At 46.0% G+C, this 230,686-nt stretch carries 221 protein-coding genes and 3 riboswitches (2 of these 224 running past the window's edge); of the genes, 50 read left to right on the forward strand and 171 right to left on the reverse strand.

Features of this window, described 5'->3' with window-relative positions; all coding sequences use genetic code 11:
- The 19 genes from MKY98_RS23820 to MKY98_RS23910 all read right to left on the reverse strand — a co-directional run.
- Nucleotides 1-178 carry the 5' portion of a hypothetical protein gene (locus MKY98_RS23820; protein WP_069009983.1) on the reverse strand. 161 nt of this gene lie to the left of the window's left edge, so only the first 178 of its 339 coding nucleotides appear in the window; its start codon is at nt 176-178; its stop codon lies off the left edge, out of view.
- Complete coding sequence (gene fliS / locus MKY98_RS23825; protein ID WP_069009984.1) at nt 175-564, reverse strand: flagellar export chaperone FliS; 390 nt, start codon at nt 562-564, stop codon at nt 175-177. The genes MKY98_RS23820 and fliS overlap by 4 nt, the downstream gene beginning before the upstream one ends.
- Nucleotides 565-594: 30 nt before the next feature.
- Complete coding sequence (fliD, locus tag MKY98_RS23830) at nt 595-2,073, reverse strand: flagellar filament capping protein FliD (RefSeq protein ID WP_069009985.1); 1,479 nt, start codon at nt 2,071-2,073, stop codon at nt 595-597.
- An 18-nt stretch (nt 2,074-2,091) separates the two neighbouring features.
- The gene (locus MKY98_RS23835) at nt 2,092-2,454 is read right to left on the reverse strand and encodes a flagellar protein FlaG (protein WP_081317502.1); all 363 of its coding nucleotides are present in this window, start codon (nt 2,452-2,454) and stop codon (nt 2,092-2,094) included.
- Nucleotides 2,455-2,598: 144 nt separating this feature from the next.
- Complete coding sequence (locus MKY98_RS23840; protein ID WP_069009986.1) at nt 2,599-3,369, reverse strand: flagellin N-terminal helical domain-containing protein; 771 nt, start codon at nt 3,367-3,369, stop codon at nt 2,599-2,601.
- Nucleotides 3,370-3,550: 181 nt separating this feature from the next.
- Complete coding sequence (csrA, locus tag MKY98_RS23845) at nt 3,551-3,790, reverse strand: carbon storage regulator CsrA (RefSeq protein WP_069009987.1); 240 nt, start codon at nt 3,788-3,790, stop codon at nt 3,551-3,553.
- Nucleotides 3,790-4,233, reverse strand: a complete 444-nt coding sequence (locus tag MKY98_RS23850) for a flagellar assembly protein FliW (RefSeq protein ID WP_069009988.1) — start codon at nt 4,231-4,233, stop codon at nt 3,790-3,792. Before MKY98_RS23850 ends, csrA begins: the two co-directional genes overlap by 1 nt.
- A gap of 83 nt (nt 4,234-4,316) precedes the next feature.
- Nucleotides 4,317-5,225 (reverse strand): flagellar hook-associated protein FlgL, encoded by a 909-nt coding sequence (gene flgL / locus MKY98_RS23855; protein WP_069009989.1) that lies wholly within the window; start codon nt 5,223-5,225, stop codon nt 4,317-4,319.
- Nucleotides 5,226-5,248: 23 nt separating this feature from the next.
- The gene (gene flgK / locus MKY98_RS23860) at nt 5,249-6,829 is read right to left on the reverse strand and encodes a flagellar hook-associated protein FlgK (protein ID WP_069009990.1); all 1,581 of its coding nucleotides are present in this window, start codon (nt 6,827-6,829) and stop codon (nt 5,249-5,251) included.
- Nucleotides 6,830-6,844: 15 nt separating this feature from the next.
- Nucleotides 6,845-7,345, reverse strand: coding sequence for a flagellar protein FlgN (locus tag MKY98_RS23865; protein ID WP_069009991.1), 501 nt, complete (start codon nt 7,343-7,345; stop codon nt 6,845-6,847).
- A 10-nt stretch (nt 7,346-7,355) separates the two neighbouring features.
- The gene (gene flgM / locus MKY98_RS23870) at nt 7,356-7,631 is read right to left on the reverse strand and encodes a flagellar biosynthesis anti-sigma factor FlgM (protein ID WP_039271505.1); all 276 of its coding nucleotides are present in this window, start codon (nt 7,629-7,631) and stop codon (nt 7,356-7,358) included.
- A gap of 196 nt (nt 7,632-7,827) precedes the next feature.
- Nucleotides 7,828-8,238 (reverse strand): TIGR03826 family flagellar region protein, encoded by a 411-nt coding sequence (locus tag MKY98_RS23875; protein ID WP_069009992.1) that lies wholly within the window; start codon nt 8,236-8,238, stop codon nt 7,828-7,830.
- Nucleotides 8,239-8,985: 747 nt separating this feature from the next.
- A complete protein-coding gene (locus tag MKY98_RS23880) occupies nt 8,986-9,456 on the reverse strand; it encodes a LysM peptidoglycan-binding domain-containing protein (RefSeq protein ID WP_069009993.1) in 471 nt (156 codons plus the stop codon).
- A 382-nt stretch (nt 9,457-9,838) separates the two neighbouring features.
- Nucleotides 9,839-10,405 (reverse strand): ComF family protein, encoded by a 567-nt coding sequence (locus tag MKY98_RS23885; protein WP_029514592.1) that lies wholly within the window; start codon nt 10,403-10,405, stop codon nt 9,839-9,841.
- A gap of 348 nt (nt 10,406-10,753) precedes the next feature.
- On the reverse strand, nt 10,754-12,868 hold the full coding sequence (locus tag MKY98_RS23890; protein ID WP_069009994.1) for a helicase-related protein: 2,115 nt from the start codon (nt 12,866-12,868) through the stop codon (nt 10,754-10,756).
- Nucleotides 12,869-13,068: 200 nt separating this feature from the next.
- Nucleotides 13,069-13,509 (reverse strand): hypothetical protein, encoded by a 441-nt coding sequence (locus MKY98_RS23895; protein WP_029514594.1) that lies wholly within the window; start codon nt 13,507-13,509, stop codon nt 13,069-13,071.
- A gap of 169 nt (nt 13,510-13,678) precedes the next feature.
- Entirely contained in the window at nt 13,679-14,401 is a 723-nt protein-coding gene (locus MKY98_RS23900; protein ID WP_007432713.1) for a response regulator, read from the reverse strand.
- A gap of 4 nt (nt 14,402-14,405) precedes the next feature.
- Nucleotides 14,406-15,566 carry a sensor histidine kinase gene (locus MKY98_RS23905; RefSeq protein WP_013312293.1) on the reverse strand — a complete coding sequence of 387 codons (1,161 nt, stop codon included), beginning with the start codon at nt 15,564-15,566 and terminating at the stop codon, nt 14,406-14,408.
- A gap of 47 nt (nt 15,567-15,613) precedes the next feature.
- The gene (locus tag MKY98_RS23910) at nt 15,614-18,331 is read right to left on the reverse strand and encodes a stalk domain-containing protein (RefSeq protein ID WP_069009995.1); all 2,718 of its coding nucleotides are present in this window, start codon (nt 18,329-18,331) and stop codon (nt 15,614-15,616) included.
- 266 nt (nt 18,332-18,597) lie between these two features.
- Here MKY98_RS23910 and MKY98_RS23915 point away from each other — a divergent pair, with 266 nt between their 5' ends.
- Genes MKY98_RS23915 through MKY98_RS23925 form a run of 3 tightly spaced genes read left to right on the forward strand, consistent with a single transcriptional unit; the run spans nt 18,598 to nt 24,079 of the window.
- Entirely contained in the window at nt 18,598-20,007 is a 1,410-nt protein-coding gene (locus MKY98_RS23915; protein ID WP_029514596.1) for an efflux RND transporter periplasmic adaptor subunit, read from the forward strand.
- Nucleotides 20,004-23,120: an efflux RND transporter permease subunit gene (locus tag MKY98_RS23920; protein WP_069009996.1), complete on the forward strand. Its 3,117-nt coding sequence runs from the start codon at nt 20,004-20,006 to the stop codon at nt 23,118-23,120. Before MKY98_RS23915 ends, MKY98_RS23920 begins: the two co-directional genes overlap by 4 nt.
- Before the next feature lie 56 nt (nt 23,121-23,176).
- Nucleotides 23,177-24,079: a TetR/AcrR family transcriptional regulator gene (locus tag MKY98_RS23925; RefSeq protein WP_029514598.1), complete on the forward strand. Its 903-nt coding sequence runs from the start codon at nt 23,177-23,179 to the stop codon at nt 24,077-24,079.
- A 129-nt stretch (nt 24,080-24,208) separates the two neighbouring features.
- Here MKY98_RS23925 and metK read toward each other — a convergent pair whose 3' ends face one another.
- The 53 genes from metK to MKY98_RS24190 form a co-directional block, all read right to left on the reverse strand.
- Complete coding sequence (gene metK / locus MKY98_RS23930) at nt 24,209-25,411, reverse strand: methionine adenosyltransferase (protein WP_013312298.1); 1,203 nt, start codon at nt 25,409-25,411, stop codon at nt 24,209-24,211.
- 334 nt (nt 25,412-25,745) lie between these two features.
- Nucleotides 25,746-26,036 carry an alpha/beta-type small acid-soluble spore protein gene (locus MKY98_RS23935; RefSeq protein ID WP_069009997.1) on the reverse strand — a complete coding sequence of 97 codons (291 nt, stop codon included), beginning with the start codon at nt 26,034-26,036 and terminating at the stop codon, nt 25,746-25,748.
- Nucleotides 26,037-26,179: 143 nt separating this feature from the next.
- Nucleotides 26,180-26,758, reverse strand: coding sequence for a hypothetical protein (locus MKY98_RS23940; RefSeq protein ID WP_029514600.1), 579 nt, complete (start codon nt 26,756-26,758; stop codon nt 26,180-26,182).
- 47 nt (nt 26,759-26,805) lie between these two features.
- Nucleotides 26,806-28,347 carry a stalk domain-containing protein gene (locus tag MKY98_RS23945; protein ID WP_069009998.1) on the reverse strand — a complete coding sequence of 514 codons (1,542 nt, stop codon included), beginning with the start codon at nt 28,345-28,347 and terminating at the stop codon, nt 26,806-26,808.
- Nucleotides 28,348-28,446: 99 nt separating this feature from the next.
- The gene (locus tag MKY98_RS23950; protein WP_069009999.1) at nt 28,447-30,870 is read right to left on the reverse strand and encodes a copper amine oxidase N-terminal domain-containing protein; all 2,424 of its coding nucleotides are present in this window, start codon (nt 30,868-30,870) and stop codon (nt 28,447-28,449) included.
- A 540-nt stretch (nt 30,871-31,410) separates the two neighbouring features.
- On the reverse strand, nt 31,411-32,757 hold the full coding sequence (locus MKY98_RS23955; RefSeq protein ID WP_069010000.1) for an efflux RND transporter periplasmic adaptor subunit: 1,347 nt from the start codon (nt 32,755-32,757) through the stop codon (nt 31,411-31,413).
- Nucleotides 32,758-32,776: 19 nt separating this feature from the next.
- On the reverse strand, nt 32,777-35,914 hold the full coding sequence (locus MKY98_RS23960; RefSeq protein ID WP_069010001.1) for an efflux RND transporter permease subunit: 3,138 nt from the start codon (nt 35,912-35,914) through the stop codon (nt 32,777-32,779).
- A gap of 352 nt (nt 35,915-36,266) precedes the next feature.
- Nucleotides 36,267-40,286, reverse strand: coding sequence for an S-layer homology domain-containing protein (locus MKY98_RS23965; RefSeq protein ID WP_039271533.1), 4,020 nt, complete (start codon nt 40,284-40,286; stop codon nt 36,267-36,269).
- Between the two features lie 190 nt (nt 40,287-40,476).
- Nucleotides 40,477-41,607, reverse strand: coding sequence for a glycosyltransferase family 4 protein (locus tag MKY98_RS23970; RefSeq protein WP_029514606.1), 1,131 nt, complete (start codon nt 41,605-41,607; stop codon nt 40,477-40,479).
- A gap of 137 nt (nt 41,608-41,744) precedes the next feature.
- Nucleotides 41,745-42,506: a WecB/TagA/CpsF family glycosyltransferase gene (locus MKY98_RS23975; RefSeq protein WP_029514607.1), complete on the reverse strand. Its 762-nt coding sequence runs from the start codon at nt 42,504-42,506 to the stop codon at nt 41,745-41,747.
- An 8-nt stretch (nt 42,507-42,514) separates the two neighbouring features.
- Nucleotides 42,515-43,651 carry a polysaccharide pyruvyl transferase CsaB gene (gene csaB / locus MKY98_RS23980; RefSeq protein ID WP_069010003.1) on the reverse strand — a complete coding sequence of 379 codons (1,137 nt, stop codon included), beginning with the start codon at nt 43,649-43,651 and terminating at the stop codon, nt 42,515-42,517.
- A complete protein-coding gene (locus MKY98_RS23985) occupies nt 43,627-45,642 on the reverse strand; it encodes a DUF5693 family protein (RefSeq protein WP_069010004.1) in 2,016 nt (671 codons plus the stop codon). The genes csaB and MKY98_RS23985 overlap by 25 nt, the downstream gene beginning before the upstream one ends.
- A 259-nt stretch (nt 45,643-45,901) precedes the next feature.
- Nucleotides 45,902-47,620: a phospho-sugar mutase gene (locus MKY98_RS23990; RefSeq protein ID WP_069010005.1), complete on the reverse strand. Its 1,719-nt coding sequence runs from the start codon at nt 47,618-47,620 to the stop codon at nt 45,902-45,904.
- Between the two features lie 98 nt (nt 47,621-47,718).
- Nucleotides 47,719-48,165: a 3-hydroxyacyl-ACP dehydratase FabZ gene (gene fabZ, locus MKY98_RS23995; protein ID WP_069010006.1), complete on the reverse strand. Its 447-nt coding sequence runs from the start codon at nt 48,163-48,165 to the stop codon at nt 47,719-47,721.
- A 774-nt stretch (nt 48,166-48,939) separates the two neighbouring features.
- Complete coding sequence (locus tag MKY98_RS24000; RefSeq protein ID WP_069010007.1) at nt 48,940-49,152, reverse strand: DNA-directed RNA polymerase subunit beta; 213 nt, start codon at nt 49,150-49,152, stop codon at nt 48,940-48,942.
- A 10-nt stretch (nt 49,153-49,162) separates the two neighbouring features.
- Nucleotides 49,163-49,990 (reverse strand): flagellar hook-basal body protein, encoded by an 828-nt coding sequence (locus tag MKY98_RS24005; RefSeq protein WP_069010008.1) that lies wholly within the window; start codon nt 49,988-49,990, stop codon nt 49,163-49,165.
- Between the two features lie 13 nt (nt 49,991-50,003).
- Complete coding sequence (locus MKY98_RS24010) at nt 50,004-50,888, reverse strand: flagellar hook-basal body protein (protein WP_069010009.1); 885 nt, start codon at nt 50,886-50,888, stop codon at nt 50,004-50,006.
- A 121-nt stretch (nt 50,889-51,009) separates the two neighbouring features.
- Complete coding sequence (locus tag MKY98_RS24015; RefSeq protein ID WP_023990703.1) at nt 51,010-52,008, reverse strand: rod shape-determining protein; 999 nt, start codon at nt 52,006-52,008, stop codon at nt 51,010-51,012.
- Nucleotides 52,009-52,179: 171 nt separating this feature from the next.
- Nucleotides 52,180-52,467, reverse strand: a complete 288-nt coding sequence (spoIIID, locus tag MKY98_RS24020) for a sporulation transcriptional regulator SpoIIID (protein WP_007432737.1) — start codon at nt 52,465-52,467, stop codon at nt 52,180-52,182.
- Between the two features lie 201 nt (nt 52,468-52,668).
- Nucleotides 52,669-53,409, reverse strand: coding sequence for a M23 family metallopeptidase (locus tag MKY98_RS24025; RefSeq protein WP_029514614.1), 741 nt, complete (start codon nt 53,407-53,409; stop codon nt 52,669-52,671).
- Between the two features lie 70 nt (nt 53,410-53,479).
- The gene (gene spoIID / locus MKY98_RS24030; RefSeq protein WP_208332585.1) at nt 53,480-54,907 is read right to left on the reverse strand and encodes a stage II sporulation protein D; all 1,428 of its coding nucleotides are present in this window, start codon (nt 54,905-54,907) and stop codon (nt 53,480-53,482) included.
- A gap of 221 nt (nt 54,908-55,128) precedes the next feature.
- Nucleotides 55,129-56,484: a UDP-N-acetylglucosamine 1-carboxyvinyltransferase gene (murA, locus tag MKY98_RS24035; RefSeq protein WP_029518503.1), complete on the reverse strand. Its 1,356-nt coding sequence runs from the start codon at nt 56,482-56,484 to the stop codon at nt 55,129-55,131.
- Nucleotides 56,485-56,808: 324 nt separating this feature from the next.
- Nucleotides 56,809-57,060: a DUF1146 family protein gene (locus MKY98_RS24040; RefSeq protein ID WP_013373430.1), complete on the reverse strand. Its 252-nt coding sequence runs from the start codon at nt 57,058-57,060 to the stop codon at nt 56,809-56,811.
- A 346-nt stretch (nt 57,061-57,406) separates the two neighbouring features.
- Nucleotides 57,407-57,820 carry a F0F1 ATP synthase subunit epsilon gene (locus tag MKY98_RS24045; protein WP_013312322.1) on the reverse strand — a complete coding sequence of 138 codons (414 nt, stop codon included), beginning with the start codon at nt 57,818-57,820 and terminating at the stop codon, nt 57,407-57,409.
- A 69-nt stretch (nt 57,821-57,889) separates the two neighbouring features.
- Nucleotides 57,890-59,290, reverse strand: coding sequence for a F0F1 ATP synthase subunit beta (gene atpD, locus MKY98_RS24050; RefSeq protein ID WP_029518505.1), 1,401 nt, complete (start codon nt 59,288-59,290; stop codon nt 57,890-57,892).
- A gap of 121 nt (nt 59,291-59,411) precedes the next feature.
- Nucleotides 59,412-60,278: an ATP synthase F1 subunit gamma gene (atpG, locus tag MKY98_RS24055; protein WP_023990707.1), complete on the reverse strand. Its 867-nt coding sequence runs from the start codon at nt 60,276-60,278 to the stop codon at nt 59,412-59,414.
- Nucleotides 60,279-60,453: 175 nt separating this feature from the next.
- The gene (gene atpA / locus MKY98_RS24060) at nt 60,454-61,968 is read right to left on the reverse strand and encodes a F0F1 ATP synthase subunit alpha (protein ID WP_029518506.1); all 1,515 of its coding nucleotides are present in this window, start codon (nt 61,966-61,968) and stop codon (nt 60,454-60,456) included.
- 19 nt (nt 61,969-61,987) lie between these two features.
- On the reverse strand, nt 61,988-62,533 hold the full coding sequence (locus MKY98_RS24065; RefSeq protein ID WP_029518507.1) for a F0F1 ATP synthase subunit delta: 546 nt from the start codon (nt 62,531-62,533) through the stop codon (nt 61,988-61,990).
- A complete protein-coding gene (gene atpF / locus MKY98_RS24070; RefSeq protein WP_023990709.1) occupies nt 62,530-63,018 on the reverse strand; it encodes a F0F1 ATP synthase subunit B in 489 nt (162 codons plus the stop codon). The genes MKY98_RS24065 and atpF overlap by 4 nt, the downstream gene beginning before the upstream one ends.
- 113 nt (nt 63,019-63,131) lie before the next feature.
- A complete protein-coding gene (gene atpE, locus MKY98_RS24075) occupies nt 63,132-63,356 on the reverse strand; it encodes a F0F1 ATP synthase subunit C (RefSeq protein ID WP_025683777.1) in 225 nt (74 codons plus the stop codon).
- Nucleotides 63,357-63,460: 104 nt separating this feature from the next.
- The gene (atpB, locus tag MKY98_RS24080) at nt 63,461-64,285 is read right to left on the reverse strand and encodes a F0F1 ATP synthase subunit A (protein ID WP_069010011.1); all 825 of its coding nucleotides are present in this window, start codon (nt 64,283-64,285) and stop codon (nt 63,461-63,463) included.
- A gap of 29 nt (nt 64,286-64,314) precedes the next feature.
- Entirely contained in the window at nt 64,315-64,695 is a 381-nt protein-coding gene (locus MKY98_RS24085; RefSeq protein WP_069010012.1) for an ATP synthase subunit I, read from the reverse strand.
- Complete coding sequence (locus MKY98_RS24090) at nt 64,688-64,942, reverse strand: AtpZ/AtpI family protein (RefSeq protein ID WP_069010013.1); 255 nt, start codon at nt 64,940-64,942, stop codon at nt 64,688-64,690. Before MKY98_RS24090 ends, MKY98_RS24085 begins: the two co-directional genes overlap by 8 nt.
- Nucleotides 64,943-65,113: 171 nt before the next feature.
- On the reverse strand, nt 65,114-66,283 hold the full coding sequence (wecB, locus tag MKY98_RS24095) for a non-hydrolyzing UDP-N-acetylglucosamine 2-epimerase (RefSeq protein WP_069010014.1): 1,170 nt from the start codon (nt 66,281-66,283) through the stop codon (nt 65,114-65,116).
- A 109-nt stretch (nt 66,284-66,392) separates the two neighbouring features.
- Nucleotides 66,393-67,022, reverse strand: coding sequence for a uracil phosphoribosyltransferase (upp, locus tag MKY98_RS24100; protein WP_013312332.1), 630 nt, complete (start codon nt 67,020-67,022; stop codon nt 66,393-66,395).
- A 356-nt stretch (nt 67,023-67,378) separates the two neighbouring features.
- Nucleotides 67,379-68,644, reverse strand: coding sequence for an ABC transporter substrate-binding protein (locus tag MKY98_RS24105; protein ID WP_069010015.1), 1,266 nt, complete (start codon nt 68,642-68,644; stop codon nt 67,379-67,381).
- Between the two features lie 15 nt (nt 68,645-68,659).
- On the reverse strand, nt 68,660-69,496 hold the full coding sequence (locus tag MKY98_RS24110; protein WP_069010016.1) for a carbohydrate ABC transporter permease: 837 nt from the start codon (nt 69,494-69,496) through the stop codon (nt 68,660-68,662).
- Nucleotides 69,496-70,377 (reverse strand): carbohydrate ABC transporter permease, encoded by an 882-nt coding sequence (locus tag MKY98_RS24115; protein WP_068938929.1) that lies wholly within the window; start codon nt 70,375-70,377, stop codon nt 69,496-69,498. Before MKY98_RS24115 ends, MKY98_RS24110 begins: the two co-directional genes overlap by 1 nt.
- A gap of 175 nt (nt 70,378-70,552) precedes the next feature.
- Nucleotides 70,553-71,803, reverse strand: coding sequence for a serine hydroxymethyltransferase (glyA, locus tag MKY98_RS24120; protein WP_013312336.1), 1,251 nt, complete (start codon nt 71,801-71,803; stop codon nt 70,553-70,555).
- 120 nt (nt 71,804-71,923) lie between these two features.
- Nucleotides 71,924-72,511 carry a TIGR01440 family protein gene (locus MKY98_RS24125; protein WP_069010017.1) on the reverse strand — a complete coding sequence of 196 codons (588 nt, stop codon included), beginning with the start codon at nt 72,509-72,511 and terminating at the stop codon, nt 71,924-71,926.
- 219 nt (nt 72,512-72,730) lie between these two features.
- Nucleotides 72,731-72,812: riboswitch (ZMP/ZTP riboswitch) on the reverse strand.
- A 78-nt stretch (nt 72,813-72,890) separates the two neighbouring features.
- Complete coding sequence (locus MKY98_RS24130) at nt 72,891-73,475, reverse strand: low molecular weight protein arginine phosphatase (protein ID WP_029518516.1); 585 nt, start codon at nt 73,473-73,475, stop codon at nt 72,891-72,893.
- A gap of 103 nt (nt 73,476-73,578) precedes the next feature.
- Entirely contained in the window at nt 73,579-74,139 is a 561-nt protein-coding gene (locus MKY98_RS24135; protein WP_029518517.1) for a manganese efflux pump MntP, read from the reverse strand.
- A gap of 145 nt (nt 74,140-74,284) precedes the next feature.
- Nucleotides 74,285-75,532, reverse strand: coding sequence for an L-threonylcarbamoyladenylate synthase (locus MKY98_RS24140; RefSeq protein ID WP_069010018.1), 1,248 nt, complete (start codon nt 75,530-75,532; stop codon nt 74,285-74,287).
- A 155-nt stretch (nt 75,533-75,687) separates the two neighbouring features.
- On the reverse strand, nt 75,688-76,380 hold the full coding sequence (spoIIR, locus tag MKY98_RS24145; RefSeq protein WP_069010019.1) for a stage II sporulation protein R: 693 nt from the start codon (nt 76,378-76,380) through the stop codon (nt 75,688-75,690).
- Nucleotides 76,381-76,638: 258 nt separating this feature from the next.
- Nucleotides 76,639-77,832, reverse strand: a complete 1,194-nt coding sequence (locus tag MKY98_RS24150; RefSeq protein WP_029518520.1) for an FtsW/RodA/SpoVE family cell cycle protein — start codon at nt 77,830-77,832, stop codon at nt 76,639-76,641.
- A gap of 75 nt (nt 77,833-77,907) precedes the next feature.
- Nucleotides 77,908-78,807, reverse strand: coding sequence for a peptide chain release factor N(5)-glutamine methyltransferase (gene prmC, locus MKY98_RS24155; RefSeq protein ID WP_029518521.1), 900 nt, complete (start codon nt 78,805-78,807; stop codon nt 77,908-77,910).
- A 3-nt stretch (nt 78,808-78,810) separates the two neighbouring features.
- Complete coding sequence (gene prfA / locus MKY98_RS24160; protein WP_013312344.1) at nt 78,811-79,878, reverse strand: peptide chain release factor 1; 1,068 nt, start codon at nt 79,876-79,878, stop codon at nt 78,811-78,813.
- A 271-nt stretch (nt 79,879-80,149) separates the two neighbouring features.
- A complete protein-coding gene (gene ychF, locus MKY98_RS24165) occupies nt 80,150-81,250 on the reverse strand; it encodes a redox-regulated ATPase YchF (protein ID WP_013312345.1) in 1,101 nt (366 codons plus the stop codon).
- 133 nt (nt 81,251-81,383) lie between these two features.
- Nucleotides 81,384-81,875 (reverse strand): GNAT family N-acetyltransferase, encoded by a 492-nt coding sequence (locus MKY98_RS24170; RefSeq protein WP_069010020.1) that lies wholly within the window; start codon nt 81,873-81,875, stop codon nt 81,384-81,386.
- Nucleotides 81,872-82,972: a type 2 isopentenyl-diphosphate Delta-isomerase gene (gene fni, locus MKY98_RS24175; protein ID WP_069010021.1), complete on the reverse strand. Its 1,101-nt coding sequence runs from the start codon at nt 82,970-82,972 to the stop codon at nt 81,872-81,874. Before fni ends, MKY98_RS24170 begins: the two co-directional genes overlap by 4 nt.
- Nucleotides 82,973-83,239: 267 nt before the next feature.
- The gene (locus MKY98_RS24180; protein WP_069010022.1) at nt 83,240-83,698 is read right to left on the reverse strand and encodes a DMT family transporter; all 459 of its coding nucleotides are present in this window, start codon (nt 83,696-83,698) and stop codon (nt 83,240-83,242) included.
- A 58-nt stretch (nt 83,699-83,756) separates the two neighbouring features.
- Nucleotides 83,757-84,461, reverse strand: coding sequence for a Crp/Fnr family transcriptional regulator (locus MKY98_RS24185; RefSeq protein ID WP_069010023.1), 705 nt, complete (start codon nt 84,459-84,461; stop codon nt 83,757-83,759).
- 59 nt (nt 84,462-84,520) lie between these two features.
- Complete coding sequence (locus MKY98_RS24190) at nt 84,521-84,946, reverse strand: DMT family transporter (RefSeq protein ID WP_069010024.1); 426 nt, start codon at nt 84,944-84,946, stop codon at nt 84,521-84,523.
- A gap of 230 nt (nt 84,947-85,176) precedes the next feature.
- Between MKY98_RS24190 and MKY98_RS24195 the strand changes: the two genes are divergently transcribed.
- Nucleotides 85,177-86,673, forward strand: a complete 1,497-nt coding sequence (locus MKY98_RS24195) for a phospholipase D family protein (RefSeq protein WP_069010025.1) — start codon at nt 85,177-85,179, stop codon at nt 86,671-86,673.
- Between the two features lie 35 nt (nt 86,674-86,708).
- Here MKY98_RS24195 and cls read toward each other — a convergent pair whose 3' ends face one another.
- Nucleotides 86,709-88,220 (reverse strand): cardiolipin synthase, encoded by a 1,512-nt coding sequence (gene cls, locus MKY98_RS24200; RefSeq protein WP_029518528.1) that lies wholly within the window; start codon nt 88,218-88,220, stop codon nt 86,709-86,711.
- A gap of 204 nt (nt 88,221-88,424) precedes the next feature.
- Here cls and MKY98_RS24205 point away from each other — a divergent pair, with 204 nt between their 5' ends.
- The 4 genes from MKY98_RS24205 to MKY98_RS24220 are packed head-to-tail and all read left to right on the forward strand — an operon-like array spanning nt 88,425 to nt 90,707.
- The gene (locus MKY98_RS24205; RefSeq protein ID WP_069010026.1) at nt 88,425-89,018 is read left to right on the forward strand and encodes a TetR/AcrR family transcriptional regulator; all 594 of its coding nucleotides are present in this window, start codon (nt 88,425-88,427) and stop codon (nt 89,016-89,018) included.
- 44 nt (nt 89,019-89,062) lie between these two features.
- Nucleotides 89,063-89,404, forward strand: coding sequence for a DMT family transporter (locus MKY98_RS24210; RefSeq protein WP_013312354.1), 342 nt, complete (start codon nt 89,063-89,065; stop codon nt 89,402-89,404).
- Nucleotides 89,404-89,718, forward strand: a complete 315-nt coding sequence (locus MKY98_RS24215) for a DMT family transporter (protein ID WP_013312355.1) — start codon at nt 89,404-89,406, stop codon at nt 89,716-89,718. Before MKY98_RS24210 ends, MKY98_RS24215 begins: the two co-directional genes overlap by 1 nt.
- Nucleotides 89,719-89,774: 56 nt before the next feature.
- A complete protein-coding gene (locus MKY98_RS24220; protein WP_069010027.1) occupies nt 89,775-90,707 on the forward strand; it encodes a 1-phosphofructokinase family hexose kinase in 933 nt (310 codons plus the stop codon).
- Between the two features lie 257 nt (nt 90,708-90,964).
- Here the strand turns inward: MKY98_RS24220 and MKY98_RS24225 are convergent, their stop codons facing one another.
- Nucleotides 90,965-91,579 (reverse strand): LysE/ArgO family amino acid transporter, encoded by a 615-nt coding sequence (locus tag MKY98_RS24225; protein WP_069010028.1) that lies wholly within the window; start codon nt 91,577-91,579, stop codon nt 90,965-90,967.
- An 85-nt stretch (nt 91,580-91,664) separates the two neighbouring features.
- Nucleotides 91,665-92,345 (reverse strand): molybdenum cofactor guanylyltransferase, encoded by a 681-nt coding sequence (gene mobA, locus MKY98_RS24230; protein WP_069010029.1) that lies wholly within the window; start codon nt 92,343-92,345, stop codon nt 91,665-91,667.
- A 197-nt stretch (nt 92,346-92,542) separates the two neighbouring features.
- Between mobA and MKY98_RS24235 the strand changes: the two genes are divergently transcribed.
- On the forward strand, nt 92,543-93,751 hold the full coding sequence (locus tag MKY98_RS24235) for an MFS transporter (protein ID WP_039271596.1): 1,209 nt from the start codon (nt 92,543-92,545) through the stop codon (nt 93,749-93,751).
- A gap of 199 nt (nt 93,752-93,950) precedes the next feature.
- Here the strand turns inward: MKY98_RS24235 and MKY98_RS24240 are convergent, their stop codons facing one another.
- Nucleotides 93,951-95,669: a glutamine--tRNA ligase/YqeY domain fusion protein gene (locus MKY98_RS24240; RefSeq protein WP_209018366.1), complete on the reverse strand. Its 1,719-nt coding sequence runs from the start codon at nt 95,667-95,669 to the stop codon at nt 93,951-93,953.
- 168 nt (nt 95,670-95,837) lie between these two features.
- Between MKY98_RS24240 and MKY98_RS24245 the strand changes: the two genes are divergently transcribed.
- Both MKY98_RS24245 and MKY98_RS24250 read left to right on the forward strand, forming a co-directional pair.
- A complete protein-coding gene (locus MKY98_RS24245) occupies nt 95,838-96,563 on the forward strand; it encodes a copper amine oxidase (protein ID WP_069010030.1) in 726 nt (241 codons plus the stop codon).
- Between the two features lie 84 nt (nt 96,564-96,647).
- Complete coding sequence (locus MKY98_RS24250; protein ID WP_029518539.1) at nt 96,648-97,196, forward strand: GNAT family N-acetyltransferase; 549 nt, start codon at nt 96,648-96,650, stop codon at nt 97,194-97,196.
- 97 nt (nt 97,197-97,293) lie between these two features.
- Here the strand turns inward: MKY98_RS24250 and MKY98_RS24255 are convergent, their stop codons facing one another.
- The 13 genes from MKY98_RS24255 to MKY98_RS24315 all read right to left on the reverse strand — a co-directional run bounded on the left by MKY98_RS24255 (nt 97,294) and on the right by MKY98_RS24315 (nt 113,395).
- Nucleotides 97,294-97,788 (reverse strand): GNAT family N-acetyltransferase, encoded by a 495-nt coding sequence (locus tag MKY98_RS24255; protein ID WP_069010031.1) that lies wholly within the window; start codon nt 97,786-97,788, stop codon nt 97,294-97,296.
- A 104-nt stretch (nt 97,789-97,892) separates the two neighbouring features.
- Nucleotides 97,893-99,143: an MFS transporter gene (locus tag MKY98_RS24260; protein WP_069010032.1), complete on the reverse strand. Its 1,251-nt coding sequence runs from the start codon at nt 99,141-99,143 to the stop codon at nt 97,893-97,895.
- Between the two features lie 46 nt (nt 99,144-99,189).
- Entirely contained in the window at nt 99,190-101,322 is a 2,133-nt protein-coding gene (locus MKY98_RS24265) for a molybdopterin-containing oxidoreductase family protein (RefSeq protein WP_069010033.1), read from the reverse strand.
- 371 nt (nt 101,323-101,693) lie between these two features.
- Nucleotides 101,694-102,527, reverse strand: a complete 834-nt coding sequence (locus MKY98_RS24270) for a formate/nitrite transporter family protein (protein ID WP_069010034.1) — start codon at nt 102,525-102,527, stop codon at nt 101,694-101,696.
- A gap of 387 nt (nt 102,528-102,914) precedes the next feature.
- Entirely contained in the window at nt 102,915-104,276 is a 1,362-nt protein-coding gene (locus tag MKY98_RS24275) for an FAD-dependent oxidoreductase (RefSeq protein WP_069010035.1), read from the reverse strand.
- Between the two features lie 390 nt (nt 104,277-104,666).
- On the reverse strand, nt 104,667-105,143 hold the full coding sequence (locus tag MKY98_RS24280; protein ID WP_069010036.1) for a glutathione peroxidase: 477 nt from the start codon (nt 105,141-105,143) through the stop codon (nt 104,667-104,669).
- An 87-nt stretch (nt 105,144-105,230) separates the two neighbouring features.
- The gene (locus MKY98_RS24285) at nt 105,231-106,034 is read right to left on the reverse strand and encodes a (2Fe-2S)-binding protein (protein WP_069010037.1); all 804 of its coding nucleotides are present in this window, start codon (nt 106,032-106,034) and stop codon (nt 105,231-105,233) included.
- 12 nt (nt 106,035-106,046) lie between these two features.
- Nucleotides 106,047-106,940: an ABC transporter ATP-binding protein gene (locus tag MKY98_RS24290; protein ID WP_029518547.1), complete on the reverse strand. Its 894-nt coding sequence runs from the start codon at nt 106,938-106,940 to the stop codon at nt 106,047-106,049.
- 232 nt (nt 106,941-107,172) lie between these two features.
- Nucleotides 107,173-108,192, reverse strand: a complete 1,020-nt coding sequence (locus MKY98_RS24295) for an LLM class flavin-dependent oxidoreductase (RefSeq protein WP_069010038.1) — start codon at nt 108,190-108,192, stop codon at nt 107,173-107,175.
- 104 nt (nt 108,193-108,296) lie between these two features.
- Nucleotides 108,297-109,460: an AI-2E family transporter gene (locus MKY98_RS24300; protein WP_069010039.1), complete on the reverse strand. Its 1,164-nt coding sequence runs from the start codon at nt 109,458-109,460 to the stop codon at nt 108,297-108,299.
- A gap of 150 nt (nt 109,461-109,610) precedes the next feature.
- Nucleotides 109,611-110,624: an LCP family protein gene (locus MKY98_RS24305; protein WP_013312376.1), complete on the reverse strand. Its 1,014-nt coding sequence runs from the start codon at nt 110,622-110,624 to the stop codon at nt 109,611-109,613.
- A gap of 91 nt (nt 110,625-110,715) precedes the next feature.
- On the reverse strand, nt 110,716-111,618 hold the full coding sequence (locus MKY98_RS24310; RefSeq protein WP_029518550.1) for a cation diffusion facilitator family transporter: 903 nt from the start codon (nt 111,616-111,618) through the stop codon (nt 110,716-110,718).
- Nucleotides 111,619-111,775: 157 nt separating this feature from the next.
- On the reverse strand, nt 111,776-113,395 hold the full coding sequence (locus MKY98_RS24315) for a DEAD/DEAH box helicase (protein ID WP_208332729.1): 1,620 nt from the start codon (nt 113,393-113,395) through the stop codon (nt 111,776-111,778).
- Nucleotides 113,396-113,745: 350 nt separating this feature from the next.
- Here MKY98_RS24315 and MKY98_RS24320 point away from each other — a divergent pair, with 350 nt between their 5' ends.
- From MKY98_RS24320 to MKY98_RS24350, 7 genes are all read left to right on the forward strand, one after another.
- Nucleotides 113,746-114,348: a hypothetical protein gene (locus tag MKY98_RS24320; protein WP_245231655.1), complete on the forward strand. Its 603-nt coding sequence runs from the start codon at nt 113,746-113,748 to the stop codon at nt 114,346-114,348.
- Nucleotides 114,349-114,522: 174 nt separating this feature from the next.
- The gene (locus MKY98_RS24325) at nt 114,523-115,032 is read left to right on the forward strand and encodes an immunity 50 family protein (protein WP_441913987.1); all 510 of its coding nucleotides are present in this window, start codon (nt 114,523-114,525) and stop codon (nt 115,030-115,032) included.
- Entirely contained in the window at nt 115,025-115,432 is a 408-nt protein-coding gene (locus MKY98_RS24330) for a hypothetical protein (protein WP_069010043.1), read from the forward strand. The genes MKY98_RS24325 and MKY98_RS24330 overlap by 8 nt, the downstream gene beginning before the upstream one ends.
- Nucleotides 115,433-115,610: 178 nt before the next feature.
- On the forward strand, nt 115,611-116,240 hold the full coding sequence (locus MKY98_RS24335; protein WP_069010044.1) for a hypothetical protein: 630 nt from the start codon (nt 115,611-115,613) through the stop codon (nt 116,238-116,240).
- Between the two features lie 82 nt (nt 116,241-116,322).
- Nucleotides 116,323-116,850: an SMI1/KNR4 family protein gene (locus MKY98_RS24340; RefSeq protein ID WP_081317503.1), complete on the forward strand. Its 528-nt coding sequence runs from the start codon at nt 116,323-116,325 to the stop codon at nt 116,848-116,850.
- Nucleotides 116,834-117,394: a hypothetical protein gene (locus MKY98_RS24345; protein ID WP_069010045.1), complete on the forward strand. Its 561-nt coding sequence runs from the start codon at nt 116,834-116,836 to the stop codon at nt 117,392-117,394. The genes MKY98_RS24340 and MKY98_RS24345 overlap by 17 nt, the downstream gene beginning before the upstream one ends.
- 2 nt (nt 117,395-117,396) lie before the next feature.
- Entirely contained in the window at nt 117,397-117,840 is a 444-nt protein-coding gene (locus tag MKY98_RS24350) for an immunity 26/phosphotriesterase HocA family protein (protein ID WP_069010046.1), read from the forward strand.
- Nucleotides 117,841-117,901: 61 nt separating this feature from the next.
- Here the strand turns inward: MKY98_RS24350 and MKY98_RS24355 are convergent, their stop codons facing one another.
- Nucleotides 117,902-118,441, reverse strand: a complete 540-nt coding sequence (locus tag MKY98_RS24355) for a hypothetical protein (protein WP_029518560.1) — start codon at nt 118,439-118,441, stop codon at nt 117,902-117,904.
- A 213-nt stretch (nt 118,442-118,654) separates the two neighbouring features.
- Nucleotides 118,655-118,756: a putative holin-like toxin gene (locus MKY98_RS27130; RefSeq protein ID WP_445671404.1), complete on the reverse strand. Its 102-nt coding sequence runs from the start codon at nt 118,754-118,756 to the stop codon at nt 118,655-118,657.
- A gap of 109 nt (nt 118,757-118,865) precedes the next feature.
- Between MKY98_RS27130 and MKY98_RS24360 the strand changes: the two genes are divergently transcribed.
- Nucleotides 118,866-119,525 (forward strand): DNA gyrase inhibitor YacG, encoded by a 660-nt coding sequence (locus tag MKY98_RS24360; RefSeq protein WP_069010047.1) that lies wholly within the window; start codon nt 118,866-118,868, stop codon nt 119,523-119,525.
- Nucleotides 119,506-119,865, forward strand: coding sequence for a DUF7716 domain-containing protein (locus tag MKY98_RS24365; RefSeq protein WP_176715670.1), 360 nt, complete (start codon nt 119,506-119,508; stop codon nt 119,863-119,865). The genes MKY98_RS24360 and MKY98_RS24365 overlap by 20 nt, the downstream gene beginning before the upstream one ends.
- Here MKY98_RS24365 and MKY98_RS24370 read toward each other — a convergent pair.
- A complete protein-coding gene (locus tag MKY98_RS24370; RefSeq protein ID WP_069010048.1) occupies nt 119,855-121,489 on the reverse strand; it encodes a DUF6138 family protein in 1,635 nt (544 codons plus the stop codon). The genes MKY98_RS24365 and MKY98_RS24370 overlap by 11 nt on opposite strands.
- 157 nt (nt 121,490-121,646) lie before the next feature.
- Here MKY98_RS24370 and MKY98_RS24375 point away from each other — a divergent pair, with 157 nt between their 5' ends.
- Entirely contained in the window at nt 121,647-122,423 is a 777-nt protein-coding gene (locus MKY98_RS24375; RefSeq protein WP_069010049.1) for an SMI1/KNR4 family protein, read from the forward strand.
- Between the two features lie 17 nt (nt 122,424-122,440).
- Nucleotides 122,441-123,862 carry an SMI1/KNR4 family protein gene (locus tag MKY98_RS24380; protein ID WP_069010050.1) on the forward strand — a complete coding sequence of 474 codons (1,422 nt, stop codon included), beginning with the start codon at nt 122,441-122,443 and terminating at the stop codon, nt 123,860-123,862.
- Nucleotides 123,863-123,930: 68 nt separating this feature from the next.
- Here the strand turns inward: MKY98_RS24380 and MKY98_RS24385 are convergent, their stop codons facing one another.
- The gene (locus MKY98_RS24385; protein ID WP_029518565.1) at nt 123,931-124,545 is read right to left on the reverse strand and encodes a TetR/AcrR family transcriptional regulator; all 615 of its coding nucleotides are present in this window, start codon (nt 124,543-124,545) and stop codon (nt 123,931-123,933) included.
- Between the two features lie 25 nt (nt 124,546-124,570).
- On the reverse strand, nt 124,571-126,055 hold the full coding sequence (locus tag MKY98_RS24390) for a phytoene desaturase family protein (RefSeq protein WP_069010051.1): 1,485 nt from the start codon (nt 126,053-126,055) through the stop codon (nt 124,571-124,573).
- Between the two features lie 315 nt (nt 126,056-126,370).
- Here MKY98_RS24390 and MKY98_RS24395 point away from each other — a divergent pair, with 315 nt between their 5' ends.
- Nucleotides 126,371-127,606, forward strand: a complete 1,236-nt coding sequence (locus tag MKY98_RS24395; RefSeq protein WP_069010052.1) for a PHB depolymerase family esterase — start codon at nt 126,371-126,373, stop codon at nt 127,604-127,606.
- Between the two features lie 296 nt (nt 127,607-127,902).
- Here MKY98_RS24395 and modB read toward each other — a convergent pair whose 3' ends face one another.
- Together modB and modA are read right to left on the reverse strand one after the other, a co-directional pair.
- Complete coding sequence (gene modB, locus MKY98_RS24400; RefSeq protein WP_069010079.1) at nt 127,903-128,568, reverse strand: molybdate ABC transporter permease subunit; 666 nt, start codon at nt 128,566-128,568, stop codon at nt 127,903-127,905.
- A 3-nt stretch (nt 128,569-128,571) separates the two neighbouring features.
- A complete protein-coding gene (modA, locus tag MKY98_RS24405) occupies nt 128,572-129,432 on the reverse strand; it encodes a molybdate ABC transporter substrate-binding protein (RefSeq protein WP_341011335.1) in 861 nt (286 codons plus the stop codon).
- Nucleotides 129,433-129,702: 270 nt separating this feature from the next.
- Here modA and MKY98_RS24410 point away from each other — a divergent pair, with 270 nt between their 5' ends.
- Nucleotides 129,703-130,665 carry a substrate-binding domain-containing protein gene (locus MKY98_RS24410; protein WP_069010054.1) on the forward strand — a complete coding sequence of 321 codons (963 nt, stop codon included), beginning with the start codon at nt 129,703-129,705 and terminating at the stop codon, nt 130,663-130,665.
- A gap of 434 nt (nt 130,666-131,099) precedes the next feature.
- Here the strand turns inward: MKY98_RS24410 and MKY98_RS24415 are convergent, their stop codons facing one another.
- Nucleotides 131,100-131,459: a hypothetical protein gene (locus tag MKY98_RS24415; protein ID WP_069010055.1), complete on the reverse strand. Its 360-nt coding sequence runs from the start codon at nt 131,457-131,459 to the stop codon at nt 131,100-131,102.
- A 166-nt stretch (nt 131,460-131,625) separates the two neighbouring features.
- Here MKY98_RS24415 and MKY98_RS24420 point away from each other — a divergent pair, with 166 nt between their 5' ends.
- Nucleotides 131,626-131,868 carry a helix-turn-helix domain-containing protein gene (locus MKY98_RS24420; protein ID WP_069010056.1) on the forward strand — a complete coding sequence of 81 codons (243 nt, stop codon included), beginning with the start codon at nt 131,626-131,628 and terminating at the stop codon, nt 131,866-131,868.
- 146 nt (nt 131,869-132,014) lie between these two features.
- A complete protein-coding gene (locus MKY98_RS24425; RefSeq protein ID WP_069010057.1) occupies nt 132,015-132,263 on the forward strand; it encodes a helix-turn-helix domain-containing protein in 249 nt (82 codons plus the stop codon).
- 154 nt (nt 132,264-132,417) lie between these two features.
- Here the strand turns inward: MKY98_RS24425 and MKY98_RS24430 are convergent, their stop codons facing one another.
- The 11 genes from MKY98_RS24430 to MKY98_RS24480 all read right to left on the reverse strand — a co-directional run bounded on the left by MKY98_RS24430 (nt 132,418) and on the right by MKY98_RS24480 (nt 141,562).
- Nucleotides 132,418-133,293, reverse strand: coding sequence for a cysteine ABC transporter substrate-binding protein (locus tag MKY98_RS24430; protein ID WP_029518573.1), 876 nt, complete (start codon nt 133,291-133,293; stop codon nt 132,418-132,420).
- Nucleotides 133,294-133,430: 137 nt separating this feature from the next.
- Entirely contained in the window at nt 133,431-134,186 is a 756-nt protein-coding gene (locus tag MKY98_RS24435; RefSeq protein WP_069010058.1) for an amino acid ABC transporter ATP-binding protein, read from the reverse strand.
- Between the two features lie 18 nt (nt 134,187-134,204).
- Nucleotides 134,205-134,882: an amino acid ABC transporter permease gene (locus tag MKY98_RS24440; RefSeq protein WP_029518575.1), complete on the reverse strand. Its 678-nt coding sequence runs from the start codon at nt 134,880-134,882 to the stop codon at nt 134,205-134,207.
- Nucleotides 134,863-135,528, reverse strand: coding sequence for an amino acid ABC transporter permease (locus MKY98_RS24445; protein WP_029518576.1), 666 nt, complete (start codon nt 135,526-135,528; stop codon nt 134,863-134,865). The genes MKY98_RS24440 and MKY98_RS24445 overlap by 20 nt, the downstream gene beginning before the upstream one ends.
- 219 nt (nt 135,529-135,747) lie before the next feature.
- The gene (locus MKY98_RS24450; RefSeq protein WP_029518577.1) at nt 135,748-137,196 is read right to left on the reverse strand and encodes a SulP family inorganic anion transporter; all 1,449 of its coding nucleotides are present in this window, start codon (nt 137,194-137,196) and stop codon (nt 135,748-135,750) included.
- Nucleotides 137,197-137,484: 288 nt separating this feature from the next.
- Nucleotides 137,485-137,889: a PIN domain-containing protein gene (locus MKY98_RS24455; protein WP_029518578.1), complete on the reverse strand. Its 405-nt coding sequence runs from the start codon at nt 137,887-137,889 to the stop codon at nt 137,485-137,487.
- Nucleotides 137,890-138,129 carry a hypothetical protein gene (locus MKY98_RS24460; RefSeq protein WP_016822811.1) on the reverse strand — a complete coding sequence of 80 codons (240 nt, stop codon included), beginning with the start codon at nt 138,127-138,129 and terminating at the stop codon, nt 137,890-137,892.
- 64 nt (nt 138,130-138,193) lie between these two features.
- Nucleotides 138,194-138,766 carry a hypothetical protein gene (locus tag MKY98_RS24465; RefSeq protein ID WP_029518579.1) on the reverse strand — a complete coding sequence of 191 codons (573 nt, stop codon included), beginning with the start codon at nt 138,764-138,766 and terminating at the stop codon, nt 138,194-138,196.
- Nucleotides 138,767-138,788: 22 nt separating this feature from the next.
- A complete protein-coding gene (locus tag MKY98_RS24470; protein ID WP_069010059.1) occupies nt 138,789-140,459 on the reverse strand; it encodes an ABC1 kinase family protein in 1,671 nt (556 codons plus the stop codon).
- 1 nt (nt 140,460) lies between these two features.
- Nucleotides 140,461-140,820: a phasin family protein gene (locus MKY98_RS24475; protein WP_013312404.1), complete on the reverse strand. Its 360-nt coding sequence runs from the start codon at nt 140,818-140,820 to the stop codon at nt 140,461-140,463.
- Between the two features lie 103 nt (nt 140,821-140,923).
- Nucleotides 140,924-141,562 carry a ThuA domain-containing protein gene (locus tag MKY98_RS24480; protein WP_069010060.1) on the reverse strand — a complete coding sequence of 213 codons (639 nt, stop codon included), beginning with the start codon at nt 141,560-141,562 and terminating at the stop codon, nt 140,924-140,926.
- Nucleotides 141,563-142,001: 439 nt separating this feature from the next.
- On the opposite strand from MKY98_RS24480, the gene MKY98_RS24485 reads away from it, so the two are divergent.
- Complete coding sequence (locus MKY98_RS24485) at nt 142,002-142,451, forward strand: AbrB/MazE/SpoVT family DNA-binding domain-containing protein (RefSeq protein WP_025721620.1); 450 nt, start codon at nt 142,002-142,004, stop codon at nt 142,449-142,451.
- 135 nt (nt 142,452-142,586) lie between these two features.
- On the opposite strand, the gene MKY98_RS24490 is transcribed toward MKY98_RS24485, so the two are convergent.
- The 19 genes from MKY98_RS24490 to MKY98_RS24580 form a co-directional block, all read right to left on the reverse strand.
- On the reverse strand, nt 142,587-144,044 hold the full coding sequence (locus tag MKY98_RS24490; RefSeq protein ID WP_069010061.1) for a cobyrinate a,c-diamide synthase: 1,458 nt from the start codon (nt 144,042-144,044) through the stop codon (nt 142,587-142,589).
- The gene (locus MKY98_RS24495) at nt 144,037-145,125 is read right to left on the reverse strand and encodes a cobalt-precorrin 5A hydrolase (RefSeq protein WP_069010063.1); all 1,089 of its coding nucleotides are present in this window, start codon (nt 145,123-145,125) and stop codon (nt 144,037-144,039) included. Before MKY98_RS24495 ends, MKY98_RS24490 begins: the two co-directional genes overlap by 8 nt.
- Complete coding sequence (gene cobM / locus MKY98_RS24500; RefSeq protein WP_069010065.1) at nt 145,118-145,912, reverse strand: precorrin-4 C(11)-methyltransferase; 795 nt, start codon at nt 145,910-145,912, stop codon at nt 145,118-145,120. Before cobM ends, MKY98_RS24495 begins: the two co-directional genes overlap by 8 nt.
- Nucleotides 145,909-146,625, reverse strand: a complete 717-nt coding sequence (gene cobI, locus MKY98_RS24505) for a precorrin-2 C(20)-methyltransferase (RefSeq protein WP_069010067.1) — start codon at nt 146,623-146,625, stop codon at nt 145,909-145,911. Before cobI ends, cobM begins: the two co-directional genes overlap by 4 nt.
- A 31-nt stretch (nt 146,626-146,656) precedes the next feature.
- On the reverse strand, nt 146,657-147,913 hold the full coding sequence (locus MKY98_RS24510) for a bifunctional cobalt-precorrin-7 (C(5))-methyltransferase/cobalt-precorrin-6B (C(15))-methyltransferase (RefSeq protein WP_069010069.1): 1,257 nt from the start codon (nt 147,911-147,913) through the stop codon (nt 146,657-146,659).
- Nucleotides 147,906-149,051 (reverse strand): cobalt-precorrin-5B (C(1))-methyltransferase, encoded by a 1,146-nt coding sequence (locus tag MKY98_RS24515; RefSeq protein WP_165146034.1) that lies wholly within the window; start codon nt 149,049-149,051, stop codon nt 147,906-147,908. Before MKY98_RS24515 ends, MKY98_RS24510 begins: the two co-directional genes overlap by 8 nt.
- A gap of 74 nt (nt 149,052-149,125) precedes the next feature.
- Nucleotides 149,126-149,770 (reverse strand): precorrin-8X methylmutase, encoded by a 645-nt coding sequence (locus MKY98_RS24520; protein ID WP_069012857.1) that lies wholly within the window; start codon nt 149,768-149,770, stop codon nt 149,126-149,128.
- Between the two features lie 168 nt (nt 149,771-149,938).
- Complete coding sequence (cobK, locus tag MKY98_RS24525; protein WP_069012858.1) at nt 149,939-150,718, reverse strand: precorrin-6A reductase; 780 nt, start codon at nt 150,716-150,718, stop codon at nt 149,939-149,941.
- On the reverse strand, nt 150,715-151,806 hold the full coding sequence (locus MKY98_RS24530) for a sirohydrochlorin chelatase (RefSeq protein WP_208332727.1): 1,092 nt from the start codon (nt 151,804-151,806) through the stop codon (nt 150,715-150,717). The genes cobK and MKY98_RS24530 overlap by 4 nt, the downstream gene beginning before the upstream one ends.
- A gap of 92 nt (nt 151,807-151,898) precedes the next feature.
- Entirely contained in the window at nt 151,899-153,695 is a 1,797-nt protein-coding gene (cobJ, locus tag MKY98_RS24535; RefSeq protein ID WP_069012114.1) for a precorrin-3B C(17)-methyltransferase, read from the reverse strand.
- Nucleotides 153,696-154,006: 311 nt separating this feature from the next.
- Nucleotides 154,007-154,192: riboswitch (cobalamin riboswitch) on the reverse strand.
- A gap of 57 nt (nt 154,193-154,249) precedes the next feature.
- Nucleotides 154,250-154,804, reverse strand: a complete 555-nt coding sequence (locus MKY98_RS24540; RefSeq protein ID WP_069012111.1) for an LOG family protein — start codon at nt 154,802-154,804, stop codon at nt 154,250-154,252.
- A gap of 202 nt (nt 154,805-155,006) precedes the next feature.
- Nucleotides 155,007-155,858 (reverse strand): uroporphyrinogen-III synthase, encoded by an 852-nt coding sequence (locus MKY98_RS24545; RefSeq protein ID WP_029518594.1) that lies wholly within the window; start codon nt 155,856-155,858, stop codon nt 155,007-155,009.
- Between the two features lie 101 nt (nt 155,859-155,959).
- Nucleotides 155,960-157,114 (reverse strand): GerAB/ArcD/ProY family transporter, encoded by a 1,155-nt coding sequence (locus MKY98_RS24550; RefSeq protein WP_069012109.1) that lies wholly within the window; start codon nt 157,112-157,114, stop codon nt 155,960-155,962.
- A gap of 42 nt (nt 157,115-157,156) precedes the next feature.
- The gene (locus MKY98_RS24555) at nt 157,157-157,381 is read right to left on the reverse strand and encodes a hypothetical protein (protein ID WP_029518596.1); all 225 of its coding nucleotides are present in this window, start codon (nt 157,379-157,381) and stop codon (nt 157,157-157,159) included.
- Entirely contained in the window at nt 157,374-158,591 is a 1,218-nt protein-coding gene (locus MKY98_RS24560; protein ID WP_069012107.1) for a Ger(x)C family spore germination protein, read from the reverse strand. The genes MKY98_RS24555 and MKY98_RS24560 overlap by 8 nt, the downstream gene beginning before the upstream one ends.
- The gene (locus tag MKY98_RS24565) at nt 158,591-160,216 is read right to left on the reverse strand and encodes a spore germination protein (RefSeq protein ID WP_069012104.1); all 1,626 of its coding nucleotides are present in this window, start codon (nt 160,214-160,216) and stop codon (nt 158,591-158,593) included. The genes MKY98_RS24560 and MKY98_RS24565 overlap by 1 nt, the downstream gene beginning before the upstream one ends.
- 180 nt (nt 160,217-160,396) lie before the next feature.
- Nucleotides 160,397-160,735 carry a hypothetical protein gene (locus tag MKY98_RS24570; RefSeq protein WP_069012102.1) on the reverse strand — a complete coding sequence of 113 codons (339 nt, stop codon included), beginning with the start codon at nt 160,733-160,735 and terminating at the stop codon, nt 160,397-160,399.
- Between the two features lie 14 nt (nt 160,736-160,749).
- A complete protein-coding gene (locus MKY98_RS24575; RefSeq protein WP_069012100.1) occupies nt 160,750-161,463 on the reverse strand; it encodes a pirin family protein in 714 nt (237 codons plus the stop codon).
- A 69-nt stretch (nt 161,464-161,532) separates the two neighbouring features.
- Nucleotides 161,533-162,390 carry a LysR family transcriptional regulator gene (locus MKY98_RS24580; RefSeq protein ID WP_039271679.1) on the reverse strand — a complete coding sequence of 286 codons (858 nt, stop codon included), beginning with the start codon at nt 162,388-162,390 and terminating at the stop codon, nt 161,533-161,535.
- A gap of 182 nt (nt 162,391-162,572) precedes the next feature.
- Between MKY98_RS24580 and MKY98_RS24585 the strand changes: the two genes are divergently transcribed.
- Nucleotides 162,573-163,550: a DMT family transporter gene (locus MKY98_RS24585; RefSeq protein WP_245231600.1), complete on the forward strand. Its 978-nt coding sequence runs from the start codon at nt 162,573-162,575 to the stop codon at nt 163,548-163,550.
- 96 nt (nt 163,551-163,646) lie between these two features.
- On the opposite strand, the gene MKY98_RS24590 is transcribed toward MKY98_RS24585, so the two are convergent.
- The 6 genes from MKY98_RS24590 to MKY98_RS24615 form a co-directional block, all read right to left on the reverse strand.
- The gene (locus tag MKY98_RS24590; RefSeq protein ID WP_069012097.1) at nt 163,647-165,635 is read right to left on the reverse strand and encodes a methyl-accepting chemotaxis protein; all 1,989 of its coding nucleotides are present in this window, start codon (nt 165,633-165,635) and stop codon (nt 163,647-163,649) included.
- 155 nt (nt 165,636-165,790) lie between these two features.
- Nucleotides 165,791-166,198 carry a DoxX family protein gene (locus MKY98_RS24595; RefSeq protein ID WP_069012095.1) on the reverse strand — a complete coding sequence of 136 codons (408 nt, stop codon included), beginning with the start codon at nt 166,196-166,198 and terminating at the stop codon, nt 165,791-165,793.
- Nucleotides 166,199-166,316: 118 nt separating this feature from the next.
- The gene (locus MKY98_RS24600) at nt 166,317-167,177 is read right to left on the reverse strand and encodes a M56 family metallopeptidase (RefSeq protein ID WP_029518605.1); all 861 of its coding nucleotides are present in this window, start codon (nt 167,175-167,177) and stop codon (nt 166,317-166,319) included.
- Nucleotides 167,178-167,179: 2 nt separating this feature from the next.
- Nucleotides 167,180-167,593 (reverse strand): BlaI/MecI/CopY family transcriptional regulator, encoded by a 414-nt coding sequence (locus tag MKY98_RS24605; protein WP_013312429.1) that lies wholly within the window; start codon nt 167,591-167,593, stop codon nt 167,180-167,182.
- Between the two features lie 146 nt (nt 167,594-167,739).
- Nucleotides 167,740-168,579, reverse strand: coding sequence for a response regulator transcription factor (locus MKY98_RS24610; protein ID WP_025720336.1), 840 nt, complete (start codon nt 168,577-168,579; stop codon nt 167,740-167,742).
- A complete protein-coding gene (locus tag MKY98_RS24615) occupies nt 168,555-168,950 on the reverse strand; it encodes a Fur family transcriptional regulator (RefSeq protein WP_023990809.1) in 396 nt (131 codons plus the stop codon). Before MKY98_RS24615 ends, MKY98_RS24610 begins: the two co-directional genes overlap by 25 nt.
- Before the next feature lie 187 nt (nt 168,951-169,137).
- Between MKY98_RS24615 and MKY98_RS24620 the strand changes: the two genes are divergently transcribed.
- A complete protein-coding gene (locus tag MKY98_RS24620) occupies nt 169,138-169,431 on the forward strand; it encodes a hypothetical protein (RefSeq protein WP_049817035.1) in 294 nt (97 codons plus the stop codon).
- Here the strand turns inward: MKY98_RS24620 and MKY98_RS24625 are convergent.
- From MKY98_RS24625 to MKY98_RS24640, 4 genes are read right to left on the reverse strand one after another with little or no spacing between them, the layout of a single operon-like run.
- Complete coding sequence (locus tag MKY98_RS24625) at nt 169,419-169,628, reverse strand: hypothetical protein (protein WP_029518606.1); 210 nt, start codon at nt 169,626-169,628, stop codon at nt 169,419-169,421. The genes MKY98_RS24620 and MKY98_RS24625 overlap by 13 nt on opposite strands.
- Nucleotides 169,625-170,737, reverse strand: a complete 1,113-nt coding sequence (locus MKY98_RS24630) for a GerAB/ArcD/ProY family transporter (protein WP_029518607.1) — start codon at nt 170,735-170,737, stop codon at nt 169,625-169,627. Before MKY98_RS24630 ends, MKY98_RS24625 begins: the two co-directional genes overlap by 4 nt.
- Before the next feature lie 26 nt (nt 170,738-170,763).
- Nucleotides 170,764-171,939, reverse strand: coding sequence for a Ger(x)C family spore germination protein (locus MKY98_RS24635; RefSeq protein ID WP_069012093.1), 1,176 nt, complete (start codon nt 171,937-171,939; stop codon nt 170,764-170,766).
- A gap of 43 nt (nt 171,940-171,982) precedes the next feature.
- The gene (locus MKY98_RS24640) at nt 171,983-173,617 is read right to left on the reverse strand and encodes a spore germination protein (RefSeq protein WP_029518609.1); all 1,635 of its coding nucleotides are present in this window, start codon (nt 173,615-173,617) and stop codon (nt 171,983-171,985) included.
- Between the two features lie 224 nt (nt 173,618-173,841).
- Between MKY98_RS24640 and MKY98_RS24645 the strand changes: the two genes are divergently transcribed.
- Nucleotides 173,842-174,933 (forward strand): GGDEF domain-containing protein, encoded by a 1,092-nt coding sequence (locus MKY98_RS24645; protein WP_069012091.1) that lies wholly within the window; start codon nt 173,842-173,844, stop codon nt 174,931-174,933.
- Between the two features lie 67 nt (nt 174,934-175,000).
- Here the strand turns inward: MKY98_RS24645 and MKY98_RS24650 are convergent, their stop codons facing one another.
- Nucleotides 175,001-175,474, reverse strand: a complete 474-nt coding sequence (locus MKY98_RS24650) for an Rrf2 family transcriptional regulator (RefSeq protein ID WP_029518611.1) — start codon at nt 175,472-175,474, stop codon at nt 175,001-175,003.
- Nucleotides 175,475-175,540: 66 nt separating this feature from the next.
- Nucleotides 175,541-178,495 (reverse strand): glycoside hydrolase family 3 C-terminal domain-containing protein, encoded by a 2,955-nt coding sequence (locus MKY98_RS24655; protein ID WP_069012089.1) that lies wholly within the window; start codon nt 178,493-178,495, stop codon nt 175,541-175,543.
- Between the two features lie 236 nt (nt 178,496-178,731).
- On the opposite strand from MKY98_RS24655, the gene MKY98_RS24660 reads away from it, so the two are divergent.
- The 4 genes from MKY98_RS24660 to metE all read left to right on the forward strand — a co-directional run bounded on the left by MKY98_RS24660 (nt 178,732) and on the right by metE (nt 184,794).
- Nucleotides 178,732-179,202, forward strand: a complete 471-nt coding sequence (locus MKY98_RS24660; protein WP_029518613.1) for an AbrB/MazE/SpoVT family DNA-binding domain-containing protein — start codon at nt 178,732-178,734, stop codon at nt 179,200-179,202.
- 293 nt (nt 179,203-179,495) lie between these two features.
- A complete protein-coding gene (locus tag MKY98_RS24665) occupies nt 179,496-181,445 on the forward strand; it encodes an anaerobic ribonucleoside triphosphate reductase (protein WP_029518614.1) in 1,950 nt (649 codons plus the stop codon).
- Nucleotides 181,442-181,939 carry an anaerobic ribonucleoside-triphosphate reductase activating protein gene (gene nrdG, locus MKY98_RS24670; protein WP_069012087.1) on the forward strand — a complete coding sequence of 166 codons (498 nt, stop codon included), beginning with the start codon at nt 181,442-181,444 and terminating at the stop codon, nt 181,937-181,939. The genes MKY98_RS24665 and nrdG overlap by 4 nt, the downstream gene beginning before the upstream one ends.
- A 179-nt stretch (nt 181,940-182,118) precedes the next feature.
- A riboswitch (cobalamin riboswitch) is annotated at nt 182,119-182,314 on the forward strand.
- Nucleotides 182,315-182,475: 161 nt separating this feature from the next.
- On the forward strand, nt 182,476-184,794 hold the full coding sequence (gene metE, locus MKY98_RS24675) for a 5-methyltetrahydropteroyltriglutamate--homocysteine S-methyltransferase (RefSeq protein ID WP_069012086.1): 2,319 nt from the start codon (nt 182,476-182,478) through the stop codon (nt 184,792-184,794).
- A gap of 87 nt (nt 184,795-184,881) precedes the next feature.
- Here metE and MKY98_RS24680 read toward each other — a convergent pair whose 3' ends face one another.
- Nucleotides 184,882-185,415 carry a DUF6985 domain-containing protein gene (locus MKY98_RS24680; RefSeq protein WP_069012084.1) on the reverse strand — a complete coding sequence of 178 codons (534 nt, stop codon included), beginning with the start codon at nt 185,413-185,415 and terminating at the stop codon, nt 184,882-184,884.
- Nucleotides 185,416-185,796: 381 nt separating this feature from the next.
- Between MKY98_RS24680 and MKY98_RS24685 the strand changes: the two genes are divergently transcribed.
- The 5 genes from MKY98_RS24685 to MKY98_RS24705 all read left to right on the forward strand — a co-directional run bounded on the left by MKY98_RS24685 (nt 185,797) and on the right by MKY98_RS24705 (nt 188,990).
- Nucleotides 185,797-186,126: a PadR family transcriptional regulator gene (locus MKY98_RS24685; protein WP_029518618.1), complete on the forward strand. Its 330-nt coding sequence runs from the start codon at nt 185,797-185,799 to the stop codon at nt 186,124-186,126.
- The gene (locus MKY98_RS24690) at nt 186,119-186,670 is read left to right on the forward strand and encodes a DUF1700 domain-containing protein (RefSeq protein ID WP_069012083.1); all 552 of its coding nucleotides are present in this window, start codon (nt 186,119-186,121) and stop codon (nt 186,668-186,670) included. The genes MKY98_RS24685 and MKY98_RS24690 overlap by 8 nt, the downstream gene beginning before the upstream one ends.
- 4 nt (nt 186,671-186,674) lie before the next feature.
- Entirely contained in the window at nt 186,675-187,526 is an 852-nt protein-coding gene (locus MKY98_RS24695) for a DUF4097 family beta strand repeat-containing protein (protein ID WP_069012081.1), read from the forward strand.
- A 119-nt stretch (nt 187,527-187,645) separates the two neighbouring features.
- Nucleotides 187,646-188,365 carry a 3-ketoacyl-ACP reductase gene (locus MKY98_RS24700; protein WP_039271709.1) on the forward strand — a complete coding sequence of 240 codons (720 nt, stop codon included), beginning with the start codon at nt 187,646-187,648 and terminating at the stop codon, nt 188,363-188,365.
- Nucleotides 188,366-188,552: 187 nt separating this feature from the next.
- Nucleotides 188,553-188,990: an AbrB/MazE/SpoVT family DNA-binding domain-containing protein gene (locus tag MKY98_RS24705; RefSeq protein ID WP_029518622.1), complete on the forward strand. Its 438-nt coding sequence runs from the start codon at nt 188,553-188,555 to the stop codon at nt 188,988-188,990.
- A 69-nt stretch (nt 188,991-189,059) separates the two neighbouring features.
- Here the strand turns inward: MKY98_RS24705 and MKY98_RS24710 are convergent, their stop codons facing one another.
- A complete protein-coding gene (locus MKY98_RS24710; RefSeq protein ID WP_069012080.1) occupies nt 189,060-189,518 on the reverse strand; it encodes a hypothetical protein in 459 nt (152 codons plus the stop codon).
- A gap of 120 nt (nt 189,519-189,638) precedes the next feature.
- On the opposite strand from MKY98_RS24710, the gene MKY98_RS24715 reads away from it, so the two are divergent.
- A complete protein-coding gene (locus MKY98_RS24715) occupies nt 189,639-189,800 on the forward strand; it encodes a hypothetical protein (protein WP_176715742.1) in 162 nt (53 codons plus the stop codon).
- A gap of 25 nt (nt 189,801-189,825) precedes the next feature.
- On the opposite strand, the gene MKY98_RS24720 is transcribed toward MKY98_RS24715, so the two are convergent.
- The 12 genes from MKY98_RS24720 to MKY98_RS24775 all read right to left on the reverse strand — a co-directional run bounded on the left by MKY98_RS24720 (nt 189,826) and on the right by MKY98_RS24775 (nt 201,523).
- Nucleotides 189,826-190,989, reverse strand: a complete 1,164-nt coding sequence (locus MKY98_RS24720) for a nitric oxide synthase oxygenase (RefSeq protein ID WP_208332579.1) — start codon at nt 190,987-190,989, stop codon at nt 189,826-189,828.
- A 150-nt stretch (nt 190,990-191,139) separates the two neighbouring features.
- Complete coding sequence (locus MKY98_RS24725) at nt 191,140-191,616, reverse strand: Dps family protein (protein ID WP_039271713.1); 477 nt, start codon at nt 191,614-191,616, stop codon at nt 191,140-191,142.
- 365 nt (nt 191,617-191,981) lie between these two features.
- Nucleotides 191,982-193,709, reverse strand: coding sequence for an adenine deaminase C-terminal domain-containing protein (locus tag MKY98_RS24730; RefSeq protein WP_029518626.1), 1,728 nt, complete (start codon nt 193,707-193,709; stop codon nt 191,982-191,984).
- A gap of 28 nt (nt 193,710-193,737) precedes the next feature.
- Nucleotides 193,738-194,796, reverse strand: coding sequence for an ABC transporter ATP-binding protein (locus MKY98_RS24735; RefSeq protein WP_069012570.1), 1,059 nt, complete (start codon nt 194,794-194,796; stop codon nt 193,738-193,740).
- A gap of 16 nt (nt 194,797-194,812) precedes the next feature.
- Entirely contained in the window at nt 194,813-195,601 is a 789-nt protein-coding gene (locus MKY98_RS24740; RefSeq protein ID WP_013312456.1) for an ABC transporter permease, read from the reverse strand.
- A 6-nt stretch (nt 195,602-195,607) separates the two neighbouring features.
- On the reverse strand, nt 195,608-196,429 hold the full coding sequence (locus MKY98_RS24745; protein ID WP_013312457.1) for an ABC transporter permease: 822 nt from the start codon (nt 196,427-196,429) through the stop codon (nt 195,608-195,610).
- A 27-nt stretch (nt 196,430-196,456) separates the two neighbouring features.
- Nucleotides 196,457-197,386, reverse strand: a complete 930-nt coding sequence (locus MKY98_RS24750) for a nucleoside hydrolase (protein ID WP_069012571.1) — start codon at nt 197,384-197,386, stop codon at nt 196,457-196,459.
- On the reverse strand, nt 197,386-198,459 hold the full coding sequence (locus tag MKY98_RS24755) for an ABC transporter substrate-binding protein (RefSeq protein ID WP_029518630.1): 1,074 nt from the start codon (nt 198,457-198,459) through the stop codon (nt 197,386-197,388). The genes MKY98_RS24750 and MKY98_RS24755 overlap by 1 nt, the downstream gene beginning before the upstream one ends.
- A 174-nt stretch (nt 198,460-198,633) precedes the next feature.
- Nucleotides 198,634-198,978 carry a hypothetical protein gene (locus MKY98_RS24760; protein ID WP_029518631.1) on the reverse strand — a complete coding sequence of 115 codons (345 nt, stop codon included), beginning with the start codon at nt 198,976-198,978 and terminating at the stop codon, nt 198,634-198,636.
- Nucleotides 198,979-199,379: 401 nt separating this feature from the next.
- The gene (locus tag MKY98_RS24765) at nt 199,380-199,691 is read right to left on the reverse strand and encodes a hypothetical protein (RefSeq protein ID WP_029518632.1); all 312 of its coding nucleotides are present in this window, start codon (nt 199,689-199,691) and stop codon (nt 199,380-199,382) included.
- A 32-nt stretch (nt 199,692-199,723) separates the two neighbouring features.
- Entirely contained in the window at nt 199,724-200,020 is a 297-nt protein-coding gene (locus MKY98_RS24770; RefSeq protein WP_069012572.1) for a WXG100 family type VII secretion target, read from the reverse strand.
- 39 nt (nt 200,021-200,059) lie between these two features.
- The gene (locus MKY98_RS24775) at nt 200,060-201,523 is read right to left on the reverse strand and encodes a lipase family protein (protein WP_069012573.1); all 1,464 of its coding nucleotides are present in this window, start codon (nt 201,521-201,523) and stop codon (nt 200,060-200,062) included.
- An 82-nt stretch (nt 201,524-201,605) separates the two neighbouring features.
- On the opposite strand from MKY98_RS24775, the gene MKY98_RS24780 reads away from it, so the two are divergent.
- The 4 genes from MKY98_RS24780 to MKY98_RS24795 all read left to right on the forward strand — a co-directional run bounded on the left by MKY98_RS24780 (nt 201,606) and on the right by MKY98_RS24795 (nt 203,612).
- Entirely contained in the window at nt 201,606-201,962 is a 357-nt protein-coding gene (locus tag MKY98_RS24780) for a hypothetical protein (RefSeq protein WP_029518634.1), read from the forward strand.
- A 368-nt stretch (nt 201,963-202,330) separates the two neighbouring features.
- Complete coding sequence (locus tag MKY98_RS24785) at nt 202,331-202,687, forward strand: hypothetical protein (protein WP_208332577.1); 357 nt, start codon at nt 202,331-202,333, stop codon at nt 202,685-202,687.
- A 189-nt stretch (nt 202,688-202,876) separates the two neighbouring features.
- Nucleotides 202,877-203,221: a hypothetical protein gene (locus MKY98_RS24790; RefSeq protein ID WP_029518635.1), complete on the forward strand. Its 345-nt coding sequence runs from the start codon at nt 202,877-202,879 to the stop codon at nt 203,219-203,221.
- Nucleotides 203,205-203,612, forward strand: coding sequence for a hypothetical protein (locus MKY98_RS24795; RefSeq protein ID WP_239645242.1), 408 nt, complete (start codon nt 203,205-203,207; stop codon nt 203,610-203,612). Before MKY98_RS24790 ends, MKY98_RS24795 begins: the two co-directional genes overlap by 17 nt.
- 64 nt (nt 203,613-203,676) lie before the next feature.
- Here the strand turns inward: MKY98_RS24795 and MKY98_RS24800 are convergent, their stop codons facing one another.
- The 12 genes from MKY98_RS24800 to MKY98_RS24855 all read right to left on the reverse strand — a co-directional run bounded on the left by MKY98_RS24800 (nt 203,677) and on the right by MKY98_RS24855 (nt 218,246).
- The gene (locus MKY98_RS24800) at nt 203,677-203,823 is read right to left on the reverse strand and encodes a hypothetical protein (RefSeq protein WP_023990839.1); all 147 of its coding nucleotides are present in this window, start codon (nt 203,821-203,823) and stop codon (nt 203,677-203,679) included.
- A gap of 27 nt (nt 203,824-203,850) precedes the next feature.
- Complete coding sequence (locus tag MKY98_RS24805; RefSeq protein WP_069010968.1) at nt 203,851-205,245, reverse strand: hypothetical protein; 1,395 nt, start codon at nt 205,243-205,245, stop codon at nt 203,851-203,853.
- Between the two features lie 21 nt (nt 205,246-205,266).
- The gene (locus MKY98_RS24810; RefSeq protein WP_069010969.1) at nt 205,267-207,291 is read right to left on the reverse strand and encodes a DUF4163 domain-containing protein; all 2,025 of its coding nucleotides are present in this window, start codon (nt 207,289-207,291) and stop codon (nt 205,267-205,269) included.
- Nucleotides 207,292-207,308: 17 nt separating this feature from the next.
- A complete protein-coding gene (locus MKY98_RS24815) occupies nt 207,309-208,469 on the reverse strand; it encodes a hypothetical protein (RefSeq protein ID WP_069010970.1) in 1,161 nt (386 codons plus the stop codon).
- Nucleotides 208,466-209,659, reverse strand: a complete 1,194-nt coding sequence (locus tag MKY98_RS24820) for a hypothetical protein (protein ID WP_069010971.1) — start codon at nt 209,657-209,659, stop codon at nt 208,466-208,468. The genes MKY98_RS24815 and MKY98_RS24820 overlap by 4 nt, the downstream gene beginning before the upstream one ends.
- 26 nt (nt 209,660-209,685) lie before the next feature.
- Entirely contained in the window at nt 209,686-210,876 is a 1,191-nt protein-coding gene (locus tag MKY98_RS24825) for a hypothetical protein (protein ID WP_069010972.1), read from the reverse strand.
- Nucleotides 210,877-210,900: 24 nt separating this feature from the next.
- Complete coding sequence (locus tag MKY98_RS24830; RefSeq protein ID WP_069010973.1) at nt 210,901-212,346, reverse strand: NADase-type glycan-binding domain-containing protein; 1,446 nt, start codon at nt 212,344-212,346, stop codon at nt 210,901-210,903.
- Nucleotides 212,346-213,797 carry an NADase-type glycan-binding domain-containing protein gene (locus MKY98_RS24835; protein WP_069010974.1) on the reverse strand — a complete coding sequence of 484 codons (1,452 nt, stop codon included), beginning with the start codon at nt 213,795-213,797 and terminating at the stop codon, nt 212,346-212,348. The genes MKY98_RS24830 and MKY98_RS24835 overlap by 1 nt, the downstream gene beginning before the upstream one ends.
- A gap of 141 nt (nt 213,798-213,938) precedes the next feature.
- Nucleotides 213,939-216,701 carry an NlpC/P60 family protein gene (locus MKY98_RS24840; RefSeq protein WP_069010975.1) on the reverse strand — a complete coding sequence of 921 codons (2,763 nt, stop codon included), beginning with the start codon at nt 216,699-216,701 and terminating at the stop codon, nt 213,939-213,941.
- A gap of 51 nt (nt 216,702-216,752) precedes the next feature.
- Nucleotides 216,753-217,130, reverse strand: coding sequence for a DUF4280 domain-containing protein (locus MKY98_RS24845; RefSeq protein ID WP_029518643.1), 378 nt, complete (start codon nt 217,128-217,130; stop codon nt 216,753-216,755).
- A gap of 2 nt (nt 217,131-217,132) precedes the next feature.
- Nucleotides 217,133-217,657: a hypothetical protein gene (locus MKY98_RS24850; protein ID WP_069010976.1), complete on the reverse strand. Its 525-nt coding sequence runs from the start codon at nt 217,655-217,657 to the stop codon at nt 217,133-217,135.
- Nucleotides 217,641-218,246 carry a hypothetical protein gene (locus MKY98_RS24855; protein WP_069010977.1) on the reverse strand — a complete coding sequence of 202 codons (606 nt, stop codon included), beginning with the start codon at nt 218,244-218,246 and terminating at the stop codon, nt 217,641-217,643. Before MKY98_RS24855 ends, MKY98_RS24850 begins: the two co-directional genes overlap by 17 nt.
- 372 nt (nt 218,247-218,618) lie before the next feature.
- On the opposite strand from MKY98_RS24855, the gene MKY98_RS24860 reads away from it, so the two are divergent.
- Complete coding sequence (locus MKY98_RS24860) at nt 218,619-219,803, forward strand: GAF domain-containing sensor histidine kinase (protein WP_069010978.1); 1,185 nt, start codon at nt 218,619-218,621, stop codon at nt 219,801-219,803.
- A gap of 139 nt (nt 219,804-219,942) precedes the next feature.
- Here the strand turns inward: MKY98_RS24860 and MKY98_RS24865 are convergent, their stop codons facing one another.
- Nucleotides 219,943-220,899, reverse strand: coding sequence for a nucleoside hydrolase (locus tag MKY98_RS24865; protein WP_013312477.1), 957 nt, complete (start codon nt 220,897-220,899; stop codon nt 219,943-219,945).
- A 210-nt stretch (nt 220,900-221,109) separates the two neighbouring features.
- On the opposite strand from MKY98_RS24865, the gene MKY98_RS24870 reads away from it, so the two are divergent.
- Nucleotides 221,110-221,703 carry a hypothetical protein gene (locus tag MKY98_RS24870; protein WP_069010979.1) on the forward strand — a complete coding sequence of 198 codons (594 nt, stop codon included), beginning with the start codon at nt 221,110-221,112 and terminating at the stop codon, nt 221,701-221,703.
- 81 nt (nt 221,704-221,784) lie between these two features.
- On the opposite strand, the gene MKY98_RS24875 is transcribed toward MKY98_RS24870, so the two are convergent.
- From MKY98_RS24875 to MKY98_RS24885, 3 genes are read right to left on the reverse strand one after another with little or no spacing between them, the layout of a single operon-like run.
- The gene (locus MKY98_RS24875) at nt 221,785-222,393 is read right to left on the reverse strand and encodes a pentapeptide repeat-containing protein (RefSeq protein WP_029518648.1); all 609 of its coding nucleotides are present in this window, start codon (nt 222,391-222,393) and stop codon (nt 221,785-221,787) included.
- Nucleotides 222,394-222,429: 36 nt separating this feature from the next.
- Nucleotides 222,430-222,939, reverse strand: a complete 510-nt coding sequence (locus MKY98_RS24880) for a MarR family winged helix-turn-helix transcriptional regulator (protein WP_029518649.1) — start codon at nt 222,937-222,939, stop codon at nt 222,430-222,432.
- Nucleotides 222,929-225,301, reverse strand: coding sequence for an ATP-dependent DNA helicase (locus MKY98_RS24885; protein ID WP_069010980.1), 2,373 nt, complete (start codon nt 225,299-225,301; stop codon nt 222,929-222,931). Before MKY98_RS24885 ends, MKY98_RS24880 begins: the two co-directional genes overlap by 11 nt.
- Nucleotides 225,302-225,470: 169 nt before the next feature.
- Between MKY98_RS24885 and MKY98_RS24890 the strand changes: the two genes are divergently transcribed.
- A complete protein-coding gene (locus tag MKY98_RS24890) occupies nt 225,471-226,547 on the forward strand; it encodes a GGDEF domain-containing protein (RefSeq protein ID WP_029518651.1) in 1,077 nt (358 codons plus the stop codon).
- 134 nt (nt 226,548-226,681) lie between these two features.
- Nucleotides 226,682-226,855 carry an aspartyl-phosphate phosphatase Spo0E family protein gene (locus MKY98_RS24895; RefSeq protein ID WP_013312483.1) on the forward strand — a complete coding sequence of 58 codons (174 nt, stop codon included), beginning with the start codon at nt 226,682-226,684 and terminating at the stop codon, nt 226,853-226,855.
- An 83-nt stretch (nt 226,856-226,938) separates the two neighbouring features.
- On the opposite strand, the gene cidR is transcribed toward MKY98_RS24895, so the two are convergent.
- Complete coding sequence (cidR, locus tag MKY98_RS24900; RefSeq protein WP_256026053.1) at nt 226,939-227,826, reverse strand: cidABC operon transcriptional activator CidR; 888 nt, start codon at nt 227,824-227,826, stop codon at nt 226,939-226,941.
- 131 nt (nt 227,827-227,957) lie between these two features.
- On the opposite strand from cidR, the gene MKY98_RS24905 reads away from it, so the two are divergent.
- Both MKY98_RS24905 and MKY98_RS24910 read left to right on the forward strand, forming a co-directional pair.
- The gene (locus tag MKY98_RS24905; protein ID WP_029518652.1) at nt 227,958-228,329 is read left to right on the forward strand and encodes a CidA/LrgA family protein; all 372 of its coding nucleotides are present in this window, start codon (nt 227,958-227,960) and stop codon (nt 228,327-228,329) included.
- Entirely contained in the window at nt 228,326-229,003 is a 678-nt protein-coding gene (locus MKY98_RS24910) for a CidB/LrgB family autolysis modulator (RefSeq protein WP_029518653.1), read from the forward strand. The genes MKY98_RS24905 and MKY98_RS24910 overlap by 4 nt, the downstream gene beginning before the upstream one ends.
- 149 nt (nt 229,004-229,152) lie before the next feature.
- Here the strand turns inward: MKY98_RS24910 and MKY98_RS24915 are convergent, their stop codons facing one another.
- Nucleotides 229,153-230,686 carry the 3' portion of a glycerol-3-phosphate dehydrogenase/oxidase gene (locus MKY98_RS24915; protein WP_069010982.1) on the reverse strand. Its footprint extends 170 nt past the window's final position, so the window shows 1,534 of its 1,704 coding nt (coding positions 171-1,704); the start codon falls outside the window, past its right edge; its stop codon occupies nt 229,153-229,155.

Consider the following 230,686-nt stretch of genomic DNA (forward strand, 5'->3'; position numbering starts at 1 on the left):
TAATTCGTTTTTTGTCTGCTTCAGTAAGTTTTTGTTGATTAGAAATGATTTTTCGGGAAATTTTTTCTCTTTGCTCTGCGTACTGGCTTAATTCTGTGTAACTAACTTGATGAATTCGCTCTATAAGCTCTTTCGTGACACTTTCTAGTTGGGTTACATATTCCTGAACAGCAATCATTCAATCGACTCTACATTATGATTTAGTGATTTTATAGCCGTATCCCAAGCACCCCTTAATTCTGTTAAATGAGAAATGACTTCTTCCGCAGGTACTACATTCTTTTTCAAGTTTGCATTGATGAGCTGGTGAAGCATGTATTCATACACTTGATAAAGAGTGGAGGAAATCGGAAAATCATGATTTAGAGCGGCAATAAGTTCATTGATAACAGCCTGTGCTTTACACAAGTTCGTATTGGCCTTTTCATGATTTGTTTCCTCAATACCCTTAATTCCCGCCCGTATAAAACGGATCGCTCCATCATACAGCATTAGCAACAATTGTCCTGGCGAAGCAGTTTGCAATTGCGCTTGTTGATACTTTTGGTAGGGTGAATTAATCAAACCTGGATCTCTCCTTTAATAAGAATAGTTTTAACTAAGCATACTTGAAAGACTAGATGAGGTGCTATTATATTTATTCATGGCCGTTTCCATAGCAGTAAATTGTTGATAATAACGGGTTTCTATCATTGTAAGCCTGTCTTGAAGGGCATCGATCCGTTTACCATAATCTGATAACTGGTCTCCTATTTGACTCTTTGGCTGGAAAGCTGCCGTAAGATCAGAACTGACTTTCGACGTTCCAGCCTTATCTGCCAGACTTTGCAGAGCTCCTTGGTTGGTCTTCTTCAGTCGGCTGAATATACCATCCGAACTTGTATAGCTTGTTGAAGAGGAATTATCCGTCTGCCCGAATAAAGCAGTTACCTTTTCAGGAGTGGTTTCCAAAGCCGCACGTAACTTCTTCTCATCTACGTATAGTTTTCCTTTTTCACTATAGCTACCAGTTGTAATTCCGATCTGAGTCAAATTTATTTTCTCACCATTCGGTAGAACTACGTCTGTAATAATCGCTGACCTCATATCACTAAGCGTTTTATCTACGATGGAATCATTTTTGAGCATACCACTCTTAGCTTTACTTTCCCAGAGTGTAATCTCATCTTCCTTCATATCCTTTCTCTGATCACTGGTCAACGGTAAATATTTACGATAACGTTCTTCACTTGTTTTTTGGTTTAATGTCGAAAGTGTATCATTATACGCCTCAACAAATGATTTTATTGTGTTTACCAATGCATCAACGTCCTGTGAAACTTCAATTTGTGTTGACTGTCCTGTCGGAGTGGTTCCATTCAAACTGATTTCCACACCATTAACTGTGAAACGATTGGATGTCTGCTCTGTTGTCAGGCCATTAATTTCAACAATCGCATTTACCCCTTTTGCTACATTAGCTGTTTTAAGTCCGAAGCTTTGTTCGAGGAGTTCTCCACTTAATGTAATATCTTTATTCCCCGTCTCCTTGTTAGTCAACGAAATCTTGCCAGATGAGGCATCATATACAGCGGTCACCCCCGCTTTTGTACTTCCGTTTATTTTTGAAATCAGTGAGTCGATTGTATCGTCCGCAGTAAAATTTATAGTATCTGCTCCTACATTAATACTGGTTTCAGTACCTGTATAGATATCTGATAGCTTTGTTGTACCAGGAGAGGCTCCTACCGTCCCTCCAGAAGATACAACATTAGAAGCAGATGCCAAATTAGTGACTTTAATATTTAATACAGAATTCACAGATGCTCCTGTTGCCGTTGCAGTGAGCACATTAGAAGTTCCTGTAACAGTTGCTTTTTTTGAATCAATAGCGCTACTCAAACTAAAATTTGTTAATTTTTCATTAAAAGTAACTAATTTTGTACTTACTTGACGATATCCGTCACGTTTCCACTCGGTCAGTTGTTTTTGCTGGTTCAGTTTGTTCAATGGAATACTCTCTGTAGTCATTAACTTTTTGACCATTGAATCAATGTCCATACCCGATGCCAAACCGCTAATTCTCATTGTCATAACTAATCCTCCTGAATATTAAGCCTTTTTGTCAATAATAAGCCCATTCATCTCCATAAAATTCGCCGCTACATCAAGGAGTTTTTCGCGAGGCACCTCCCGAATTAAGTCCCCCGTCTGTTTATCAAAGACCTTAATCATAATTGCGTGGGTCTCCTTGTGAACGGAAATCTCAAACTTTTTTTCAGGTCCCTGTACAGCTCTAATCGCCTTTTCTAATTGCTGAAGTGCATTTTCTTCTTCACCGGACAACTTTTCGACTGATTGGTTAACATATTGCTGATTTATAGCTATAATCGATGGTTCATCTGCGACACCCTTGGGCGAGATAGATTTCGCCTGCCCTGGTATTGGGCCAAGACCAGAAATACTATTATCCACAACTTACCCCCTTATCGTGTTGAAGCATCATCAAGAACGTTTTTAGTTTTATACTCTTTATATCGGAAAATAAGAGTTGTTTATGAAGTGAATAACAAAAAAGAGACCTTGAAAATCAAGGTCTCTTCTAAGGAAAAGTATAGATTAACGAAGTACAGACAAAATACCTTGTGGAGCGGAGTTTGCTTGTGCCAGCATCGATTGGGAAGCTTGCAGCAAGATGTTGTTTTTGGACAAGGAAACCATTTCTTTTGCCATATCCGTATCACGAATACGGGATTCAGCAGCAGTCAGGTTTTCTACTGTAGTACCAATGTTGTTGGAGGTATACTCCAATCTATTTTGTACAGCACCCAGTTTAGCGCGTTCTGTCGAAACAGCTTTGATCGAATCTTCCACACTAGCGAGTACTGTTGTGGAGTTCAAACCAGAGAAAGATGTAGTTGTAATAGAAGCAATAACGATAGTACTGGAAGCTTTATCATTAACTGTAATACTTGCTCCAGCAGTAATAGTGATACCGTTGAAGGTGGTTTTAGTCATAATTTCATCAATTTGGGCACCCAGTTGATCCAACTCTTGACCAATATTATCTTTATCGTTAGTGCTGTAAGTTCCGCTCGCTTTCTGAACGTTCAGTTCTTTCATACGAGTCAGCATGGAGGATACTTCATTCATTGCTCCCTCAGCTGTTTGTACGAAGGAAATACCGTCTTGAGCATTACGTTGGGATTGTTCCAGACCACGGATTTGACCGCGCATGGATTCGGAGATGGACAAACCAGCAGCGTCATCTGCAGCACGATTGATGCGCAGACCGGAAGACAGTTTCTCCATGTTTTTGCTTGCTGCATTTGTGTTAAGACCCATGTTGCGGTGTGTATTCAATGCCGGAATATTGTGGTTGATAATCATTGTAAATTTCCTCCCTGAAATGGTTTAATTCCCACATCCTTGTGGTATGAACGTCTTCACAGGTCGGCCGCCCTGAAGAATTACCGTTCTATATTATATATCGACCTCTCCCACAAAATTGTTTATAGCATTTCAAAAATTTTCTTTAGTGAATCTCGAATATCTGCACCTATATCTTTTTTTACTCAGTATTGCTTCTCTCCTCCATTTCTAACATGGCATTCTGAAGAGCCTCAATGTCCATTACTGCTTCTTGATTGTTATCCTGGATTGCATCAAAAATCTCTTTACGATAAATATCTATATCTTTGGGTGCTGATATACCTATCTTTACATTATCTCCTTCAACGGAAAGCACGGTTATTACAATATCATTATGGATAACAACAGACTCACCTTTTTTTCGGGATAAAACAAGCATCAGGATTCACCACCCTGCTCTTTATGTCTTAACTTCTGCCACAACGCACTTCTTGTAGTATAATCGGTATTTTGTAAAACAATCTGTTTGCCAATAGACTTCTCCACATTGAAAATTAAAGGTGCTAGCAAATTGACTGTTATCTTCTCCTTATTACTATGCCAAGTCACAATACAACGAACTGCAATCTGCTCTCGATCTATTACACCGATATCTGCAAGCGCATCACTAGATAGTTCAAACTCATAATCAGGTACAAAATCAAAAGGATTGACCGTAATAAAGGTGACTGTCGCCTCTTCTACAGCGCTCAAAATACTAAATAGCTCATTATGCTCTTGTAGCCTATATTCACGTAAATGCTCAAAACCAGGTAATCCCTTAGGAAAAGCAAAAACCAATTCTTCATTAAGCCATCTTTTTTCATCTAATTTCGGGGTCATTGTTTATCCTCCTTAAAAATCAACAAAAGAGCTACGGATTTCTATCCATAGCTCTACAATACAAATGTCAAAGATTCAAAAGATTAACGCATAAAATCCATTAATGAAGGCTGCATAATCTGAGCGGATGATTTCAAGGCTGCCTCATAAATAGTTTGGGCAGAGGTTGCCTGAATCATCAAGCTGGCAATATCGGCATCTTCAGTTTTGGATTGCAAGGTCGTCAAATTCAGATTACGGTCATCAAGACGGGATTGAACCAGTTCTACACGGTTTGTGCGTGCCCCAACCTCAGACTGACTAGCCTGCATTTTTATGAAACGAGATTCAACATTTGCGGACTGAGCTGCAATAGCACTATAGCTGCCACTAGACAAGGCTGCGCTCAAGTTATCCATAATTTTAAAAACGTTATCCGTATCCGTTGACGCTCCAAAAAACTCACTTCCAGAAGTATTCACCCGAAATGTAGATTGATCTCCAATTGCATAATTCACAGCGCCTTGATCCGCATCAATTTGATCATAACTTGTCACAGTACCGGACAGCTCGTAAGGGGCCTGATCATATTTTTGACCGTTAAAGATATATTTACCACGAATTTGGCTATTTCCGATATTGGTCATTTGTTCCTTAAGCTGATCTACTTCCAACTTAATTGCATCCAATCCGGATTGGGGGACAGTTTCACTTGAAGCTTGAACCGTCAGCTCTTTTAACCGTTTCATGACATCTCCAGCCTGCTGCATCGTAGAATCTGTGAAATCTAACCAGCTTACGGCCGCATCAGCATTGCTGGAATATTGCTCATTAGAAGCCAACTCAGCTCTGTAGCGAAGAGCATAAGTCACACCCACTGGATCATCTGAGGGTTTATTGAGTTTGCGACCAGTTGTAATCTGATTTTCCATTTTACTCATATTGCTATAATTACGATTAAGGTTACTGAGCGTCTGCATACTCATCATCCCCGAGGTTACTCGAATCGCCATACACTACCTCCTACTAATCTAAATTAGAGCCCTACACGGCCTGTACTATTAATCAGCTTGTCCAGCAATTGATCGAATGTCGTCATAAAACGAGAAGCTGCGCTATAAGCATGCTGAAACTTGATCATGCTGGACATCTCTTCATCCAGGGACACCCCGCTGACAGACTGTCTACTTAAATCCACCTGTTCTGTCAAAAGTTGTGCGTTCTGTGACTGACGTTCCGCCTCCTGAGTCTGTACTCCAAGTTGTCCAACAATAGAGCTAAAATAATCATCCACCGATGTCGGAGTTGATAGAGCAGTCCCAAAATCGAATTTCACATTTTTCAAGTTAGCCATAGCCATAGCTAACGCATTATTACCGAGCACTACTTTCTCATCTGTCGTTCCTGTTCCATCTACCCGTAATGAGGTCGCAATTTTATTAGGATCACTTTGTATATCAGGATTTAATGTAATATTACCAGCTGTAATCGCGGCACCGTCTTTAGAGGTAAAAAAGGAATCACCTTTGGTAGGAGTTGCCCCACTAATTGTATAGCCCAACTGATGAAGCCCATTGATACCTTGGACAGTAACCTTCAAATCGTTTGTTAAAGTCCGGTTATTATTAGCATTAGAGTAGGTAACCGCTGTATTATTTGGTCCCGTATTCAATACCGTTCCTTCTGGAAGCACAGTTCCTTTAGGAAGGGTAACTTCAATATTTCCGTTGGCCAATGTGTTTGCCAATTGGTTTATCTGATTTTTATAATCCGCAACATATCTGTCACGTGACAATACCATTCCGTAAACTTCGCCGCCAGTCAAGGTGCCACCTGTAAAAGCAGCCTGAAGACCGTCCGCAGTTACTGGAGTAAGTTCGCTACCAGTTACAACTATCTGTCCAGCTACTGTTACTTGATATCCGTTATCTAATTGAGTAACTTGAACGTTAGCCAGTTTAGACAACTTATCAATCGCATAATCTCGCTGATCTCTCAAATCATTTGGATTATCTCCCAATGATTCCAACTTGGTAATATTCCCGTTTAAATCAGCGACAGATTGTAAGAGGGAGTTCATCTCTGTTGTCTTCAAAGTAATATTATTGGTTAAATCGGAATCTAGGGCGTCAAGCTGCTTACTCGTCTGATTCAACGCATCCGTTAAAGCCAACGTAGTCTCTTTTACGATTTTACGGTTAGTTACGTCCTGAGGATCCTGACTCAAATCCGACCAAGCATCCCAGAAATTATCCATTACTTTGCGCATTCCTGTGTCAGAAGGCTCATTCATAATCGTCTCGAGCTTATTCAGAGTATCGTAGCGGATACTCCATCCACCTAAAGAGGAGTTTTCATTACGATATTGATCGTCCAGAAACGTCTGACGGACGCGCTCAATAGCAGTGAATTCAACCCCTGTACCCATTTGACCTCGTACAACGGAACGGTTCAAACCGTATGCTTCCATAGATTCCGAGGCCTTCATACTAACCACTTGTCTGGAGTAACCAGCTGTGTTGGCATTCGAGATATTGTGTCCGGTTGTATTTAATGCAGCTGTTTGTGTGTTTAAGCTTCTTTTCGCTGTTTCTATACCATGAAATGTTGAGACCATGTTTTCCTCCTTCAATTAGGCGCGTGTATCAAATAGTCCCGCTCGTACTGATGATGTGCTCTTATCAGCTGGACGCTGATAAACCGCTTCAGATTCCGCATAATATGACATACTCTCAATAGAAAAATCAATATAGGAAAGCGCCTGTTGTATAAGCTGTTGATTCAACTCATTTAAATTTTTCAATTCTTCAAGCGTATCCGCTAATTTTTTTTGAATGTGAAGGAGGCGCTGCTTATCTTCTACATCAAACACAAGACGAGACAACTCCGTAATATTGAGATTCAACTTGGACTTAATACCACGTTCCTGCAAAAATTCATATGCTGCCTGCAGGCGTCGTTCATCCAGCTGTTCAATGTGTCTGGACATCTTCGATTCCTGATTCATGACTAGAATGAGCTGATCTACCTTATTTGATATCAGTGCTTCCTTTTTTTGAGTTCCTAATGCAATCAACTGCTCGTGAGTCTCTTTAAGCTGCTCCAGCACATCAATCAATCGCTCTAAAGGCATATTCCTTCACCTAGCTTTCGGAAGACTGCTTGAAGTAAGGTAACAGCTTCTCTGCAATTTTATCGGCATCTACACGATAGGTTCCAGAAGCTACTTGTTGCTTAAGCTCCTGAATTTTCTTAACACGATCTGCATCACTGCTGCGGTTCAGCATTTCCATCGCTTCCGGAGAAATCGAGACCTCGTCCTTGCGGCGAGACTTCTTAAGCTCCTCTTGACGTCCTGTTTCAATATTTCGTTGGTATGGATTAATAGCTCCGATGCGGTTGGTCTCGTTAATTTTCATAACTTCCACCTTCCTTAGTTATTTGATATGGTCAGAATGTATCAGACGACATAGCGTCGAGCATGGTTCGTATTATGCCTCACTTCTTTATTTTGTGCATGGTTGCTAAAAATAAAAAAACCGATAAGCTCTATAAAGATTATCGGCGGTATTTGAAACTTTTTGAATAGCTGAATGTGTTTTTAATTCCCCTGTACTACTTTCCACGAAGTTTATCAATCGCGCTGTAGGTACCTGAGCCCATATTATTACTTTGATCCTGATTACTACTTTCGCGTACAGCCTGATGCAGGTCTTTAGTCAGACGTGTTCGACAAGAATCGCACATATGTCCTGCACGAATCGGTATCCCACATACCTCGCAAGGATACGTCATATTGGGTGCATTAGCAATGGAAATACGTCCCTCGCGTATAAATGTCGTGATTTGCTTTACGGATACCTCAGTAGCCTCCGAAAGCTCATGCATATGAATGCCCTTATTCTCACGTATATGTTTGACACAGCGTTCGTATTCAATTTCAATTTCTTTAATACAGTTCTGGCAGATTCCCCTGACGTTCATAATAAACAGCTTTCCACATCGAGGACAGTTATCCAAATTCATCCTCTGTAGCGCCCCTTTCCAATTTCCGATCTTTAAAATACTTTTATCCTTACATTACCTTATAATGAAGAGCCTCGTCTAGCAAATATTTCAAAAGGAGATTTTCAGATTTTACACAATTGCACATCTTATAAGTTATCATATTAAAAGTATAAGAGAGAATGACCCATCAGCAAAAGTTTCTCTACATCTATATGCATCAATATGCAATGACATAAAAATAAAGAAAGCCCATGAAAGCTAATAACTCAGTCTAGTGTCTGTGTCTATTTATCGTCAAACATTGCTCCGTACTTTAGATAGAAAATAAAATAAGCGCCATTCCAGTTGTTTTCGGGAATAGCGCTTCATTATAAAATTAAAATAGCTATATGAATATGAGTAAATGTAGAAATTAATTATCAAGATGAGGGAAAAACCGGGCGAAACAATCCTCAGAAGAATTCATGTTCACCTGTGCCCCGAATGACATCAAGATAGCCCTGTAAATCCGGGGGAACGGCGCCCATACGAATGCTCCGCACATGGAGTGTGGGTATTCATAAATCTCATGGACCTAACATCATCTCAACTTATAACCTACCTGAAATCAAGCTAGATACACCAGTGGAAATTTGCAACCCAAAAAAACAAGCTATTTCACAAATAATTATTCAAAAAAGCATTGTTTTAATAGAGGCCTTCCCGTATACTATAGTCAAACGCTTGGTTTAAAAAACACATGTCGTTATACATTTATAATGATAATTATTTATTAGTTTTTGTTTGCGGTACTTGCAGTTCTTGGCCTGCTTTAATCAGGTTGTTGATTTTAACCAGTTCTTCAACAGTTACACCGTATTTTTCAGCAATAGAAGCCAGTGTGTCGCCATCTTGAACATTTACAGTAATTGTATTTACAGTTGTTGCAGGTGTTGTGGTTGTAGTCGTTGCTGGTTTTGTGGTTGTTGCTTGATTGTTGTTCTCAGTGGCTGGCTGAGCTGGTGTTGTAGTTGTTGCTTTTTCAGTAGTTCCAGTTCCAAAAAGTTTTGCTTCAAATGCTTTTTGTGCTGCTTCTTGTTGTTGAATGATCAGTTGTTCTTCAGCTCGATCCTTGTTGTATTCTGAACCAGATTTCGCCATTACTTGACCTGTTGCAAGTGGACTCAACAAAGATACTGCACCTAAACTAACTGCCAACATACTAGATACTACTACTTTTTTCATTACGTTTTTCATGATTTGTTCTCTCCTCTTTTTAGCTTTAAATTTTAATTAACTGCTTTACTACTGAGCGAGACACTCCCAATGTCCGCTCTTTAGTCATTAGCTAATCACTTATTACCAATCATGTTAGCTATCAACAGATAGAAATTGTACTCCTCTTTTCCAAAAAAATCAACCTCTAAATTGAAATATTCTGTTTTCATCCCTCACTTCCTTACTTTTTGTTTGTCTCTATATTTTTATTATATACCTCTCTCTAGCTCGTTGTCAAATCCTGCTGATTGTACGGCTTAAAAGACTTTTTGCTCTATCATTTAACCCTTCTTTCAAGAGAATTATAACCTTTTTTTCATAGTTTCAAGCGAAATTTATGGGGAATACCAGATATTTAGACTTATGATCTTGCTAAGGTCAGGCAAAAAATAGTCAAATGTATTCCTTGCTCTAATGCCTTTTCTCTCAAAACACGTGCACACGCCTGCAATGTGCTCCCCGTTGTATAAATATCATCAACAAGCAAAACGGTAACGGAAAGCTTATTTTCTGTAACACATTGAGATTTAGCTTTTAAAATAAAAGACTTCAGCAAATTTGTCATATTGGGGTGAACAGAAAACGCATTATTCATTGTGTTCATGCGTTCCTTTTTTGATTTAAAGCTTTGTTTGCCTGTATCTTGTGGACGAGCAAGTAAAGATAGGAAGGGGAGCTTATTCCGCTTAGCAATCTCTTCTGCCAAGATCCGAGCCTGATTGAAACCTCGCTCTGACAGCCTCTTCTCACTTACCGGAACACAGGTCACTACATCCACACTCCACAAAGATCGCTTGAAACGAGAATGTTTAAGACCTGCAAACTCATACCTCATCGCCTGATAGGCTCGATTCATGATCTCACCCAGCAGGGAACCATACTTTTCATTCCCGCGATATTTGAACTGTCCAATCCATTCTCTCATCATCGGCGTGTAGCTGGTTGCACTCCGATTGCACACATAGTAACGTACTAATCGGTCAAGCCTTACGCAATCCGGGCAAGACGTTGGACGTCCACAATAAACACAACGAATATCGTAAACCCAAGGAATTTGAAGCGAACAAGAAGTACAAATCCCGGGGAATTCGGAAAAACGCCCTGTGAGAGTGCCGCAAGCGATACATGTTTGGGACTGACGATGGAATAACCAATTCAAAAATAGACAGGTTCTTGGAATCATCCCCATACCAGAATGCACCTTTCTTGGTAGTTTACGTACCGACATTGTTTCAGGTTTCACATTTCCAAAAAAACTTTTTCTATATTAATGCATTTAGTGCTTCGCCTCCTTCAGGTATCCTCTTTTCCGAGCCAGTGCATTCATTCGTTTAATTTGTCTAATCGCTCTCTTTTGACCTCGAGTCCATTGAGGGGATGTAAAAATAACACCTCCGCATGGGTCATCCTTGGATCTTCCTGCGCGACCAGCCATTTGGACAAGAGAGGCTTCATCAAAAAGACTACTGTCCGCGTCTAATACATACACATCACTCCGTGGAACAGTCACCCCTCGCTCCAAAATAGTCGTTGTGACCAGAACTCGTATTTCAGTAGCTCGAAATAAGCGCACCTTAGCGGTTCTTTCTTCATCCTGTGAGGAGGTTCCAGCAATAGGTACATCAGGTAATTGTTTAATCAGCTGCTCCACAAGCCCCTGAATATGTGAGATTCGTGTCACAAACAGAAAAACCTGTGCTCCACGCTGTATGGATACACGTAGGCGTTGAATAAAGGATGCGGGAAGCCGACCTTTTTGCAGCCACTGTTGTACTGAAGCAGTCCCCAGACGAAAGGGGACAGGTAAAGGATAGCGATGAAAACGAACGGGAACCTTGGCATGTGGCAGTAGACCGCGTGCAGCCTCTTTCTGCAATGCATGCGGTGGTGTAGCAGATAAATAGATAAACCTTCCCATCGACTTACATACTGCTCGTGCAGCAAAGGCAAGCATAGGATCATTGTGATAAGGGAACGCGTCAATCTCGTCAATCACAACCAAATCAAAAGCTTGACGATAACGCAGTAGCTGATGTGTCGTCGCCAGTGTCAGCTGCCCCCTTTGCCAGCGTTCTGCGCTTCCCCCATAGAGCGTCACCATGCTTACATTGGGAAAAGCAATGGCCAAACGAGGGGCTAGCTCCAGTACCACGTCGCGGCGTGGTGTTGCTACAAGCGCCGTTCCTCCGTGATCCAGCACATATTGTAAGAGCGGAAACATCATTTCTGTCTTGCCTGCGCCTGTTACGGCCCAGAGCAGAAAACGTTCTACCGTGGTATCAGGCGCCTGCCGGTCAACGTTGTACCTCGCACCTTCGCCAGGTTTCGGCGAAGACTGCCTGCTACGGGCAAGGTTGTCGCCCTGCGAAGCGGTAGCATCTGATGTCCGGCACGCAACCCTATCGCGCTGAAACAACGCCCAGAGCCCACGGCCTTCCGGGCGAAAATGTCCCCGCACTCCGCCGTGCGGTGCAGCCAAAAAGCGCAGCGCCGCTTCGGCGGCGGCACGCTGCGCAGGACTTAGCCCCCAGCGGTCGAGTTCCGTCGCCGGGGCTATGCCTGCTGTGCACGGCAGCGCGGGTTTCGCTGCACCGCGCAGCAGCAGCGAGCATTCACGGCTGCGTCCAAGTGCGAGACATGTCTCGCAGTAGGCGCACGCCTTACGGCCGCACGATGCGCAGCTCGTGCGGTGCACTATCCCGCTGCCACAACGGTTGCAGCGGAGTTCATGCGTACGCGCGGCAGACCAGCGCGTGCGAGGTGCTGGATCGAGGCCAGTAGCAAAGCTGAGTCGGCCTTGCAGATATGCAAGTTGTGCAGCGGATCGCCAAGTACGCTCCAAACCTGGCGCTGCCTCTGCCAGTAGCGCTTCGACTTCTGGAACGAGTAACTGGCGTCCTGACAACAAATTAGCCAGTTCATTCGCTTGTCGTGTTAAACACTCCCTCTCCAATCCATCCATTCCCGTGACGAGGTCCCTTTTTTGAATAGAACGTAAAACTCCCTTTGTTTCTCGTCTCTCATCCCCACTTTCTGTGCGAGAAGTCCAACCTTGTACATGATCCCAAATGCATATATTCTCTACTCTTCCAGATAAAATTCGTTCTCCGTCAAAAGGTTCAAGAGCCAGTTCACTTTTTAGCTGTGCGATAATATAAGTCCACCACTGCCGTTTCCCCCATCGCTCCATACCTACTAATTCCTTAAATGTTTCACACAGCTTTGTTCCCCAGGACAAGGGGAGCTCATCTCCTAATAACACCCACCTTTCGACAACATTCCCCTGCCCCTCATCTGGATTCATCCACCATGTCATATCTACTCGAATATCCACAGATAATCGGAGATTCCAATTCCCCTTATACCTCACTGCATATACTGCAATTTTCACCTTCCCCTTCTCCCCCCATTCATTACTTTTTGGGTTCTTATCACCCCAGAGAACAGCAAAAAAGCACACTTCTGTGGCTAATAGCCTGAAGTGTGCTTCACATCAAGTAGATCTCAACGATATCCCTGTTGTCTTGCCTATGCAACTGTTTATAAACATTTATATCCGATTTTGACCACGATGTCCACAATCCCCTGTTGCTAAGGAACAAGCGGAGCGTCCGCCAACGACTTGACTGTTCTAAGATCAATAACAACCTGCTTTTCACCGCCTGACTTCGGTAAAACCGGGTTCCCCGGTGAAAAACGACTTGAAATGACTGAAACATCCATATGACTATAGCGCACTAGCCGTGTCAGAATCGGTAGCGTATCGTCCATAGATTCATCATCCAGTACCGTCACATGTAGCGGCCTCCGGTGCAGCCAGGCAAGTATGTTCAACGAACGCATCACCCATTCCACACGATCTCCGTCATTGGACGTAATCACAATATAGCGAATCGCGCGATGACCTGGAGATATCGCGCATGAATCTTCGCCATTGTGATAAGCCTGAACCGCCTGTCGTATATACATAAGATGCACGACAGCGGCCCCCACGCCGTATATAAGCAATATCCAAACCAAGTGAGCCGTCACGAGGGTTCCACCTCCTCCTATAGCGACAATATATGCCGTATAACAGGAAGAGGTGTCACGGTTATGTACTGGGTTTCTGTATGAGCGGACATATCGCCCGGAGTGAAAGACGGTACAGCATTCATATCTATTAGCAGCTGCATCGTCTAATGCATGGAAAAACTACACTTTACAGCGTAACCCATCCATATTTGATTGAGTTAATAACTGCTTGTGTACGGTCATCAACCTCCATTTTTTGCAAAATACTGCTGACATGGTTTTTGACCGTTTTCTCACTAATGAATAAATATTCACCGATCATCTTGTTGCTCTTACCTTCAGCCATCAGACGCAATACTTCAGCTTCACGACGGGTCAATGGATTATTTTCACCTGCGACAAACTTCACGCCGGCTTCCTTCGTATGACCTTCAGCCATAGCCCCTGTTTCATTCAAGTAGGTCATCCGGCGGAGTTGCTGAATGAGCTTACCTGTTACCTTCGGATGGATAAACGCATAGCCTTCATGAACCGAACGAATAGCATTAATGAGGGACTCGGCCTCCATATCCTTTAACAGATAACCATTGGCTCCCTTGCGCAACGTCTCAAATACATAGCTTTCATCATCATGAATGGATAAAATGATAACTTTGACATCCGGGAACATCTCACGCAGTTTTTCAGTTGCCTCTACACCATTTTCGATTGGCATATTAATGTCCATCAGAACAATATCCGGTTTCTCTACGTTACAGAATTCCAACACTTGAATACCATCACCACATTCTCCGATGACCTCAATGTCGTCCTCCATATTCAAAATACGTTTAAGCCCTTCACGGAACAACTGATGATCGTCCGCTAAGAGAACTTTAATGGGTGCATTGCTAATTTCCTGATTTTCCATGTTGTTACTCCTTTCCCTTTTCCACGTTGGTTGGGATATGAATCACTATCTTGGTGCCTTGATTCTCAGCTGATTCGATCTCCATTCTCCCCTCGAGCAGTTCAACCCTTTCCCGCATACCAATCAGACCAAAATGCCCATGATCTTTGCTTTTTTGCTGAAAAAGCTCTGGCTTGAAGCCCAAACCATTATCCTGCACCACGATTTTTACAAGCTGCGCCTGATAGGTAATCTCAACAAGCACATAGGTAGGATAAGCATGCTTGGCAGCGTTGGTCAAAGCTTCCTGGATCAGACGGTAAATGGCTGCTTCCATCGCGGAAGAGAGACGGTGTTCCTTGCCCCTTGTTTCAAAAAGCGATCTAATCTTCGTTTTTTCTTCAAAATCCTGCACATATTTCCGGAGCGTCGGAATAAGTCCCAGGTCATCCAGGGCCATAGGACGCAAATTGAAAATGACCTTTCGCATTTCCTCAAGACTGGAGCGAACCTGTTTCTTCAAGTCTACTATTTCGTCCTGAACCATCTTAAATTCCTGCTTGGCGATCATTCTTTCCACAATTTCCGTCCTAAGCACTAGATGCGCAAGGAGCTGCGCAGGTCCATCGTGAATTTCACGGGATATGCGTTTACGCTCCTCTTCCTGAGCCAAAATAATTTTCAGACCAATAAACTGCCGGTTTTTAGCCGATTCGATGATCCGCGTCACTTGTCCCAATTCGCCCGACAAATATTCCAGCACGACTCCCATCTGCGAACCGATGGTTTCGGCGCGCTCGACAGAAGCCTCAACACTTTTGGCCCGCTTTTGAAGATCATCTCTTCTGGCTTTGAGATACATTTCCTTCTCGCGGAAAATCATCACATCGAGTTGAAGCTGTGTTGCCTTCTCATAAGCCTGCTTGATATCCTCTTCCGAATAGCGAACGAAGTCACGGCTGACCTCAGTCAACCGAATGCGGGACCGCCGATAGTTCATTTCCAGCTGGTCCACCTTTTCGATCGTTTCTGCTGTTTCCTTCAAGACGCTCTGGAGCTCCTGATTTAACGTGACCAGCTCGGTCCGGGCCGTGTCCAATATTTCGAACATCTGATATTTGCTGTTCTCCATCACCTGGATGGCATTTTTAATGACTCGGTCTATGATATCGGCTTGAAAGTCCACAAATGTTCTACTCCAATCCTAGCATTTCAAGTATATATCATACCATATCATGATTGAAGGGTGATGGTCTTCGTTTCTTGTTCCCATTTTACAGTCATTCCTAACTGCTCAGACACGAGTCTCAACGGGACTAAAGTCCTACCCCCTAGCACAACGGGTGCAACATCAGTACTTTGACGCTTCCCGTTCAGAACAACTTCTTTTTTCCCTACGGTCAAATCCATCAGCACACCACCGCGCATAACGGTGATCCGTTGATCGCCCGCATTCCATTTGGCTTGTCCGCCAAATGCGTCCAGCACATACTTAATCGGAACATACGTTGAACCATCGCGAGTCATCGGAGCTGCATCAATTGTTGTAGGTGTTCCGTTTACTGTCATTGATTTTTGTCCGATCGTCATTTGAGCTGTTCCCTTTTTAAGTCCTTCTGTGCCGACCGTTCCCGGTGTATTAAAAGAAATATTATCAAAAGCAACATTGCCTGTTTTAGCACGCTCGTCCTGACCTTCCGCCACATTGACCACATAAAGACGTTTCAGCTTCGCTGGATACGAAATATTCAAACCGCTCATATCTGCATTAATGGTTTTCCAACCGTTCCAGTCGATCACTTTAGCGAGATCAATATATGCTGTTTTGCCTTGGGCATCCTCTAGCTCCGCACGCAGCCAGTTCAGACTCTTATCCCCTCTGACATCAATTGAGATGGAAGTAGCTGCCTGTTCAAGCGTTTTCCCGGACGTGCCGTTCAATTGGGCGTAAGCATACATTTTACCACTGCCATTTGTCATATCGTAGTTCAGTTCCAGCACTTTGGAATTGGCATGGTCACCATCTCCTTGTACAACAGCCACTGTGCCGGTAACACCTTCCACATTCGAAGTAAAATCAACCGGATACGAAACATTTTCGAAGTTCTCCCAATTGTTTGTACTTGCTCCGCCAGCAGACAAGAAGACGACAGCGCTGAAACCATCATAGCGACCGATGGCATAGCCCGTTTTCACGCCTGCATCCACCGTATTTACTGTAAGTTGATTGTCCTTAACGCTTCCCTTAAAGCCAATGAACTCCCATTTGAGCGCATCTGACGTAATGCTGACACTCTGTCCATCTTTTGTCTTTGCCGTTACCGGTACAGCGATTTTAGCTCCAGCGGTAAGCGAGCCAGTTCCACTTCCTGCGGTGAGTGATGAAATTTCATCTGCTCCAAGCACGGTGACCTTAGTTGTAGCGCTGGCTGAGCCACTGGATGCCGTTAAAGTAGCCGTTCCCGGTTGGGCCCCCTTCACAACGCCGCCGCTCACTGACACAACAGCCGGGTTGCTGGACTTCCACGTCACTTGTACTTTTGAGGTATCGAAGGGATTGTAGTAGTTGTCATAGCCTTTGAAGGAATAGCTTCCGGTCTGACCAATCAGCAGCGTTTTATTGCCCTTGATGGTGAAACCTTTGAGCGTTCCTTTAGGAGCATTGGTATATACCCCCACTCCATTTACGATACTACGTTGCTCTGTACCATATTCCGTATTGAACGTAAGTCCCGCTGTCGTATCCCCCAAATCACGAGTCACCATGGTCGTAGAACCGCCCCCATCGAGGTTCATACCCTTCCAAACGCCAATATCTTTCATCAGCGTTTGCAGCTCGCTCAGGGATACACCAACGCTGTTCCCATTCTTCTCAACGGCAATGACATAAGCGTAACGCTTGTCACGGGAATATCCCAAAGCTGTACGCGCACGCGTCCCGCCTATGCTTGTTGTGCTCCGGGAAAAAGAGGTTTTCTGACCGTCATTTACTAATATGGTATGTCCACCAATCATCATCTGAAGGTTGGAAGGATCTACTTCACTCCCTGTCGATTTAATACGAAGGCGATAGCTTGTTTCTACCGTCTGTCCCACGGTCAGATGCGCTTTGGCATAATCAGCCGCTTTACCGTGAGTACGTAAAATATAGCCATCCTGCGGAACGGTCATATTCAATGTAGCATTGTCGGAGACTTGCGTAACCACACCATTTTGTACCAATACCTCGGTAGGCGTTGTCGAACTGTTTTTGGGCCGCTCAATTGCTTTCCAAGCAGATGTATAAATATACATAGCATTAGAGTGACTATAACTGCCCCCACTCGTCTCAGGCGAATACGAAGCCTTGTTCATCCCCGCCAAAGAGAAAGACGACCCGTCTCCAGCTTTTACTGTTCCTTCAAAAGTAAACTGCTCCACCATCGGAGAACCATCTCTGGTTACAGCAAAGGCATACATGCCCGTTAAATCAGATGGAGTAGACATCAACACACCCTTGGATACTTGTCCACCGATCGGAGCTCCCTCGCTTGAGGTATTAAAATAATCCCCGTTTACACCAGCAACCGCTCCAGTCTCTTTTGCCATGCCGCCTGTGCTCTGCCGGGTCGTAAACTGTCCATTCTTCCCCGTCATGACATCCAGCTTAACGTACGGATTTTGCAAGTCTACTCGAATGATATCAGCCAGTGCTGTTCCTTTGGACCCTTTAAAACGATATTTCAATAATGTTGCACCCGAAGTAATGATCTCTTCTCCCAATTTTACAGTTGAACCAGAGGCTGCACTTGCGATTGGAGCAGACATCCAGCCATTCAAGGGGATTAGAGCCCCAGTTCCAGCAACTGGACCGACCCATAATACCCCTGCCAGTGTTAACACGGCCCATCTTTTAGCGATTCCTCTGCCATTAACTTTCACTTCACTCTGTTTCTTATTACTTAAAAACATTTGGATAATAGCTCCCATCTTCAATGTATTTAAACGGTTTTGTTCCGCGCATGTACTCTATCAATAAACAAAAAAATCCTCTTATGTTAATAGACTTATTATATAGGCAAAAGTTACGAAAGTCCCGTCAACTAATTCATAAAATCTAAAACGATGAATTGACGAATGCAATATCGGCGCACTATAATACATTTGAACTTGTTAGTTCAAATAATACTGATTAGTTCACTTCTCTAATTATGACCCTATCGGAAGGATTGATAATCATGAATAAACAACGGGCCATCATCATATCTACTTTATCCCTGTGCATCGCAATGACCGGATGTTCTACAGAAAAAAAAGATGCCGCTCTAGGTTCATCTGTACAGCCAACCGTTGTGCGGACCGCAATCGTCAAATCAACGCCACTTCATACTGCCTATAACTTGTCAGGCACTCTTCAAGCCTATGAAGAACGTACACTGGCTTTTCAGAACGGAGGTATCGTCGCTAGCGCAGAAATCACTACCGGGACGGCTGTACAGAAAGGTACAACCATTGCCCGTCTAGATGACGCTGACTATAGACTGCAGGTTGCACAGGCGACAGCCTCTATTCAAGAGGCCTTGGCCGGTATAGATAACGCACAGGCTAATTTACAGGCTGCTACCTCCGCGATTCAATCCGCCGATGCCGGCATTACAGGAGCTCGCGCGAATGTTAACAAGGTCAATAAAGGCGCACGTGCTCAAGAGAAACAACAAGCGCAAGCTACTGTAGATAAGGCACAAAGCGCTTATAACAAGGCCAAGACGGATAGCGAGCGCACACAGAAGCTGTTTGAGGCAGGCGCTGCTACCGCATCAGATAATGAAAATGCTCACCTGAATGCTACCGCAGCCCTGAAAGACTTGGAACAAGCCAAGGAATCCCTGTCCCTTTTGCTGGAAGGGGCCACAGCCGAAGATCATCAATCCGCCCAAGCTTCCTTTCAAGATGCGCTTGCAGGTAAAAGCAAAGCCCTAGCGGCCAGTGAACAGGCTGTGGCTTCCCAAAAACAAGCCCATGCCAACTACGAAAAAGCCCTTGTTGCCAAGGGGCAGGCAGAACTTGCACTTTCACGCACACGTCTAATCTCTCCTGTGAACGGTGTAATCTTAGAAAAAATCGTGAATACAGGTGATTTGGTCGCGTCAGGGCAAGCCGTCTATCGCATAGGCACCATCGACCGCCTCAAAGTACTACTTCCTGTACCAGACAGTGAAATTAAGGATTGGAAAAAGGGTCAACAAGTAGAAGTGGCGCTCTATGAAGAGACCCGTCAAGGTACGGTGTCTAACGTCTATCCTTCAACCAGCACCGACACAGGAAGGGTTAACGTAGAGATTGTTATAAACAATCCACAGCGAGACTGGTTACCCGGTCAGGTCATTAAAGCTGCTCAACAGGTGACCGACAAGAATGGGATTCTCGTTCCTGCCGAAGCAGTCATTAACACGGGAAGCAAGCCTTTTATTTTCAAAGACATTCAAGGAAAAGCTGTTAAAACCCCTGTGGAGCTTGGTAATCAGGTTGTAGATAATCAGTTGCAAATCGTATCGGGACTTCGTGAAGGCGAACGTATTATCGTTAAAGGGGCAGAAAACCTGTTTGATGGAAATGCGATTCAGTCGGAGGAAGGCGGACGCCCATGATTGAGTACATCGTAAAAAAACGAAAAATTACATTGCTGTTTTTTGTCATGCTGATTTTGGTCGGAATCTTCGGCTTTTTCCAGTTACCACAGCAGGAAATGCCGGATGTCACCATACAGAATGCTATGGTAACAACAGTCTACCCTGGTGCTTCACCACAAAAAGTAGAAGAAACCGTAACTAAAGAGCTGGAGAAACGCATTAAGGAAGTTGAAGGTGTTAAAACGATTAGTTCGACTTCTGGTAACGGATTCTCCTCTATTTTAATCGAATCCAAAAACGGAGTTGATCCTCAAACGGTTTGGGATGATATGCGTAAAAAAGTGCAAGATGCACAAGCTGATCTTCCTCAAGGCGTTGAAGTACCTGTTGTAAATGACAAACTAACCAGCTCTTTTATCGGCTCCTATACCCTGACGGCTGACTCTTCCACACCGCTGTATAAACTAAATGATTTAACAACGACTTGGAAAGATCAGCTCAATACCATTTCTGGCGTATCTAGCGTCAAATTCAATGGTCTCCCTGATCAAGAAGTACGTGTCCATATTGACAATCAGAAACTTCAGCAATACCAGCTTTCGTGGGGACAAGTGGCTCAAGCGATTCAGGCTCAAATTGATCGGGTCCCTACTGGTAATATTGAATACAACGGACGTACCTATCAACTTATTGTTCGCGAGACCGAAAAAGCTGATGAATTGAATCAGGTCCTTTTGACACGCACCAAAGAGGGTAATCCTGTTTATTTGAGAGATATCGGCATAACGGAGCTGGCCCATCCTAATACAGAATACTTTGCCTATGTAGAGGGTAAACCGGCCATTACGTTAAGTATTGGAGCAGAAACAGGCACAGACATCCCTTCTATGAGCGAAAAGGTCAATACCAAGCTCAAAGAACTGGAAAAAACACTCCCCGCAGGTGTTCACTTTCAAACTCTTTTTGCACAAAAGGATCAGGTAAGCCATATCTTTGACGACTTAAAGCGTGAAACGATTCTTGCGATTGTGGCCGTTATTCTCGTTTGTATGTTGGGGCTGAATTTGCTCACCTCTGCATTTGTTGCACTGGCCATTCCTATTTCGGTTTCGATTGCCATTATCTTTTTGCCTATGTTCGGCATCACTCTAAATCAGATTTCCGTTGTCGGTCTGATCATCGTACTCGGCATACTCGTGGATGATGCCGTAGTTGTAAATGATAATATTGAGCGTAGACTTACGGAATTAGGAGAATCACCCTCAGTCGCAGCTGTAAAAGGTACCAAAGAGGTCATGCTTTCTATTTTGGTTGCAACTCTGGCTACCATCTCAGCTTTCGCACCATTGTTGTTTCTTCCTGGAAATGTAGGTGCCTTTATTAAACCTATTCCTGCTATTGTCTCCCTGACCATGCTTGCCTCTATGATCATGTCGCTCACCATCATCCCTATTTTTCGAGAATGGTATGAGAAGCGCAGACAGGCTCGTCACCCTCAGGGTAAATCTAAACCAGCAGGCTTGCTCGGCCAGCAGATTCATTCTTTAAACAAGCTCTATTCACAAAAACTGATGCCTAAGGTCATTCAGCGTCCCTTGTTGACAGCCATGGTCGGACTCATGCTTGGAACAGCCGCCTATGGATTAGTTCCCTTTACCTCAGTTGAACTTTTTCCTGAGTCGGAAGATCCTCATGTTGCACTAAATGTAAAAATGCCTGTAGGCACTTCAATTGCGGAAACCGACCAGGTCGTTAAAGACCTTGCAGGCTGGGTGAAAAAGCAACCTGAAACTTCCAAGGTCGTCTACAGCACTGGAGGGACTGCCCCACAACTGTTTAGTGACATTAATAGTTCGGGTGGAAATATTAGTTATAACGAAACGGTGGGGCAGATTGCTGTCGTCGGCAAAGAAAACGTATTCGATCTCAATACGACAGTTGATGCTTGGGAACAACATGTTAAGAAATCCTACCCTGGAGTTACAGTTACGATGTATGTTCCTCGTCTCGGGATTCCAGTGGGTAAGCCCGTTTCTATTCGTATCTCAGGTCAGGATCTGAATGAACTGCAAACTCTTGCCCAAAAGGCAAAGGAGCAGATCGCGACAGTAGAGGGCACAACAGGCATCGTGGATGATATAGGAATTGAACGATATGCACTGGAGCTTGAGGTCAACAAACAAGCGATGGATCAATACCTGGTAAGTTACACAGATTTGACTCGCACCCTGCTTCTATTAAAAGAAGGAGCCCAAGTCAGCCAATTTGATACTGGAAACAGTCTGGTAGATATTAAAATGTATTTGAATCACAGCGACGAGGAGCCAAGTAAGCTTTTCCAACAATTAAGTGTAGTTAATGCAGCTGGTAAGCAAATTCCATTAAACCAGCTTGTCCAGATTAAGCCGTCATTTGCTATTCAGCAAATCAAGCATTACAATATGGAGCGGACGATTACGGTGGAAGCCGATTTGAACGGACGAACTGCAAGCGAAGCGATGGTTGATGTTGAAAGTAAGCTGGCGCAAATGAAATTCCCAGAAGGCTACAAATGGGAGGTTGGTGGGGAAACCTCTGACCAATCGACCATATTCAAGGACTTAGGACAGCTGGCTATCGTTGTAGTCTTGCTCATTTTACTCTTGATTACTATGCAATTTTATTCTCTCTCCATTCCTATTATTATTATGACGACCGTGTACCTGGCAGCAGCCGGCGGGATTATTGGTATTTTCTTAACCGATATGCCTATCGGTTTTATGAGCATCATGGGAATCATTGCACTCGCGGGCATTGTTGTGCGGAATGGGATTGTGTTAATTGAATTTATCGAGGATGCACGACATGAAGGAATGGAATTAAAGGAAGCCGTAATACAGGCGGCCGCCGCTCGCTTCAGACCAATTTTATTGACATCCTTGGCCGCCATTGTAGGTATGATTCCGTTGGCACTATTGGGAAGCCTGCTCTTTAAGCCACTGGCGTTTACCGTCATTTTCGGTTTGTTATTCTCGACCTTGTTAACCTTGTTTGTCGTGCCGTCCTTGTATATGATCATGGCCAAATACAAGATGCGCCGTCAACTCAAAAGACAGCAGCACACAGTTATCACACCTGATCAATCTTTATGATGTATGAAGTGAGTTCGCATGCTGTCGAGTTAGTCGGTCCCTAGGGGGAAGTATGTATGGAAAGCAAAAAAAATGATATTTTACAGGCCGCCATTCGGCTGTTCTCCAGAAAAGGCTATTATTCAACATCTGTTGAAGAAATCGCCAAAGAAAGTGGGATGGCGAAGGCATCCTTTTATAAATATTTTCAGGGAAAAGAAGAACTCCCTCTAGAAATGTGTATCATTCTGGAAAATAATATTGAACAAGACATCCGGGCTCTCTACAGTAAACCTGATCTTTCTAAGCACGATAAACTACATGGTTTTATTGTACTTTACTTGAAAAATCTCGTTGAAAACAAAGTGTATCTCATGATGGATCTTCCTGAGCCTTCCATGCTTATTTTCCAGAATGAACAACTTAATTACGCATTCGAGAATCATGAATACAAATTGTACAGATGGGTTCGCGACTGCCTGATTGATATTTTTGGACCGAGCATTGAAGATCATGCATGGGACGTGACCTTTGTACTTAAAAGCATTGTGTTTGAATATATTCGCTTCTTTGCCGATCGCATGAATGATGAAACGATTGAACATCTGACACAGTTTATTATCTTCTTATCCAGTTCCTTGGCAACCAGCCTGAACAATGCTGATTCAGCTCCACATTTGTTCTGGAGCAAGCAAGGCTGGTTACCCGAAAGTGCTCTAAGTAATCCTTTTGATCAAGGCCGTCAAATTAACAGCCTTCTCCACTCTTTGGAAGACAGTATACTGCTGTCTTCTTGGAGTTCAGAGGAGAAACAGGAGTGTCAGCAAATCTACGCTCATTTAAAGGAAGAGGCTCTGAAATCGAACCCTCAGAAAGGTCTCCTGAAAGCCCTTTTTGCGTATTTGGAGCAGTACAAGGAACTGCAAAAGGTTTGTCGTTTACTTAAAAATTTATTGGACCATGCTCCGATATCCGAGTAGTCACTCAGCATTCGGTACATCAGAACAAATTCGTACTTAACAGCGAAACACATCAAAAAAAGACTGTTCATGCAAAGCATGAAACAGTCTTTTTGGGTTATTGCTTTTATTTTGATAACATACGAGGAATTACAGCCCCGCTTGTTCTTTTAGAATTTCAGCTTTATCTACGCTCTCCCATGGTACATCCAAATCTGTACGTCCAAAGTGACCGTAGGCAGCAGTTTGCTTATAAATTGGACGACGCAGATCCAACATGCGAATAATACCTGTTGGGCGCAGATCAAAGTTATTTCGGATCAATTCAACCAGCTTCTCATCACTCACTTTACCCGTACCGTATGTATCGACGTTAATCGAAACAGGCGTAGCTACACCGATGGCATAAGCAAGCTGAATTTCCACTTTGTCTGCCAATCCAGCTGCTACGAGGTTTTTCGCTACATAACGAGCAGCGTAAGCAGCGGAACGGTCCACTTTGGTCGGATCTTTACCGGAGAATGCTCCCCCGCCGTGACGTGCATAACCACCATACGTATCCACAATAATTTTACGACCTGTCAGACCTGCATCTCCTTGAGGACCACCGATAACAAAGCGTCCTGTCGGATTAATGTAATACTTGGTTTGCTCATCCAATAATTCGGCAGGAACAACTGGCAAAATAACCTTTTCTTTGATGTCTGCTTGAATTTGCTCCAAAGTAGTATCCTCCGCATGCTGCGTAGAAACTACAATAGCATCAATACGAACAGGTTTACCATTTTCATACTCTACCGTTACTTGGGTTTTACCGTCAGGACGAAGGTAATTCAGTGTTCCATCCTTACGCACTTCAGACAAGCGCCGTGCAATACGGTGAGACATAGCGATAGGTAAAGGCATCAACTCCGGCGTCTCGTTCGTAGCAAAACCAAACATCAATCCTTGATCTCCAGCCCCAATGTTTTCCGTTTCTTTATCTACTTCAGCAGGATCACGGCTTTCCAAGGCAGCATTAACCCCTTGAGCGATGTCCGGCGACTGTTCATTCAAAGAAGTCAATACAGCGCAAGTATTATAGTCGAAACCGTATTTCGCACGTGTATAGCCAATTTCCTTAATCGTATTACGTACAATGGATGGAATATCCACGTACTCCGATTTGGAACTGATTTCACCAATAACGAGAACGAGACCAGTAGCTACCGATACTTCACATGCTACCCGTGCATTAGGGTCATTAGCCAGAAAGGCATCCAATACAGCATCGGATATCTGATCACAGATTTTATCCGGATGGCCTTCTGTTACAGACTCGGACGTGAACAAATGACGGCCTTTTACAGACATGAATTTCAACCTCCCACAATTAAAATACATGAGGATTTAATAAAAAAATCCTGACATGGTAATGGCATTATTCAGATACCTTCAAGCCATCAAATGGCGGGAGGTATCTTGTTACACCTGATTAATAAAAAATGAACCTTCTCCGGTAGGAAAAGGTTGCGTACAAGCCTCAAATGCCATGATATCCTATTTAAAACAAGGTGTCAATTCGTGTCACCCAATGACAACATTCGAAATTAGGGTAAGTCTACATGCAAACCATTTTTGATTTACATGTAAATTACCCCAGATTTTACGCTACTATATGTTCAAAAACTGTAGAAATTATTGCAACTTACAATGTACCATATTCAGATAAGCTACGTTCAGCAGATTGTATCAGTCGCTTAGTAATTTCACCACCAACCGAACCGTTTTGTCTTGAAGTTAAATCACGCCATGCTACATTCCCGCCCCCCGCAAACTCCCCCAATTCTGCAGCAAATTCACTGTCAGCCTTAGGTTGTATATGTGTATATTGGGGATTATAAACAGGTAGCCCAAACTCAGCAGCGATTTCATACTTCAAATCATCTAACCTGACACGACTTTCGGGAATTAATCGTCTTTGACCTCTTGACGCCATCTCGTATACACCCTCCACTAAATGTATTGTCTTTCATGGGGTTAGTGTGCAGCGATTAGGTTCAACTTAGCCAAGAACAATTTGCTATCCCAAACAGTATTTAAGAAAAAGAGCCGCCGAAAGCAGCTTAAATACAAAACAGTTTACTGAACAGTATAACCGCCTCGTACCATAACGACCAGACCAAACTTCTGACCTTCTTTTACTTGAATACCTCTTCCTTCTCTAGGAAACGATAATAAATGATTTTTTTCGACAGCCTGATTATGAACAATTTCCGTTCCAGAAGTAATATCAATAGCCCCACTGGCATCCATACTATACACAACAGCATAACCATTACGTAAAATAAATTCCGAGCCTGCTTTGGCAATCAGTTTTTGACCAGGCTTTACATCAACAACCTTTAAAACCTCTGTCTGCTCTGGTGTGGAAGTTTTTCCTGCACTAGAAGTTCCTGACGCCGTTGTGTTAGAGGTAGCGTTTGTCGCTGGAGTAGTCGAACTAGTCGTTTTACTACTCGTGTTACTTGCGGGCACTCCACCTTTGATTGCCTGGGCAATTTTTTGGTCAACATAGCTTTTGGTTACGACTGGATCGTCAGCTGTACCAGGTTGTCCAGAACTGGAGGCTCCATTAACTGAATTGTTCATTAAGGAGCCTGCTACAATTCCTCCCCCAAGTAAAGCTGCAGCCAACGATACTTTATAGCGTGATTTCATGAGGTCCTCCTACTGCAGGTTATAAGAAATTAAAGATTAAGCTTGAATTATTGGGCACCAGCTCCAGAAGCAGCACCTTGTAAAACCCAGGGTTTTTCATAAGCCATCTTCAATGTATCAATGCTTATAACCAGATCTTCCGCTTGCTGTTCTGTACTCGTCACCTTCAGATTTGCGTCAAACACCTGAAGCTCCGTAGCCAATCCCACATCAAATTGTTTTTTTGCCATATCCGCTGCACTGCGTGCACTAACCAAACCAGCTTGAAGTTGTGAGTATTGGCTCTCTAAACCTTTAATAGTATTATAGGCATTTCTTACAGCTTCTTCGAGTTGTCTCTTTGTACCTTCTGTAGCAAGTTGAGCTTTCTCCACATTGAGCTGCTCAGCTTCATAAGGCGTGTTTCCAGGTGTGCTAAAGTTGTAAAGCTTCAAGCTTAATTCAGCCAAATCTACCTTTTGCTCACTTAACCAAATGGCAGTACTACTAGTAAGTACTTGGCTTACAGTAGTCTCTACATTACTTTTAAACTCAGAATAAACAGGTTTATCCTTCAATTCATAACGCTGCTCGGGCTTGTAGCCAATGAGTTGGTTCAATGCTAAAAAAGCACTATCCAAGTCTTTTTTAGCCTTGTCTAAAGCTGCCTTGTTTTGAGTTACTAGATTCGTTGCTTGGGTAACCTCATAGTCACTGGACATTTGGTTATCTCTTTTAATTTGTGCAACTTTCAACTTGCGCTCAGCATCTTCAATATTCAAAGCAGCCAACTTAACGGCATTTTGTTTTTGAAGAAGCTTATTATAAAGATCCTTCACGTTATATTGAATACCTTCCTTAGTCATGTCTAAATTCTTCTTTGCCGCTTCATAATTAAGGTTGGTTTGAGCATACCCCTTAAAAGCTTTATCAGAAGCTTCAACGCCTGCCTCAGCAGGAACAAAATCGATATTCTTACCTGCTTCTTTCATAATTTTTCCAGCTTGATCAATACTATTTTCTACTGTTTTGATCGATGTACTATCAGCAATTGCCAGTTTAACTGCATCATCATAGGTCAAAGAATCATTATAATAAGTATCATAGGTAACTTGGGTCACAGGGGTTGCGAGATGCTTACTGGACAAACTATTGGTTTGGTCGCTAGTAGTGCTGCCATCAGCTTGATTGGAAATGGTCACTGTTCGTGTAGCCTGATCCCAATTTACTTTGGCGCCTAATGATTGGCTCACAAAACGTAAAGGAACGAGTACTTGACCCTTTTGAATTTGAGTTGCTGCATCGAGCTGTACAGGATTACTATTTTTATAAGCTAGTTTAGAACCAACATTTAAAGTTAACGTATCGTCATTTTTAGATGCTATCACTTTTTTAGCTTTGCTGTCCCAATCGACTTGTGCTCCCAAGCTTTCAAAAACTCCACGAAGAGGCACCAGGGTTGTATTTTGACTAACAACCGGAGCCTGTGTATATTGCTGGGTTACACCGTTAATAATAACCTTTATATCACCTGCTTGAGCTCCTGCAAAATTGGCAAATGCAGAAGAAAGAACCAATGTAGAAAGTGCTGCCACTCCAAAACGTTTCATAATTTCTCTCCTTTGTCAATAAGACTAATAAAAGAAAAGGGCTCCAAAAGGAACCCTCTTCTCATCTAATTCAGTTAACTCAAAAGAGTTGCTCTTAAATTAGTTTTTGTTTTCAACAGTAACTGTTTTTGCAGTTGCATCATAAGTGATGGATGCATCCAGCGCTCTGCTCACCCAAGCGATTGGCAGTACAGTACGGTTTTTGTTAGTTACAGCTTTAACGTCCATACGAATCACAGAACCGTTAACAGTCAACAGGTTTGTGTTCAGTTTGATTTGAGCAACAGTGCTACCTTTGATCAGGGTAACTGTGGAAGTTGCTTTGTCAAACAGGATGTTTTGTTGGGATACACCCAGAGCTTCAGCTGCATAACGTACTGGCAAGTAAGTGCGTCCGTTTTCAGCATAAGGAGCTACTTCTGCTGTTTTACTTTGACCATCTACAGTGTAAGAAGTGCTTCCCAGTGTGAAGACAGCTTTAGTACTAGTAGCACCTGGAGCTGGAGTTCCAACAGTTGCGATTGCTACTTCAGCAGCTGCAGTGTTGTTGTCTTTCCAGTTTTGAGTGTTTTCGCTACCTCTGTAAGCAGTGTAAGCTACAGCACTACCTTTCAGCTTGGCAACGATGTCGCCTTGAGCTACAGTACGGTCAACAGTCAGCTTAGGAGCCGAGATTGTGATTGTACTTGGAGTAGCACTTTCGCTGTCGATGTAGAAGCTCAGACGGCCTTTGTTGCTATCACCGTAAGTATCAGTAGATACGCTCTTTACTTTAACATCACCAGCTGTTACTTTCACTTCTGGAGTAGAAGCAAAACGTACGCCTACTGGCAATTCCAAGATTACTTCACGGCTACCATCTTTCTTAACGAAAGCTTCTTTAGCAGCTTCAGTGATTGTGATATCGCCAACTTGTTGATCGCCCAAACCGATTGTCAGGGTAGGCTTGGAAGCAGCAGCCAAAGTAACTGCTTGTTTCACAGTTGCAACTTTAACAGTACCGTTCAAACCTTGGCTACCAGCAACTTCAACGTTCAGGTCGCCAGAGAAACCTGGTTGCGTAGCTACTTCAACATTTTTAAGTTTCAAGCTACCAGCGTCAGTTGTGCTGTTAGGATTTTTGAAAGTCAATTTCAAAGTACGTTTATCGGAATCAGTGTAAGATACTTCTGCGTTACCAAGACCATTAGTATTTTCCATAGATCCTGAGAAACTTGAACCTGGATCTTTGTCATCAAAAGTCGACTGCCAACGAGCGCCTTCAGGCAAACGCAATGTCACAGTACGGTTTTCAACAAAGGAATCAGCAACCTTTTCCTTAATTACGATGTCACCAATTTTTTGTTCGTCGTGACCAGCAAGAATTGTTGTTGGAGTAGCAACAGTAACTCCTCCGCCAATTTCTCCATAGTTACCTACTACAAGAGTACTAACATCAGTAGATGCATTTCCGGAGATACTAGCTACAACATCGCCTTCTTTAGCGCTTGTTTCATCATCAACATAGAATCCAACAGGCAATTGGAAAGAAGTTTCTTTCGATGTCTTAGCAGACAGAGACAATTCCAACGTATCACCATCAGGATCATAGTTCACTTTCACATCTTTATCACCATACAAAATGGTAGCAGCTTCTACAGGCTTAGCATCCCACTTAAAACCACTAGGCAATTTCAGTTTAATTGTGTTAGCTTCCAAAGCGCCAGCTGTTTGCTCTTTAACTTTCAAAGTTGCAGTGAAACGCTCTTGGCTAGATACAGTATCACCAGCCGACAAGGAAACCTGACCGGAAGATACTACATTAGCAATTGTTACTTCGCCACTAGTGATACCACTATTGCTATCTGCATCAATAGCGACTTTGACCGGGCCAGTGCTTGGTCCTGTAACATTCATGTTCAGGAAATTCAGGTAGATTCCAAGATCATCATTAGTATTATCAAAATTAATTTGTACTCTAACAGTACTATCATTCAATGGCGTTACAGTCACTGGATTTTCAATATCTCCAGAGTTATTTTTCAAACCATTGTCATCCATTTCGACAAATACACCCATACCATATGTTGTGCCACCATAAGTAGCGGATGCTACGCTACCATAGTTCTTGTATGCAGAACTGTCATTGTGTCCAGATACACCAACAACGCCGGCATAATTTTCAAGCTTATTTCCAGTAACTTCTGAACCATTGAACTTAATTCCTTTAGGCAATCTTACAGTAAAAGAAGAACCATTAGTCACAGCAGCTTTACCAATGTTCACTTTCACTCTACCCAGTTGCGCATTTTTTTCTGCTGAAGAATTAAGAGATGGAGTATTAATCGTTTGGTAGCTAGAAGCTGCATGGATTGCAGTTGGTGCAGTCAATGCTGCGATTGGAGCTGCTACACCAGCAACCAATGTTGCTGTTGCCAGCACGTTGATCATTTTTTTATTAAACTTTGTCATAACCTTTTTTTCTCCTCCTTGAATATAACCAGAAATATTATTTTTGTCTTTTTGTCGGATCTTGTCACTCATCAGTCGTTACACCTCCTTTCCGAGCTTTATGAGAACCCTTATAAAATGATATCTGTGACAATATCACAGAAGCTTGGAATCTAGTTGAAAGAAAGCGTCCATTTATGACGTACTCCAGTATTATACAATGTGATAACAATGCAGTAAAGATTTTTTTTAGCGAATTTTGTCTTTACGCTTTTGTACCCCTTTGTTTCATACTCACCCAATTAGACGTAGCATGGGTTCAAAAAGTTGCGTCTGTTTCAAAAAAAAATTATTTTTTTTGAATTATGTATTCCGCTTTCCACAGTCATAATTATACTATTGAACCTGTTCCTCCGTCATCCTACAACTTTTACCTTATCAACCTTAAATGTACAAGGGTTATTTTCATACATCAAATCGGTCTTTAATGGAGTATATTCGTTAAGAATTATCCATAGAATATATAAAGTACATAAAGTCTATAGATTCCCTTGAAATCTAATACTCTAATACACTTTAGGTAGTAGAAATGACGGAGTAACAGTGATTTACCGTAAATATAGCCGCGACAAATTACTTCACTACATTAATCTTCGCGCCATCCGTAAGCAGACTAACGCCCTTAACGACAACATTTTGTCCTTCAGCAAGCCCCTTGGTTACCTCAACCTGTTTGGCACTTTCCTGGCCTGTCTGCACCTCTACCCGCTTAGCCACTGTTCCTTCCACTACATAAGCATACTTTTTCCCTGCCTGCTCCGTAATGGCATCCTGCGATACCAAAATGTTTTTAGGAACTTCTGATTTCATGTATACAGTTACAACCATCCCTGATTTTAATTCGCCAGAACCATTAGGAACTGATACCTCAACAGGGTATGCCTTCAGATCATTATCCATTACCGGATTGACAGCCGATACTTTGGCCTCAATTCGCTTATTTAACGAGTCCACGCCTACAGTCACAGATGAACCCACCTGCATCTTGAGAAGCTCAGATTCAGAAACGTTAACTTTAGCAATAATAGGATTGGTATTTGCTATTGTAGCAACCGCGGATTGTGCACTAACCATTTGCCCCTGGGTTCCTGTTACTACCGATATCGTACCGGAAATCGGAGCTTTGACCACAGTATCCACCAGTTGGCTACGTGCTGTATCTAAACTGGACTTAGCTTGATTGACAGAAGCACGAGCTACGTCAATGCCTGTTTTCTGTTGGGCAAGACGTAATGATTTTTGAGCATTGCTATATGTTGTTTGCGCACTTTGCTTGGACGTTTGTGCATTGTGAAGTGTGATCTGTGCATTCTCCACTGCAGTTAAAGCCCTTCTATGCGCTATTTGAGACTGCTCTAACTCAGATTGAGATAGAGCACCCGCACTAAACAACTGTTGGTTGCGGTTGAGCGTATTTTGAGCATCACGCACGGAACTCTGAGCATCGACCAGACTGGTCTGAGCTTGGGTGATAGTGTTGTCTTGCTGGACAAGCGCACTTTTGGCTTGATCCACGCTGGATTCTGCCTGCTGTACCGATTGCGCTGCACCTGACTCTGCTTGTTTTAAATTGGCCAGGGCAACCTGGTAAGACTCCTGGGATTGCTTAATCGAGTCTTGCAAGTCCTTTTGGTCTATAGTAAACAATGTGTCGCCTTTATTTACTTTTTGGCCCACTGTAAGGTTAATACTTTGAATTTTACCACTAATTTTCGGAGACACCTGAGCTGTCTCTTTGGGAGCAAAGCTTCCAATAATACCTGTTGAATCGTTAATACTACCTTTAGCCACTTTTGCTACTTGAACTGGAATGGCTTGCTGCGCCGTAGTCGGTGCGGCAGGGGCCTCTCCCCCACCGCAACCAGCTAATGCAACTGATAAAAGCAAAGTTGTAGCAATCAGAGCACTTTTTTTATTCATTATGTTTCTCCACCTCACCTTATATATGAACACTTTTTTGTAGTTTCGCTTCTTTTTTTAATTCTCTCTTCGCTTGTCTTTTTAATTTCCGATTCTTACGTTTTTGTATCATATTATCCATGATGACGTAGACTACCGGAATAAGAATCAATGTAATAACAGCTGCGAAGGATAACCCGAATACAACAACAACTGCCATCGGTGCTTGTGTTTCGTTACCCTCTCCTGTAGCGAATGCCATTGGGATCAAAGCTAGTACAGTAGCCAGCGTGGTCATCAAAATCGGACGCAACCGCTCAGACGCTCCATGAATAATAGCTTCATCCCGATCTTGGCCGTCTTTTCGGAGCTGAATTATAAAGTCAATCATAACTATGGCATTGTTGACGACCAAACCGACGAGCATGATGTAACCCGTCAAAGCTGAAACGCTGAGACTCGCCCCGGTTACAGCTAAACCGATAAGCACACCAATTACCGTAGGTGGAACGGAAAACATAATAACAAACGGTGTGAGCAACGATTCGAACTGTCCTGCCATAACCATATAAATGAGCACGACAGATAGCAAAATAGCTATCGCCAAGTTCATGAAAGACTCCAGCATTTGTTCATTTTGTCCACCACCCGTGTCTGCACTGTAGCCTTCTGGGAAGTGAGTACTCTTCAAAAGAGCATCTATTTTTTGATTAATAGTAAGAATATCCCCTGTTCCATCAATATCAGCTGTAATCTGCACTTGACGCGTTTGGTCTTCACGAGTAACAGTATCGGGTACAGTCCGTTTATCAATACTTACTACAGAAGACAAAGGTACATCAATACCTTGCGAAGTGGTAATCCGTAAGGATTTAAGATTTGACAAATCATGGCGGTTTTGCTCTGGCAACGATATCTTCACATCAATCTGATCTTCACCTGTACGATAGCTTGTGGCGACTGATCCATTAAAAGAAGTATTCACTGCTGATAAAATTTGAGTTGCTGATAAGCCATATCGACTCGCAAGCTCCCGATTAACGGTAATCTCATATTCTTCGCGAACAGCACTCAAGGTACTTTTCACATTGACCGTACCCGGTATGTTTTTTACGTCCGCAACGAGATTGTCTGAAAGTTCTCTCAGGACGTCAATATCGTCACCTTTTAAGTTAATATTAACAGCCGCTCCGCTTGAAAGGCCTGTTGTAGACGCCATTGTAATCTCTGCATCCGGAATGCTATCAAATTTCTTACGAAGGCCCTCAACTACACCATCTGTTGGCTGATGTCCATCCTTCAGCGTTACGCTTAGATCCGCCGAATTAGTTGGAGCTGCCCCTGAATAACCAGAATTGCCACCAGAACCAACAGTCACTGTCATTTTATCTAGATCCGGAACTTTCAAAATTTCTTTTTCTATATCTTGAACAACCTTTTCCGTTTCTTCCAAGACCGTTCCATTAGGAAGTTTCACGTTAATTGTGAATTCCCCAGTATCGGATGCTGGGATAAATTCAGCCTTAACGAAAGGAACTAGAGCCCCAGCTGCCACAAACATTAATAAAGTAATAATTAACACAGATTTTCTATGGTTAATTCCCCACTTCAGTATACGGCGATACCCACTCTTAAATTTCTCGAAGCCAATATTAAACCACATAATAGGGTTAACACCCTTATAAGTACCTGAAGAATAAATGGATTCATCTGGGACGGTAGGTAGCCAACGTGAGCCCAGCATCGGCACAATCATAAGGGATACAAGCAAGGCTGCAATGTGAGAGAAAATAACTGTTAACGCCAACGGTTTAAATAGAACTCCCGCAATTCCGTCAACAAAAACAACTGGTAAAAATACTACGATCTGCGCAAGTGCAGATGCCATAACGGCATTACCCACCTGCTTGGAGCCATCAATAGCCCCTTGTAGCATGCTTTTCCCTTCATGTCGCTGTCTAAAAATATTCTCAATAATAACAACCGCAAAATCGACAAAGGATCCTAACCCCAGAAGCAAACCGCTCAGTGAAATAATATTAATGGTTTGTCCGGTGAAATACATCATCATAAACGTAGCTACGAAGGAAATTGGAATAACAATAGTAGCAATAATAGTAGAACGTATACTATTCAAAAATAACAGCAACACAATAGCTGCGATAATAACTCCCAATATAGCATGCTCTACTAATGAGTGTACGGAGTCGCTAATGGGTTTGGATGCATCTGTTACCATCTCCAATTGAGTTCCCGGAGGCAATTCCTTCCGTATCGAATCTAAACTATCCTTTACAGAATCGGCGATTGAAAGGGTATTCCCCCCTGTAGCTTTAGTAACAGAAATATTGATACTTGGCTTTCCGTTATAGGTAGAAATGGTTGTAACATCATCCAAGGAATCTTCAACTTTCGCGATGTCCTTTAGCTTAATGCTTCCCTTCCCTACTGGAATTGGCGTTTCACCCATTTCTGAAACAGCTTTGTATTCACCTTGAACCCGAAGTTGGATTTCTGTATTGCCTCGGTACACCGAACCAGCAGAACCCGCTACGTTATTAGACGATAGCGCTTGGCTGATTTGATCTAACGTAATGCCATAGCTTTGAAGTTTGGCTTGATCTACGGTAATCTTCACAAGCCGAGCTTGCCCACCTGACATGTTGGCTGCAGCTACTCCCGCAATTCTTTCAAGCCGCGGCTCAATAATATCTTCAGCAATAGGCTTCAACTTGTTAATATCCTGGTCTCCTGTAAGAGAGAGCGTAATAACCGGCGTTGCGTTGAGATCCACCTTAAGGACACGCGGCGAATTAGCCGCCTTGGGAAGAGACCCTTTAACCCCATCAACTTTATCTCGCATGTCGAGGGTTGCTTGATTGATATCTACTCCCCAGTTAAATTGAATCATGACCATAGATGTTCCTTCTGAAGACTCGGACATGACTTTATCCACGTTCTCAATAGAAGCCAGACTTTTCTCAATAGGTTTAGTAACCAATTCCTCAACTTCTGTAGGCGTTGCATTTGGAATACTAGTCACCACTGCAGCGAATGGCAGCTTCATATCCGGCATTTGCTCTACAGGAAGTCTTAACGCAAAAATACCGCCCCCGATTAACAAAGCAATAATTAACATAAATACTGTTACAGGACGGCGTATTGAAAACTGAGACATCTCATCACTCCCCACTCACTTCTCTATGTAATATTTAAGCACACACATCCACTACTACGATGAAATAAGCGTAAAGTTTCAGATAAATGCGCAAAAAAAACATATAAAAAAATAATAAACACATTTTGAGATAAAAGCTTAAAAAAAAGAAATTAATTACAGACGTTTAAGCTAAATCCAAAATAAAAAACGTTGTAAGGCTAATCCAAAGTTCTTACCTCATTGATATTATGGCATAGGCCCTTAATTCCAGTCAAATAGCTGATTTATAAAAAACATCCCTCTCATGTATATGAAAGGGAATTTCCATTTCGCATGGAGGGATGTTTAATAATTTCAGGTGTTTTGTTGATTAGATTTTAGGAAGCAGCTTTTTATCAGCCATAACTTTAGCTACAATAATGGCTGCATCTCCACGCAAGGTCAGGGAAGTAGGATTAAACATATATCCTTTTTTCAGATCGCTTGCATCAACAGGTGAACCCGTAATAAAGCCTTTCTTGGCAATAGCCAACACAGATGCCTGTGCATAGTAATCAATTTTGTCCGCATCTTTAAAGGTCTTAGACAGATTCTTCATGATCTTGTCATGATCTGTTTCAAGCTTCAAATTCAATGCCTTAGCGATAATGACTGCTGCATCTTGGCGTGTGATTACATCTTCCGGCATAAAGATTCTTGGTTGCGAACCTTTGACAATACCAGCGCGTGCAGCTGTTTCAATATAACGATAATCATAGAGCGCATCTGCTGATATCGTATTTGGAATAGACACGTCGTCAAAATGCTTCGCTCCGCTGAAATTAAGCGGAATTTGCAGACCTTTGACGATCATAGACGTAAATTCGCCTCTTTTAATGTAGCTGTCAGGTCCAAAGCTATTAATTGGATCCATTGGGTTCATGACACCTTTAGCCAAAATGGCTTCGATGTAATCTCTGGCGTATTTGTGCTTAATGACATCACTATACGTTTCTCCAACTTTAGCAACTACATAGTAACCGAAACGATCAAACGGTACTTTAATGGTGTGTTTTTTCGGATCCACCACACCACCAATGTTCTGCCAGTCTTTAAGATCAGAATCAAAATAGAACACCGACATTTGTTTCCCTGCATCTTGAGCAATACTACTATCATACGTCAGCGTCAATGTAGCACGCTTGGAAGGTACTAACTCGTTAGATGGGTCACGCCAGTAGAAGTTTTTGATCTTGCTGCTGTCATTTTGCGACTTGTTAGCCAATTGATAAGGATCAGCACCATATGTCACTGGATCGTAAGCATCCGTTTTGATATCATCTGCGGTACCTGGGTCAATCCAGAATACTGGACTGGACTTGGTAAAACGACTTGGGAAATCCCGGTTGAAGTATCTACTTCCGTCTGCAATCAAGCTCCGCATATCGGACAATGCTTTTTCAGTTTCAAATTCATGACGGTCTACCACACCATCTTCGCTATTTGCTATCGCAAAATACAAAGTATGCCCAGAGAAAACCTGGTTTTTGAATTGCTGTGGTTGATCGTAATCCCGGCGAATTAGACTCGTTCCCTTTGCAAAAGCAAGTGTAAGATTACCATCGAACACTTTGTGCGATGTTTTCATCGCTTCCATGTACTGCTCGCCAGGAATATTTGTAGGCACATATTTAACAGTAATGGTTTGTTTTAGTTTTTCCTTGCCTACTGTAACCACTACATCAATTTTATTATCTTTGTTAGCTTTTAGACCTGTAACGATGGCTTTGTAAGTTGATGGGTAATCAACAGTACCATCATAGTCAGAATCAAATCCTTCTTGAACCGCTTTTTCCTTACCTACCATAACACTATCTGCGTTACCTGCGTTTACAACAACTTGCACAAAGTTTTGATTCACGATCCGTTTTTCAGGAAGCGGACGCAAGATATCAAAAGATGTGGATTGACCGGATACTTGCAGTCGGAAAGTAGCAAACGGCCCGCTCTTGCCACTGTTGTACAAGGTAATGTTATAAGCTACTGGTGTTCCATCTTGCGAAATAGTTTGGTTTTTCAACACAAAGCTGAAATACTTTTTGTCCGGATGGTAGTACACAAGCAGGTCTTTTAAATCTTTATTAGTAAATTTATCTGTAGTAGAACCGGAATTGTATGTTGTCTTAGCATCTTCTGCTGAGAAAAACTCGTTACTCAACGTCCAGTTGAATTCACTGTCATCCGATCCCTTAATCTCCAAAATATATTGATCTTTATTGGCAATATCACTTAACGAACCATTTACCTGATCTGCTTTACCCAAATCGGCAATACTGAAAGTACCAAATACATTGATATTTTTCAGAGATGTATTGTAGTTAGTATCATCCACTTTGGTGAAATTAGCATCTTTTGATTTCGGAGCAATTTCGCTATACTTCGGTGTATTGCTCAAGCCGCTAACTGGTGTAAAAGGGATGATTCCTTGTGTATTTGGAACAGGAATTACTGGAATATTCGTCTGTGTAAAGTTTACTTTTACCGTATTGCTGTACTCAATACCTGGCTTGTACACAAACTTGATTTCATTATTCCCGTTCGCCAAGGCATTGGCTGCGGCTGTCTCTGAGGAAGCAGCAAGCTTGAAGTCCGCTCCTGAACCATCCAGATCAACCAATACATTATTAACATACAGGAATACATTTCGGTTACTTCCAGTGTAATGAATATCCGCTGCGTTGCTCACATCAAGCAATTTACCTTTAAAGTAGCCCAGTTGAGTCAATTTATAGGTATTCAAGTTTGAGCTGGATGTATTTAACGGAATTTGTTGCCCATCATAAATCGTATCGTATTTCATGAACGGACCCTGCAACAGATTCACCGTTGCTTTAATTAATTTGGTCGAGTCGCCATTCAGGTAAAAATTCAGTACGTTTTGTCCTTCTTTAGGCAAAGTGTCTACATAAGCAACGATTTTCTTCACTTGTGTTGACTTACCATTGATTGTCCGAATCACATCTTGAGGTGATCCTACAGTATGAACTGACACACCAGAAAGTTCACTAATTGAAGAAGGTGCACCGTTAACAACGATGAACTCCATACCAACAGGAACAGATGGAGCATCTGTAGTCTTGTTCTTCATAGAGCTTCCAGTTAATTTCAGAGCTTCATCTATAGCAGCTGCTTGATCAGACCCGCTTCCCTTAATTCTGCTCAACAATTGATTATTAAAATCAGGAAGATAGTTAATATCATCAATATACGGCTGAGTGCTGCTGCGCAATGTAAATTGGACAGCCGATGGAGCTGGAGGTGTACTGCTATCCGTATAGGTTATGCCCAGAGATGCCCTGGTCAAATGATCAATAACAGCTTCTGAAGGTACAGTCACCTGAAATGGATATACTTTATAACCATTTGATGTAACCACATTTGCAGTATCAATTGTGGCATCAACTCCAGTCGCACTACCCACAGCGCTACCATTGTTACTCACATCGGTAAAACGCGCATTGATTGTGGCAACTCCTGGATCGGTTGGACCGCCTGGCACCAAAACATTACCTTTTAAAACCACACCACTTGTAGACGATACGGTAAAGTCAGGCGAAGTGGTCAGATCGGCAGAAACATTCCCATCCTTGTTCAAGGTCAAATCAGAGAATTCCGGTTTTCCCGTATAAATCGTAATTTCACGTGTAACTGTAAGAGCCTGAGTTCCGTTATTCACTTTAATATTCACTATATTTTTACCTGGACTGAGTACCACACTACCTGTTAATTTATATGCGGTATAAGAGTTAACTGTATACGTATTACTGCTTTTTGCAGACGTAAGCGTTACACTGTCGGCATTAGGCGCCGTACCTTGAATGACTACTTTAACATCATCCGTACCGCTATTGCGAGCGTCTGTTAACACAGCTGTCTGGTTCTCTACTAATTGCTCTGTTTCACCATTCAGCGTAGCAGACAGATCATAAACCTTGGGTCCATCCTGGTACTCTACGTAAATAGAATCCTTCATCTCAGCCGAGTTTTGGCTACTTTGGAATGTAATTCGGTTCAAACCAGGAAACAGTTTGATGTCTGTAATTTGAAGTGTAGAGCCACTGACCGTAATTCCGCCTTTTTGACTCTCATTTTTATTCACCACATTAAGGGTCGTTCCATTTTTAGAGAGCTGGAATACACTATATGATATCGTGCTTCCGTTCACTCCGTTAATCGTACCGTTAACTGTAATACGGTCGGTGTTCACCGATCTGGCCGAATCCGCATCATACTTCTCATTTGGAAAAATGAAATAAGTTCCTGTCGCAGCATGAGCCGTACCTACCAGGGCCGCCGGCACCAAGCCAATGATGAGACCAACCGTCAGCAACATGGATAGCAATCGTTTCAAATCATTGTCCTCCTTTGATTCTGTCGCACCTTGGGGTACGTAATCATTCAATACTTTTTTTATCGGTAGTAAACATACAAAAAATTAGTAAATTCTCAAAAAAGGAGGGAGTTTTTTTACAGCAAACATCAAAAAAGCCTCCAAACCCGCGGTATACCGCCAAGCTTGAAGGCTTACTTTTAAATTAAAATTATAATTTCGAACGCGTCTGGGAATCTGGCTTAGCCAACAACCGAATCAGTGTGTTAATAACTGGGCGTTTGGTTTTGCCAACAAGACCAATAACCTCTGCACCGATCTGTAGGAAGAACATCATAATACAAATCACGACAAAGGTGACCCAGTTCGCTTCATTAAGCGCAGCAGACGATTGAATCACGGCCAATACACCGAAAAATGCAGCAATACCGTAGATAATCAACACCGTCTGTCTGTGACTGAAACCTAGTTCGCGTAGGCAGTGATGCAAATGACCTTTATCCGGAGAGAAAATCGGTTTTTTCTGCAACTTGCGACGAATGATAGCAAAGAATGTATCTGACAATGGTACACCGATAATAATCAATGGCGTAATAAAAGATACGATAGCAATTTGCTTGAAACCAAGCATGGATAGCATGGCCAGACAGAAACCTAAAAATAATGACCCTGTATCACCCATAAATATTTTTGCAGGATGAAAGTTAAAAAATAGGAATCCGATAATACTGCCCAGCAGCACAAGACAAAGCATAGCTACCATGTAATTACCCATCAATATCGACATCACAAAAATAGTTCCAATCGCAATGCCTGAGACACCTGCAGCCAGTCCATCCAGACCGTCAATCAAATTGATGGCATTCGTTACACCTACGATCCAAAAAATCGTAAGTGGAATGGAAATCCAGCTTTCCAAAGATGAGTATGCATCCTGAAAAGGTACATTTACAAAATCTACACGAATATCAAAAGCAAACACGACCATACACGCAACGGCAATTTGAGCCAAAAATTTCAATTTTGCATTGAGATCGAAACGATCATCGAGAGCACCAATCAGTGTAATCAGCGTACCGCCAATCAGAAAGGCTGCGATAAAGTTAATATCCCGAGAGGACAGCATTCCGTCAGGCACAAAAGGTAACACCGCCAATAAGGACAACAGAAATGCCAAGAAAATCCCCAGTCCGCCAAGACGCGGCATAATTCGGGTATGTACTTTTCGGGCATTCGGTACATCGACGGCTCCAACCTTCACAGCGAATTTCTTGACGAGCGGTGTCAATAACAGCGCAAGTCCCAGTGCCATGATGAACCCAATAATATAGATCAATAACATTTGATCATTCGACCCCCAATTTTAAAGCAATCCCTTTTCAGATGTAACCGCATTGAATTATACTCTGATCAAAAATAAATACCAAGCTTCATATTCTGGCAAATTAGCGGGTTTTGGAGGCAGATTCAAGCTATTTATCACACTTTTGTGACGTTTTCTTTTTCGCGCATCACTTTCGCGGCGAATTTCGGCAGCGCAAGCATTCTTTTGTAACGGCTTGGCTCTTTGAGGAGTCTATATAACCATTCAGCCCGTAGCTTTTGAAACAATTTAGGTGCGCGTTTGGTTCTGCCTGATATAACATCGAAGCTGCCGCCAACCCCCATCATCACCGGTACACCCAACTTTTCCTTATATTTACCAATCCAGGGTTCCTGTGTGTCCGCTCCACGTGCTACAAACAATAAATCAGGATTTGCTTCACGAATAGCTGCAATTACGGCTTCATCCTCTTTTGGTCCAAAAAAACCATCACGCTTGCCACAAACCGTAATTGCGGGATAAAGCTCATGTACCCGCTTTGCGGTCGCTTGAATCACCTCAGATGTTGATCCCAGTAAATAAACCTTCCAATGATAGTTTTCGCCAGCTGCAAGTAATTCATGTAACAAGTCAAAGCCCGCTACACGCTCAGGTACAGGATGTCCTACATAGTTTGCAGCCCACACTACGCCGGTCCCATCCGGGACAATCAGCTCCGCCTGTTTCATCACGTTCATGTACACTGGATCTTCCAATGCTGCCATTACCATTATCGGATTGGCAGTGATCACTTGATGGGGCCGGCGAGACTCCACTGCTTGAATTAATACATTTAATGTATCTTTCATATTAAGCCTTGATACCGGAACACCGAAAATCGGGACGGTAGGCACATTCGTAACCTTATCAACTGTCACTGTATCCATCATCCTTTGCGACACAAGTAATTAACGATATGCTGCGCCGGTAAGCGAGCCTCACTTTTTAACAAAGCAATGGCCGCTCCCTGGCTCTCGATCCATTGACTTCGCTGATCCAGCAACCGCATAGACTCATTAGCCAGTTTTTGTCCATCCAGTGCCTCTGTAGTGCCTACAGGCTGGCTACCGACACGGCTGAGGAAATGATCAATTTTAGGATCATAGGATATCCCCAACGGAGGCACCTGATGGGATGCTGCATAGATCAAGCTGTGTAATCGCATCCCGATCATCAAACTGCAACCACTGACTTCCAAAAGCATCTGTTGAGGATCGGTGACTTGATCACACATGCTTACAATGCTTCCCGTCCCCCTAATATCCCCCAACAAATCCATTACCATCCTTGAAGCCTGCTCGTCATCAGGCAGATGGAAAGGTAAAAAACGTAAGTGTACACGGCGCTCAGCAGCTAATTTTTTTAAGCCCTCCGCGATAGCCTTCAAATCGCGGCGTTCCTTATCCCAGTAACGTACAGATACGCCAACGATCGGGGGTTGATCCTGATCAGTCTCAGTTGCTGCTTTATGCAGCTCGGAACCTCGGGGCAATGGAAGCCCCATTACCGGATCAGGAACAACTTCGACAACCGGGTTCTTTAGTTTCATAGTATCCAGTAGTGCGGCAGACTGCTCATCTCTTACAGAAACATATTCACAGCGCTGAAACACAGAACGGATCATAGGATAAAATATCTTCCGTTGTACTGGACCAATGCCCTGAGCATATACAAACGTCGGCTTTCCAGCCCATTGGGCCAGTTTCAGAATCGCCAGATAATACGGAATACTTTTAGGGCTTGTTGCATCCTGGAGCAGACTCCCGCCGCCACTTATTAGCCCATCGCTGTTTTTAATCGCTCTACGAACTTCCCCCAAACTCATCCGCGGTACAGCTTCTACTCCGTACATTTTCTGTGTCCAAGCAGGGTCAGAAGATAGAACAACAGGCTTGACCGTGATACCCGCCTGACGGCTCTCCTCCTCTAAAGCTGTCAAAATCGACTTGAGCACCGCCTCATCCCCACTATTGTGAAAGCCGTAATAACCCGAGATGATTATCGTTTGAGCTGTGGTGACCATTTCTTCCAACACCCTTCCAGCACTTGCCACACGACAATTGCGATGATTCCCAGCACCAGACCGAAGCCCAATCCTAACAGCCCGCGACTAAGCGACAGTGCCGCTGGAGAGTGAATGTGAGCAAAGGTATCCACCATAGAGGCTTGACCAATAGCAGCTATAATCAGCAAATAGATTGCTTTGCGATATTTCAAACTCAGGAACGCTCCTGCAATAAACAGTGGGTGAGCCATCAAAAATTCCTTATTGCGTGGACGTACGCCAAACGCATTTTCAAGGAAGTTCCGGAATGCCAGCTCCGTATTCGACACTGTGCCCGCATTTCCAGTACGAGTCAAATAGTAATAACCTGCGGCTGCGATAACAGCCAGTGCGATCACCCACAATACAGTAATCGGCGTACGTAGCAGCTTGGAAATCTCCTCTCGTATAGAAACGCCACGATAAAAGAAAATATATATCGCTGCCAAGAAGATCGGCAGAATGTGAAGCAAGCTTACACCTCTGAATTGGTTCAGCACAAGGCTGTAAGCAATACTATTCAACAGAGCAATAACAAATGGTACTGCAGCCAGCGACAAAATCGCTGTCCGTACGTACAGTATAAGCGTTTGAACCAAACGCTGACCTGCAGAAAGTTCAGCCCCCTGTTCACGTTTAATTCTAATCGTGTGCACAGCAATGATCATTGCAACCGTTGGTCCGCTAATCGCCGCGAGTAGGGCTAGACCTTGCTCCATCAAGCTGGAGTTCAAAACATAAAGTCCTGCTGAACCTACCAAACCGAGTGCAAATGCCAGCAAAGTCAATGCCGGGACGAAATAGGACACCATAATGGAGAAGAATGCCAGTGCACCTAGTACGACAATCATTTTCAGATAGCGCTGAATGGACGAATCGACTACTTGGAATGGTTCAGCCTGTCCGAGTTCAAACCCCTTTTTCTCCATCCGTTGTACAGCGTTACCCGGCTTATCCAAGCTGTGGATCAGGTTATCTACCGAATCCTTCACCTTGGCTTCAGCAATACTACGGCTAGGCGCGGTATTCAGATACAACATGCGAATATTACGATCCTTGGTAGCCAGAGCAAAACGATCGGCCAACGTTTCCACATCCAGCGTTGCATCTTTATCGCTCAATGAGTATAAACGCACAACGTTATAGTGGATATCGTAAGCGAGCTTATTGAAGCCTGCTTGCGGTTTTTTTAAGTTTTCGATAGCAGCTAGGCCAATATCGTATTTGTTCAGCAATTTAGCAAATGCCGCTAAGCTATGCTCTTTCTCGTTATCGGTGAAGCCTTTGACTGAATCACCTTCAAACAAAATGCGTTTTACACCATTCTGCTGAAAAGAAGCAAGCATCTCTTCTGTCAACTCCTGGTTATAAGGAAGACTGTCGCTCATCCGTGGAACAATAAAAAATCCTTTGCTCCGAAGCTGCTTCATCGCAATCGGGTCAGGCTGCATGGGCTTGAGGTACGCATCCTCTGGAGATGTTTCCACAACTAACCCTTCCTGTCCCTGATAAGTCCAAGGTTTTACATTTATGTCCAGGCTTGTAAACGTACGTAAAATTAACGGCTTTAATGCCTCCGCATTTTCTTTGTCAGCAAAAACAATATACGTAAAATTCTCATTTGCAGGTGAAAGCCGTTTTTCCATATCGGCAACGTTCTGAGTCGTATAGGTTACGACACGGCCCGCTTTACGGAAATCATCCAACGTACTTTCATACATCGCCATGCTGTTCACACCCGCTTGCTGTAAGCGGTCAAGCTGCTCATTCAGATAGTCCTGCGGATGAGCCTGATACGAGGCTGCCTCCGTCAAATCCCGATAATCGAATACAATCTCTACTTTTTTACTCGAGGATTCTGTCTTCACACGATCGGCGATGACTGGAATGGAAGCCAGCAAGCCGACAGCCACCAAAATCCATAACCATTTTCGAGAAGCCGTATTCCAATACTGCCATTTCTGATACACCAAAGAACCTCCTTAATATTCGGGATTTTGCAAAATTCAATGCTGCCCACCTTGTCGTACTCAACCTTTTGGTAGGTCACTCATTGAATTTTGCAAAATCCTCCGTTGCCGGAATAAGCTTATTTTCCCAAAGCCTCTTCCAGGTTATTCTGCAATACAGAAATGACCTCCACGGCGTACTGCCCTTTGCCGTGAGAGGTCACCGATTACTATATCTTATCCAATTACCTTAACCTATTCTATTATAAAGGGATTTTTCTCAAGCGTCTACGCGAGCCATAACAGCATCGACCAGGTGGCTGATTCTTTGCTCCGCGTCTGACAGCGAGGAACCGCGTACCGCAAAGTATACTTTGATTTTCGGCTCTGTTCCCGAAGGGCGCAGGCAAAACCACGAACCGTCCTCCAGTAAGAATTTGAGTACATTTTCCTGTGGAAGACCGTCCAGACCTTGTGAGTAGTCCAGTACCTTATCTACCTTCACGCCTGCAATCTCTTGAGGCGCGTTGCTACGCCAATCGGTCATTTTGCCCTGAATCTGTGCTACTCCATCCTTACCCTTAAGAGTACGAGACTCCAGCTTCTCAAGGAAGTAGCCAAACTGCTCGTACAGCTCTTGTAAAACATCATAGAGCGTCTTACCTTGTGTGCTGTAATAAGCAGCAGCTTCAGCGATCAGCATAGCCGCCAAGACAGCATCCTTATCGCGAGCGTAATTCCCTGCCAAATAACCATAGCTCTCTTCATAGCCAAACAAGTAGGTGTACTCGCCAGTTTGGTCAAACTGGTTCATTTTCTCGCCAATATACTTGAAGCCAGTTAGCGTGTTAAACACGGTTGCTCCAAAATGTTCGGCAATAACTGCACCCATTTCGCTGGTTACGATGGTTTTGATAACAGCCCCATTATTCGGAAGCTTGCCTGTTTCTTTCAGCTGATTCAATAAGTAGTAAACCATGATCGCACCAGACTGATTACCGGACAATACTACATATTCGCCATCACGGTTTTTCACAACTGCACCCATACGGTCAGCATCAGGGTCTGTTCCGATCAACAGATCTGCACCAATTTTCTCACCTAGCGCAATTGCCAGTTTAAACGCATCGCGTTCTTCCGGGTTTGGCGACTTAACAGTCGAAAATTCAGCATCTGGCAGCTCTTGCTCAGGTACAATATGCACCTGTTCAAAGCCGATTTTCTCCAGTACACGACGAACCGGTACATTTCCAGTGCCATGGAGAGGCGTAAACACAACTTTGAAGTTTTTGCCTGGTCCGGCTGCAATCAGCTCACGGTTCACACTCACACTGGCTACCGTATCTACAAACGCTTCATCTTCCTCTTCTCGAAGCCAAACCAACAATCCCTGTGCCTCTGCTTCCTCACGTGTCAGACTGCGAATGTCAGCAAAAGAAGGAACCTCACGGATATAACTAATTACCTGTTCAGCCTGATCAGGAACAAGCTGACCCCCTTCATCGTTGTATACCTTGTATCCATTATACTCAGGAGGATTGTGACTGGCTGTTACAACGATCCCTCCACTGGCTCCCAAATGACGTACACTAAACGAAAGCTGTGGCGTTGGACGCAAGGAAGGGAACAATTTAGCCACGATACCATTGCCCGCCAGCACCAAAGCTGCATCCAGTGCAAACTCTGGTGAAAAATGACGCGAATCATGCGCAATGACAACCGAAGGTTTGCCTTCTTTACCAGCATGCTGTTCTAAAATATAGCGAGCCAGCCCTTGAGTCGCACGTCCAATGACGTAACGGTTCATCCGGTTACTCCCTGCTCCGATCACTCCACGCAGACCGCCTGTGCCAAATTCCAGCTCTTTGTAAAAGCGATCCTCCAGTTCCTGCTCGTTGCCTTCCAATGCGCGCAACTCCTGTTTGGTTTCTTCATCAATATAAGGGTCTTGCAGCCAGCTCTCAATGCCTTCTAATGCTTTTTTACTCAACTGCGTCATACGGAATTTCCCCTCTCCATTTTTGGTTTATCAAAACAGGATTTCTATGTACACTTGCACTCGGTTCAGACCTCGTGCTTATGTCGGCAGAGCTTTATTTATTGGGGAGGGTCAGATAGAGCAAACATAATTTCGCCCTCAGCTACTACCGTATCGCCTACTTTAGCCGTAGCTTTCCCTTTGCCAAATGCGCCTTTGGAACGAGTGATTTCCACTTCAAGCGTTAACGTATCCCCAGGAACCACCTGTCCTCGGAAACGGAAACCATCCAATCCTGCCAAGAACCCGATTTTGCCACGATTGCTCTCTAGGTGCAGTAATGCGACTGCCCCAACTTGAGCCAGTGCTTCGGTAATCAACACACCAGGCATAACGGGATACCCCGGAAAATGTCCAATGAAATGAGGCTCATTCATCGTTACATTTTTAATGCCTACTGCTCTTTTCCCTTCCTCCATCTCAATAATACGATCAACCAATAAAAATGGCGCTCGATGTGGGATAATCTCCTGAATTTGATTAACATCCAATTGCAATTTGTCCATTTACCTTAATAACTCCTCCCGCTTGCAGGTCTGACTCTGTATCAATCATGAGTTACTGCAAGCATAATATTACCCCGCCTACGCTGTATAAAAACAGCTCTTGGCGGCAACAATGTTAGATATCCTTCACCTACTGCAGAAGTGGAGGTTGAGATAAGGGGCTTTTTCCGCCGGTTATGCAACCTGAGGCGCGAAGAAGCCCTTTTGCCCGTGCTTGGTTTTACCCCGCAGTGTTATAAACTTCCCCATCATTATACAGTTATCAGATGCAAAAAGAAAATTACGCGGAAGTACCATATTGGGTGCTCCTATTATGGGGTGAAGCGGAGATTCAATTGAGCAAAGGAGGAGGGGCTGCACGATTTATTTGATCTTCCGATCGCTGTTGTCCCTAAATTTTCTCATTTTATAAAACCTGCAAGGTTAAAATTTAGGGGCAAAGGCGAACGCTATCGCTTCTCCAGATTCAAATAAACCCCTCCGCCGAGTTACTTTTGGCTCAAAAGGAAAGCCTCGCTTCGATAATGCTCGCTTGCCGTGAAGGACGAAATAAAATCGAAGCCCCCTGCGATGGCTTCATTGGCTACGTTCCACACGCGCTACGCTGGAGGCCTCTCCCTTAAAAGCATAACAAAACCCTGCGCCACTGGCACAGGGTTTTGTTATGCTATACTCCCCACACAATGGCGGGGGGTTTATTTTAATAAGAGTGGCACTAATGGCGGGTAGCAGCGGAGCGGACTTTTCCCGCCACCCCACTCTTTTAAAGTAAACTTAAGGCGCAAAAATAAGATCAATGACATGCTGCCAGGTTCTCCATTCAAATACGCCTGACAACCCTTGCTTACCTACAATTACATATCCTGCAATTAAGCCGCCTAACAGCGATAACAGGAGCAGCAACGGAACTATGAAATAACGAGCAGTACGCCAGCGGGACTTCGTCTTTACAGGCACCGGACGGGAATCAGATTGTTCTTCTTTCATCACCAAATCCTTAAGCCCTCAGATTGTTGGCCATGTTCATCATCGTATCGCTAGAAGTTAATGCCCGTGCCGCCATTTGATACATCCGCTGAACTTGCATCATATCCGTCATTTCGCCCGCTAAATCCACATTAGATTCCTCGAGATAACCAGAACGCACAGATACGTCCGCTGGAACAGCACCTGCCACACCTGCAGCTCCGAATACATTTGCCTCTGTTACACCATTCAACAACACGAACAGGTTATCATCCCGCTGTTCCAGTCCTTCTGGACGCTGTACATCCATTAGCTTGATTCTCTGACCAACTGTCGGAATCCCAGTTCCATTAGCACGAATCAGCAATTCGCCATCCGAGTTAATAGCCACCTTGGAACCCGCTGGAGCAGTCACAGGAACATCATTGTTATCTAGCACGGAGTAGCCTTCAGCAGTGGTCAACATCATCGTCGCACTATCACTCGGATCAGGAATAAAATGAAAGCTACCATCACGGGTCCAAGCTTTTTGCCCATTTCCCTGAACTTCAAACATGGCATTACCCTGGATCGCCAGATCAGTAGGAAGTCCCGTCTCCTTGAGCGGACCTTGCTCCATATTTTTCATGATTGCGGCCGTTTTAACTCCGTAGCCCAAATTATAACCGAGCGGCATGGCCCGTCCATTTTGGAGATACGTTGAAGGCTGTTGTTTCACATTGGCCAATACATCTTCAAAGGAACCCTGTTTACTCTTATAACCAACTGTATTGACATTGGCAATATTATCGGCAATTAAATCCAAACGCTGCTGCACACTGGCCATAGATACCATTGCACCAATCATGGAGTTGTTCATCACTTACCCCCTGTTATACACGGCCTACTTCATTAACGGCCTTGTCCAAGCTTTTATCATAAAATTGAATTACCTTCTGATTCGCTTCGTACGCTCTTAACGCAGCCATCATATCCACCATTGACTGTGAAGCATCTACATTAGATACCTCCAGGTAACCTTGACGAACGGATACAGCATCATTAGCGGTCATCATTCTAGCTGTAGCACCATCAGTATCATTCAGGCGGAAATTCCCATTACCCTCACGAACGAGCTGATACGGACGATCAATGACACTAATACCGAGCGTCGTCCCCAACGTCTGGTTGGACTGGCTATCTACCAATTCGCCCCGCTCATTTACTTTAAGCGCTGAGACAGCCCCGGTCAATTGAATTGGTTTTCCATTCGTATCCAGCACCGCTGAGCCAGTCGATGAAAGCAATGCTCCCGCTCCATTTACTTGAAAATGCCCGTCACGTGTATAACGAACATTACCATTACTGTCCCGCACCGAAAAAAACGCTTCTGGACGGTAGGTGACTTCACCGTTAGCATTGATGAATTTTCCCGCCTGATCAAAAGCCATAGGTTGACCAGTAGCTGGGTCGTTCACATTAATATTGGACTGTATCGCAAAATCCGTCGCTTGTCCACTGTCCTTTAATGCTCCCTGAATGTAAGGGGAGAGGCTTTCCTCAGCAAAAACGCCAGTATTGAGCTTGCCGACCGTACGGTCCGGGTTATCAGGGTTACCACCCGTCATGGAAATAAGCATTTCGGGGAAAGAACGCTGAACACTGTTCTCCTGTTTGTATCCCGTCGTATTCATATTAGCAATATTTTGCGTCACGGTGTCATGGCGTCGTTGTTGTGTCATCAATCCGGCGGCCGCAGTATATAAACCTCTCAACATGTAACGTGCACCCCAATCCTATACTCTGCTAAAATCATATGCTCGCGCGGAGGCACGAAGGCCAAAATGCTAGGCAACCTGCCTGACCGCACACGAGTCTCTTATAGTCACTATCGGCAGATTAGAACTTTTTCTTAACCACATGATCCAAATTATCTAGCATAATTCCTGTACCTTTAACAACACAATGCATCGGATCTTCGGCAACCAGTACGGGAACGCGCAGTTCTTCAGCAAGTAGCTCGTCCAATCCGCTAAGCAAGGCACCGCCACCAGTCAAAATAACACCACGGTCAATAATATCAGCTGACAGTTCCGGTGGGGTCTGCTCCAATACAAACTTGGCCGCAGCAACAATCGCTGACACAGGATCTCTAAGTGCATCCTGCACTTCATCTGCAGATATACTTAACGTTTTGGGCAATCCGGATACCATATCCCGTCCACGGATGTCCATCTCTGCACGACGTCCACTCGGATGCACAGTTCCGATAGCAATCTTGATATCTTCAGCCGTACGTTCTCCGATCAGAAGCTTGTACTTCGTTTTTACATATTTCATGATGGCTGTATCAAATTTGTCCCCTGCCATTTTAATGGAAGAAGCTGTTACGACATCCCCCATAGAGAGGACTGCAACGTCAGTCGTTCCGCCACCAATATCCACTACCATGTTGCCGCTAGGCTCAAAAATATCCATTCCTGCTCCAATGGCAGCCGCTTTTGGCTCTTCCTCCAAAAATACTTCCTTGGCCCCGCTACGTTCCGCCGCTTCACGAATCGCTTTTTGCTCCACTGAGGTAATGTTCGTTGGCGCACAAATTAGAATACGAGGGTGGCTGTACCAGCTTTTCCCCCCCACCCGATTGATAAAATATTTTAACATCGCTTCTGTTACTTCAAAATCGGCGATGACACCATCACGTAATGGACGGATGGCTATGATATTACCAGGAGTACGTCCCACCATACGGCGCGCTTCCTCTCCGACAGCCAGGACTCTTTTTGTATCGCTTTCTATCGCGACAACGGAAGGTTCGTCAAGAACAACCCCCTTCCCTTTGACGTGGATAAGCACGTTGGCCGTACCGAGGTCGATACCGATATCATTACTGAACATATTAAAAAGGCCCCCAAAGTGATATTTTAAAAAGCTAAGATTCGACAAGAAGCGGCAAATATATGTATAAACCTACGGTTACATGTCATTTTTCGTCTTGTACCATCTTTTAACATATCATACTTCAGGGGGTTGATTCAATGGCTTTGCCAGCCAATTCACTATATATTTTTAGGACTTGCCGGAAACGAGAATCTCCCTTCGTTTGCCACTCGTTTTTTTGTACTTAATTTTCGTGGCTTCTCCCCCCCGCAGATGGCGGATGGATTTATGGTATTCAAGAATGTGCTTCACCTGATCGGCAAGATCCGGGTTGATTTCAGGCAGCCGTTCGGTCAGATCTTTATGCACCGTGCTCTTGGAGACACCAAATTCCTTGGCAATCGTACGGACCGTATTCCTTGTTTCCACGATACAGCGACCGATTTTGATGGTCCGTTCCTTGATGTAATCGTGCACGCTCCCGCCTCCCTACTGTGGATAGTTTGGTACATTATATGAGGAGCGTGCCTATATATTCGCGGTTTGGCGGGAAGACATGCTTCGGAAGGCCTATTTATTTGGCAAAAGCAGCTTATGTTTACCTTATGCACAAAAACTACACAAGAAAAAAGCAGGGAATATGGATTCCCCGCTTTGCATGCAAAGCCATGACCAGATTTATTTTTTAGGAAGCAGACCTGCTGGATTCACAGGCTTGTCATCCTGATACACTTCAAAATGCAAATGTGTTTTCAAATCCTTTTCAAGCTCGTTACGACCCGCTGAAGCAATCACATCGTTTTGTTTCACTTGATCGCCTTCTTTTACTTTCAGATCACTCAAGCTTTGGTACACCGTTTTGAGATTATTATCATGCGTAATTTCTACGACATTACCTACCAGCGGATGTTGTTCCACACGAGATACTTTGCCACTCAGGGCGGCTCTTACTTCAAACGCCTGATCGTCAGTCCGGGAAAGATCAATCCCAGTGTTAGCGGTAAATGTTTTATCGTACTCTACCATAGCTGCCGCCTGCTCATCAGCGGTCGCGTTCTCATCAAAGAACGGCTTTACGACCTGTACTGCGCCAGCATCTGCCACTGGCCATGCGATATTTTCCGACTGGGCAACGACTTCCACGCTTTCTGGCTGTTGTCCGTTAACATCGGTATTCACTGCACTTGTGCTTTGTACCGATGGACTAGCTGGGTCAGGTTTGAAAGACTTCTGGCTGGCATCCTGATAGACCCACACTAAAGTTAGTATAATGGCTGCTGCGGCAATGTAGGCTGCCGGGTATGCCCACCTTTTGGACAACAGCTTTTTCCACGAAGACGGCCGTGAAGCTCTTCCACCCTGAAAGGTTTTGGGTGTTTCTTCATGGTTTTGGTTCTGGTTTTTATTTTGTTCATTCATTTGCTCATCACCTCAGTAACCAGTGTTACCGGGTGCAACTCTTTTATACTTCAAAGTTTCGAAATATTTACTAACTTAGAATACGAGAGGCTTGCGCAAAAGAAATGCCAGTATAATAGTGAAGGAGTATTTGAGTGGCAGTATGACCTTCTTTGGCCATTCCATTGGCTCCCCACTGACTCATACCAACACCATGACCATAGCCATAGGTTGTTATAGCAATCCGGTCCCCTTCAGCCTTCCAAGTAAACTCAGCCGAACGCAACCCCAGTTTGTTACGGATCTCCGGTCCCGTAAAGATTGAGCCACCAACTTCAATCTTCTTGATGCGATGTCCTTCTGTCTTGGAGAGTATACGAATCTCTGGCATACTTCCTCCTCCAGTAGAGGCGGCAATTGCAGTACGACTTAACCCCAATCTATCGAACACGCTTTGACGACTCAGTGTGACGGTTTCTGAATAACGCGGGGCCAACTGCTTGTCCCATGGACTTGATACGCTTCGTAAATAGGGCACTGCCTTCGCCCACACATCCTCTGAATTTTCGGTGTAGCCATTGCTAGTAGAAAAAAAAGATGCCGTAATGGGCTTGCCTTCATATACCATGATCGTATCCTTGGTGTCTCGTACGGCCTGCTGAATTTTAGCCAGCTCTGCGGATTTACCAGAATGTCCCCATTCTCTAGTAAGTTTAGCTTTGGAGATATAAGCCTGATGTTTAACAGTATCCGTCACATCTGCTCCCGCAGGGGCACCGCTAGTGTCATCAGCCAGCAAGCGCCGGGCAATGAAGGTACGCGCGGCAATAGCCTGCGCTTTCAGTGCCTCCCCCTCGAAGCTGGGCGGCATTTCGGCGGCTACTACGCCGACAATGTATTGCTCCAGCGGTAACGTCTCCGTGCGACCGGTGGATGTGACGTACACACGCACGTCCGGCTCTGCCGCCACCGGCACGCTGCGCGCTGGAGCAGCGGGCACCGCTGGCATCGGCGGGACGCCCGGTAAGCGCGTGACGGGCGTCTCACCCTTTGCCGTCACGCTAGGCGCAGCCGGTACTGCCGTGCGGCTGCTTGGCGGCACCGGCTGCGCCGTCTGGCGAGGCCACGCCATTAGCGCGGGCACAGCCATGGCAAGCACCAGCACCCCTGCCATGGCGGCGAATGGCAGCCATGGGCGGCGGCTGCCCCAGCGTGGGGCACGCCCGGCGGAAGGACGCAGGTGCGGCAGCGGGCTTGCAGCGCGTGTGCCATGGGCCGCTACTCCAGCGATAGGCAGAGCCGTATCAACGGAGTTCGCAGCGGAAGGCACGGCTGTTGTACGCCGATTGGGCTTGACGCCAGTCGGCAATGTACCTCTTGCGTCCGGCTGCTGTTGCATAAGCTTATTTTTCTGTAACAAGGTAGCTATAGAGCCAGTGTCTTCCTCCGCAAATAAAGCCTGGCGATGTTCCTTAGGATGATGAATGGGTATACGGATGCGAACCTGCGAATCTTTCATAGGCTGAAACCTCCATCAAAGGGCTAAGTGTCCGGCTGGAAGTATAGATATACTCCAGCAGATATTTTCAATCATATGAAGTCGTCCACTTTGATAGAACCATTTTAAGAGAACTGAAAGAATGAAAAAGATAAACAATAAAAAGAACCAAGTCCTTTCGGACTTGGTTCTTCGTTGTTTAAGAATATACGTATGCAACATGAAGCTACATGCGTTAAAGCTTAGGCGAGGGAAGGCTGAATCTTCTTAAACAGATTCCCAGACGCCTCTTCCGGCATTACGCGCTCTGTACTGGGTGAATGATCCAGTTTGGACTCTTCCACGGTCACTCTGTAAATGTCCGCTCCCAATCCGGTCAGCTTCTCAGCCAAATGAACGTAACCACGATCGATGTGATGTACACCAGATACTTCCGTTGTACCTTCTGCAATGAGTCCGGTCAGAATTAACGCAGCACCTGCACGCAAATCTGTAGAGGTTACTTTCGCACCTGTCAGCTTAGCATTACCCGTTACAATGGCAGAACGGCCTTCGACCTTAATCTCCGCATTCATGAGATGAAATTCATCCACATGCATGAAACGATTTTCAAACACGGTTTCCGTAATAATGCTCGTTCCTTCAGCGGCAAGCTGAAGTGCCATCATCTGAGACTGCATATCGGTAGGAAAACCTGGATAAGGCAACGTTTTAACATCAACGGCTTTTAACGGCTTATCTGCAATGACACGAATTCCGTTCTCATCAGGTTGAATGGTTACACCCATTTCTTCCATCTTGGAAATAACCGGACCCAAATGATCGGATATTGCGCCTTCTACATATACGTTCCCGCCTGTGATCGCAGCAGCAACCATATAAGTACCTGCTTCTACCCGGTCGGGAATGACGGTATGTTTTACACCATGCAGCTTCTCAACGCCTTCAATACGAATAACGCCCGTGCCCGCACCACGTACTTTGGCACCCATTCCATTCAGGAAATTTGCGAGATCAACAATCTCAGGTTCCTTAGCAGCATTCTCGATGGTAGTTACGCCCTCAGCAAGAGTAGCGGCCATCATAATATTCTCGGTTGCCCCTACGCTGGCTACATCCAAATAAACTTTAGCTCCACGCAGACGCCCGTTACTTTTAGCTTCAATAAAACCTTGGCCCAGGCTAATTTCCGCGCCCAATGCCTCAAAACCCTTCAAATGCTGATCAATGGGTCGCGTTCCGATTGCGCATCCGCCTGGAAGCGAGATTCTTGTACGTCCCAAACGCGTAAGCAGCGGTCCCATAACCAAGAATGAAGCGCGCATTTTCCTAACCCACTCGTAAGGGGCTTCACAGGAAATTATCTTCCGCGCGTCAACACGAATGACCTCATCTTGGTATGTAACGCCTGCTCCTAAGGACTCCAGCACTTTGTTAATGGTCATCACATCGTCTAGAGGAGGTGCATCAATAATAACACTTTCTCCTTCTTCTCCTAGCAGAGAAGCGGCGATGATCGGCAGAACTGAGTTTTTGGCTCCGCTGACTTTGACACTCCCGGTCAATCTGTTGCCACCGCGGACGATAAATTTGCTCATCTATGGTTCCCTCCGCGCGTCATTTCTCTTTTCCATTCTGGAAAAAAAGAACATATTCCGCTATTTTCATGCCTTGCTTTTTCATTACATAAAAAAACAAGATTTTACTAATACCCTAACTGCCATCATACCACTGATTAAAACAAGTATACAAGCGTTTTTTTGTACTTGACGACCATTGTACTCTAACTGATTCAGCCAGCTATACATGCATGGTTCTTTTGTTTACCATTGTTAACAATATGACGCGATGTTATTCGACAATTCCCGCAGAGACACAGTCATAAGGTCATATAACCCGCCTACTTCATGTTAAAACAAATTCTAGAGCATCTGGCTCCAAGAGATGTAGCTCAACAGGAACCCCGAAACCAACTGTCCCAAAATAATAGCAAGAAACAAGTGCAGCAATCTGCCCTGCGGTCCTTTCGGTTGTCGGATTAACAAATCCAGCTTTAAGCTCTGTAAAGCCCACCAAGCTAATGCTATACAAATGAGCGATACGATCATAGAGATCAGCGCGGTCATACTCGCCGATTGACTTAGCTGTTCTGCCAATTGCTGTTTCCCGTTCAACCTTAATTCCCCCCATCTGCGTCACAGACTTCTTTATAATACTCGGCGAACGCCTAATATGCCAGTGCTATTTCTGTTTTTAGGACATTTATTTCGACAAAATGTGATTAATCACTTCTGTTTCGTGAATTTAAAAGGTACTAAATACCTAGCAGCCAGGCAAGAAATAGGACTGTACATTTGGTAATAACAGCTAAAAAAGAGTCCGATCACAGTGATCGAAGGAAGCAAGGTTCCTCCTCACCCTCTACCGGACATTTTCTGGCAGAAGTTATGAATTGGTCTCCTTGTCGTTCCATCCGTATACTATGCCGAACCCTTTTAAAATTCCACTTAAACTCCAATATTAATTCTTATTGGTTCTGATGCTTGTAGCATTTAGACGGTTAAGCGCCCGTTGCAGAGCTACTTCCGCCCGATGATGATCTATCTGTTCCTGCTTGCTCTGGAGCCGCAGTTCTGCCCGCTCCCTTGCCGCACGGGCACGCTCCACATCAATTTCTTCGGAACGTTCCGCACTCTCAGCCAAAATGACCACTTTATCCTTGCGGACTTCAAGAAAGCCCCCATTGACCGCGATCACTTCAGTTTGACCACCGATTTTAATGCGTATCGGTGCAATCTTCAAGGGAGTGACCAAGGGAAGGTGTCCGGGCAAAATCCCAAGATCGCCTTCCGAGCCGCGAACACTGATGCTGTTTACCTGTTCTGTATAGACCAGGCGCTCCGGCGTCACAATCTCTAGTAAATACGTGCTCACTTGAATCCCTCCTGGAAGCTGTCCGCAGACAGCTCACTTCGTAAGGCTCGCTAATCTTTGCCTGTATGTTTACAGCGTTTTAGCTTTTTCAACTGCTTCTTCGATGGCTCCTACAAAAAGGAAGGCCGCTTCTGGAAGGTGGTCATACTTGCCTTCCAAAATTTCTTTGAAGCTTCGTACAGTTTCTTTAACCGGCACATATTTACCCGGGAAGCCGTTAAATGTTTCGGCAACGTGGAAAGGTTGAGAAAGGAAACGCTGGATTTTACGTGCACGTGCTACCAACATTTTATCTTCTTCACTCAGCTCATCCATACCCAGGATGGCAATGATATCCTGAAGCTCATTGTAGCGGGCCAAAATTTGTTTTACCCCTTGCGCTACATTGTAATGCTCTTCACCCACAACGTCTGGAGCCAAAATCCGGGAGCTTGATGCAAGTGGATCAACCGCCGGGTAAATACCCATTTCGGAAATTTTACGTTCCAGATTCGTTGTAGCATCCAAATGGGCAAACGTTGTAGCAGGAGCAGGGTCAGTGTAGTCATCCGCAGGCACGTAGATCGCCTGAATGGAAGTAACGGAACCTTTTTTAGTAGAAGTAATCCGTTCTTGCAATTGACCCATCTCAGTAGCCAGCGTAGGCTGGTAACCTACTGCTGAAGGCATACGTCCCAACAGGGCAGAAACCTCAGAACCCGCTTGGGTAAAGCGGAAAATGTTATCAATAAAGAGCAACACGTCACGGCCTTCTTGGTCACGGAAGTATTCCGCCATCGTCAGACCTGTGAGAGCTACACGCAAACGTGCACCCGGAGGCTCGTTCATTTGTCCGAACACCATCGCTGTTTTGTTGATAACGCCGGAATCTCTCATTTCATGGTACAAGTCATTTCCTTCACGTGTGCGTTCACCTACACCCGCAAATACAGAAATACCACCATGCTCCTGAGCGATATTGTTAATCAATTCTTGAATGGTTACGGTTTTACCTACACCAGCACCACCAAACAATCCGACTTTACCACCTTTGGCATAAGGAGCCAGCAAGTCGATAACTTTAATACCGGTTTCGAGCATCTCTGCTTGAGTTGTCAGCTCATCGAAAGAAGGAGCTTGACGGTGAATTGGGTTTCTAGCCGTTTCACTCATATCAGCACCATTATCAATTGGCGTTCCAAGTACGTTAAATACGCGTCCAAGAGTTGCTTCGCCGACAGGTACTGAAATAGGTGCTCCCAGATCTATGGCTTCAGCTCCACGAACCAAACCATCTGTGGAAGACATGGCAATACAACGCACACGGTTGTCACCTAGATGTTTTGAAGCTTCGAGCGTCAGGTCAATTTTGACTCCGCTCTCCAGCACAGTCCCAATATGAATGGCATTCAGGATTTCCGGAAGTTGTCCACGTTCAAACTCAACGTCGACAACCGGACCCATGATGCTCACTACGCGTCCTTTGTTCATCTTTTGGTTTCCCTCCTACAAGCTTGCACAGCCGCAAATCCGAACCACTCTGATTTGTTTTGCGCCCGCAATTTATCATAATAGTGTAGACTCTGCTATAAAACAGTCGCTATAAGCCTGATTAAGACTGAGCACTTGCTCCTGCAACGATTTCCGTAATTTCCTGGGTAATAGCCGCTTGACGAGCACGGTTATAGGTCAAGGAAAGCTCACCAATTAACTTGGAAGCATTCTTCGTAGCAGATCCCATTGCCGTCATCTTCGCTCCCAGTTCACTAGCTTTACCATCCAGCAAAGCGCCGTAAATGAGCGTTTCCGCGTAACGTGGCAGCAATACTTCCAGCACTCCTTCTGGTGAAGGCTCATACTCATAGTTAATTGAGGATGAAGCTGTAGCTGAATCCGGTGTCGCCATTGGTAACAGACGGTCAACTGTTGGAATTTGAGTCAATGCGTTGACAAAGCGGTTATAGCATAGATAAAGCTCATCAAATTCTTTAAGTTCAAAGCCTTGTACAGCCTTGCTTGCAATCGTTTTGATATCTGCAAAAGCAGGTGTATCCGACAGATCTGTTACTGATTCAGCGATAGGAAATTCACGACGTCTAAAATAATCCCGTCCTTTTCGCCCAATGATGAAAATCACAAATTCATCCTGTGAACGGTGACGTTCAGAAATCGTCTGCGTAACCTGTCGTAAAATATTGGCGTTATAACCACCAGCCAGACCACGATCAGATGTAATGATGAGATAAGCAGTCTTTTTAACCGGACGCGTTTCCAGCATTGGATGCTTGATGTTATTCGCTCCAGAAGCAATGCTACTCACAACTTCCTTAAGCTTTTCCGAGTAAGGACGAGCCGACTCCGCTTTCTCCTGAGCTTTTCTCAGCTTGGATGCAGCGACCATTTCCATCGCTTTCGTGATCTGCTTCGTACTCTGCACACTTTTAATCTGACGTTTAATCTCGCGCATACCTTTTGCCATGATTTCACCACCTTCAAGCTTTGGCAAAGCCAAAGCTAACTTCGTAAGATTCAAATCCAGCCGGGCATATGTTAAAGGGCCTGTTATTGAGGGTAAAACATGCCAAGGAAGCCAAAACCCGGAGGGCACGCTTCCTTAGAACATCTTTCATCATAAACAGGCAAATTCCAATGTATTATACCGACGTGGCGAATGATTTTTTGAATTTCTCGATAGCTGCCTTCAAAGCCGTTTCGTTATCAGCCACCAAGTCTTTCGTGTCGCGGATAGATTGAAGCACGTCCTGATGGTCAGACACCATGAAAGACAGGAAGTCTTTTTCAAAACGTTTTACATCCGCTACAGGGATATCATCAAGGAAGCCTTTTACAGCAGTATACAAGCTCACTACTTGTTGCTCTACAGCAAGCGGTTGGTTAACACCCTGTTTCAGAATTTCCATCATGCGTGCGCCGCGATCCAAACGGGCTTTTGTGGATTTATCCAAGTCGGACCCGAATTGGGAGAACGCTTGAAGCTCACGATATTGAGCAAGATCCAGACGCAGGGAACCTGCTACCTTTTTCATCGCTTTAATCTGAGCTGAACCACCTACACGAGATACGGAAATACCTACGTTGATCGCCGGACGTTGTCCTGCATAGAACAAGTCAGCTTCCAGGAAGATCTGTCCATCTGTGATGGAGATAACATTGGTTGGAATATATGCAGAAACGTCGGAAGCCTGTGTCTCGATGAACGGCAATGCGGTAAGTGATCCGCCGCCCAACTCATCATTCAGCTTCGCTGCACGTTCCAGCAGGCGAGAGTGAAGATAGAAAACGTCACCCGGATATGCTTCACGGCCCGGTGGACGACGCAGCAACAGGGACAATTCCCGGTAAGCTGACGCTTGTTTAGTCAAGTCATCATAAACAACAAGGACATGCTCGCCTTTGTACATGAAATACTCACCCATAGCGCAGCCAGAGTAAGGAGCAATGTACAGCAATGGTGATGGCTCGGAAGCTGATGCCGTAACGACAATCGTATATTCCAGCGCACCGTGACGACGCAATGTTTCAACAACTTGAGCTACCGTGGATTGTTTTTGACCAATAGCGACATAAATACATTTCATGCCGTTACCTTTTTGGTTCAAAATTGCATCGATTGCGATAGATGTTTTACCTGTTTGACGGTCACCGATGATCAACTCACGTTGACCACGGCCAATTGGAACCATCGCATCAATAGCTTTAATCCCCGTCTGCATAGGCTCATGTACCGATTTACGGGCCATAACGCCTGGAGCCTGACTTTCAACCGGACGGAATTCTGTTGTAGCAATCGGTCCTTTACCGTCTACTGGTTGCCCCAATGGGTTAACTACACGTCCAATCATTGCTTCCCCTACAGGGACCTGCATGATCTGGCCTGTACGTTTTACTTGACCACCTTCACGAATGTCGGAGAATTGACCCAAAATAACAACACCGACATTGCTTTCTTCCACGTTGAGCGCCAAGCCCAATACGCCAGTGTCGAATTCAACCAATTCACCGGCCATAACTTTTTCCAGTCCGTAGACGCGGGCAATACCGTCGCCGACTTCAACAACAGTGCCGACTTCAACGACCTCGATATCATTTTTATATTGTTCAATCTGACTTTTAATCAATGAACTGATTTCCTCAGGTTTGATACTCAAGTGTGTTCACCCCTATCTTCTATACTCGTCTGTTAAAGGATTTCTCGAGACGATCCAGCTTGCCGGCCAGACTGCCGTCGTACAATGTATCGCCGATAACCACTTTTAATCCGCCCAGCAGACTCGGGTCCACTATATTTTCCACACGGATTGTTTTATGTTCACGGGCTCCGAATTCCTCGGCTACCGCTGTTTTTTCCTGATCACTTAAAGCATAAGTCGAATACACCTTTGCATGAGCAAGTCCCAGCTTGTATTCCTGAATATCGAGGTATCCGGCAAGGAGAGATTCGAACAAATCTGCTCTACTACGCTGAATCAACAGTTTGATCGTGTTAATTAGCGAGGCAGACAACTTGCCTTCAAAACTGTTAGCCAGAACTTGAAGCTTGACCGCTTCCGTAATGTTAGGAGAATTAATGAATTTACGGATTTCAGCATCCCCCGATACAGCCTCTACAAAAGCACGTAGCTCCTGCTCGGTTTCCATAATGGTCTGTTCCTGCTCTGCCACTTCAAACAAAGCTTTCGCATACCGTTTGGCTACTACCGTATCCCGGCTCATGCTTTGCCTCCTACCTCTTTAAGGTATTGGTCGACAAGCTCTCCCTGGACTTGGTCTTCCTTGATTTCCTTTTGAATCAGTTTGGAAGCAATTTGTACCGAAGCTTTACCCACTTCGCTGCGCAGTTCGGCAACCGCCTTATTACGCTCGCTTGTGATTTCACGAACAGCTTCGTCTTTCAGGCGGACAGCTTCGTCCTTGGCCTGAACAATAATTTGCTCCGCTTGTTTGTTACCTGTTTGTTTTGACTGCTCAATAATGTCGTACGCTTCCTTACGTGCCTGCTGGAGAGCCTGCTTTTGCTCCTCAACATAAGCAGCAGCCTGTTCACGCGTCTGTGCCGCTTCATTCATTTGCTGTAATACAAGCTGACGCCGCTTCTCCATAACGGAAAAGAGAGGTCCGAATGCATAACGCGTTAGTAACCAGTACAAGATCAAAAATGCAATAATTGTGAAAACGATACTTGTCCAATTTAAACTCAATTGAAGTCACTCCTTTCCGGTGAACGTCAGTCCTAGTTATCCCTTAAGCCAAGCAACAAAGAAGGCGCGGATGGCTGTGGCCTTCCCCGCCAAACCTTGCAAGTTTCAAATTATTATGCCTTAGCGTAGAAAATAAACGCCAGAACGACCCCGATAATAGGCAAGGCTTCAACCAGACCTACACCGATAAACATTACCGTTTGCAAAGTTGATTTAGCCTCAGGCTGACGAGCGATACCTTCAACTGTTTTACTTACAATCAGACCGTTACCAATACCTGCGCCGAGCGCACCCAAACCTACTGCGATAGCTGCTGCTATTAATGCCCAAGCTCCCATTTAAAAAATCCTCCTTAGAGATGTGTATTTGTGTTGTACATGTATTTGCAGTTAAGAGCGAAGCGTACTCCTGAACTTAACTAAAAACCCGAAACTAATTTTAACTAATGCTCTTCTTCATGCGTGTCAATTGCCTGCGAAATATATACGAACGTCAAAATGGTAAAGACGAACGCCTGAATACTGCCGACAAAAATACTGAATCCTTGCCAGACCACGAGTCCCAATACGGAAGCAACCATACCTCCCACACCAAGTGCTGTCATTTTCAGCAGAACACTGATCAAAACTTCGCCGGCAAAAATATTACCGAATAGACGCATACCATGTGTCAACAGTTTTGAGAACTGCTCAATCAAGTTAATTGGCAAAAAGAATGGAAATGGCTGAATGTAATGCTTAAAGTAAGCTTTGGTATTACGGAAAATCCCCAGGAAATGAACCAGGACAAAGATCATCAAAGCCAGTCCAATGGATACCCCTGCATCTGCGGTAGGTGATTTCCACCAGCTGATACCTACATGGGCAGCTTCGCCCGGGTGAGACGCCTGTGCTTGTTCTAATGCTTCTTTGACTGGAATGATTTCATGTCCAAATACTTGGGCACTTTGCGCATTATCGAACTCGGTCACAATCCCGAACGGTAAGCCTAGCATATTTCCGACGAAGATGAACATGATCAGCGTCATCCCCAAGGAGAGGAATGGCTTCCCTTTTTTCAAATCCATCGTGCTGGTAATCAGTCCTTGAACGAATTCGACGACCCATTCCATAAAATTTTGCAGCTTGCTTGGATTGTCCACAGACAAATTGCGCGTTGCAGCAAATGCCAGTCCAAATACAATCGCGCAAGTCACAACCAGCATAATAATGACGGACAAGTCAATGTTAAATCCGCCCAATTCGATAATCGGTGATTCATGCAACATGTTTTCTCACCCCTTTCTCAGTTGAGCCATCATTTTTCCTGTAGCGCGAATATGATGCCTATAATTAAAAGAAGAAATTGTCCAGTCACCAGGCTTGCCATTACAGCGATCTCATGGAAATAGGCTGGAAATTCTAGCGCCAGCACTACTGCCAAAATAGAGGTCCCTACTCGAACGCCAAAGCCAATGCCCACCTTTTTCTTCTTGCCTTCACCGGCGGCTGCATTCGCAACCTGTCGAATTTTGTAGGCCATATACAGCACATTAAGACAGCTTACTCCCGTTCCCAGAATGATTCCGTGAGCAATGTCACGATGTTGGGGCATGAAGGCGGAGACCAGGAAACACAGAGCCATAATACCAAGCGCTACGATCCATAACATTTTTTGCATACGGGTCATCTCATTCATGGTTATCCCTCAATACCTTTCCGATCACAAGGGCAATACTTAATGCGCCTACAACCAAGCCTGCGAGAACGCTTACGCCAATCCAAATTCCGGAGCCATCAAGTTTAGCATCGAGCCACTTTCCGGCATAGAAACCACCCAATGTGCATATCGCCAAATCAATGCCGATCGCGCTCACCAATCCAATTGCCTTGAAGGCATTCCCGGTGTTATTTCGGTTGTTGTTTTGCTTGGAAGGTTTGACCACTTTTCCATGTCACCCCTGCAATTCCAGTCCATTTTACTTAAATATAAGATGCTTTGTCAATTGAGATATTTTAGCGCCCTAAAGTATAAAATCAAACGACAAAGCATCTTAAATTGCTGTATCCCTTGGTAACCGTACAGTTTAACTGTATGCTTGCCTTGTAAAGAATAATTATATCGGACGAACACCTTTTGTGAACATTGTGTGAAATTCTTCAGGACGTTCGGATTGAACGCCATAATGGTGCAAAATCGCATTGACAATTCTTACTGATGCTTTTCCATCGCCGTAAGGATTCGCTGCCTGACTCATAGAATCGTACAACGCGGAATCTGTCAAAAGTGCCTTGGTCCGATTGTACACGTTCTCTTCGCTCGTACCCACCAGTTCCAAGGTGCCCGCTTCAATTCCCTCCGGTCTTTCAGTCGTATCACGCAGCACCAGAACAGGTACTCCGAACGAAGGCGCTTCTTCCTGAAGCCCACCGGAATCCGTAAGGATCAGATGTGTATGTGGGTAAAAATTGTGCAGATCCACGACATCCAGCGGATCAATCAGCTTAATACGCGGATGGTTGCCTAAAATCTCAAATGCAGGTTCCTTCACAGCCGGACTCGGATGAACCGGATAAACAATAGCGATATCCTCAAACTCATCTGCAATGCGCTTAACTGCATTAAAAATCTGACGATGCGGTTCCCCTTGGGATTCCCGACGATGTGCTGTCATAAGAATCAGGCGTTTGCCCTGAGCCCAGTCCAGTACAGGGTGCTCGTAATCTTGGCGAACCGTATACTGAAATACGTCAGTTACTGTATTGCCTGTAACATATATTCGCGATTCAGGCTTATTTTCCTTCCGCAAATTTCCAGCCGATAAAGAAGTAGGCGAGAAATGCAGATCAGACAGTACGCCTGTAAGCTGACGGTTCATTTCTTCAGGATATGGAGAAAGCTTGTTCCACGTCCGCAAACCCGCTTCCACATGCCCTACTTCAATCTGCTGCATAAAGGCTGCATAGCTGGCGAGGAAAGTGGTCAGCGTATCGCCGTGAACCAACACGATATCGGGCTTGGCCTCACGCAATACAGGTTCCAGACCTTGAAGTACCCGCATGGAGATTTCATTTAGTGTCTGGCGATCCTTCATTACGTCCAGATCATAGTCAGGGTGAATATTGAAAACTTCCAGAACCTGATCAAGCATCTGGCGATGTTGAGCCGTAACGCATACTACGGACTCGATATGCTCTGGGTGACGCTGAAGCTCCAAAATAAGAGGAGCCATCTTAATCGCTTCCGGACGCACACCAAAAATTGTCATCACTTTGATTTTGGACATTTTCTGTTGAACCCCTTTTCATAATAAATGTCCGCTTCACAGATCTTCCATTATTTAAAATAAGGACCTGTATAACGTCCATAGATTTTGCCGAACCGCCAAAGGCAGTCTACTTGGTTCCGTACAAGCGGTCTCCCGCGTCACCAAGACCCGGAATGATATATCCATGATCATCCAGACGCTCGTCCAGTGCAGCGACATAGATGTCTACATCAGGATGTGCATCCTGCACAGCTTTGACTCCTTCAGGAGCAGCAATCAGATTCATCATTTTAATTTGAGTGCAGCCTCTCTTTTTCAACACATCAATCGCTGCGATCGCCGACCCGCCTGTTGCAAGCATTGGATCAATCACGATCAATTCGCGCTCAGTTACATCTGTAGGCAGCTTCGTATAGTATTCTACGGGTTGCAGTGTCTCAGGATCGCGGAACAGTCCCACATGACCTACCTTTGCTGCAGGCAGCAGCTTTACTACACCATCCAGCATACCCAAGCCTGCACGCAGAATCGGAATAAGACCCAGCATACGTCCGGAAATCACTTTACCTTCTGTCTCAGCAACCGGTGTCTGCACCGTAATGCTTTCCAGCGGGATATCCCGTGTAATTTCATAAGCCATCAATGTTGCTACTTCATCCACCAGCTCGCGGAAATCCTTGGTGTTGGTCCGCACATCGCGGATAAATGTAAGTTTGTGTTGGATCAAAGGGTGATCACAAACCACCAGTTTCGCCATAATATATTCCCTCCGGTATTATCGTCACGTTCTTTCGCACCAGCATATCGAACTATCCTGAGTCGAAAGGATCTATGTAACCTATTTGTACAAACCAAATAAGCACAGATGCAATGCGTGCCTGTAAATCCTGTTTATTATAACATTCCCTTGATTGATTTAACACCTGCCACCGTAACCTTTTGTCAAGGGAAAGATATGACATGTAAAATAATGAATAGGACCGCTTTACGTGTGACTTTCATCACATAAAAACACAACAAAAAGGCTCTGGCGGCCCTTGACCGCCAAAGCCTTAAGGCTTTATACTTCCTGCCCGAGCTATAGCCTTTGCATCCTCATGCAGAGGTATTCTTTTATCTATACTTCAAATTGTCCCATGCCCCCTGAAATTGTTGAAGCATTTCATCCTTTGTGATAACCCCTGCAATATAGGCTTGCATACTGCTGCTTAAATCCTGATTCAGCCCCTTCGGAAAGCGTTGGAAGTTCCAACTCCATATCTTGCCTTCCCTCACATGCCGAGATATTTCTGCACCTAGATCGCCTGTCGTCTCGTCGCTGGACGTAATACTTTTGAAGGCGGGAACAAACTTAAATTCCTTGGTGATATAATGCTTGCCTGTTTCTGATGTGACCAACCAATTGAGAAATTCTTTTGCCTCCTGCTTCACAGGCGAATTTTTGTTGACCACCCAGTTCGAGGCTACTCCCACCGCGAGTCTACCTCCTGTGGAGGGATCATTGTCTATAGGCGCAGGCAGAATACCCAAATTCAAGTTAGGATTAATTCCATCCATTTGTGGCTGCGTCCAGTTCCCCTGGTGCATCATAGCAGCCTTACCTGTGGAAAACAGTGTCACTTGTGTATTGTAATCCGTCGTGAGCGGATTGCGGTTCCCATATTTTATAGTCAGGTCAAGCAACTTCACCCACTGATCGAACACGGGGTTACCAGGGATGCGAGCCGCTCCTTTGTTTAAGTCCTCAACATAACTTTCCGGGTTCGGCTGTCTGGCAAACGGGATATTGATAAAATGGTTCCCCAGAACCCACCATTCCGCATACCCGTTAGCAAAAGGTATAATCCCTGCCGCTTTCAGTCGCTTGGCTGCTTCCTCCAGTTCATCTATCGTCTGAGGTAGTTTGGTTATGCCCGCTTTTTTGAACAAATCCTTGTTATAAACAAAACCAAATCCTTCTAGGTTCATAGGCTGTCCATAAATCTTACCGTTAACCGTCATCGGCTTACGAGCGAAATCGTCCAGATCCTTCACCCATGGCTGATCCGACAAATCCTCCAAGTACTCCAACCACGTATCGCGGTCCTGGTAGCCCTCATTTGTAAAAATGTCCGGCTGATCGCCTGATGCGAATTTAGCCTTCAACGAAGCACCGTAGTCCGTACCACCACCGACAGATTGGATATCCAGCTTGATGCCAGGGTGCGTTTTTTCATATTCTGCCTTCAGCTTATTTAGTGGTTCCGAAATCTCTACTTTGAATTGATAAATGTGTATCGTTTTCGTCTCACTCTGTTGAGCCTTCGTATTTCCACAACCTGCAAGTGTACATGCGAGCAGCACCATCAAGGAGATGACAAGTAACGCTGTTTTTTTCATCGATTATCCCTCCCATCAGCCTTTGACCGCGCCGGCTGCAATGCCAGAAACGATGTATTTTTGCATCACCAGAAAAAACACAACAATTGGCGTGATTCCCAACACCAGTGCTGGCAGCGCCAAGTCCCATTGCTTGGTGTACTGACCAAACAACATATAGGTTGCAATCGGAATGGTACGCAGCTCAGGATCATTCAAAATGAGCGAAGGCAACAGATAGTCATTCCAGATCCATAAGGTATTCAAGATAAGCACGGTTACGAACATAGGCAGCAGCAGTGGACAAACGATGCGAAAGAACACCCCGTACCGGGATGAACCGTCCACCCTTGCCGCCTGCTCGATCTCAATAGGTACCGTTTTAATAAAGCCATGAAAAAGAAAAACGGATAAAGGCGCTCCAAAACCCAGATAACATAAGATCAGTCCCGGTATACTGTTGTTCAAGCTCAATACGTTGGACACTTCCATAAGCGGCAACATAATCGATTGAAAGGGAACTACCATCGCAGCCACAAGCAAACCGAACAGGAACCGGTTAAAACGAGTGTCATGCCGAACCATCTGGTAAGCGGCCATCGAGCTGATGAGCAGCAAAAGCGCATTACTGACGATCGTGACAATCAGTGAATTCCCCAGTGCTGTGGGAAAGTTTATTTTATTCCAGGCGTTAGCATAGTTTTCAAAACGGAAGGTTGTCGGCCACGAAGCGGAATGGGCCAAAATGTCACCAAAGGATTTAACGGAGTTTACGAGCAAAAAATAGAATGGAACCAGAAAAATTAACCCGATCACAATAAGCAATATTTCAGCAACCCATGTGCCCAAACGGTAGTTTGACGTTTTTTCCATTACATTTCGACCTCCTTTTTCTTCGTGAGACGCACCTGAATGCTGGTAATGATCGCAACGACCACGAAGAAAATCATAGCCTTGGCAGTTCCCAATCCAAGTCGATTATTTGTAAACGCTTCATTATATATGTCCAACGCTACAGACTCTGTCGACTTGAAAGGTCCCCCCTTGGTGAGAGCCAAATTCAATTCAAATACTTTAAAGGACCAGGATATCGCTAGGAACAAGCAGACGGTCACCGCTGGCATAATAAGTGGCACTACAATATGACGCAAAATCTGTCTTCGGCTCGCGCCGTCGATTTGAGCCGATTCAATCAGGGCATGCGGCACATTATTTAACGAGGATATGTAAATAACCATGAGATAACCTGCATATTGCCATACAAACACAATGACAGTTCCCCAAAAAGCAGTTGGCCCATCACCCAGCCACGGCAGTTTAAAAAAGGAAAGCCCTGTTGCCTCCCCTACCGCAGAAAAGCCGCGTACAAATATAAATTGCCAGATAAAGCCGAGCAGCAAGCCGCCAATCATATTGGGCATAAAAAATACAGTTCGCAGTGCATTACGGGTACGCAGCGGTTTGGTAAGTGCATAGGCTAGGAAAAAGCCAATCAGGTTCGTCAGAATGACACCACATACGGTAAACCGAACTGTAAACCAGAACGCATTACGGAAATCTGGATCATCCCTAAATATATGAACGTAATTCCCTAGCCCGAGCCATCGGATATTCTCAGATACTCCATCCCAGTTCGTCATAGAATAATACAGTCCCAGCAGGAACGGAATGACCATAATCAAGACGAAAAACAACGCCATCGGTCCCACAAATACGAGCTGCTGCAATAATTGCGCGGATTTTCTTTGACTCAATGCAATCACTCCTTTGTCGTAGATATGAAGGAAGCGCGCGCGCATAAACCCTTGCTGTAATCGCTTATTACCCAAAAATGTAAGTTTCGAGTCGTTCGGAAGCAAAAAAAGGCTGTTCTCCTCCGGTTTACGAAGGAAAACAGCCTATACCATAAAGATTATGAGTGTCGATGAATTAGTATTGAGTTCCTGGATAGATCGGGAACTTGTCTGTCAACTCGCCAACCGCTTGGCTTGCTTTGGACAATACAGTATCATCTTTCGGGTTTTTAAGAGTTTCAGCAATGATTTTACCGATTTTGACCATAGCCTCTTCATCCATCCCACGAGATGTTGCAGCAGGTGTACCAATACGAATCCCGCTGGTTACGAATGGACTGGTCGGGTCAAAAGGAATCGCATTTTTATTGACCGTGATGCCCACGGAATCCAATACATGCTCCGCTTCTTTACCTGTGATATTCAAATTGCGCGTATCCAACAGCATCAGATGGTTATCCGTACCACCGGATACAATGTTAATCCCCTCAGCCAACAGTGTTTCAGCCAGCACCTGTGCGTTGCGAACTACGTTTTGCGCATAGGTTTTGAACGATGGCTGGAGCGCTTCACCCAAAGCAACCGCTTTGGACGCGATCACATGCATCAGAGGCCCCCCTTGAGTACCAGGGAAAATAGCTTTATCAATCGCTTGTGCCCATGCTTTGCGAGTCAGAATCAGCCCCCCACGCGGACCACGCAAAGTTTTGTGTGTCGTTGTTGTTACAAATTGGGCATGCGGAACTGGACTTGGGTGAATTCCCGCTGCCACAAGACCTGCGATATGTGCCATATCCACCATAAACAGAGCACCTACATCATTAGCAATGGAGGCAAAAGCTTCAAAATCAATAGTACGCGGATATGCACTCGCGCCAGCTACAATCAGACGAGGACGGTGCTTGAAGGCTGCCTTGCGCACTTCATCGTAGTCGATGCGGAAGTTGTCTTCGCGTACACCGTAAGCAGCAAAGTTATACAACAAGCCAGAAGCGTTAACCGGACTTCCATGTGTTAAATGGCCACCATGCGCCAAATTCATACCCAGTACAGTATCTCCAGGTTTGAGAGCCGCCAGATACACCGCCATGTTGGCTTGTGCTCCAGAGTGGGGCTGCACGTTAGCATGCTCGGCACCGAACAGTTCTTTTGCGCGGTCACGTGCGATATCTTCAACGATATCTACATGCTCACAGCCACCATAGTAGCGTTTGTTCGGGTAACCTTCAGCATATTTATTCGTCAGCACGGAGCCCATGGCTTCCATTACTGCTTCACTGACAATGTTCTCGGATGCGATTAGCTCGATATTGTGGCGTTGTCGTTTCAGTTCAAGTCCCATTGCTTCCATTACTGCTGGGTCACTTTTACGCAGGTGTTCCATCATGATTGATTACTCCCTCTCCATAGTCAATTGTTGGGTATACAAGCAAACGCCTGCTCCTCTGTTGGGTACCTCATCATCATTGCAAAAACGATTAGTACAAACATGCCGCCATGCCAAATGCTAATCGCAGTTTCCGCCGACTTCTTGCTCCAGACTGTACACCGCCCGTTGTCCGCCAATAAGTGGAGGACGGGTGAACGCCGCTGTCACACGTGCTTCGCCAATCCAGCGAAGGCTTGGGCGAAACGGAACAGCAATCGGTCGCAGATGCATGCCAATCAGCGTTTCGCCGATGTCTATCCCGGCATGAGCCTGCACGTTCACCGCCAAACACGCGTCGCTCATAGAACGATAGGCGACGGTAGCCATAGAGCCTCCTGCTGTACGAACAGGAACAGCCGCAACCTCCATCAGTCCCAGTCGTTCCAGTACAGCCCGTTCAACGACCAACGCTCGGTTCAAATGCTCACAGCATTGAAACGCTACATCAAAGCCATACTGCCTGCGAACGGACTCTACTCCAGATAACAGTTGTTGAGCCACATCGAGCGCTCCCGCCGTGCCAATTCGACTTCCAGCCACTTCACTTGTGCTAACGCCGATAACCAGCAGGCGACCAGCCCTGAGACTGGCTGCTTCTGCGATTTCCCGCACAACAGAAGTGGTCTGTGCTTCTAGCGAAATCTCATGATCCAATTGTCCCACCATTGGAACCTCCTTTGGTTGAACAGCCTCTCAGAGACTAGGCACGGTCTCATGCCCCAAGTTCAACACACTCTCTCCTGATCACAATCTCACTATATTATAGCCGATGTTTCAGATTTCGAGCAGAAAAAATGGAAGAACCTTTGAAGGAATCAACCCTCAGCTAAACATCTGGCATAACTTGTATATGAAAAAAGAGCAGTCCACACCTATGTGGAATTGCTCTTTTGCCCAGGCGACCGGCCGTATATCCGATGCTCCATCGTGGTTAATCCCACTTTTGTCGCCAGTTACATCGGATTCTCATTTTTCCACCTTATCTTAACGGATTAACCGTCGAAAATCAACAGATTCCGTACAAAATAGATGAGTAAGAGCGATTTTATTCGGAAGAGGCCTTTAGCTTGTCCAGCAGCTTATGCAGCGCCGTGCGGATTTCCGCAGCTGTGACATCGTAGTCTTCTCGTGAACCGCCAAACGGATCTGAAATATCAAAGCCCGGAATCCGTTGGTGTAATTCAATCATTCGTTCACGCTCCTGCGCCGATAGCTCTTGTCCAAGTGAAGCCATCAACTGCTGTGAAGCATATAAACCGTCCAACTCCTGTACATCATTCAACACCGCATCCCGGTTCTCCACATATTCCTTAAGCGTAAATACTTTGCCCGCCGTTTGGGGAAAGCGCTGAATTACGTGCTGTTTATGTCCTTGCGTCAAGGTTAAGATCAGATGTGCCCACCCGGCAAGCCCGTCGCTCAAAGGGGTTGAAGTGATCTGATCGGATATATCGTGATCACGTAGAACCGCCTCTGCATGTCGGGATATCGGCGTGCCTTCCATCGCTGCCACTCCCGCAGAACGCACTTCCAGTTCTAGTCCATGCTCAGCAGCCAACTTACGCAGCATCCCTTCAGCCATTGGACTACGACAGGTATTCCCAGTGCATACAAATAAGATATTCTTCAACGTTTTCACCCCCCGTATGTTAAAAAATATATAAACAGAGGATTACTATAATCCTAATCCCTTACTTTAACCCTGCACTTATTTTACACTGTCTGCGCTAAAATCAAAACATAAACATAAAGCCGAATGCCAGCAAAATGGCACCGCCCACTGCTTCCCCGTAATCTCCTAGATTGCGGCTGACCTTGCGACCCAGCAGCAGGCCCAACATCGCCATTGCTCCCCCGCAAAAACCAAATGCCAGAACAGACAGCACCAGATCACTCTGGAACATCCCCAGTGACACTCCTACAGAAAATGAATCCACGCTCACCCCAAGTGCAAACAGCAAAAGACCTAAAGGCGAACGATGATCCAATACCTGTACGCCGTCCCCTTTGAAGGAATTATACACCATATGCCCGCCTAAAAGGATGAGTAGCCCCCCTGCGAAGTAGGTCGTCACATGACCTAATAAAGAACTCATATAATGGCCCGTGAAAATTCCCAGCAATGGCATCAGAATGTGAAAAAAGCCAATAACAGTGCTGATGCGCAGCACGTCTCGCAGGCGTATCCCCTTCATGCCGATCCCTACGCCCAGCGATAACGCATCCATTCCTAGCGCTACCGCCATGATCAGAATCGTTACAACCTGCCCGGCATGGGCAGAGGCTGCCAGCATACTCCATCCCTCCATTATCCGTCTGTTCTTGTACACGTTATGCGGACAAGGGGCAAATCAGTACAAGCATGCACTGAAAGTACCCAATACCGAGACGAGGAGGGAGGAAAAAAATTTAATATAAGAGGCTCTGATTCGACAGAAGCTACAGGCGGACGATTCGGTGACCTGCCGCTTTAAGCAGGCGGTTCATAACGGCGTCGCCCAATCCTTTCAGCGGACAGGATTCCGCCAAAATGTAGGTGACGCCGTCCTCGTCGCAGCGACGCAGCACGCCGTACAGGCGTTGCGCTGCCTCATGGAGCGCGTCTAGCTTGCCTAGCGTGTAGACGCGTTCTCCGGCGTAGCCGGCGGCGTGCTCGTCGAACGCGAGCACTGCCGTGCGCTCCCCGCTGGCGGAAGCCTCCGCCAGCGCGGCGCGAATCCAGCCCGTCACCTCAACGGACGACGGGCCTTGTACCACGCTCAAGCGGCCTCGCGGCGCGTAGTGCGTGTACTTCATGCCCGGCGAGCGCGGCGCCGGGCTGTCCGCGTCTTCCCCGGACGTAGCGGCCAGCGCCGGGTCCAGCACGACGGCGCGAGCAACTGCAGCGAGCTGCTCAGCCGTCACGCCGCCGGGGCGCAGGATGGTGACCGTTCCGTCGTCAGCCGCCTGCACCACCGTGGACTCCAGCCCCACACCTGTGGGGCCTCCGTCTAAAATGCCGCCGATGCGGCCCTCCAGATCCTCCCGCACATGCTGTGCAAGAGTGGGACTGGGTCTTCCCGAACGATTGGCGCTTGGCGCAGCCAACGGACAACCCGCTTCAGCGATCAAGCGCAGCGCTATCGGATGATCTGGCATGCGCACACCAACCGTGTCCAGCCCGGCCGTTACACGCGATGACAGTGCCTGCGGTACCACTGGCAATACGAGAGTCAGCGGTCCCGGCCAGAACATATTCATCAGCGCCCGGGCTGTATCGTTTATTTCTGCTACCATACCCTCTAATTGATCAGCATCAGAAACATGTACAATGAGCGGGTTATCGGAAGGGCGTCCTTTGGCAGCGAATACCGCCTCCACCGCTTTTGTACTACGAGCATCGGCTCCCAGTCCGTACACGGTCTCTGTAGGAAAGGCTACCGTCTCTCCAGCTTGGAGGAGTACAGCAGCCTCGCGTATGCCTTTTTCCGCCGCGATCCGAGTCTGTTCAGCCGAAGTTTCGTCAGAAACACCCCCGTCAGTGTTGTTCACAGGAACCAAACATCTTACATCCCACCATTGGGTATGGGAAGACTTCAATGCCTGCTTCAGCTCGCAATTCCCCTGTTCGTCCAGCTTTTGCTCCGATTTTTCCTTTTGCACAAAATCTCCGCGCAAGTCTTGCATTTGATTCAATTTATCGCTCATATCAGATCATCCCATATCTTATTGTCGTATACAGGCCAGTGATTTCGCTTGATCCTATAAGGCTACTTTGAAAGATCAGTTTATTTGGCTCTGCCATGTGTATATCTATCGTAAGCTCCATTATAGCATATGGGGAAACTTACACTCCTCAACGTTTAGGCAAACAAGCCACTCACCCAGCTGCACAGTCCCGCAAGTGCATCCCACAGAAAAAAACGCACTTCCGGCTCCTTGTCAGTGGTATTCGTCCGACTATCTCCATGATCCGTTTTTGCTGATACCGTTTGTGCCGCTGCTTCCCCACTGCCTGCATCAATAAAGCACAGCGGAGGAAACAGCACGCACCACCAATTTTGACCTTTTCCTTGCCCCAGCGTAACCCGTAGCGCTTCATAATTCCCTGCCGGGTAGACAAGACCACCGTACATTTTCGTCGGGAAAGGTACGCTCGCCAGTTCCACCTGATGATCATACGCAATGCCGCGACGAGCCAGTTCCGTACCTACCAAACGGTCAATTTCAGGTAAATGAGCATCAATCAATGATCTGGCTTGGTCTAAGCTTTGCGGGTTTTCCAACTCACTCACCCAAGCATTCATCTGCTGCACAATAGCGTCCCGTATTTCGCGTTTAACTAGCTGATCCTCCGGGCGATCCGAGTTGGCCAAAATACGCAGTCGAATGGAGTCGTGTGGAATCACCTCCAGCCCTGTTGTAGTCACTCCTGATGCTAAGGCTCCTCTTGTTCCCATGGTCATAGCAGCATCCGTCTTTTGACCTTCCCAAGACATCATTAATATCGAAATACAAAATAGTATCATTGCAGCTTGCTTTACCCAACTTCTCATCTTCGTCCCCCCAAACCCAAACTCTATCATGTCTATCAGTTTGTCCGGTTTGGGAGAGTCTAAACCTATAAGTCTTGTAAAATATTCATAACCACTTTACAGATTTTCTTCAATACACCCTCGAATCATGCTACACCAAGCTTCAGACCCTCGCCGAGGAATATAAAAAAGCCCAGATTTCACAATCTGGACTCTCGCGTTGCACCGTTTCAACTCACACACAAATACCAATCAGTATCTAGCCACAATCCAACTGTACTAGGCTTTTTTCGCCTTCGTCAAGTTCAATCTGGAAGGCTGTGGCAGATCATCCTCCAGCTCTTGGCCGTGCACCTTAATGCTCATAACCAAGCCGATACTAGCCATGTTAATAAGCAACGAGGTACCACCATAACTTATGAACGGGAGCGTAATCCCCGTAAGCGGCATAATGCCCAGAAACGCACCAATATTCTCAAAAATCTGGTACAGTAACATGGACACAATCCCGACAATAATATACGGTCCGGCGCGATCCCGGCATTCCAGCGAAATCAGGATCATTCGGTGAATCAAAATAAAATATAACAATAACAGCACTGAAGAGCCTACAAAGCCAAATTCCTCCGCTACGACCACAAAAATAGAATCCGCATACGTATAAGGAACACGCCCGGACTGTACCGAGGTTCCTTGCAAAAAGCCCTTGCCCATCATCCCGCCAGAGGCTATCGCCAGCTTGGCATTTTTGGTATGATAAGACGCCTTCGCGGTTGCCTCTTCCGGTACCAACCAAGGGTCCAACCGCTCAACCCAGTGACTACGGCCAATCCCCTTCATAAAGGAATCAATCTCATCGTGAAACGAAATATAAGCTTTGATCCCGCCGCCAACGGCGACTGCAAATACGATGAATCCGATTAACGCATGGGATGCCTTCACATTACCAATCCATAGCATACCAATGACGATGACAATGTAACCGAGCGCATTACCCAAGTCATTTTGTGCCATAACCATGGCAAACGGGACAAAGCTCACCAGAGCCACTGGAAGAACATCCTGAATGAAATACAGCCTGCTCTTGCGCTTTTTGATCAGCATATAAGTCAGAAAAATGATAAGAACCAGCTTGAATACCTCGGCAGGCTGAAGATTCAAGCCACCAATTTTCAGAAAGCCCTGAGAGTTGTTAACCGTCCCACCAAAAAATCCGAGACCCAACAGGAATATTCCGCCTCCATATACGTACAGGGCTTTTTTAATGAATATCCGAAAATCGACCATCGCTAAACCCAAGATCGCCACAAAACCCAATATATAATACCCGATCATCTTTTGATAGTCGTTGCCGTGCTCTGCCAAGTTCGTAGGGCCCCTACCTGCGCTGTATACCGTTATGATACTAATCGCCATGAGCAAAACCAGAATAAAGATAACCGGACCGTCAATTTTTTTCAATTTCTGAAGCATGATTTCCCCCTGAGCCGTTTCTCGGTCATACTCCTCTTATTCTAAAGGAAAGACTCGCAAAAAGAAAATGCACCACTACTCCGAGACGCCTAGGACATGTCGTTCAATCCCTGCAAGGTCAGGAACGATTATAATGTTCTTCCAATGACCTGCCTGTTCCAGCAGGCCAGCCACGTCTCTGGCCTGTCCCATCCCCAGCTCAAACCCGATTAGCCGGGGCGGAGCCTGAAGGAGTCCGAGCTGCTCCAGCATTGCCCGATACGGGCCGAGCCCGTCAGGACCACCATCTAACGCCATCCGTGGCTCGTGGTCGCGGACCTCCGGCTGTAGGCCAGCGATGTCAGCAGCCGGGATGTACGGCGGGTTGGACACGAGAATGTCCACCGTCGTTCCCGCAAATGGCGCCAGCAGATCGCCCTCGCGGAATTCTACGGCTGCGCCGTTCGCAGCAGCGTTATAAGCCGCTACTTTTAACGCGGCAGCCGAAATATCCCCTGCCGCTACGCGCCAGCTCGGTCGCTCAGCCGCCAGCGTCACGGCAATCGCACCGCTGCCCGCGCCGATGTCGAGCGCCTGAGGAGCACCGCTTGGCCACAGCCGATCGCCGTGCTGGAGTATCGCCTCGACGAGCAGTTCTGTCTCGGGGCGCGGAATCAGCACCGACGGCGAAACCGCGAACGGGCGGCCATAAAATTCCTGCCGTCCGATAATATACTGCGCCGGTTCACCCGCAGCTTTGCGGGCTATGATCCGTTCCCACGCCTCCTTGGCGGTGGAAGGGAACGGATCACCCAGAGCGGCGTAAAACGCCGTACCTTCCAATCCGAGCACATGCTCCAGCAACAAACGGGCATTATGCTGGGGCTCCAGAACGCCACAGCTTCCTAAAAAAGAAGAAGCCTCAACCAAGGCTTCTCTGACACTCATGTTTCGTTCCGGCGACATCCGATACACACAATCGCGCTCGTTCCCCAAAACTTAAACCTCTTGTTCCATCAAATCAGCCTGCTCTGCAATCGTGAGCGCCGATACGATTTCTTCGATCTCCCCGTTCATCACCTGGTCCAGCTTATGCATAGTTAGTCCAATACGATGATCCGTTACACGGCTTTGCGGGAAGTTGTAGGTACGGATACGCTCACTGCGGTCCCCGGTACCTACTTTGCTCTTACGCTCGCCTGCATATTTGGCTTCCTCTTCCTGACGCAACATATCCGAAATACGGGCACGCAAAACTTGCAGCGCCTTCTCCTTATTGGAGTTCTGGGATTTTCCGTCCTGACAGGTTGCCATAATACCTGTTGGCATATGCGTTACACGCACCGCCGACTTGGTCGTATTAACGGATTGTCCGCCCGCACCGCTGGAACAGAACGTATCCACGCGAATATCCTTGTCGGAAATTTCAATATCCACTTCTTCTGCCTCAGGCATAACGGATACTGTAGATGTCGATGTATGAATACGTCCACCTGATTCCGTCGTCGGAATCCGCTGGACGCGGTGTGCGCCGCTTTCGAATTTCATTTTGCTGTATGCACCGCGGCCGTTAATCATGAAAATAACCTCTTTAAAGCCCCCGAGATCATTCATGTTCGCGTCCATCAGCTCTACACGCCAGCCTTGGGTATCGGCATAACGGGTATACATCCGGTACAAATCAGCTGCGAATAGTGCCGCTTCGTCACCACCCGCTGCCCCACGAATCTCAATAATAACGTTCTTATCATCATTCGGGTCCTTCGGCAGCAGCAAAATACGGATTTTTTCATCCAGCTCCCGCTTACGAACACTCAGTTCTTCAATCTCCATTTTGACCATTTCACGCATCTCGTCGTCCAGCTTTTCACCCTGCATGGTTTTTGCAGCTTCCAGCTCTTCAACGACATTTTTATATTCGGTATATGCTTCATAAGCAGGCTGTAAATCAGACTGTTCTTTGGAATAATCTCTAAGTTTTTTGCTATCGTTCGCTACATCCGGATCGCAGAGCAGTTCGCTCAGTTTATCGTAGCGGTCCGCCAATGATTGCAATCGGTCCAACAAGCGATTCACCTCTTCAGTTAAATTAATATGAAGCCAGCTTCAATTTCACTGGCTACAGCTCTTTATTATACCAACTAATTCATGAATTAGCTACAAGAAATACTGACTAATTTAGGATTTTGCAAAAATCCACACGACATGTAATTCAATAAAAAAAGTCGCCGCCTAATATAGGCAGCGACCGCATTATCTAGCACATTTTAGAACACACATACTTGAGACATCGTCTTTTATATATCCGAATCGAGTATTGTACTCTAGAAATTTTATATTAAACATTAAAACGGAAATGCATAACGTCTCCGTCCTGCACTACATATTCCTTACCTTCCAGACGAAGCTGCCCCCGTTCCTTGGCCCCGTTCATCGAACCAGCAGCGACTAAATCGTTGTAGGATACAACCTCGGCACGAATAAATCCGCGTTCAAAATCCGTATGAATTACGCCCGCAGCACCCGGTGCCTTCGTTCCTTTGTGAATCGTCCAAGCGCGTACTTCCTGCACACCTGCTGTGAAATACGTATACAGGCCCAACAAGCGATATGCTGCTTTAATTAGACGGTTCAATCCTGATTCAGCCAATCCCAGCTCCTCGAGGAACATCGCCTTGTCTTCGCCTTCCAGCTCAGCAATTTCAGATTCTACCTTGGCGCTAATCGGCACCACTTCTGCATTTTCAGCCACGGCAAAATCGCGTACCTTTTGCACATATGGATTGCTGTCGGCTTCCGTTACGCCATCTTCGCTAACATTAGCGGCATAGAGTACAGGCTTCATCGTCAGCAAATGAAGATCGCGTACAATCAGCCGTTCTTCATCCGACAATTCTAAGCTACGCGCAGGTTTATCAGCATATAGCGTTTCTTTGATCCGCTCCAACACTTCAACTTCTTGGGTGTACTGCTTGTTGCCACCCTTCATGTTTTTGCGGGAACGTTCAATACGCTTGTCTACGCTTTCGATATCCGCCAGAATCAGTTCCAAATTAATGGTCTGAATGTCGCTGATCGGGTCAATTTTGCCGTCTACATGGGTAATGTTCTCATCTTCAAAGCAACGTACCACATGTACAATCGCATCCACTTCACGAATATGAGCCAGAAACTTGTTACCCAGACCCTCGCCCTTGCTCGCACCGCGCACAAGTCCTGCAATATCAACAAATTCAAAAGCCGTTGGCACCGTTTTATTCGGCACAACCAGTTCGGTCAACTTATCCAACCGCTCGTCCGGTACTTCAACGACGCCTACATTGGGGTCAATCGTACAAAATGGATAGTTTGCGGATTCCGCACCCGCCTGCGTTATTGCGTTAAAAAGTGTTGATTTGCCCACGTTCGGCAAGCCCACAATCCCCGCTTTTAAAGCCATAATCAGAACAACTCCCGTTTATATAAAATATGCGTTATGCCATCCGTTAGTTTACCAACCCACATTATATATGAGAACCTATACACGCGGCAAGCATACGGTTATGGAATTCAGGATTTTACTATATCCCTATTTAGATTTCTTTGCTCATCTGGATATCTGTAATCCGATAGCCCGACTTGCGATATACATGCAAAGCTCGCTCATTATGCCCAAATACATGCAACCCGATGCGGACAGCTCCCAGCCTGCGAGCCTCCTGTTCCAAAGCCTCCATCGCCATCGTACCTAGACCCCTCCCCTGGTATGAATCGTATACAAGGATATCCAGTAGAAAAGCTTCTTTTCCTTGCACGCCGTCCGTAATATTGAACCAGATGTAGCCAGCTTCCTCCTGACTCTGCCCCCCGTCATCGGAAAACATCAACATATACAGGTGAGCATGAGGTGTGTCTAGTCTCTGTGGCAGGTATCGAGCAAAACTTTCTGCCGCTCGCTCTGGTGCTTCTTCAACCGTCCATGTACCTGCTTGGATTTTCTCATCCGCATAGTCGGCAAGCGAGCGTTGTTCAAATCGATCATATTGCTCCGCATTCATCGGAACCAATGTAATAAGTCCGCTCATCCATTTACCTTCTTTCTTAGTCGAGTCGTATCTTTGAGCCCTTCTATTCCATCTACCCCAATGCCAAACATGACCGTGCGGAGTTCCAGTTCGACCTGCTCCAAACGTGCCTCCAGCGCTTCACTAGAGGCAACCGCAGAACCGAGCAAAGAACGCCCGAAGCCTGCCATGTCAGCTCCCAAAGCAAGCACCTTCGCTGCATCGACACCGTCTCTCAGTCCACCGCTGCCGATCAGAGCACCATGTGGCTGAGCGGCTCTGACTTCCACGATACAATCAGCGGTCGAATTGCCCCAGTCCGCAAACGCTTCCGCCGCCGCGCGACGCACAGGATCAGGGTTACGAAATTTCTCCACTTGGCTCCAGCTTGTCCCGCCTGCACCAGCGACATCAATAAAGGCTGCACCCGCATCATACAGTCTTGACGCCGTCTCGCCATCTATGCCCCAACCTACTTCCTTCACTCCTACAGGCACTGAAAGCTGACGAGACAACTCCTCGAAACGATTAAGCAGGCCGCTAAAATCCAAATTCCCTTCGGGTTGGAAAATCTCCTGCAATCCGTTCAAATGCAGCACCAACATATCTGCTCCGGCAATGTCTACTGCACGGCGACAATCGTCCACGCCAAATCCGTAGTTCAGCTGCACCGCACCCAGATTGGCAAGGATCGGGATATTGGGTGCCAGACGGCGGACTGCAAAGGTTGGAGCCAATTCTTCCCTTTCCACCGCAGCCCGTACCGAGCCGATGCCCAATGCCCAGCCGCGTCTCTCCGCTGTCTCTGCTAATCGCTCATTAATCGCTCCTGTCTCGGCGCTGCCGCCTGTCATGGAGCTAATAAGCAACGGTGTTCGTACAGCCTGTCCTAAAAAAGTAGTATCCAGGCGAACCTCGTCAAAATGCAACTCCGGCAGAGCGCAGTGCTTAAAGACATACCGCTCCAGCCCGCTGGTGATACCTTGTCCGGCCACATCTTCTTGCAAACAAAGGCGGACGTGCTCAATCTTCCGTTCGCCTGTCCGCGCGGCAGGCAACAAAGAGCCGGATCTGTTAAAGCCGTCAGGTGCTCCTTTTTTATTCTCTGTACTACTCATCTATGTTCCACCTCATCCAAAGTCACTCTGTTTATTGTATCAAGTTCAAGAAGCACAAATAAGACCGTTCCCGAACACGGTAACCGATCTATTTATCGTCTCTTATACAAATATCGTATGCCCTTAAAGTGGCTATTTTAAGATACTCTCATTGTATCATGGATGGGAAAATATATACACGAACGTGAACATTTTTTCTCCCCCATAGATCATGTTCAAAATACGCAATAAACCAGTTATTTCGGAAACTTTACAGAAAAGCCGCCCCTAATTGAGCTGCCGCTTTTCTGCAAAATGTCCAAATTTAAACACAAGAATACCACCGATAATGACCAATACACCGATCAGCTTGTTAATGGTAAACGGAATTTTCTCTAATCCTAGCCATCCTAATGAATCCCACAACAGGGCGGTCCCTAATTGCGCTGTCAATACAATGGAGATCGCATAGGTCGGGCCAAGTTGCTTCATTCCTTGTACCAGACAGAACACAACACCGACACCAATCATGCCACTGAACCAGTACCACGGCTGCATATGCTGTAAAGCAAATGTATTTTTCCCTTCAAAAATAAGACTCCCGAGTAAGGAAGCCAAGAACCCTGTGCCCAGCACCAATGTTGTTGTGGCCCACGATCCTGTCCGTTCATTCACCTTATTATTGAATATCGTTTGCAGACTGACCAAGGCACCTGCGATAACCGCCAATACAATTCCTAATAACATATGTTAACTCTCCCTTGATGATCCTTGATATTCTTCTGTTTTTTACTACATGCTCCTATTACAATGATTCATAAATATTATGTCCTGCCAGTTCACTCAAACCTTTTCTGTCCCGAATGACAATATAGCCTTTTGTCCGTTCAACCCATCCATCTTCAATCATTTTGCGAATAACACGGTTGAGATGTCTATAGCTGGTTCCGATCAAATTCGCCACATCTACCAGACTGGATGCCCGTAATTCCTCATGAAAAGCTGTATTCGATTCGTCAAAAGAAACCGATAGCAGGTAGCTCGCCAGTCTGACTTCCACCGGATACATGAGATTAAAACTGGAAAAGTCGGAGTCCAGGCAAAACTTTCGCGTGACAACATCCAATAGAAATTGCAGCAAAGGAGCATAGTCTTTGCCGTATTTGTTCATCCATTTGTGGTGAATACCGATCACATAGATCGGAGACACTGCCTCTACCGTGTTGATGACGTGACTATTCCGAATATATTCAACATCTCCTATGACCTCGATCGGTGTTTTGAAGCAAAGGATCAGGGTTTTCCCTTCTGTAGAACTGGTATAAATCTTGACCTTGCCCTGCACCAGTATATATAGATGCTCAATGGGATCCCCCTGTAAACAGAGCTTTTCCCCTTGCTCCAAACGATGCAACGACAAATAAGGATGTAGTGGCTCGTAGAGTATGGATTCCAACTCATGCAGCTGCAAAAAATATTTTAGCTGCTCTTGATCCTGAATTTCTCTCATTCCTAAGCTCACCTTCAATCTCTACATTCTAAGCTATCTTTACAAGTTAAATTTCTATTTTAAAGCTTCAGAATAATTACACCCGCGATCATCATACCAATACCTATAAATTGTGGCAGCTTCATCTTTTGCTTCACTATACCGAACCATCCCTTAATATCTACCAGAAAGGTTAAACACAACTGCGCAATCAACAACGCCGAGATCGTGAACGTAACCCCAATATGTTGGATCGCCGTGACTTCACTAAATATAATAATAGCTGCAAAGGCACCGCCCCAAAGATACATTGGCTTCACCTGTTTCATTTCAGCCACATTGCCATCCCTTGTAAACATCCAGACTAATGCTGCCAAAATAAACCCTATTAGCTGAGTAACAGCAGCAGCCTGCCATGTACCAATATCCTGACTAATCCGTGTATTCGCTACACCTTGTAGCGTAATACACGCTCCTCCCAGAAAAGCAAACAAGATTCCTCTCATAAATCGTTATTCTCCCCATGTAAATGACTTTTCTATATATTAAATTATAGGGCAGACTCTCTATAAAGGACATATGTCCTCAACGAATAGTAAAACATCCTTCATTTCATTCAGTATCCGCGTCAATCCTGCACACTTGCGTTAATAACTTGACAGTATCCCATCATAAAACTGCATGTTCCGGCACGGTAAAACGGAATGCAGCATCCAATTGAGGAGTTGATCGTCATATGACTACACGTGATCCGCTGCATTCTAAGCCGGAATATCAAAGAAAATCCAGGCATAAGGGCCGTGCCCTTAAAATCGCCATTCTGGTACTTATCCTTTGGCTGATTGCCGTCATGCTGTATCAGACCCATAAACCCTTGCCTCCGTTCGTCTCTTATGAGAGCCAGGAGTATTCAACCCATGAGGTAAACTTCTGGACGGATTTGACCTATCCCACCGGGGATGGTAGTACTGCACAGCATGAAGGACAAATTTTGAAGCGTATGCTCGGGATCATTGATGAAGCCGAGCAATTTATCGTCATCGATCTGTTTCTGTTCAACGACTATAAGCATAAAGGTCAGCACTTCCCCCAAGTTAGCGCACAAATGACCGATCATCTTATTGCCAAAAAGAAAGCTCATCCTGATATGCCTATCTTTTTCATTACAGATGAAGTCAATACCAACTACAATTCTGCTCCCAACCCTTTGTTGGAAAATATGAAGCGAGCAGGGATTCAGGTCGTGCAGACCGATGTAGATCCCCTGCGGGACTCTACACCCATCTATTCGGCGGTGTGGCGTACCTTCTTCCAATGGTTCGGGCAGCAAGGCACAGGCTGGATTCCCAACCTGATGGCCAGTGACGGACCGGATGTTACGGCTCGCTCCTATCTTAAGCTGTTAAACGTCAAGGCCAATCACCGAAAATTGGTTGTCAGCGAACAGACAGCGCTCATTTCTACAGGCAATGTGCACGACGCGAGCGCCTACCACTCCAATGTAGCGCTGGAGGTGAAGGGGCCCATCATCGGAGACATTTTACAAACGGAACAGGCGGTGTTGGACTTTTCGGGCGGTGGGCAGCTTCCTGCCTATACACCACAGGCCGAACCCAAAGTTCCATCGAGTAAGGACAGCTATCGAATCAAATATCTAACTGAGGGCAAGGTGTACACCTCGGTTCTGGATGGCATCGGGCAGACGAAGAAAGGTGACAGCATTCATATGGGCATGTTTTATTTGGCTGACCGCAAAGTATTGAATAGCCTACTGGATGCCTCTGCGCGCGGTGTAAACATCCAATTACTGCTGGACCCCAATGAGAACGCGTTTGGTCAGGAAAAAATCGGCATCCCCAATCGTCCGGTCGCCCAAGAGTTGTCCGATAAATCGGGCGGGAACATTCAAATTCGCTGGTATCATACCACCCATGAGCAATTCCATACCAAACTGATTTATATCGCCAAGGCGCAAGGAGAGCATATCATTTGGGGTGGCTCTACCAATCTGACGCCCCGTAATCTGGATGATTTGAATCTGGAAAATGAATTGTGGGTGGCCGCTCCGGCGGACAGCAAGCTGACCCGACAGGTTGCGGCCTATTTCGATAAGCTATGGAATAATCAGGGGGCTGAATACAGCTTGGATCTAGCAGCTTACGAGGATCATTCAACATTTTGGAAAGATATTATATACCGTCTACAGGATATTTTAGGCTTTACTACATTTTAACTACCGAATAGTGCTGTAGCGAATTCGTTTATGACCTACAACAGCGGTGAAAGCAGCCGCGCGAGCGATTCCATCAAACGTTTGAACAGACGTTTTTTCATGAATTCTTCGCGTACGATCAGACTGGCAGAATGCAAATCTCGTTCGTAGTCTGTTACCATCTGCTGCACACTGTGCGTTTGAATTAACAGAGCGTTAACTTCAAAATTCAAATGAAAGCTACGCATATCCATATTGGCTGTCCCGATGGTCGCAACTTCCCCGTCAATGATGAGGAGCTTGGAGTGGAGGAACCCTTTTTCATATTCATATACCTTGACTCCAACCTCCAGTAACGACTGGAAGTACGAATGAGACGCGAGAAAAGGTAGCCATTTATCCGGTTTTGCGGGAAACAGAATACGTACGTCCAACCCGGACAAGGCAGCCATCCGTAAGGCAGTCAGGATATCTTCATCCGGGATAAAATAAGGAGTGGCAATCCAGACTGATTTTCGGGCGGACGTGATCATGGAGAAAAACAGATTTTTAAGCACTCTCCGCTCATTATCCGGGCCGCTAGCAATAATCTGCACGCCTCCGTCTGTAATGGGTTCAATACTGGGAGACAGATATTCGCTATCGAGCACCGACTCACCCGTCATGTGAAGCCAATCCTGTAGAAATATAAGCTGCAACGTCCGCACAGCTTCGCCCTTCACAATCATATGCGTATCACGCCAAAAGCCGTAGGCTTTGTTGCGGCTGAGATACTCATCTCCCACATTTAGACCACCAATTAATCCGATATTACCGTCGATGACTACAATTTTACGGTGATTACGATAGTTTACCCGGCTGGAGAAGAACAAGATCCGAGCGCCGCCGTACGCAACAACCTCTACTCCTGCATCTCTCATTTCTTTCAAAAATGACTTTGACAACTGAATACTGCCCACCGCATCGTACATAAACCGAACCTTAACACCCGCTTTAGCCTTTTCAATCAAAATTTTCTGAATGCTGGTACCGATATCATCCGAACGGAAAATGTAATATTCCATATGGATATGATGCTGCGCCTTGCGCAGCTCTTCTAGCAAAGTGGAGAAGGTTTCATCTCCATTGTTCAGAATTTGAGTTTCGGTCGCAAAATAAATCGGGGAGCGGGCCAGTCTGCGTGCCAAACGCATCAACTGCTGCTGCTCATCTGTAAAGCAGGTCAGATCCCGTTTGACTCGCAAAGCATCCTTTTCTATGCGGTCGTAAGCCTGTTGGTCACGCAATGCCTTTTTATCATACTTGCGACGCTTGAATACATTTTGCCCAAACAGAAAATAGAGAGGAAGTCCAACAACTGGCAGCAATGCCAGCAGCAAAATCCAGGACATCGTAGTGGAGGGATTACGATTCTCCGTAAAAATAATCAGACTGATGGAGATCACTGTCAGGGTGGAAAAAATACTGATGACAGTTCCTTCATTTTTGCCGATGTAATTAAACAAGCCAAAATAATAAATAATAAACACCATAGCCGCGATCAATACGGCTAGTAAGCTTCGCCTCATAACTAACCTCACTTCCAGTGGACTGCATTCGACAAGTATTCTTCATTATATTGTACATGAGCCCCTTATTTCTTCCCACTTTTTTATTAAAATGTTGATAAAAAAATCCAAAGAAAAGCTTTATACAAAACACAATGATGCTGGGTTGACACTTACTTTTTTTCGTGCAAGAATAAACTAACGAACGTTAGGTAGGTGACAATAATGGGAATGGAAGAGATTCGAAAGGCCGCTCTTTTTCAATTTGCCACCAATGGGTATGAAGGAGCATCCTTGAGCAGTATTGCCGCTGAGGTCGGTATCCGAAAACCGTCTATATACGCGCATTTCCAAGGCAAAGAGGATCTGTTCCTACAGGTAGCGAGGTATGCTTTTCAAGAGCAGAATCTACGTATTTTCGAGTACTTTACGGAACGTAAAGATCAGCCGCTTAAGCATACCCTGCATGACTTCTTGTTTTGGATGGGACAGGAATATGAGAGCAACGACTCAGCCAAGTTTATGCTTCGCTTTTCCTTCTTTCCGCCTGTATCGTTGTATAACGAGGTGCTGGATATTGTTAATCCTTTTCTGGACAAAATGGAGCGAAAATTAACTCGTCACCTCCGTAATGCACGGGATCGGGAACCCTTTGGGCATATGGAGCCAGTGGATGTGGCTTTAGCCTTTATGACACTGGTGGACGGAGTCATGGTGGAGCTCCTGTACAGTGGAAGCGTCAACTACCACCGAAGACTGGACGCTGCATGGCCTATTTTTTGGCGTGGGATTACGTTAACCTCACCTCATGAAGCATGAAGCCGTAGAACTTATAAAATTTATTTTTGAGGAGAATATTCATCATGAATCGCAGTTGGATTTACGTCTTTGTTGGCGGCCTGATTGAGGTCGTATGGGTATCGGGTTTGAAGCATGCGGATTCTATACTCGCCTGGGCTGTAACCGTGCTGGCTGTGGTGGCCAGCTTTTATTTGATCATGAAGGCTGCGAAGCGTTTGCCTGTAGGCACGGTATATGCTGTATTTACTGGACTAGGGACAGGGGGAACGGTCGTAGGCGAAATGCTGCTATTCGGGGAACCGTTTCAATGGTCCAAAACGCTGTTAATCGCCCTTTTGCTGGCAGGTGTGGTCGGCCTGAAGTTAGTTACCGACCGTGATGTTCAGGAAGGGAGTGGCGCATAATGGCTTGGATTGCTTTGGTTATCGCGGGATGCTCGGAAGTATTAGGAGTCATTGGTATGAAGGGAGTTACGGTGGGCAAAGGCTGGAAGTCCTTAGTGCTTATGGTCTTATCCTTTGTTCTTAGCTTTTCCCTGCTCAGCTATGCCATGAAAAGTTTGCCTATGGGAACTTCCTATGCCGTATGGACAGGCATCGGAACGGTTGGCAGCACGATTACAGGCATGTTCTTGTACGGTGAGCAAAAAAGCGTACTGCGTGTTTTATTCATCGCCATGATTCTTGCCGCAGCATTGGGATTAAAGCTGATATCTTAACATAAACGAATGGCATCAAATGTTGCAAATTGCTGATCTTAAAGGAGTGATGCCTTGTGATTACCACCGTAACGCTTAACGCGGCTGTGGATAAAATCTACACGGTTGCAGGCTTCGGTTTGAATGCCGTCCACCGCATTGAAGGCGGCCTGACGGTACCGGGCGGCAAAGGCGTGAATGCCGCCCGCGTCATCCGCTCGCTAGGCGAGCCAGTACGAGCAACCGGGTTTGCTGCCGGACACACCGGACGGCTGCTCATTGACGGGTTGAGCGCGGAAGGCGTAAGCGCCGATTTCATTGAAACGGCACATGGGGAGACCCGTCTCGCCATTACCGTGCTCGACCCGTCCGCGCGCACGCAGACCGAGCTGATTGAGAGCGGACCGACCGTTGGGCCGCTTGAATTAGCCGCACTGCGGCGCAAAATCGAGACCCTTGCCGAGGATTCGGCTTGGGTCGTATTCTCCGGCAGCCTGCCACCCGGCTGCCCGCCCGATCTATACGCCGAGCTGTGCATGCTAGCGAAGGCGCGCGGCGCGCGGGTGGCGCTGGACGCGAGCGGTGAGGCGCTGCGCTTGGGGATGCGCGGAAAGCCCGACCTCGTGAAGCCTAACGAGGACGAGGCCGCCCACTTTGCGGGAATCGACGCAGCGCGCCCGGATGCCGCTGAAGCGGCGGCAGCGAAGCTGCTGGACGCCGGAGCGCAGCTGGCCGTTATCTCGCTCGGCGCGCGCGGGGCGCTGGCGGTAACGCATGATGCGCGCTACCGCGTGAGCCTGCCAGACGCGGACATTGTCAGCGCGCTCGGCAGCGGTGACGCCATGGTCGCCGGCCTGGTCACCGGCGCGGCGACGGGGCTGGATCTCCCTGCCATGCTACGGCAGGGAGCGGCCTGCGGCACAGCGGCAGCTCTGCACGCCATGGCCGGGAAGATCGAGCTCCAGGACGTGAAGCGTCTGGAGCAAGGCATTACGGTGACGCTGTTGTAATTCAGCGTCACTTTTTTATTTCATCTACACATTCGCTCATTTTCATACCACAAACACAGTTGTTCCGATTCCGAATGTTCTATATTCCAACTATGCGCTTTTCCGATTTACAATCCATCCAACCCTCGGGACGCCCGAATTGCAGGCGGTATAAATGGTGCAGGCTGTCTGGCCTTTATGCTATTTTTGATCGGTGTTCCCTTTGCTTTGAGCGGGGTGTTCGCTGTATTGAAGTATTTCCTCTAACAAGGATTGGGTCACATACTGGTAATGAAATTTATCGCCATATAAATGGCCAAGCCTAAAATAATCAGTGCCGATATTTTGTTGAGCACAGTCCCAAACTTCCCTTCTGAATCCATACGTCCCACGAGACGCCCCGCCGTTGCCAGACCGATAAACCATATCCAAGATACGGACACGGCGGCTAGACCAAAGGCCCAGCGTTCCCCGCCGTCATATTGAAGGGAGCTGGTTCCAATTACGCCAACCGTGTCCAGTATGGCATGTGGATTCAATAGCGATACCGAAGCGGCAAAAATCATCTGTTGTTTCGGCCGCATCGCCTGACTTTCTCCCGAGGAAGCTGCCTTCGATCTCCATAAAGTCCAGGCCATATACAGCAGAAACAAACAGCCCGCCGCATAGAGTACGTTCGTGAGCCATAGAAATTGCTGCAAAATAAGAGATACGCCCCCAACCGCAAGCGTAATCAGGATTGTGTCACAGACACCCGCTGTTATGACAGCAGGCAATGCATTGCGAAACCGCGACTGGCACGCCCCTTGATTAAACACAAATACATTTTGTACCCCCAAAGGCAAAATCAAACCCAGCGCCAATAAAAGGGCATGGATAATAGCTTCCAGCATAAATATATTCCCCCAAATTTAACCCATTATATTTCTCTGGTATTTTCTCTCCTAAATAGTCCCTGAACAGGAAGCTTGTACGTTCCTAATCCTCTTGCATTTCCTTTAAATTCTTCACGCTCTGCGTGGTCTGTTTTATACTATGCTTCAACTGCTCTATAGCAAGCTGGTAGTCCTGCGGATTGTTCATATTGAACACTGCCTTATGCCACATGTCTTCACTCACTCCCGGCAAATCTTCTACTGTCGCATAACGAACGTTCAGCTTGTCCAACCAATCGGTGAGACGAAGCCGTCCACTACGCAAACATTCCTCGGCAGACGGTAGCACGCTCCGATGGTATACAGCCAGCAACGGGTGTATACGTCCATTCATAGAAGGTATCACTGCTTGCAATGCTGGTTCCCTCGTTCCTTGCAACTCCGTCCACTTCTTAGTTACAGCGAGCAGATCATGTAGCACCTTTGGCTGTACAAAAGGCATATCACAAGCGACAACCATCCCCCACTCCGTAGTAGATGCAGATAATCCTGCATGGATACCACTCAAGGGCCCCATACCCCGAAAAACATCAGACACAGTTTCCATACCACTCAGGCCATATCCTTGGTTGTCACGAGTGACTACTACAACCCGCTGGGCCGCCTGCTGCAATGTAGTATACATCCGTTCAAGCATAGTGGCTCCATCAATCTCAAGCAGAGCCTTATCCTGTCCCATTCGTCTGGAACGTCCTCCTGCGACGATAATACCAGTCACTTTCACAAATATGCCCTCCTTTTTTTCTGAAAACAATTGCAAATGTGCATCATGAACTTTTTGAACAAAATTTAATTATTACATAATTGTTAATTAATTGGTTTGTTAACCCTTTCAACACATGATACATTGGAATAAAGAACCTCCCACAGATCGGCATCGATGCGCAGTTCTCTATCGGGCTAAGAAAGGAATGGCTTGTCTTGCAAAAGAGAGAAATTCAAGAGACTCCTCTATATTCCTTAAAACTGTATAATTTTTTTCTATATGGAGCTATGGTCATTTTCTCCAGCTTCTTCCCGTTGTATCTGCAAGATATCGGCATGGACAAGCTGGAGATCGGGAGTCTGATGGCTATCGGACCTTTTGTATCCGTATTCGCGAACCCTTTTTGGGGCTATACAAGCGACCGGAGCCGTAACCTCCGACGTATTCTGCTATTTATGATTATAGGTACATTGTTATTGTTGCAAGCTTTATTTCATGTCCATACGTATATCATGATTTATGTGTCGATGATTGGTTTTTATTTTTTCCAAAGCCCTTTATTTGCGCAAAGCAACAGTCTAATTCTCAGCTATATTGAGGGCACAGACCGGAAATTTGGTGCATTCCGTATATGGGGCTCCTTCGGCTGGGCTGTGACAGCAGCAGTTGCCGGCATCGTAATTGACCAAACGGGGATATCCAGCATATCCACCATCTTTACGGTACTTCTTCTAGCTGCATTGATCTGCACCTTGTCGATTCCACCACTGAAAAGCACTGTGGAGACAGCAACCATTCATTTGCGTGGCTTTGGCAGTGTTTTAATGAACGGATACTTTATATCCTTTATTTTATTGGGCATCCTTGTATCCATCCCGAATTCGATCAACAGCGCCTTTATGTCCCTGTACATCACCGAGCTGGGTGGGTCCAAACAGATGCTTGGTTTTGCTGTTTTTATGTCATCGGTATTCGAAATTATTGTATTTTTGCTGTTTGATCGCTTCTTGAAGAAAAGAATGACCGTAATGGTCGGCTGTTTGGCACTCGTCAGTTTGCTGTTTGCCTTACGTTGGGAACTGATGGCTCTGGCCACAGACCCGATTCAGATCGTGTTTATTCAGGCACTTCATTGCGTCACCTTCGGTGGATACTTCTATGTAGGCACCCAGTTGACCGTCCTATTTACCCCTGCAGCATACCGATCATCCGGACAGGCCGTATATACCTTGACCTGGAGTGGTATATCCGGTATCGTAGCAGGTTTTGCGGGAGGTTGGCTATTCCAGAACTTTGGTGGAGAAATGATGTACCATGCAGGGGTGTTCTTCGCCCTACTTGGATCTGCGGGATTCGCTATCATGTGGTATATGCTGTACAAGAACGGTTATCAGCCAGGACTGCCAGCGGGCACAAACGAATAGAAGAAGTCCCTTAACAACACTAGAGGAATGAGGTATCCTCTCTTCCCTTCTGGCTTGTTAGCAAAGACAATAGAGTATCGTCAAGTCAATGATCATGTATAAAGAGTGTGCATGCGTAAAATAAAGGAGTCTGCCGACGGCAGACTCCTTTTCAACTTGGTCGCACGAAGCTACCATCTCTCCCACACTTTCCAACAGCCTATTGCTTAGGCAATTGGAAAGAGCTTTTCAACGATACAACACGGTTAAATACAGGCTCACCCGGTTTGGAAAGCTTCGGATCGACACTGAAATAACCATGTCGGAAAAATTGGAACTTGTCCTGTGATTGAGCTTCTTTCATGTTCGGCTCGACATAGCCATGAGCAATTTCCAATGAGTTCGGATTCAATTGGTCAAGGAATGTTTTTTCTGATGCATCCTCTTCAATCTCATCCGTGTCCTCTGCGTTAATCAAAGGCTCATACAAACGGAATTCGGCAGGAACCGCTTGAGTAGCCTCTACCCAGTGAATCGTGCCTTTCACTTTACGTCCCGTAAAGCCTGATCCGCTCTTGGTTTCTACATCATAGGTACAGTGGATTTCCGTTACATTTCCGTCTGCGTCCTTAATCACATCGTTGCATTTAATGAAGTAAGCATGCTTGAGACGTACTTCATTACCAGGGAACAAACGGAAGTATTTGCTCGGCGGATTCTCCATGAAGTCCTCACGCTCGATATAAATTTCCCGGGAAAACGGAATTTGGCGTGTACCGAGTTCCGGATTTTCCGTATTATTTTCCGCCTCCAGCATTTCAACTTGTCCTTCAGGATAGTTTGTGATAACCACCTTCAACGGATCTATGACTGCCATGGTGCGAGGTGCCTTAAGCTTCAAATCCTCACGTACAAAATGCTCCAGCACCTGCAAATCAATGACTCCGTAGGCTTTGGAAATACCTGTCTCATATACGAAGCTGCGGATGGCCTCCGGTGTATAGCCGCGACGACGTAAACCGGAAATCGTCGGCATACGAGGATCATCCCAACCATCTACGTGCTTTTCATCGACCAGAAGCTTGAGCTTACGTTTGCTGGTTACGGTTTGAGCCAGGTTCAGCCGTCCAAATTCGTATTGGTGCGGTACCTTTTCCATTTCACATTCAGCTACAACCCAATCATACAGCGGGCGCTGATCTTCGAATTCCAGCGAACAGAGCGAGTGCGTTACTCCCTCAATCGCATCTTCCAGCGGATGAGCATAGGAGTACATTGGATAGATACACCATGTGTCGCCTGTATTGTGATGTGCTGTGTGTGAAATACGGTAAATAATCGGATCACGTAAATTAATGTTTCCTGAAGCCATATCAATTTTGGCACGCAGCACCTTTTCACCATTTTGGTATTTGCCTGCACGCATCTCTTCAAACAGCTTCAGATTATCTTCCACACTGCGATCCCGATAAGGACTATTTTGCCCCGGTTCGGTCAGTGTGCCACGAGTTTCACGGATTTGGTCCGCGCTTTGATCATCCACATAAGCTTTACCCTTTTGGATCAGCAGGATGGCACGCTTGTACATTTCTTCGAAATAATTGGAGGCAAAATGTTTTTCCTCCCATTCATAACCGAGCCACTTCACGTCCTCCTGAATGGAGTTCACGTATTCCGTGTCTTCCTTCGCCGGATTGGTGTCGTCAAAACGCAGATTGGTGCGTCCTCCGAATTCATCTCCCAACGAGAAATTGATCCAGATAGCTTTGGCATGTCCAATATGCAAATATCCGTTAGGTTCAGGCGGAAATCGTGTAACAACCTCCTTTACCTTACCCGTACGTAGATCTTCTTCAATAACATTTTTAATAAAATTGGGGGGAGTGATCGGCTTCTCCACGCTAATCAACCTTTCTTCCGTATAATCTGTGTAAAACATGTTCCCTTAAATATACCCTTTCACACCGCATAACTCAATAAAATGAAAATCCTTATGCTCTCTTCAGCAAAAAAAGTGACAAGTTATGAAAAAGAGTTAACATTTTCGGCAAATAAATTCGTTATAGTGTATATATCTTTTATTTTGCCCGGAAAAGGAGACCCACCCGTGTTTAAGCTGCTCATTGTGATCCTGCTGTCTATGCTTTTGTCCTCTTCCGTCATGACTTCCGGCCATCCTTCACCGGACCCGGTGAACGGAACTGTACAATCTCGTCCACTAGCCAGCGCTTCAGAAGACTCATCCGTCCGCTTATATGCTGTTAGTCCGTCACAGGGATTATTCCATTCAGCTGTATTGGAAATCGGCCAACAACGCCACACATTCCGATGGTCGGGCTCGGCAGATATCTCCACCGCACCACAATTATATTATAGGGATGTGAATGGGGATGGTGTGCGTGAAGCCGTCGTGGTCCTCACGCGTGCCTCGGGAACGGGTGTCGAATTGCAGGAGTTGCATATTGTTAACGCACGGACGATGGAAGAATATGCAGTCGAATCGGCAGCAGATGCTGTGTCCCAGCGCGTTCACAGCTCAGTGGAGCCACGTGACCACAACCGCCAGGTTCATATTGCTGTCACGATTGACGGTGTCACACACACGATGGACCCTAAAGCATCAGTATTTTACGATGATCCAGCCCAATTTACAAAGCATCTCGATTTTAGCTCTGTCGTAATGTATGATGCCGAACAGCTTCCTCTGCAAGCCACTGTATCTGGCAGTGTATCCCCAACCGAATTTGTAGGGGATTTGGATCTGAGATATGTATACGAGCATGAACGGTTCCGGGTGGGACCTATTGAATTTGAAGCTTCCTCTCCCTTTTGACGACTCTCGCAGAATAAGGTAGCATGGGATTAAATGCTAGACTGGCTGGTTTAGCGATTTTCCGAGTGAAAGAGGGGATCAATCATGTTTACATATGCGTTGGACGAACGCACAGTCCTTCGGCCGCTCACCAAGGAGCATGTGCAGCCTCTGTTTGAGCTGATCGAAATGTCCCGTGACCGCCTGCGTCAATGGCTTCCATGGGTAGACTCTACCACGGAAATCAGCCACACAGAGCAGTTCGTGCAGGGCGCCTTGAAACAAGCCGCAGAGAACGGTAGTCTGACCGCCGGAATTTGGATAGACAACGAGCTTGCTGGCATCATCAGCTACCATGAGATCAATTGGACTCACCGCTCCGTTAGCATCGGATACTGGCTTGGACACGGGTACGAAGGACAAGGTCTAATGACCAGCGCCTGCCGCGTATTCGTTGAATATGCTTTGATGGAGCTGGACTTGCATCGGGTCGAAATCCGCTCTGCAACGACGAACCGCCGTAGCCGCGGTATTCCGGAACGTTTGGGCTTTGTGCTCGAAGGCATTGTACGCGAAGCGGAATTGCTGCCCGACGGCTACATGAACCACGCAGTGTACGGTATGCTCCAAAATGAATGGAAGCAACTTCGGTAATATTGTATTGTACAACAACGCCGCAGACCTGAGCAGGTCTGCGGCGTTGTTGGTTTAGGCCGGGCATACAACCGAATTGCTGTCTGTAGCCTCCCGCCTATTTTAAGAAATAGGCCATTAACACATCATCTACGAATTGGCCTGCTATGTAAAACTCCTCATGCAAACGTCCTTCAATCGCGAAACCACTTTTTTCATAAAACATAAGGGCTTCCGTGTTGCATGAGAGTACACGCAAACTCAACTTACGTATGCCCTCCGCAGCTGCAATATCCTTCATGGAGTTCATGAGCGCCGTCCCAATGCCTTTGCGATGATAAGCTGGATGTACAGCTATATTTATTTCGAGTACATGACAATTACTAGCCAACAGCGTTGGAGGACGAAATCCAATATACCCGCAGAGTACTTCCTGTTCGATGGCGACCAGTTGAGAGCCTGGAGGCGTATTACGCAGAAACTCCCCGCGCGACTTCCAGGACAGCGAGGCGGGAGCCGTGCGTTCATTCCATACCAATTCATCCAGCGCAATCAGATCAGGAGCATCCTTCATCTCCGAATGACGTATCGTCAAGAGTTGACTTGTAAACAATTCCTTTCAATCCTTCCTGTGAAGGCTTTCCTGAAGCAATAACTACAATCATCCGTCACTTATTGTACCATAATTACAGCATAATACTGCATTTTTATTAGGACTTAAGAACTGGGAACATCCGCCTTGGACGTCATAGTATTCAAAGTATCCGAATGATGCCGGAAACGGTTCAACCAGCTGTGCAGGACGAAAAACAGGATCGACAACACCGCTACGCCTGATGCAAGCCAAAGTGTAGGCGGTAACCCACCGCCATCATACAACTTCCCCATAATATAAGGCCCCATTACCCGTCCGGCTGCGCCAATGCCCCCCACAAGCCCAATGTAAAAGGGTGCACCCCGACCTCCATGATCAGACAGGAATGCTGGAACCGCAGGTGCAATCAGCATTTCTCCCAGGGTCGCCAGAACCATAGCGAATATCATTCCAGTATAGTTCTGTGTGCCCAGCATGACAATATAAGCCGCCAAATAAAATCCTCCGGCCCATGTTATTTGCGCTGAAGCGTGATGAGCGTACAGTCGTTTTATCCAAAAAATAATGGGTTGTGCGGCAAAAATAAGGATACCATTCAGTGTCCATAGTAACCCATACATCGTTTTAGGCAAGCCCTGCTCAATAATATGGGGAGACACTCCTGTATTCCAGATCGAATTGCCGAACCATAAAAAAAGTGAGCCTAACCCCACAAAGAGATACAATCTGGTATCACGAAACAGCAAACGAGCTGGGATTTCCTCTCTTTTCTTCACAGACTTGCTGAGCTGTACTTCTCCCTCTTCCCGATCCACCCTGCTTAGATAAGACCAGAAGAATCCGGCAAATACCGCAGAAGTCACTCCGTTCATCACAAAGCTGAGCTGATAGGAGTGGTCAGCCAGAACGCCACTCAATCCCGTACCCACTGCAACCCCAATATTGTTAGCGACATAAATAATATTAAATAGCTCTCCACGACGGTCAGCGAAACGAAAACCTACAAACGCCTGAATCGCAGGTACAGATACGACATTAAAAAAGCCGATAAAGCCCATCATGATGACAAACGCTACCCAATGACCGCTGGTAAATGGAAGCGCGAGAAGTCCCAGCGCGTTCATCGCGAGTGAGCCAACAATCAGCTTCTTGGCTCCAATACGGTGATAGAGGGCTCCGCCCAACACTTGACCAAAAATTCCGCCCAGAGACTGCACTAAAATCGCAATTCCTGCATCTCCCATACTACGGTTTAGCTCGTCAAACACATACATGCTAACCAACGGCCACATCAGGGAACTTCCAGCAGAATTAATCAGGCTGGCAATGAGAAACACTTTCACTTCTTTCGGATAAGACTCCAACCATTTCATATCTTTTGTTTCTCCTTTTGCATCTGACGCCATAAAAGGCATAATCTCATTGGCGCTTCACATTCACCACCGTTGAGAAGAAAGTAGCCCCCTGTCCCATATCCGACAGCCGATCAGAGGTTAACACATTGACACGCTGTCTGCGTCCTTTGCCTTCCCACCATAATCCCTGACTGATCACTGTACCGGGCAGCATCAGATCGGTGACTTTGGCTTTCAGCTCATACGTCCCCCGATCATTCCATACGGTAACCGGCTCCCCGTCCGCGATGCCTCTTGTCTGAGCATCCTCCGGGTGAATTTGTAGCAAGGGCTCCCGCTCCAGTCGCTGATGCTTGGGCAAGTTAGCGAAAGTAGAATTCAGAAAATTATGGTTTGGCGGTGAAATAAACATTAATGGATACCGCTCGTCCGCTTGCGGTCGGTGCTCTCCGTCGTACCCTTCAATCAGCGGCACATAAGAAGGCATCGCGGGCAGACCTGCTTGTTTCATTTTTTCCGAATATAGCTCAATCTTGCCTGAAGGCGTGGTTAAACGATCCAAATAAGTGGCCTTTGGCGTCATATCAAGCTTTACAAAAGGTGACTTCTTTAAGGATTCCAAGGTCACACCGTTGAGATAAGGGTTCGTTGGATTATCAAGCGCGCCTGCGATCATCTCCTCTTCACTTTCCGTAAAGGCAGCTTCATCAAAGCCCATTGCCCGTCCGAGCAGGCTAAACAGCTCATAATTGCTTTTGCTTTCCCCAAGCGGATCAATGACGGGCTGCTGCATTTGGATATAGTGGTGCCAGTACGATTTGTATAGATCTGTTCCTTCAAAAGAAGACGCGGCAGGCAGCACAATATCTGCATAGCGGGCCGTATCGGTTAGGAATAGGTCATGAACGACTGTGAACAAATCCTCTCGTTCAAATCCTTTAGTCACCCGTTCCGAATCGGGGGCTACAACTACCGGATTACTGCAATATACGAATAACGCCTTAATCGGCTGTTCCTTCTGTAGCAGCGCTTCTCCGATCCGGTTCATGTTAATCATCCGGGCATCCGGGTTCTGTCGCAGATCAGGACGCTCCAGATGGGCGCTGTTAATCTTGGCATAAGCGCCGTTGGAGCGTGACGCTCCCCCGCCGTGCTTCAGCCATTGTCCAGTGAGCGCAGGCAAGCATGTAACCGCACGTACGTTCATACCGCCATTATCATGATGCTGAAGCCCATTACCGATATTGATATACGCTGCTCTCGCAGTTCCGTACATTTCCGCCAAACGGATAATATCCGCTTCCGGCACGCCGGTAATCCGCGAAACCCGCTCTGGTGTATAGGTCTTAACATGCTCGCGCAGTTCCTCATGACCTACTGTGTAGCGATGTAAAAATTCGTCGTCCGTCAGTCCTTGAGCGAACAGTACATTCATAACACCCAGCGCGAGCGCTGTATCCGTCCCCGGATATAACGGAATGAACCAATCCCCCCATTGCGCCGTCCGGTTACGATGAACGTCAATAACGACCACCTTAGCACCTTTTTTACGTGCTTTCTCAGCCAAAACGACCTGATGCATGTTGGTGCTAATGACATTACCACCCCACACAATAATGAGGTCTGCATCCTCCGTGTCCTCCGGGCTGGTGCCGCCCTTAAAACCCATAACGGACGCCCAGCCTTCATTCCCAGCCACGCTGCAAATCGTCTGATCCAGTTGGCTTGAACCCAGCGCATTAAAAAATCGGCGATCCATTCCATCCACACTCAATACGCCCATATTGCCATAAAAGCTGTAGGGGAGAATAGATTCCGGTCCGTCCGTACGGATCAGCTCCTTGAACCGACCTGTAATGGTATTGACCGCCTCCTCCCAGCTAATTCGTTCAAACTTCCCTTCTCCTTTGGGGCCTATACGCTTCAACGGATAGAGCACCCGATCAGGATCATATACCCGCTCCGTCATATTGCGAACTTTGTTACAAATAGCCCCTTTGGTAATGGGATGATCTGGGTTTCCAGTCACCTTGATTATCTTTCCTTTTTCCTTGTGAAGCAGGAGCCCACACGTATCCGGGCAATCTAACGGGCATACAGCCGGAAAAATACCGTCCTGCTGCTCCGTCATCCGCTGTCCCCCTTGTAAGTCTTGTTGAAGCGTGGCCTCACGAGGCGCGCTATTGCGATGATCCATAGTGTTGATGCTCCTTTCCGTTACCGTTTCCAAAAATTACACTGATCTTATCATATCCACAGCTTTGGCCGATGGCAAGAGAAGGATTTTCCCACACAGCCGCTCTCCAAAATATTAAAAAAATCCGTCTGCTGCATAGAGCAAAACGGATTTTTTAAGAATTATAATTTTTTTCAACATCCTGTTTCATCATATCTTACTGAGGGTAAAAAAGATCAAGGCATCATGGACGAGAGCACACTCATCCTCCATGCCAAATCATGGACCACTCCCAAAAAAATCCGCCATGACAGGTTTCGTTCCCCCGGGCCTGTCATGGCGGATTTGCTTTGTTCATTGCTGTTTAAAGTACCGTGATTAGGTAGGATCAATCAACGGATTGGATGTGCAACCGAAGAAGTAGTTGGAGATTCATTCACTGGATGTGCGTTGGCTTGAGGCTTTTTCAGATAGGCCAACCAGTAGGCTCCAGCCACAAACAGGCTACCTCCTACCAAATTCCCCAGCCAGACCGGAATGAAGTTCATAACATAATCTGCCCATGAAAAGTGGCCTGCAAAAATAGCCGCCGGAATGAGAAACATATTGGCAACAACGTGCTGAAATCCAATAGCCACAAAGGCCATGGTCGGGAACCAAATCCCCATAATTTTGCCGCCAATGGAGTCTGTGCTATATGCCAACCATACAGCCAGTGCTACGAGCCAGTTACATCCTATACCCGATATAAAAGACTGCAAAAAGCTTTCGTGTAGCTTATGTCCTGCCATATCCACCACTTTGTCCAGATAAGGGCCCGTTTCTGTTAAACCCAGCACATGCCCAAAGAAAAATGCAACGAATAACGCACCTGCAAAATTACTGAGCGTAATAATCGCCAAATTACGAAACATGACTCCTGTCTTAATCCGTCCTGCCCATCTCGCCAAAGGGACCGCCATCATATTGCCGGTCAGCAATTCTCCGCCTGCGATCAAAACTAATACCAGACCAATAGGGAACACCGCAGCTCCAATAAAGGTGGCAATGCTTCCCCATTCTTTAGGCGCACTTGCAATAACACGTATATCCAGCAAAAACCCGAGTGCAATAAATGCACCTGCCAAAAACCCCAGTACCACCGCCACAGTCCACGGGTTGTTCGCCTTGGCCACTCCTGTTTCCACCGTCTTTTCAGCAATTTGCCCCGGTTTATAGCTCGCCATATATCCCCGCTCCTTTAATATCTATTCACTAAAATATTCTTCTTTCATATTTTATTTAAAATCAGTGATTAAGTTTGTGAAAAAAATCACTTTCGTAACTATAAAAAAAACAGCCCCTGAAAAAAGGACTGTTTTTCTGTATTATTACATCTACTGCGCTACTACGCGCTTTACATTTAATTGTATTCTTCCTTTTCAACTGCTCTTAAGAACCAAAGAACTCCACCAAGGCCTACCATGGCCACGACTACAAGAAAAAGGATATAAAACAAACCCATAAGTTACTTCCCCCCTGATCCTTATGCTACTCTATATTGTACTATAAGGATTGATCCGTACGCCTCAGATTGTTGACAAACTTATGAACAATGTCACAGACAAATCTAATTATACAGTAACTGGGTTCCGTTCAGATATTGTAGGCAATGCTTGTAAACCTGCCGCGTTCAAGAAATTCCAAGGCTTGTTATAGTGCGGCTGGAAGAAGAAATCGACAAAGGCCAACTGGTCAATGGTCATATGGTTTTGAATGGCTACGGATAGCGTGTTAATGGATTGCGTCAAATCCACCTTCGACATAATTTGAGCACCCAGAATTCTCCGCGTCCCCTGTTCATATACCACTTTCAGTAACACTTTTTCGGAGGTTGGCATAAATTCAGGTCGGTAGCTGTCCTCAATGGTTACAGCTTCTACAGTCATGCCTTCATCTGTTGCCGCAGCTTCCGTCATGCCTGTTCCTGCGATATTGTCTTCGTAAATTTTGATACCCGAAGTTCCTTGGGTTCCCATGTAGGCAATGGTTGGTTGCACCAGATTACGTGCCACCAGCGTACCCATACGAACTGCGTTGGTTGCCAAAGGGATATAAGCCGTTTTGCCGGTCGGATTATAGCGAATTGCACAACTGTCGCCTGCTGCAAACACGTCCGGGCAACTACTTTGCATATAGTTATCCACAATGATCGCACCGTTAGGCAACATATCTACCTGACCTTTGAGCAGATCCGTTTGAGGTCGGAAACCGATGCAGAGAATAACAAGCTCTGTTTCATATTCTCCTTTAGAGGTCACGACTTTACTTACCTTACCGTTCGTACCCTCAAAACGACTCACCGTCTCGCCAAGTACCAGCTTAATGCCATGTTCCTTCAGGGAACTTTCAATCCGGTCTGTATACTCATGGTCCAAATACTTATTCAATATACGATCAGCACTGTCGATCAGCGTTACATTTTTACCATTCATTTGGAAAGCTTCTACCAATTCAACACCAATGTATCCAGCTCCCACGACTGTAATGTTCTGTACGTGCTGGGCTTTCTCAATGATATCATTGGAATGATTATAGTTTTTACAGAGCAAAATATGATCAAGTTCAATGCCTTCCAGCTTTGGAATAATGGGCCATGATCCCGTGGTCACAATTAGTTTATCAAATGTGTCTGTAAATTCTTCACCTGTTTGGAGATTACGGGCATGCAGCGACTTGCCAGCCGTATCCACACTCGTTACCTCATGAAGCATCTTGGTCACTACACCCAAGTCAGACAGTTGATCTGGAGACGAATAAAACAGGCCGTGCGGATCTTTGACGACACCACCTACGTACAGCGCAATACCACAAGATAAAAATGAAATATTATCATTACGCTCGTAAACGGTAATTTCTGCATCTGGATAACATTTAGCTGTGTTAACGATAGCTGCTGTGCCTGCGTGTGTACATCCGATAACTGCTACTTTCATGTTGAATTCCTCCTTGGTGTGTGGGCATAAACTGTATAATAATTGTGAATAGTTTCACGTAAACAGCTCGTTAGTGTTTGTGATTTATTTCACTTCATGCACTTATTATAGTGTGATATTTTTCACATTACAATAGCTTTTTGTTATATTCACAATTTGTCCACATTTAAAAAAGAAAGGATATACGAGATCAACTGTTTGCTGAAATGTTTTTTTGCTCCATCCAGTTTCCCCTGTAGGCGGCCTGATTATGCCCATGGAATCGACTTTCACATGATGCTCCCCCCTTAGACAAATGCACATGTAGAGAACAAAAAAAGGTCCGCTTCCCGGAGACATGCCGGAAATCAGACCTTTTTAAACATATATTTTGGAATGAAGGCAAAGCTACTATAGCAATTGCTCAATGGCTGCTTTCATCGCTTCTGGTGACTCCTTCGGTTCAAAACGACCCACAGGTACACCTTCACGATTCACAATGAATTTCGTAAAATTCCACTGAATTGTCCCATCTTCCTGTTCTCCAGGCTGTTGCTTTTTCAAATATTCAAACAGAGGCGCTGTATCCGGTCCATTGACGTCCACTTTGGCGAATACCGGGAAATTAACCCCGTAATTCAGTTGGCAAAATTCAGCCGCTTCCTCGCTGCTGCCCGGCTCCTGACCGCCAAATTGGTTGCAAGGAAAGCCTAATACAACTAATCCCCGATCCTTATATTCGTCATAAAGCTTTTGCAAATCCCCATATTGCGGGGTAAGTCCGCATTTACTGGCGGTATTCGCAATAACCAGCACCTTACCAGCGTAAGTATTCAGAGAAACCTCCTGATTCGCTGGTGTTACGGCATTATGTGAATAGACAGACATACAGCATCCTCCTTCGTGTCACTTGGTTTAGGTTACATAACCTATTTTAACCAAAAGGTGACGGACATGCCAACATCCACAGAGACTTTACCGTGATGCCACCACTTCGAGTCTGCGTTCTTCGCGTTCGGAAGCGGACATTTTGGGGCAAGTATAACAATACCGCTGACCTCCACCTGTCTTGTAATATTGGCAACAGGACGGTTTCATGTAGGTATTTTCACCAGGGCGGTAAGGATTGTCCAATTCAACGAGACGAACCGTAAACGGATTTCTTTTACGCCCGAATATCTCTCCCTCAAGTTCACGTGTCACATACATATAATCTTGTTCAAAGCGCTCCACATCCTGAGGATCAGTCAACGATGGCTGTACTCTATCCTTAAAATACAGCAATGCCAACGGAAACTGTCCCCACATTTGGCCGATAGATGCGCTCCCCACTGTAGCAATTGCTTCCAATAGGGGCCGCATCTGCAAACTGTAAAAGTCTCGTAACACTTGCTGGGCCTGTTCGGAAGAACGGTGATCTCCATGGTTCCACGTATTGTCCAGCTCTGTTAAGTCGATGACCTGAAGACTAATAGAGGGATATTGACCTTCATAACAAATATGAAATCTGAGATTAGAAACGGACAGGTCCCAACGGCGTTCACACAGGGATACCATAAAATGCTGCGCAAACACGAGGCCACGCAACTGGTTCACAAAATAAACGGCTGCGGTTAAAACGTCTTCAGCACGCAGAAGGTCGCCGTAATACTCCATCACAGAGCGGATCTTATCTGGTTCAAGCCATTCGGCCACTGGCCCGGAATATACTGCATCCTCCGGCGTGACTCTCACTATGTTTGCTAGTTGCTCAAGCTGATCGTAATCCAGTGGTTTCATGGTATGTCCCCTTTAACCTCTTGCCGCTACTTGTGCTCTAGCATCACGTCGCTCAGCAACAGAACCCACAGGTTGCTTATCTTCCACATTCATTTCTTTTATGGCTTGGCTTACCGCAGGCTGTCCAGCCAAAGCATACGGAAGACAGAGCGGTACACCTGTACGAGGATCTGTTACAATATCAGCCTCAATCCCGAACACTTCACGCAGCACATCAGGGGACATAACCTCAGTTGGAGTTCCTACCGCCTCAGCTTTCCCTTTTTTGATTGCAATCATATGCTGAGCATACCGGGCCGCATGGTTCAAATCATGCACGACCATAACAATGGTGCGCTCCTCCGAAGTATTTAGATACTCCAGCAAATGCAGCACTTCCAGTTGATGCGCCATATCTAAAAATGTCGTCGGCTCATCCAGAAACAAAATATCCGTATCCTGCGCAAGTGCCATAGCAATCCAGGCACGCTGACGCTGACCGCCAGAAAGCTGATCAATCGGACGATCGTGGAACTCGCTCATTCCCGTTACTTGAATGGCCCACTCTACCATTTTGCGATCTTCCGCTTTCATGGAACCAAAACCTTTTTGATAAGGAAAACGTCCGTAAGATACCAGTTCCGTCACGGTTAATCCTTCCGGTGCAGTCGGATTTTGCGGCAAAATAGCCAGCTGCTTAGCTACTTCCCGGGTGGATTGCTTATGAATGGATTTACCGTCAAGCAGAACACTGCCGCCCTTAGGATTCATGATGCGAGCCATCGTCTTCAGAATGGTGGACTTGCCAGAACCATTTGCGCCTACCAAGGCTGTGATTTTCCCTTGCGGTATTTCTACGTTCAGATCTTCTACAATCAATCGATCTTCATAAGCAATATCCAGATTTGCCGTTTTCAGACGAAACATGTGGAATCATCCCTTTCCCTTATCCAATATATATAGTCACGGGCTTAACGCACGACTTTCATCAAAACTTCATTCTATCTTTATATAATAAAGATATTGATAATCATTATCAAGTGTTAACTGGTTTATTTCCTATATCATACAGTGCATATCATCCAATATTTTCTCAAAAAATTCAAAAAAAAGATCACAGCTCCTTGAAGCTGTGATCTTTCAAATCCGGCGAATTGCATTATGACTGTACAGAACACAGTCCAAGTGCTTCGGCCATGAGACGTATAGATTTCATTTTGGCATCAAAGTCATGAATAATGCTCGCAACCATGATCTCCTGTGCATTATAGTCCTTACTTAATTGCTCAATCTGACGCTTCACCTGTTCGGGCGAACCGACCACCATACGTTTGCGATTCTCACGTATCCGCATCCGGTCAAACGGCGTATACGGATACGCCAGTGCCTTTTCCACGGAAGGTGTTCCAGCGGAGCGCATTCCCTGCTCTAATAGTACAAGAGATAAGTCCATGCTGGAAGCCAAGCGATTGGCCTCCTCTTCGGTATCCGCACAGATCGCAAATACGGCAACAAGCGAACGTGGTTGGTCACTATGCTGGGAAGGCTGGAAGCTTTCCTGGTATTCCTTCATAGCCCCTGTGCCGCCTTCACCATTAATGAACTGCGCAAACGCAAAGCCCACGCCACGCTCGGCTGCCAGACCTGCGCTATCACCACTGGAGCCGAGCAACCACATTTCCGGTACAGTTTCTATAAGCGGCATCGCCTGTAGCGAACCGAAACGGTGATTATTGCCTGTGCTGTCATGTAAATAAGCTAACAGGTCATCCAACTGCTCAGGGTATAGATCTACACCCCCTCGCATTTTGCCTTCTTGCAGGGCTCTGGTAGCAATGGGCATTCCTCCAGGCGCCCGTCCCAGACCTAAATCAATGCGTCCCGGATACAATCCCTCCAACACACGAAAGTTTTCCGCTACTTTATAAGCGCTGTAATGAGGCAGCATCACCCCACCCGACCCCACTCGAATGGCCCGAGTACGGGCGGCCAGATGTGAAATCAGTACCTCCGGGCTGGACCCAGCGAGATTTGCTGCAGAATGATGCTCTGATACCCAAAAGCGATGATAACCCAAGCGTTCCGCCTCTATAGCAAGCTCAGCGGTCTTTTGTAATGCCTGCGCATGCGTCATGCCTTCCGATACCGGAGATTGGTCAAGAATGCTGAGTTTTATCATAAAAGTCTGACCTTTCTATTTGGGAATAAGGATAGGCATTAATTATAGCACGCGTAGCCACAGTTACCCAAGAGGGGCCCATATCAATTTTATAGTGGAAAAGTTTATTTTTCGTAAAGACTTGCGTTCCCTTTATCCGCCTCATAGAGATGCGAACGCTTTTTAAAGAAACTATACAAATGTGTAACGATTACTTTCAAGACAGCATACCCCGGAACCGCCAGTACAATTCCCACCACACCAAACAAATTGCCTGCGGTCAGAATAACGAAGATAATCGTGATCGGATGTACCCGAAGAGATTTGCCCATAATTTGTGGAGAAATTAATTTACCCTCAATGAGCTGTACGACTGTCCACACGATAACCATCTTGAGCAGCATAATCGGTGAGGTAACCAAGGCTACAATTAACGCAGGTGTAATGGCAATGACGGGACCTAAGTAGGGGACAACGCTCGTAAAGGATGCAATGACTGCAAGCGTCAAAGAGTAGTCTAATCCAATGATTAGGTAACCAATATACAACAGCGCCCCAATACAGAAGCTGACAATAATCTGCCCACGAATATAGGAACTGACCTGATGATTCATCTCGGTCATAATGCGATCTGTTTCTTTACGAAACATAGGCGGGAGCATTTTCAGGATAAACTGTGGTAGCTTGTGTCCATCTTTTAGCAAGTAGAACAGAATAAATGGAACCGTGGCAATCGCAAGTACCGTTTCTGTAACCACGCCCAAAAAGCTGCCCACACCCGTCCATGCATTATTAATAAAGCTAGATAACTTTTCAGAAGCTTTGGAGGCCAGCTCTGATGGATTAATTTGAATCGTGTTCTGGAACTGGTTTACAAAATCGCTGCCGATCAGTTTCTCGAATTGTCGTTGTACTTGCTCGCTATAGGCAGGGAAATTTTGAATAAGCCCCTGTATTTGATCACGGATCACAGGCACCACCGATGTAACCACAATCGCAATAACCCCTATAATAAGCAAAAACAATACAACAATGGAGTATACTCGTTTCACCTTGTTACGCTCCAGTACATCAACCAACGGGTTGAACAGATAGTACAACACGCCGGATAATATAACAGGGAGAATGATCGTTTTTAACAGCACTATGACAGGTGTGAATATGTATGAAATTTTGGTAAGAACCAAGATATTCAAGCCGATCAGCAGCAGTACCAGCAGGAATAACACAAACTTGTTGTTCAGAAAAAACTTCTTGAATCGGTCTTTCCATGCCGGAGTTATTTCCACACCACATTCCCCTTCTCTTTACACAAATGAGTATACGTTCTTCATAGATACGATATATTTTTGGAACAAAATATACAAGGTTATACCCAAATAAACACAAAAGCAAACAAAGTTGTACGTCATCGTACGAACTTCGCTTGCTTTCGAGGGTTATGGAGTATCATTTATCGTGGTTGCAGCATCCACCGTCGTGGTCACAGGTTTGTTCTCCTGTTCAAAAAGATTCTGTATGAAGCGCTTGAGCTTTCTTTCGTCTACACCCAATACCTGCGCACCCTTAATGGTTTCCCCGCGCACCAATTCATTCGGCGGGATTTGCTGCTTCGCTACTGTTGTTGCATCGATATTAAAGCCCAATGAAGCCAATTGCAGCATTTCCGTAGTACTCAGATTCGTTTCAATATAAGGAGAAATGCTATTTAAAATACTCGGCAGTTTGATTAGAGATGAGGTTGACTGAATTTTACCGCCAAGCTCAGTAATGAATTTGCGTTGCCGCTCCGTACGCGTAAAATCGGAAGTCGCATCATGACGGAAGCGTACATATTGCAAGGCTGTTTTACCGTCCATGTGCTGCATTCCCTTTTTCAAATCAATATCAAACTGGTGTTTATCCGCCTTGGAGGTATAATGCATATCTTTTTCGACATCCAGGTCAATACCACCCACAGAATCAACCAGCGCAATAAAACCATTGAAATCAGTATATACATAATATTGAATTGGTATGCCCAGCAGGTCGCTCACGGTCTGTCTGGTCAAATCCGGTCCCCCGTAGGAAAAGGCAGCATTCAATCGACTTTGCCCATGACCTGGGATATTGACGTAGGTATCACGAAGAATCGACATCAGTGTAGCCTTTTTCGTAACCGGATCAATAGAAGCAACCATAACGGAGTCAGAACGCCCTGAATCCTCTCCACGGGAGTCGCCGCCTAGCAGCAGAATATTCACTCTTTCTGTCCCATCCCATTCCGGTGGGAGCGATACCTCTACAGGTTGTACATTGGTTTGAGTTTGTGCCTGCGGTTTGAATTTCGAATCCTGTCCGGAAGCAACTGAAATTTGATTCGTAAAATGATATATAGAATACGTATAATATCCGCCCACTAAAAGAACCGCCGCAGTCACAGAAATGCCTAACCATTTTAAAAATTTTCGCATATTTTCGGGTAACCTCGCTTTTATTCATCATCGTTCGGCTTTTAAAAGCATACCCTTCCTGCAAGTTATCTGTCAATTCGCGCCGTCTGTTCTAGTGGTCGTCCGCATACCATGGATTCAAATGGACAAGCACCTCATAAACCCGCGGTTCCCGCTTCATGACAGCCCCCTTAATCAGTCGAATAATATCGTGTCCCTGCTGAATCGTCAAAGAGGCATCCACTGAAGCGCGGATATCCACGATAATATAATGGCCGTGCTCACGGGCACGGATACGGTCAATACGTTGAACCTCGGCTACACTCAGTGCGGCTGCGGCGTAGCTCTCAATTTCCTCCGTTGCAATCGCCTTTTCCATAAGCACATCTATGGATTCACGGCCCATTTCCCACGCCAATTTCAGAACTAGCAATGCCACTACGAATCCCGCAATAGGGTCACCGTAAGATAAGATTGAAATGCCCCAGTGCTCCCCAATCAGCCCCAATCCGATACCCAGTACAGCAGCCCCAGAGGCGTACACATCAGCGAGATGATCTTTTGCCGTTGCAATAAGACCCTGACTATTGGCCGCTCTCCCGATACGAATCGTGTAGATATACAGCCACTGTTTCCAGAGCAGGGAAATAATGGCGGCCACCAATGCCAGTATATGCTCCTGTGGCATCGGTTCGAACAGTGCTGCAATCGAATGATAGCCGATAAATATACCCGCTCCAAACAATATGACCGCCACCACGCTTGCACCGATCACTTCTGCCTTGCCGTGACCATAAGGATGGTCCTCATCCGGCGGCTGGCTAGATATGCGCATCGCCCCCAGTGCCGTTGCAGAGGCAATCACGTCCCCAGCATTATGCACACCATCGGCTACCAGCACCTTGCTGTTGAACATAAGTCCTGTAATAATCTTAATGCCGGTTAATAGGATGTTGCTAATCAGGCTGATCCATGCTGAGACCATGGCGCGCTTGCCCATATCCTGTTCCTGCATGATGTATAACCCCTCCAAATTTATCTTTTGAATTTATCTTATGGCGCTGCTCTTTCAGCGGTATGGATGAAGATTACAATAGCCCCGGAAGATGAGCCTCCCCGGGGCTATTATGATAACCATAGTGGAGCATTCTATGAGAATACTCCTATTTTATCTATCTGGACCGTCCACGACGGCCTCCTTGTCCTTGACCACCACGCGGGCCGCCTTTGGCTTGTCCACCGCGGCCACCTTGGCCTCCGCGCGCAGAACCACTGCTGCTGCGGTCATACCCACCGCGCTCGCTGCTTTGTCCTGCCGAGCGACCTTGGCCTCCTCGTGCGGAACCGCCGCTGCTTTGCCCTGCCGAGCGACCTTGGCCTCCTCGTGCAGAACCGCCGCTACTACGGTCATACCCGCCACGCTCGCTGCTTTGTCCCGCCGAGCGACCTTGGCCTCCGCGTGCGGAACCGCTGCTGCGGTCATATCCGCTGCGCTCGTTACTGCCGCGGCTAGAGCGACGTTCGCCGCCTGCACTGTCACGACGGCCCGCCTGTTCGCGGCCGCTGCCCCGGCGTCCACCGCCGGAGTCGTTGCCACCGTAGGAACGGCGGTCGTTTCTGCCCGAACGGCGTTCTCGACCCTGCCGATCAGCCGTATCGGAAGCAGGTCTACGCTGTCCGCCGCCCTCACTGCTGGTGAATGTGACACCAGCAACTTTCTGGATGTTCCGAAGCTCTGGAATATCCCTTGGCGTAGCGAGCGTCACCGCCACGCCTTTGCCTCCGGCACGGCCGGTACGCCCGATGCGGTGGATGTAGCTTTCGGCATCCTGCGGCATGTCGTAGTTGAAGACATGCGTGACGCCTTCTACATCCAGGCCGCGTGCAGCTACATCAGTCGCTACGAGCAATTGGAGTTTCGCTTCACGAAACGCCTTCATCACTTGCTCCCGCTTGTTCTGGGACAAATCCCCGTGAAGCTCACCGCTCTGAAAGCCCATTTCTTGCAGCTCTTCGTTCAGTTTGGCAGCCCGGCGCTTCGTACGGCAGAAAATAACAGCCAAGTACGGACGATCCGTATTCAGCATATCCACCAATGCCTGTTGCTTACCCCGGTCTGTTGTTTGCACAACGACCTGACGGATTTGGCTCACCGGAACGGAAGAAGCGGATTTCACTTTGACATCTACAGGTTCGTTCATATATACACGAGCCAGTTTGCGAATACCGGCTGGCATCGTAGCGGAGAACAGCATCGTCTGTCTCCGGTAAGGAACTTCCTGAAGAATCGTCTCCACATCGTTCAAAAAGCCCATGTGTAACATTTGATCGGCTTCATCCAGGACCAGCATTTTAATGCCGCCTAGATCCAGCGTGCCACGTCTCAGGTGATCCAGCAGTCGCCCAGGTGTCCCAATAATCAGTTGTGCGCCACCTTTCAGTTTACGAAGCTGACGCTCCACGTCCTGTCCTCCGTAAACAGCTAGTAGAGATAAACTCGGCTCCGCAGCAGCCAAGCATTTAGCTTCCTCTGTAATCTGGAGTGCCAATTCACGCGTAGGTGCAATCACAAGCGCCTGCGGGTGCCGCTTGTCCAAATTCAGCTTTTGTAAAATCGGCAGTAAAAACGCAAGCGTCTTTCCGGTTCCCGTATGTGCCTCGGCAATCACATCCTGACCTTCCATCAGCAGTGGAATCGACTCCTGCTGTACAGGAGTTGGAGATGAAATCCCCTGTTCTTTCAAGGCTTCTACCCAATGCTGCTCTACGCCTAATGCTGCAAAATTCTTCAAGTGGTATTCACTTCCCTTATCTGTATTCAATATGTGTCACGTAAAATAGGTTCATGTGCCATATGACATCTATCGTTCCATAGTTCAGAATTCCCATTTTTGTATCGGTTCTCATTCTACCCTTTTCAGGAAGGGAGCTTATCCGTTATCGTTGAATCTGTTCATGTAACCAACATACGGCCGCAATGCGGCTCAGGACCGTTCCATGTATGACTTTCCTAGTATACGCGAAGTTGAACTGGTTTCCAAACGATTTTAATGAACAGGACCACAGTCTATATAAAAGGTGAATTCGATCTTCATGTCATATATTATGGTATAAGAATTGGTAATTCATGAATAAAGGATGGATGCTTGTGGTTAACAACTTGCATTATAATTTTATAATGACCGGTTCCTTGTCGGAGAAGCACACTTTGTTTGCTGAAGAGTGCTTTGCTAACCTGTTCGATTGTTTTGAAACGTTCCTGAATATATCAGGAATCCGCAATACCCGTGTGTCTATCTATCAATCCACGAAAGCCAAACACGGTAAGATTCGCTGGGACAAGCAGGAGTTGCTTCGTATTGTAACCAATGATGAATTGACTCCTTTGATGCTGGTTATAGAGGCGCCTAGTATCAAATCGTCCTATAACAAAGGGACGACGCCGGAAGTGTACATTCTTTTGTCCAATGACCCCATGTCCCAATCATCCAATAATTGCGGCATACTCGTTTCGATCCGTCAGGACGTTTATGAACGTATCAACCAAACAATCGTCGAAGACGTTATGATGCAGCTCAGCCAGTGGATAAAGGCAAACAAAATGTTACATAGCTCGCGCAACTTTTATGCTGGCAGTAAAGCACGCGCCATTATGGATATTCTTCCATTTATGCTCGAACAGGATACCCCGGATATGAAGTATGTTTTTCAATCGTGGACTCCGTTCCCTTTACCACACACTTAAACAATCCGTCATACTATTAACCCCAGGAGGCTGCAATTTATGCAAATTCAAGTTCAAAAGGTTGAAAAAAAAGAGAACGAATATCTCATTCATTATCAAGCCGGGGGAGCGTTGCCGTTCGTTCCGCATGATATTGTTCTGATCCATGGCAAACAGTATTTTATAGGCACGATTTTGAAAGTAGAGCCGGAACAGGCCCTTGTCCGTATTAATCCGGAATATGAAGACCAACTGGCAGGGTCCATCGGACTGGAGCTGGCTTTCTCTCCAACTGTTTCTATTCAAGGTGCAGACAGCATTGTCGAAAAGCTTGGCTATTTCCCTCCCTTTCATTATGACCGAATTACAGCTGCTAATATGACGAAAGACCAGATTACGCTGACGATTGAGCTATCCTACGCTAGCGTGCTTGTCCCTAAATCACCGGATCTGGAGCCTTCAACTGAGGCACCTGTAATCCCTGAAGCTCCAGCAAAAGACGTCCCACGCTATGCAGTAACTTTTACATTTCTGGAAACTAAAGAGCATGTATTAAGCCCTGTAGAAACAGAAAATATCATTTTGCAACTTGACTTCCGTTATGAAGAGGCTGATATGGTCGTTGACATCGATGCCTTGTCGGGGCTGTCAGGCAGCTTTCTGTGCAGAGGCATCCGTGCAGAGATTACGGAACTTCATGAATAAACAAGAAGCCCGTGAGCTGTTGCGCTGTCATTCTTTTATCCATGATGATCTGGAGCATCCCAAAATGCGAAGCGGATTTTTAGGGATGCTTCGCCCCTTCCAAGGCGAACTGATCGAGGACAATTTTCATGAACTCATGACTATCATTGAAGTTCTGGCAGATGAGTTGGAGAAACCATCCATAGAACGAGAGTTGATTGCCGCACTGTGGGGGATTTGCCAATATACACGGGCATGGGCGTTGCATCCTGATGGTATGCTGCAGCGAAATCATCTGCTGACCGTAGAGCAGATCAACACCCTCGACGATTGGATTGATACAATCTCCTATGCGGTTATGGTGCTGCTGGAGGGTGGCGGACCGGAAGAAGCTTTATCGAGCTACAGACATGAGAGTTGATCCGTAGTGATACATATATCTTAGTCAAGGGGGCCGCTTTTGCATTGCTTCGCGCACATAAAAGCATGCCTTTCGCACAACATGCTCTGAAACAATTAGTAGAGCATGAGGAATTCCGTGTATCTGCCAAACGGGAGCTTTCCACATAATCGACAACCAAAGGAGAATCACTCTACTTATGCGTGTAAGAATATTTATATTCATATTAATTATCGGAATTATATGTGTGCCTGCGTATTTTATTATGAGCAGCTTTGGATTATTTCAAAATGAAAAGGTGCTTGTACATTACAAGCTTGCCATTGAGGTAAAGGATAAAAAGTATGATGCCTGGCCTTTAATCAGTAGCTATGCCGCTATAGATAAAAGAGGGGACAGTCGTCAGCTCTACTACCAGGCGGAGGGCTCAGGCTTAGAGTATCTGTTTCAGCTAGCCTATGGACAATATGAACTCCGAACCTCCAAGGAAAATCCTTTCCTCGACGGGGGAATCCACTACACCATGGACCACCCTGAGTATGTGCGTGAGGAAAAGCAGTATGAGAATGCTAACGACTACACGGAATTAACCCATTTTTATAATCAGCATGAACGGATGATTTATACCTATAATCCCGAAGCCAAGCTCGATAAAACATACGTCCGTTCCATCATCACCGCTGGGATGACTCGCACAACTGGTAATTCAAGCCGTCCGGTTAAGGATGACTATATCAATATCAGTAAGCTGTTTAAGGATAAGCTGGGAGTGAATGTGAAGGTAGATGTGGATGAGAACAACAAAATCGTTACCCTATCGATGACATAATCTCACAGTGATGCACCGCTGCGTCGTCTCATTTCCAAAAAAGAGATCTATGGTTTACTAGAATCAAGGGGGCTGGTTGTTGATGTCATTCGCAATTGAATCAGGGCTTTTGCCTGCCCAGATCGCAGCATTGGAGGAACAGATACAGCGTATATTGCCCGCTGGCTATAAACGTTTTCTTTCACAATATAACGGATTTTATGTAGCCGCCCCTTTTTATTGCAATGTGCCCTTCGATCGAGTGGATAACGGAGACATTGATTTGACTTGTTTTTTCGGATATGAGGTATCCAACAAAAATCATGACCTTCTAGCGATTAATGATGAATTTCTGGATGAAATCAATCATGTCGAGAGCGCTTTGTTGATTGGTGCAGATGCGGGCGACAATTTTTACGTTCTGACATGTAAGCAATACACCCCGTATGTGTACTACTGGGACCGCACACATCTTCATGCTTATGATGACAAACTGAACTATGATATTGCAGAGCAGGACGAATGCGGACATTTGTATCTGGTGGCAACAGACTTTACAACGTTTTTTAATCAGGTAATTGAACGACTCAACGAGCAGAAAGGAAGGCCTAATGATGACAGAAATACATAATGCTAAGCAGGGACCGGCTTATTTGGAGGGTTGGGTTGTACCCGAAAACCCCGAGGCATGGGTCGAGCAGGAGTGGACAGGTACGCTTCGTTCACAGGCAGGACATACGAAATTCCACATTTTTTATTACGGAGAACTTATGGACGAGCTGATCACTGGTACTGAATTTGCACCCCAACTCATTATCGCAGAAGATGCAGTCACAGGTGAACAGATCGTGATTTTTGACGGAACCCGCCATGGTTACGATGCTCTGCTATGCGAAGTTTATACCAAGGAGCAGCAGAACAATCGCACTCCCCTGCTGCCCTATCTGGACGAAGATGGTGAAGATACTTTCGAGGTAAGCGTAACTGCCTTTTATAATGTTGATTGGGATGACGAGTTTGCAGACGATGTAGATGAGAATGGGCAGTTAGAGCTGATCAATGGCGAACGATGCGATTTTGAAGATGCGAAGCGGAACGGCTATGATGCGATCAGCATTACGATTACCAGCGCTAAAGGTCTAAAAACAGAGATCCTTCAGGAAGAGCTGGCCTGACGATGGTGTTCAAAAGAATCAAACATCAGGAAGGCGATATTTTTGTTATCCCCCTGCATGACGGCCGATTTGCGGTATGTCAGGTGATCTGCGCACTGTATGGTAGATTCAAAAAAGCGTTCTCCTTCGGGGTTCTATCCATAGGCCAGAATCAAGCGTACGAGGGAGAAACGACATATCTTCCGTTCACAAATTATCGCGGCCGATTTGAAGTTATATTCACCGCCACCCAAAATCTGACGAAAGGAGTATGGCCCATTATCGATCATCGCCCTCTTTCCGAGGAACAACAGCAGCTAAAATATTTTAATTGCGCGGGCCATCTATACTGTGGGGATGAATATATACGCAATCTGGAACTGGAAGAATATAATCAATATACGGTAATGGGCGTGGCTGGATATGAGTTGGTACAGCAATATTTAGCCCAATATGATGACCGCTAGGAAGAATAGCAGCACAAATAACCACCTTGAAGTTTGAATGCCAAGGTGGTTATTTGACCTGTTAAAAGGGTTCAAACGTATATGGGAATGATGTACGCTCTGTCCCCAATACCGACTTCACGCGCTCTTCATCCACCAACGCTTCGACGAGGCTATACAAATCCGAGGCTGCATACCGAAAATTGCCCCATGTGCGCAGATTCAAAGCATAGATTGGGAATTCCCCCCGTTCATCAGGCGATTGAATATCCCAGATCAGCAAGTCATCCTCTTCACTGGAAGCGAAAGGGACCGCATGCTCCAAAAGCTCCGGAAAACCATCTGGCTCCAGCGCCGCTTCTTGTAAAACCTCTTCTGATTCCAGCAAATCATCAAACCAAGCCCGCCAATCATGATAACGATGAAGCCATGAATCCGGGTGATCGCCAAGAGGAATATGAATGTTCCATAAGCCGCATAGTCGCCCGTAACCAAGAGTTTTGACATAATCTATATAAGAAGGCGGAAAGCCCATACCATTTTCAAAACGATGCTCTATTAGAAAAGCCTCATCATAGTAAGCCTGGAATTGCGGACGCTGTAGTCCTGTAAAAATGCTCATGCTCGCCCTCTCCTTTCGCGCATCTTTATTCACCTTTTCGCTCTTAGGCACATTGAAAAGGTCTTTTTCAAGTGTTAAAATGGGAATAAGATGTATATTCTAAAAAAGAGTGAAGATGCGTCAACATCCTCACTCTTTGGCAACAGCCGCTTTTAAGGGCGGTGGCTGCAAGTTCACGGTATTCGAAATAGACCGGTTCCTACCACGGGCGGTCTATTTCTTTTTATGGAAGGAAAGAATCAGAATCACCAACGTTGCGAATTGAATCATCAACATTATGGTGTCTTTAACCTCCACAGGCCTCACCTCCCTCACAGGAGACTAGCCGACCGCCCATCTAAGCCATTCTGTTGTTAAGGAATATTATAACATATGAAATATAAAGAGTGCGTTTTTACGATCTTTCCGAAAAGGAGGAACGAACATGGAGCAAAAACGCTTCAAAGATGAATATGGATACAAATATGACTTTAGCGCCGTGATTAGAAGAGGAGAACAGGTAACTGTTCACTGCCCCCGTTGTCAGGGCCAAGCTTTTATTTCCATATCCAAAAAAGACTGTTATTACGTCGTTCGATGTTCTCATTGTTACTACACATATCAGCAGCCCGAATCTTATACATTCTATGCACGCGGCGTATGCAACCATTGCGAACGGTATTTTAATATCGAAATCCATGATGACCGAACGAAACTCCATAAAAATACAAATATAAACTGTCCGCACTGTGAGACACGCAATCAGGTTCCGGTGCATCGTGTGCAATCACGCGAATGGCATACGAACGTGATCCAAAACGGAAAAGACCCTATTTTCCAGCTCCAGCTGTACTTCCTAGATTACTATCGGGGGAAACCTGTCTGGGCTCTTAACCGGATACACCTGAATTACCTGCTCTCCTATATCTCTGCCGAGTTGCGAGAAAAGCCTGCATCCGGTATGATGCGTACGGCTTCCCACTCCATTCCCAGGTACATTAAGGATGCGAAGAATCGCCAGTCCATCTTAAAGATATTACAAAAGCTACAGCATAAGCCAGCGGCTAAGAGAGGAGTCTCCATACATGAGCATACAAACTTTTGACAGCCTTGAAGCACTGGTCCATGCCGTTGACCAAACAGAAATCAATGAATGGGTATTTGCCAATCTGAAACATGTTCAAAGTAATCCGCTCAATTCTACCTATTACATCATTCCCGAGGAAGAATTGTGGGAACTGGAGGATGCCGGTCTCACCGTCACCAATCATCGTGATGAAAGTATACCTGCATCTCTGCCAGACCATCAGGTGCAATCTTGGCTGGAGGTGGCGACTGTACAGGATGTCATTGAAGTGTTACGCCACAGCGGAAGCGAGCCGGATATTGAACGCATTGCGCAAGGACTGCGATATTATCATGAATATGATGCTTTTATGGAATAAGCGTTTCCAGCAGCTCTTTTACCTCAGGGACAGCCTGCTTCAGGCTGTTTTTTAGTTTCTTCGCGCCACCCCATATACGATAAACAAGCACCTCTTGTTCGTAGTTCTCCAGCTTCTTAAGCTCCTCCACCAATACCTGTGCCTGCTCTACGGTTTCAATTCCGGATGACTTCAGTGGTTTGGCAGACTCGTTGCCTGCCAGTAGAACCCTCGTCCAAACGGGTATCGTGTCCGGTGTCAGTCCGTGTGCGTCAGCAAATACAGCGGCGTAACCGTCCTGTACGGACTGATGTTCACTGTCCACCAGCTTCATATAACGATTCACTAATGGGAAATAGTTCTTTCCTTTTAGGCCCAGTCCCATCACCGCATAGGTTCCCGGCATTGCCGACTTTTCACCGGGCTCTACATCGTTATACCACTTGAACTCTTCCATCACGACCTCAGCATATTCAGCCAGCAACGGATGCAGCGCAGGATATTCAAGTGCATTGGCGAAGAAACGATGCAACGTAGATTTAGCCAACTTGGGTACAGGCAGGTAGTTTTTCACCTTGCTTTTGAACTTCATCCGATATTCCTTGGTAAAGCCCTTTCTTAAAATATCGCATAAATATACGAGTGCTTCTCTATAGCTCTCTTCTTCCTCTGAACGAATCTGAACCTCCAGCGTTTGCAAAATATCATTGGCTTGGCAGATGACTCGCTCACTTGTATATAACGCTGGGATGCTTCCTGATCCGTTCTTAAGCCACTGGGCTGCCTGATCCGAACCCAACTGTGCAGCAATCTCCAAATACTTCTGCCGTGCATCGGCATCGGTCGAGCCCACCCGCATCGCGGTAAGCAGGAACATCTCCATGGCTGGCGCGGGAATTTCCGAAGGGAGAATATCGGGCTTCACTTTATAATCCAGTCCATAGCTTTTTTCCCGATCCGCATACTTCAGCAGAAATTCATCCTCAGCCCAATGCTTTAAGCCACTGCTGAGCTGATACCTCCATGCTTCCTCACGCTTGCGGCTGACCTTCACTTTGGCATCCATTCGATTCAGCAACTCATTCATCCGCTGGGCGTTTACAGGGTACAAATGAGGATCAAGCAAGTGTCTCACTAAGAAGAAATCGTCCTCTTCCTTCGGGATAGCTTTACTGGAGGGGTTGAGCTTCTGCTCTACAAACTGTTGGATAGTGGCTAACAGTTGCTGCCGTTTATCTTCATTTAGGAGTGAGAATGTAAAATGATTGGCCTTATTCTCCAAGACCACTTCCAGATGAAAATCCAGTCGATAACGAAAGAACATGGAGCTGAATTCTTCCGAATTAAATAGCGCCTCTATCTTTTCCTTGAACATAGGCATCCATTCGTCCTGCACCTGCTGCAATGTTACCCCATCTGTAAACCCAGAAATTTCCGCATCCGGTCTACGACGATCCCAATCAAACGGTTCGTGGGTATCCACCCACAGCCCATCCTTCTTACAAGTAACTTTTAAGTATTCATGAATCCCTTCGTGAAGGACGCTTTTGATTTGGAATTCGGCGATGCGCTTTTGCTCAGAAGCGTATGTCTGGTCAATCTCCTCAAAAATTGGACCGATGTAGGCTTGTACCCCTGATGTCATAAGATGTGTTCCTCCTTCGTCCCCTCACAAATTGTAGTTCCTACGGAATTAAGATAGACTAATCTATAACTATTTTATTTCCTGATTATAGCATATCTCTCATTTACTTTTGGACTCTACCCCTATAGATAGAGTGCCGGAAAGCAGGTGTATTCATATGTATTGGGTTTCCACACAACATACGACGGTGGCTACCGAAGAACTGACAACTTTCGAACATACCTATGGATTAACTTTACCACCTCCCTATGTAGCATTCCTCACCCGCTATGGGCCTGGTACCTTTTGCGGACTGCTGGTGATTGAACCGCCTGATGCTCAACTATTACAATCCTATGCGGATTACGAACTGTGGGCGCATGATGATAACTGTCCAATCACCGTGCAACAGCTAGGCGAGTGCGTGGTCATCGGTAGCTCCATAGATGGGGATTTCCTAGCGGTGCACCCTCAGGTCGAAGGTTTGCTGTGGCTACCGCGACATTCGGAGGTCATTACTAAGAAGCCATTAGATGTTCAGGTCCCATTTACAGATACACTGGAGCATATACTACAGGATGAATTCGGAAGAATAGAGCCATTCCCCCGTTATTTCGAACCTGTCAATCTGGATAGAGCAGCAACATTTCTACTATTTAATCCACCGGAGACGGCGCAAGCTTGCGGTTCAGCCCATCCGAACGATCAAGCCTTGCAAATAGCTCCAGCATCTATACAGGTATTGGCTCAGCGTTTTAAACAGCATTTTGACTCAAATTTATGGATTGAAAACGAGCATATCTGCATGGCTTTTCTCCAATTTCTTGGCGGATATGTGCGTTTTAACTATGCATATGGACGCGAAGTGGCGATCATTTATGAACCCACAGCGATAGCACTTCGTGATGAAATTCTAGCATTCTTGCAAAAAGAGCATTGCCGGGTTGTAGAGTAAGAGGAGGACGAATACGAATGAAAGTACATTTTGCACAAACCTTAGAAAAGCTGGGACAGATCGCCGATCGTCTGAGACAAGGTGGGATGTCTGACGTGGTATACCAATGGTCGAAGGGGATTTCTACAAGTGAACTAACTGAGCTGGAGGAACGGCTGCAGATGCCTTTGCCTGCCTCCCTGTCTGAGTTGATAAAGCGGTGTGGCAGCTTACATTTGCTATGGTGCCTCCCTCAACACTGTATTGTAGCCGATGAACCGGCTTGTTCATATGAAAGCAGTAATGGCCTTGAACAAGAACCGAATATCCTCGACGATATCACAGGAGAATTTGGCTGGAATCATGAGTATATTGGCTATTTTACATCTTATGGGGAAGATACCGACTCAGCAGCGGACGAGCAACGATATCTGATCCTTAATTATAATGGTGCGGGTGATCCGATACTGCTTGATATGGCGACATCCGCAACAGAGCCAGCGGTGTTCTGTTATGATCATGAGTTGGATCAGTTTACTCTGCTCGCAGAAAATCTACCCGCCTATATAGAAACCATGCTCACCTTGCACGGACTATGGCTGTGGGATTGGTCTAACGTGTCAGACGAGCATGGCATTCAGCTAAACAGTCCACCACTACAACTGTGGCAACGCTGGTTGGACATGTTTTGTACGATGAAGCTGGAGGATGCGCAGTCGTTGGAGACGCTGATCCATTACACCACCATGCATGGCGTAGATCATCCTGCTGTGGTGCAGGCTTTTCAAGCCTATGATCCAAAGGATATTTTTCTTGCCTGGGAGCAGCACTGGCAGAACATTCAACATAGCCAGGTTCCATTCTCTACATGGGCCGTTTGGGTAGGGGAGACCGCAGGGGTTGGGGCTGCTGATTGGGTCCGCTCCTTGTGGGAACCGGAAACCGCGCAAGTATGGACATCTTTAGCACAAAACAATACCCTACATGCTAAGGGTGCATTTGCGTCCACACGCGCCTATCTGAGCGCCCGCTGCCTACCCGGGCAGGAAGGCTTGGTATGTGTTTGCAATCACCTGCTACAGCATTCGGTTGCAGATGGCAAATTAGAAGGATACACCGCTAATGGGCAGCTACAGCATTTTCATTCACCGCAGGTCATTAACTGGATACGGGATAAGGTCAATCATCCGGTCGATGGCTGGGCAGTACTTTTCGCCTACTCTTGTCCTACAGCTGAGCAGGTGATTGAATGGCTATCCAGTAGTGAGCTTCATCAGAAGATTGCAACGGAGGGGCTAGATATTATGATTCATCGGGATCTTCTGCCCGCTCTGGAAGCAGACGCTTGGGCCAATATCTCAGATCTGCTTCTTGCTTCTTTGCAGCTCGTGATGCTCAAAAAAGATAAACGTCGTATTGAAGCCGTGCTTAAGCAGCTTTCAGATTTGGAACTTCGTTAATCTTTCGGAAGGGTCGTATGCGGATTCACATGTACAGTGATGTGAGGTAAAGAAAGTTAGCCGCTGCATCAGCGGCTTAACCCCTTGAGGAAAGTATCTATAGTAAATGAAATCAATTCATCATTTGATTGTGCCATAGGAAAATCAAAATTCAGGAGCAAAGAAGTCAAGCCGTGCAGCATACTCCATACAGAGCTGGCGAACAAGCGCTCATCTCCTTGAATGATGGAACCCTCCTCCATAACGGCTTTGAGCCCAGCTTCAAGAAGCTCAAAGCCTTTAAGGCTCCCACTGTCTATAAGACTAACCAAGCTTACAGATTCCAGGTTGCTGATAAACAGAATGTTGTAATATTCCGGGTTAGCCGTTCCAAAACGAACATACGCATCAGACACCGCCTTCAGTGTGTCCAGAGCGTTCAATCCCGCTGCCTGTGCTTCATCCGCACGTTGCTGAAGAGCCTGCAGAAACAGGGCATTTCCTTCTAGCAGGAGTTCGATTACAATGGCTTCCTTATTTTCGAAATAATGATAAATAGTTGTTGGTGAATATTCAATCTGATCCGCAATTTTGCGCATGGAGACTTCAGCATACCCTTGATTCAGAAAAAGCGATCGGGCGGCCTCAATGATTTTCCGGCGGATCTCATTGCTTTCACGTTCTCGGCGTTTGATATGTTTCATGAGTAGATGTACTTGCCCTTTCTGCCTACCCCAATTTGGCGGCGATACGATCAGCTTCCATTATACCCGATTCCATAACCCCTTGAAACCCGCCCCCAGGCTGTGTCCAGGCCCCTACCAATGATAGACGCTTTACTGCTGATTTGTGCTTGAGCCTTTTTATACCGGACTGCCGAACCGTTTGTGCGTAGCCATAAACAGCCCCGTCGGGATTAGCGGTATAACGCTGCATCGTGCGTGGTGTGCCCAATTCGGCTACCATCACTTTGCTGCTAAAACCCGGATACAGCTGTTCAAGGCATCCCAATATCTGCTGTGTCACGGCTTCTTTTTTGGCTTTGTATTCGGGACGTGCGGCAGGCCAGTTCTCCAATCTGTCCAAAAATGTAATTGCGATGACACCCTTTCCCGGTTCATTGAGCTTAGGGTCCATGGCGTTATAATTCGTGAGCATCCAGTTGCCTTTCGTGTACTGGCCGCTCATCATTACTTCATAATCTGTCTCCGAATCCGGCTCATTACGCAGGATTAAGTCTTCTTCGGTGATGCCAAGCTCATGAGGTTCACATGATAATCCCAGATATAGCTGGGTGAGAGACGTGCCAGTCTCCAAACTGCTGACAGCTTCCAGCTCACGACGGGCAGCATCATGGTTTTCCAGTAGACGGCCATAGGTATGATGGGGACTGATACCAGACACAATCCAGTTGGCTTTATATACATCCCCTTTTTTCAGACGGACACCAGCAGCTTTACCATGTTCGAGTATAATCTCAGATACCTGACTGCGCAGGTGAACTTCTCCTCCCGCTGACTTAATAGCGTCAACCAGTGCATTAGATAAAGCCTGTGCGCCTCCCTCAATGTAATACGTCCCCTCCATGTGGTAGCCGATCCAGGGAATAAAAAAATACAGGGCCGCAAGTCGCTTTGGAGGCAATCCGTAATAGGCCCACAGCGCGGTGAAAAATTCCGTGAAGCGGTCAGATAACCCGAACTGGCTTACAGCTTCCCAGGTGGTCATTTGCGTCCAGCGGAGAAAGGTCCCAGCTTTGAGCAGGCCAACCGCCTTGCGCCAGGAAGTGAGAGTAGAAAAAGCAGAAAAGCCTGTTTCAAAACGGCGAATGCCCGCGAATAGACTGTCAATGGCTTTCACCTCAGTAGGAAACATGTTCTTGAGGAGCTGCACATACTCCTGAACATCGGACGGAATATCAATGTTCTGGCCTTCCCAACGAATGGAGTAAGGGTGCTTTTTGCGGAGAGGAACAATTCGCTGGTCCGCATTACAGGCCTTCAGCATCTGACCAAAGCTTCCTTCCTCGAGTCCGCCGACACCATGCAAGGAGACATCAAAGGTATATCCCTTTCTTGTAAATTCAGTTGCGAAACCGCCAGGCAGAGTATGGCTCTCAAAAACAGCTGTTCGGTAACCGAGCGCAGAGAGTCTTGCTGCACAGGATAAGCCACCCAATCCTGCACCGATGACAATAACATCATATTGGTTCATGATTTCATCCCCTTTTTTTAACATCGTTATATAAGTTAACAGTGTTAAGTTAAGGAGATTATATACCATAATATTACCGTTGCGAAAGTAAAACTTTTTTAATAAAACATCAAAAATGTAGCGCTTTCACTTGTCAGATTCCAATGAAGGTGCTATCCTTCAAGTGGGATTGTTACTGAAAAGGCAAAACCCGAGTACACTTGTGTACCCGGAGTTTGCCTTTTTTTGATTTGTATGGATTCCACAGCATACAGTTAACCATCCCGAACATGTAGTAATCGCTTTCAAAAAATGACACCAAAGGAGATTAATCTCATGCAAAGAAGACGTTTTGCCCCTGTTTTATTATCTTTTGTGTTCCTGCTAACGATCTTTTTCCCATCCGCCAGCTCTGCCGCAGCAGCAACAGATGTCCCAGCGCCACAGGCTACCCTGTTTACACAGGTACAGCCTTTGGGTGAAGTCGTTTCTGCTGTTGTACTGAAATACAGCACCAATATTGACGGTGCATCCTTATCCACGTCTAGCTTTCAGGTTCAATCTGTACTCAATGATGTATATACAGACAGAACCGTGACCGATGTATATACCAATGATACTGGAGCCATCACCAACCGCAGCACTCATGGTAAATATGTTGTGATTGAGCTGGATACGCAAGATAAAAATGCAAGTACCCTTACTTACGATGCAATAAGCGCAGTTAACCGCATCAACACGTTGAATTATATTATTAGTCAAAAGAAAGATATTGCAACTTCAAAGAAAACAGTCATCCCAGCCTCTGCACAGACTGTAAATGCAACAGATAAAATTACACCGATCGTAGACGATTTCCAAAAAAACACCTTTGAAAATAAAGAAGGCTTCAAGCTGAACTACTTTACGTTTGAGCCTAAAGTTGAGCCCGGCAAAACCTACCCTCTGGTTGTATTCCTGCACGGAAACGGCGAACGTGGTGACGGAAACGGAGTAAATTTGCTGGCAAACGCCGGAGCTGTTACTTGGGCTTCTCCTGAGCAGCAAGCCAAACACCCATCCTTCGTAATCGCACCACAAAGCCCGATTGACTTGGAACATAAATTCATTTGGGCGGATGAACCACGCAACAGCGCTGTAGCCGATTTGGTACGTGAAACAGCGTTAAAATACCCAATCGACACCGACCGAATCTATATTGTTGGTATTTCTCAAGGAGCTATGGGCACGTGGAGGTTGCTGGAAAAGAATCTTGACTTGTTCGCCGCAGGTGTACCCATTGCCGGTTTGACCAACTATGAAAAAGCCGTTAACATGTATGCACCTGTCGATCCTAAACACGTTGAAGTACTGAAAAACGTTCCGATTTGGGCCTTCCATGCTGCAGACGACACCACAGTTAGTCCTAAAAACTCGCAAGAAATGGTAGCTGCCATTAAAGCACAAAACGGAAACCTCATTCATTTTACTGAATACGAAGCAGGGATTATCAAACCTACAGGACACTTCTCCTGGGTACCGGCTCTGCAAAATCAGGATATGATTGAATGGCTGTTTGCACAAAAGAAATAAATGTACAGGCCTGTTGATTAACCACTAAATGGTAAAAGGAAAGTCGCCCACCTTTCAGTTGGTTTGTACCCTTACAAACCAACTGAAAGGTGGGCGACTCCATGAAAAAGTCTATTACGATCCCAACGATTCTTCAATCCATTCCGCTAGCCTGTGGGGTGGTTCATACGTATTCAGTCCTGCGCAAACAGCTTTATAGTCTAAGGCACTACCTCTGCTTCTTTTACTTCCTCTAGGCTATATTACCTTTACTGCTTTCATTGCCTGCATTACACACATCATTACGCTTCATTTGCTCAAGTCTTCCTTCTCGCAACAAGCAGCATAATAAATGAAATTAAGACAATGGCAATCGTCCACGCCCAGGCCATCGTCTGATTCCCTGCATCGACAGCTACATAGATCGCCGTAGGTACCGTCTGCGTCTTATTCGGAATGTTCCCGGCAATCATCAGCGTCGCTCCAAACTCGCCAAGCGACCGTGCGAAGCCCAGTATCGCGGCAGTCAGCAGTGAAGGATAGGACAGCGGCAGCGTAATGTAGCGAAACATTTGCCATTCGCCAGCCCCTGCCGATCTGGCCGAGTCCTCCAGTGAACGGTCCACCGCATCGAATGCCGTCTTCATTGTCTGATAGACGAGCGGGAATGCCACCACGATAGACGCCAGCACCGCCGCCCACCAGGAGAAGATGACTGACGCGTTGAACAGCCATTCGATCCATTGTCCTAACCAGCTTCGACGTCCCAGAATGACCAGGAGCAGGAACCCGACTACCGTCGGGGGCAGCACCAATGGAAGCATGAAAATGGTCTCCAGCACCAGCTTGCCACGTATGCGGCTTCGCCTCATCCAGCGGGCCGCCAGTACTCCTAGGACCAGCACGATCACACAGGACAGAGAAGCGACCTGCAGGGATAGCTGTACCGGAGGCCAAAATTCCGCCCAATTCACAGCAGTCAACAACTATTCCGCCTTACGGAAGCCGTACTTTTCCATCACCTGGAGCGCAGGCTCGGTTTGCAAATAATCGTAGAATTGACGTGCATCCTCCTCATGACTTGTGGCAGCTACCAAACCGAGCGGATAGGTAATCGGAGAATGAAGCTTGGAGTCGACTGTTAACGCAATGCGTGTATCCTTCGTGGAAAGTGCATCCGTCTTGTATACGAAGCCCGCATCCGCGTTACCTGTTGCTACGTACTGCAGCACCTGTCGCACATCCTTGGCTTGTACCAGCTTCGGCTCCAATTCACTCCACAGCTTTTGATTCGTTAACGCTTCCTGTGCATATTTCCCCGCAGGCACACTGTCAGGAATGCCAATCGCGACTGTCTTGATGTCTTGTCCCTTCAGGTCATCCAGTTTCTTGAGCGCCACTCCATCCTTAGCAGGAACGACTAATACCAGATCATTCGCGAGCAACGTGCTGCTCTTCTTGACAAGGGCTTTTCCCTCAAGCGCCTTCATGCTGGAGGTAGAGGCAGAGATAAAGACGTCTGCGGGCGCTCCTTGCTCAATCTGACGCTGAAGTGCACCGGAGGCGCCGAAGTTAAAGTTCAGCTTCACATTCGGGTGCTCCCGCTCATATCCGGTCTTAATCTCATTCAGGGCGTCCGTCAGGCTTGCCGCTGCAGAGATCGTCAACTCCACCTGTTGCTGGTCCGGTGCCTTCGTGCCTTCTGTATTCTCCGTTGTTGTTTGTGCTGCTGTTGCCGCCGGCTCTACAGAAGCTGCGGGCGCAGCACTCTGGGAACCACAAGCAACTAACACCACTAGTGCCCATATAGCTACTAGACTTCCAATCGTAGACTTAATTCTTCTCAAATTCCATCCCCCGTTCAATCATGTTTAGTTATAATTAGATATAACTAGTATAAATTCATATCTCATTATAGCTATGAAGGTAATCCTTGTAAACCACCAAAGAGCAGTTGGCAAGTATCACTTATGCCTGTTTAGAAGCTTGATGTTCCTGACTTTTTCGCCAGCCTCTGTTATGCCAGATGATTTGGTGTACAATATATGAGACACTGTGCATGATACATCACAGAAATTGATACATTTCAATCATACTGTTATTAATGGAGGTCTACTATGAATTCTCCTGTATCCTATACGACTGAGGAAATAGCCAAGCTACTGAAGATATCCAAGCTGACCGTCTATGATCTGATCAAAAAAGGAGAGATCCCCTCGTACCGGGTAGGTAAGCAAATGCGGGTGGATGCCAGTGATCTCGAAGCTTACAAGCAGCGCTCCAAAAGCCAACTGCTGAAGCACGACCCATCACCCACACCCATATCCATGATGATCCCGCCGCATTCGCTATCCGGCGGTTCGACGCAGAATTCCAGTACAGCAGTCATTACTGGCCAGGATATCAGCCTCGACATTCTCGTCAAGCATCTTGAGAGCCAACAGACGTCCATTCGCCCGCTCCGCTCATATGGGGGTAGTCTGGACAGTCTCATCTCTATGTACCAGGGCAAAGCAGACATCGTCAGTACGCATCTGTGGGACGGCGACAGCGGTGAGTATAATTTGCCTTATATTCGCAAAATTCTGAACGGCTTCTCGTACCTCGTCATCCGTCTGTTATCCCGGCAAGCAGGGCTGTATGTCCAGACAGGGAATCCTTATGGTTTGCAGGGCTGGAAGGACTTGGCGCTTCCCGGGCTGCGTTTGGCGAATCGCGAGAAGGGCTCCGGCGCGCGCATCCTGCTCGACGAGCAGCTTCGTCTTCATCACATAGACCGCACTGCCTTGCTCGGATATGAAGACGAATCGACGCATCATATGGCTGTAGCAGGCAAGGTCGCCTCCGGCGAAGCCGATGTTGGTATCGGAATCGAGAAGGCCGCCAGTATTGTGGGGTCCGTGCAGTTTATTCCACTCATTCAGGAGCAGTACGATATCGTCATGCTGCGCACACCAGAGCGACAGGAATGGATTGATCTTATATTGCAGATTCTTCATTCGGACAGCTTCCGGCGGGAACTGGGAGCCATTCAGGGATATGACCTTTCTGAGACAGGAAAGATCTTGCTAGAGACATAGTCCGAAGTACAAAACAACGCTCAGGAACAGTCTTCCTGAGCGTTGGAGTCTATTATGGAACTAAATGTCGCTGTTAATGCTGAACGACTATAATGAAAATCAATGTAGCTTACCAGGAGTAAGCCTCGGGAGCAGGCTTGCCAAGCGCAGGGAAAATCTCGTCCAACTACTTCAATAGCAAATTGCACATGATATAAAAAGAATATATGAGTTTGGCTCATACAGTTCTAAAAATAAAAGCGCCAGAACGGTTCGAAACCCGCCTGGCGCTATATTTATTGCATATAATTAAATCTACTAGGATGCAAAAGCATTTGGGGAAATATGTACCTTTATTACGGCAGTGTTCATTTCACCCTTTTACGCTTCTGTGTTACATTATATAAATAAGACGAGAACAAAAATTCGAAGCTGAATTTATGTTCGCCATTTTTTCATAGTCCTTTATTCCGAACTAAATCAAAGTCTATATCTTCTCGACATGTGTTCCATAACAACTCGTCTGTAAGAAAACTTAATGCATCCATGTTGCGCAACCGTTCGACTAACTCGGTAATCACATCTATGTCCTCACGTTGTACATATCTGGCAAGAGTGATGCCGCCTGTATCGCCATCAAAATATAGATGCGAATGATGTCTTTCCTTTTTTACATGTCGAAGAGTAAGCACGCTATTGTCGATCATCATGACGTAACGGTCCTTGATTAGATAGCCCTCAAAAAGCTCATACATATGCGGAAGATCACAGGGACCAAGAATGACACTTACTTTTTCAAAATTACCTTTGTTCATTTAGATTAGCTCCCTTCACATCTATTAAATCGGTCTTTACTAAAGATTAGATTTGTAAATTTTATAACTTTTCAAGATTAACCTTTGCGGTTGTTTTATATCCTTTGAAGATAAACTTCAATAGTTAATGCTATTTCTATTTAAATTTCTATAATGAGGTGTATGTATGGGAATTACTTTCAAACTTGAAGAATTACTTCAAGAAATCGGGATTACTAAAAATGCCCTCGCTCGTGAGGCTAAAATCAGACCCAATACTATCTACGAGATGTGTAACAATACATCCAAGCGAATCGAATTTAAAACATTTAATACCGTGATGGAAACACTGATTCGGCTCTCTGGTCGTCCATTAACCCTACATGATGTTCTCGAATATATACCTGATAATGAATCAGAGAAACACTGATACATTCACAAAATAGTCCGCTGCATCTTATATCTCTGCCCCTGGCAGGGATATTTTTTCACTTGTTATTTAGCATAATTGTTATCATTATTTCAGAGTACGTGTGACTAGAATCTATACTGATAAAGGAGTATTTTCCATCATGAATGTTCATGAGAGATATCATTTTAAACTTGGCGATATTTTACCGAAATAAACTAGCCGTAGAAGCAAAAATACGTCCGGCTACTGTAATAGATATGGTAAATGGCAAAACCAAAAGACTTGAATTAGAAACACTTGTCCATATACTTGATGCTTTGAACAGAATTGCCCATCAACGAAGATTTTCAAGGACTATTACTCTTGCTGATATTATAGAATACATCCCCGAAGATGAAATGGAGAGACAGTGAGACTATAATATGAGAATGAGGATTACTATTAGCCAAGAGGGCATTTCCATGACGAAATAAAAGGTTGCTAAAGCCCTCTTTTCCCCATATTAAAGAAGCGTTGGGACAGCAAGCCCAACGCTTCTTTATGCTTAATAAGTACCTTATATGATGATTAATCCACTTTGCCGCCTTCTACGACCAATTGATCTGTAAAGCCTTCTCCATAAACGGAGGTCAGTGTGTCCTTGTAGGCTTGATGGACAAAATTTTCCTTACCCAACGTTGCCAACTCATTGTTGATCCAGTCTAACAACTCCTTATTTCCCTTTGCTACTGCGGGTGCAATCGTATCTTGACCACCAAAGGCCGGGATGGTTACGGTAAAGCCGGGGTTGGCCTTTGCCCAGGCGATCAGCTCTGTATTATCGTTGGCAATGGCAACGCCGCGTTTGTCTTTGAGGGCTGAGAAAATCTCTGTGTATTGATCGAATTTGAGCAGCTTGATGTCAGGATAATTTTTCGTAAAATAGGTTTCAGCCGTCGTTCCTTTTGCGACAATCAGCTTTTGATCCGAACCCTTCAATTGGTCAATCGTGGTGATTGGAGCACTATCAGGTGACACAATGCCAAAGGATAATTTCATATACGGATTGGCAAAATCAACTTTTTCTTTACGCTCATCGGTCACCGTAAAGTTAGCCATGATGATATCTACCTTGTTGGATTCCAAATAGGCAACCCGGCTGGCAGCATCCACCAGAACAAATTCCACCTTGGACTCGTCACCCAAGAGATCTTTGGCAAACCGCTTCGCAATATAGACGTCAAAGCCTTGATTTTTCCCTTCCGAATCCACGTAGCCAAAAGGCGGCTTATCTGCAAATACACCGATTCGAATCTTGCCATTCTTTTTAATATCCTCAATCGAAGCAAATTTAGCCGAGCCTGAACTACCGTTGGTATTACCAGCCCCTGCACATCCCACCAAACCAACAAGCAGCAAGCTCAAAGCCAGTAATAACGTCGTGAACTTCATTCCTTTTCTCATCTGTATTCCTCCCCCTGTTTGTCAGCATTTTGCATCATTCGGTTTCTTTCGCTTCTGGGTGCAATATAGAGACCAATAGAAGCATGTCGATCTCTATATTGTGATTGGAAGTCGCTCATGGAATTGATGCAAAATGCTCATATCGTTTCGTACTGAAATATATCCAGAAAGTGCTGGGCACGCTCTGTTTGCGGTTGGGTAAAAAATTGCTGCGGCGTAGTCATTTCGCATATCTGTCCTTGATCCATAAAAACGATACGATCTCCTACCGACTTGGCAAATCCCATTTCATGCGTCACGATAATCATGGTCATGCCCTGTTGGGCCAGCTCTCGCATGACATCCAGCACCTCTCTGACCATTTCCGGGTCCAAGGATGCGGTGACTTCATCAAAGAGCATAATTTCCGGATTCATACACAGGGCGCGCACAATCGCAATCCGTTGCTTTTGCCCACCTGATAATTGTCTCGGATACGCATCTTTGCGATCCAGCAGACCCACTCGCTCCAATAGCTGCTCCGCTTGCTCAAGTGCCTCCTGCTTATTTCTCCGCTGAACTTTAAGCGGGCCGAGCAATATATTTTCTAAGACCGTCATATGCGGAAACAGCTCGTAGTTCTGGAACACCATTCCGATATGCTGACGCACCTCACGCCAATTCACTTTCTTGTCCGTCAGGTCTTGCCCTCTATAACGGATATCTCCGCTCTGAACTGGTTCCAGACCATTGAGACATCGGAGGAGTGTGCTTTTTCCACATCCCGAAGGACCGAGAACGACCACGACTTCCCCTTTCGTTACGTCCAGATTAATCTGTTGTAATACTTTTCGGTCTTCGAAGCTTTTGTGCAGCCCTCGAATTTCGAGTAAAACCTCCACAGCCTCTCCCATGACACCCACCCCATCCTGCTAATTTTGCCATCTGCGTTCAAATCTTTTGGAAAGTCTGGATAACGGATAGCATACGAGAAAATATAATATGAAAATAAAGCCATACACCCAAAAGGATGCCGAGGGCGCTTTGATTACACCAAGCTCAATAATCTGCTGTCCGACCTTGACCACTTCTACTACACCGATCAGCACTACTAATGAAGTGGTTTTGATCATCCGTGTCGCCAAATTAATAGAACCGGGAAGCATTCGGCGCACCGCCTGGGGAATGAGTACATGGCGGTATAACTGCCCATATGTCAGTCCCAGTGCCTGCCCGGATTCCACCTGATGCTTGGGCAGTGATTCCAATGCACCCCGAACAAGGTCACCAATCTCGGCTGCTCCCCACAGGCTGAATACGATAATTGCTGTCAATTCTCCGCTGATATTCACATTTAACAAAGGCGTAAATCCAAAATATACAACATACAACCACACCAAAATCGGAATAATGCGGAATGTCTCCAAATATAATCTCAGCACAAACCGAATCGGTCTTGATTGTAAGGTGCGCAGCAATCCCATCAGAATGCCTAATAGAGTACCGATAATAATGGAAAGTAACGCAATCTCCAGCGTAACGAGTAATCCCCCTAATAGACGCTCGAAATTGGAACCTTCAAAGAGCACATTAATCCCCGAATTCAGCATATCGCACCTTCCTTTCCACCCAAGTCAGCAGTATCGACAAAGGTAAAAGCAGGACGAGATATGCCAATACCAGCAGAATTAGCGATTCTGTCGTTTTGTAGTACATACCGATTAGGTCTTTTGCCACATTCATCAAATCTAATAAAGCAATGGCGCCAACAATGGAGGTCTCCTTGAGTAGAAAAATCGCATTCGCTCCCAGAGACGGAACACTGATGGTAAAAGCCTGTGGCAAAATAACATATCTCGCCAGTTGTATCTTGGACAGTCCGAGACTCAGCCCGGATTCCGTTTGCGTTTTACTTACGGCTTCGATTCCACCACGGAACGCCTCAGCCATATAACCCCCGCCCAAAAAGGTCATGCCCACAATGGCACACGTCATTTCGCTCATATGCAGACCTATTTTCGTAAACCCGTAATACAGAAAATATAACTGAACAAGCAGCGGCGTATTTCGGGAAAGCTCAATATAGGCAACAATGATGCCGCTAATTCCCTTCACCTTGTAATACAGTACTATACTGCATAGCAAACCGACGACTAGTGAAAACAGAATAGCAAAAAAGGCGATCTTCAACGTCAGCCACATGGCTTCTCCATATAGCGGCAAGCTCTCTACAATAAAGTCCCAGTCTAAGTTCATATGTGCATACCTTTCAATTTTCAATTATTCCTATGTATTTGCTTTGCTTAATAACAATGATTGTATTCCTGCCCAATTATTACGTCAATACTTTGATGAAAATTTGTCATATTTATCTATGGTTTAGGAAAGAAAAGTGTTGTTTTATTTCAGAAATAAATAAAAAAGCTTGAAATGAATAAATTTCATTTCAAGCTTTGATTTATGCTATACGATTCATCACACGAGTGGCTCTGTAACTACAGGACCGCCGAGCTTCTCTACAATTAAACGGCTTTCCTCATTTAACCCTTGTAGGGTAATAGTTTTACCTGAGTTTCTGTATTTTTGAAGCACCTTGCCAATAGCAGTAACCGCCGAGTGATCCCAAACATGCGAATGGCTAAAGTCCACTACAACGCGGTCCGGGTCATCCGAAGGTTCAAAATGATCAACAAAATGAGACGTTGACGCGAAAAACATCGGCCCCCTGACATGGTACACCTTTTCTTCATGATCCTCAGTCGTACTGATACGGATTTTAGCCATTTTCCAGCCAAAATGCAGAGCACTTAGCAGTACGCCCACGATTACGCCCTTGGACAAATCATGCGTAGCCACCACGATGATCACCGTGACCACCATAATCAACGTATCTGCTTTGGGAACCTTGGCAATGTTTCGCAGCGATTTCCAATCCACAGTTCCAATACACACCATGAACATAACTCCCACTAATGCGCCCATGGGTACTTCCTTCACAACTCCACCAAGTACGAGCAGCAGAAAGGCCAAGAATACTCCTGCCGTAAAAGTGGACAAACGCCCTCTTCCACCTGAGCTGACATTAATGACGGATTGTCCGATCATGGCACAGCCACCCATACCCCCAAAAAAGCCATTTACAAAGTTGGCAATCCCTTGCCCACGGGCTTCCCGGTTTTTATTGCTTTTCGTTTCGGTCATTTCATCCAAAATGCTGGCTGTCAGCAGCGATTCCAGCAGTCCAACCAGTGCCATCGTAAAGGAATACGGCAGCAAGATCCGCAAAGTATGCCACGACCACTCAATTTGCGGCAAGTGGAATGAAGGCAGCGAACTGGTCAGCGTCCCGATATCTCCTACCGTTTTCACATTCAATCCAAATATATACGTAATGATCGTCATGATGATGATTGCCGTCAATGGAGCGGGGATGCTTTTCACAAATCTCGGTAATATATACACAATGAGCAGCGTACCTGCTACCATCGCGTACATGATCCAATTGGCTCCATGAAAATGAGTAAGCTGAGCCATAAAGACGAGGATCGCCAACGCATTCACAAACCCGGTCATGACTGGCTGTGAAATAAAGCTTATAAAGCGACCTATTTTCAGAACACCCAGCACCACTTGAATGATTCCTGCCAAAATGGTAGCTGCAAACAGATATTCCACGCCATGATCCTTCACCAGACCAACGACCAGTACAGCTACGGCCCCGGTTGCTGCCGAGATCATCGCCGGACGTCCACCTGCAAAAGAGATGACAATAGCCATCGAGATGGAGGCATACAGTCCGACCATGGGATTGACCCCCGCAATGATCGAGAAGGCAATCGCCTCGGGAATTAGTGCTAGCGCCACGGTCATGCCCGCAAGTATATCGGCCCGGATATTACCGAACCATTGTTGTCTAAGATTCATACTGTCTCGTTCCAGCCTCCTATATTTACAGAGAGTAGCGTGTTGACTCGCAACCCGTGTGGTTTCGGGCATCCGTCCAGCTGCCAATCGCCAAGGCTCTCCTATCATTCAGTTCGTCTCTCTCAAACGACCCGGTCCGTTACATTCAGTCCATCATTATAACGTAAGGGGTTCGCAGAGACGAATGAGTTAAAAGGCTGTTTATAGAAAGAAATCATCTATTCCCTTGGAATATCGTTCATTTACTTCATCTTATTCGTTTTCTTATATTTAAAATTTTTGCAATTCCTAAGATTCTAACCTGCTAAAGTTGATCACCTTAACTTCATACTCAGACTCCGCGAACTGTAAATCTTGATCCGCCGTAACCAGTACCAATTGGTTTATAATAGCTGTCGCAAGAATCAACGCATCTGGGGTCTTGAGCTTTCTTGCAAACTTATCTTTTTGTTCTCTTCTGATACGCCCCGCTTTAACTGCGATCTCTGAATTAACTGCAATAAATTCCCCGCCAAGAAAAGGTATCGAATCTAAGTCAGTATTAGTAGGCAACCCGGCTATAAACTCGGACTGAGTTATAACAGAAAAGAAGATATTCTCTTTATCTTTCTCAGCTTGTCGTATTACTCTATCCAAAGATGAGTCAAGTCTATGAAGGGCAATAGCTGCATTCGTATCAAATAGATACCCCATCTAATCCCAATCCTCTCTGGATTGTTTAACACTCTCTTCGATCTCAAGTAATTGCTCCTTGCTTAGACTGCCTCGAGAATTTAAAACAGCTTGCAACCCTTTTGGTAACGGGGACTCTAAATCAATAACCTCAGTTTCCCCCTGTTTATTTTCTATAGTAACTTTTGATGGTTCAAACCCAATATCACGAAGGAGACTTAGGAGACGTATTCGATGTATATCCGTTAATTTTTTTGCCACTAAAATCACTCCTTAGCAAAAGATTAGTTTCCGTTCATAGCTTGTTTAATTCGTTTTCTTATATTTAAAATTTTCGCAATTCCTGCACAAGCTCCGATAGGGCTTCAGCAATCTCAGAGTCTGCATGGTGCTGGAGTAAACTCTCAAAGTCAGGCAGTGCTTGCTTCAATAATCGATAGCTATAGTCATAATAACTCCAAAAAGCTACCGGATCATAACCACGTGCTTCTTCCTCTTCCCATTCCAGTTCATCTTCTTCTGGATCGCTGTCTGCTGACCATAGATATTTTTCGTCCAGCAGCATGGTTAGGGATTCAACAGACTTCTGTGAATCCTCTTGTGCATTTTCCATGTCCAATGCTCCAACAACCGCATGGTACAGTTCCAACTCACTCGGCGTGATATCATCCGAATTTCTCGTATGCAAATTACGCAATAAGAAGAGTAACACCCACGGCGTAACCTGCCACAGTGTGCCTTGATGCTCTATCAGATCAGCAATGGCTGCGTACTCCCCATTGGATATCAATTGTGGCAACTCCGTGCCTCTACCATAAGGAGTAGTCAGGCGGTGCCAAGGCACCTCTGCAATTTGGAGACCATCCATTAGGGCAGTGTTCATCTTATGAGTATCCATAACTCTCCTTTCTGGTCGGTATCTAAAACCTTCCCGATTTAAAAATGGAATACAGTAAAAAGGCAACCATTAAGAGAGCGACAACAAAGCCGATTTCAATAGCAGGTACATTCCACAGCATGGTCGCCTGATGATTCAGCGATGAACCGATAATCAGTCCGACCATAATAATGCTGAACGCTAACAGCACGATACTGAATGACAGGCGGTTGCTGATCTGATCCAGCCTGCGCAGAAGCATTTCCAGCTCCGGCACAGTAACCTCCAGCTTAAGCTTGCCCTTGCCGATAATCGAGGCTAAATGCCTCGCCTGTCCTGGCAGTTCCATCAGCGCTTCCACCAGCTCAGTCGCACCGCCGAGCAGCTTGCCTCGGATACGACGACCGCTGAAGCGTTCCTTCAGCAGCCTGTTACCAAAGGGCTCAGCCAAAGCGATAATACTGAGATCAGGGTCCAGATGCTCCACGACCCCCTCCAGTGTCAGCAACGCCTTGCCTAGCAACAGGACGTCCGACGGCAAACCAATCCGATGGCGCTGCGCTGCGCCAAACAGGTCGTTCAAAGCATCACCAATACTGACCTGTGAAAAAGGAACGTCTGAGTAATCTTCGCGTATCTTGTCCAGATCGGCACGTAGCGCATTCAGGTTGGTATCCGGTTCGACCAGCCCCAAACGTGCGATAGACCGAACCATGGCATCGGTATTTTTGCGCATCAGGGCAATAATGAGGGAAGCGAGATGATTCTTCATCTCTTCGCTCAGCCTTCCCGTCATGCCAAAGTCCAAATAAGCGAGACTACCATTTTTCAGAACGAGTAAATTCCCCGGATGGGGATCGGCATGAAAAAATCCCTCTATAAAAATTTGATGCAACATGCTGTTCACCAGCCGCTGCGCCAGTTCTTTCAAGTTATATCCACGGCGTAATAGCTCTTCACGACTACCCAAGTGAGTTCCGTCTAGAAACTCCATGGTCAGTATACGGGAAGAGGTATGATCCCAGTATATTTTCGGAATATAGATATGTGGGTCCTGCTCAAATTGGAGCGCAATCTTCTCTGTATTACGGGCTTCGTGGTTGTAATCCAACTCCTGAATGAGCGATCTCCCCAGCTCCTCTACCATCTGGCGAAGCTGATACCGCTCTACCCATTCCCAGCGCTTGGCTGCCATTGCGGTCAGTTCCCGCAAAATGTCCAAATCTCGCCGAATGATGCGATTAACGCCAGGACGCTGGATTTTAATGGCGACCATTTCGCCGCTGTGCAGCTTGCCCAAATGCACTTGCCCGATCGAAGCAGCGGCCAGCGGAACATCGTCAAAACGAACCAGTATGTCCTCTAATGACGTGTCCAGCTCCTGCTCCAGAATGCCACGCGCCGTTTCAGATGAAAACGGCGGTACCTGATCCTGAAGCTTAACCAGCTCACGGATAATAGGCTCCGGCAGCAGGTCAGCACGTGTGCTTGCCAACTGTCCAAGCTTGATGAATGCAGGCCCCAGATCCTCCAGCACAAGTCGAATCCGTTCACCTAACGTTTTGGACTCGGGAGTTTCTCTCGTCAGCCACTTGCGAGGCAGTGACAGTAGCTGGAACAGTCCCATTTCTTCCACCATATAGCCAAAGCCATGACGCGCCAGCGCCATGGCAATTTCCCGGTAACGACCGGCGTGCTTCATACGAACCGCCATTTTAATCCAGCCGGTTCGCTTCTTCAGCGTCGCTCGAACCCGTAAGCGCCGCCTTTTCTTTTTCCAGCTCCGCTACCTGTTTTTCCAACAATGCCACACGCTGCTCCAAACTTGTGACATCATTTTCGGTAGGTACTTCCAGCTCCTGCAAAATGCGGCTAACCTGTTCGCGGATCACTGTTTTGAATTGTCCCTGTTCCTCTGCCCCTCGTTCGATCAGACGATCGACCAGTGCTTTGGATTCCGAAGGCGCAAGTTCTCCGCGGTTTACAAGATCCTCGACGGCTTTCTCCACCTTTTCTTTGCTGACAACGGTGAGGCCCCACCCCAATGAGATGGCTTTTTTGAACAAATCGCTCATAATATATCCTCCCCTACCTGTGATTACCTACTAGTATAACCTGAAAAGGGGAGCCGCATAAAGCTCGCAGCTCCCCTTCCTCAATGAATGGAATGATCTATGTTTAACCCGGAAAGCGTCCAGCCCACTTAGCAGCCTGAAGCAGCAGCTTACGGTATCTCTCGTGCTGGAAACTTGGCTGATTATGTCCAGGCATCAGGTAGACGACCCGACCCAAGCCATAGGACAGTGACCATGCAGCCGGCCACCACTGACCTTCATACTCGTATTCCATCAGTAGTGTTTTTTCAGTGAATGGATCAAAATCAAAACGATATGGCTCCTCTTGCATCTCGAACGGTTCGATTCCTTCCATAATCGGATGATCCGGCTCTGTTACCTTGAAGGAAAGCTGCTCCGCTGCCGGATGCCGCAGGAAGCGTGCTCCCATGAGCTGTGCTATTTCATAACGTCCTTGCAATGTGATTCCGTTATGCAGCACAAGCAGTCCACCTCCGCCGCTAACATAGGACAGCAGTCCTGCTGTTTGTTGAGGAGACAGAACCTCCTTACGGCTATCACAATACGAGATGCATAGATCGAATGAGGCTAGATTTTCCTTGAGCAGCATTTTACGATTTTCACTGCATTGTACCGTCATCCAATCCTGTAAAATATGGCTAATCTCTTCGTCCACCCCTTGCAGCGGGTGAAACTCCGGATACGAATAATCTCCTAACAACAATGCTTTTCTTTTTTCCATGATAAATCCTCCTTGCCTGACTTGTATATAAGGACTTTAAAGGCGGGGTCCGTGTCATTCATTCTTGTTTGTGGGGTCAAAACGCTCAGAAAATTCTGTTTGGCCCTCATTCATTTCCCATAACACCGCCATCATTGTCCGAGCTACGGCATATATAAATAATTCTACAGACGGCCTATTAAATCCTTTAGCAGAAGATTATAGCATATATGTTCGCTCGGAATAAACTTATTAAAACTTATTCAAAATTTATAAATCTGAACGATGGCGATTCGGCCTCTTTATGGTATACTCGTAAGAAAAAAAGTGCGTCCATGCTTGATTAACAATAAAGGGCCGCTTTTTGTAAGAAATTTATGCTTGCGGTTATAGAATTGATAAGAATTGCCTCAAACCTTATACATTCTATAAATCTTAAAAAACCGGGGAGGTTGCATGAATGAAAAGGACTGGAATGACCCGGCCCTTGGACAGCTTGGGGCGAATTGTGCTTCCTAAAGAGTTGCGCATGACGATGGAGATTGACATCGGCGATCCATTAGAGTTTTTTATTGAAGACCAGACACTCATGCTCCGTAAGTACAAATCAACCAACTGTATATTTTGCGGTGCGGTTGATACTAACACCTATTTTAAAGATCAGTTTATCTGCGATGAATGTGCGGCCTCGATGAAAACGGAAGATTTAGTTCCGGTCACAGCGACTGAAACCCATTCACCCCCACTTAAGCAAAACATGCATATGAAAAAAATTTATCAGCGCACAGACGTTATTTTGGAGAAAATGAGAGAGCTTATGGAAGAACATCCAGCATCTTCACAAAAACAACTCGCCTCCATGCTTGGCGTGAGTCAGGGAAGGATTTCCCAGCTGAAAAAGCTCATGTAAGTGAACCACCAAAAAAGTAATGTATACGCTTCCATACCATGTAAGGTTTAAATCTATTGAAATTTAGAAAAGCCGGCCCCTTTCAGGGAATCGGCTTCTTTTTGTTTATATGAAATGGTGGACTCGTTTGCAAAACTATGGACTGTAAGCCCGGCATTGTTCCACCCAGCGTGCTGCCGCTTTGGGAAGAGAAGCGAGATGAACATGCGTGTAGGCTGCCAAAAGATTCCCTTTCGCATAGCCTTCGCTCTGAAGACCACGCATCCCCTTGGTTTGATAGGCGTAGGAGTAGGGGGCGGATGATTCGTCATAGTGCATGACAGAATAATGAAATTCATGTCCCCGAATGGTCTGTCCAGCCTCCAGCAGTAAGCAATCCTGCAAAGCTGTTGCTTCACGGTATCCCAGTGCGGCCCGTTTCTCCTGCATGCGGACGTCCGACGGAATAACTCCGGCCATGTGATGGGCATTCCCCATACGATCCGTAAGAGTCCGTGCCAGTACCATATAACCGCCGCATTCGGCGAATACTGGCATATCCCGGCTCACCGCGTTGCGGATATCTTCCAAAAAACCCGTATTTGCAGCGATATCTGCGGCAAACTCTTCAGGGAAACCGCCGCCCAGGTATAGGCCGCTTGCCTGCTCAGGTACGCGTTCTCCCGCCAGCGGACTGAAATAGACAATCTCTGCTCCCGCCTGACGCAGCAAATCCATATTTTCCGGGTAGTAAAAATTGAACGCAGCATCTCTGGCGACGGCGATGACGGGACGTTCCCCGGTATCAGCTTCATGCCCTGCTGATGGAAGCCGATTCAGGGAAAATAATGGGTGCTCGGGCGGGCTGGGCGGCGGAGCCGAATCTGCCAATGCCCGCAGTGCATCCAGATCCGTACCCGCGCGGATCAGCTCTGCCGCCCGTTGGAAAAGCGGCTCCAGCTCGCCGCGTTCCACAGCGGGTACTAAACCCAGATGACGCTCGGGAATATCCAGCCCGTCATCACGCTTTAACCAGCCGAGCACAGGGATGCCGCACTCCTGCTCGATCGCCTTTTTGACGATGCCATAGTGCCCTTGGCTACCGCAGCGATTCACAATTACGCCCACAATGCGTAGCTTGGGCTCCAAGCGCTGAAAGCCGAGCACAATAGCGGCGGCGCTTCGTGCCATACTGCGCACGTCGACCACCAGCAATACAGGGCTGTCCGTCAGCATGGCGATTTCAGCGGTCGAGCCGGTATTGCTGAGCGGGTCCTTGCCGTCATACAGCCCCATGACGCCTTCAATCACGGAAATATCCGCGCCTTCGGAAGCACGGATAAAGGTTTCACGCACCGTATCCGGTGAGGTCATCCATGAATCCAGATTACGGGAAGATGTCCCTGTCGCGGCCGTATGATAGGTGGGATCGATATAATCCGGCCCGCATTTAAACCCCTGCACTCGCAGGCCGCTGTCGGCGAACGCCTTCATCAGCCCGAGGGTAACAGTCGTTTTGCCTGCGCCGCTGCCTGTTCCGGCAACAACAATACGGCTTCTGCGCGTAGCGGCAGACGGATCAGACTGTACAGCCTGCTTCATGATGTCAGTCATAGGAAACCCGCGCTACAGACAACGTCATATTGCCGCTTTTTTTCTTCTCCAGCAGCCAATGGTCTGCACCGGAGGACAACAAGGCTGAAGGTTCACTGACCCCATATGCACCAGTGTATTTAAAGACGGTTTCCGATGGATTGGGAAGCTGCACCGTATTCAGCTCTGACGGAGTATACGTCACCAGTTCCCAACCGTATTTGGCGCAAAGGGCAAGTAAGCCCTCTTCGTCCTTTTTCAAATCAATGGTGGCAATATTCCGTACGCTTTTCACGGACAAACGCAGCTCTTGCAAGGTGTTCAGCACACCCGCTTCCAGCTCCTCTAATGCAGTCCCACGGTTGCAGCCAATGCCGAGTACCAAGCTTTTCGGACGGTACAGCACGCCATTAGAAAGAAGTTGCTCCTCTTCCTCCGGCTCCAATAAACGGTCGCTCACGACCAACGCGGCGTTAAACGGTTCTTGTAATGCTTCTGCCGTCGAAGCATATACCTTGATATGTCCAGGTACAGGCTTGTCATAACGCCACCAGTTCCGTTCGCCCGTCTCTTGTATGAGCGCAACAGGCTCCTCGTTCACAACAGCAGCGCTCACGGGAGTGGCCTTGTCGAAGCTATCGACCACCCAACCCAATTCTCGACCCAACATGTCCACCGGAATTGTGCCCTGCACGTCCGATGCAGTTGTGATTACCGCACGTGCGCCCAGCACAGCGGCTACATGGCGGGTCAATTCATTGGCGCCGCCCAAATGACCGGACAGCACGCTAATGACATGCTCCCCGCGATCATCAATGACGACTACCGCCGGGTCTACCTTTTTATCCACCAAAATTGGTGCAATCATACGAACCACTGCACCGAGAGATATAAATAAAATAATACCGTTATATTGTTTAAATAAATCCGGCAAGATCAGCTTGACCGAGCCTTCGAACAACTGAATGCCACGCTCCTGCTCGTCGCCACGCTCAAATTTGGACATGTAATACACATCCGTACCCGGAAAGCTGGCTCCCAGATTGCGGACCATTTCCACTCCATGCTTCGTGATCGCCACAGCGGCAAATGGATTACTCACCGGGCTTCACTCCCTTCCGGTAGCCGTGGGTGAACGACTTATCATACAGCTTGGAACGATGCGCGTCCTTGTCCACCAGCTCTGGGTCGAGCGCCCAGCCCGCCAAAATCATGGCATGCATCGTTATGCCTGCTGCACGCAAATCGGCGGGTAATTGAGCAAGCGTCGTGCGCACGATCTTTTGATCCGGCCAGGTCGCACGCTGTACAACCGCTACAGGCGTGTCCTCGCTCCAGCCTGCCGCCAGAAACTCAACGACCACCTTCTTCGCCAGCGTTGCGCTGAGGAATAAAGCCACTGTGCAGTGATGGGAAGCCAGATCACGCAGCTTTTCCCGATCCGGTACAGGTGTACGGCCTTCAGCACGCGTCAGAATGACGGTCTGTGTCAGATCAGGCACAGTTAGCTCTGCACCCAGCACGGCCGCAGAAGCAAAGACCGAGCTGACGCCCGGTACGATTTCGTAGGCTACTCCGCGCTGCTTCAGCAACACCATCTGTTCCAAAATGGCTCCGTACACTGCCGGATCGCCTGTATGTACGCGAGCTACACTGCATCCAGCCTGCACAGCCTCGCTCATAATCTCAACCTGCCGCTCCAGATCCATGCCTGAGCTTTGCAATACCTGCGCCTCTGGTTTGGCCGTGGCAATCAACTCGTCGTTCACGAGTGAATCCGTGTACAATACCACATCGGCCGTGCGTAGAAGCCGGGAGCCTTTGACCGTAATCAGCTCCGGATCGCCGGGACCTGCTCCTACGATATATACTTTGGGCTCCAACGTCATTTGCTCACCACCATTAAACTCAAATATTCAAGCTCCTGTCCGCGCAGCTCACGTGCGTTGCGCCATACCATTTCATAAGGAGAAGTGACCTTGGTAATGACCGATGCACAGTCCCCAAGATTAAGCTCATCCAGCACATCCAAAATCAAATCCAACACCTTGGCAACCTTAATAAACACGACCGTATCGTGATTCTCAATCGCCCGCTTCATCGCTTCCCGATCATCCGTAGCCGGTATAATACCGACCTGCTGATCTCCGTCTGCCAAAGGCAATTCCAGCGCTGCCGCTGCGCCCAACACAGACGAAATGCCCGGAATAGATACAATTGGCACCTCTGGATGGAGGTCCTTCATGAGTCGTGCCAAGTGAATAAAGGTACTGTACAGATTGGGGTCTCCCTCTGTGACAAAAGCTACATCCTTGCCTTCACGCAGCGCTTCCCAGCAAGCAACCACCGTTTTGTTCCACTCCCGCTCCAGTACAACCGGGTCCTTGGTCATTGGAAAAATGAGTCCTAGCATCTCCTTTTCCTCCGGGTTGACGTACAACTCCACGATCTCGTGAGCATACGATTTACCTCCCCGGCGTTTCTTCGGATAAGCCACAACTGCACATTCCTGAATCATGCGATACGCCTTGACTGTAATCAGCTCGGGATCACCCGGCCCCACGCCTACGCCGTAAAGTGTTCCTGTTGCCGCCGTATTCATGCTGTCTCTCTCCCCCTCTTGAATTACCAGCTTACTCCCCTGCTACTTCATCAGCCACGTCTACCGACGGCTGTCCTGTAATGACATATATCGGATTGAGTCCGTCAAAACGCGTCATATTCAAAATCGGCTTGCTGCGCGCTGTTTGCAGTAACGTCACCGAAGTATCGAGTCCTGCTGTTTGCATCGCCTTCATACCGTCATGTAGCGTCTCAATCGTTGCAGCATTCACTACAATTCGTCCATCCTTACGCAGACGGGAAGCGCACAGACGAATCAGCTCGGACAATTCTCCCCCGCTCCCACCGATAAACACCGCATCCGGGTCTGGCAGCTCGTCCAATCCGGCAGGCGCTTTGGCATGAATAACCGGGAAATCGGTGCGGAATTTGATCTTGTTCGCTTCGACATTAGCCAGGTCGCCTTCGTTCTTCTCAATGGCAAACACTTGCCCATACTTGGCCAGTCGCGCACATTCTACCGCTACAGAACCAGAGCCTGCGCCGATGTCCCATACGATGCTCCGCTCGGTCAGACGCAGCTCGGACAAGCTGAATACGCGCACTTCACGCTTCGTAATCAGCCCTTTTTCCGGCTTGCGCTGGTGAAATTCCGCATCCTCGAAGCCAAATCCCCGCCGAATTGCAGGCACGTTTTCACCCTTACGGCGGCGCAAAATAACCACATTCAATGGTTGGAACGTTCTCTGCGCCATCTCTTCCAGCGTATAATGCTGATACACCTCATCCGGTCCGCCCAAATGCTCGCCGACAAAAGCATCATATTCCGTCATGCCATAATGCAGCAGATAGGCAGCGACTGCACCGGGATGATTCCGGTCGTCCGTCAACAGCGCGACCTTGTTCTGTCCGTCAATCCGCTGCGCCAGTCCGGTCATCGGGCGACCGTGTACGCTTTCCAGCACCGCATCCTGCCAGCTTTCACCGAGACGCGCAAACGCCAGCTGAACCGAGCTGAGATGCGGCATAATATCCAGATGTTCCGCCCCCAGCTTGGCAGACAAATAACCTGCAATTCCAAAAAAAAGCGGATCTCCGGACGCAAGCACGACAATATCCTTGTCCTCACGCAACCGTCCCAATTCTTCCACCACGGCGGATAAGCCGCTCTTTAATGTTCGTTTTTCCCCTGCGGCTGCCTTGAAAAATCCTAGCTGGCGTTCTCCACCAACCAGCAGGTCCGCACGCTCAATTTGCTCCAATGTTTCCTGCGACAGACCTGCCGCTCCATTTTCACCGATACCAATGACACGGATCACTTTACTCACCGACTCTCGCCCTCCCCAGCACGTTCCCTTTCAGCGTTATCAGTACCATTTCCACAACGATTCCACCACCTGCATGCTCCAGACAATGCTGACATCCATAGGTACACAGCTTTTCAAAAAAGCTCAGCGCATTCGCTTCGGTCATCATATCCGCCACCTGCGTAGCTGTATTTGCCTCTGCCACTGCCGCCGCAAGCGACTCGTCCACACCTGCTTCACGCGCGACCTCAGCCAAAAAGCCAAAATCCACCGGAGCACTCTTGGAGTGAACCATCATGATACCTTGAGCGACCTTGGACAGCTTACCGGGCATACCGACGAGAATAATCTTTTTCATTCCCAGCCGTTTCCCATGCTTTATAGCAAAGCCAACAAAGTCCCCCATCTGAATAAAGGCCTCTTCCGTCAGCTGATCATACATTTGCATGGCGTATTTTTCACTGCTGCCGCCTGTGGTCAGGACGATTTCCTGGCAGTTCATCGCTTGCGCAACTGATATGGCCTGCACGACACTGGCTTTATAAGCTGACGTGGAAAACGGAACGACCACACCACGCGTGCCTAGTATGGAAATACCGCCAAGTATGCCAAGCCGCCCGTTCAGCGTTTTCTTGGCAATTTCTTCGCCGTCCGGTACGCTGATGACGACACGGACACCTTTGGCCGATCCGTGCTCCTCAAGCACACCTGTCACAGCCTCCGTAATCATCCGGCGCGGCACCGGATTAATCGCTGCTTCTCCGACAGGCACAGGCAGACCGGGCTTCGTTACCCGCCCCACGCCGATGCCACCGTCCAGTTCAATGCCCGGCTCCTCGCGCCAGCTAACGGACGCGATAATTCTCGCCTGATGCGTGGCATCTGGGTCATCGCCACCGTCCTTGATCGTCGTGCAGGAAGCTTCGTCCGCGTCCAACACAGGCTCAATCAGCTCAAACGCCTGATCGAAGCCCGCGGGCAGCGATATCACTGCTTCCTTCGGCGGAATGCCCGTGATGAGCAGTTGTACCGCTCCTTTGGCTACTGCAGCCGCACAAGCTCCTGTCGTAAAGCCTGACCGCATTGGCTTGTCCGGTGCGGGAGCTTCACCGCTTTTCATCCGTTTGGGCTTGTCGGCGGACGCCGCTTCCTTTTCCATGACAATTCCTCCTTAACCTCTTCTGCTGATCATGTTCCAATTCATTTCATGATACAGCAAACGGACAACCGCATCTAGCGGACAGCCATTAAGGAGATCGCATTCAATGCTGCTACGACAATTGTACTGCCGCCCTTGCGTCCAATATTCGTAATGAACGGAATATCCAGCTTGCGCAGCTCGTCCTTGGATTCTGCCGCCGATACGAAGCCTACGGGCATGCCAATCACCAGTCCGGGCTTGGCCGCTCCTTCTTTCACCAGACGAATCAGCTCCAGCAACGCTGTTGGCGCATTACCAATCGCATAGATACCACCTTCGCTCGCCTGAATCGCTTTGCGCATCGAAATAATGGCGCGTGTCGTATTCAGCCTTTTCGCTTCTTCCATGACGTCAGGGTCAGATATGTACACATGCACATCCCCGCCAAATTGACGGATACGATCCTTACTCAGCCCCGCTTGAATCATCTGCACATCTGCCACTACCTGCTGGCCTGCGCGAATAGCTGCAATCCCGGCTTCAATCGCTTTTGGATGAAACACCATGCTGCGGCCCAGCTCAAAATCAGCAGATGCATGAATGACACGCTGTACAACGGGATATTGCTCTGCTGTAAAAGGATGCTCTCCCAATTCTTCTGTGATCATCTCGAAGCTTTTGCCTTCAATCTCCTGCGGCTGTACCGTTAGCGGTTTAAATTCTGTTTTGAAATCCATGGTAGACCACTCCCTTATGGAAAATTAGAAAATAGTTTAGGAAAATGACAATTTATTGCTACTAAATCATGGATACCTCTAAAAAACACCTGTTTTAAGATGACTATATTTTAAATACATGCCAGAAGTCGTTCCTGATGAACTGGACTCGCAGGGGTAAGGCTCAACTCAAATTGAAGTTTTCTCTTTTGCTGTACGCAGTGCGTTGATGACTCCGTCGAAATGATCAAATACTGTGCCAAATTCCACTTCCGGCCTGGAAATCAAAAGTACGTGAATCCCCAGCTCCAATGCAGATTGAACCTTTTCATCCACTGCTCCCGTGCTTCCGCTTTCCTTGGTGACCATCACGGTCGTGCCATAGTGCTTGTACAATGCTTCGTTCATCTCGCGGGAAAAGGGTCCCTGCATGGCAATAATATTTTTTTGCTCCATGCCCAGTTCGCCGCATTTCTCCATATTGTCCAGGCGCGGCAGCATGCGTATAACCAGACGAATCTCCGGGTCTCCGAGTAAATGCTTGGTGAACGTGCCGAGCGTCTTACTGCCCGTCGTAAGCATTACAGAACCTTTGAGTTGCTTCGCTTCTAATGCGGCTTCTTCATAGGAAGACACGATGTGGAGCAACGGATGATTGTCATATACAAGTCCTGTCCGCTCATAGCGAATATAAGGAACCCCGGACTCGCGAGCGGCTGTCATCGCATTCGCATGTGCTTCTTCTGCAAAAGGATGACTGGCATCAACAACCGCCTGTATTCCAAGCTCCCGAATCATTGCAGCCATTTCATCGGCTGTCATTCGGCCTGTACGTACGTCTAGTCCCGCTTCAGACAAGCTGGCTGCCGCGCTTTCGGTTACGACTGAGGTCAATACGTTGAAGCCATTGTCACGGATTTGCAGCGCCAATTCCCGTGCATCGCTCGTTCCGCATAGCATGAATATCATGAGCTCTTCACCTGCCCGCTTCCATTCACTACAGATGGCGTATGTGAATGCTCGTGATGGTGATCATGGTCATCATGGCTGTGAGCATGGACATGCTCATGAGTGTGATCGTGGCTGTGTGTATGGTGATCATGATGGTCGTGCTCATGTGCATGATGGTGGTGGTGATGTTCATGTTCATGTTCATGTTCATGTTCATGATGATGATCGTGGTCATGATCGTGGTCATGATCGTGGTGATGATGGTGGTGCTCCTGCGCCTCCAGGCGGAACTGGCAGTTATCACAATTGGCTGTAACCTTGCCGAACAAACCTTCCTTAGCTCGCTCCAGCACCAGTTCAACCAATTGAGGATGGAAACCAAAATATCCGCCCATCTCCACTTGTAATGCAGGGTGAGCCTCGGCAAATTCCTGGGTCATTTCTCCGATGCGTTTAATCAGCACACCCGTGAACAGAAAATAGGGAAGCACGATAATCTTTTTGGCCCCCAATCGTACACAACGCTCCAATCCATCGGGAAAGGAAGGCTGCGTCACACCGATAAAGCTGCTCTCTACCCATGTATAAGAAAGCTTCTCCCACAGCATACGGGTGATTTTGAAAAAGTCACTGTTCGCATCTGGATCGCTACTTCCGCGTCCTAATACAAGTACCGCCGTTTCCTCGTCAGATACTTCGACAGATGCCTCTACAGCGCTATTCATCCCCGCTGGAACTGCAACCGGCCGGGCCTCTTTCAAGCGACTTTGCAGAATGCTGACGATTTTCTCGTGAACACCAATCGGACGTCCGTATACAAATTCCACCTGCGGATATTTCGCCTTTGCCCGGTCAATAGCCATCGGAATATCAATTTTGGCATGTACCGCTGCGAACAAGATAATCGGAATAAGAACGACACGCGTCGCCCCTTTCTCCACACAAGTTTGCATCCCATCAGCAATGCTGGGACGTGCCAGCTCCAAGAAACAGGTTTCCACGCACATATCCGGTACCCGATCTGCCACTGCCTGTGTAAATTCCAGCAGTTCCTGGTTCCCCTCCGGGTCCCGACTTCCATGTCCAACCAACAATATTGCATCCACTGCTGTTGTTTCCTCCTCTTGAATAGGGATAGCCTGCATGACGCCCTATTTTATATATATGCTTGTATCCCGTTCATCAGGCCTTCAGTCCATTAATCACCACAAACCGCATTCACTTCTACCGTTACTGGTGCATCTTCATGCCGGAACCCCGCAACGACACCTACACGCTTAAAAAATTTATGAAAGCGCTCATTCGGATGCCCTTTTTCCTTATATTCAGCGATGACATGCTTCACGATGTCCGTAATCTGATCACCCGGAATTCCTTCCGCTACAGGCTGAGCGGCATGAGCATTGCGGCCGAATTTTTTGCCACCGAGGAAGAGATCGTACCCACCCTTGCGATAGACGATTCCGATATCCTCCAGTACGGCTCCATAGCAGGCCATACCGCATCCGTTCAAAGCAATGCTCGTTTCCTTGGGTGCCTGTAATCCGCCAAGTACAACCTGTAAATGCTCAGCCACAGGCACAGCGTCATCCTTCTCCATATTGCAGAAGTCGCACGCCTTTACCTTAAACACATCGCCAATCGGCATGACAATGAATCGTTCATCCCGCAGCCGCCCGACCAGTTCCTCGGGGTCTGCACACGGCACGCGCAGCACGATCTGATGATCCGGCGTGTATTCCAGCTCGCCATCATCACCCGCTACCTCGGCGAGCAGCGCCATCTGACGAGCGGTGAACTTCTTGTTTCCCACACCCGGGGAAACGCCCACCTCAAATAGCGCAGGCTTGCCAAAGCCGCCTGTCGCCATCCCGGCCGCGGCCCCTGCTCCGGCCACCGCCGACGTTCCGGCGGTGCTCTTGGCGGTAGGCGCTTGCCCGCTCCAGCGAGCGTTGGCTTCGCCAGGCAGCTTGCCGCCGACAGCGAGGCGGCTTAGCGCCTCTGCCGCCAGCGATGCCGGGGCCGTGCCGGTTTGCACAGCAGTTGTTGCCTGCACAGCAGCCATCGCTTGCGGGCGTGCCTGCGTCGCAACCGCAGCGCCGCTCGCGGAGGGTCCAGCGGGCGTAGTCGGGGCTGCTCCTGCCTGCGGTGTACCCTCTTGCGCTCCCAGCGACCACGGCTCCGCTTCCGTGCGGAGACGCTGATGCGGCTTGAGCGCCTGCTCGGTCGCATCCAGCGTGTATTTGCGCTGATATCCGCGCGGAGTCACGATCAAGCCGTCATACACCGTCGTCGAGGAATTGCCGATGATTACAGTCGTCAGCATCCCGATGTCGTGGTTCAGCATATCTTCCAGCGTCGTTACAATAACTTGCTGACGTTCACGATAAGCACTCTTCACCAGCCCAACCGGAGTTTGCGGATCGCGGTAACGCAGCAAAATGGACTGCGTCTCCACAATCTGGCGGGTACGCCGGCCACTGCGCGGATTATATAATGCAATCACAAAATCGGCCGAAGCCGCTGCTTCTACGCGCTTCACAATCGTTTCCCATGGGGTCAGATGATCACTCAGACTAATTGTGCACGCATCATGCATCACTGGCGCCCCCAACAGTGAAGCACAGGACTGAATAGCCGAGATCCCCGGCACGACTTCTACTTCAACTCCGTCCTCGCGTCGCCAGCCTTTTTGCATCAGCACTTCGTACACCAGCCCTGCCATACCATAGACTCCCGCATCTCCACTGGAAATGACAGCTACCTTCTTGCCCATCTCTGCTTGGCGAACCGCCTCCTGCGCACGGCTCACTTCCTCTGTCATCCCTGTGCGTACAATCTCCTGTCCGTTCAACAGCGGACGGATCAAATCAACGTAGGTATTGTAGCCGATAATGACCTCACTTTCGGCCAGCGCATCCAGCGCCCGTTTTGTGATATGTTCCATATCTCCTGGTCCAAATCCAATCACCAACAATTTTCCTAATGGGCTCATCGAGCTCCTCCTATTCATCCTTTTCAGGGCAGCTATGCTATCTATTCCAATGATTTTTGGACATCCTGTAACTCAAAAAAGCCCCATCCTACCCGGATGGGGCTTCTATGTACGTATCTCTCATCAGACGAACAAACAGCGTAAGAAGACACGATTTGTCTTCCTCCAGCCTGCCGTTGTTTTCCATCTGTCTGTTTACGCTTCAAACGCTGCTGCACGTTCATATCCACGCAAACCTCTAGCCAACATGGAAAAAGCAACGTGTGCCTGATTTCCTGATTTCGTACACCCATCCTCTCCGCGAAGGTTAACGGTGCATACAGATCAAGGTAGGTCTCCTGGCTTGGCATCAACGGATTCTTTCGTCTTCCCCATTTTTCACGAGTGACCAATTAAAAAAATCCTCTTCCTTACAGTGGCGGGACCGCTCGGGATTTGCACCCGATTCCCTGTTACCCTTTGCTCAACCGCAAAGGCACCTTGTCTGTCCGCTATTTGATTATGGGTCTTATCATAACCTTGCCTCAATCAGTTGTGCAAGCACGAAAAAAGCTTTATTTCAAGTTCTGTGCTTTATTTTTTAACATACGTAGCAATTCGTCCGGGTCTGCGGAGATGCTCAGTAGCGCTGGATGCTCACTCCCGGTAAACCCCTCTTGCACACTATGACGCACCATTTCTACTAACGGGTCAAAATATCCATTCACATTCAGCAGCCCAATGGGCTTGCGATGAATGCCGATTTGCGCCCAGCATAGTACCTCGAACAGCTCTTCAAAGGTTCCCAAACCACCCGGAAGGGCAATAAAAGCATCGGCCATCTCGCTCATTGCCGCTTTACGCTCATGCATGCTTGCTACCTCAATAAATTCGGTAACTCCCCGATGAATGATCTCTGCATCAAATAACAGGGTGGGCATAATGCCCGTGACCTGACCGTCACCCGCCAGCATTCCATCTGCCACCTCTCCCATTAGCCCCCTGCTAGAGCCGCCATAGATCAGACGGATATGATGGCGAGCCATGGCTTCTCCCAGTTTGCCTGCTGCCTCAACATATACCGATGAATGTCCAGGTCTGGACCCGGCAAATACGCAAATAGAATTCATTAACGTCTCAGCTCCTGTCCTAAGTAGCATCGAAACTTATTCATTATATTAGATAAACATTTTCGCTATAACAAAAATCTTTGTCGATGCATGTCCAACAAAAAAAGATAAAGACCTCGTAGGCCCTTATCTTTATTTTACTCTGTATCCCGAAATATAAGTTCATTTTTTAGCATACTGCATTTATAATTTTGATCTCATTTCAATGACCATTCACGATCTTCAGACCACAGCCATGCACCGAATCGTTATGTTCAAAATATTTGCCCAGCTCCACCATCATCGCGCCCATGCGCTCTTCGGTTGGAAACACGACTCGATCAATCCCTTCTTCCACAATGGACTGTGCAGTCACCTTCCCTACGGATACAGCAATCACATCCTCACGAAAAGCTTCCAGTAAATCCTCAATTCGATTTTGCTCTCTGGCATATTGGGCCAAAAATCGAATTTGCGGACCACTCGTGAATGTAACGGCATCAACATTACGATGGATAACATCCTCCAGTAACGCCTGCAATTTTGCTTCCTCGGGTGGGATATGCTTATAAGGAAGTACCTGGCGGGTCACTGCCCCCTGCTCGTCCAGCCATTTTACCAACCGTGGGGCTGGATCGCCATGCAGCTGCAACAGCACTTCCTTCCCCTTCAGATCGTATGGGGCGAAAGCTCCTGTCAATCCGATCAAACTTCCGTCCTCGTCTCGTACTGCTGGCGTAAAGCCACGCTTTTTGAGTCCATTGACCGTCTTGTAGCCCCGCGCTGCAATGTTGGAAGATTGCAGCAACTCTATAATCTGCTCAGCCACACCCATATCCTCTGCCATATCGAACAGGGCATCCAGCCCCATGCCTGTCGTGAAGATGTACCAGTCCGGAGGGTTCTTTACCCACGATACAACAGCGTTGCGCAGCTCGATATCATCTAGAAAAACAGTGCCCTGGGCCGGACGATGTACTGGCTCCCCTCCCATCTTCACAACTAGCAGCGCCATTTCGTCTGCTTTACGGGGACCAGCAAGAGCGACTCTCTTACCTGCCATGCGTTGTGCCATTCTGTTTCCTCCCTAGTAGAAGTCGTATTTCTTTCTACCAAGTATACAATCAGAGGGGTAAAAGACAAATAAGAATTACTTTTTCGATGAATACAGGAATCTTATAAGTGGGTGTGTCCTGTTCTATCTCCCTGCCGGCTTTCTAGCTGACTACTGCTATCCCGCTCTCCGTTAGATGCCTTATCATCTCCGCCTTTCCCTTTAGATTTGGGTCGGAGCAACATCCATAGTACCAAGGGCATAAGTACAAAAAAAATGATCATCACCGCGGTCCACTCCCGGCTGAAATCAAAAACTTGCACGATGTTGGAGAACAGCATAAACGAACAGACATAACCTAACAAACCTACGGGCCAAACCATCAGACTCCCCCAGGCATGGGAGAACATACGCTTTACCGCCAAACTGGTAACGTACAGATCAATTCCGATCTTCGTAAGAAAGGTGGGTACGGTCAGTGCTGCCACGAACAAGTCGAACCGATCCAGAAAGTCCGTTAGCTGCAATTGACGCACCAGTTCATACGATGGATAGAACAGCCGTGACAAGATAGGAACACCAATAACCAACTCCGACTGCAACACCAGCATGATCAGAAAAGCGGTTCCGAGCAAATGCCCATACCACGCACTACGTCCATTATAACTCTTTCCAGAAATAACAAAGGGAACCATCAGGATATCGGCCATATATCCCAGCATGCGCCAGCTGCCCTTGATCACTCCCTCTACCTCTGGATGTAAGTAGGGTCTAAGCATCGAAAAATCCATATTACGCCCAAAAAAAAGCGGCATGGTCAACAGCGTCAAAATCAACATCGGCAAAAAAATCTCGGCCATATTCACGATGGTGCTTATTCCGCCTTTGGCCATAAATACCAGAGTTAACAGCACAATAAGAGAAGTGACCACAATCGGAGTCAGCGGCAAAAGCACAACCTCCACTAAATCTGTGATAATTCTCAAATCCCGTGCAAAAATGATCAGGAATAAAATAAGGTAGACTGCAAGCAGCATACGTCCCAGCACAGGATGAGAGCTCACCATCGCCTGCATTAGATCCTGGTCAGGAAAACGACGCTTGAGTTTCAACATCGCCCAGATCGGCAAGCATAGCACGATAGCCGCAATTATACAGGTCCAGTAGGCATGCTGATTCGCGTGATCCGCTGCCTGCGCCGGAGCATGTATAAGGGTAATACCGACCTCCATCAATACACCCAGCAGTACGATTTGTCTGGTTGTGAACTGTTTCATACAGGTCATCCTCCTTTTATCCGCAGGCATCCAATACACGATTTACAACGTAGGGGGGAGCCACATGTCAATAAAACGGGTCAGCCATGTAGCCACATAAACGGTGCTCTTCGTTGATGTTCCGTAAATCCAGATACCAATGCTAATAACATACAATACTCGAGAGACCCAACGATTGATGGCTGGTGCATTGTTAATATTTTTACGGTCAATCAGATACATGAAGAGCATAGCCAGCACCAAAGGTAACAGAAATACTTTATTCATTCTGGATTTGCTCCTTTTTGACCCCGAATGGTTTGGTGACCGCACCAATATTCTCAATATGCACGACCGGATTTATGGTGATCTCCACCTTGGGATATAGTTGCTCCCATTGAGGTTTAATCCGTTTCCATTCATCCGGGTGACTCGTAATAATAGCCCGGCCCAAACCAAGTACGTCTGAACGATACTTTTGCTGAATCACGTGGACAGCCTCTCCCAGCTCCCTCTTGATTTCCTCGGCTGTCTGCTGCTCCAGCCACTTCAAATTTTCCTCGTTGGAAATATCGAAATTCGTCTCATTTTCCTTCACATTCCCATTGCAGTTCATATGAACGGTCATTCGAATCTCATTCCCCTGAATAAAGGGCTTGATATGGACTCTATTTTCGATGAGATGCACAGATATGTAACCTTTACCCTTGGGAGGGGGGATAAATATCTCTGTCTCCTTGGCTTGCTCCATACCCAACAGCAGAAACCGACTGAGATGGTTATCAATAATCCCTGTTAACCTGTCTTGTCGAAAGACTGCCAATCCATCGATCTGAATATTCGTCTTCTTGTCTTTAAGACTAGCGGGCCCATTCTTCACCAGAGACATTACTGGCACCACCGGGTCAATGCCTTCCAGCAGGACGGAATTCATCAGCAGTTTAACGGAACGAGGTTTTTTCATATAGGAAAAGTTAAGCTCACGCACCATTTCCGCTGGATATTGCTCAATCGGAGCATCTGCCTGAAGCACTTCCATCGCTGACCCCTTCGTGATAACAACCAGGGAAGACAGACGGTTCTGCGGAATACGTGCAATGACATCCATCATTTTGCTAATCCCTTCCCGTGCCAGCGTCTCGCCGAACAGCAGTACCCGCCGATGGGAGTAATTAAGTGTTCGCGAAACCCCGCGCTGTTCCTCGGTACTTGCTCCTCGAAAGCTTGGACCTGTTTTGGACTCCAGATAGTAGGACTTCGTACCGCTTGTACCTCCCCCTCCTCCTGTGCTGCCCGAAGATCCTAGTTGTCCAGGCAAAGCAATTTGCATCGTTACCCGGTATTGATCGCCTTCCTTGTCTAGCCCGGTACCCATCACAAAGGCCACATCGTTCACTTCACGGCGATCCCAGCATCCTCCCAAAAGAACAGAACAAAGCAGCAGACAACAGAGCACAGCCGCTTTACGTATTTTTTGTGTATTCGATTTGGGCTTCATCACCATCCCTCCTCGGTGGTAGGCGTTCCATTCATCTTTTCCTTCGCTCGTTTGTTGTTGTCTTTACCAATCCAGGAAGGACGTTTAGTCATTTTCCACCAAGGTGCACGGACGACGATATCCTTTTGATCCGTATGGTTGTACGGGCTATATCCGCTCATGTAAGGGACACCAAACGATGTTAGCTTGGTTAGATGCGTAGCAATCAGCGTTGTCGCAATAATGATCCCAAACAATCCGAATAAACCCGCCATCAGCATGATTGGAAATCGTAGCAGGCGAACTGTGATGGCAAAGTTAAAGCGTGGAATGGTAAACGAAGCAATACCTGTGAGCGACACAACAATGACTATGGGTGCCGATACAATCCCTGCCTGTACTGCGGCCTGCCCAATTACGAGCGCACCAAGAATACTAACGGCCTGACCGACCGTTTTGGGGAGACGAATCCCTGCTTCACGTAATGCCTCAAAAGAAATTTCCATCATTAACGCTTCCACCAGTGCTGGAAAAGGGATAGATTCACGAGCCGCTGCAATACTTAATATGAGTGTCGTCGGCAGCATATCATGGTGATAGGTCGTAACCGCTACATATATTGCTGGCAGAAAGAGAGCCATGATGAGAAAAAGAAAACGAATCCAGCGCACCATATTACTGATGAAAAAACGTTCGTAATAGTCCTCGCTTGCTTGCATCATCTGCCACATCGTGACCGGCCCAATCAGGGCAAAAGGCGTTCCGTCCACAAAAATGGCAAAACGTCCTTCCAGTAATTGGGCAGTGACGGTATCCGGGCGTTCAGTATATTCCATTTGCGGAAACGGAGAAAAGGGATGGTCCTCAATCAGTTCCTCAATATATCCAGTCTCCAGAACACCATCAATATTAATATCGCTGAGCCTTTTTTTTACATCCTCCACCAATTTGGGATCTATGATCCCTTCAATATAGGTAAGGACGACGCTCGTTTGAGTTTCTGTTCCGATGGTCATGCTGTACATCTTGAGCTTGGAGGTCTTCAACTTGAAACGCAACAGTGCCGTATTGACGCGAAGGGTCTCAGTGAAGCCCTCACGCGGCCCACGAATAACCGCTTCCGTCTGGGGTTCCTCTACGCCACGGCGGACACCACCCTTGGCGCTAAAAATATAAGCACGAGGCGTACCATCTACGAACAAGGCGGCATTGCCGTCCAGTATCGCTGCCGCTACCATCTTCCATTCGTCCATCGTTTTGGTCTGGGACATCGAGATACGAGTTTCATCCAGCGGCTCCAATTTGCCGTTCACTTCAGGGTCCTTGAGCATCATGCCCAGAATGACAGGCCGCAGGATATGATCCTGCAAATCCTCTGATTTTACCGTACCTTCAAAATAAGCCAACAACCCTTTGCGTTCAGGGGAAATCATGAGCTCTCGGTAGACGATATCAGAGCAATCCTTGAAAATGTCACGCAAAGCAATCAAATTGTCTTCCACATTGCTACGCAGCGGCTGTTCCAGCCACGAAGACTCAGGCAGTCCTTTAGGCACATTGGAATTTCGTGTCTTGCGGTCTGCGGCTGGAATCGCTCTCCGGCTCCACGGTAGCTTCGGCAACTTGGGAAAGCGCCCTTTCTTCATCGTTATTCCCCCTTTACGAATGAGCCGAACAGATAATATGACCTATAGGATGTACCAGCCTGCAAAGGATTATGTATCCAATGAACTCAACATGTTGAACGGATAACAAAAAGACCCTGCAATGATGCAGGGCCTTCGAAAAATCCATTATATATCTGAAGATTTATGATAAAGGAATGATTAATCTCCCCAATACTCCTCGGGATGGTATTCAATCTCAGAACCAGCTTTGAACGTAAGCTCATCTGTCTGATCATGATATTCCACGCTTTCCGGAGTGACGTAATACCAATGCTTCACCACGGGTCCATCATCTACCGGCGTTACAAAACGAAATACGTTCAACTCCCCGCTATAACGCACAATCGCCTCCGCCGTCCCACGCGGCAGCCCTTGAAGCGTGAAGCGAAACACGCCGTCCACCGATTCCAAACGGCAATCGAAAACCTGCTTGCGGCTGTCAGCAAAGCTACGTCCCGTGACGGCATGCTTGATCAGCCATGTTTCCTGCTGCGCCATGTGCGCACCTCCTTTTAGGGCAAATCAATCAACATATAAAAAGCAGACTCCTCTGCTTCCAGTGCTAGCTTTGGCTCCTGCTCAATACGAGCTGAATCGCGCCCTTGCAGAATATGTTCACCGTTCACACGCAGTGAGCCTTCAATGACGAACAGGAACACGCGTCGCCCCTCGGCCTGTGTGAATTCTACTTGCTCTCCAGGCTGAAGCTTGCTTAAATAAATCGTTAAATCCTGGTTGATTGCAGCAATTTCACCCTCTGTGCCCGGTACACGTTTTCCGGCAACGACAGGCAGAAGCTGACCGTGCAGACGCTCAGGATTGAACGCTGTGGCCTCATATGACGGTTTCAGTCCTCTCGTATGCGGGCTAAACCACAATTGCAGCAGACTGACATCCTCCGTTTGTGATGCGTTGTGCTCCGTATGAATGATGCCGTGGCCCGCTGACATTCGCTGAATGCCTCCAAAACGGGTCACTGCTACATGTCCACGGTTGTCTTCATGACGCAGTTCCCCATACAGCACAATCGAAACAATCTCCATATCACTGTGCGGATGCGCCCCAAAGCCCCGTCCCGGTGTGATGACATCGTCATTACAGACACGCATAGGACCAAACGCTGTATTGTTCTCATCCTGATACTCCGCGAATGAAAAGCTGTGACTCCCCCGCAGCCAGCCCTTATCGAAGCTGAATCGGGAAGCCGCCGGATATATTGTAAACATAATAGCCCTCCTTCAGGAAGAAAAATGAGATCAAATCCCTCTCATTGTACCCGAGCCCAAGCGATAAAGCTACGCCTCTGTCTGAGTGATAATCTCATCTATAAAAGACTGCAAGGTACTGGTAACAAAGGCTTCCTTACGTCGGATAAACACCGTTGTTACTTCATTGTACGGCTCAGGCATTGCATGACCGCACACAAGGCCTTGAGACACCAGCCCGCTGATCGAAGATTCGGGAAATACGGTCATTCCAATACCAGCCGCCACACTGCCGATAATCGTCTCAAATGTCCCAAACTCCATAATCTGTTTGGGAATAATTCCTTCCATTTTGAGCCAGGTTTCCAGCCGTCCCCGGTAGCCGCAGCCTTTTTTATATAAGAGAAGCGGACGAGTCGTGAGATCCTCAACGGAAAAATCATCTCCTTGAGATACAAGGACCAACTTTTCCTGAAATACATCAAACTGTTCAATGAGCGGATGCTTGACCGGCCCGGTCACAAAAGCTCCATCCAGCCGCATTTCTGCAACCTCCTGCACCAGAGACTCTGTAACCCCAGCCTTGAGGGACAACTCGACATCCGGGTACTTGCTATAGTAAGCATGTAAAATGGCCGGGAGGGCAATGACAGTCTCCACAATGCCAATCTCCAGTACCCCCGAAGGTGCAGAGGTATTCTGAAACGCATGTTTCATTTCCTCAAATTGCGATAAAATGCTTTTCGTATATTGCAGCAGACGCTTGCCCTCGGCATTGAGGATCATTCCCCGCTTATGTCTATTAAATAAAGGTGTTTGCAGTTCCTTTTCGAGCAGCTTGATTCTGGCCGTTACATTGGACTGGACATAACTAAGCTCGGCTGCGGCCTTGCTGACACTGCCATGCGCAGCCACCGTCTGGAAAATGTTTAAATCGTTCAGATCCACTACTGCTCCTCCTTATTGTGAAGGGTAAGGGGCCATCAAAATTGACGCGCCTTGTCACTTATTATCATTTTAAATGATCATAATGTTTATTTTCAATCATTTTACCAACAGCTTCCCATCCTTTATGATGTTGTCCATAAGATATGTCCGCTGAGACCGGCAAGGAGGAGCTTTTGCACACCATGAACAGACAAATCATGACCGGATCTTTATTATGCCTAATCGCCAGTATGTCCTGGGGGGCGATGTTTCCGGTTTCGCACATTGCATTACAACACATCAATCCACTGTACTTTTCATTTTTGCGCTATTTATCGGTTACACTCATTTTAGTCGTACTATTGTGGCTCAAAGAGGGAAGGACTGCATTTCGCTTTGAGGGCAAGGGCAAGACGTTGTTATTCTTCGGGACCATGGGATTCACCATTTATAATATGGCCGTTTTCCAGGGACAGCACGCGATGGGGGCAGCAGGCACTCTGGTTGCCTCTATAATGGAAGTGCTAATGCCGATGATTTCTATTGCGATGGTGTGGGTCATGACCCGTAAAATGCCTCCGAGATATACACTAATCAGCATGGTGATTGCGCTGGCCGGGGCTTTACTGGTGATCACGAACGGAAAATGGACCTTTTTCACACTTGCCGGACAACATTTGCTACCGCTGCTGCTTATTTTCGTAGGCGTCGTCGGATGGGTCGTATATTCCATGGGAGGCAGCCATTTTGCAGGATGGTCTACTCTTCGGTATTCAACCCTAACCTGCCTGCTCGGAACTCTCGTCTCCTTCGTAGTCGTCACATTTGCCTCTGCTTTCAACTGGATTGTGGTGCCGGACTGGCAGGCTGTGTGGTCAGTTAAATACGAAATGAGCTTTATGATCCTGCTTCCAGGGTTAGCGGCCCTACTTAGCTGGAATGCCGGAATCCGAAAGCTATCTCCACTGAACGGAATTCTATTTATTAACTTTGTACCGATTACCACGCTGGGACTCATGTACTTCCAAGGTTATGCCATTAGCCGTTTTGAACTATATGGGACAGTGTTAGTCATTTTCGCACTGATTCTGAACAATATGTTTCAGAGAAGTTCGCTGCGTCCTTCCGACTCACCGGATGTCCGTTTCCGTCTGGACCGCCGCAAGTCCTTCCAACGTTAACTTCTAACTCTGCAAACCAAAAATCATGCTAAAAACATTAAAAAAGCGCCTGGATACAGAGTACAATCTCCTGTATCCCGGCGCTTTTTATTATTTTTATGACTTTCCTTCAACCTGGAAACGTCCAACCAGTTGGCGCAATTCCTCTGCCATTTGGCTCAGATCCGCTGTAGATGAAGCAATTTCCTCGATAGAAGCGAGCTGTTGCTCAGCTGCCGCTGAGATCGACTCGGTGTTGCTCGCTGCCTCGTCGGAAATGTGGGCAATATCGCTCATAATATCTACGACACCTACAGTCCCCCGTGCCATTTCCTGAGTCACTCCGGTAATGTCATTGATATGCCCCATAGCTCGTTCCACGGCTTGGCTGATTTCCGCAAAGGATTGCTCAGACGTGGTTACCGAATCAATGCCTTCTGTCACCCGTGTCCGCGCTCGATGCATAGCGCTCAGGGCATGATTCATATCCACTTGCATCGCTTCAATGCGCTCCGAGATCAAGGTAGCCGACTTCGCTGATTCCTCAGCCAGCTTACGCACCTCCGTAGCAACCACGGCAAATCCTTTGCCATGATCTCCGGCACGTGCGGCCTCAATGGACGCATTCAGTGCCAACAGATTGGTCTGTTTGGCGATACCCGATATAACGCTGATAATATTCACGATTTCACTGGAGCGTTCATTCAGGGAGTCCATAGCCTGTCCGAGATCGTTAACGGTCTCATCGATGTCATGCATCTTCTGTACAGCCTGCGTAGCAGCCTTGCTGCCCTCCTGAGCCGACTCGGCGTTCATCTTCACATGTTCAGATACGCCCACCATACGCTCGGATACGTTCGCTGCTTGCTGAGCAAGCTCCTCCATATTTACAGAGCCGTGCTTAACGCTCTGCACCTGACGTTCGCTGCCCACAGCCACTTCCTGGATAGCAATGGTGACATGCTCAATCGCTTGAGTTGTCTGATCTGCACCCGCAGCCAGTTCCTCCGCTGAAGAACTTACCCGATCTGTCGTTTCGTGTACGCTTCGAATCATCGTGCGCAAACTGTCGACCATGGTTTGGAAGTGAGCAGACAATTCGCCTACCTCATCCGTTTTTCCAGTTTCCAAATCGCCCGTCAAATCTCCTTCACTGATTCGTTCTGCTGATTTTTGCAGCTTACGAATCGGTACCAAAACAGAGCGGGTAATCAGGAAAATCGCGATAAGCGCAATCACCAGTGAGGCAGCCAGCACGAAAATAGTTACATAACGCATGGCAGCGGTGGCATCGCTAATCTCGGATTGATAGAAGGTGCCTGCAATTTTCCAGCCGGTATCCGTATTCGTTACATAGGTCAAATATTTCTCGCGACCTTCATGCATATAGTTGAAGTTCCCGCTCGGCGTAGTATACAACGTATCAAGCGAATTCTCCTGAGGAGATGAGCCCGCTTTAGCCGTAGGATGGACTACGAACTTCTTCGTATGATCCAAAATGATGATATACCCCTCCTGGCCCACTTTGATGGAGGCCAGTTTACGTACACTTTCCAGATTTAGAGAAATCCCGATAACCCCGGACTTGTCGGAAAGCGTCTGAGATACTACGACAACAGGAATACCCGATGAATTGATGATAACAGGCGTAATTGCAACCTTACCGGGCTGCTTCATCGCTTCGATGTACCATGGGCGTGTGCGAGGATCAAATGTCCCTTCATCCTCCTTGGGCACCCCCCGAATCATCAGCCCCTCCGGTGTTCCAACAAAAATATCCGTGGCATCTTCATGCAAACCCTTGTATTGGATCAGCTTCGGCTGAATCAAAGGGCTGTTTCGACCATCTATCATCGAGCCGTCCAGACGCTCCGCCAAATAACTCGCATCTTTAATTTTACTGGCGATTGCGTATTCAATAATTGAGTTAGCTGTCGCTACCCCCTGATTCGCACTGCCGTGGAGCTGTTTTTCCATAGCATTATATGATGATTTATAGGTCGCAATGGAAATACTTAAGCTCGGAATCAGCAAAACAAGTAAAAAGCCCAAACTTAGCTTGTTCCTGAGTGTCCATATCGTTTTTCTCTTTCGCGTTGTTCCCATGTTTTTTTCCCCTTTGCTCATAAAACGATATATTTGAATTACATTCCGTGTTAGTTATATCGGTTGAAAGTAGCAAATGATTTACAATAAAATTTCACAAAGGAGAAAAACAAAAAACGCGCCCTATAAGACTAAGGGCGCGGTTATATGAATATTTAGACCTGTACGTTACTGTTTTCAACCTTTTTACGGCCAAATAACTGATCCACTGCCAGAAAGCGTCCACCGACAAGCGCTTGCTGAAGGCTGGTGAACAGAATCAGCAGATCAAATTCAATCGAGCCAAAAGGCTGTCCTTTTTTAGCAGTGAGCAATACACCGATCATAACGATGGTCAATGCCGCTCCAGCCAATCGTGTTCCGATACCCAGAACCAGTGCAATTCCTCCAACCAGCTCAACCGTGGCGACCACAGGAGCCATCCAACCAGGGAGTCCGATACTTTGGAAGAAACCGGAGGTTCCGTCTAGTCCCTGAAACTTTTGTGCACCGTGAACGATAAAAATAACCCCTGTAAAAATCCGTACCAACAATAATCCAATATTCATAAGCGTTTGATTCATTTGCTCATCTCCTTTTAAATTGTATAAAAACCCCGCAATAAACTACACAATGTAGTGTATTACACATTGAGAATCGGTAGCGCAAAAAGCGCCACCTGTAGGAAACATCTTGCCAAACTTAGATTAGCGCCAGTGCAAACATAAGTGTCAGCATCACTAGCACATAGCTGGAAAACATAATCGAACGCCAAGGCATTTGAATGACAGGTTCTTGCTGAGGGTCTAAAATACGTGAGATACGATAGTTAATGGACGTTTCTGCAAACGAGGAACAAGCGGCGGAGTTTACCAGGCGAGTATTGGCAGGCGTCATACTCAGAAGCTTGAGCAATGCGCTCCCAATCCCAACTGGTGAACCCGCTCGATGAATCGCTTCGTTATCAGCCAAAATTTCACGGGCCGTCTTATAATGATGGGTAATGTGACGTAGCACCGGCAAGTAAAACAGCTGTTTAGCACATACTTGCAGCAACCAGGTCTTCAACGGATCATAATGTTTCATATGATAGGCTTCATGGTATATGACAGCTTCTTCTTCGTGTTTGTCCAGTACAGACAATAGTGCAGAGGACAATACAATACGTGGCTTCCATAATCCCATGGTGAAGGCGGCTGGCTTGGCATAATCAATGACCCATATCCGATCGGTCCCGAGTTCACCATATCGCTCACCCAGTGCTTCGGTCAGCGGCAGGTCACGCATTCGGTGCAATCTGCGAAAAGCTGCCCTGGTAGCCATACACTGTCTGACTGCTTCTCCTCCGGCGATAGCGAAGGTAACGAAAACCAGCCCGCTGAGCGCATCCACCATGTAGCCGATTCCGTAATGCTGTAACAAACTTCTGCAAATTTGAAACACGTTATAATTCAATTTCCAGCCGAAAACATGCTGCCCGGCGTACATACCCATCTGTATAAGGGCGAAACCCGAAATCAAGGCGCCTGCTGTAAACAGTAATTTAGAACGTGTTTTCCACATCGCTACATATCCTTTTTCCATTGTTTAATTTTTTGTTCCAGACGTTCGATCAACTTCGGATCGGCCACCTCCAGAGCATCAATCATATGATTGACAGCAAGCGGACCAAATTCGTCCACCAATTCGTGACTCAGTCCCTTGGATTGCTCATCCATGAATTCTTCCCTGCTTAAAACTGGACGATATAAAGACGTTCTCCCACGTATACTCTTACTCAGTATTCCCTTTTCCACTAAACGGTTCATCACGGTCATTACCGTATTGAAGTTAAAGTCCCGATCCCCCTCCAACGCGGTCTGCACTTCTTTGATACTCCGATCCGAAGTGGACCATAAAATATCCATAATTTTGGCTTCCAGAGGTCCGAAAAATCGGTTAAGCCCGGTTTCGCCAGCTTTAAAATTCAGTCGTTTCATAAGAAGCACCTCACACTACCGATTGTAGTGTATATCTCCTGACAAAGTCAACCGTCACACCTAATGTCAGTTTCTTCATGGAATCATATACAAACCGCCGAATGTCTCCATCCGGCGGAAATTCATCGGTATTCATAACTTTCAGTTCAATCTGCCAATCTGTATCCTACACCTCTTACGGTTGCAATATATTCAGGTTCTGCAGGCCGATCATCCAGCTTCTTGCGCAAACTTTTGACATGCACATCTACAACGTTGCTGCCGCCTACAAAATCCGTCTCCCAGATATCGTGCATCATTTGCTCGCGGGAGATCACTTTGCCTTGAGCATCAATCAGCTTCAGCAGCAAATCGTATTCTGTTTTAGTCAGATTCAATTGACTCTCTTCTTTATATACCAGCATTTTATCTCGGTCAATCCAGATGTCCTTGAACACCGTACGACGGCTGGCTTGCGCTGCCTGACGGGAAGTTGCAGGATGGCGTACAATCATCCGTTCAATGTCATGCACCATATGATTGGAAGCCAGCGGCCACACCAGCACCTCTTCTGAAGGAAGCAGCTCATGAGCATGTACAGACACCCGATCCTGAACCACGTACATAACTGGTGTGTCTTTCATGTGTTCTACCTCAAGACGATTGCGAATATCCAGTAATTCACTCTGTGGTTCGGTAGCGGTCAAATCGTAAATCAAGAGATCGCTTCCCAGATGACGCTGCACTTCAGGTTCCCAGCGATGGAAAACCATCACATCAAAACACGCATCTGACAGCGTACGCACCAACCCGTGAACTACACCCGGTACCGAACTGATCAGAATGATACGACGTGTAGTTGGACAATACAAGGGCTCATTGGAAGGAACGGTCTGCACCGTAGGTGTAGAGGGAGCAGCTAACATCGATGTCCAACTGCCCTTCACCCGTCTAGGCATGTCAGCCACTTTGAAACGATTTGTTATCTGATTCGCTTGCTTTGACATTCCTTACACACTCCTCCGAATACGACATGGGCATGGGCAATATTATACCCCGTTTCATGCGCAACCGTGTCAATCCAATCATGTGGGACTTCACTCATCACTTCATCTACTCGGCCGCATACCTGACAAATAATATGCTGATGATCGTCCATCCGCCCGTCATAGCGACTCGCAGCTTCCCCCAGCTTCAATTCACGGATTAATTCCTTATCCGTCAAATAACGCAGTGAATTATATACCGTTCCATAGGCCAGATTATATCCGCGCTCCATCAACCGATTCATAACATCGGCCGCAGTAGGATGATCGTGAGCTTCACGAACCACATCATATACCGCTTGGCGCTGCGAAGTTAAATTTAAAGTTCTCATACCGCATCTCCCTTAACCAACGCAGATTATATTAATTACAAACTTACAATCATATTAAAGATCAATTTAGAATAAGTATAAATCTTAATTTATTTCAAGTCAATGGTATCGGATAAATTGAACGGCTTTGCAACACAATGTATACAGGAGTACATGCTTAGCTTATTTATAATCGGAGGGATATTTTATGAAGATAGTGTGGATATTCACGCTCTTTATGCTGCTAATGCTCGGAACAAGTATATCGATAAAATGGCTTTCTGGTGTTCATCATCCTTGGGAGCCTATTTCATTGGCTTTTTTCACTATGCGACCATCAGAATATGTCGTCCTGGCAGGAATGCTTATCGTGTTCTTTATAAATGTGGGCAAAAAGCCAAGAGGAAACGCATTTCGCTTCCTGTTCTCACAATGGTCACGTTTCCTCAAAGTTCCTACTTCTTCCTCTGATTCTCCGCAACAGAGCCATCAGAAAGAATAAACAAGGGAAAACGCAAACAAATAATGGATGAATATAGATGAGGGACAGTCGTCCAAATTCAAAGTGGCAATCCATGTATTCCGTTCATATTCACTATCCATATTAATAATGACCACATCTCCCAGAATAAAATGGAACATCAAAATGAGCATTTGACCGGTACCGATGTATTTTTTGTCGGCAAGACGATGACTCATGAGACATTTTCCTCTCCTTTTTTATTCCGGGTCTTTCTCAGCCACGACACGATTAGCAGCAAGATAGGAAAAAACACGGCAAATATCGGAAACAGCCATTTCAGCACTAACTCGCCTGTTTGAAGGTGATCTTGATAGCTCAGTGCCATCAATACACAAGAGACTAACATGATAATCCCAAATGGCAGGATCAGTTTATGGTAAGACACTCTCAATACATCCTCTGCGGCTTTAACCGCGGCATAATAGAAGATGAAAATTTTAAAAAAATCAAAGATAATAACGCTCATAACGCCGATGACATCGACTCTGTCGATAAAATCAGATATTTCGACCTTGCTGATCATCGAGAGCAGCGGGTAAGTCGCCCGTTTGAACACATCTTCCCCCAGTGCAAGCACATTGGACAGTGTAACAATAGACAGGAGCAGCCCTCCCAGCAATATAGCAGAGACCCCTACCCCATTGGCACGATAGCCTTTTTTTAATGTGGGGAGAATCATCGCAAACGTAACCATCTCGCCGTACGGTAGCATCACGGCTTGCGAATAAACAACTTGCCATATCGGCTGCCAGCCATGCTCGGCTATGGGCAATATATTGCCGACATCTACAATGCCTGCCAACAAAATTAATATATTCGTAGCCAGGCCCAGCAGTAGCAGCAAAATTAACATGATAATGGCCGTCCGGCCTGCAACCTCGATTCCCAAATACACCACATACATGACAAGTCCAATCATTAAGGCACAAATGACTGTCAACGGCGTATGCTGAAGCGTCCGGTCGGCAATCAGGATCCCCGTGTCCCGAAGATCCCGTGCTCCGCCGTAAAGAAAAAACACGATATATAAAAAAGCAAGCGCACTCCCTGCTTTCTTGCCCAAAAGGGTTCTGCAGTACTGTGTCATTAGCAAGTCGGGAAAACGTCGGTGAAGGCTGCCATAGCATACAAAAAGCATTGCCCCCAAAACCGTGGAAATGAGGATGGCGATCCACGCATCCTTGCCCGCATTCCTTCCGGGAATAGACATCATGGATGTGCCCATCTCAAACAACACCATAAGAGAGATCATCTCTTTTGCACCTATCCGTGTCTTTTTTTTCATGGCCTTCCCTCCTTGCTCTATTTTCACTAGTCTGATTCCCCCTTGGAGTATGGGTTAGTCCGCGACTGAGTGTGTTTCAGTACAGAAGTCACTTGAATACGGACGGTGCTTTCCGCAAAATTACGGCTCCATTCGGAAGAGATTCTTTTCCATTGTTTGGGATAGCTCCTCTCCAGCGCAAGGCCAAAGCCTATTACATCGCTACGGGTACGCTGAACCTCTCTGACTGTTGAAGTGATCACTTTTTTCGTCTCCTCTGTCCATTTCTCCTGCAGTCTTTTCATCGCCTCCGGACTTTGTAAGTTAATCGAGCACTCGGCTTCCTGTACCGCCCCGGTCTGTTTTAGGTTAATCACAAAAACAGGCTCCCCTTGCTCCATCCGTGTGTGTATCTTGGTTGAAGAGAACAAGGTTTCGATGCCAATGGTTTCCCTATCCTTACCGCAGCTCAGTGTTGTTTGGGCACCTTTCACCTTGTTGTTGATCATAGACAGTCCAATGGCCTGATCATCATCCAACCAGCGGACAAGCCGATCCTTTTTGAACACCCCCATTCCCTTAATATGAACAATAGCTTTCGGTAAAATATTGTCCACATTGTTCTTGCTTGAGGCCTGCTCTAAATTCCCATTGACCCCTATGCCCGTCAGCACAGGACCGCCACCCTTATGAGACATGCTGCGAATCACATCGTCGATAGTCACCGCGTAATCCCCGGCATACAAACGCTCCGATGTTTCCAGCTTTCCTGAAATATCATTGGCGGGAATACGACCGATTGCGGTCATGATTGCCAGTACATCCTTCCCAGTATTACCGCGTGCCACCAGCATTTTCACCGGCAGCCGGATTTCTGTAGACCTTTCCAGAGAATCCATCATATCGCCGATTCCAGCCCGTGCCAGCTTTTCACCAATAACGATCAGTTTGGTATGCGCCAAAGAAATGATCCGCGGAACCCTTTGTGAGGCTCTGCGGAGCGCTTGAAACAGATTTTTTCCCTTTTCCCGATACAAAACGACTGGAGTATCTCCTCTCGCTTTGGCTCCGGCGATTTCATCTGCTACGATCACCTGTAGGGAAACCTCATAATCCGACTCCCCAACCAAATCAATTCCTATCCCAGCTACTACTGCTCTCTGGTTTAACTCCACAGAATCCCAGCAACCGGATAACAAGGGAGCGAACAGTAGTAAAACCAAACACAGCCCCCCTATTCTCCTCTTAAAAGTTACTGCACTTTGTTCATTCCTCTTCCGCTGATACACCCTGATTGCCCCCCTCCTGCATCGGTGTGGTTTTATCAGAAGAGGAAATCCCGCTTCCATCCTTCATTCTTTTCTGGTTCTTAGATGTAATGCTTTTAGGACGCTTCCTCATCATCCAGAACGGGAGTCGCAATACGGCATCCTTTTGACTCTCCAGCACAAAAGGGCTGAAAGGCGCCATGTAGGGCACCCCGAAAGAACTCAGACTGTTCATATGAGCAATCAGCGCAATCAACCCCAATGTAATGCCGTATAGCCCCATAAACGCTGACAGTATCATGAAAATAAACCGGCACAATCTCCCGGCCACTGCCATGTTATAGGCTGGGATTGCGAAACTGGCTATTCCCGTCAGGGCTACTACAATTGTGAGCAGCGGGGTGACGACTCCGGCTTCCACGGCCGCTTGACCCAACACAAGCGCTCCTATAACGGAAACCGTTTGACCACCCGCACGCGGCATTCGAATACCCGCCTCACGCAAAATCTCAAAGGTAATCTCCAAAATAAACGCCTCTAGAAATGCCGGAAAAGGAACGGATTCCCGCTGAGCCAATATGCTGATCAGTAGTGGAGTCGGTATCATTTCATAATGGTATGTTGTTAAGGCAATGTAGAGAGAAGGCCCTAGAATAAGAATAATGAAGCTGATATATCTAATGAGCCGAACAACAGTCGCCATATCGTAACGCTCTTCATAATCCGAAGAACTCTGAAAAAATTGGGCAAATACTGTAGGCATCACCAGTACAAACGGAGTCCCGTCTACGATGAGCGCCACTCGGCCCTCCATAATATTGCTGCTGATGGTGTCGGGTCTTTCCGTGTTAAAAATCGTTGGGAATGGTGTGAAATGATTTTCTTGTATCATCTCCTCAACCATGCCGGACTCAAATATAGCGTCAATATTGATGTTTTCTATCCGTTTACGAACCTCATCTACGACGCCTGGATTTGCAATGTTCTTCATGTACAGCATGGCCACATTCGTGAGAGACGTGCTTCCCACTTGGAACATCTCCAGTGTAAGATCGGAGCTTTTAATCCGTCGCCGGACCAGAGAAATATTCGTGAATAGGGATTCTACAAATCCCTCTTTCGGTCCTCTGACGACTGTCTGTGTTGTTGGCTCGCTGACTGCGCGTGTCTCTCCCCCACGCGTGCCGCACGCAATCGCTTTTTCGCAGCCTTCCAATAAGATGATCGTGTCCCCCATTAACAGTTGTTCCATCATGGAACTCCAATCATCGCAGTCCTTCACTTCTCCCAGTGCAAGCGCATGACTCTGTATTCTTACGTACAGCGCTTCTGCATTCTCCGCCTCAGCAGCCACTTCAGCAGATGGGCGGCTAAGCATGGATCTCATGATGAGTTCATTCACCGTATCCGTTTTAGCCATACTATCTAGAAACACAATAGCGGCGGGAACCTCCGCCCTCAGCCCCAATTTAAAGCGACGCATCAGAAAGTCTGGGCTATCTGACGTCAATTTCTTAATTTGCTGCAAGTTGGTTTCCAAACAAGTATCGATTTTTAGATAGCGCGGAGAATTTCCATTGTTCTTACCCGCACCCGACTTTTTATTATGTTTGCGATAGGGATAGCGAATCATGAGCAAACCTCATCTCCAGTAAGGCAGCAATAGATACCGCCCATTTTTCCTTATTCTTGTATCTTTGGAGTATGCTCAATCTATTCCCAGTTATGCACCAAATACGTGAACGAAACGTTATAAGCGTACCCGCGTAATAAATTTCAATAAATTCTTCATTTGCAAGCTTAATGTCAGTTTTTTTGATAAAATGAAGAAATATGCCTCTCGGGAGGGTTAACATCTTGTTCAGTACGTTTTTTGTAAATACCTGTATCCTTGTCACCTTTTTGTACATAACCGGCCTCATATCACAAAGATATAAAATCCGTCTGCACACCTTGAAGCGTAAGATGCATTGGATTGGAGGCGCCCTTTTTGGGTGCTACGGCATTGTCATGATGTACTATTCAATTCCAGTAGGATTTAATACGATTGCCGATCTTCGTCATCTGGCCATCGTAGCTACCGCCACTTACATCGGCGGCCCAGCAGCGCTCACGGCTACTCTGTTTATATGTATAGGTAGATTATTGCTGTTTGGTATTAACGATCAAGCCATCGTAGGCGCTATTTTTATGATACTCGTTGGCCTGGGGTGCGCTTTATTGTCACATCTGTCCTGGTCACGTTTACCCAAGCTGATGATTATGAACGTTTTTGCTTTGGGCATTATATTCTGTCCCCTTATGATTAATTTGAAAAATCTTGATGATGTTCTGCACGTGTATCCGCTCCAATTCTTCATTTCCATGGTCGGTGGATGTCTTCTGTACCTCATTGCTGAATCTATCAACACATCCAATGAGCTGTTACTTCGTCTGGAGCATACCTCCTACACAGACCATCTCACTAATTTAAGCAACAGAAGGCAGCTTGAGTTCTCATTGGAAGAGAAGCTCCCTCAAGCTCGCCAACGTCATGAGCATTTATCCGTACTGGTGTTAGATATTGATCACTTCAAGGAAGTCAACGATACCTACGGACATGCCGCAGGAGATGCAGTGCTGCGCCAGCTTGGACAGATTTTAATGGAAAAATGTCGTCCTAATGATGTAGTCACCCGCAGCGGGGGAGAAGAATTCACCGTACTCTTGCCGAATTGCGCTTTTCGGCAAGCACTTCGCATAGCTAATCAAATTCTTAGCGGAGTAAATCAGTATGAGTTTGTTTTAGCGGACGGGCTTATTCTTAAAGTCACGGTGTCCATCGGCGTGACAACCTTTCCAGGTACCGGGGAAGATATGTCCGGGGCAGCCCTATTGGAGCAGGCAGATAAAGCTCTATACGAAGCTAAAAATGCAGGACGTAACCGGGTTTGCTCATATGAAATATAATTTGAGGCATGACCATTTCATAGAAATAGCCGATACAACCCTCTCTTGAGAGTCGTATCGGCTATTATCATTTTGAATCTTCATTATGATTGCATTTCCCCACCACGAGTGATGTACGCTTGGCAAGCGAAGCCAGCGTATGGGCCCCCCATACTTCCAGCATACGTCGTTCGCTCTCGGCTAAAATTTCGGATACGGCTATCGCCAACTCCTCACAAAAAGGATTGGTTTCCGGTTCATGCATCATACCCGGGAAAATTGGATCACATATTTCAATGGCGTGGTATATATCGGCAAGTGTAATATGGTCGGCCGAACGGGTAAGCACATAGCCTCCCTCACGACCTTCGCGTGCTGCAATCAAATCTGCCTGTACAAGTCGCGTCAGCACCCTGCGCACCAAAGTGACTTCGCAGTCAATGGAACGGGCAATAGAACCGCTGGCACAGAGTTCTCCGTGCTTTTCCAAATAGACAAGCGCCTTTACCGCCACCCCAAGCCATCTGGGCGTTGCGGTGCGTAGTCTTTTTTCACTATTCAAATGAGATGACACCCCTAAGCTGTAGAAACTTCGTTGAATGCATTGTACGTGATGTCAGAAGTAAGTTCAAGCCTGAAAGCCGGAATCCTCTGTAGCATGATCGCCCAAAATAAAATGAGCTAACCGCACTTCCCCGCTCAACAACAGATATACATCACGTATGCCAGAGACTGAATGTACCGCTTCGGAGAGTGTAACCCATGCTTGCGCCCCTCCTGTATTGCCCACGTTCACACGTGCCACGGCTTCACTATCGGGTGCATCCAAACACAGCTCAATTGTGGCATCACTGCTGTTGCCCGACACGCGGCACTGAAGCTCGGTCATACTCACCGTATCCATGTCTACGCCATGAAAGGCAATCCAACCAGAACGTTGAGGTGTGCGCGGACGTACACAGGCCTCCTTTTGCTCCTTGCTTTCATCTAGTACGATGTCGGAGCAATCATCGAAGTTTTCAGCGCGGATACTTCGTCCGGCTTGGCGTGGTGGAATGACTTCGCCTCGAACGTACACAGGGTGCTCCAATCGGATATCCGCTGAGGAAGCACCAGCCAGCAGTGTATATTCACCCGATTCAACGCAATAGCAATCCCGCGTAACATCCCAGATCGCCCAATCCTTCATCCGAATCGTAAAGGAAACCGTTCGCGTCTCACCTGCCTCTAAGCGAATACGTTGAAAACCGCACAATGTCTTCAATGGTCGCTTTACTCGTGAGGCACCAGGCCGTACATAGAGTTGCACAACCTCTTCACCAGCAGCTACGCCCCGATTCGTCACCTCTACCCACACCTGGAGCGTATCCATGGCATCCAGTGCAGCAATAGATGTTACGCTATCCTTCAGGGCATCTGTACGCAGGTCACTATATTCAAAAGGCGAATACGTCAATCCATGGCCAAATGGATACAAGGATACACCTTCAAAATATTGATAGGTACGACCACCGCGAATAATATCGTAATCTTTGATGTCGCCCAATTGATCCTCGCTCTGAACCCAGGTCATGTTCAAACGCCCCGCTGGCGCGTAATCTCCAAATAACACATCCGCTATTGCCGTACCATGCTCTTGTCCCGCATGAGACGTGTATACGATCGCTGGAATATGCTCCTGAACCCAAGGGATGGCAAATGGATAGCTACCCGTCAGAACCACAATCGTATTCGGATTGACGCGATACACTTCCTCGATAAGCCGTTGCTGGGAAGCTGCCAGTTCCAAGCCTGGGCGATCATTCTCTTCCTTTCCATTGATGAGCGGGTGATTTCCAACAAATACAATTGCTGTATCTGCCGCTTGCGCAGCGGCTATCGCTTCCGCTAAACCATCTGACACCGTCTCTACCTGGAATGTTGTATGGCTCTGTCCTGAAACTGTCGAGGCTGTTGAGGCGTTACACTCTACAGCGTTAAGTGCGGATTTTTCAGCCTCCCCTACCTTTAATGAGCCCTCTGTTCCGGCAATGACTGGTTTTCCATTCCATGTCGTCCACAGATGCTCTCCTTGTCCAACAGGAGTCAGCCCAAAGACCTCTTTGACATACCAGCCATACGCTTCATCAGCTGTCACACGAAGCGTTATTTCATCACTCGTCACGTAAGTACCCAGATGCTCATCATGTAACGTCACACTGCCATAGCCCCAATCCGTCATGGTCAATACCGTTGGGTCTCCATCCTGGGATAGGCGCATCTCACCAGAAGAATCAACTGCGAGCTTCGATCCGTCATTCGCCGCCGTCAAGGTCACGCGATCCTTGGCATCAAGGTACACGACGCGTTCCTTCTCGTCCTCGCCTTCCAGCTTGGTACGAATCGCCTCCAGCGGTGTAACCCGGTAGGGCAGCGTACCGGAATACCAGTCGCGGTACACCTCATTGCCATGCGTACCAATGACCGCTACTTTGCCACACCGGGCAGGGTCCAATGGCAAGAGTTCATGCTCATTTTTAAGCAATACGATCTGCTCCCTCGCCGCACGCAACGACAATTCACGGGCTTGCTCTGTCACGAGAGCTTCCTCTCCGATCGAGGCATAGGGGTTGTCTGCAGCCGGATCAAATTCCCCCAACCGAAAACGGACACGGAACGTATGAAACAATGCCCGATCCAAGTCTTCTTCTTGCAGCGATCCTTGTGCCAAAGCTTCTCGAATCGCCCGCTTGGAGAGCTCCGCATCATCTGTAATGCTGTCAATTCCCGCCCGAATAGATTCGGCCACACCTGGCGTGTGGGAATCGTAATACTGATGATCGTTGACAATCCCCATGACATCACCCGCATCACTTACGACAAAGCCGTCCATCCCCCATTCGTCCCTGACAATATCGTTAACCCCATGATATAACGTAGCAGGCGTTCCATTAATCAGGTTGTAGGAAGTCATCATCGACTGGGCGCGGCCTTCCATAAAAGGCTTCTCAAAGGCTCTTAGGTAATATTCTCGCAGGTTTCGTGGATCTATACTGGAGGAGCCACTTCCCCGATCCACTTCATTATTGTTACCCAGAAAATGTTTTAAAGTGGCAACCGCTTTCAAATATACCGGATGATCGCCCTGTATCCCCTTGACTAACTCCTTCGACAGCTCTCCCGTCAAATACGGATCTTCGCCGTAAGCTTCCTCATTGCGTCCCCATCTTGGGTCACGCTCCATATCCACCGTAGGTGCCCACAGGGTCAGACCGTTTAATTTAGGATCACGATGATAGTAGACACGCGCCTCATCTGCGATAACAGAGCCGATTTGACGCATTAACTCCGTATCCCAAGTACATGCCAATCCTACTGGCTGAGGAAATGAAGTCGCCTCACCCAACCATGCTATCCCGTGTGCCGCTTCCGTACCGTGCTTGTAAGCTGCGACTCCCAATCGGTCAATGGCCGGCTGGTATTGCAACATGGATTCGATCTTTTCCTCCAAGGTTAGTCGCGACACGAGATCCCGTACACGCTCATCCAGATGAATCTTCGGATCTTGATATAAATATTCGATATCTGTTGTTTCATGACTCATATCCGTCATCTCCTTATCCCATTTTAAGAATATAATGAAAAGGCATACATGAAAGCGTTTTAATATATCATAGCTAAAAAGGAGTATCCCGGCAACAATACCGAAAACATCCTATACTGGATGAAAGAGAGTCGCAGCATAAAGACAAAAAAAGTTGCATTTTACCTTCAATATACAAAGCTAAAAATAATATTTTTTGGTATAATCAGGATATATCATTGAAGGAGGAAGCGCTGATGAAAAATACCGGAATGACAAGGCCCCTGGATCAATTGGGGCGAATTGTACTCCCTAAGGAAATGCGCACCACAATGGATATCAATATCGGTGATTCGCTTGAATTCTTCGTAGATGAAGAAGGATTTGTATTAAGAAAATACACGGGTGTCTCCTGCAAATTTTGCGGCGCGGTGGATCACTTAACTTATTTTCGGGACAGCTTTATCTGCGCTGATTGCATTCAATTATTAAAGACCGATGAAAATGTGCATGCCACAAGCAATGATGCTATCCAGGCTCAAGAACATACCCAGCCGATCCGAAACAACACAACGTGGCAGCCCAAGCAATCCAGAGTGCAGCAAGGTGAAATGGTAAAAAAGCTTCGCAAGCTAATTCAGGATCACCCGAACCTGCCACAAAAAGTGTATGCAGAAATGCTCGATATCTCCCAAGGCCGGGTGTCCCAGTTGAAAAAGCTACTCTAAACCTTCTAAATCTATATCCCAAAATCATACACAATGTACCGACGACCCTATTCATTTTTTTGTCACAACTTCGATTGCCAGGTATAGAGTAAGGCGCATATCTACGGATGTGCCCCTTACTCTATACCTGGCTTTTTCGTGTCGGCCGCTCTTGCTAATGTGACAATAGTCACATACTCCCGATGTATACGTATATACAATATATAGATCGAAACAATTGGTTATCACTAGATATCATCAATATGTTGTTTTTGTGAAAAATATATATATTTTACTATATGGAGGGTTTTACGATGAAGGTGCTGGAGGAACATCAATTATACGACATCGGCGAGCGGGTCATTGGGGCACAAGATCTGGACATGCTGCGGGAGAATGCAAATTTGAATGGAGAATCGTTCAGCGGCAAAATGAGCAAGCTTGGGTCCGAGTATGCCAAATGGTATGCGCGCCTGCGGGTACTTCCGCCTGAACTGACGAACGCGATTGATCACGGATATGTATATGTTCACGATTTGGACCAATACGCACTCGGAACTACGAATTGTATCTTTATCCCTTTTGGCCGGTTACTACAAGACGGATTCAATACAGGCAATGGCTCTGTACGCACACCGCAAACGATTATGTCCGCCATGGCACTAGTTGCCATCATATTCCAGTCTCAGCAAAATAGCCAATTCGGAGGTGTCTCCGCCAATAAAATAGATTGGGACCTTGCCCCATACGTTGCCCGGTCCTTCCGCAAGCATCTGCGCAAGGGACTTCGGCTGTTCGAGGAAGAGATAGAATCTAGTCTGACTGACGATGAACTACATATGGCCAATCCCCATTTGCAAGAAGCCTGCCCTCGTTCATACGCATTCGCTCGCGAAGAGACGGAGACGGAAACCCGACAGGCTGCTGAATCGCTCATTCATAACCTGAACACCATGAGCAGTCGCGCGGGTGGACAGATTCCATTCACTTCACTGAATTACGGAATGTGCACGTCTGCTGAGGGACGGCTTGTTACTCAATCGCTGCTGGAGGCCACGATTCGCGGCTTGGGTAGCGGGGAAACTCCTATTTTTCCACAGCATATTTTCCAATGCAAAGAGGGAATCAATCAGGCAGAAGGCGACGTCAATTATGATTTGTTCTTACGGGCGGTAGAATGCTCTAGCAGACGGATGTATCCCAATTTTGTGAATGTGGATGCCACCTTCAACCTGCCTTTTTACCGTGCTGATGACCCGGATACCATTATAGCGACAATGGGTTGCCGTACCCGCACCATTTCTGACCGTTTCGGTAGAAATCGGCAGAGTGGCAAGGGAAATCTCTCTTTCAATACCATTAATCTGGTGCGGCTTGGCATTGAGTATGGTATTTGCACAGGCAAACGCCTGACACCTGACCGTGATCGCTTTGATGCGAGACTAGAAGAAGTTATGCGCATTGCGGTGGATGGCTTAATCCATCGCTATCAAATCCAGACCAGCCAGCCGGCCAAAGCCTCGGACTTTATGATGCGCGAAGGGGTATGGGAAGGTGGAGAACAACTAGAGCCAGATGATAAGGTGGGAAGCATACTAAAACACGGTACGCTTTCGATCGGATTCATCGGACTGGCTGAGTGCATGAAGGCACTATACGGGAAACACCACGGGGAGGATGATTTCGTATACCGAGAGGCACAGCGAATCATTACTTCTATGCGCGTGTATTGCGATCGAATGAGTGAATATCACAATTTGAATATTACATTGTTCGCTACGCCTGCCGAAGGTCTGTCGGGCAAGTTCACCTTGCTGGATCAACGTGATTTCGGGATTATTCCTGAGGTAAATGATCGAGAATATTACACGAATTCTTTTCATATTCCCGTGTATTACACGCTCCCGGCTGCTCGTAAAATCAGCTTGGAAGCTCCGTTCCATAACCTATGCAACGCTGGTGCGATATCATACATTGAGCTGGACGGTAATGCGCGGAATAACCCGGATGCGTTTCTTAAAATTGTTCAATACGCGCTGCATCAGAATATCGGCTACTTTTCCATCAACCATCCGGTGGATCGTTGTACGGAATGCGGTTATGAAGGGATTATCGGGACAAGCTGCCCCCAATGTGGCACAGATGAGGAGCACACACACTTTCAGCGCTTACGTCGGGTAACCGGATATCTGACAGGAGATTATACCGTTCGATTTAATGCTGCAAAACAGGCAGAAGTTCGAGACCGGGTGAAACATAAGTGAATTTATGTGGCTACATTCCGGAATCTCTGAATGAAGGATACGGCCTGCGTACCGTCGTGTTCATTAGCGGTTGCCGTCATGCCTGTCCCGGATGCTTTAATCCAGCGTCGTGGAGCTTCCGTGCAGGTGAGCCATTCACCCCCCAACGACAACAGGAGGTCATTCGTGACATCATGGAAAATCCGTTGTTGGACGGACTGACTCTCTGCGGGGGAGACCCGTTTTTCTCAGCAGCAGAATGCTCGCAATTTGTGCGTGACTTCCGTGCGGCCTGTCCCGACCGAACTGTGTGGGCTTACACTGGCTTTGTCTATGAAGATCTACTCACAGATCAGGAGCGACAAAAGCTAGCACTTTTGTGCGATGTGATTGTGGATGGTCGCTTTGTAGAACAGCAAAAGGACCTGACCCTTCCCTTCCGGGGCAGTCGCAACCAGCGTCTGGTAGATGTAAAAGCCAGCATTCAGGCAGGTTACACCGTTTCATTGACTTAAGGCGAAGGTTACTCGGCAAATGCTATATCTAATCTAGGACAAGTCTCCATCATGGATGAGGCTTGTCTTTTTTTGCATATCCCTAACAGATTCCATTGCAGTTTCTATTGCGCATCCTGCAAGTTTCACTTATGATGGTGAACAAGTATACGAGTGCATAATTATTCGTCATACCTTAACCGCATAGCTTGGAGATAGGTGTCTGTTCTATTCAGATCAGGCTTAAAAGGGAAGCCGGTGCAAATCCGGCACGGTCCCGCCACTGTAAACGGGGAACTTTCAGCTGTTCATACAACCACTGGTCCACAGACCGGGAAGGGATGCTGAGAGTCATGATCCGTAAGTCAGGAGACCTGCCTATTTTAACAACATCGCAAGTACCTACGGAAGATAGGGAGGTGTTAAGAGCAGTCGCCGTATTTTTGATTTTTTAATCACGGAGGCATTCTTTCCCCTACTTATTTTTAACTCTGGGGGGAAGAATGCCTTTTTTGGTACGTAAAAATAAAACAGCCACCCACTAGGAGGAAAAGTACATGTCCGTCATTGAATGGCCTGAATTGTCCGGCTTAATTAGCAGTAATCTAGGATATCCGCGTATCGGCGAAAACCGGGAATGGAAGAAAGCACTGGAACGCTTCTGGAACGGCAGTATTAGCGAAAGCGAACTGCAAACGGAAATGAAAAGATTACGGTTGGAGCATCTGAGCAAGCAGCGTGACAAGGGGATTGATCGCATTCCTGTCGGAGACTTCTCCTATTATGATCACATGCTGGATACATCTGTGATGTTTGGTCTCGTACCCGAACGGTTCAACCATCGTCCCGCAGGTCCGATTCCTCTGTCCGTGTATTTCGGGATCGCTCGTGGACAGAAGGGAGCAACCGCCAGTGAAATGACCAAATGGATGAACACCAATTATCACTACATCGTTCCTGAATTGGCAAACGCAGTCCCGGTGTTCACTGAAAATAAACCTTTACGGGCTTATCGTGAAGCAAAACAAGAGCTAGGCATTGATGGGAAACCGGTCCTCATCGGCCCCTATTCATTCGTTACCCTTTCCAAAGGCTATGATCGCAAGGAGCTTGCTTCTATTATAAGAACCTTCCTGCCTTTATACACCCGTGTCCTGTCTGAACTAGCAGCAGAAGGTGTTCAGTGGGTCCAAATCGATGAACCTGTCCTGACCACCTCATTCCCAGTAGAGGATCTGGACATTATTCAGGAAGTCTATGAAGCTTTGGCCCAAGCTGCGCCCTCTTTAAATATAATGCTGCAAACTTACTTTGGCAGCCTGGACCATTATGAGCGTCTGTCCGCACTTCCGGTACAGGGACTGGGTCTTGATTTTGTGTATGATGATGGCGAAAATCTCCAGCATATATTGCAGTATGGTTTCCCTAAAGGAAAAACGCTGGGCGCTGGGGTCATTGACGGGCGCAATATATGGCGCAGCGACCTTAACGCTGTGGCTACCCTGCTGGGTCAGTTAGCAGAACAGACCACTGCCGAGCAGCTTATCGTACAGCCATCATGCAGTCTGCTGCATGTGCCAGTCAGTCTGGAAGCAGAGCACAAGCTGGATCGAGAACTGGTGCAAGCGCTGGCTTTTGCCGATGAAAAGCTTGAGGAAATCGCCGTCCTGACGGCTGCACTTGGCAAACACGATCCATCCGCACTCACCAAGCTTGGACAAAGTGCAGATGCGGTAGCCCGTTTCAACAGCTCAGCGGCACGCGTACAAACAGCTGACGATCTGGCTGACTTGCTGGCAAAGGAGCCTCTAACACGCAGCGTTCCTTTCGCCGAGCGTCGTGAGATTCAGCAAAATAAGCTGAAGTTGCCTCCACTGCCTACGACGACCATTGGTAGCTTCCCGCAAACCGCCGAGATCCGCAAGGCCCGCCTGCACTATCGCAAAGGAGAATGGTCTGCCGAGCAATACCGGACGTTCATCCAACAGCAAATCAAGGAATGGATTGATATTCAGGAGGACATTGGCATTGACGTGCTTGTACACGGGGAATTTGAGCGGACCGATATGGTTGAATTTTTTGGCGAAAAGCTGAATGGCTTTGCTTTTACACAAAACGGATGGGTGCAGTCCTACGGCTCCCGCTGTGTCAAACCGCCGATTATATACGGAGACGTCTCCTTCGATCAGCCCATGACTGTGGAAGAAACGGCATTCGCTCAATCGTTAACTTCCAAGCCTGTTAAGGGAATGCTTACAGGCCCTGTGACCATTTTGAACTGGTCTTTTGAACGCAATGATATTCCGCGTAGCCAAGTTGCTTTACAATTGGCTCTGGCATTACGGGCAGAGGTAGAGGCACTGGAACAAGCGGGCATCAGCATGATTCAGGTCGATGAACCCGCAATTCGTGAAGGGCTTCCGCTGAAAAAAGAACAACAGCAAGCCTATCTGGATTGGGCAGTTCAAGCCTTCCTTGTGACCACGGCCACCGTTGAACCTGCGACCCAAATCCATACGCATATGTGCTATTCCGAATTTCAGCATATGATTCAGTCCATCTCCGACATGGATGCCGACGTTATATCTATTGAAACTTCGCGAAGCCACGGAGAACTGATTGTCAGCTTTGAAGATCAGGTATACGACAAAGGCATCGGTCTGGGCGTGTACGATATCCACAGTCCGCGCATCCCCGATGTATCTGAAATGCTAAGCATGATCCAGCGTGCCCTGCGCGTACTGCCATCAGATTTGTTCTGGGTTAATCCAGATTGTGGTCTGAAAACCCGCACCAAAGAGGAATCTGTCGCCGCCTTGCGACAAATGGTACAAGCCGCTCAAGCAGCCCGGGCTGCATTGGCTGTATCCAACTAATTTTTTATCGTTTCGAATCACGCCTTCATTTTCAACATATTCTGTTCCCCTTTCCGGTCCTTTCTGCTAAAAGCCCGGGAAGGGGATTTATTCTAGGTCATATAATGTATAAGCGCCTTGAATATGCTCCATTTTCATCTGCTTCATATGTACGCCTAAGCCATGTTCTCGATCCCAGGAACAACTAAAATTCAAATACAGTTCATCCTTTGCCGATGAGTCGGAAATCAATATAGACATAAGCTGTATTCGATTCAACAATTGTTCCGGCCGCTCCACATAAGGCGCATATTCATCCGGGTCCTCTCCCCATGTACTGTAAGCATTCCGATACTTTTCCACGATGCCAGCATAATGATGGTGTATGGATTCCAACACTTGAGGATGAATAGCTGATGAATATTCCATATACTGCTCCCATGTCTTTTTTTGCAACTGTGTAGGTTCTTCTATCGTCTGTGCCTGTTCTTCGGAGTCGGCTCCCACGATAAATTCGACTTCTACTTCCGAGGGTTGCCCGCAAAAATTAAGTTGTACTACACCACGCAGAACAATCTCCTCAGATACATCCCAAGATTCATCATCCTGTTCCAGTTCCATATACCACTGTTTCCAATCCATCCTTTACCCACCTCTTCATAAAAAGTATCTTTAACCGTATTGAATACTTTACAATCTATCATTTTAATGAATGAAATTAAAGCGGCATCCTATCTGTGCTTCCAGCCATATTTCGATGAATTCCCAAATAAAAATACTTTTTTCTACAACATTCGCTACTCAATAAAGCCTCCAAGGAAGGAAATCTGTCCATTTTGACACAAATATTTTATTATTAAAAATTTAGTACCTTGCATTAATCAGTACATGATGTTAAATTATACCTGACTACTGTTCTATAATTAGTACCCGTGACAAATTATGCACAAACACACGTTTCTTTCCCTTATTCCGAACGACACCTATGAATTATTGATAACATCCAGGAAGGGAGCACCGCTCGTGAATGTGAACATCCAATTCAAAAAAGGGGTACTGGAACTGTGCGTTCTCGTTCTAATTGGACGCAAAGACCGTTATGGCTACGAGTTGGCGCAAGCCGTCTCCCGTCATATTGAAGTAGCCGAGGGAGCCCTATATCCACTGCTTCGCCGTCTGGTATCAGAAGGATACTGCACAACGTATTTACAGGAATCGACCGAGGGGCCTCCTCGCAAATATTATCGGCTGACCGATACTGGCAGTCATTATACAAGAATACTTACGCGGGAATGGAATGATTTTGTCCATAATGTCGCAAGCCTACTGGAGGAAGGAAATTCCGATGAATAGAAAACAGTTTCTTACAGAGGTGGAACAGCGTCTTTCTCCTCTCCCTGCAGAGGTACGCAATGAGCTGCTTAGTGATTTGAGCCAGCATTTTGACTACGGGTTGGTTAATGGCAAAAGCGAAAGTGAGATTGCCCATGAGCTGGGTAACCCCGAGGATATTGCCCGAGAAGCGTTGGATGATCCCAATGCAGCCTGGAACGCTTCTCCTCCGCTTCGCCAGGGAAGCTTCGCACGCAATCTTTTTACTTTCTTAGGGCTACTGTTTCTTAACTTGCTGATCTCCATCCCGATTATGGCTACCCTATGGGTAGTATGGGTTTCATTGACCGTGGTAGCGGTCAGCTTCATTGCAGCCCCCCTTCTCGCCGTTACTGATTATGCGCTAAACAGCACCTTTTACCCGGTCAAATTCTTTTTCTCTATCACGTTGACGGGTATAGGTCTATTGCTGCTGCCTGGAGTACGTTATCTCTTACTCCTTATGGTCAGGGGCACTGTACGATACTGGAAATGGAATCTGACTACCCTGAGGGGAGCTTACTAACAACATGAATAAAAAGTGGTTTATTGCAGCAGGTCTGTGCATTGTCATCGGTGTAGCCGGAATGGTGGCTTACGGTGCCCCATGGAGTCAACAAGTCATGAAGGAAACAACTGCGATTAACAAAAAATGGACGTTTACACGTGGTCAGCTACAGAAGCTGAAAGTGGACAGCTCTGATGATGTCTCTATTTTGTTTACTCCTGGCTCTGGCGACCAAGGTACAATACGCATTAGTGGAGAAGTTCAGACAAAGGTAGCCGACCAAATTCATAATGCCCAAATTGAGAACGGTAAGCTTACCATTCAATCGGAGCCGGCCCCTTCCTTGTCATTCTTTTCGATCACTCCTGATTTGGATCAAACGATTACCGTAGAGATGCCCTCTAGTGAAACACTAACTGACCTACAGGTAGATGCACATTCAGGGAATGTAAAACTTCAGGATGCCTCCGTGCAGAATACTTCCATCACCGCTACTTCAGGCACTGCCGAGATTACAAACCTCCAAAGTACCCACCTGATCGCAAATTTAACATCCGGCAATTTTACAGCCAGTCAGCTTGCAGCAGATATGGAGTTAAAGCTTACTTCAGGTGATGTTACCATTCGTGATTATAGCGGTAATGGCCTTATTTCCCTAACCTCAGGGGAGACAAATATTACGCAACGTGCCGTAGCCAACTTGGAAGTGAATGCTGATTCTGGTGACGTGAAGATTAAGCAAGCTCCCGATTTTAAAGGTGTTTATAATGTCCGCTCTGACTCTGGGAGTATCAATACTCCCGAATCTGTTCCCGGTAGTGTGAACGTGATTAAGGTCGAAACCACTTCAGGGGATATTTATATTTCCAAATAGAGACCTCTAAATGAATGCCTCATCAGAGGCGAAGTTTGGTTCAATGAGTTTAACCTTGTATAATGTAACCATGTGCCCAGATGCACAACCACATTATAGATTAATAAGGAGGAGACTGGATGGAACTTAAGAATAAAACAGCTATTATTACAGGAGCCAGTAAAGGAATCGGTAAAGCAATTGCCGAAACTTTAGCTAAGGAAGGCGTTAACCTGGGATTAATTTCACGCACATTGACTGACCTGCAAAAGCTGCAGGATTCACTGGGGAGTACATACGGTGTGAAAGTGGTGAGTGCTGTTGCAGATATATCGGATCGCTCACAGGCCGCTGCCGCTGTAGCCTCACTGGAACATGAGCTAGGCGCTGTCGACATTTTGATCAACAATGCAGGCATTGCTACCTTTGGCACAGTCGCGGAGATGGACCCCGAAGAGTGGGAACGTATTATTCGCGTAAACCTGATGGGAACCTATTATGTCACACATGCTGTGCTTCCAAGCATGCTGGCGCAAAAGAGCGGAAACATTATTAATATTTCCTCGACGGCAGGAGAACGGGGTTTTGCAACAGGCTCAGCATATTGCGCATCCAAATTTGCTTTGATGGGCTTCACGGAAGCACTGATGCAGGAAGTTCGCAAATCTAACATTCGCGTCACCGCGCTGACTCCAAGCACTGTCAATACAGAACTGGCGGCAAACGCAGGATTACCTATTGGTGATGAGGATCGCATGCTTCAACCGCAGGATTTGGCCGATCTGACATTAGCCACATTGAAACTGCCTCCACGAGTTCAATTAAAAGTAGCCGGTATTTGGACAACCAACCCACAGTAGTTCGACATGACATCTTAGATTCATTGGCTGTACAATGCTCCGGCAGACGTAATTGTTCGTCATGCCGGAGCTTTTTTTTTCAGCATAGCTATACCAAAACAAACTGTAATATAAGCGCTTTGTACTTCCAGCATATATACATACAATTCCTACAACTATAAGCGCATTTCAGGAAAGGGGAAAAATGATGAAGAACACAGGAATGACACGGCCATTAGACCATTTAGGCCGCATTGTGCTGCCTAAGGAGCTGCGCAATTCTATGAATATTAATATTGGAGATGCCCTCGATTTTTTTATTACCCCAGAGGGACTGATGATTCGCAAGTATACGGGGGTTTCTTGCTATTTTTGTGGTGCCGTAGATCATTTGAGCTATTTCAGGGATCATCTGATATGTAAAAGTTGTATTGAAAATCTGAAGAGCGATAATCCTTCTAGTCATTTGAGTGAAGCACGTCCTGTCCAGCCCAAGAAAAGAAGGAGTTACAGAAATCAGAATGATCTCCTGAATAAACTAAAACAGCTCATGCAGGAGCACCCAAATGTATCTCAAAAAGAATTAGCCGAAATGCTCGAACTATCCCAGGGACGCGTGTCGCAGCTTAAAAAGCTACTCCTTTAGATCATCCGACCCAATCTCGTCTGTTTTAATCAACAAAAAAAGAGCCTGACGGCTCTCGGATCATCTTTGTTACGCAATGTCAGACTGCTCCATAATCGGGACCCGATAGGCCAGCAAGGACTCGTCTATTACGGCAGAAATAAACGTTGCATCTATTTCAGGCACCAACCCAAGCGCATAATTCCATGCGTTTTCTTCAATTTGCAGCGCAAGTCGTTGCCGGGTCCCTATCCCACTCTCTTGCTCCAACGCATCGGAGAGGTCCACTAATTCCGTATCGGCGGCGTGTCCAATCTCATGTGCAAGCACAACTGTAAAATACTCCTCAACTCGATCAATGCTGCCGAACATCTGTAAACACTGTGTTTCGATAACGTCCGTATACATGGTAATGGCGTGAGCATTCATAGCATATTTACCCCCAATCAGCCTTCCGCCAGGAAAACGTTTCTCCAGCTTGACTATCACACCTATAGCAGCCCGTTCCAAAAGCTCAGCGACAATGCGCTCTGCCTGATATCTTTCCAACTTAGCTTCGCTCCTCAAACCAGAATATATAAAGGTATATTTACTCTAAATTCATGAAATCATGGATGTGTTCATACCATACACAGTACGATATTATACCTTTTTACAAAGGAGAATACCATGTCAGAAGATTATTATGTAGGGTGGGGAACACTTGCCCTGATTAATGCCGGCTTGGCACAATCCAAAAATCGGAGCGGGCTAAATTGGTTTTTTCTCTCCCTATTAATAGGACCACTGGCTACCCTATTTATCGTTGCATGGGATAAGCTCGAGTCCTAATGCAGCAATCAGGTCATTCCCATCGTTATCCGGAATGAAAAGGACAGCCTTGGCGTTTCTGCTGAAGCACTGTATCTGATACTGTATTAGCCTGTCTCGACATATACGACTTCTCTTGAACTCCGAAATTCGGCTTCACAAGCCGATTATCGTAGGAATTATGAAAAATATGCGTTGTCGCCGGGGATAGCGGGGGAATCAGCCATGTCCAATTGCCTGTCAGTGCGCGTCCAGCCTTGGCTTCCCGTTCCTCAAACAGCTTGAATTGTGCCGCTGCGGTATGGTGGTCGACAATGCTGACTCCCGCCTTTTTGAAAGAATGCAGCACAGCAATATTCAATTCCACCAGCGCCCGATCACGCCAAAGCGTTGTTTCACTCGTCGTATCCAGCCCCATCAGCTTAGCCACCTGTGGCAACATATTATAGCGGAAGGTATCCGCAAAATTGCGGGCGCCGATTTCTGTTCCCATATACCAGCCGTTAAAGGGAGCCGCTGTATAGATAATACCGCCAATCTCCAGCGTCATGTCCGAAATCATAGGCACAGCATACCAACGTAATCCCAAGGAAGCGAAACCCGAGATTTCTGGATGCTCAATGGCCACCTCCATTACCAAATGTTCAGGAATATCATATAGCTCGGGAGGCCGCCCGCCTGCTTCCACAACCAGTGGCAATATATCAAAAGGGGTCATCGCTCCTTGCCAGCCCATGTCTTTACAAGCATTGGTAAAATCTACCGAGATCGGGTCCCCGATGACCCCTTGATCGGTTTCATATCCAGCGTAACGAATGAGTTGATGGTTCCAGATGCGGATATTCGGCTGCCCTGGCTTGGAGGCGCGGAATACAGTAAGCGTTGGCTTAATTTTACCGCCATTCGTTCCTATGCGTATATGCTCCAAGAGCTCGCGAACCACTTCCGTTGCATCTGACGCGCCCCGCGCATCCCTGACCAAAAGCTTGTCCCAAAATAAGCGACCGATGCAACGATTGCTATTGCGCCAAGCCATAAGTGCCCCGTGCTCCAGCTCTTCGTACGTATGATCATACGTTCCCGTAGTCTCTATGTCGTGACGAATATTAAGAAGCCGGGCCTCCGCTTCATCGCGGCTTCGGCCCAGCTCCTCATAACATGTATATATATACTGCTCCGCTTCATGCAAAAGCTGTTGTTTCACTTCCATAACACACACCCCATCCCGGCATCTCTATGACTCTAGAGCCTGTGGTCTTCCACGCCTTCTCGTTATTATACTCCAGTGGCAGAGTGGAACCAACGGGATGTGTGTCTTGTTCACCTGATCTCCATATACATGGAAGTCTATACCAATGGGTTATCCCAAATACGCACTCAGCATCCAGATGTGTTTATCCATTGCTTCTCTTAAGCCGTTAAGAAGATCCTCTGTCGCTTTATCCTGTGCCGCTTCCGCTGCTTCCATCCCATTAGCCAGCTCAACGGTGATGGTTTTAAAATCAGCAACAACGGACTTCACCATATCCTCAGCTGTCTGCTCACCTGCGGACTCCTGAATAGCTGAAAGTTGCAAATGCTCCTTCAAGGTCGCAGCCGGACGGCCACCAATAGCCAACAATCGTTCAGCAATCGTATCTAGATTAGCTGTTGCTTCATTGTAAAGTTCTTCAAATTTAGCATGCAATGTGAAGAATTTAGGTCCTTTCACATACCAGTGGAAATAATGCAGTTTCGTGTACAATACAGACCAGGTAGCTACCTGACGATTCAATGCCTTGTGCAATTCTTGAATAGCCTCTTGTGTAGGTGCGTTCGTATGATTTAATGTACTCATGTTTAAAATCCCCTCTCGTTCAAATATAGTTGGTGTAAAGCTTGGATGCTCGTTAGCAGTAGTGTCTGATTTTCTTCAAAATTCCATGCGTCAATCTAATAAATCTTAATCAATTAATTTAGACTTAATCTAAATCCTGTTTTAATTATAACACTGTGACGATGTTTTTCAAGTCCTTATTCGATTTTAATCATGAAGATTACATGAACTAATTGTAAAGCAAACTCTACATGCAATCGGGTACCCAGAATCAAGACTTGTTTATCTTTTATACATAGGTTACATCAATAGGAGGATAGAAGATGTTAACTTTGTCTGCTAAAGCATCAAAAAAGAGCCGGCCCATAAGAGGGTCGGCTCTTTTATTATTCTTGCATCTCTGAAGTTTCCACGATTAAAGGTACAACCTTGCCAGCATTTACATCAATCAGGCCGTGATCGGTAATTTTCAAGGCCGGGCTGACCGGCAAAGAATGCGTGCTCAGCGACATGATTGGATTGTAATGGCGGTAGCCCAGCGACAGCAAGGCTGAACGCAGCTCCTTCACATGCGCCGCAACCATTTCCAGCGGTCCTTCTGTTAAGATCCCGCCTACGGTTAAAGGCAAATGGGACAGCACCTTGCCATTTTCAACCACGCAAAAACCACCTTGGCTGGCAAGAACCGTATTCGCTGCCAGTATCATATCTTGCTTGTTATGCCCTACGACCAGCAAGTTATGGTTATCGTGCGAATAGGTGGTTGCCACTGCCCCACGTTTAATCGTATCTCCCCCGATCAAACCGTAAGCACGGTTGCCATTCTTTCCATACCTCTCAAACGTAGCAATCAGTCCATGTTCACCATGTTCCCATACCAGTTCCCCCTGCTCTACTTGTGCAGGTGCAATCCGTTCACTTGTAAAAGTAGAGCCATCTTTGACCATCATAACACGGCATTGATGTGTGCCATCAGCTACATCCATCTTTACAGTAAAATCCTGCTCCGTGAGCGGATTGAGCTTCACACTTTGATAAAAGTGGGCGGGGAAGCGGCATTTTATTGGTGCTTGATGGTATTCCTCGAACTTATCGAATACCTTGAGTCCGTCCTTATAGACTTGCTCCACATCAAATTGACCAAGATCCGACAGCAGTACAAAGTCAGCTATTTTCCCCGGTGCAATGGTTCCGCGGTCATGCATACGCATCCGTGCAGCAGGAGTAAACGTAGCTGCATAAATGGCATCCTCAGGCTTCATGCCCATTCCGATTGCTTTACTTACAATATGGTTTAGATGTCCTCGCTCTACGAAAGAGTCTGGCATCACATCATCCGTTACAAAACAAAAATGCTGTGCCACATCTTCCTGAATAAGATAGTCCATCACTTCAGGGGTCATGGATTTTTCCTGGATTTCAATAAACATCCCGGCAGCCATCCGCGCCTTCATACCTTCAATACTTTGGTGAGTATGGTCTGAGCCTATCCCTGCATAGATCAACTGATGCAGGTCCAGATCAAGCAACTGTGGCGTATGACCTTCAATGATCAGCTCCGGGTAGTGCTCACGAACATGGCGTAAGATGCGATTCGTCTTGCTCTCCGGATCACGAATGACATCCACATAGTTCATAATTTCACCCAGGCAGATCATTTCACCCGTTTGCAGCAGCGCATCAATCTCGGGAATACCGATCTCGCCTCCTGAGGTTTCGAGCGGTGTTGCCGGGACGGAGCTTGGGATGCCGTAGAACATATCAGCCACGCAATCCTTGCTGGCTTCCATCATTTCCTGGACGCCTTCCAATCCGAAAACATTCGCCATTTCGTGCGGTTCTGGTACAATCGTCGTTATCCCATTGCGAATCAGTCCATAGGAAAAGGTTGCCGGTGTCACCATTGTGCTTTCGATATGCAAATGGATGTCGATCAGGCCGGGAATCATATATTTCCCGTGCCCTTCGACAATTTCAGCAGCCTCGAAAGACTCCAGACCACGCTGACCGATATACATAAACTTGCCATCAAGTATAGCTACATTACCTTCTTCGAACGTCTTGTAGTAACTGTTATACACCTTAACTTGTAAAATCATTTTGTCTGCACGCATGATGTATCTCCTTCATCGAACCCGCTGATTATTGGACCAGCACCATTTTATCTGCCGGAAAATGCAGGGTAACCCGCTGACCACTCAGGTAGGGCGTATCCATTTCCTGATTAGCCGTAAAGTTGCCTTTCGCCGTTTCTACCACATACTGATAGCTACGCCCCAGGTAAGTACTTACCTTAATAATACCGGGGAGCTCATTTTCTCCTGTCTCGCTGCCTTCTGTTCGAATGACCAAATCATCCGGACGAATAGCGCCCTGACGAGCACCCAGCTGGGCCGTACCCTGATTACGCGCTACGCCGAATGAAAGATCACCTGTATTCAGTCGAATACGATCCCCTTCTTCAGTACGCTCGTCAAAGCTTAGAAAATTATTAAACCCAATAAAACGGGCGACAAATTCGGTCGTCGGATATTTAAAAATGGTCGATGGAGCATCTAATTGTTCGATGTTCCCCTTATTCATAATCGCAACCTGGTCAGAAATCGAAAAACATTCCTCCTGATCATGCGATACATACACGGTAGTGATGCCCAGTTCCTGTTGAATACGGCGGATTTCCACACGCATATTTACACGCAGGTTAGCATCCAAGTTACTCAGAGGTTCATCAAACAACAGCAGATCGGGTTCAATCACAAGCGCTCGCGCAATCGCAACACGTTGACGCTGTCCGCCTGATAATTCACCGGGGAAACGTTTTTCAAATCCCCCCAGGCTAACCGTTCCCAGCATCTTCATAACGCGGCGCTTTATATCATCTTCCTTTACTTTGCGTAACCGCAAACCAAAGGCAACATTATCAAAAACAGACAAATGCGGAAAGAGTGCATAACTTTGAAATACAAAGCCGAAGTTCCGTTTATTCACCGGAACCCGAGTATAATCCTTATCGCCAAACAAAAATGTTCCTTGTTTAGCTTCGAGAAATCCTGCAATGAGACGAAGTGTGGTCGTTTTGCCACAACCACTCGGTCCGAGCAACGAGAGCAATTGCCCCCGTTCAAGCTGCAAATCGAAATCCTGCAAGATCAGTTGGTTGTCATAAGCGACCGATACGCGATCCAGAGTAAGCAGTGCCATAAGGTTGAAGCCTCCATTACCTTTTAGTGAAGTAAGACAATCCCATCAGTCGTTCAATCAAGAACATCAGGATACCGGTTAAAATCATCAGCATAACCGAAATCGCCGCAATCGTCGGGTCAAAATAATTTTCGACGTAAGTCAGCATTTGAATGGGCAGGGTGCTGAAGCCCGGTCCTGTCATAAAGACGGAAATGTCGACATTGTTGAATGATTCCAGAAAGGCAATCAGGATAGCCGCAATAATGCCTGAGCGGATGTTGGGCAGAACCACTTTGAAAAAGGTTTCCAGCCGTCCAGCCCCCAAACTAAGCGCTGCTTCCTCAATCGCAAAATCAAAGTTAGACAAACTGGATGCAATGACTCTAATAATGAACGGCAACATAATCACCGTATGTCCGATCAATAGTCCAGCATATACTGGTAAATGGTAAACTATGATCAAATAGCGCAGCAGTGTAAAACCAAGCACAATACCCGGTATGAGCAACGGAGAAAGGAACAAAGCATTCAGCGCATCCTTCCCACGAAACGAAAAACGACTAAGCGCATAGGCGGCAGGCATACCAATCAGCAGTGCCAAGATGTTGCCTAGCAGAGAGACCACAATGGACGTTTTGAACGTGGACATAAACAAATCCACTTCAAAAATATTTTCATACCAGCGCAAGGAAAAGCCCTGCGGAGGGAATTTTAATACCGTGCCCGGCTCGAAAGAAGTGACCGATATGATCAACAGCGGACCGAGCAGAAAGATGAAGACCAGCAGGCTAAAGAAGCCTAGTCCGTAATGTTTCTCCCGCATATCCACCTACCCCTTCGGATTGAGTTTATGGGCCGCCTTATTTAAGAGACCGACCACGATAAATGTAATAACAATCATAATTGTTGCAATAACAGAAGCTAAAAACCAGTCGTTTAGCGTCATCGCGTTCTGATACAAAAATGTAGCGATAACCCGCTGTTTTCCTCCAAGTAGTGCTGGTGTCGTATATGCAGTCAGGCTGCCCACGAAAACGAGAATGCTTCCAATGATCAGGCCAGGCACAGACAGCGGAAATACGATTTTACGAAATGCGCTGAATCTGGAGGCCCCGAGGCTCTGAGCAGCATGAACAAGATCACCGTCGATATTTTCGAGTACACCAATCAGTGAAATAATCATCAGCGGTAAAAACAAATGAACCAGACCAATAATCATCGCTGCCGGAGTATACAAAATATTCAGCGGCTCATCTACAAGTCCTAAACCGATGAGCACGTTATTTAACAGTCCCTTGCGACCCAGAATGACCATCCAGCTGAATGACCGCACCACCGGACTCGTCAACAAGGGGAAGATAGCCAGCGCTAACAAAATCCCTTTACGACGCGGGGCCTTTTGCGAAATATAATAAGCCGTCGGGAAGCCAAGTAATACGCACACGAGTGTCGTTACGACACTGACTTCCAGCGTAGTCAGCAATATTTTCAGAAAGTAAGGGTCCTTGAAGAAATGGAGATAGCCTTCTAGGGTGAATGAGCTGTTCTGTACGAAGGTCGAACCGATCGTCAACACAATCGGAATGACCATGAACACCGCCAGAAAGAGCAGACCTGGCAGCAGCAGCCAATACAAGTATGTTTTCTTCATGGGTAGCTCCTTGCGGTTATCAAAATGTTATTCCTTATTCAGCACCTGGATAAATAGCTCCAGAAAAGCTTCGCTGTCCACCTGTTCACATACATTCATATTGGGGCTATGATTGAGGCGGTTCTGCACATCGCCCACCGTTTGTCCGTCACATATACGACTGGAGGTTTCCACGTCGACATACAACGACGAGGTATCGACTAACCCCGAATTCAATGCGACACCCACGGCAAGCGGGTCATGAAGCGCACACGCCTTTACCCCGTTGCGTTCTTCATAACGCTTGGTATAAACGGCCGTGCTTTGAGCTACATAATTACGAATTCCAGGATGGGACAGACGAGCAATATGATCGGCAGTCAGCAGAGCCTTCCGTGTTACATCCAGTCCCACCTGTATCAACCGACCAAATCCCGCATGAAATACGATTCGTGCGGCTTCAGGGTCAGCATACATGTTGTACTCCGCTACAGGTGTAATATTGCCGCACCCGTGAATAACACCGCCCATAAAAATGACTTCATCGACGTGATCCGTCAGTTCGGGACACTTCAGCAGCGCCAGTGCCAGATTGGTGAGTGGCCCGGTGCAAATGAGCGTCACTTCCCCCGGGTGAGCCATCACGGTGTCAATAATGATATCCGATGCAAAACCTTCGGACGCAGACATGGCTGGGACTACTCCACTCAGTGCGCCTCCAATGCCGTCTTCTCCATGGACACGATGCTCGTGCAGGCCTTTACGTATTAAGGGGGCCTCCGCCCCCCGATAAACCGGAATATCCGGTCTATCCAAAAGGTCGAGGATTTTGCATGTGTTCAATGTTGCTTGTTTAAGTGAAACATTACCGCATACCGTAGTAATCGCTTGGATATCCAGCTGACCACTTTTGGCGGCTAGTAAAATACCCAACGCATCATCAATGCCCGTATCTACATCTAATATAACCTTCTTCATTATTGTGCAACTTCCCGGTTCCAGCGATCTGTCCATGCCTTGATATGATCGTTAACGAACTTCATATCCAGCTTGGTCAGCTTGTTCACTACCTCTGTACCGTACGTAATTCCCTCTGTATCCGCACCGGACAGTACCACCTGCGTATTCACCGGGGAATCAACCTTCGCCTTGGCAGACTTTTCTTGAACTTCCTTACTCAGCTGCCAGTTGATAAATTCCTCAGCCAGTTCCTTCTGGTCGGAGCCTTTCACTACATTAATTGTGTTCATTACTGCGTATGCACCTTCACTAGGAGCTACAAATTTCGCTCCTGGCACAGCCGCCTGCAAATCTTTGAAGTACATTTCCATGATCGGACCGCCCGCAATTTCTTGTTGACTAAACATGTTCACGAACTCGGACGTTTTGCTATAAAACTTAACGATATTCGGACTCAGCTCTTTCAGTTTTCCGAAGGCTTGGTCTTCATTAAACTCCTTACTACCCGCTACCTTGGAGGCTGCATCTACCATCATCGGTCCCGCAGTCGCCGTAATATTCGGCAAAGTCACGTTTCCTTTGAACTCAGTTCCCCACAGATCAGCCCAAGAGGTCACATTCTTTTTCACCAGCTCCGGATTATAGGCAATACCGAGACGCCCGACCGTATAAGCAGGACCATACTCCTCACCCAGCGGTGCTTTGGCAATATCATAAATTTGGTTCAGGTTCGGCACCTTGCTGCGATCCAGCTTCTCAAACAATCCCTGTTGGATTCCTTGTTGAGCATAATAATCAGACAGATAAATCAGATCGACATCTGTGCTGCCTTGACTGATTTTGTTCAACCGTTCCGCGTTATTTCCAATTTCCACCACGATGTCAACGTTATGTTCTTTTTCAAAAGGCTCGTACACTTCTTTGTTAAAAAAGTCCTCGGAAAAGCCCCATGTGGAAATAACTAGTTTCTTTTTCCCATCAGCTGAACCATCTTTTCCATCTGTCTGACCGCCAGTAGCATTACTGCCGCAACCTGCCAGTACCACGGATGCCAAGGTCACAGCCATAAACCCTTTAAACCATTTCTTCATATGAAACTCCCCCTATTTTTTATTATGCACACCTTATGACACAAAAAAGAAAAGTACTCTTGTAAAACAAGAATACTTTTCTTCGTAAACAAAGAATAAGTTGATCCCGCTGCGCGTTATAACAGGTTCTCCCCTCAGATAGATCCGAAGCGAAAAGCCGAATATCCAATTTTATTAGGACTCCTTCAGAATGATGTTCGTAATAGCCCACTGCGTTGCTGAATCATAATCACGCAGTAAAGCATCTATATCGAGCTCCATATCCTCAATCAGCTTCTCGCGAAGTCTCTTCTTGTACAGCATGGACATTCGGAAATCCACTTCCAGCTTCAAGCCGGGGGCTTCCACTTCCAATGCCGCCGAGCGTGGAGAACGCCGGTGCTTCGCCACAAAGGTAACAATGTTGTTCTCAACGGTGGCCCGCAGCAGCGTGGTCCCGAAGCCGAACAGTTCCTTTGAAACTTCATTGTAAATCTGGCACATCCGCTTCTTGCTTTCGTTACTGTCGAGCAGCGTCATGAACCCACCCTCATCAGCATATTACGTACAATCAATCTTTCAACACGATAGATTATACATAAATATACGATAAATAGCAAACAAAAATCCCTAATCCAATCACATATGATGCGAAAAAGCGAACAATATGTCGAACTTTGTAGCTTTTCAACATTTTTACACCTTTTTTAACTCATCCTCAAGCTTCCGAACGCTGCTATATTCGCCCACAGGGTAATTTTAAAGTAGACTCCGGTAAATCTCTGGCCAAGGGTTTTATCGTCGTCATTCCAGAGGAAATTTTTTTCCTTCTACTATATATGTAGTTTTTACTTAAATGCATTTAACCGTACCCCGCGGGAGTCCCCTAGCGATTGTACGGTTTTTTTGTTATGTAGCTGACTGGCCAGATGGGAACCCCTTCAAGAAAAAGCCGATTGAATCCACGAGGACACTACAAGAGTAGCCGGCCACAGCAGCATAAAGTTAGCAATAATATATGCCTTCTTAAAAGCATAACGATGATAAAAGTACCAACAGATCCAAGATATGAATATTCCTATCGGGTAGCTCATTATGACATAGGCAAAAATATAATTGCTGAGATAATCTCCAGCTGTTGGTGCATCGAAAGAAAATGCGACCACCATCAGCATGGCCGGATAGGCAAATAACGTTAAGCCATAAACGATATTCAATATAAGTAAAATGACAAATGCATTTTGATCTTTCATGATGTTCTCCTAACTATTGCAGTCCGTCTGTATCACCATTGTGCAGCCCGCTTGCGTCTCTCCTCACGCCGATCAGCTTCTTCCATTTTCCGAATATAACGTTTCAACTGCTCTTTATGCTCGTCCAATTCTTGTATTCGTACCGTGGTTCCTTGGAGAAACACCTCCATTTTACGTGTTAATTCAGCAGCTGATTCTCCCCGCCATTCATGCAGCCTACCATATATATTTTTCATCTGCTGCTCCTGATGCTGAAGTCTTTGCTTTAGCTGCTCGCATTGCTGAACAGCCTTACGCAGATCCCCCAGGCTCAAAGATATTCTGCTCATCTCTTTCGCCTCCCGTTGTGTTCTTCCAGCTGCTCTTTCTTATTGATCCACCATCGTAAATTCCTGGCCCTTACGATCTATATATTCTGCTATCTCTGTAATCGATTCCTGATACCAGCGATTAATCCGATCCAGTGTCGCCGTAGCACTATGCGCAAGCGGGGTCAAAGACTGACTTTCACTTGTCCCAATATGAGCCTGAAATAACTGAATGGACGCACGGGTATCACTGGAAAATCCATGCAAGCTAGAACGCATCTGATTAGCAGCATGCTTTAGCTCCTCAGGTGTTAATTGAATTGTGCCTCCATTTTTGTTGCCCACAAAATATGCCCCACCATTAGTGCGACCATCTTGTTGTCCTGCTCCCATCAAATTCACACCCAGTGCAGTAGCAGCAAACTGCCCGAAGGCCCCCATTTGTCCCCCATAGCGTTCAACCAGATCGCCCATGACTTCCTTGAGCTCTGCTCGCGCGGCCAGCATTTGCTCGTATGCCTGCACCCGTGGATTGCCTTCCACCAATTGACCGTCCATCGTGTACAGTGGATTGCTGATATTGCCATTTTCATCAAACGTAAAGTTTCCCATGCTATGAGTGTTCTCTCCACCTAATACAGAATTATAGAATTTGGTGAATGCATCTTGCTGTATCATAGGCAATGTAATCGGAACATAAACAATAGGAGTCCATTTTGGGCCAAGAATTAGTCTTTCCAATTCGGTTTTTCTTTCCAAGGGAATTGAAACAGGAATAGTAAACTTGGCTACATTGGCAGTCTTATAATCACTCCCAATATGATACGTTTCCCCCACATGTTGGTTAGCCTTAGTGGCTCCCCCACCAACGCTATCTCCGGGATGGGCAAAAGCCACATTAGTCTTCTTGAATTCTCCTGCTTTTACCCTCTCTTGAAGATCTTCAGGCAATAAATGTACAATGCTCGGAGCAGCAAAACTCACAGATGATAAACCATTCTTCACTGCAACATATTCTGCTTCTGCACCGCCTAAAGAATGACCTGTCGTAGATATTTCGGCAGCGGGGTACTTCTTCTTCACTTCATCGTACAGTGTTTGAGCTTTTGTAAATTGATTATCCTGATACTGGGCCTCATACTGATGAAATGAACTTTGTACCTGTGGGGGGGAATTTTTTATCTCTTCTTGATTATTTACATAATAATCGTGAACTTGATTTAAATTTTTTGCTCGTCCACCCACGACGTCGTTGATGTCTGTTCCTATGTCCATCGCTCTACTCCATAGTGGTCTTCCTCCTGGTTCTGTACCCCTATACCCTATGATCACCTGATTGCTATTCTCATTGTGAAAAACGGTCGCATCAAATCCAGAACCGTTCGTGTCATGTAATAGTTTTTCGTCTAAATCAACAACCCTCCAACCAGGAATATCTTCATTTTTATAAGTCTTTGGATCAATATCCAATAGGTAAGCCTCATCTGCTATCTTCCAGTATGTTTTTTCACTAATATACTGCAATTATTACCCCACCTTGTCTAATCACCTAATATATTATAAAGTTAGAAAAAGTTGATACTTTCAAAAAAGGAGCATCTAAAAATTGAAAAGAAAAAAAATTTGGGTTACTGCTCTCATCTTATTCTTCATCCTAATAGGAGCTCTCTATTACATGCACTACGCATCAAATATAAAAAAAGAAGAAGCCGTTAGAACAGGTATACCTATTGGAAAAGAGTACATCAAAAAATACTATAGGGCTGATTTCATATTTAAGAGTTATGACTATGTAGGTAGCTATGTTAATAATACGGTTCATCTAATCGGCTATATAAAAGGACATGAAGATCAATCGATATCTATCGCTTACGATTTTGAAAAAAAAGAAGTGCTTAGTGTAACCGGACCGGATTGGTTCATTGACAGTCGATACCCTAAAAAGAATGTTCCACCATTTTAAATATCAAGATTTGTATGCAAAAAAAAAAAAAAAAAAAAAACACATATGATTCATTCCAGTTCAAGAATATATTTTTCCAATCTAAGGAAGTGAAATCATTATAATACTTCCTGTTTACTTGCGGTATAGTTGAAAGTAAAAATAAGTATAAAGTCGTTGGTTACTGCATTTTGGGTCGCAGTTCATACCTAATAACGATTAGGACTTTGTAACTGTATGTTAGAAGAGATTTGCGTATATGAACACAATTTTTAAACGTTGTACCGAGCTAATCCTTTTATTAAATAAATGAGCTATCCTACTATTATTATAAAAAGCAGTAATGTTATGAGTTTATAGTCAGGAGATACTAAGGAGAAGAATTCAACTTGAAGAAGAAAAAGGATTGGGGAAGCATCTTTATAGTAGTTTCAATCCTCGTTGGAATCTTTTGTTACATGCAATATACGGAGGATGTACAAAAAGAAGAGTACGTCCAATCTGGCATACCTATTGGAAAAGAATACATTAGAAAACATTATAATGCCGAGTTTATATACAAAAATTACGACTTTATTGGCGGCTATGTTAACTCTACCGTTTATCTTCGTGGCTATATAAAAGGACATGACGGTCAGATAATCTCACTAAATTACGACTATAAGAAAAAAAAGGTACTCTACGTAACTGGACCGGATTGGTTCATCGACAGTAGGAATCCTAATAAAATTGTTCCGCCATTCTAAAATCAAGTCTGTATTCAAATGCCCTCTAACAGATGACTTTTTCCTAAATATGAAGAAGTAATATCATTAAAATACTTCCTGTTACTGAGAGATATTTGCAACAAAAATAAGAACCACGTCATTGTTCACTGCATTCTGGTTGTAGTTCACATTAAATTATAAATAGCATGTTAGGGGAATGTTACGTAAATGAACACAATCCTTAAATGTTGCACAGTTCTCATCATAATATTAACCATTCTGGGCGGTTGTGGTTTTTCTACCGCTCAAGAGGAAGAGGTAGTGGAGTCTGCTACTACTGTCAGTATCAAATATATTAAAACTCACTATAATACGGATTTCGTATTAAAAAATTACAATATTGAAGAAAACAGTGTCTTTGCAAGAGTACATCTTTACGGCTATATAAAAGGAAACGATACAGACTTAATTAGGATATCCTATGACTTGGACTCAAAAGAAATCGTCAATGTTACGGGACCGGATTGGTTTATTAATAGTAAGGTTATAGATAAGAATGCACCTTATTCCTAAGAAAGCTTATAGCATATTTAGCTCAATTTTAAGGAGAATACTTCAACTTGAAAAAGAAACAACTATGGCTTTTTGTCTTTATATCACTTGTCATTCTGGTAGGAGTTTTCTTTTACATGCAGTACGCATCGAATGCCAAAAAGAAGAAATCGTTCGGACAGGCATACCTATTGGAAAAGAGTACATTAAGGAATACTATAGGGCAGATTTCATATTTAAGAGTTATGACTATATAGGTAGCTATGTTAATAACACGATTTATCTAATCGGCTATATAAAAGGACATGAAGGTCACTCGATATCCATTGCTTACGATTTTGAAAAAAAAGAAGTCCTAGATGTATTAGGACCTGCTTGGTTCATCGACAGTAGGAATCCTAAAAAGAAGTAGAATATTGAACCATGATTGCAGAAAAGGCCCCTTAGGGGCCTCTTCCAGTCGTCGTTAGTCATATTTAGCGCTCTTCACCTTTGGTGCTATGCTTAGTTACATGAATAAAAGGATATTCGCCTTTGCTTATTTTACGTTTCCATTCTTGAATCATATCTTCCTGGGTTGGCGGTTTCTCGTTTACGATTGCTCCTGTAGTTACTTTAGCCATTGGTTTACCCTCTCTTGTTGATTTTAGTTATTGCGTCTTTATCTTTTCTCCAGTCATTTTGATGTTACCATCCATTTCTACCAGACTCGTTTTACATTTTAAACCGATAGCATCCTTCGCGGTGACCTGAATTGTGTTCCCCGCATTGAATACCAAATTTCCATCAGCCTTAACACGGATGTCCTTTTTACTCCGCAATTCGATGCCATGGTCATCCAGCAGTCGAATCACCACTTCATCGTCGTTCCCCGTGATTAAAATTTCATTTTTCTCAAATATAATGGCTTTGCGGTACTTGGTCATAAAGATTTTCGTCGATGGGTCCTTAATAAAGTCACCGCCTTTGGATCTCTTTCGGATCGAGTGGGTCACAATAGCGTCTTTTTCTTTAGAGGTCGGAAAGTAGATATCTACAAAATCAAACAGCTCCGGCATGCAGTACCATCCCGTATTCCCTTCCGATGTATAAAATGTAGCCGTTGGAAAAGCGAAGGTTTCCTTGACGTTAGGCTTGACCTTATCCATTTCATAAAAGAAAACCTTCACATGATCCTGCTCGATTCCAATGACCTTGGATTTCAATGACATGCCCCGAATGTCCTCATTTACAATCAAATCCTGTTTCATTCCATCCGCTGTAGTCAGCACATATTCATGCCACAAAGCACTATGTCGTATAAACGCAACAGACTGCAGGACGTATAAAGCTTTCCCTTTAAATTTAACCTCCGCCCCAATTTGCAGCAGGACATCTCTAGCCCCTGTCGTTTGTACTTTATAATATAGAAGGTTGTCATCCTTGCTGGCTCCTGGTTTGGTTTTTCTCGTCATGGAGTAGTTATACTGCCTGAGCTCAGGCTGATTGACGCCATCCGGCAATCCAAAATAAAACTGAGGTTTTTCACCAATCGGATCAGGTATCAGTCCCCAACCGAGCCGAGACGCTATACGTTTCAGAAACGACCAGTCTGTTTCGTCGAATTGCATCGTAAATTCCTGTAAAAGTTGATCCTTCAACCGGCTCGTACAATTGGCTTTGGGATAGGATTTGAGCACGTGTTCAAGCAATGCTTGCAGCTTCATCTTTACATTTTGAAAAGATTGTCTATGAGGTATTTCATCCATCTGGCATGTATAAGATAGAGCTTCGACAACCAAATGAGCTACATTGGATACCATCTTGATTCTGAACTGCGTGACTAGCCCTCGAAATAGCACACTCTGTTTATGATCGTCATTCATATAAGAAACAACTAACTTCGCCCCTGCTTCCATATGATCTGTATATTCTTCCATTTGAGCATCCGTTAATACACCTGTCAAAACGACCTTCACATGCTCATTCATTTTCTGTACAACTTTAACTTTTGGATTTTTAAGAGATAAAACCGTTCCATTATACTTGATGATTGGATATCCCATGTTACCGCTCCCTTTTGTCGGTTAGTTTACGTTTATCCGTTGTTTGCTTACGTATTGAATGACATCTTTAATGGTTTGATTATGTCCCTGATCGTTAAGAGCCTCATCTAATGCAGAGAGAGTGGTAAAGGTTTTATTTTTTTTCTGAAAATAAATGTCCGCTATAGGGAACTGGTCAACTCTACCAGGTCCATGAATCCCGTTGTCAACTTTGGCAATAATGATAACATCCTTCAATCCATCCTTATTCACATCCTTGAAGGCCACTGCTTCTACTCCTCCGTAACGTGCAACCCACTCACGGTTCCCGTAGAAATCGGGGAATGGATACAGCATATGTCCTTGGCCATCCAATAGGAAGAAAAAGAATTTACGAAAACCTTCCGAATACCCATATGTGGATACAAACCGCACTTTCCCAAAGCCTTCGAAAGTAGTTTGAAAAGACTGCGACTCTTCAATTTCATATTGGTCGGTATTCAACTTTTCACCGCCAACTGTGGAAACAGACTGATCCTCAACGGAACTTAACTCACTCCATAGTTCCTCATTTTGCCTAATATTCTCTGGAATTTGTGCAAAACGAATTTCATACTCCGCATGGTCCCCTACCACATGTGCCATAGGTACACTCATCCCCAATGAATCATTTGTGAAATAACTAAACGATTCCATTTCTACTTCCGCAAGCGAACCTTTGGTTACATCCGCATTTGTTAACAATTGAATCAAATCATCTTTTGTGAAATCACCAATTAATCCTTGTTGCTCCGGCTGAACAGCTGTAATCTTCCCGCTTTTTATAAGCTCAATAAAAGGTTTCTCGACCTTTACCAGATCCCTCAACCTTATTCTTGAAGCCTGCTTCATATCCAGGTTCGTCGTATAAAACATATGAGTAGGATAGGCTGCGTCCTTCACATAATGAATACCCGTATATTGAACACTCAAGAATCGTTCATTTTCTCGTTTGATCTCATAATCAATTTCGACATGGACTCCAGCATTGGAATCCGCATAGTTTTGTAATCCTTCTAAAGCATCAGCCTTAAGAATTTTGTTTAAAGATTTCTGCTTTGCAATATCCTTGAGTTTTATAATTTGAGGGTATTTAATCACGATCCCATTTTTTGAATATTCCTCTTGAATGAGTTCAAAGCTTTGCCGTTCACTATGAGTATTCAAGGCAGTGCTATATTCGGAATCAATACGGACTTCTCCACTTTTGGAGAACTCAATGATAAGGTTTTGTTCAGAATCATCACTGTTTATGAAGAAACCATCGCCGTGGTCTAAAACCTCGATACTCATGCTATCATGTTGTCGATTCTCTAAAATAAGCTCATCTATATCCTCGTTCAATTCCCACGCATCCGGAAGCTTTATCTTATCTGTTACTATTTCTTTCTGTGTCCATTTTTCCCCGGAGAATTCCCACAACGCAACAAATACGGGATCTGGATGATATATTGAAACATATCCCCCTAACAACAGCTGTATTCCCTTGTCTGAATCTCGGACCACAAAGTCTGTAGTCAATTCTGGCCCGCCATCCTCAAGCATCTGGGCGTGTACAAGTTGCTTAGTACTCCACCACTGAATAAATGTGTATTTATCTCCGATCGTACCTGTCACCGTTTTAGGTGCTCTATAATTCATAACCCTAACGTTTAGCTGCCCGCTTTTTAACGGAAACGATTTTGTTAAGATAGTGAGATTATTATCGAACTTTTCTACTAATTCTTCATCCTTCATCTCTACACTTCCAGGCTCATTTAACAACGAATTAAGTTCCTGTGTGAACTCCTCAAGCTTGTTTTGTCTGGTATCAGAATCCTTATTTTCATCGTTGACTATATGAAGTTTTTTCACTAACGTGTCCAGCTTTTTCGAATAGGAAATCGTTTTATCTTCATTTTGGAGAGAAAGCGCATGATTTGTTTTAGTTGCTGGAGAATTTTGTTCCTTCATGCATCCATTCAGCGCTACACAGGAAATGAGTAGTAATAGGACGCAAGAAGCTCGCCCGTACTTCAAGTAATTCATGCTGGATATCACGCTTTCTACGATTTATCGTTCATCTCTATACCCATAATCTTCCATTTATCTGACTGTTTTTCTAACGTAAACGTAATTTCCTTTTTCGCTCTTTCTTCTAATGAATCATCTTTTACCAAAAATATTTTTCGGTTATCATCGCTACTAACCTCATTAATACTCAGTTCTAACACCGGGTAAGATAAATATGCTAAACCGGATAAATCGATGGCATCCTCAAAATCATACGTTTGCCTTGCTGCCGGATCGGTGAGCTGGTCCATTTCAGGAAAAGGTAAATCAAACCACTTCATAAGATAATCAACTTCCAAGTAGTTCAATATCACAGCCTTAGGATCGCTTGGATATACAAACTGTGTACTTTTATTTTTATACAAAACCTCCTTTTTTTCAGGTCCTGTTCCATCATATTTTTGATAGACCACGATGGTATGCTCCTGAGTGTCACTAAACTCGTAATAATCGACACTTTCAAATACACCATCATGGTCGGTATCTTTTAACGTTCGAATTCCTTGTCCAGTAGCATTAGGAAAATCAGAATTTATACTCTTGATATGATTATTTTTCAAGGTGTATATGGAGAATCCCTCTGAATAAGCCCCTCCGTCGCCTATAGAGTATACAACGATAAATTTTTGGTCTGTTTGATCCAGCTTCATGATTTTCACATCTGTATTTAGATGCACAACTATAACCGGGTCCTCTAGTTTTTCAATGATGTGATAACCATCATCCTCCCGGACTACAAATATGTTGTCAATCACCCCTTTTTCTAATCCAAAAGCAAGCACGTATTCCACCTTTCCATCAAGGTCCAAATCTTCTTTTAATATTTTCTGAAGGTACTCATTCTGTGGTTGGATTTTCTTTATAAACTGATCTAATGTGTTAGAATCTATGGCGTAATTTTCATTTCGTTTATTAATCGGATTCACAATATTGCTATTCCGATCTCGTTTTTGAGCAGCAGACTCTGGTTCAGTCACAGCTTTTTTCTCTATCATTTGAGTGCTAGGTTTGATGGGTTCAACTGCTTGCTGCTTCTCATTCGTAGGTTGTTCAGAACATCCATTCAATAGCAGACTAAATAACAATATTAAAAATAGTATTTTATTTTGTTTTATAAAGTTGATTTCAAAAAACTCCCTTTTCACATTGTTCATTGAACGTTTATACGTTGTTTGCTTACGTATTGAATGACATTTTGAAGTGTTCGGTTATGTCCAGTTTGATTGATACTCTTATCCAACTCAGGCAGGGTAGTGTACGTTTTGTCCTTTTTCTGAAAGTAAATTCCCGCGACAGGTAGAGTCTCTATTCCGTGTGCATTAACTCCGGTGATATAATCAGCAATAATAACAATATCTGTACGTCCATCCTGATTCAAGTCCTTAAAACTTACTGCTTTGATCCTATCAATCATTTTACCGTTGTTACCATAAAATTCGGGGAATTCGTACAGGATCTTGTTTTCCACATTTTTGTCACTGTTAACTTCCAAAAAAAACTTTGCTTGAATCAGATCATTCGTATCCTCATCTTTTAAAGTGGATATAAACTTTACTTCTCCCCATCCATTAAGAGTGGTGGTAAATGATTGTTCCCTTTGAATAGTATAAGGTTCCAGATCAGGGTCGGGCTGAGCATCCTCTTCTACATAATCAGCACTACGTTGCTGCTTTACGGATTTCTCCATGTTATATTCAATAAAAATATTATTTACTTTCTCTGTTTTAGTATCCCAATTAATACTCAAATGTAGGCCATTTTTGGAGTAAACCAGACTTCTATTTGTTATGGTACTTGGTTGACCGTAAAGTTGTAGCACTTTACCAAGGGTATCACCAATCTTCAATCCTCTTTTGGTTTTAAACTTGGGATTTTCCAAGCTCACGGCTACTAGATAACTTTCACCATCAACCGGTTCCTCCCCTTCAAATTCGATCTTAGATAGAACTACAAATCGAATTTCTGAATCTTCATAGTTAGGATAAGATAAGTTCCATCTTCGGTAGGTTCCATTCCCACTAATATATCCTCGATTGAAGCTATCGTATCCCTCACTGTAACCCCACTTATGGATAAGTTCTTTAATATCCGTATTCCTATCAATTTTGTGCGACCGATATGATATTGTGAAGTCCTCATCCTGAAGGGGCTTTGGATCGGCAGATACAACATTTTTGGCTTTGTCTGTTCCTTTCTCTGGATAGTAGCTAGAGCTTTCTTGCTTAGCTTTAGCAGTAGCTGTTTTCCCATTGTCATAAGTATTGATATCTGAAAGACTACATGCGGTTACTCCTAAAGCCAAAAAAGTCAATATAATAAAATAACCGTAACTTGGCTTGTACACTTCTTTTCCTCTTTTCGAATTTTAGCTTATCGTTCGCCCGTTACCGTCCACTTTTTAATCTCATTACCACCACTATCTTGAGCATTTCGGAGTGCCTTGAAGGTAATAGCAGGAAGTTTTATACCTTCTGAGCTAGCAATATTTTGAGCTGTGTCTTTACTAATATTTGATAGATATAAGTCATAATTATCGGCCTCTTTATTACTTAGTTTGTTATAAATGGATTTTACATCTTCACCCCATGTACCATGACCAGCATACGGCCCACAATCTACTCTCTTCGAATTCATTCTTACAATCGGAGTTATCCAATTGCAGTATTGATATATATCACCTTTACCTTTAATCCCCTCCAAGTTGTTGTTTTTAACTACAACTTGTCTAAATTCCTCACCATAGTAAATGTATCCCAACATTTTACCAAATATTAAATTATGTGCCTTCACCAAATCCTTTGCATAATTAGTCTCGACACCATGCTGACCATCGGCTGCTCGATTTGTACTACTCGTATTAAAGCTTCCCGTCCCTTCCTGAATAATAATAGCTAACAAAAGACGTGGATCAATCTGAATATGATACGTTTCTTGTATGCTTTTTGTAGCTTCCCACAAACTGTGCAGCTTTTCCTGATTCCATTTTTGTTTAATAAATTTTTTTGAACGCTTTTTGAAATATTTCTCAGCTTCAGAACTACCGTTATACTGGAATTCAGCAGGTATCCATTTTCCAGCCGGAGTCTTTACGTTCGTTTTTGTAGGTTCATCTTTCGATTCGGTGGTAACGGGTACTTCTGGTGGTGCTTTAGTACTCATATCAATCAGACCTAGCTTCTCGCGTATAGCTCGTCCCGCCTTCTCGGCAGCCAGCTTTTCCCTGATATCTCCACTTGCCTCCGCAGTCATCCAACGAACGGTTTCTTTTTGCATTTGCTCTTGAGCCCACTTGGGGAATGTGGCCATTTCGCGTAATTTGCTTCGAAGTCCTTCTGCCAGTTTTTGCGCTTTACGCATACCTACCTCGTCACCATTGACTTGAGCAATATACCAATCTTCTTTGTATTTACGCATCCAGGTCTGGGCCCAGTCTGGGTAGCTTAGTTTTTGTTTTTTCTGTTCTGCTGCAAGATCAAATGCCTGTGCTTTCCTGTGTGCATTAGCAGTTGTTAAAGCTCTCAACATAGGGGTTGCACCAAACGTTGGCTCTTTCCATTTCATATGTCTTCTCCTTTGTTAGAAATGCTAGAAGAATCGTATCTCCGACATACAGGTATCGTGATATTTAGTTCCTCGCTCTACGGCCTCAATCGTTATTTTCACGAAAGAGGTATGAATGGGGTTATCAAGAAATTCGTTTCTTATAAAATCATTATCTATCACCCTGGTCTGCCCGTTTGAAAACTCCAGTTTCATTCGTTTAACTCTATTATTTGCTTGGAAGGCTTTGGATGACTTGGCTAAACCATTAAAAAGTTCAAACCCCTTCAGTTCTTGCATAGAGCCGAAATCAATTTTGATCCACTCCCCGATCCCGTCTCCTTTAACTCCTTCACACCAGGCTGTACTCGCATCTCCGTCCATGATGTTTTGGTCAGCATAGGAATTTCCTGCTTGGTCTGGAAGTGTAGAAGAGGCAATGATTTTCCGTGCCGGGATACTTTTTCGATATTTCATTAAATCCGTTGTTGTTTGTATCCATTGTGTAGGGGACACGTTATAGCCTATCCTGTGAAATAGATTGGAGTATTTTATAGGCAAACCTGTTTGGATGTTTCGTTGTTGCATTTCACCCTTCGAATTCACATAAGCAACCCTGTGGTTATCTAAAGTTAAAACAGGGTTCTCAGAGAATTCTGCCAACATCCTCTTCTTTCCGTCATCTAAATTCAACATGTACCACTTTTCGTCATCATAGGAACGGTAAACTATCTTATTATTATAAAGCCACTGATAAACCTGCATTGCCTTGGTCACTGTGATTCGTTGAACCTCTTTATTCGCCATCAGATCAAAAATATATAGAGTACCATTATCTTCAATACATAATTTTGAACTATTAGGAGAAAACACACTATATCCAATAGATTCTTCCGAACCAGTATAGTTGGAAATAGATAGTTTTTGAGTGACTCGTCCCTGAATATTGTATTGAAAAAAATCTCCATTATTGGTGTACACACATTTACTTAAATCCGGTGATATTACGACGTATTCCCTATCAGGTATATTAAATTTATACAACTTTTTATATGTGGATAAGTCATAAATAAAAATGGCACTGTAATCTATCATATGTGTATATCTGCTCAGTGCTATAGTCTTGCCGTCACTAGAAAATCGCATTATTTCCAGCTCACTTCTAGGGAAATCCTCTTTCTCACTTGCGTACAACCGATCAATAATATCAGTTGTATCAATAAACGTATTGCCTGTAGGATCATCCATATCAACGAGATAGTCCACAGGCATGTTTTCATTTTCCGCTTCAAAGAGCAACCAATTTACAGCCCTTTTTGTTGGAGGAGGTTTCTTGGACTGAGAGACAGAAGCATAAGTTTCATTCCGCTCCTGTCCTACTTTTTGCCCCTCATTCGATTGTATACACCCGCATAGCATGGAAAAGATCATGACCAATAACGTAATTTTACTTATCCATACTGCAGTTTTTTTCCGTTTTCTACTGTTCATCACAATAACTTCAGCTCACCTATACATGTATTTGGGAAGTCCGCGCCTTTTTTCACTTCCAGGATGGTAATCTTAACGAAAGAAGTCCGTATAGGTTCATCAAATTTGAAACGTGCCCCACTGCCCTCAAACACTTCAGATTGCCCATTCGAAAAATCAAGTTTCATTTTTTTGATTTTACTTACGTCTAAATACTTATTATTAACCCACATGAAGTTATCGGTTATATCTATACCTCTCATCTCTTGAGTTGAACCCAAATCTATAGTTACCGTTTCCCCTACTCCGCCCCCCTTGGTTCCTTCACACCAAGAGGTTGAATAATTTCCATCCGTTAAATTGTCCACATTAAAAGAACGAATACCCTGATCAGGTAGCGTAGAAGAGGCAGTAATTCTTTTCACTTTAACCTTGTTGCTATACTTCATATAATTGGTTTTTGCTTCGATCCACTGTATTGGAGCCGTGCGTATTCCTTGGTTTTTAGTAAAAGAGGATATATCCTCCTTTCTTCCATCGCTCAGATGAACCAGATACATTTTTGATGCTTCGTATTCTGCGGACAGCGCCAATTTTTGATCAGGGGATAGTATAAATGGTGCCGTACTTTTAGTTATCCACCTTTTTTCTCCGCTCTCTATATCAAATGAATAGACATCTTTTGTGTAATTGTCGTCCTCTTCAGAAATTGTATAAATTAATTTATCTTCTTGATCCCATTGCAAAAGCGAAACCATAGACCCTGTAAGTAAACGTTTTACTCCACTAATACCGGACAGATTCAGCATAATGATGCCTGGTTGGTCATTTTCCTCAAAACAGAATCTAGTGCCATCTGGGGAAAATAATCCTGAACTAATGATACCTAAATCTATTTTACGTTTCCCAATGTCTATTTTTGTCGTTTTCCTCTTTACTGCATCATATAAATACACTTGCCCATTCAACTCATAAAGATATTTACTTAAATCAGGAGAGACTACAGGGTAAGACGTTGAAGGCAGTTCAAACTCGGACTCTTTTTTTCCTGAGTTCAGATCATATACCTCAAGAATGTGTTTTTCGCCCCCTTCTTCCACATCAGAGATTGTCCTTACGATCGCCATTCGACTTCCATCATTTGATACTCTACTGACAGTTACTTGGGAGCCGCGATATTTTATTCGCTCTTCTTTAGTTTGCATCGCATCTACCAAGTCATCGATTCGTATATAGGTCTTCCCTGTAGGATCATCTAAATTGGTCAAAAATTGAGTCGGATATGGGTCTTCTTCTCCATTTAAAAGCCACCGTGCTTCTTTTTCAGTAACATTTCTATTATCTTGTGTGACCCTGTGTGATGATATTTCTTGGGGGTGAGGAGACGAGAAAGCTTCCTCTCCTTTAAACCCACTACATGCCGATATAATGGCTACAAAAGTAACAATCAATATGATTTTTATAAAATTCACTTTCTTACCACTCCCTCTTCCGTTCTCAATAAAGCCTACCTAGCTAAACGGGGCAGCACTATTTTCTCCTGAGAATACCTTGGAATCAAATATTATTATGATGTTTTAAGCTACTACTTATTTTCTTATTTTCTTATTTTCTTATTTGTTAATTATTGAGCCATCATCTTGTATAATACGTCTAATTGCGATAACGTTTGAATATATAAGACCATAACCTTTTCCCCAATTTGTGTTTAATTTATCTATTGTTACATTATGAGATGGCTTGAGGTCCTTTTTCATTTCAGCAAGAGTTTGTGCATTACCATGCTCGTGAATGAACTTTCCATCTCCCACATATATTCCTACATGATCTACTTTGAATTTGGTTTTCCCCCCACTCCCCCAATCAAATAAGATTAAATCACCTAACTTCAAATTTTTATAATCCCCACTGGATCGTAAAGCTTTGTAGTCAACCTCTGTTCCCCGATGGATTTGATCGCTTGTAGTACCGCCTATACGCACATTTAATATGGTAAAGTACACCGAGGAACTAAAATCAGAACAGTCCATATAAATAGGTGGATTGTTGGGGTCCAGCTTCATCGTTGTAATTTTAGTATCCATACAGTAAGGAATCTTGCCTAAAAACTTCTTAGCGAATTCTACAATTGCTTTCCTTTTTTCCTCGGCAGAACTGTTGGATGGAGTAGGCTTTGGTTCCTCCTGCGTTGGCTTTTCAGGAGTAGTCGGCGGCTTCTTGCCCGGTTCCGTTTTCGTTGTTGTCGTTGCTGGAACTGTTGGCGTTGCAGCCTTATTAACCTTAGGCCATGGAAGAATGCCATTGGCTACTTGATGCAGGTACACTGCGAGCACATCACGACCATATCCCTTATTTTCCAGGCCGTATTTTTTCGCAAAATCATGCAAAGCGGCGTTGAGCTCCTTATCCCAATCGCCTGTAGTTGGTAGCTTGTACGAGAAGCTGTCTGGATACTTCTTGGCAAGCTTGTTCAAATTATCTCTGGCAAGCAGGCTGTTCACGCCATACTTACTACGCAGGGCAGCCGCTTCCTTAGCAATAGCCCTTTGATCGGCGATGGTCAGCTTATGGGCCGCATCTGCGTATTGTCCGGACAGCTCCTCCAGCCGATTCGCATCCAGATAGGATTTGGCTGAATGACCACGAATCAGCTCGTTGATTAGCACGTTGTCACGCAGTTGGTTCGCGAGAAGATGCATCTGCTTTTGCTTGGCTTTGTCGTTGGCTCCATGCGCTTCCCACCACTGGGACGTGTATTCATGCATTTGCGCTCTGGCCCAGGCAGGCATACGATCTATTTCTGCCACCTGCTGACGCAATTGCTTGGCCTTGGCCGCTGCTTCCTTGGCCCCCTTTTTGTCCCCGGCTGCCACGGCTTTGTAGTAGTCCGTTTTAAATTGAAGCAGCAAATTCTGCACCCATTGCGGATACCCTTTTCCCTTCAATTCTTGAATCAGGGATTTATAAGCTTTCAGTTCGGCATCAGGCACCTGATTTTTCATGAGCTTGCTGGCCTTGATATGAAGCGTTCCATCGGTTCGGATATAGCTGGTTTTGCACGTCAGAGATATTTCGCGAGTAGCGGTCATCTGTACCTTTTTGCCATGCAGCACTAGGTCTGTATCGGCGTGAAAGGTAAGATCGTGATGACTGTACACGTGAATACCGGATGCAGGATTTAAGCGTACCAGTATCTTGTCTTTCTGGGTGGAGAGGGCTAATTCCTTATCATCGAATCTCGCCACTTTTTGTGTTTTGGTATGAAATAGCTTTCTTGACGGTTGACTGATTTCATCTCCTTTGTAGTCTCTCTTACGCAGGGATTGAACTACACGAGCTTCCTTTTCTTTGTTAGATGGAAAATACAAATGGACATGATCCCCCAGCTCAGGCATGCAATGCCAACCGATCCCATCTCCGGTATACATAGTGGGGTAAGAAAACCAGCACCCTTCAACTTTGGACTGCATGGAATCCACGGACAGATGAAGTTTAACGGATTCGTTTTCACTATTTAAATCAATAACTTTCCCTTCAATAGAGGTACCTTTGATTAACGGGTTATATATAAGCTCCCTCGGAATACCTGCTTCCGGAACGAGAATGTAGCCATATGTCATAATACCTTGCTTCATCCCTGCATGAATTTGATCAATAACCCAATGCTTTCGTCGAAACACGACCACATCTCCAAGTTCAAAACGCTTCGTATCCTCCACTTCAGCATATGTATACCGGGGGTCTGACTTTGTTTTTTGGAGGGAAAAGTTAATGCTGCGCAGTTCACCTTTCACCTGTTCTTTTGAGGCACCTAACCATAGTCTCGGGAACACGGACGTAATCTCGGCAATCAGTCCAGTTTGTAGATGAGAAGCCATTCTTTTCAGAAGCTCCCAGTCACTCTCCCCATACTGAATAGTAAAGCCATCTAACTTTTGATTGCTGTCCGTCAGGTCAATAAAATCCCCATGTGGATAGGCATCTATGAGTTCGCGGAATAGATGATAATATGTCAATTTGCCGTTTTGAAACGAACGGTTTTTCCTTTGTTGATCCATCAGATATGTAAAAGAGGCAGCCTCGATGTACATGTGATATACGCCATTTTTGAATGCAATTCTAATATTGGTGACGATTCCTTTAAAGATGCTAACTGTCCCTCGGTCTTCATCCATCTCATATACCTCTAGCACATCCTCATCATGTGCTAAACCGTCATACTTCGCATGGTCCTCATCCGGTATGAGAGCAGTAATGTACACCTTGCCGTGCTCATTTATCTTCTGTGTCAATTCAAAATCAAGCAGCCTGATAATCTCATACGGTGCATTTACTTTAATATTTCCATAAGTCAGCACAGTTCCTGCCAGTCCCATCTTACTCCCCCCGGTTGCTTTTCATGTGATGCAAATCCTACAATCTGTTAACTATTCCTGCCCGTCTGTGGTGAACGAGATTTTTCCACACCACATGCATAAGTTCGTGGAGCAGCTCATCAGAGCCGGAGATTGATCTACGTATACATCCTTTTTTCCATTCAACCAAGGCATAGAAACGCTCGGTTTGCAGGACTGCGGAATGATTTTCCCGGAATTCCCTTTGTTAGCAGAAGAGACTGCAGGATTATGCATACTACGACACATTCCGAAAGAAGGGATATGCGTCTGCGGGTGAAAATCCTGAATATTCCCTTGTAGTTTGTCACCAATACTAATTCCCCTGTTAGCTGAAACACTAAATCTTCCTGTATGACTTCCATAGCTGCAATGTATCTGTGCCCCATCCACTACATAGCTCTCACTCATTCTTAGACTCTCCTTTGTATAGATGGCCCCTCTGTATCGACCTTTTGTAATTTCAAGCCTGCCAGATTGAACTTCAAAATACATTCAGCCACATCGAGGTCTACAATGATATGATGATTGGCACCCTGAACCCTGAATATTTTATGATTCTCGACTGCATATTCATCTAAAATGATTTTCTTCAGTGTACCGTCCCTATGATATTCACTGCGTGGTGATAAACACATCAGGCTAGGCGGATTTGCCAGCCAATACCTTGTTTGCTGCATTCGCTGCATATCGGCAAAAACAACTAACTTCCAGCTTAATCCGGCTTGATATATATCAAAGATTTCCTTTAGTTGTTCCGAAACGATGGGTAACGGATGCTCTATAAAATCAATATAGTCCGCATCACCTGATACATAAAATTGTAAAATAGATTCTTCATCGGCACATGATGAGCTTTCTGCCCATTCCAATAACTGCCGGCGATTCGTCCCTCCTGGATACATATACTCCGTAATACGATTATCCTGTTGAATCATGTAGTACTCCATAAGCTCTTGAATACACCACCTCACTGATTCCTTTATACTCCCCTATTCTTACTTCCAAATCGTCCTCACATTTCAAGGCCTTGAATTCAGGTAAATGTACAACCTGCTGAATAGCATCTTTCGCTAATTTCAGAATATATTGATGAAATTCCCCTGCAGCCTGGAGTACAAATCGCTCCACATCAGGCTGAAAAATCTTGTTCATATAAGGTTTTCGAAGCTGATTCAATTCATCCTCCAATTCTGCTAAAAAGCTGAATGCCCAGCCTGCATCATAGATTCCATAACAAGGTTGAGGATCAAAGAACCAATTTTTATCATAGGCTTCGACGACATAGTTATAGTTGCGATCCACCAGATACGTGCGCCTCATAGAATAAGTAATGTATCCGATCCTTGTCTTGGCCACTTCTGTGAAATTGGCTTGTAGGCAGATCGATTGAAAGGATTGAATAAAAGAAAAAATGAGTTCCTCTTTTCTATGCTCATATAAAGACGCTGCCTGATGTAATTTCTCATTCAGTACATCTTCCGCATAGGTCTTATGGAAGTGTTCTAGGGCTTCCTGTCTATTCATAATTCCACCTCTGAGCCTATTATATAGAATATTTACATGATATTACTGGTTCTATCCTCCTATTTTATTACACAATTTTCATATCATGAGATTACATATGAATTTATGAAAATAGAATGAAAATAATCATATATTTTCGTGAATGTGTAATAATACAAACAAAAACCTTCCCAGAAAGGCTAGCATTAGACCTAAAAAATGAAGGTTTGCGCAAGCGAATAGGTAAATGGAAGTAGAAAGATCGGTTTATAATGAAATAATCATGTATAATTAACAATACGCTCCAAAAGCACATTCAGAGGATCGAGAATGGGATACACAAACTGCTAAAGTTTTTGGATAACCACCACTTTGCATCAGGATTGGAGATACATGACTACTTCACCTACAGGTTTTTATAATAGTATTCAAGAGGCTACCGCGCACGTCATTGATGTGCTAAGTGATATTCTACATGTAAACACCATTTTTATTGCCGCTAATGATGGGATTACGAATGTAATCGTTGATTCATTTAACCGGGAAGAGATACTCGTTAAGAAAGGGGATGTGCTCCCTTTTGAGCTTAGCTATTGCAGTCTGGTGTTGGATCATCCTGCGGATCACCTCACGATTTCAGAAACGACTATTCACCCGCACACATGCGATTTAGATGTGACTAAAACCATGGGAAACCACTCATTTACAGGAATCCCTATTCGCATGAAAAATGGTCAGGCTTACGGAACCATTTGTATCTTGGACGCACCATCTGTACATTTGACAGAATCCGAACTGAAGGCCCTACAGGCTATGGCTGTATTTCTGGGTTATGTGGTGGAACTGGAGAAAGAAAAGATAGATGCTGAGATCTCTGCCCTGAGCAAGCTGGATTTGATCTCTTCCCTGAGTAATAAAATTCGGTTTTCGCTAACCGAAATATGGGGAGCCACCGACCTCATGCTGACGACAGAGTTAACAGAGGAACAACAGCAATATATGAGCATCATGGAGTCGAGCAGTCGCTCGCTTATGACGTTGTTGAGTAATATTTTGGATTACAGCAATATAGAGTCCAGGCAGATCGATGATATTGAAGATCCGTTTGATCTGAGAACGATGATGGAAAATGTATTGAGTCTGTATACAGAGGTAGCCGCACAGCGGAATCTAGAGTTGAAGCTTGACTGGAATCTCACCAGCTCGCCTATTTTTATCGGGGATGAGGCTAAAATTCGCCGTATGTTGATTAATTTGGTAGATAATGCAGTGAAGTTTACAAACACAGGAACCGTCACTTTATCTGCAAACACCCGATCTGTGACCGATGCACCTGAGGTTGAACTGGAATTAAAGGTGAAGGATACTGGAATCGGTATATCTCCGAATAAATTGAAATTGTGGCTTGAACATGACCGTGGGTACTCCCCCTCATATGGTAATCCAGGCTTGGGTTGGCAGATTACCAAACATCTATTAAAACGAATGAAGGGTAAGATGACAGGGAGGAGTGAACCTGGTAGCGGGACGGAGATAACGCTCCAATTCACCCTGAAAACATACCAGGAGTCAGCCTAAAACTGAAATTAGCTAGTGATGATATGGTATATCATGTAATAGAAGCCCGTGACGCATAACGTTCACGGGCTTTATGTTATGGGTACGTCTCACTAGGCAGTATTATCGCCCTATGCCGCACGTCTGTACATTGCCAGACTTAGTAACGTTTGGGAGCAGCCAGCTTGGCCAAATCCGCCATATACGTAAAGAAGGCTTCCGGGTCTGTATCATACACCAGATTCACAGGACGTCCATCCGCCTGTTCCACCGTTCTGCCCTGACTTGGCCCTTCTGCGATCACGCTGCAATGCACCGTCTTTTTCTTGACAATGTCCGGGCGTCCTACGGATGCAGTGGTCAGTACATCCCACAAGTAGTAGGTTGAGTTCGTTTCGCTATAGACGAGCGGCGGACATCCCGCGTAGCAGTTGCCTAGGAAATCCACGCCCTCATATCGGCGCTCGGCAGCCCAACGATTGCGTACTGCTGGAGTTAATGGTACTTTGCTTGTGCTTTCCAGCGCTACCAGATCAATCGTGATGCCGCTTTGCCACACCCGATATGCCGCTTCTGGGTCCCAGAATACATTCCACTCTGCTGTGCCGTCATGCTCCGGCTCTTCCACATTCCCTTTTTCAAAGGTGCCGCCCATCCATACCAGCTTTTCAATCTTTGCTTCAATATCCGGTGCTTCATCCAGCGCTCGCGCCAGATCGGTTAGCGGTCCAGTGAATAGCAACAGCGTCTTACCTTCAGCTCCGCGTACCTTTTCGATCAGATGCTGATGAGCTGGCAGGGATGAAAGCGGTGCTTCCATACGCCCCGATTCATTCAGTACGGGTAATGCATCCACATAGAAGGAATGTAAACGCCAAGCGGCAGGAAACGGATTTTTACCGCGTGAATTAGACTTTGCGACTTCCACAGGCCCTTTATTTTGTCCAAAACGATCAATAATTTTACGGCTGGCATCTGTCGCAGGCTCCAGGTAACCATCTGCTGGAATCACCGATACTCCGGTCAAATGAACCTGCTCCATCTGAAGCAGCATAAAAAGGGATACTAGATCATCCACTCCACCATCATGATTAAAATAAACGTTTGTCTGACTCATCTGTCTCTTCCTTCCTTTATCCCCGTAAGCAGGCTTGTTCTTATCGGCAACCACCCTTCATTATGCCTGATCGCTTCACAGGAGTAAATGTGCGATAGTGCGTGAATCAGGGATTTTTTGCTTGCGCCATGCTTAAGATAGGTAGAAATGTGTGTAATAACAGGGTAGAATCATGGGTCCTAATCGGAAGCGTATGAAGGAGAGATGCATATGACAGCCCAAACAATAGAAGAGTTGGAGCAGATCCGTAAAGAGTGTAAATCCATGGTGACAAAAAGAGCTGCGGCTTCGGGTGGAGCGGTATTAGTTCCAGTTCCAGGGGCTGACGTTCTTGCTGATGTTGGCATTTTGATGCAGCTACTGCCAGCCATTAATGGAAAGTTCGGATTATCTGAGAAGCAGCTGGAAGGTCTGGACGCAGAAACCAAATCCATGGTGTATGGTTTTATCACTTCGATTGGCAGCAAGCTGATTGGGCGACTCATCACCCGTGAAGTTATCGTGCAGATTTTGCAAAAGATGGGCATTCGGATCGCTACCAAGCAGGTTAGCAAGTTTGTTCCCCTTCTGGGGCAAGGGCTAGCCGCGGCAATTGGCTTTACTGCTATGCGAACCATTGGCAATCGGCATATCGATCAATGTTATGAAGTAGCCAAACGCTTGCTGGAACAGCGAACTGCCGTAGATATCGCGCGCAACTGGACGGTTCCACAGCAGCCTCTAGAGCCTGTGGGAATTGATCATTTGCCAAACCAGAACCCGGAAGCAGCAATTCCACTACTGCCGGCATCCACTAAAGATTAAGTCCTTCAATTTCGAATCAACCGTCCATTTCACCCGCACGGGGTACTCCAGATCAAAACCAGCATCGGTATCCCGTGCTTTTTAGCCTTCTACCTTGGCTCCATAGGAGCGAGCCACCGCTACTGCCTGCTCGATATCCAACTTGGCTCCAGTGATGTCCAGATCTTTAAAATTCACGCCATCCATCTTCGCACCGCGCAGGTCTGTTCCTTGAAGATGGGCTTTGTGCAGTCTTACCCGGCTAAGATCAGCCTCTCGCAAATCTGCTTTTTCCAAATTGCATTCGGATAAGTCGGCTTCCTTGAATCGTATTTTTCGCAAATCTTGTTTTCTTAAATCTGCATGACGCAAATTCGTATAAGACCAATCTCCGCCCGTAATTGTGATACCATCCATATTCGCCCCCGCAAAATCTGAACCTACCAGCTTGCAGTTATCAAACCGGACTACAAACAGATTGGCGCTGGTGAACAAACAATTGGTAAAAGCCGACTCCTTGTAGTGAGATGCATTCAGAATGGCCCCGGTAAAATCACAGTCCACAAAAGTACAGCCTTCCACAAGGGACTCATTCATCTCCACACCCCGAAAGCGACATCGGGTAAACTCGCAATTTTTCCACTCGCCTTCTCTGGCATCCATTGATCCAAAATCACGGTCTTCATAGACCTCATCTGTATAAAAGAACATGTTCTCTCTCCTATTCCTTATTCCTATATCAGGAATTCAGCATTTCGGCAAGGACCGCTCAAAACCGCCTTTCATTTTCCCCAGCAAACCCTTCATCATCTGATGATCCTGCGGCGTAAACTCAGACATACACGACCGAATCAGCTTCGTATAATAAGGGACTATCTTACTTAATAGCTCTCGTCCTGCCTCTTTTAATCCGACAGTCACCATCCGTCCGTCACTCTCATGAGCCACACGTTCAATCATGCCATCCCGCTCTAATCCGTCGATCAGTCCCGTCATGGTCCCACGCGTGACATCCGCTTTTTCCGCTAACTCCGATGGTGTCATGCGATGCGGCGAGTGGCAATGCAACAGGCTAAGCACGATAATCCGACCCTGAGAAGCCCCCAACTTGGTCAAATCTGTATCCATTTCTCTGAAAATACCGTTAGCCAAGCGCGCAAATGTCACAAAAGTCTCTATATTATCTACTTCGGCATCCTCATGTCCAAAGCTACGCAGCACCCCGCGTATGGAGTCATTATGAAAATTAAAGTTCATAGTCTATCCATTCCTTCCTTAATCCCGCTTGTTCCGTCAGACGGTAGCTTTTCCATTCATCTGGCAGCAAAGAAGCATACGGTTCCTTGGCAAAACGATCATCTACCAGGACCAACAATCCTTCGTCGTGCTCTGTGCGGATAAGCCTGCCACCTGCCTGAAGAACCTTGTTCATCCCTGGATATACATACGCATAGTTGAAACCATTCCGTCCCTGTTCCGAAAAGTAATCCCGCAGCACATCCCGCTCTGCTCCAATTTGCGGCAAGCCGACACCGACGACTACTACCCCATTTAAGCGATCCCCAGGTAAATCGACACCTTCAGCAAACACACCACCTAGTACGGCAAAGCCAAGCAAGGTGTGCTCTTGCCCAGGCTGGAAAGCCTCTAGAAATCGATCCCGCTCTGGTTCGGTCATCCCTGGACTTTGTACCAATGTATTTGCGGACACGTCCCGAAGCATGAACTCCTCATATACCTCACGCAGGTATGGATAGGACGGGAAAAATACAAGGATATTTCCTTTTTGCTCCACAACCAATGCAGCCAACATATCCGCAATCGCCCCTTTGGAACGCTCACGATCCCGATAACGGATGGAGAGCGGTAGCAGACGTACATCCCACTGCTCCTGATGGAAAGGGGAAGGAACCTGTAACGTATAATCTTCCTCGTTTGCTCCGAGCATGTCCCGGTAATAAGCAAGCGGTGTCAACGTCGCGGAAAAATAAATGGCCGAGCGGTAGCCCTTAATAGCTTGTCCCAACAAGTGAGAAGGATCGAGGCAGAACAGCTTGACCCTCACTTCACTGCGTCCCGCTTCCACATAAGTAACGTACCGTTCATCATATAAAGCAGCAATTCGCAGCATATTCTGAGCGGTAAAATACGTATCCAGAAGCAATGCGTAGGCCGTACTTTCACTGCTTGCGCGACTTGTACTACTCCCCGTTACCAGTTCACGTTCAGCAGCTTCCACAAAGGGCACCAGCAGCTCCAGCACCTCTTGCGGCGCTACTGTCTCCACTGCTTTTCCTGTGTCTGCATATTGCTTGCGCAGCGTAATCATATGTGCGTTCACTGCACTCGCAGCCGCAGCAATCTCCGAGCTTAGCAACTTAAATTCTCGTTTCAGTTCCAAAAAAGAAGATTTCAAAATTTCCGCCGAAAACATGTCCCGGCCGCGTTCTACCAGATTATGCGCCTCATCCACCAGTACAACACCTTTTCGCTTGTGCTCCTCCAGCAATCTTTTCAGAGAAATCCGTGGATCAAAAACATAATTATAATCACTGATTATACCATCCGAGGCATACGCCACATCCAGCGAAAATTCAAAGGGACATACCCTATGCTTGCGCGCATAATGCTCAATCACCGATCGAGTCATTAACGTCTCATTCGCCAAAATATCGGATACCGCACCGTTGATCCGGTCGTAATAGCCCTCGCACATGCTGCATGATCCAGCATCACAATCATTTTCATCCTTAAAGCAAATTTTATCCTTCGCAGTCAAAGTCACCACATGCATGTGCAGCCCTTGGGCCTGCATTCCGGCATAAGCTTCTTCGGCTGCTGCCCGAGTGGTGGTACGAGCCGTTACATAATATACTCGCCTAACCTGCCCCTCACCGATCGCCTTGATCGCGGGAAACAAAGTGGATACCGTTTTACCGATACCCGTAGGCGCTTTGGCAAACAGGTTAACCCCTTCGGCAATCGTCTTGTACACCGAACCCGCGAGCGTTCGCTGACCCGAACGATACGTGTCAAAGGGAAAGTCCAACATAGCAATGCTGGCATCCCGCTTTTCCGCATGTGCTCTCAGCAGGAATGCATACGGTGCATAACCAGCAATCATCTCCTGCGCGAAAGCTTCCAGCTCAGTAAAGGATAGCTCGCGCCTAAATCGGCGAATGTCTTCACTGTGTGCCTGCACATAAGTAAGCTGGACCTGCATGGAATGATGTTGTTCCTCACGAGCAATCATATAGGCATACAGAAATGCTTGCGCCCAGTGTACGGGTTGACCGTCACCCTGAATATCTTCGAGAGGCAAAGAGATCGATTTAATTTCATCGACCGTCCATACGCCATCCAGCTCAATCAGTCCGTCACAGCGGCCTTCAATGATAAACAATTCGTCCTTATACTGAATTTCTGTACGTAAATGTACCTCTTTGCGGTCATGCTCCTTGTAACCTTTCTGGATAACCTGATGCACGCGAGTTCCTTCGAGCATACTGCTATTCGATCGAAAGCCGCTATGAATGCTGCCGCTCCGATGCACATATTCCACAAGTGGACGCACCGATATGTGAATTGGTTCCTTCATACGATCACCCGTTCCGGTCATAGTCCTTTCACTGTACCACGTAGATAAACGAAACGTAAGGGACAGAAGAATCGTTTAATGGTCGATTGGTATTCACTCATGCCTACTTTTTACCGAAATATAGAAACGAGGCCTTTTGCTTTATTCCCCACGATACTACAACTCTCATTACAGCATAAAGGATAGGGATATGTTAAAAGAATTAATTAACAATTTTGCGTTATTAACGAGCTTCTTATTCTTCGGAAATTTATTTTCCCGGAAATATGAACGTTACCTGACAAATCATGCACTCATTCATCAGATATTAAACGGTTTAATGCTGGGCGTGTTTAGCATTCTGTTAATGATGACCGGTTTATGGATCCGTGGGCACTTTGTGGTTGATCTCCGCCAATTGGCGATTATCATATCTGTTTATATAGGAGGATCGGTATCCGGTCTGCTGACCACCCTGATCGTCATCCTGTATCGTATTTACATCACAGGGGGATGGACGGATATTACTCTGACTGTTACGGTTAATTGCTTCATGACACTAGTCCTTTCACTTATCTTTATTCGAGAAAAAAAGCTAGCCCTCGGCAAATGGATGTCAGCCGTGCTTGGGGCTGTTGTTGTGTCGCTGTTATCTGCTTTTTTTGTGGATGATCCACCCAACTTAGAATCTATAATAATGATCACAACCGTGAAGATTCTTGGCGGCTTGTTCACTTATTTTATGATGTCCCATATCAAAAAAACAGAACGGGCTATTCACCTGCTGGAAGAGGCTGCGAACCGCGATCATTTAACCGGGCTATACAGTCCGCGTGCTTTTGATGCGCTGTTCGAAGAGGTACTTCATGCTTCCAAGACTACAAAAAAACCCTTTGGACTTGTGATGCTAGATATTGACCACTTTAAAAAAATTAATGATACGTACGGCCATTTGAACGGAGACGCAGTCTTAAGCCAACTGGGAATTTTGTTAAATCGGGAATCTACAACTAGAGCATATCCCTCCCGTAAGGGCGGAGAGGAATTCGCAATTCTACTCGGAGACTGTGATACCGAAAAGGCGGCAAACTTTGCCGAGAAGATTCGGAAAGCTGTGGAAAATGAATGTTTTCTCTTGAATGACGGAACCATACTCTCCTTAACCGTATCCATCGGGGCAGGCAGCTCTCCTGTTATTGCATCGAGGCGTTTATTGGAAAAAGCAGACGAGGCATTGTATGAAGCTAAACGATCAGGACGCAATCGGGTAGAACTGGCAAAACCATAGATATTAGTCGCTAAATGTCAGGAAAGCTGGATTATTGTTAATAAAAAGTGGTAAAATGGAAATAACATCGTTATCAAAAAAACTTCTGCCGCTAGTGGAGACATGCCTTACAATCGACATGGGGGGTGGGCTTTGTGAACCTCGAACAATTGGAAAAACTCATGGAAAAAGAACGCCGTGAACTGAATCGCATGGCTGACTTACACGGATTAAAAGATGAACGTGTATTGGACAAATCCTCCAGACTTGACCGTATTATGGACAAGTACCTTCACACCAAGCGTGCAATAAACCAAACACACTCATAGAAGCAAGCTACATCGCTGCCCCTCAGGGCAGCTTTTTTATTCTGCATCGTACTCACCTTCTCGCGGACTGACTACTTCCCGCCCTATTCCGTCCGCAACAATTGCTGTGTGAACGATATCCATTCTCTGGCGGCAAAGGACAGGTAGCGATCGTTCCGCCAAATCATCCCCAAATGCCAAGGAATGACGGGGTCTACCAATGGAAGAACACGCAAGCGCTCAGAATCCAGATCTCGGCAAATGGCCTCCGGCAACAGAGCTACTCCCAGGTTTGCAGCAACCATTTCGCTAATCAGATCCCATTGTGAGCTTTCGTACACTACACGCGGCTGAAAGCCGGCACGAACACATTCCGCAATGATACGGTCATGCAGCGTAAAATCCTCACGGAACAGTACAAACGCCTCCTCCGCCAACGCAGATAACGGTACCTCCTTGCAATCTGCCAATGCATGCGTAGGATGAACGAGCAAATTCAGCTTTTCCTCCACAAACAGAAATGTCTCAAACATATCTCCAACTGCGGGCAGCACGATCACCCCGATATCCAATGCCCCGGCTTCTACGTCCCGTTCCACTTTCTTCGCCCCGTCCTCAAATAATTGAATGGTCACATCAGGATATGCCTTATGGAATTCTCCAATGACACGCGGAAAAAAGCTCGATCCGACCATAGGGGGCAGGCCAATACGGATATGTCCCTTTTTCAGGTTCATCAAATCACTCAGCTCCGAGGACAGACTCTGAAAGGACTTTACAATCGCTTGTGCTTGGAGCTCAATGACCTTGCCCGCGTCTGTCAGTTCGATTCTTTTGCCAATTCGGTCGAACAAAGCGACCCCCAGTTCATCTTCTAGACTTTTAATCGTCTTACTGATCGTCGGCTGGGTAATAAACATGCTCTGGGCTGCCTTTGTAAAGCTACGCAACCGCGCGACTTCCAAAAAATATTGTAAATGTCGGATATCCAAAGCTACACCTTCTCCCATAGATAAACGGAATAGATTATATTCTTTATATGCATTTTACTCATGAAAGCTTGTGATGTAAAATTTCATTACAGTTTGAAAATAACCGATCACAAAGATAGGAGTCATTATATATGAAAAGCTTCATACGCGGTGTCCTCCAGATCGCCGTCCTGATGGCCTTTTCGCTCATCCTGAACGCGGTAGTCTCCTGGCTCCACCTGCCTATACCCGGTAGTATCATTGGTATGCTAATCCTTTTTATTCTGCTGCAAACCGGCTTGGTCCGGCTAAGCTGGATTGAAGTTGGCGCAAACTGGTTGCTGGCCGAGCTGCTATTATTCTTTATTCCCTCCGCTGTCGGCGTCATGAATTATTGGCCGATGCTGGAACACGATGGTATGAGCATTATGCTGGTCGTGTTGCTCGGCACCTTTCTGGTGATGGCCTGCACAGGTATGGTCGCCAGTCTGCTTGGTAAACGAAAGGAGCATAAATCATCATGATCGGTCTTCTATGTATTGTATTGACACTCGCTATTTACTGGATGGCCAAACGCATGTACCGCACACTGCCCAAGGTGTATTTGTCTCCATTGCTCATTACACCTGTTGTTATCATTTTGATTTTGACGCTGACGGGTGTGAATTACCGTTCTTATAATTCGGGCGCCCACTTGCTGTCCATGCTGCTACAGCCAGCTACGATTGCATTTGCTGTCCCTTTGTACCGATATTTCCCAGTGTTAAAAAAACACGCTACCCAAATCGTGCTTAGCGTGCTGTCTGGATCTGTTGTAGCCGTGTTGTCCTCCATGGCGCTTGCCAAGTGGATGCACCTGAATTCTTCGCTGCTGAGCAGCCTGATTCCTCGCTCCATTACGACACCCATTGCGATGAATGTATCGCAAACGATTGGCGGCAATCCGACGGTCACAGCTGTATTCGTTATTCTGACCGGATTGAGCGGTCTTATTATCGGTCCAGTGATTGTAAAACTGTTCCGTATCGAAAATGAAGTCTCCCGTGGGGTACTGCTCGGTACCGGTGCTCATGGTACGGGCACTTCCAAAGCATTCGAGTTCAGTTTGCTGACGGGGACGATATCCAGCATCTCGATGGTGCTCGCCGCTCTCTTTACCTTGGCAGCCGCCCCGTTCCTGTTCCACTTGATGCTGTAAACAATCTGCATACAAAAAAAGCAGCGATTCTCCAATAACAAGAGAATCGCTGTTTTTGTTTTGTAGGCCCCTTTTCCACATAAAGCAGTGGTGAGAACGAAACGATGGTAGAGAAGCGGAGCGGTAAAGGATACGCATCCTCGTTCCTATTAGATGGCTTTAACGTCACCTTGTTTCACCTCTACCTCTAAAGGCGTTACAGCTTCATACAGGTAAGCATCCAGCTCAGCCGTATATTGTCGTTCTTGCGCGGCGCTCCAGCCTACATGTTCGGACATCCATGCGATGGCAGGCTGTTTCCAGCGCTTCACCTCGTCAATCTGGAAGAAAAGTGCTCCCGTTCGCCGTATGAAAAAATCAGACGGTGTCACCGTCATTTCCTGTTCCATCGCATACAGGAGCGGGACACGCACTTCCACAGGCAGTGCCGCTTCCTTCTCGGTAGTCTCCTTCATGCTGCGTGCCGCTATCGCAAACAGCCGCTCTGTGTTGGAGCCATAGCGGATTGCCCATGCTCTAGCCGTTTCAGGCGACAGGCCGAGTGCAACACCTGCTGCGGTTTGCTTACCTACGTACGCGTCCCAGCCCGCCGAGCCGCCTACGCTGCCACCCGAAATCGGGATGTGTCTGGTGCGGCATGCCCGGAAGCTCTGCCCATGCAAGCCCCCCAGCTCCCGTACCGCACGATCCACGACGAGTTCGGACATTTTCCGGTAGCCCGTCAGCTTGCCGCCTGCAATCGTGATCAGACCTGAGCGGGATTCCCAAATTTCGTCCTTACGTGAAATTTCTGAAGGGCTTTTACCGTCTTCATAAATGAGCGGCCGTACCCCTGCCCAACTGGATTCTACATCCGTAACAGTCAGCTTCACATCCGGGAACATTCCGTTGATCGCTTGAAGCACATACGCCCGATCTTCGACGGTCATCCGGGGATGCGCCGTATCCCCCTCATACACCGTGTCAGTCGTACCTGCATAAGTTTTTCCATCACGCGGGATGGCAAATACCATGCGTCCATCCGGTGTATCGAAGTACACTGCCTGTTTGAGCGGAAAGCGCTCAGCATCGAACACTAGGTGAATACCTTTCGTCAGGCGTAGCACCTTACCCTCCTTGGAGCGATCCATTTCCCGCAGCGTGTCTACCCATGGTCCAGCTGCATTAATAACCAGCGAAGCTCGAATTTCGTATGGTTTTCCCGTTACCCGGTCCGTTACGCTTGCACCGCTTATTCGTCCTTTGTCATACAGCAGCTTGTCAGCCTTGGCATAGTTCACCGCCAGCGCCCCTCGTGTAACAGCTTCCTTCATGACCTCAATCGTCAGGCGAGCGTCATCTGTACGATACTCCACATAGCTGCCGCTTCCCTTCAGTCCATCACGCTTCAGCAAAGGCTCGCGCTCTAGTGTAGCCTGGATGTCCAGCATACGACGGCGCTCACTACGCTTAACACCAGCAAGGAAATCATATACCAGCAGCCCGATAGAGGTGGTAAATGCGTTAAACGTGCCGCCCTTGTGAAAAGGAAGCAACATACGCTCCGGTATGGTCACATGTGGACCATTTTCGAATACAATTGCCCGCTCCTTCCCCACCTCAGCTACCATCTTAACTTCCAACTGCTTCAAATAACGAAGACCCCCATGCACTAGCTTGGTCGAGCGGCTGGACGTACCTGCT

Origin of the sequence: Paenibacillus sp. FSL M8-0228, assembly GCF_038007385.1 — a bacterium.
In the GTDB taxonomy this organism is placed as follows: Bacteria; Bacillota; Bacilli; order Paenibacillales; family Paenibacillaceae; genus Paenibacillus; species Paenibacillus polymyxa_D.

Coding starts and splice junctions, on each gene's coding strand:
- fliD (WP_069009985.1), bottom strand. CDS start 2,073: ATGACAATGAGAATTAGCGGTTTGGCATCGGGTATGGACATTGATTCA.
- MKY98_RS23840 (WP_069009986.1), bottom strand. CDS start 3,369: ATGATTATCAACCACAATATTCCGGCATTGAATACACACCGCAACATG.
- csrA (WP_069009987.1), bottom strand. CDS start 3,790: ATGCTTGTTTTATCCCGAAAAAAAGGTGAGTCTGTTGTTATCCATAAT.
- MKY98_RS23850 (WP_069009988.1), bottom strand. CDS start 4,233: ATGACCCCGAAATTAGATGAAAAAAGATGGCTTAATGAAGAATTGGTT.
- flgL (WP_069009989.1), bottom strand. CDS start 5,225: ATGGCGATTCGAGTAACCTCGGGGATGATGAGTATGCAGACGCTCAGT.
- flgK (WP_069009990.1), bottom strand. CDS start 6,829: ATGGTCTCAACATTTCATGGTATAGAAACAGCGAAAAGAAGCTTAAAC.
- MKY98_RS23865 (WP_069009991.1), bottom strand. CDS start 7,345: ATGCCTTTAGAGCGATTGATTGATGTGCTGGAGCAGCTTAAAGAGACT.
- flgM (WP_039271505.1), bottom strand. CDS start 7,631: ATGAAAATTAACGAGACCAACCGCATCGGAGCTATTAATCCATACCAA.
- MKY98_RS23875 (WP_069009992.1), bottom strand. CDS start 8,238: ATGAATTTGGATAACTGTCCTCGATGTGGAAAGCTGTTTATTATGAAC.
- MKY98_RS23880 (WP_069009993.1), bottom strand. CDS start 9,456: ATGAAAAACGTAATGAAAAAAGTAGTAGTATCTAGTATGTTGGCAGTT.
- MKY98_RS23885 (WP_029514592.1), bottom strand. CDS start 10,405: ATGATGAGAGAATGGATTGGACAGTTCAAATATCGCGGGAATGAAAAG.
- MKY98_RS23900 (WP_007432713.1), bottom strand. CDS start 14,401: ATGGAAAATCAGGAAATTAGCAATGCACCCATTAAAGTTCTCTTAGCG.
- MKY98_RS23910 (WP_069009995.1), bottom strand. CDS start 18,331: ATGTTTTTAAGTAATAAGAAACAGAGTGAAGTGAAAGTTAATGGCAGA.
- MKY98_RS23915 (WP_029514596.1), top strand. CDS start 18,598: ATGAATAAACAACGGGCCATCATCATATCTACTTTATCCCTGTGCATC.
- MKY98_RS23920 (WP_069009996.1), top strand. CDS start 20,004: ATGATTGAGTACATCGTAAAAAAACGAAAAATTACATTGCTGTTTTTT.
- MKY98_RS23925 (WP_029514598.1), top strand. CDS start 23,177: ATGGAAAGCAAAAAAAATGATATTTTACAGGCCGCCATTCGGCTGTTC.
- metK (WP_013312298.1), bottom strand. CDS start 25,411: ATGTCTGTAAAAGGCCGTCATTTGTTCACGTCCGAGTCTGTAACAGAA.
- MKY98_RS23935 (WP_069009997.1), bottom strand. CDS start 26,036: ATGGCGTCAAGAGGTCAAAGACGATTAATTCCCGAAAGTCGTGTCAGG.
- MKY98_RS23940 (WP_029514600.1), bottom strand. CDS start 26,758: ATGAAATCACGCTATAAAGTATCGTTGGCTGCAGCTTTACTTGGGGGA.
- MKY98_RS23945 (WP_069009998.1), bottom strand. CDS start 28,347: ATGAAACGTTTTGGAGTGGCAGCACTTTCTACATTGGTTCTTTCTTCT.
- MKY98_RS23950 (WP_069009999.1), bottom strand. CDS start 30,870: ATGAGTGACAAGATCCGACAAAAAGACAAAAATAATATTTCTGGTTAT.
- MKY98_RS23955 (WP_069010000.1), bottom strand. CDS start 32,757: ATGAATAAAAAAAGTGCTCTGATTGCTACAACTTTGCTTTTATCAGTT.
- MKY98_RS23960 (WP_069010001.1), bottom strand. CDS start 35,914: ATGTCTCAGTTTTCAATACGCCGTCCTGTAACAGTATTTATGTTAATT.
- MKY98_RS23970 (WP_029514606.1), bottom strand. CDS start 41,607: ATGTTATTGATCTATATTATTGGGTTCATCATGGCACTGGGACTTGCG.
- csaB (WP_069010003.1), bottom strand. CDS start 43,651: ATGGTCACCACAGCTCAAACGATAATCATCTCGGGTTATTACGGCTTT.
- MKY98_RS23990 (WP_069010005.1), bottom strand. CDS start 47,620: ATGACGCAGTTGAGTAAAAAAGCATTAGAAGGCATTGAGAGCTGGCTG.
- fabZ (WP_069010006.1), bottom strand. CDS start 48,165: ATGGACAAATTGCAATTGGATGTTAATCAAATTCAGGAGATTATCCCA.
- MKY98_RS24000 (WP_069010007.1), bottom strand. CDS start 49,152: ATGAAAGAAGAACAATCTGATTCCCGTCCGGTGCCTGTAAAGACGAAG.
- MKY98_RS24005 (WP_069010008.1), bottom strand. CDS start 49,990: ATGAACAACTCCATGATTGGTGCAATGGTATCTATGGCCAGTGTGCAG.
- MKY98_RS24010 (WP_069010009.1), bottom strand. CDS start 50,888: ATGTTGAGAGGTTTATATACTGCGGCCGCCGGATTGATGACACAACAA.
- MKY98_RS24015 (WP_023990703.1), bottom strand. CDS start 52,008: ATGTTCAGTAATGATATCGGTATCGACCTCGGTACGGCCAACGTGCTT.
- MKY98_RS24025 (WP_029514614.1), bottom strand. CDS start 53,409: ATGAATGAACAAAATAAAAACCAGAACCAAAACCATGAAGAAACACCC.
- spoIID (WP_208332585.1), bottom strand. CDS start 54,907: ATGAAAGATTCGCAGGTTCGCATCCGTATACCCATTCATCATCCTAAG.
- murA (WP_029518503.1), bottom strand. CDS start 56,484: ATGAGCAAATTTATCGTCCGCGGTGGCAACAGATTGACCGGGAGTGTC.
- atpD (WP_029518505.1), bottom strand. CDS start 59,290: ATGAACAAAGGACGCGTAGTGAGCATCATGGGTCCGGTTGTCGACGTT.
- atpG (WP_023990707.1), bottom strand. CDS start 60,278: ATGGCAAAAGGTATGCGCGAGATTAAACGTCAGATTAAAAGTGTGCAG.
- MKY98_RS24065 (WP_029518507.1), bottom strand. CDS start 62,533: ATGAGCCGGGATACGGTAGTAGCCAAACGGTATGCGAAAGCTTTGTTT.
- atpE (WP_025683777.1), bottom strand. CDS start 63,356: ATGGGAGCTTGGGCATTAATAGCAGCAGCTATCGCAGTAGGTTTGGGT.
- atpB (WP_069010011.1), bottom strand. CDS start 64,285: ATGTTGCATGAATCACCGATTATCGAATTGGGCGGATTTAACATTGAC.
- MKY98_RS24085 (WP_069010012.1), bottom strand. CDS start 64,695: ATGAATGAGATGACCCGTATGCAAAAAATGTTATGGATCGTAGCGCTT.
- wecB (WP_069010014.1), bottom strand. CDS start 66,283: ATGTCCAAAATCAAAGTGATGACAATTTTTGGTGTGCGTCCGGAAGCG.
- upp (WP_013312332.1), bottom strand. CDS start 67,022: ATGGCGAAACTGGTGGTTTGTGATCACCCTTTGATCCAACACAAACTT.
- MKY98_RS24105 (WP_069010015.1), bottom strand. CDS start 68,644: ATGAAAAAAACAGCGTTACTTGTCATCTCCTTGATGGTGCTGCTCGCA.
- MKY98_RS24110 (WP_069010016.1), bottom strand. CDS start 69,496: ATGGAAAAAACGTCAAACTACCGTTTGGGCACATGGGTTGCTGAAATA.
- glyA (WP_013312336.1), bottom strand. CDS start 71,803: ATGATGGAACACCTGCGTAAAAGTGACCCAGCAGTAATGGAAGCAATG.
- MKY98_RS24125 (WP_069010017.1), bottom strand. CDS start 72,511: ATGGTGGGACAATTGGATCATGAGATTTCGCTAGAAGCACAGACCACT.
- MKY98_RS24135 (WP_029518517.1), bottom strand. CDS start 74,139: ATGCTGGCAGCCTCTGCCCATGCCGGGCAGGTTGTAACGATTCTGATC.
- MKY98_RS24140 (WP_069010018.1), bottom strand. CDS start 75,532: ATGAGCGATAAATTGAATCAAATGCAAGACTTGCGCGGAGATTTTGTG.
- spoIIR (WP_069010019.1), bottom strand. CDS start 76,380: ATGAGAAGTTGGGTAAAGCAAGCTGCAATGATACTATTTTGTATTTCG.
- MKY98_RS24150 (WP_029518520.1), bottom strand. CDS start 77,832: ATGCTTCAGAAATTGAAAAAAATTGACGGTCCGGTTATCTTTATTCTG.
- ychF (WP_013312345.1), bottom strand. CDS start 81,250: ATGGCTTTAAAAGCGGGGATTGTGGGCTTGCCGAACGTGGGCAAATCA.
- MKY98_RS24170 (WP_069010020.1), bottom strand. CDS start 81,875: ATGAGCGGACTTATTACATTGGTTCCGATGAATGCGGAGCAATATGAT.
- fni (WP_069010021.1), bottom strand. CDS start 82,972: ATGAGTAGTACAGAGAATAAAAAAGGAGCACCTGACGGCTTTAACAGA.
- MKY98_RS24180 (WP_069010022.1), bottom strand. CDS start 83,698: ATGTTATTAGGAATTGTATTGGCGGTTATCGCAGGTGCCTTGGTCAGT.
- MKY98_RS24185 (WP_069010023.1), bottom strand. CDS start 84,461: ATGAGAGAAATTCAGGATCAAGAGCAGCTAAAATATTTTTTGCAGCTG.
- MKY98_RS24190 (WP_069010024.1), bottom strand. CDS start 84,946: ATGAGAGGAATCTTGTTTGCTTTTCTGGGAGGAGCGTGTATTACGCTA.
- MKY98_RS24195 (WP_069010025.1), top strand. CDS start 85,177: ATGACTACACGTGATCCGCTGCATTCTAAGCCGGAATATCAAAGAAAA.
- cls (WP_029518528.1), bottom strand. CDS start 88,220: ATGAGGCGAAGCTTACTAGCCGTATTGATCGCGGCTATGGTGTTTATT.
- MKY98_RS24205 (WP_069010026.1), top strand. CDS start 88,425: ATGGGAATGGAAGAGATTCGAAAGGCCGCTCTTTTTCAATTTGCCACC.
- MKY98_RS24210 (WP_013312354.1), top strand. CDS start 89,063: ATGAATCGCAGTTGGATTTACGTCTTTGTTGGCGGCCTGATTGAGGTC.
- MKY98_RS24215 (WP_013312355.1), top strand. CDS start 89,404: ATGGCTTGGATTGCTTTGGTTATCGCGGGATGCTCGGAAGTATTAGGA.
- MKY98_RS24225 (WP_069010028.1), bottom strand. CDS start 91,579: ATGCTGGAAGCTATTATCCATGCCCTTTTATTGGCGCTGGGTTTGATT.
- MKY98_RS24240 (WP_209018366.1), bottom strand. CDS start 95,669: ATGTTTTACACAGATTATACGGAAGAAAGGTTGATTAGCGTGGAGAAG.
- MKY98_RS24250 (WP_029518539.1), top strand. CDS start 96,648: ATGTTTACATATGCGTTGGACGAACGCACAGTCCTTCGGCCGCTCACC.
- MKY98_RS24260 (WP_069010032.1), bottom strand. CDS start 99,143: ATGAAATGGTTGGAGTCTTATCCGAAAGAAGTGAAAGTGTTTCTCATT.
- MKY98_RS24265 (WP_069010033.1), bottom strand. CDS start 101,322: ATGGATCATCGCAATAGCGCGCCTCGTGAGGCCACGCTTCAACAAGAC.
- MKY98_RS24270 (WP_069010034.1), bottom strand. CDS start 102,527: ATGGCGAGCTATAAACCGGGGCAAATTGCTGAAAAGACGGTGGAAACA.
- MKY98_RS24275 (WP_069010035.1), bottom strand. CDS start 104,276: ATGAAAGTAGCAGTTATCGGATGTACACACGCAGGCACAGCAGCTATC.
- MKY98_RS24280 (WP_069010036.1), bottom strand. CDS start 105,143: ATGTCTGTCTATTCACATAATGCCGTAACACCAGCGAATCAGGAGGTT.
- MKY98_RS24285 (WP_069010037.1), bottom strand. CDS start 106,034: ATGAAACCACTGGATTACGATCAGCTTGAGCAACTAGCAAACATAGTG.
- MKY98_RS24290 (WP_029518547.1), bottom strand. CDS start 106,940: ATGTTTCGTCTGAAAACGGCAAATCTGGATATTGCTTATGAAGATCGA.
- MKY98_RS24295 (WP_069010038.1), bottom strand. CDS start 108,192: ATGATAAAACTCAGCATTCTTGACCAATCTCCGGTATCGGAAGGCATG.
- MKY98_RS24305 (WP_013312376.1), bottom strand. CDS start 110,624: ATGCGAAAATTTTTAAAATGGTTAGGCATTTCTGTGACTGCGGCGGTT.
- MKY98_RS24310 (WP_029518550.1), bottom strand. CDS start 111,618: ATGCAGGAACAGGATATGGGCAAGCGCGCCATGGTCTCAGCATGGATC.
- MKY98_RS24320 (WP_245231655.1), top strand. CDS start 113,746: ATGCTTGTGGTTAACAACTTGCATTATAATTTTATAATGACCGGTTCC.
- MKY98_RS24330 (WP_069010043.1), top strand. CDS start 115,025: ATGAATAAACAAGAAGCCCGTGAGCTGTTGCGCTGTCATTCTTTTATC.
- MKY98_RS24335 (WP_069010044.1), top strand. CDS start 115,611: ATGCGTGTAAGAATATTTATATTCATATTAATTATCGGAATTATATGT.
- MKY98_RS24340 (WP_081317503.1), top strand. CDS start 116,323: ATGTCATTCGCAATTGAATCAGGGCTTTTGCCTGCCCAGATCGCAGCA.
- MKY98_RS24345 (WP_069010045.1), top strand. CDS start 116,834: ATGACAGAAATACATAATGCTAAGCAGGGACCGGCTTATTTGGAGGGT.
- MKY98_RS24350 (WP_069010046.1), top strand. CDS start 117,397: ATGGTGTTCAAAAGAATCAAACATCAGGAAGGCGATATTTTTGTTATC.
- MKY98_RS24355 (WP_029518560.1), bottom strand. CDS start 118,441: ATGAGCATTTTTACAGGACTACAGCGTCCGCAATTCCAGGCTTACTAT.
- MKY98_RS24360 (WP_069010047.1), top strand. CDS start 118,866: ATGGAGCAAAAACGCTTCAAAGATGAATATGGATACAAATATGACTTT.
- MKY98_RS24365 (WP_176715670.1), top strand. CDS start 119,506: ATGAGCATACAAACTTTTGACAGCCTTGAAGCACTGGTCCATGCCGTT.
- MKY98_RS24370 (WP_069010048.1), bottom strand. CDS start 121,489: ATGACATCAGGGGTACAAGCCTACATCGGTCCAATTTTTGAGGAGATT.
- MKY98_RS24375 (WP_069010049.1), top strand. CDS start 121,647: ATGTATTGGGTTTCCACACAACATACGACGGTGGCTACCGAAGAACTG.
- MKY98_RS24380 (WP_069010050.1), top strand. CDS start 122,441: ATGAAAGTACATTTTGCACAAACCTTAGAAAAGCTGGGACAGATCGCC.
- MKY98_RS24385 (WP_029518565.1), bottom strand. CDS start 124,545: ATGAAACATATCAAACGCCGAGAACGTGAAAGCAATGAGATCCGCCGG.
- MKY98_RS24390 (WP_069010051.1), bottom strand. CDS start 126,055: ATGAACCAATATGATGTTATTGTCATCGGTGCAGGATTGGGTGGCTTA.
- MKY98_RS24395 (WP_069010052.1), top strand. CDS start 126,371: ATGCAAAGAAGACGTTTTGCCCCTGTTTTATTATCTTTTGTGTTCCTG.
- MKY98_RS24410 (WP_069010054.1), top strand. CDS start 129,703: ATGAATTCTCCTGTATCCTATACGACTGAGGAAATAGCCAAGCTACTG.
- MKY98_RS24415 (WP_069010055.1), bottom strand. CDS start 131,459: ATGAACAAAGGTAATTTTGAAAAAGTAAGTGTCATTCTTGGTCCCTGT.
- MKY98_RS24420 (WP_069010056.1), top strand. CDS start 131,626: ATGGGAATTACTTTCAAACTTGAAGAATTACTTCAAGAAATCGGGATT.
- MKY98_RS24425 (WP_069010057.1), top strand. CDS start 132,015: ATGTTCATGAGAGATATCATTTTAAACTTGGCGATATTTTACCGAAAT.
- MKY98_RS24430 (WP_029518573.1), bottom strand. CDS start 133,293: ATGAGAAAAGGAATGAAGTTCACGACGTTATTACTGGCTTTGAGCTTG.
- MKY98_RS24435 (WP_069010058.1), bottom strand. CDS start 134,186: ATGGGAGAGGCTGTGGAGGTTTTACTCGAAATTCGAGGGCTGCACAAA.
- MKY98_RS24440 (WP_029518575.1), bottom strand. CDS start 134,882: ATGCTGAATTCGGGGATTAATGTGCTCTTTGAAGGTTCCAATTTCGAG.
- MKY98_RS24445 (WP_029518576.1), bottom strand. CDS start 135,528: ATGAACTTAGACTGGGACTTTATTGTAGAGAGCTTGCCGCTATATGGA.
- MKY98_RS24450 (WP_029518577.1), bottom strand. CDS start 137,196: ATGAATCTTAGACAACAATGGTTCGGTAATATCCGGGCCGATATACTT.
- MKY98_RS24455 (WP_029518578.1), bottom strand. CDS start 137,889: ATGGGGTATCTATTTGATACGAATGCAGCTATTGCCCTTCATAGACTT.
- MKY98_RS24465 (WP_029518579.1), bottom strand. CDS start 138,766: ATGGATACTCATAAGATGAACACTGCCCTAATGGATGGTCTCCAAATT.
- MKY98_RS24470 (WP_069010059.1), bottom strand. CDS start 140,459: ATGGCGGTTCGTATGAAGCACGCCGGTCGTTACCGGGAAATTGCCATG.
- MKY98_RS24475 (WP_013312404.1), bottom strand. CDS start 140,820: ATGAGCGATTTGTTCAAAAAAGCCATCTCATTGGGGTGGGGCCTCACC.
- MKY98_RS24480 (WP_069010060.1), bottom strand. CDS start 141,562: ATGGAAAAAAGAAAAGCATTGTTGTTAGGAGATTATTCGTATCCGGAG.
- MKY98_RS24485 (WP_025721620.1), top strand. CDS start 142,002: ATGAAAAGGACTGGAATGACCCGGCCCTTGGACAGCTTGGGGCGAATT.
- MKY98_RS24490 (WP_069010061.1), bottom strand. CDS start 144,044: ATGACTGACATCATGAAGCAGGCTGTACAGTCTGATCCGTCTGCCGCT.
- cobM (WP_069010065.1), bottom strand. CDS start 145,912: ATGACGTTGGAGCCCAAAGTATATATCGTAGGAGCAGGTCCCGGCGAT.
- cobI (WP_069010067.1), bottom strand. CDS start 146,625: ATGAATACGGCGGCAACAGGAACACTTTACGGCGTAGGCGTGGGGCCG.
- MKY98_RS24515 (WP_165146034.1), bottom strand. CDS start 149,051: ATGGAAAAGGAAGCGGCGTCCGCCGACAAGCCCAAACGGATGAAAAGC.
- MKY98_RS24520 (WP_069012857.1), bottom strand. CDS start 149,770: ATGGATTTCAAAACAGAATTTAAACCGCTAACGGTACAGCCGCAGGAG.
- cobK (WP_069012858.1), bottom strand. CDS start 150,718: ATGATATTCATGCTATGCGGAACGAGCGATGCACGGGAATTGGCGCTG.
- cobJ (WP_069012114.1), bottom strand. CDS start 153,695: ATGAGCCCATTAGGAAAATTGTTGGTGATTGGATTTGGACCAGGAGAT.
- MKY98_RS24540 (WP_069012111.1), bottom strand. CDS start 154,804: ATGAATTCTATTTGCGTATTTGCCGGGTCCAGACCTGGACATTCATCG.
- MKY98_RS24545 (WP_029518594.1), bottom strand. CDS start 155,858: ATGGCACAACGCATGGCAGGTAAGAGAGTCGCTCTTGCTGGTCCCCGT.
- MKY98_RS24550 (WP_069012109.1), bottom strand. CDS start 157,114: ATGAAACAGTTCACAACCAGACAAATCGTACTGCTGGGTGTATTGATG.
- MKY98_RS24555 (WP_029518596.1), bottom strand. CDS start 157,381: ATGAATAAAGTATTTCTGTTACCTTTGGTGCTGGCTATGCTCTTCATG.
- MKY98_RS24560 (WP_069012107.1), bottom strand. CDS start 158,591: ATGAAGCCCAAATCGAATACACAAAAAATACGTAAAGCGGCTGTGCTC.
- MKY98_RS24565 (WP_069012104.1), bottom strand. CDS start 160,216: ATGAAGAAAGGGCGCTTTCCCAAGTTGCCGAAGCTACCGTGGAGCCGG.
- MKY98_RS24570 (WP_069012102.1), bottom strand. CDS start 160,735: ATGGCGCAGCAGGAAACATGGCTGATCAAGCATGCCGTCACGGGACGT.
- MKY98_RS24575 (WP_069012100.1), bottom strand. CDS start 161,463: ATGTTTACAATATATCCGGCGGCTTCCCGATTCAGCTTCGATAAGGGC.
- MKY98_RS24585 (WP_245231600.1), top strand. CDS start 162,573: ATGAACAGACAAATCATGACCGGATCTTTATTATGCCTAATCGCCAGT.
- MKY98_RS24590 (WP_069012097.1), bottom strand. CDS start 165,635: ATGGGAACAACGCGAAAGAGAAAAACGATATGGACACTCAGGAACAAG.
- MKY98_RS24595 (WP_069012095.1), bottom strand. CDS start 166,198: ATGAATCAAACGCTTATGAATATTGGATTATTGTTGGTACGGATTTTT.
- MKY98_RS24600 (WP_029518605.1), bottom strand. CDS start 167,177: ATGTGGAAAACACGTTCTAAATTACTGTTTACAGCAGGCGCCTTGATT.
- MKY98_RS24605 (WP_013312429.1), bottom strand. CDS start 167,593: ATGAAACGACTGAATTTTAAAGCTGGCGAAACCGGGCTTAACCGATTT.
- MKY98_RS24610 (WP_025720336.1), bottom strand. CDS start 168,579: ATGTCAAAGCAAGCGAATCAGATAACAAATCGTTTCAAAGTGGCTGAC.
- MKY98_RS24615 (WP_023990809.1), bottom strand. CDS start 168,950: ATGAGAACTTTAAATTTAACTTCGCAGCGCCAAGCGGTATATGATGTG.
- MKY98_RS24620 (WP_049817035.1), top strand. CDS start 169,138: ATGAAGATAGTGTGGATATTCACGCTCTTTATGCTGCTAATGCTCGGA.
- MKY98_RS24625 (WP_029518606.1), bottom strand. CDS start 169,628: ATGAGTCATCGTCTTGCCGACAAAAAATACATCGGTACCGGTCAAATG.
- MKY98_RS24630 (WP_029518607.1), bottom strand. CDS start 170,737: ATGAAAAAAAAGACACGGATAGGTGCAAAAGAGATGATCTCTCTTATG.
- MKY98_RS24640 (WP_029518609.1), bottom strand. CDS start 173,617: ATGATTCGCTATCCCTATCGCAAACATAATAAAAAGTCGGGTGCGGGT.
- MKY98_RS24655 (WP_069012089.1), bottom strand. CDS start 178,495: ATGAGTCATGAAACAACAGATATCGAATATTTATATCAAGATCCGAAG.
- MKY98_RS24660 (WP_029518613.1), top strand. CDS start 178,732: ATGAAAAATACCGGAATGACAAGGCCCCTGGATCAATTGGGGCGAATT.
- MKY98_RS24665 (WP_029518614.1), top strand. CDS start 179,496: ATGAAGGTGCTGGAGGAACATCAATTATACGACATCGGCGAGCGGGTC.
- metE (WP_069012086.1), top strand. CDS start 182,476: ATGTCCGTCATTGAATGGCCTGAATTGTCCGGCTTAATTAGCAGTAAT.
- MKY98_RS24680 (WP_069012084.1), bottom strand. CDS start 185,415: ATGGATTGGAAACAGTGGTATATGGAACTGGAACAGGATGATGAATCT.
- MKY98_RS24690 (WP_069012083.1), top strand. CDS start 186,119: ATGAATAGAAAACAGTTTCTTACAGAGGTGGAACAGCGTCTTTCTCCT.
- MKY98_RS24695 (WP_069012081.1), top strand. CDS start 186,675: ATGAATAAAAAGTGGTTTATTGCAGCAGGTCTGTGCATTGTCATCGGT.
- MKY98_RS24700 (WP_039271709.1), top strand. CDS start 187,646: ATGGAACTTAAGAATAAAACAGCTATTATTACAGGAGCCAGTAAAGGA.
- MKY98_RS24705 (WP_029518622.1), top strand. CDS start 188,553: ATGAAGAACACAGGAATGACACGGCCATTAGACCATTTAGGCCGCATT.
- MKY98_RS24715 (WP_176715742.1), top strand. CDS start 189,639: ATGTCAGAAGATTATTATGTAGGGTGGGGAACACTTGCCCTGATTAAT.
- MKY98_RS24720 (WP_208332579.1), bottom strand. CDS start 190,989: ATGGAAGTGAAACAACAGCTTTTGCATGAAGCGGAGCAGTATATATAT.
- MKY98_RS24725 (WP_039271713.1), bottom strand. CDS start 191,616: ATGAGTACATTAAATCATACGAACGCACCTACACAAGAGGCTATTCAA.
- MKY98_RS24730 (WP_029518626.1), bottom strand. CDS start 193,709: ATGCGTGCAGACAAAATGATTTTACAAGTTAAGGTGTATAACAGTTAC.
- MKY98_RS24735 (WP_069012570.1), bottom strand. CDS start 194,796: ATGGCACTGCTTACTCTGGATCGCGTATCGGTCGCTTATGACAACCAA.
- MKY98_RS24740 (WP_013312456.1), bottom strand. CDS start 195,601: ATGCGGGAGAAACATTACGGACTAGGCTTCTTTAGCCTGCTGGTCTTC.
- MKY98_RS24745 (WP_013312457.1), bottom strand. CDS start 196,429: ATGAAGAAAACATACTTGTATTGGCTGCTGCTGCCAGGTCTGCTCTTT.
- MKY98_RS24750 (WP_069012571.1), bottom strand. CDS start 197,386: ATGAAGAAGGTTATATTAGATGTAGATACGGGCATTGATGATGCGTTG.
- MKY98_RS24755 (WP_029518630.1), bottom strand. CDS start 198,459: ATGAAGAAATGGTTTAAAGGGTTTATGGCTGTGACCTTGGCATCCGTG.
- MKY98_RS24760 (WP_029518631.1), bottom strand. CDS start 198,978: ATGACGCTGCTCGACAGTAACGAAAGCAAGAAGCGGATGTGCCAGATT.
- MKY98_RS24765 (WP_029518632.1), bottom strand. CDS start 199,691: ATGAAAGATCAAAATGCATTTGTCATTTTACTTATATTGAATATCGTT.
- MKY98_RS24770 (WP_069012572.1), bottom strand. CDS start 200,020: ATGAGCAGAATATCTTTGAGCCTGGGGGATCTGCGTAAGGCTGTTCAG.
- MKY98_RS24790 (WP_029518635.1), top strand. CDS start 202,877: ATGAACACAATCCTTAAATGTTGCACAGTTCTCATCATAATATTAACC.
- MKY98_RS24795 (WP_239645242.1), top strand. CDS start 203,205: ATGCACCTTATTCCTAAGAAAGCTTATAGCATATTTAGCTCAATTTTA.
- MKY98_RS24800 (WP_023990839.1), bottom strand. CDS start 203,823: ATGGCTAAAGTAACTACAGGAGCAATCGTAAACGAGAAACCGCCAACC.
- MKY98_RS24805 (WP_069010968.1), bottom strand. CDS start 205,245: ATGGGATATCCAATCATCAAGTATAATGGAACGGTTTTATCTCTTAAA.
- MKY98_RS24810 (WP_069010969.1), bottom strand. CDS start 207,291: ATGAATTACTTGAAGTACGGGCGAGCTTCTTGCGTCCTATTACTACTC.
- MKY98_RS24815 (WP_069010970.1), bottom strand. CDS start 208,469: ATGAACAATGTGAAAAGGGAGTTTTTTGAAATCAACTTTATAAAACAA.
- MKY98_RS24825 (WP_069010972.1), bottom strand. CDS start 210,876: ATGAAATGGAAAGAGCCAACGTTTGGTGCAACCCCTATGTTGAGAGCT.
- MKY98_RS24830 (WP_069010973.1), bottom strand. CDS start 212,346: ATGAACAGTAGAAAACGGAAAAAAACTGCAGTATGGATAAGTAAAATT.
- MKY98_RS24840 (WP_069010975.1), bottom strand. CDS start 216,701: ATGGGACTGGCAGGAACTGTGCTGACTTATGGAAATATTAAAGTAAAT.
- MKY98_RS24845 (WP_029518643.1), bottom strand. CDS start 217,130: ATGAGTGAGAGCTATGTAGTGGATGGGGCACAGATACATTGCAGCTAT.
- MKY98_RS24850 (WP_069010976.1), bottom strand. CDS start 217,657: ATGATTCAACAGGATAATCGTATTACGGAGTATATGTATCCAGGAGGG.
- MKY98_RS24855 (WP_069010977.1), bottom strand. CDS start 218,246: ATGAATAGACAGGAAGCCCTAGAACACTTCCATAAGACCTATGCGGAA.
- MKY98_RS24860 (WP_069010978.1), top strand. CDS start 218,619: ATGACTACTTCACCTACAGGTTTTTATAATAGTATTCAAGAGGCTACC.
- MKY98_RS24865 (WP_013312477.1), bottom strand. CDS start 220,899: ATGAGTCAGACAAACGTTTATTTTAATCATGATGGTGGAGTGGATGAT.
- MKY98_RS24870 (WP_069010979.1), top strand. CDS start 221,110: ATGACAGCCCAAACAATAGAAGAGTTGGAGCAGATCCGTAAAGAGTGT.
- MKY98_RS24875 (WP_029518648.1), bottom strand. CDS start 222,393: ATGTTCTTTTATACAGATGAGGTCTATGAAGACCGTGATTTTGGATCA.
- MKY98_RS24880 (WP_029518649.1), bottom strand. CDS start 222,939: ATGAACTTTAATTTTCATAATGACTCCATACGCGGGGTGCTGCGTAGC.
- MKY98_RS24885 (WP_069010980.1), bottom strand. CDS start 225,301: ATGACCGGAACGGGTGATCGTATGAAGGAACCAATTCACATATCGGTG.
- MKY98_RS24890 (WP_029518651.1), top strand. CDS start 225,471: ATGTTAAAAGAATTAATTAACAATTTTGCGTTATTAACGAGCTTCTTA.
- MKY98_RS24905 (WP_029518652.1), top strand. CDS start 227,958: ATGAAAAGCTTCATACGCGGTGTCCTCCAGATCGCCGTCCTGATGGCC.
- MKY98_RS24910 (WP_029518653.1), top strand. CDS start 228,326: ATGATCGGTCTTCTATGTATTGTATTGACACTCGCTATTTACTGGATG.